Origin of the sequence: Polyangium mundeleinium (assembly GCF_028369105.1) — a bacterium.
GTDB lineage: Bacteria > Myxococcota_A > Polyangia > Polyangiales > Polyangiaceae > Polyangium > Polyangium mundeleinium.
Genome location: NZ_JAQNDO010000001.1, coordinates 3,443,358 through 3,674,043, shown reverse-complemented (window position 1 = coordinate 3,674,043; position 230,686 = coordinate 3,443,358). Strand labels below are relative to the sequence as shown.

Here is a 230,686-nt window from a genome sequence, read left to right as displayed (position 1 = left end):
TGATCACGAGGTCGGCGGTGGTGGCCGCCGGCGCGGTGAACGAGCCCTTCAGGGTGACGCCCGAATAGGGGGGGAAGCCGAAGAGCGCCACGTAATAGGTCCCCGCCTGGGCGTTGGAAACGGCGCAGGTCAGCGAGGTTCCGCTGCCGGTCGGCACGCAAGCCTGGCCCAACGAAGGCCAGCCGAGCTGGACGTCCATGAGGAGGCCGCCGGTGCCGCCGCTGGTCTTGAAGACCAAATTGGTGGCGCCCGCGGGGACATCGAGCGTGTAATACTTGAAGCCTTCGAGGCCCCCGCTCTGGTTGGTCAGCGGCACATTGTTCTGGAGCAGGGTGGCCGGGGGCGGCGGCGGCGGGACGACGCCGACGGCATCCCAGGCCTTGGTGACCGCGTCGATCTCCGCCTGGGTGAACCCGAGCTGCGTCGCCGCCTGCACCGTCGCGTTCTTGGCGTCGAGGAAGCTCGAGCTCGAGGTCAGGATGTCGACGTTCGCCTTGTAGAAGACGCGGGCGGCCTTGAGGATGCCGATGCCGGTCACGTTGACGGAAGACTTGCCCTGCGGGTGGGTGCCGCCCTGCGAGAGGAGGTAAAACGCCAGATTGGCGATGCCCGAGCTGAGCTGGACGTCGGCGGAGCCGGCGCTCGCGTTGTAGAAATCGAGGGATTCGCCGTCCTGGGCAGGGTTCGCCATGTAGCGCAGGCCGTCGCCCGGAATCGCCGGCGTCCATACCTCATCGCCCACGATCCACGTCTTTCCGCTCACGACCTGGCCATCGCGGTACCACTCGCAGACCGCGCCGAAGATGTCGCTCATCGCCTCGTTCAGGCCGCCGGACTCGCCCGAGGAGGTGAGGTTCGACTCGCTGCCGGTGACAGCGTGGGTGAACTCGTGGGCCGTCACATCCATGGAGTGAGCCAGGCTCGAGGAGGTCACGCCGTCCCCGTCGCCGAACACCATTTGCGTCCCGTCCCAGTACGCGTTGACGTAGTCGATGCCGTAATGAACGGAGCTGACGAGCGCAGCGCCGGCGTTGTTGTAGGAGTCGCGGCCGAACAGGTTCTTGTAACAGTCGTACGTCTTGCCGAGCCAGTCATAGTGGACGTTGACGGTGGTATCACTGCTCGCTGCCTGCCCCTCGCTCCGCACCAGCGTGCCCGGGAGGACGGGGAACCCCGGGAAGTCGGGTAAATTGCCGGCCGAATACACCTGCCGGTTCTTGGCGGTGTGGATGTGCGGTATCCGGAGCGCGATCGAGCCATCCGCCGCGTCCACGAGCACGGTGTCCCGCAGCGGGGTGCCGTCCTCGAGCCGGCCGCGGACGTCGACTTGATACACGAGCGCGAGCCGCTTTCCGGCAGCGTAATAGGCGAGCGGCGCCTCGCTGCCCACGAAGACGTCCGCCGCCTCGGTACCGTCACGGGCCGCGCCGAGCGCGTCCGAGAGCTCGATGGTGGGCACCTCGTCCGCCGGTAGGTCGCTCCGCGCGCCGCCGTTTGCCGCGATGATCACCCCGTCCCGCACATGAAGCACGAGCTCCGCGCCGAGGACGGGCAAGCCGTTCTTGGTCTGCGAGAAGCGGACGTGTTGGTCCCCCTCCTCGTCGGTTCGGGCACGCCGGAGCGAGAGCTCGCTCGCGTCCGCGCGGAACACCGGGGCGATGTCCGAGAGAACCGCGCCGAAATCGGTCTTTTCAACGGGATCCGCCGTCGCGAGGAGGCCGAGGTTCCCTATGACGAACCGCGGGATCGCGTCGTCGTCGAGCTGCACCACCTCCGCAGCCGGCAGCGCTGCCAGATGCGCTGGGATGTCCGAACTGTGCCTGTCGCGCACATCGTCCACCCCCGCGTCCGTACCTTGGCATGCCGCCGCGGCAAGGATCACCGTAGCCACACCCAAACCCCGAAGGAGCTTCTTGCGAATCAATGCCGTCTCCTTTGTATCCGTCGAGCCGCGCTCGATGGACGCATGATTTCCGTGGCCTCCGCGCAGCAATGCACGGGGCCGGGTCTCGAGCGCTATCCCACGAGCGCATCGAGCTGACGGCGGCAGTATACATTGAGGCGAGGAGCGCCGCCGGTTACGAGCGGTTACATCGCACGTACGCGAAGGCGGCCGCGCTTATGGGCGCGCCAAGGTGTCAGAGGGCCCCGCCTGTGCGGGGCACCACCCGCTCAGCCGCCCGTCGGCTGTTCTTGCGGTGGCGCTGCTTTCGGACTCAGAGGACGGCGTACCCCTTGTTCGTGAGGCGGGCCTCGTCTCCGCTCAGGTGGACGTATCCAAGCTCTTCGAGGCGCGCGAGGGCGGAGCGGACCTCTCCTTCGTCGAGGGCATCGGCGCAGCGCTGCGCGAGCACTTCGACGCGCGCGACGCGACGGTTCGAAAGGCTTCGCGGGGACGGCCGTCGAACGGGGCGTACGCGTAGCCGTCGAGGAGCGCCGCGATCCGCGCCCCGAGGTGCACGTCGAGGTGAACCAGATCGTGCCCCGCGAGGACGAGCTCGCCCTTTTCGCGGGCCTCGTCGCCACGCCCGAGGTCGCGTCGTGGTGGTGAGGTGCGCCGAGGGGGACGCTCCGGCGCGATGCACGACGTCGAAGCACAACTTCCAGCCGTGCATGTCGTCATGCCAGAGGGCCTGGAACGCCTCCGGGTGGAGCTCGCGAACCTTGATCTCTCGAACGAGCTTCGCCAGGGTCCGTGGGGTCCCGGGGTCCGGCATGAAGCGCATCCTCGCCAATACTCCGGCCGGTTGGAATGCGATTCATTCTCCGCCCAGAACCGCCCTGAGCGGCGAGACAGTGCGGCGCGCTTCTCCTACGCGGGCGCTTCACGCGGGCTGCGGCTCTGCAGCACGCGTGTGCTCGCAGTGCAAGAAAATTCGATGACGAGCTCGATTTCCGCGCGAGGCCCCCGTGGGGTGCGTCATGCCAAGCGGGAGACGTCCTGCGTGAGGGGATAGATGCACGCAGATCTGGCAGAGTTCTGACGCAAACGGGCGCGCCCAGAGAACAACCGCGCGAAAAGAAAGCGCGAGGTCGTTCTCCCGGGCTTGCGACGGCCCGGAGAGACCCGTATCCTCGCGTCGCTGGCAGGTATTTTCTACGCGCTTCGCGTACCCCACGCTCCGCCGCCAGCACCACCTACGAGATCGTAGTTAGTAGGGAGCGAACAATGACACAGTCCCTCCTCAAGTTTTTTGCGGACATGGCCCTCGACCACTCCTTGCTGGCGAGGTTTTACCTGAATCCTGAAGAAACCATGCGCATCGCGGGCGTCTCGGATGTCGATCGAGCGGCCGTACACTCGGCGCAGCCGCAAGCGATCTTCGAGCGCCTTCGGGCCGACAGTCCGGATGCCGCCTCAATGCATTCGCCGTGGTCGTGCCCGTACATGCTCGGCTGCCCCACGGTGGAGGCACGCGCCTCCGACGCCGGCCCCCTGTCGACGCGCGCGCCGCTGTCGACGCGCGCGCCCCTGTCGACACGCGCGCCGCTGTCGACACGTGCGCCCCTGTCGAGCCGAGCCTCCGACCCCCCCAACCCCTTGTCCGTGCGCGGCACGTTGTCCACGCGCTCTCCGGACTCCGTACGCGGCCCGCTTTCGTCGCGCTCGCCGGATACCGGGCCCGCATCCGTACGCGCACCCATATCGGTCCGCTCCCCGGACAGCCGACAGTTTTCCTGACCCTCCTTGACCGAGCGGCGAGGGGAGTCATGAAGAGTCGGCGTACGTGCCTCACGTCGCACGTCGCGCGTCTCCCAAGGTTGCCCAGGAACAATCGAGAGCGGATCTTCGCGAATCGTCACGAGTCCGCGATACCATGACGCCATGCGCCTGCGCCCAGGCGATACGGTCGATCGCTACGTCATCGAAGCTCCCCTCGGCGAGGGGGGGATGGGCGAGGTGTATCAGGCGCGCGACACACGGCTCGAGCGCCGCGTAGCCCTCAAGCTCTTGCGCAAGCAGGGCGCCGTGGAGCCGGAGGCCTGGCAGCGCGCCGAAGGTCGCCTGCTCCGCGAAGCGCGCGCCGCAGCCGCGTTGAGCCATCCGAACTCGGTCGCCATCTACGACATCGGCGAGCTGGACGGTGCGCCGTACCTCGCGATGGAGTTCGTCGACGGTGTCTCGCTCCGCCAGCTCATCGCGGCCCGCACGACCTCTTCACGTCGGCTCGGCTGGCTCGTCGACGTCGCTCGGGCCCTCTCGGCGGCTCATCGCGAGGGGATCGTCCACCGTGACATCAAGCCCGAGAACGTGATGCTTCGCGACGACGGCACGATCAAGGTGCTCGACTTCGGTATCGCGCGCAGGATGCGCGTCGGGCTCTCTACGCGCGGGTCCACGCCGGGCGAGGACGATCTCGAGCCACCCTCGAACCGCAAGAGCGACACGCTCACCGGCGAGGGGATGATGGTGGGAACTCCCGCGTACATGGCGCCCGAGCAGCTCCGCGGCGACGCGGTCGACGCGCGCATCGACCAGTTCGGCTGGGGCGTGCTCGCGTACGAGCTGCTCACGGGCAAGGTCCCCTTCGGCCCGGGACTCGATGGGGTGCGGCTCCTGTCCGCGATCCTCGCCGACGACCCGCCGTCGCTCCACGGCATCGTGCCGGCTACGGTCGAGCGGACCCTGCGCCGCACGGTGTCGAAGCGCCCGGCCGATCGCTTCCCGTCGATGGACCACGTCATCGAGTCACTCGTACCTTTCGTGACGGGCGAGTTTCTCGCCATCCCCGACATCGTGCGCATCGCCGACGCGGATGCCGATGAGGACCCGAGCGCGCCCTCAGCGACGCGCTCGGGCGCGGCCGCGGTCGGACACGAGCCGGAGACGCTCGAGGCGCCTCGCCCGCTCGCGGCCCCGACGTCTCGCTCCGCCACGCCGAGGCCCGAGGCGGGCGGAGCGCCGATGAACACGATCCGGTCGCCCTCGCCGGTCACGGGCAAGCGCGCGACGCCCTTCGAGCCGCCCTCGGTGCGGATCGAGACGTCGGCGCCGGCACCGCCCGAGCGCCCGCCGTTCGCGAACACGGTGGAGTCGCCGACGGCAGTGGCGGTCGGGCCCACGCTTCGGGCGTCGGTGCAGGGTCGGTGGCAGCTCGTGGCGGCGGTGGCGCTCGCGCTCACCGGCTTGGTCGTCCTCGCCACGGGCATCGTGTCGCGCGTGCGCCGCAGGTCGGCGGCTGCGCCGGCGGCGGCGGCTGCGCCGGCAGTGGCGGCTGCGCCGTCCACGAAGCCCACCGCGGTCACCGAGCTCGAGTTGCCCTCGAGCTCGAGCCCCGAGGCGCTCGCGGCCTATCGCCAGGGATTGCAGAGCATCCGCGACGCCTCATGGGGGCTCGCGTACAGCGCCTTCGAGAGGGCGGCCAAGCTCGACCCGACGCTCGGGGCGGCTCATCTGCGGCTCGCGGTGATCGATCGGTTTCGTGGCAAGACGACGAGCACGCGCGTGGCGTTCCAGCGCGCGGTGGAGCTGCGCGCGACGATGCCGGCGCGGGACCAGGTGCTGCTCGACGCGTTCGAGCCGCTGATCCAGCGCGATCCGCCCGATCAGGCCGCGACGACCGCCCGGCTCGAAGCGGCCACGCAGCGCTTCCCTGGCGACGCGGAGCTCGTCTTGCTGCTCCACGCGGTGCAGCCGGATGCCTCGCCCGAGCGCACGCTCGAGCTCGTGGATCGCTGCCTCGAGCTGGATCAGCGGTATGCGGACTGCTGGCAAGCGCGCGCGCTGGCGCTCTTCCGCGACGAGCGCATTCCCGAAGCGATCGATGCGCTCGATCGCTGCGTGGAGCTGGCGCCCTTGGCGACGGACTGCGTCATCGAGCGGCTGCGCTTCCAGAGGATCATGGGCAGGTGCAGCCGCCTCGAGCCGGACGCGCGCCGGTGGATCACGAAAGAGCAGGCCTCGCCGCTCGCGTACCAGGAGCTGGCGGTGGCCCTGGAGGCTTCGGGCCAGCCGCTCAGCGCGGTGGGCGCGGCGGTGGATCAGGCGGTCCGGCGGTTTCGCGAGGCGGACATGCCGGAGGCGGCGGCGAAGCTCCGGATCAACTTCGCGATCCTCTCCGGGCATTTCGACGAGGCCGAGCGGCTCGCGAAGGATTTCGAACGGGAGATCATCGGCGAATCGCAGGAGGAGAAGCACACCGTGCCGGCGCTCGCGCTGGTGCGGCTTTATTGGGAGATGGGGCAGGACCGGAAGGCGGGGGAGGTGGCCGAGCAGTTTCTCTCGCAGCGAGCTGCGTGGGTTCGTCCTTTGAAGTGGAGGCCTTGGGACGATGCCCAGGCATTGCTCTTTTCGGCCAAACATCGGGCGGGACTGCTGGACGCGGCGGCGTACGAGGCTGCTCGCGCGGGGTGGGAGCGTGAGTGGCAGGGCAAGGAGGCGGATCCGAGCGTGCTCTGGCTGATGGGAACGGCCGCGACCGCGAGCACCCCGCAGCAGGGCCGCGATGCGCTCGCGGGGAGCGTGCTGAAGCGCCCGCACGTGCATTATCCGCAGGCAGACATCTCAATGGTCACGGCGGTGCTCGGGGAGGTCGCATTCCTCGCGGGTCGGTACGACGAGGCGCTGCCCCGCCTCGAGTCGGCGGCGCGCTCGTGCACGGCGCTCGACGACCCGCTGAGGCACACCCTTGCGACGTACCGTCTCGGCGTCGTGCGCGAGAGGCTCAAGGAGAAGGCAGAGGCGTGCGCGGCGTACAAGGTGGTCCTGCGGCGGTGGGGCCAGGCGGACGAGTCGACGACCGCGAAGGCAGCCGCGGAGCGCGCGGTGGCGCTCGGCTGCCAGGACTAGCCCGGGTGCAGTCGCCGGCGCTCATCGGATGATCATGCGTGCCTCGGCGTCGGGGCGAGGGATGGAGGAATGGATGCTCGAAGGTAATGGCTCGCTCGTCGTCGTGGGGACCGGAATCAGGACGACCGAGCATCTCACGGGAAATGCGATCGCCTGGATCAAGGCGTCGGACAAGGTGCTCTACGTGGTCGCGGATCTCGTCGCCGAGCGTGTGATCAAGGAGCTATCGCCGTCGGCCGAGTCGCTCACGGTGCTCTACGGTGAGGGCAAGCCGCGTGGAGAGACGTATCACGCGATGGTGGACCGCATCCTCGACTCGGTAAGGGGGGGCCAGCGGACGTGCGTGGTGTTCTACGGGCATCCGGGCGTGTTCGCTTATCCGGGGCACCTGGCCATCGAGCGCGCGCGTGACGAGGGGTATCCGGCGACAATGCTGCCAGCGATCTCGGCGGAGGATTGCCTGTTCGCCGACCTCGGCATCGATCCTGGTCACCAGGGCATGCAGAGCTACGAGGCGACGCATTTCGTGCTTCATCGAAAGCGCATCGATCCCACAACGGCGCTCGTGCTCTGGCAGATCGGGTCGTTCGGAGACCACACGTACCGTCGCGAAGGCGCGAGCCACCACAAGCTCCCCTTCCTCGTGGCGCGGCTCTGCGAGGAATACCCTGCCGACCACGTCGTGACGATCTACGAGGCCGCGATCTACATTGGCTGCGCGCCGCGTATCGAGCGGCTGCGCCTCGGCAAGCTCGCGGAAGCCAGGGTCACGCCAGCCTCGACGCTCTACATTCCCCCCGTGCGCAAGAGCCGCATCGATCCCGCCACCGCCGCCTGGCTCGGGTCCGAGCCGGCAGACCGATGAGCGCGCCTCCCGCCCCCGCTCCCGAACCTCTCCGCTGTTGACAACCCCCTCGGGGAGCACGCCATCATGTACGCGTCCTCATCGGCAGGAGGCTCACTTTGCTGAAGCACCTCAACATCGACGAGATGATCGCGATCGTCGCGCCCTGGGTGGACGAGACGAAGCGCAAGAGCGTGTTCCTGGCCATCCCGGAGATCGCGCCGCTTCACGGAAAGGTGCTGAAGGCGTACGAGGCCGTGATCACCCTCCCGCAGACGAAGGCCACGCCGACGGCGCTCGCGTCGATCCTCGAAGAGGAGACGGTCGTCGACGCGCGGCACGATCACCTCGCGCGGGCGATCTCGCTCTCGCTCGACGCGCGGGCCGAGCTCTACCTCGCGGGGCACCCGCCCGACTTCGCGCGCGCCGCGCGGGCCCGGGACATCTCGCGCAAGTTGTTCCCGACGGGCCTGGCGATCGTGAACGCGTCGCTGCTCGCGGAGTCGGGCAACACGGCGCGGGTCGCGCGGCTCATCCGGGACGAGGAGCCCTGGATGTGCGAGTTCCTCGGGGAGATCCCGGCGGGCGCGCCGCCGCACACGCTGCGCGACGTGGTGGACGCGTGGATCGCGACGGGCGCGCGGCTGGCCGAGCTGGAGACCGCGCGGACGGAGCTGCTCGCGAAGGAGGCGGCGAAGCCCGAGGGCATGCTGTCGCCGCAAGCCGCGCGCAGCTTGTGGTTGCGGGTGGTGTCGCAGGTGCTCTCGAACCTGGAGCTGTCGGAGGCGCCGGCCGAGTACATCGAGGCGATCCGGAGGCCGGTGATGCGCGCGTCGGAGCGGGCGGAGCGGCGGTACGCGGGGGAAAACGGCGGCGCGGACGACGAGGCGCCGATCGACACCTGAGAAGCGCGAGGCCGGCGGAACGCTCCGCGCGTGGCTCCCACTTATCTGGTCCGCGCGCCGCCGGTCTGGCGCAGGTGGCGCAGCGCCTTTTCGATGAGGATCCGGATTCGACGTCCGCGCTTCGAATCGTTGAGGCGTTGCCCCATCGACAAAAAGAACTCCCCTTCGGCGCCGATCTCGTCTTGCAGCACCGGGACGAGCTTGCTCGTGGTCGCGAAAGGGATGTCCGGCAAGAGCCCGATGCCCCTGCCCGCGACCACCATCTGGAGCGCGGCGTGCATACTGTTGGACACGAACCACGGGCTCACCCGCAAGCCCATGCCGGCCCGGACCGGCCAGAAAAAGGGAGAGACGCCGCCGGGAATGCGTAAGGCGATGCAGGAATGCGCGGCGAGGTCCGTGGCGCGCGTGGGCGTGCCTCGCGCGGCGAGATAGGCCGGCGCCGCGAAGCACGCCCACGAAAATCGCAGGAAGGAGCGACAGTAGAGGGTGCCGTCGGTGGGCGGCACCAGGCCGACCACCAGATCGAAATCGTCTCGAATGGGGTGCATCTCCCGGTCCGTGTAGATGATTTCCAGCCCGAGACCGGCGAGCGCCTCGTCGTCGGGCTTCAGAAGGGGCTCGAGCAGATCCATGCCCACGCCGGGCGGCACTGCGGTGCGCAGGCGGAAATGCGTGCTCGCCTGGAGCGTGGCTTCGACTTGCCGCGCGGCGTCCACGAGCGGCGCGCCTTGCTCGACGAGGAGCCTTCCCGCCTCGGTGAGACGAAGATGCCGCTGGCTTCGCTCGACGAGCCGCACGCCGAGCGCATCCTCCAGCAGGGCCACGCGACGGGTGAGCGTCGTGCGCGGAAGCCCGAGCGTCCGGCTTGCGTGCGCGAGGGATCCGTCCCGCGCAATGGCCATGATCATGACGACGGCGTCGAGATCGAGCATCGCCCGCGAACATACACGAGCGGCGGACGCGGGTGACCGAGATTGGTCATCTCTTGCCCGGATCCCGTCATTGCCGCATGTCGACGGCCGATTCATTCATGTGCGCATGCTCCTCGACACCCAGATCTTGCTCGATCCCTTCCCGATGTACCGAGAATTCCGGGAAAAGGCCCCCGTCCTCTGGGCGGAGGTCATGGATTCCTGGCTCTTGTTCCGATACGAGGACGTCAAACGCGCGATGGAGGACGCCGATGCATTCTCGTCGGAAAACCCGCTGAAGATGCCGCCCGATGCATTTTCGACGGCGTCCATGGTCTTCCAGGACGACCCGAACCACGCGCGCCTCCGCGCCTTCGCGCAGCCCGCCTTCACGCCCCGGCGTGTGGCCATGCTCGAGCAGCGGATCCAGGAGCTCTGCGACGAGCTGCTCGCCGAAATGGCGGACAAGGGCGGGGCCTTCGATCTCGTCCGCGCCTTCACCGGCCCCTTGCCGGCCATGGTCATCGCCGAGCTCCTCGGCGTCCCGCGCTCCGATTTCAGGACGTTCCAGCGCATCGCGGACGATGTCGTCCACATCGGCACCAAGGGAAAACAAGAGCAGGCGCAGCGGGCCGGCCAGGAGCTCGCCGCGTATTATGCCGCCCTCGTCGCCGAAAAGCGGCGCACGGGCGCCCTCGGCAATGATCTGACCAGCGACTTCCTTCGCAGCCAGGGCGCCGGCGCGAATATCGAAGATCGCGAGCTCGTCGCCATGGGCCCCCTCTTCCTGTTCGCCGGGCACGAGACCACGACGAACCTGCTCAACAATACGGTGCGTTGCCTCAGCGAGACTCCGGAGGCCAAGGCGTTCCTCCTCGCCGACCTCGGCCGCGCGCCGAGGGTCCTCGAGGAAGTCCTGCGGTGCCGAGGTCCCGCCACCGGCGCCCCGCGCATCGCGCGCCGTGACATCGAGCTCCACGGCGTGACCATTTCCGCCGGCAGCCGCGTCTGGCCTCTCAGCCTCTCCGCGAACCGCGATCCGCGCGTCTTCGACGATCCGGAGCGCTTCCTCCCCGATCGCAACCCCAAGAACCTCCTCTCCTTCGGCCGTGGCATTCACAAATGCCTCGGCGAGCCCCTGGCGCGCCTCGAAGCGAAAATCGCCGTCCCCGCGCTTTATCGCCGCTTCCCGGAGCTCCGCGTCGATCCCGAGCGCTCGGCGGTGCCGACCCCGTCGCCCCTCATTCATGGCTGCCTCGAGCTCCCCGTTCGGATCTGAAGACCATGCAACCCGAACGATTCCACCTGACCCTCGAATCCGTGCGAAGGCCGACGCCCTCGTCGGTCGAGCTCGTGTTCGCCTCGCCGCCCGCGCCGCTCCCTTATCGCGCAGGCCAGTACCTGACGTTCCACGTGCCCGTCGACGGGCGCGTTCACCCGCGCTCGTATTCGCTCGTGGGGAGCCCCGGCCGCGCGGACCCGCTCTCCATCCTCGTCAAGCGGGTCCGCGGCGGCGTCGTGTCGAATCACCTGTACGCACATGCGGCCCCAGGCTCGATCCTGGCCGTCTCCGGGCCCCAGGGACGTTTTTGTGTCGAGCCGCGCGCCGGGGGGCGGCACGCGGTCCTGGTCGCCGGGGGCAGCGGAATCACGCCGATCCACGCCATGATGCGCGAGCTCTTGCATGGCGAGCCGGACACCACGGTGTCGCTCCTGGATTGCAACGTCGCGCCGGAGGAGATCCTCCTGCGCGCCGAGCTCGATCGCCTCATCGAGGAGAGTGGAGGGCGATTGGACGTCGTACACGTTCTGGAGCAAGGCGCCGCGGGCATGGGCGGGCTCCCGGGGCGCCTCGACGCCGCGCGAGCGACCACGTTGCTCGGCGAGCTCGCCCAGGGAAAACCTGCCGAATTCTACGTATGCGGCCCCGAGGGCCTGATGGCGGTCGTGGGCGAGGCGCTGCGGGCGCTCTCCGTCCCCCCCGAGCGCATCTTCCAGGAGTTTTTCGCTCGTCCCGACGCGGCGGGCGACACGCAGGCGCAGCTCGTCACCTTGCGGCTCGACGGCAAGGAGCATTGGGTGCCCGTCCCGGCGGGCGCGACGATCCTCGAAGCCGCGACTGCGGCGGGCGTACCCATCGAGACCTCGTGCCGCGTGGGGGATTGCGGCACCTGCAAGCTTCGATGTCTCGCCGGAGAGGTCGAGCAGTCGTGCGTCGAGGGGTTGAGCCCCGACGAGGAGCAATCGGGGTACGTGCTGGCCTGCGTGGCCCGCCCGCGCACGTCGGGCGTGGTGCTCGCGGGGCCTTGACCTCGACGAGGCCGTTCCCTCGTCCGCGCCGACCTCGAGGGTCCCCGGGAAGTTGGCCCTCGGGCCTCGCGGGCGCTAAGCGCGCTGTGTGCTGGCCAAGCGCATCATCCCGTGCCTGGACGTGAAGGACGGACGCGTCGTCAAAGGCGTCCAGTTCGTCGGGCTCAGGGATGCGGGCGACCCCGTCGAGGCCGCCCGGCGCTACGACGAGGCCGGCGCGGACGAGATCACCTTCCTCGACATCACGGCCTCCCACGAGAAACGCGGGACGCTGCTCGACATGGTGCGCGCAACCGCCGACCAGATCTTCGTGCCGCTGACCGTGGGCGGCGGCGTGGGGAGCGAGCGCGACATCGAGGCGTTGCTCGACGCGGGCGCCGACAAGATCGCGATCAACACGGCCGCGGTGCGCGAGCCGGAGCTCGTGGAGCGGGCGGCGGCGCGCTGGGGCGCGCAGGCGATCGTGGTGGCGATCGACGCGCGGCGGGTCGGGACCGAGGAAGAACCGGCACGGTGGACCGTCGTGACGCACGGGGGGCGGCGGGAGACGGGGCTCGACGTGGTGGCGTGGTCGAAGCGGATCACGGGGCTCGGCGCGGGGGAGATCCTGCTGACGAGCATGGACCGGGACGGGACGAAGGCGGGCTACGATCTCGCGCTGACGCGGGCCGTGGCGGACGCGGTGAGCGTGCCGGTGATCGCGTCGGGGGGCGTGGGGACGCTCGAACATCTGTACGAGGGGCTCGTCGTGGGAGGGGCAGACGCGGCGCTGTGCGCGTCGATCTTCCACGACGGGACGTACTCGGTGGCGGAGGCGAAGGCGTACCTCGCGGGACGCGGAGTACCGGTGCGCATTGGGGAACCGAGGAGAGGTGGGTCGTGAATCGGGCGAACGTGACGCTGACGGAGGTCCTCGGGGCCGCATCTGCGCGGGCCGCGGCGATGGTGCCGGAGAGCGCGGGTTACCTCGTGCTTTCGCTCTGTGACGCGCTCGGGAATCTGCCGATCCGGGTGGACCCGAAAGCCGTGACGCTCTCGGCCGAGGGCGTGGTGGCAGTGGACCGACAAGGCGAGGTGCTGTCGGGCCCGGAGGCCGCGCGCGGGCTGCGGGCGCTTCTGGCGAGGCTGCTCGCGGTGACGGCGGGCGGAGCGCCGGGGCTGCATGCGGTGGCGAGGCCACGGGCGCAGGCCGCCGAGCGAGGTCCGGGCATGGTGGCGGCGGAGATCGAGGCCGCGCTGGTGCCGCTGAACCGGGGTGCCGCGAAGCGGACGCTGGCGAGGCTGGCGAAGGAGACGGCGCGCGCGGTGGAGGCGGGGCTTTGTGTGGAGCCGGCACCACTGCCGGCGCCGGTCGTGGTGGAGGCGCCGGTGGCCGTGGTCGTGCCCGCTCCCGCTCCCGTGGCCGCTCCCGTGGCCGCGCCCGCTCCCGCTTCCGTGGCCGCGCCCGCTCCCGCTCCCGTGGCCGCTCCCGCTCCCGCTCCCGTGGCCGTGTCGAAACGGCCCATCTCGATCGCAGCGATCCCTTCCCTGTCGCCGGATCTGCTCTTCACCGCGCCGCCCTCGGGTCCGCTGCGCGAGGCGACGCCGACGCTCCAGGACCCGATGTCCCTGGAGACGACCGACGCGACGCCGCTCTGCAGCGTCGACCTCGCCTTGCTGGAAGCACCCGCCGAAAGCGAGCACTCGAGCCCCGCAGCCGCGGTGTTGCCCGCGTCGGAGCCGGTCGTCGCGCAGATAGCAGCGCCCGTGGCGCCCACGGTATCCGATTCGACGTTGCTTTCGGCGCGGGAAGCGGCGGTCGAGCTCTTGCCGCCGCCCTCGGCGTCGCCCGCGGCCGCGCCGGTGTCCGTGGGGGACGCCGGGGTGCGCGTGGTCCACGAGTCGACATTGCCGTGGCCGGTCGGGCTCGGGATGCGGCCGCCGACGCCGCAGCCGGGATCGGCGCGGCCGATGGTGGCGCCGTCGGTGCGGGCGGAGGAAGCGCGCGTGGAGGAAGCACGCGTGGAGGAAGCGGCGGCCGTGGTGCATACGGTGCCGTCGGAGCAGCCGCCTTCGGCCGAGGAGCTGCTCAGCTTCGAGTTCGAGGTGCTCACGCCGTTGCCTTCGCCCGCCGTGGAAAAAGGCGTGGAGGCGCTATCGCCGTCGGGATTCTCGGGCATGGTGGAGGCGCTCGATCATCCTGCGACGGAGCCCCCCGCGTCGGTGGAGCCGTCGGTTTCGGTGGCGCCGTCGGTGTCGGTGAAGGCTGCGGTGGTCGTGGTGGAGCCTGTGGTGGCTGCGGAGCCTGTGGCGTCTGCGGCGCCGCCGGCCGCCATCGTGGAGGAGCCTCCGGCGGAGGCGGTCGTAAAGGCGGCGCCCGTGAAGGCGGGGCCGGACCGCGTGGATGAGCTTCTCCAGCGGTTCGCGCTGCCGGAGGGCGGCGAGGAGGCGATGTTCCGGGCGACGGCGTCGAGCTTGAAGGAGCTCGCCGGGCTCGTACCGACACCCTACGCGCCGGAGGTGATGCCGGCGATCCGGATTGCGGCGCGGTCCGAGGGAAAAAGCCCGGAATGGCTGCCGCAGGCGCCCAAGGAGCCGGCGGAGATCCTTCCGGCGCCGCTGGTGCCGGTTTCGCGGAGAATGGGGACGCGGGTGCTCGTGCCGCTCGCGCTCCTTTTGGTGGTGCTGGCAGGGACGGGCGTGCTCGCCTGGGCCAAGCCGGGGATTTTTGCGCGCGTGCCCGAGCTCTGGAAGGCGACGCCGAGGGATGCCGCCGAGAGGCCGGTGGCCGCGACGGACGAGGGGGAATGACGCGCGCGATTCAGCGCGGCGTTACCCTCGCTCCAACCATTCCTTCGTCGCCGCCGCGCCATTGGCAATGAGCGTGTCCTGCGTCGCCTTCGGCAGCTTGAATTCGGTCGTGGAGACGCCGGCGTCGTCGATGAAGATCGTCCGCGCGAGCGCGGCCGCGTCGAGGTGCAAGAGCGTCGACGACGTCAGGATGAACGAGACCAGCGCCTTGCTGTAGTTCTGGAAATCGTTGATCTCCATCCGCGGGAGGCGCCAATCCGTGCGGGCGGCGTCGTTCTCCGCCTTCGTCCCGAGGCAAAAGCCGAGCGTCCCCTCCTCGACCTCCGGCCCACGCGGCTGGTCGCCGAGGACAGGTGTTTTGCGGAGGCGGTCGAAGAGGTCGATCGGGTAATTCCACGAGACGCCGCCGTCGATATAGAGGTCTCCATTGAACGAGTACGCCTCGAAGAAGAGCGGAATGCTCATCGACATGCGCACGGCCTTGTACAAGGGGACGTCGGGGTGGGAGGCGGCCGAGAAGACCTCGGTCATGCGGCGCGAGAGGTTCGTCGTGACGACGTAAAGGTTGCGCGCGCGGCCAGGGCACGCCACGGCGAGGGCCGCCAGTTCGGCGAAGGTGAGGTCGGGCTGGGCGCGGCCGGTCAGGCGCTCGGTGAGGTGCGCGATCTGGTTGCGGATCCAATCCTCGGCGGTCTTGCCCGGATTCACGCCGTAGCTGTCGAGGAGGCGCTTCGCGTCCCCGATGAGCCAGCCCTTGCCGTCGATGAAATCGGAGAAGTCCGTCTCGCGCAGGATCTTCTCGAGCTCCACGGCATCGACGCCGACGGCCAGGAAGGCCGCGGTAATCGCGCCCGCGGAGGCGCCGGCGACCTGCGTGATGCCCCCGAGGAGCCCCCTCCGCTCGAGCTCCGCGATCGCGCCGGCATACGCGATCCCCTTCATGCCCCCACCCTCGAACACGAGATTCCGGATCTCCATGACACGAGCCCTCCATCGGACAGGGTATCCGGGGCGGGGGGCGGAGATCATCTCCAAAGGCAAGCCCAAGCCTCGGCGATGAGCCTCCGCCAAGGTCCCGACCTCTCCGACGCCTCGGCGATGCGCCTCCACCGAGGTCCTGACCTCGCCAAAACCTCGGCGCTGAGCCTCCGCCGAGGTCCCGACCTCCCCGAAGCCTGGGCGCTGAGCCTCCGCCGAGGTCCCGACCTCTGCGACGCCTCGGCGCTGAGCCTCCGCCGAGGTCCCGACCTCGCCACAACCCCGGCGACGAGCCTCCGCCATGGAAAGAAAAAGGCCCCCGTGCATGCCGCACGGAGGCCCTCTTCAACGATGGTTGCTGGTCAGGCCCGCTCGAACAAGCCCGCCGCGCCCATGCCGCCGCCGATGCACATCGTCACGATCGCATACCGCCCACCGCGGCGGCGCAGCTCGTAGAGCGCCGTCGCCGTGAGCTTCGCGCCCGTGCAGCCGAGCGGGTGGCCGAGCGCGATCGCGCCGCCGTTCACGTTGAGCTTCTCGTCCGGGATGCCGAGCTCGCGCTGGCAGTAGACCGATTGGCTCGCGAACGCCTCGTTCATCTCGACGAGGTCGATGTCGGCGATCGAGAGCCCCGTCTTCTTCAGGAGCTTCTTCACCGCCGGCACCGGGCCGATGCCCATGATCGACGGATCCACGCCCGCCGTGACGAACATGCGCAGGTAGCCGAGCGGCTTCACGCCGAGCGCGTCCGCCTTCGCCTTCGTCGTCACGATCGCCGCCGCCGCGCCGTCCGAGAGCGGCGAGCTGTTGCCCGGCGTGACCGATCCGACCGTCGCGAACGCGGGCTTCAGCGCCGAGAGGCCTTCCAGCGTCGTGTCCGGGCGCGGCAGCTCGTCGCGCGTGAACTCGAACGCGATGCGCTCGTTGCCCTTGTACCGCACGCCCGTGACGGCCACGATCTCGTCCTTGAAGCGGCCCGCCTCGATCGCCGCCGAGGCCTTCTTCTGGCTCGCCAGCGCGAACGCGTCCTGATCGGCGCGCGCCACGTTGAAGCGCTTGGCCACGTTCTCGGCCGTGATCCCCATCGGCGTGTAGACCGTCGGGTACCGATCCATCGCCTCGGGCGAGACCGAGATCTTGTTGCCCGTCATGGGCACCATCGACATGCTCTCGACGCCGCCCGCGATGACGATGTCCGCGTACCCGGCCTCGATGCTGCCCGCCGCGAGCGCGATCGCCTGCAGGCCGCTCGAGCAGAACCGGTTGATGGTCATCGCCGAGACCTCTTCGGGCAGGCCGCCGAGCAAGCCGACGGGCCGCGCCACGTTGAGCCCCTGCTCGCCTTCCGGCATCGCACACCCGAGGACCAGGTCGTCGACCTCCGACGGCTTGATCTGCGGCACGCGCGCGAGCAGGCCCCGAACGACCTCACCCGCGAGCTCGTCGGGGCGCTTCTGCGCGAGCGCTCCCTTGTGGGCCCGGCCCACGGCCGAACGAACGGCCTCCACGATCACGATGTCTGCCATGGTCGTCGCCTCGCCTAGTTCCGCAGGGGTTTGTTGGTCATCAGGATGGACTGCATGCGCGCCTGGCTCTTCTCTTCGCCGCACAGGCTCACGAAGGCCTCACGCTCGAGCTCGAGGATCTCGTCCTCGGTCACGTCGTGCGCGTTGCCGCTCGCGCCGCCGCAGAGCACGACCGCGAGCTTGGTCGCGATCTTGGCGTCGTGCTCGGTGGCATAACCACCGGCGACGAGCGTGTCGACCATCATCCGGAGCGTCGCGATGCCGCTCTCGCCCGGCAGCCGGTACGCACGCGGCGCCGGCGGGTGGTAGCCCGACTCGGCCATGCCGATCGCCTTCGCCTTCGCCTCGGTCAAGAGGCGCGCCTTGTCGAAGGAGACGCCGTCCGTCTTGCGGAAGTAGCCGAGCGCCTTCGCCTCGTCCGCGCTCGTCGCGACCTTCGCGAGCGCGATGTTCTTGAAGACCTGGGCCACGATCTCCAGCGTGTTGATGCTCGCGCCCTCGGGGATGCCTTCGAGCGCGCGCCAGAGCATGTTCAGCGTGCCCGCGCCGCCCGGGATCAGGCCCACGCCGACCTCGACGAGGCCCGCGTACGTCTCGGCCGCCGCCTGCACGGCGTCCGCGCCGAAGCAAAGCTCGAGGCCACCGCCGAGCGTCATGCCCCACGGCGCCGCGACCACCGGCACGCGCGCGTACTTCAAGCGCTGCGTCGCGTACTGGTAGTTCTTCACCATCGCGCGGATCGACTCCCAGTCCTTGCTGCCGGCCGCCATCACGACCAGGAACAGGTTCGCGCCGACGCAGAAGTGATCGCCGTCGTTGGAGATCACGAGCCCGCGGAAGTCCTCCTCGGCCTTCGCGGCCGCGAGCGAGAGCATCGAGATCACGTCCGCGTCGATGCTGTTCGCCTTCGTCTTGAAGGTGAGCCCGAGGATGCCGTCGCCGAGATCCCACGCCTCGGCGCCGTCGTTCTTGAGCACCGGCGCCTCGCCCTTCTTCAGGATCGAGAACGTCGCGTTCCGTGGATCCACGACGCGCTTCACGTAGGCGCCCTTCACGAGGTCGTAGACCTCGTCGCCCTTGTAGAAGCCCGTCGCGCCCGAGGCGCGCATCTTCTCGATCGAGGCCGGCAGCGCGATGCCCTCCGCCTTCATGCGGTCCGTGGTCTCGGCGAAGCCGAGCGCGTCCCACGTCTCGAAGGGCCCGAGCTCCCAGTTGTAGCCCCACTTCATCGCGTCATCGACCGCAGTCACGTCGTCCGTGATCTCGCCGATCCGCCGCGCCGAATACGCGAGCGACTTCGAGAGCACCTTCCACGCGAACGCGCCGGCCTTGCCTTGATCCGCGACGAGCTTGCGCACGCGATCCGCGGGCGCGTCGATCTTCTCGATCGACTTCGTCGCCTTGCGGATCGCCTCGTCGCCGCCCTTCGCCCGGTACTCGAGCGTCTTGACGTCGAGCGTCTGGATCTGCCCGTCCTTGCCCTTCTTGTAGAAGCCGCCCTTCGTCTTGTCGCCGAGGATCTTCTTCTCGAGCATGGCGCGGGCGAACGCCGGGGCCTTGAAGACCTCACGGTCCTCGTCCGCGGTGAGCGACGCGTAGCAGTTGTCGGCGACGTGCACGAACGTGTCGACACCAACGAGATCCGCGGTCCGGAAGGTCGCGCTCTTCGGGTGGCCCATCGCGGGGCCCGTGATCGCGTCGACGTCCTCGGGCTCGAGGCCGAGCTCGAGCATGCCCTGGAGCGTCGCCAGCATCGCGTGCACGCCGATGCGGTTGCCCACGAAGTTCGGCGTGTCCTTGCCGACGACGATGCCCTTGCCGAGCACATCCTCGCCAAAGCGGACCACGCGCTCGAAGACGGCGGGGTCCGTGTCGGGCCCGGCCACGAGCTCGAGGAGCTTCATGTAGCGGACCGGGTTGAAGAAGTGCATGACGAGGAAGTTCTTCCGGAACGCCTCGCCGCGACCCGTCATCATCTCCGCGATGCGCAGGCCCGAGGTGTTCGATGCGACGATCGCGCCCGGCTTCACGAGCGCCTCGAGGCGCGCGAAGAGGCTCTGCTTCGGCTCGAGCTTCTCGATGATCGCCTCGATCACGAGGTCACAATCCTTCACGCGCTCCAGATCGTCCTCCACGTTGCCGACCTCGACGAGGCGGGCGAAGGACGGGTGGAAAAAGGCGGCCGGCCTGGCCTTCACGGCCTTGTCGAGCCCGCCCTGCGCCCACGCGTTGCGGGCGGCGCGGTCGTTCTTCTGAGCATCGCCGGGGTTCGGGGCGGAGGCCCCGAGCGTTGAACCCGGCGGGACCATGTCGAGCAGGACCACGTGGATCCCGGCATTCGCGAGGTGGGCGGCGATGCCGCTGCCCATGACCCCGGCGCCGATGACGGCTGCACGGTGGATTGGCTTCATCCGAGAAGGCTCCCTGGTTGTCGTTGCCGGCAGACGGGTACCGCGGAGGCCGGCCGGTGTCTACGGACAGATGCCGCGACGCGGCAGGTAGGGGCGAGCGAGCTTCTTGTCCACCCTGGCCCGCTCACACACCACGAAACGTCCGGCGCATCTCGGCGAGCCAGGCGCGGGCGGGGGCTTCTTCAGGGAAGAAACGGAAAGCGAGCTTCCTGTGCGCAAAGATGCGGGCCGCGTTCGCGATGAGCTCCGCGACGACCCGGAAGCGGAAGCTGCCGCCGACGAACGCGGTCGCCTGCGCGCGATCGTCCCGGATGGCCGCGATGCTGCGGCGGCATGCGGGCTCGACGTCCTCGACGCGGCGTAGATCCGCGAGGGTCAAGAGGTAGCGCTGATCGGAGAGCAGCTCGGTGCGCATCGCGGCGTAGTCCGCGACGTGGGAGGCGCGGATCACGCCGCGGAAGCTCAGGACGAGCAGATCCGGCGGCTCGATCGTCGCGACGTGCTCGCCGATCACGGCTTGCCGCAATGCGGACATGAGCCCATCTCACCGAGCACGACCTCCCGCGGCAACGGCCGGGCCGGTTTTCCGCGCTCAAACTGGACGAACACGTCCCCGAACGCCGCCGCCTCCTCCGCGTCGTGTGTCACGAGCACCGCCGGAAGCGAGCGCCGCGCGAGCGCCTCCCTGAGCGACCGGCCGATCGAGAGCCGCGCCGCGCGATCCAGCGCCGAGAGCGGCTCGTCGAGCAGGAGCAGCCTCGGCTCGGCGGCGAGCGCCCGCGCGAGCGCCACCCGCTGCCGCTCCCCGCCGGAGAGCGCGTCCACGCGCGCCCCGCGCAGCGCCGAGAGCCCGAGCTCGTCGAGCAACGCGAGCGTCGTGGCCCCGGGGTTTTTGCGCGCGGCGCGGGGCAGGCCAAAGACCACGTTGCCGAGCACGTCGAGGTGCGGAAAGAGTGCCTGATCCTGGGGCACGTACCCGATCCGCCGCCGCTCGGCCGGCACGTGGACCCCGCGCATCCAGTCGTCGAGGGCCTCCCCCGCGAGGCGCACGGCGCCACGCTTCGGCCGGATCAGACCGGCGATCGCACGCAGCGTCACGGTCTTGCCCGCGCCCGAGGGGCCGAACAGGACGAGCACGCCCGAGGGCAACGAGAAGCGCGCCTCGACGGTGAACGCCGCACCGCCGCGCCCCACGGTCACCTGCAGATCGACCTCCAGCGCAGGCGCGTCGCTCATGCCGGTGCCCGCCCTTCTTTGGGCCCGAGCAAGCCGGCCACGAGCACCACCACGACCGAGATCCCCGAGAGCACGGCCACGTAGAGCCCGGCGCGCGCGTCGTCGCCCTCCTGGAAGGCCGAGAAGATCTCCACCGGCATCGTGTTCGTGCGGCCCGGGATGTTGCCCGCGAGCATCAAGGTCGCTCCGAACTCGCCGATCGCCCGCGCGAAGCCGAGCACGAGCGCCGCGAGCACCCCGCGCCACGCGAGCGGCAAGGTCACCCGAAACACGACCTCCCACGGCCGGAGCCCGAGCGTGCGCGCCACGTCTTCGAGCTGCGATGGCACCGCCTCGATCGACGGTTGCGCCGTCTTCACGAGGATCGGCAGCGCCACGACCGCCGACGCGAGCGCCGCGCCGGCCGGCGAGAACACGAGCCGCAAGCCGAGCCCCTCCTCCAGCATCCGCCCGAGGAGCCCCCGCCGCCCGAAGACCACGACGAGGAAGTACCCGACGACCGAGGGCGGCAGGACGAGCGGCAAGAGCACGAGCGCGTCGACGAGCCCGCGCAGCCTGTACCGGACACGCGCCTGCAAGAGCGCGACCGCGAGCCCGATCGGCCCGACGAAGAGCAGCGCCAAGCCGGCGACACGGAGCGAGAGCAGGATGGGGAACGACGTGGACGACTCCACCGGCGGCGATGCTAGACGCCGCGGCGCGCGTGGGCCAGCGATGCGCGCTCGGCTTGACGCCTCGCCCGGGCAAACGATACCGTCTCTCATGTCCGGCGTTTGGAAGCCCCTGCGGGGTTTCGCGTGGCCTCTGGCCGGCGCGGCCGCGCTCTTCGGGGCGCCCCCGGCGTACGCGCAGCAGGAGGCGGCGGCCGAGGCCCTCTTCGACCGAGGTTTGGTCGAGATGCAGGCCCGCCATTTCGACGTGGCTTGCCCCGCGTTCGCCGAGAGCCAGCGCCTCGATCCGCGAGCAGGGACCTTGTTCACCCTCGCCGAATGCGAGCGCCTCTGGGGCAAGATCGCCTCGGCCTCCGCCCATTACGCGGAATATCTGCGGCAAGTCGACGCCATGCCGGCGACGCTCCGGCCCAAACATGGGGCGCGCGCGGCCATCGCCCGGAAAGAAAAAGCTGCGATCGAGCCCTCGATCCCCAAGCTCACCCTCGTCCTTCGCGGAAAAACCCCGGACGGGGTCCGGGTGACGCGGGACGGGTTCGAGCTCGGGGCGGCCTCGCTCGGCACGGCGCTGCCCGTGGATCCGGGCGAGCACGTCCTCACGACGCAGATGCCCGGCGCTTCGCCGGTCGAGACGCGCGTGACCGTGGCGAAAGGCGAGTCGAAGACGGTGGAGCTCGACGTGCAGGCAGCGCGCCCGACGGAGCCGGGAATCCCTCCCCTCCCCTCGACCCACCTTCGCTCCCCCGAGCGCCCCGATCATGCCCATCGCGGGGTCCCGACCTGGGCCTGGATCGCCGGGATCGGGGGCCTCGCCGCGGTCGGCGGGAGCATCGCGTTCACCGTCGCGCACATGAACGTCCGGAGCGCCGTGGCGGAGCGCTGCCCCGATGGCACGTGCGACGCGCCCGGGCTCGCCGAGGCGTACCGCGCGTCGTGGAACCGCGACCTCGCCCTTTCGCTCACGTTCGGCGCGCTCGGCGCGGCTGGCGTTGGCCTCGCCGCCGTGGGCTTCGTCCGGACGTACGGGGCCGCCAAGACGACCGAGGCCGTGACCTTCGTTCCGTGGGCCACGAAGGGCGCCGGCGGCGCTGTCGTCCTTGGCCATTTTTGAAAGGACGCGTTTCATGCGAAGGGCCTCGCCGTCCGCGCTCGCACTGCTCGTCGCGCTCCCGCTCCTCCCAGCCTGCGCGCCGGCGCTCCTGGATCCGCTCCCGACGTGGCAGGAGGGTCCGGTCGGCACGTTCGAGGCCGCGGCGGTCGTCAAGGTCGGCGGCACGGGCGCGCGCGCGCTCACGGGCGTCGCGGCGCGGAGCTCGGGCGAATCTGTCGTCGTGGGCCATTGCAGCGGCGAGCTGCTCCTCGGCATGAACCCCGCGCCGTGTGACGCCGAGGAGAACCTCTTTCTCCTCGAGCTCGCCCCGGCAGGCGGGCTGATTGCGTCCGTCGTCACCGGGGATCTCGGCTCCGTGCGCCCCCGCGCGACGGCCGCGCGCGCGGACGGCGACATCGTCCTCGTCGGGGATCTCGCAGGCGCCTTCGATTTCGGGCCGAGCCGCGTCGAGAGCGTGGGCGGGCGGGACGCGTTTCTCGCGAACCTCACCGGATTCAACCCGGGAGGGGAGGTCCTCGGCGAAGCAAAACGTTTCGGGGATGTCGGGGAGCAACGCGCGACGAGCGTGGCGACCACCGCAGACGGCGGTACGATCCTCGCGGGCATGTTTTCGGGTACGATCGACCTCGGCAGCGGTCCGCTCGCGAGCGAGGGTGATTATGACGTTTTCGTCGCCTCGCTGAATGCCGCGGGAGAGCCCCGGTTCGCCACGCGGCTCGGCGGCCCGCTCGCGCAACGAGCGGCGGCGATCGCGGCAGGCCCGGACGGCGGGGCCGTCGTGGTCGGCGATTTCGAGGGCTCGCTCGATCCGGCAAGCGCGGCGGTCGAGAGCGCGGGCGGCAGCGACGTCTTCGTGGCTGCGCTCGACGGCGCGGGCGAGGTGCGATGGATGCTCGCGCTGGGGGACACGGGCGACGAGGAGGCGGCCGGCGTGATCGTGGATCCCGCGGGGCAGACGTTCGTGTTCGGGAGCTTCTCGGGCCGCGTGGGGCGTGGCGCCACGCTCGCCGCGACGTCGGCGGAGCGCGCGGCATTCGTCGCGACGATCGATTCCAAAGGCGCGCTCGTCAAGGTCCGGAGCTTCGGCGAGACCGGCGTCACGCGCGCCAGGGCGATGGCCGGGACGCCGGACGGAGGCGCCATGATCGCGCTCGATTACACAGGCCGTGTCGAAGTGGGGGATCGTGTCTTCGAGAGCCAAGGCGCCGAGGACATGCTCGTCCTCGAGCTCGACGCGTCCCTGCGGACGCTGCGCGCCGGCTCCTTCGGGGGCAAGTATGCGCAGCACGCGACGGGCATTTCCGTGAGCGAGGAGGGGCGCGTCTTTTTGGTGGGTGATTTCGAGGGAACCCTGACGGCCGGGGACGACATGATCAGCGCCGAGTCGTTCGAGCCGTTCTGGATGCGGATCGATTGACGGAGCGGCGAGCGGCGAGGACGGCGAGGCCCGCGAGGATCGAGGCCCAAAGCTCGGGGCCCGCGGCGGCGGTGCTCCCGACCCGGCAGGCGCACCCGGACACGTCGACCACGGGGTTCGGGCAGGAGAGCCGCGGGTCCAGGGGACACGAATCCGCGAAATTGGCGACGCCGTCCCCGTCGATGTCGGCGTCACACGCATCCCCCACGCCGTCGCCGTCCATGTCGCTCTGCTCCACATTGGGGACGCCGGGACAAACGTCGTTCGTATCGGCGACCCCGTCCCCGTCGTCGTCGACGGCGTCGTCCGCGTCGCACGCGTCGCCGACACCATCCTCGTCACGGTCTTCCTGCCCGGCGTTCGGCGTCATCGGGCAGTTGTCGCCCATCTCCGTGGGAATCCCGTCGCCGTCGGGATCGGCGTCACACGCGTCGCCCACGCCGTCGCCGTCCTGGTCCCCCTGCTCGAGATTGACGACGTCCGGGCAATCGTCGTACGCGTCGGGCACGCCGTCCCCGTCTGCGTCGGCGCTGCACCCGTTGCTCGGCGCCCCGTCGCAATCGCTGTCGATCGCGTCGCCGCACACCTCCGCCGTCGGCTCTCCGGGCGTGGCGTTGCACTCGGTCGCGCCATTGCCGTCACACACCAGCGCGCCCGTGCTCATGCAGGCGCCGATGCCTGCGCTGCACGCGTCTCCCTTGCCGAATCCCTCGTCCGTGCAGCCATTACAATCGTTGTCGATCTCGTCGCAGGTCTCCCCGACGAGCGAGCTTTCGAGAATGCTCGCGAGGGCCGTCGTCAGCGCGGCCTCGTCGGCCGCCGCGATCGCCTTGCTGGTCCCCCCCGCGTTCGCAATGGCGTCGTTGACGGCGATGCTCCCGAAATCGACGACATGCGTCTTCACGCTCCAGGAGATCCCTCCCTTGGAGAACCCCGTGAGCAAATCCGCTGCCGCGTCCGCCGCGTCCGCCGCGTCGTCGCAGCCCTCGGTGCCGGCGGTGAGAAGAATCACGCGGAGCGGTCGACAAGGCCGCTCTCCCGCGTCGGACAAAGGGGACGGGAACGACCGGTTTCCGTTCGGGCTGGTCCAGCCGACCGACAGGTATCGGTACGCGTCCCGCAACACCCCGTTGAGCGGTTTGCCGCCGGTGGCCCACACCTCCTTGGGGATCCCGCCGGACGGCGCGCAGGTGTGGTCGACCCATTGCAAGAGCTCCGGGACGTTCGAGGGGTCGAGCGGCGGGGCATAAAAGTTGTCGCGCCGCACCGGCACCAGGATCTCGGCCCCGCGCCGGTCCGCAGAGCTCGGCAGCGAGCTCGGCTCCGGCCCGCACCCGGCCTGCGGCGAGCCCCCCCCGCCATAATCGAGCCAAATGCACGAACCGTTTCCGTCGTTGCCGCACGACGACGCGCAGGTCAGGACCGTCCCGCGGGCGAACGCGGCGAGGCCGATGCTCACCTTGTCGCCATACGCCTCGACCGTCTTCTTCACCGCGCACTTCGCGTGCCCGATACGCGTGGTCGGGTAGCCGCAGGAGTTCGTCACCGCGGCCCCTCCCTGCATGACGCTCGCCGTCATCGCGCTCGACGAATCGACGGCAATCAGGAAATAAGGCTTCGCGCGCGCCGGCCACATCGCCGGCTCCAGGGCACACACGGCCGGATCGGCGCGCACGACGTTCGGGAAAAAACTCGCCGCCGCGAACGCGGAGACGACCACGCAGGCGCCTGCGCCGCGCGACCCGCGCCGCATGGCGCTCCGAGCGTCCCCCGAACTCATCGTGATCGTGGCCTCCTTGCTCGCAGATGCTCGCATGTCGGATCGGTTACTTGCAAGGACACGGCCGGATCTCCACGCCGCATCCGGGTTCGGCCCGACGCTTCTCTTCGAACCGGCGCCGCGCTATGGTCCACGCCATGTCGGCCGGGCCGCTCTCTCCAGGCAGTGTATTCGCGGACCGCTACGAGGTCGTCCGCTGCATTGCCACCGGCGGGATGGGCGCGGTCTACGAGGTCGTGCACGCCGAGACCCAGCGCCACTGCGCCCTCAAGGTGATGCTGCCGCATTGCATCCAGAGCGACCAGCTCCGGGGCCGCTTCCGCCAGGAAGCGCGCGTCGCGGCGAACGTGCAGAGCCAGCACATCGTCGACGTGCTCGACGCGGGCATCGACGCGCCGAGCGGCATGCCTTTCCTCGTGATGGAGCTGCTCCGCGGCGAGGACCTCGGCAAACGCGTGCGCCGCCTCGGCCCACTCAGCCCGACCGAGGTGATCGAGCACCTCCGCCAAACGGCGCTCGCGCTCGACAAAACCCACCGCGCCGGCATCGTGCACCGCGACCTCAAGCCGGACAACCTCTTTTTGTGCGCGCCCGACGACGGCCCCCCGCGCATCAAGGTGCTCGATTTCGGTATCGCCAAGATCTTGGCAGCAAGCGCCTCCCAAGCGGGCACCACGCGCTCGATGGGCACACCTCTTTACATGGCGCCCGAGCAGTTCGACGAGGATTCGTCCGTCTCCCCCGCGACCGACGTGTTTGCCCTGGGCATGATCGCCTACACGCTCCTCTGCGGTGTAGCCTATTGGTACAAGGAAACCGAATCGGGGCTGAATGTATTTGCATTCGCCACGAGGGTGTGCCGGGGCCCGCAGGAGCCGGCGAGCGCGCGCGCCGAGCTGGCGGGCGTGGAGTTCCCGCCTGCGTTCGACGCCTGGTTCGCGAAGACCACCGCATTCGCGCCCGCGGACCGTTTTCCCTCCGCCGCGGAGGCCGTCCGGGCCCTCGCCGAGGTGCTCGGCCAGCCGGCGCCGTCCTTCCCCACGACGACCGGCGCGGGCGAAACGCCGCTCCCGGCCCAGGCGCCCCTCGGCCCTGCGCGGCTCCGCCTCGTGCCGACCGATCGCCCCGCCCTCTCGAAGACCGGTCGCGAGGCCGTCACGCTGACGGCGCCCCCCGCGGCCCCCCGCGCTGCCCCAGGAGGCACGGCTGCGGCCCCGGACAAACCCCCCCGCCGCATTCGCAACACCACGCTCCTCGCCCTGGGCCTGCTCGGCGTGAGCGCCCTGGCCGCGCGCGCCTTCCTCGCCGCGCCCCCCACGCCGCCGCCCACCCCGACCACGGAGGACACGCCACCCCGAGGCTCCGCGAGCCCCCCCGTCATCGACGTCTCCCCGCTCCCGGCCCCCGTCCCCTCGCCGATCCTCCCCACGACCGCCGAGGCGCCCCCCTCCCCGTCCGCGGTCGCCACCCCCTCCCCGTCCCCTACGCCCCGCGCCTCGACCTCTACGAAGGCGTCCGCGCGCCCGCCTGCCACCTCCGCGGCGACCCCGACGCCCCGTTCGACCTCAATTTACGTGCGGGATTGAGCCTGCCGAAGGGTGGATCCCCTTCGAACCAGTTGCCGGGACGAACGTCGCGCCGAACGAACGTGGTGCATGGCCACGACCAAACGCGCCGCACCCCGCCCCAAAAAAGCGCCCGAGACGGCCGCCGCCGCGCCGAAGCCCGAGGCCGCCGCGCCGCCGGTGAAACGCGCTCGCCGCAAAAAAGGCCCCGCCGAGGGATCCCGCGGCTTGCCCGCCGGCGTCTTGCTCGCCGGCCCTGTTCCACCCGAGGTCGACGCCCTCACGCGCGCCATCCAGGAGGACGGCGGCTCGGTCCTCGCCGTCTACCGCGACCCGCTCGGCGCCCACCCCACCGTCCTCGCGGGCCTGCCCCTCGACCGCGTCGAGCCCACGCCCTTCCAGCGTGATCTCTCCGAGGCCCACGCGAAAAAACTCGCCGCCGTGATCGACAAGATCGGCACCTTCCTCGACCCGATCATCGCCTTCCGAAGACCCGACGGCCGCTACTGGACCCCGAACGGCCGCCACCGCCTCGAAGCGATGAAGCGCCTCGGCGGCCGCGCCCTCGTCGCCCTCGTCGTGCCGGACGAGCGCGTCGCCTACCAGATCCTCGCGCTCAACACCGAAAAGGCCCACAACGTCCGCGAGCGCGCGCTCGAGGTCATCCGGATGGCCCGCTCCCTCGCCGAGGCCGGCGCCGACCGCACCGAGGCGGATTTTTCCTTCGAGTTCGAAGAGCCCGCGCTGCTCACGCTCGGCCTTTGCTACGAGGCCCGCCCGCGCTTCTCGGGTGGCTCGTACCATGGCCTCCTCCGGGCCACGGACGCCTTCCTCGACCTCCCGCTCGAAGACGCGCTCGCCCGCCGCGAGGCGCAGGCGCAGCGGCTCCTCGCGCTCGACGACCAGGTCACCGAGATCGCCGCCGCGCTCAAGGCCCGCGGCTTCGAGAGCCCCTTCCTCAAGCCCTTCGTCGTCGCGCGGCTGAACCCGCTTCGCTTCCGCAGGGGCGCCACGATGGCCGTGGACGACCTCCTCGACCGCATGCTCGACGCCGCCCGCACGTTCGACGTCGGCCGGGTGCGGCACGACCAGCTCGCCCGCACCGGCGGCCCGCCGCTGGAAGAGGCGGCCTGACCGGGCCCGCCTCCGGATTGTTGGCAAGCGGCGCGCGGCTCTCCCATAGTCCTTCCATGCGGTGGCGAGACGCGTATCGGTTCGGCTTGGTCTCTCTGGCCCTGGCCGGTTGTGGCGCGGGGAGCGAGACGTCCCCTCCGCCGGCCGCGCCCAAGGCCTCGACGAGCACGGCCGCGCAAGGCGCCTCGAAGGGCCCGGCGAAGGCCCCGGACAAGCTCGAACGGGACGCCTTGAAGACCGTCCTGCCGATGGGCCTGCCGTGGCTGCTCCGTCGCGTGTGGCCCGAGGAGGTCTTCCGCGAGGGCAAGTTCGTCGGCTGGCGCCTCGTGGCCATCCCGGAGGAGTGGACCGGGGTCGACGTCCGCCCCGACGACGTCGTCACGCGCGTCAATGGCAAGACCGTCGAGACCCCCGAGCAGCTTTGGGACGCGTGGACCTCGCTCGCCACGGCGCCCGAGCTCCGCGTCACCTACGAGCGCGGCGCCGAGACCAAGGAGATCGTGCTGCCCATCGCCGGCGCCCCCGCGCCCGAGCTCTTGGCGTCCCTCACGAGCCCCTCCCCGCCGCCGCGCAAGGCCCCCGCGAAACGTGGCACGATCGTCATCGAGAGCCGCGAGCCGGCCGGCGACGATCCCGACGCGAAGTAACACCCCCGCCGAACGATCTACATCACGCTCTTGCGGTTGCGCACCCGACGCCGCTCCGCGAGCCATGCGCGCGCGCTCGCCTCGTTGTCGAAGACCTTCCCGTGCATGTTCACCCCGAACGCGCGGATCATTCGCGTGAGGAACTCCATCGACGTGCGGTGGAAGAACCGGCGCGCCACGTACGCTGCGGTGCGCGGGGGCGACGTGCGAAAGAGCTTCGCCGTCTCGGTGATCGCGCCGGGCGAGATGGCGAGCTCCTCGCCGAGCACGACCAGGTTGTAGACGTGCGGCGCGCCTTCGTCCCATAGGGGACGTTCGAGCTTGCTCAGCTCTTCGACGTGCGCGCCGGTCGCCGTTCCGTAGGGGAAACGATACACGAAGAGATCCGGCTCCTCGCGCTCGATCCGGTGCTCGCCTGCGATGTGCGTCTCGGGTGTCATGATCCCTCCGTCGGGCGGGGGTTTCCGTTTTCCGGAGGAACGATCATGCAGGGGGGAAGAGCATTTCGCAAGGCGCGCGCGCCCAAAGCAGGATCAGGACTTCCGCTTGAAGACGAGCGTCATCTTCTTCTTGGGGTCCTTCAACTCGATCGTTTTGTCATCCTTGAAAGTAACGGCGATTTCGAGATCCTTGGGCATCTCCTTCTTCGAGATCTCGTCCTTGCCCGCGGGCTTCATGACAATCGCCCCGTTCTCGTCCTTCGCGACCTCGTATTTCACCTTGAGGATGACCTTGTCCTTGCCCTTCTCGGTGATGTGCGAAACGTACATCGAATCGGCGGTGAACTCGATCCACTCGCCGGCGGCGGCGTCCTCGACCTCCTTGATCAGCGCGGCGTATTTCTTCTCGTCCTTGCCGGCCTTCTTCTTGGCCTCGGCCTCGGCGGCCGTGCGCGGCTCGCCCGAGAGATCGAACTGCCACTGACCGACGATTCGCTCCTTGCCGGGCTTCGGGGCGGGGGCGGGCTCGGGCGCGGGGGCCGGGGCTGCCTCGGCCGGGGCGGGCGCTGCGGCCGTCGTCGCGGGCGGCGGCGTGGTCTCGGCCGGCGTGGTCTCGGCCGGCGGCGGCGGCGGCGGCGTGTCGGCCTGCGGGATTTCGCCTCCCCCACAAGCGACACCGAGCAGGGCCATTGTGGACACGAGCACCAGAGCGAGCTGCCTCTTGACCATCATTTTCCATTCTCCTCGTGAATCGGGGCCATCTGCCCGGCCGATACGCGTGATTACGCGCCAAACCGAAGACGCCCGAGCGAGGGAAAACGGCTCACGTGCCCATCGACAGTTCTTGCGCCTCGATACCTCTCCCGCCGTCCCGGGCGATTTTCTCGAAAAGCGGCGCGAGTTGTTGGAACACGCGCTCGCGCGAAAGCACGATTTGGACGTGGCAATACCCCGCATACCCGAGCGCGAGGATCCCGGTCGCGGCGACGGCCATCCCCCAGGTGAAGGACGCGGACCCCCGGCTCTCGAACGAGCCCCACGCGGCGAGCGCGAGCAGAAGCGGCGACGGCAGCGCGAGGAAAAACCCTTTCCACAACGGCGCCGTAGCGTTCCGGAACGCTTCGTCGTAGTCGCGGGTGATCTCGGTCAGGATCGGCGGGAGCGCTGCATTCGGCCCGCCTCGATATCCGCTCCGCGCCGCGCTCACCTGCACGCCCACGCGTGCGGCCGCGAGGATCGCTGCCTTCGTGGCCACGCAGACCGGCACGGGGTGCCCCGCGTTCGAGAGCTTGAGGGCGCGTGGCACGTTGCCGGCCTCGATGAGCCTCCGGACCACGGAGGCGAACATCTCCGCATCCATGTACTGGCTCTTGACCTGCACGATCCAGTACATCCCGAAGGCGGCGCCCGCGAAGAGCACCCGCGCGTGCATGCGGAGCCACCACGAAAGGTCGAAGAGCTGCTCCATCACGGCGATCCTACCCGATTCGCCCGTGGAATGGCCCCCTCGGCTCGCATGTAACCTCCGGGGCCCCCGCGCCGTTCCCCCGGGGCCGCGTCGCCGAAAGATCCCGACGACGCCCCTCCTGTCCTTTGCTACAAGCCGAGACGATCGACATGCCGAAGCGCCCGCTCCTCGCCACCTCCGCCTTGCTCCTCGCCCTCGCCGCCTGCCAGGACGACCCGGCCCCGAGCACGCTCCCGACCTCGTCCGCCACGCCCGCATCGCCCAACGTGGGGGGCGCTGCCCCCCACCCCCCCGCCCCGAGCGCCGCCGCCTCCGCCTCCACCGAGGAGCCCGCGCCCGCCGCCGCTTCCGCCGCCGCTTCCGCTTCCGCTTCCGCCGCGCCCCCCACGCCCGCTTCCGCCGCGCCCGCCTCCCCGCGTGCGACGGCGACCGCCTCCGCCGCCGCCCCGCCCCCGACGGCCACCGCCTCTGCCTCCGCCGCCGCCCCGCCTGCGACCGCCTCCGCGGCGCCCGCGCCCACGGCGGCGCCTGCGCCTGGCTCGGCCGACGCCGTGGCCGTGGCGATCGACCAGGTCTTCCTCGACAAAAAGACCTTTTTCGCGAAGTTCAAGCAGGAGCACACGCAGAAGGTCGCGGGCACGACGAAGAAATCGACCGGCGTCTTTTCTTTCGAGCGCCCGAACAAGATCTCCTTCCGGTACGACGCGCCGAGCAAAAATCGTATCGTCTCCGATGGCACGACGCTCAAGGTCTACATCGGCGAGGACAACCAGATGTTCGTGCAACCCGTGGACAAGACCGAGTACCCCGGCGCCCTCGCCTTCCTCATGGGCAAGGGGCTCGCGCCCTCGTTCACGTTCGCGTTCCACGACAAATCCAAGTTCGAGGGCGGCCCCGTCCTCCTCGGAAAACCCCGGCAAGCGACGCCCCATTACGACTCCGTGTATTTTTACGTCGACAAGGCGTTCCTGGAGAAGAAGGATCCGGGCGTGATCCGCCGGGTCATGCTCGTCGACGCCCAGGGCAACCGGAACCGCTTCGATTTCGAGGGCTCGACCCAGCCCGCCACGATCGACCCCGCCGAGTTCACCTTCACCCCTCCGCCGGGCACCAACGTGACCCAGAATTGAAGCCGTGCCCCTCGACCTCTGGCCGCTCTCCCCGCCGGGCCGTCTGATCCACGAGGACCCCGACCTCGTCGCCGTCGACAAGCCCGCGTTCGTCCCGACACACGCGCCCGAACGCAGCGACGACGTCCATCGCCGCCTCACGGCCTATTACGAGGCGACCCAGCCGGGCGCGCCCCTCTATCTCGGCGTCCACCAGCGCCTCGAACGGGACGCCTCGGGCGTGCTCGTCTTCACGCGCCGAAAGGAGGCGAACCGCTCGATTGCCGAGCAAATCGAGCGCCGCCGCGCGCGCCGTACCTATGTCGCGCTCGTCCGCGGCACGCCGGGCATGCTCGGCCGCGGCAAAGGGCCGGACAAGGGCGTCTTGCGGCATCGGCTCGCGCCGGGCGAGGGCGGCCATCGTGTCTTGCCGCCCTCCGCGCGGGCGGGCCAGGACTCCACCGTGCACTTCCGTGTCCTCGACCGGCGCGGCGATCGCACCTTGCTCGCGCTCACGCCCGAGCCGGGTTGCCCCGTGGATCTGCCGGCCCAGCTCGGCGCCGAGCAAGCGCCGATCGTCGGCGACGTCGCCCGCGGTGGTGATTCTGCCCCTCGGCTCGCCTTGCACCTCGAAGAGCTCGTCCTCGACCACCCGCGGGACGGCCGCCCGCTCACGCTCCGCGCGCCCGTGCCCGCCTTCTTTTCCGATTACCTCGCTGGAAAAGAAGGGCTCTCCGACGTGGACGCCATCGAGCGCCGCTTGCGCGAAGCCGCCGAGCGCCGCGCGGGCATCGCGCGCCTCCCGGGCACGGATGCGTTCCGGCTGGTGAATGCCGCGGGCGACGGTTTGCCCGGCGTCACCGTGGATCGATATGGGGATTTCCTCGTCGTCTCGCTCTACGACGAGGACGCCGAGGCCGCGCGGGAGCGACTCCTCGACGCAGCCTTCCGCCTCGGCCCGACGGGCATCTACCTCAAGATCCGGCCGAAACACGCGAGCCGCATCGTCGACGCCCGGGAGCCGCAGTTCGCCCCGAAAGACCCGGTCCGCGGCGCGCCCGCGTCCGATCCGATGATCGTCCACGAGCTCGGCTTGCCGTACGAGGTGCGGCTCGGCGACGGTCTGTCCACCGGGATCTTCCTGGACCAGAGGGAAAACCGCCGCCGCGTGCGGGAGATGTCCCCTGGTTTGTCCGTCGCGAACCTCTTCGCGTACACGTGCCCCTTCACGGTGGCGGCGGCCGCAGGCGGCGCGCGGCGGACGGTGAGCGTCGACGTCTCGCGCGGGGCGCTCGAATGGGCGCGGCGGAACCTCGACCGGATCGGCGTCGATCCGGCGGCGCACGTGCTCGTCGAGGCGGACGCCATCAAATGGCTGGAGAAAACCGCCGCAAAGGAAGGACCGTTCGACCTCGTGATCCTCGATCCGCCGAGCTTCGCGACCACGAAGCAGACGCGTTTCTCAGCGGAGAGTGATTACAAGAAGCTCGCGGCGAGCGTGATCCGCGTCCTTTCGCCAGGCGGCCGCCTCCTCGCGTGCACGAATCACAAGGGGATCACGCGCGCCAAGTTCAAACGCGTCCTGCAGGAGGCCGCGCGTGACGCGGGGCGCGGCGCGGCGCAGGTGAAAGAGTGGCCCGAGCCGGAAGATTTCCCGCCGGAGCCCGGCGCGGAGGCCCATTTGAAGACGGTCCTCGTGACGCTCGAAAAGGGTTGAATGACGATCCCCCTCACCTCCGACGCTCGTGCCCCGTATCGTGATCGGCCCGGCTTGCTCGCGCTCATCCTCGGCGCGCTCGCGGCGCTCGGCCCGCTCTCGATCGACATGTACCTGCCGAGCTTGCCCTCGATCGAGCGGGATCTCGGGACCACCGCGTCGAGCGTACAGCTCACGCTCGCGGCGTATTTCGCGGGCCTCGGGATCGGCCAGCTCGCTTATGGCCCGGTCACGGACCGCTTCGGCCGCAAGCGCCCGCTCTACTTCGGCCTCACGCTCTACGTGCTCGCATCCGCCGGATGCTCGCTCGCGCCGAATGTCGAGACGCTCATCGCGCTCCGATTCCTGCAAGCGCTCGGCGGCGCCGCCGGGCCCGTGATCATGCGCGCCGTGGTCCGGGATCTTTATGTCGGTCCGGCGGCGGCCCGGCTGCTCTCCATGCTCATCCTGGTCATGGGCGCGGCGCCCATCCTGGCGCCGCTGCTCGGCGGCTTCACGCTGGCCCTCGCGGGCTGGAGGACCATTTTTGCCGTCCTCACCGTCCTCGGCGCCGCCTGCCTCGCGCTCATGGCCACCGCCCTGCCCGAGACCTCGACCACGCGGATCACCATCGAGCTCGGTACCCTCGCCCGCAACGTCCGCGCGCTCCTCGGCCACCGCGCGTTCGTCGCGCACACGCTCACGGGCGCCTTCTCGCAGGCGGGCATGTTCGCGTACATCTCCGGCTCGCCTTTCGTCCTGATCGACCTCTTCCACGTCTCACCCCAGCGCTACGGCTGGTTTTTCGGGGCGAACGCGCTCGGCTTCATCGCCTCGTCCCAGGTGAACCACCGGCTCCTCGCGCGCTTCGCGCCGGGGCACTTGCTCGCGCGCGGGGCGGTCATGCTCGCCGTGATGGGCGCGGTCCTGGTTGCCATCGCGCTGACCGGCGCCGGCGGTTTGCCCGCGGTGGCCGTGTCCCTCTTTGGATTCATGTCGTGCCTCGGCTACATCGGGCCGAACGCGACCGCGCTCGCGATGGAGGAGCAAGGCAGCCGCGCGGGGATCGCCTCCGCCGTGCTCGGCTCGATTCAATTCGGGATCGCGGCCTTCGCGTCGTCCCTCGTGGGCCTCTTGAACGACGGCTCGATGCGCCCGATGGCGGGCGTCATGGCCGCCTGCGGCGTGGCCTGCTTCCTTGCAGGCCGCGTCGCGCGGCAATGACCCTCAATCGAACTCGACCTCGAGCTCGTCCGGCATGGGCGTGAGCCACGGCAGACGCGCGATCCCCGCCTCGTCGCAGAGCTCGTCGAGCCGCACCTCCGTCCCGTCGTCGAGCACGAGGTCCCCCCGCACGTAATACCTGAGGCCCCAGGAGAGCGGCTTTCCCCGGCTCTCCGGGTGCTCGGCGAGGTCACACAAAAGCCTCTCGTCCTCGGGCGTGGAGAGACGCGCCACGTGCCGCGCGAGCGCAGGCCAGAGCGGATCGATTCCTTCGGGCATCTCGGCGAGCGCGCGGAGAAACGGGGCCGACGCAGAGCGCGGGCGCAACGAAAGACGGCAAGCCTCGTGGAAGAGCCGCAAGAGCGGATCCTTCGGCTCCGAAAAGGCGAGCACCGCGCGCGTCCCGGCCCGGCCGATGCCCGCGAGCTCCACGGCCACGAAATCGAGCGTCCACGGCTCTTCCGGCAAGGCGAGCTCGTCCGCCCATACCACGGCCATGTCGAACACCCAGTCCTGCGCCCAGTCCCGGGCCCAGTAACGCGACAGATCAAACGCCCAGTCCCGCGCCAGATCCCGCGTCCAGTATCGCGCCAGATACCGCGCCCAGTATCGCGCCAGATCCAGCGCGAAATCCCGCGCCCATTCCCGCGCCCACGAGCGCGACAGATCCATCGCCCAATCCCGCGCCAGATCGAGCGCCCACGTCCGCACCCAGTCGTCGTGCCCCGCCTCCCGCGCCCACGACCGCGCGAGCGATCGCGCCATCTGCCGCGCCAGATCCCGCTCCTCCCGCTCCGGCACGAGCACCCGCCGCGCCGCGCGCCCGAGGTGCTCGCGCCGCCCTCCGAGCGAAATCAACGTTTGCAGCCGCGCCGCCGCGGGCCCGCGCGGACCGGGCCACAAATGCAGCAACGAGAGCTCCGGGGGATCACCCGGCCAAACCGGGCTCGATCCGCCGAGCGCCCGGCCGCGCGCCACGCCTTGCCCCTCCCCCGCCGCCGAGAGGAGCCGCGACATCGCCGGCGGCTCCGCCTCCTCCCGCCCGAGCCGCGCCTCCTGCCACCACCGCGCCGCGATCACCCCGGGAAGCCAGCGCGTCCGCGACGCGATCTCGGGCCACGCTGCTGCGAGCCGCTGCCGCCGCCCCTCCTGCTGGCTCGTCGCCCAGGCCCGCGCCGCCGCGGACGCGCGCACCTGCTCGTGCACGTGGAACCGCTCGGGCAGGAGCGCGCACCACGCCTCGAATTGCTCCTCGCCGAGCCCGTCGGCGAACATGACCCCCGCGAGCCAAAACCCGTCGGCCTCCCACCCGCCCATCAGGTCCGCGAGCAGGGCCGAAAGGTGCTCCGGGTTCCGGTCCTCCACGATGGCCGCCCAGAGCCGGAGCGTCTCCCAGAACGCGAGCTGCCGCAAATACGTCCGGCAAACCCCGAGCCGCGCGGGGTGCCCCTCCAGCACCGCGGCCCAATGATGCGCCACGAGGTATTCCTGGAAGCTCAGGTGCGCAAAGGAGAACGTCCCGTCCGCCCGATCCACGAGCACGCCCGCCGCCGACACGAGCCACGCGAGAAACCCGCGGCGCTGCTCGCTCGAATACCGCCGCGGCAAGAGGTCGCAGAGCTCCTCCTCCGTGCGCACGATCGCGCTCCGGCCCTGCTCCTGGTATCCGTTCTGCTGCATCCCGTGCGCGAGCTCGGCGACCGCGCGCATCCGCTCGGCCGCGTCGTCGGGCCGAAACATCGCCGAAGGCGCCCGCGCCCCCTCCACCTCCTTCGCCCGCGGTCGCGCCGAAAGCAGGTTGTCGAGGCAGACGCGATACAGCTCGTGCCGTTTGTCCGGCAGCGGCCTCGACCGGTGCACGAAGAGCATCATCACGAGCAAGAGCGCCGTCCGCGCGAGCGCCTGGGCCTCCGCGCTCGCCGCGACGGCCCATAAAAAGCGCTCGCTCGCCGCGCGGGCGGCCGCCTCGTCCTCGCCGTGCACGCGCCGGTGGAACCGCGCCGCGAACGTGGCGATTTCCTCGTCCGCGAGCGGCTGCACGTCGAGCACGTCGAACCCCTCGGCGCTCGAAGGCCGGCTCTCGCCATAAGGCCGGCTCGTCACGACCGCGAGCACCCGCGGCGACGTATGGAGCAGCCCCATCAATTTCTCGCGCACCTCATTGCCGAGATCCCCGAGCTCGTCCCAGCCGTCGACGAGCAAAATCGGCCGCGGCCCCGTGGGCGCGTCAAAAAGCGCCGCCAGCGTCCTCCGTTCGTCTTGCCCCCGCACCTCGGCGAGGCGCGCGGCGAGGTAGGCTTCGAGCGTCCGCTCGCTCGGCGTGGCGCGCTCCCAGGCGCGCCCGAGCTCACGCAGCTCGATCAGAAACGGGACACACGTCTTGCCTCCCTCGGCGAGCAGCTTGCGAAAACAATGGCGCAGGATCGTGGTCTTTCCGCAGCCGGCCGGCCCACGAATCACGAGCGGCGCTGCCCGCGTGACGAGCGCGAACGGATCGAGCGGCGCCCCCTCGTCGAGCCGCCCCGGATCCGTATTCGCCCCGAGCCGCGGCGGCACGAACATCTCGTCGAGCCGCGCCTCCACGGGCGGCCCGCCCCCGCTCGGCTGCGTCACGCCCACGCCGCCGAGGTCCCAGCGCACGTACCGCGCCCCGAACCGCCGTCGATACGCCTCGACGAACGCCACGACCTCGGCCCCCTCGAACGCAGCCGCGGCCTGTGTCTCCTCGCCAAACCCTTTCGGCACGTACAGATCGAGCGTGGCGCCGCGTGGGCTCGCCGGATCCACGGCGAACGTCCCCGGCTCGACCTGCCCCTCGGCGCGGGCGCGGGGCGCGTAGATCCGCAGGATCGACCGCGCTTGCCGCCGCGCTGGATCGAGCTCCAGGAGGTGCACCATGGCGGGCTGGCTCTCGGGCAGCTTCTCGGGCGAGAGCCCCCAGCTTCCGGACGAGAGCACCAGCGTGTGCCCCTTCTCCCCGCGCCGGAAGGGGAACGCGTGGGCATCGGCGCCGTGGTGATGCCCGTGCAGCACCACCGAGACGCGCGCGTCCTCGGTCACGGCGCGCAGGCGCTCCTTGCCTTCGAAGCCGGCCGCGTCGGCGGCGAAATGCTCGATCGTCTCGGGCTTGAGTGGCCCAGGGTGGCCCCGCAGCCATTCCACCCAGCTCGCCACGGCCTCGGGCACCGGCGTGATCGGGTTGTGGTGCACGGCGAGGATCGACATCCACGACGGCGGCAACCCGCGCAGATGATCGAGCAAGCGCTGGGCTTGCGCCTCCCCGAACGAGCCGCCCTGGCGCGCGTGGGACTCGCGCTCGCACGAGTTCAGCGCGGCGACGGCGATCCCGCCGTCCGGCAGGGCGAAATGGTGCACGACGGCGCCGTGGCCGATCGAGGTCACGTTCGGCAGCTCGGCGCGCGGGCGGCCGTGGAACGCCGCGACGAACGCCTCGAAGCGCGCGAGGCGCACGAGGTCGAGGCGGCGCTCGAGCTCGGCCTCGTCGAAGCCCTCGTCGTCCTGCTCGATCTGTACCTTGCGTGTCTCGGCCCAGGAGACGTCGTGGTTTCCGGGGACGAACACGAACCGATCCCGCGGCACGCGGAGCTCGGCGTCGAGGTGCCCAAAAAACCCGAGCGCGGCCTCGTATTCGTTCTTGCGCGCGGCCTCGGCGATGTCGCCCGTGACCACGACGAGCCCCACGCCCTGCCGAATGCCCTGCTCCTCCCGCGCGGCGTCGATCGCCGCGGCGAAACGCGAAGCGAGCCGCTCGCCGTCCTGGCCCCCGAAGCGACCATGCGGGCCGAAATGCAGGTCCGAGAGGTGGAGGACGAGGAGCGGAGAGGACACCGTGGTGTCGAGCCTAGCGGAAGTGGGGCGCGGCATGAAGGCCCCGCGCGCGGCGGGCGGGAGAGCACATCCGGGGCGGGAGGCGAGAGGGGCGATCCCGGTGGGCGGCGGGGGCGTGGCGGGCCGCGGGGGATGTGGGAGTTTGTCGGAGGGTCCGGGACAAATGCAACGTGCATCAGAAACGGATTGCGGAGGCGGGTTTTTCTGGGTACGAGTTTGACCTGGAACATGGTTTCATCAGCACTCTCCTCGAGGTTGCTTCCGTGTCTCACAGCCCTCTTCCTCGTGCCGCTCCTCGTGGTCGCCGCGTGCGCGCCGAGCCGCGAAGAAGAGGCGATCCTTCACGCGCCGAGACAGGTCGCGAGGACCTTCGGCCCTCACCTACGGCTGCCGGACGAAGCTATGCGGTGCGTACGGCGGCCTGGCGTCCATGCTTGTCCGAGGGGATGGCCCATCCGCGGGCTCATTCCCGTCGCGCCGCAGCGGAATGCCTCCTGTACGTACGAGCCAAACGGCCCGCCGACGGTGGAGCTCGACGAGAACGGCGCGCCGCAGAGCGAGATCACGTTGTGTTGTGTCCTGACGTATTTCGAGGCGGACAGGCGTGACGCCTGCTCGCGCTGATGGGGGTCGTGATGAAAGAGCAGCAACAACAACCACATGTACGCGTGCAGATAAACGGAACGTCTGCCTGGGTCGTCTTCTGGATCGAGCTCCTCCTTGGAGGGCTCTTCTGCACGGCGACCATCCTCGGCATCGTGAACGTGTTCGCCTCGACGATCGAGGTCGATCGGTTGGCGAGTGAAACCGCCTGCATGGGGCAACCTCGCGGGTGCGAGGCGGTGCCGATGAAGTGGGAGCGTGTGCCGTGGGCGCACACGCTCCAGGTCAACACGACCGGCGGCACCGTCGACGTCCGTTGCAGCCGCGCGCATGTGCTCTTCGGCGCGTGGTCGTGTGATGCGCTGAACGCGTTGCCGGAGCCCGTCGCGCCAAGTCCGAGTGCGAGCGCGAGCGCGAGTTCTGCGCCCTCTGCCTCGCCGGTGAAGAGCCCACCCCGATCCGGCAAGCCCATCATCGTCCGGATTTCGCCGGCTTCTTCCGCATCGGCGGCGGTGCGCGTGGGGCCGTCGGAGCTCCAGGTGGTCCGGGACCTCGGTGGGAAACCTCCAGCGGAGTCAACCCAATAAGAAGGAGACGTACATGCGAAATTTTATCCGCTTCGGTGTTCTGCTGGTGTTCGCAGGGATGGGTGCGGGGGTTGGCTTCCTCGGCTGCGGGGAGAACGGCAACCTCGCGGACTGCCCCCGTGAAGTCGCCTACGACCCCTATTGCTGCCCCTGTCCTCTCCCCGAGGCGTGCCCGGACCCGGACTTTCCAGGGTACAACAAGCCCAAACCGATCCCGTGGGAGTGCCCGAACGCATGCGACGGCCCGCCACCACGGCCGCCGAGGTGCTCGGACGGAGGCGCGGACGGAGGCGAAGAGGATGGCGGCATGTCCCTCTGCGCGGACGGCGTCTGCGTTCCCGAGTCCCCCGAAGACTGGAGGCACGCAGCGTTCTTCTCCGACTGGCGCGAACCGCCGCCGTGCCCGGGCAACATGCCGATCGTCGCGTTCGAGGGCACGCCCGCGCCGCCTCCTCTTCTTTGTGGCGAGTGCTCCTGTGACGAGCCCGAGGGGACGTGCACGCTGCCGCAGACGTGGACGGTCGACTCGCAGGCATGCCCAGGCGGGGGTGTCAAGACAAACTTTGATCCCTCGGTTGGCTGGGATGGGACCTGCAACCAGGAGAAGGCAATCCTTTCCTCGACACTCTGCGGCGGCGTGCCGTGCGTCCGGTCGATCACCATCTCGCCTCCGGTGATCGAGGAGCAGCCGTGCAAGGCGCACGTGAAGGGGGATCCCGTCGAGCCCCCTGCCAAGTTCTGGAACGGCGGACCGGAAACCCCCCTCGGCCGGGTGTGTACGAGCGCCGAGCCCTGGCCGAGCTGCGCTGGGCAAAGCGGGAAGGTCTGTGGGCCGGCCGGTGACGACTACGCCTCTTGTATCTTCAAGGAGGGGGAGCACCTCTGCCCCGAGGGGTGGACCGGGGAGCGGCATGTTCTCTACGGCGTGGTGAAGGACAAACGCGAGTGCTCGACTTGCACCTGCGGCCCGTCGACGGGAGGGACGTGCGCGGTGTTGTGGTCCGCCTTCGGCGCGCCTGCCTGCACCGACTATCAGACAGGCGGACAGGTCACGGCAGGGATGACGGCGCCGTGCAACGACGTCATGCCCGGGGCCCCGCTCAGTGGGAAGACAGCCGAGCTCCTCAATTATACGAAGGGCACCTGCATCCCGAGCGGCGGAGAGGTCGTCGGTGAACTGTCCCTTGACAAACCCATAACGGTATGCTGTCCGGCGGTCACGACATGACGGTCACTTGATCGCGTACACGATAGAGGCTCCGCCGCTCACGTGGAGCGGCAGCAACTCCGGGAAGCCGTACCAGCCTGCATCAACGCTGATGGGGCGTGGTGTCCACACCCCCTCCGCATCGATGCGAACTGTGATCGACGTCGTCAGTGGCGCCTCGACGGCTCCGCGGATGCCCACCCCGAAAAACCCGCCGTACACCAGCTCGTAGTTCTCGCGGTGCAAGATGTGGATGCGCGCTGCGCCGCCCATCAGGATGCCGCACCCGAGCAGCCAGTCCCGCTTCAGGCATCCCGCGATAGAGGCGGACATCGTGTGAACCTCCAGCGCCGTGTCGCCAGCCGGCCGCGTCTCCAGCAACGGCAACCACCTCGCGTCCACCTCGCCGACGAACGCCCCGCGCTCGATCCCGAACAACAAGCGCGGCCCCACCACGATCTCCGGCGCGAGGTTGTACGCAACCGAGGCCCCGCCCCCCAGGAAGTACCGCCGCGGCGCGACGCTCGGCACGGGCGCCGATCTCTCGGGCTCGCGGGCAGGCTTGGGCGGCGGTGAGGGCGGAGGCGCCGGGCTCGGGGGAGGCTCCGGCGGAGCCGGCGGGGCCGGTGGTTCCTCCGGCGCCGCCACCGTCCCGGTCGCGCGCATCAGCTTCGCCGCGTCGATCGCCGTCCAGTAGAGCACCTCGAAGCACTCGGTCGTGGGCTCGTACACGTGGGTGTCCGTGGCGAGCACCTGCCCCGCCTCGTCCTTGACGGAGACGTCCGCCGTCTTGTCGCCGTTCGGCGCGCGCCGCACCCGCACGACGAGCGTACGGGGCGTCGGTGGGTCGAAGACCGTGAACGGCACCCGCTCGACGAGCAGCGCCTTGAACTTGAGCGCCTGGTCACACAGCGGCAACGACCGATCCCCCTCGAACGCCAGGCGGTGATGGAGCAGCTCGTCGGCGTTCGCCGAGGACGGCGCCATCATCCAGGCCGCGAGGGCCAGGAGCGAGCGGGCCGCAGGACGCCACGTCACGCGAACCACCTTCCGCGTCCAGCGGACCGGAAGAGTTTTTGGACCCCGCGGTCGATTTCTTTCGGACAAAAGTCCCCCTGCTGGGATTTACAGACATGCAGGCCCAGCACCGCCCCACCGCCCGCCCGACGACCTCGACCGACGTGGTCATCTCGGCGGAGGATTTCGCTCACTACATCACGCAGATGCGGAGCGTGGCGCGTCGATTGGGCGCGAATCGTGCTCATGTCGCCGACCTGGTCAATGATGCATTTCTGGTCGCCTGTAGCAAGCCGAAATCAAAACGCCCGGATCCAGCGGATCGCGAGGGGATGAGCAAGTGGTTATGTTCCATCGTGAAAAACATCACGCTCCGCCATCTGAGGAAACAGAGGAACGCGCCTGATATCGTCTTCGATCAGGAGGCCCTGGAGAACGCGCCCGACCCGTCGGGTACGGCCTTCGTCCTGGAGGAGCATGCGAGGCTCGCGATTGTGTTCGGAGAGCTCGACGACGCGCGACGTCACCTGATCCTCGAGCACGTGATCCACGACCAAGGCATTCGCGACATCGCGGTCGAGCAGGCGATGGCCCCGAGCACGGTCTTTTCACGAATCTCCAAGGCGCTGCGGTCGATGCGCAAACGGCTCGTGCGGATGGACGAGATGCGGCCCGGCCGCCGGCCGCCCTTCGCCCTCGTGCCCTTCTTGCTCATCGCCCTGTTTGCCCGCGACGCTCGCGCGCGGCTCGGGGCCGCGTGGCAAAGGCTCGCGCGAATGGCTCTCCGCGCGCCTACGCGGGCGCTCCTGGGCACGGGCGCGGCGGCTCTCGTGCTCGCGTCCACGCCCTCTCCGAATCCCCATGCAATGCCCGGCGCGCCCCCCGCGCGCGCCTGTGCCTCCGCAGCCCGACCCCTTCCGCCGGACCACGACGGCGAGGCCGTCGCAATCCCGCGCGTCTCGGCGCTCCTGCGGGAGACACCTCCCCTGCCGCGAAGGGCGCCCGACGTCCATCTGAACCGCGGAATGCCGGCGCCGCGCAAGGGGCGCTCGGCGCTGGCTCTTTATGCGGAGAATGCCACGAAATCAGTGACGCCCACGGCTCCGGGAGCGGCGCTGTCGCGACCGGAGCCGCGCGTTCGCCCATAAAAAAGACCGCCGGCCCAGGACGGCGGCGCCGGGCAACGGTGCAGGGCGAGCACGAGGCCCGACGCCGCCGCCCTGGACCGGCGGCCCACGGGAGGGGGACCAAGAGGCCCTCGGAACGGTCCTCCTTCCCTCTTGACACCTCCCCCGCCGCACCAGTTACCTTCCACACATGGCTACCCACCTACGCACGAACACCTCTGCACAGTCTGCCGCCGACATTTGCGCCTCCATCGCCGACGGCCTCGCCAGCGACGAAACCACGAAGCACCTCGCGCCCTTGTGGGAATCGCTCACGGCCAGGGGCGACACGCTTTCGGCGGAGCGCCGCAAGCTGGAGCGTGCCCTTGGCCGCGCGCGGGCGCGGCTCGCGGTCGCGGATGCGCAATGGGATCCGGAGGTCGCGGCGTTTGGCAGGGACGTCGTGGACAAGACGGGGGGCCGGAGGGACGCGGCGCCCTATACGCGGTTTTTCAAGGACGTCTCGCCGTCGGCGGCGCAGGCGTTCGGGATCGATCGTGAGGTGAAGCAGGGGCGCGCGTGGCTCGACGAGCTCGGGCGGAACCCGGACGAGCCGCTCGCATTGCAATGGACGCTGCGGCTCGGGTCGGTGACGAACAAGCTCGACGGGACCGCGACGGAGCGCGCGGACAGGCTGCGCGCGCTGGCCTTGCAGGGCACGTCGGAGGAGCTTTACGTGGAGGACATCAACCTGGAGCTCGACCGGCTCGAAGGTGACCTGAAGAAGCTCTTCCCGGGGCAACCGAAGCGTGTCGCGGCCTTCCTGGAGGCGACGCGGCCGAAGCGGAAGCGTGAGGCAGATTCCACGGACGAGGGTCCGGAGGGCGAGGATTCGTGAGGTAGACTGCGCAACTGGGTCGATCAAGGTCTCGATCGACCCGGTTGCGTGAGGTGCGCGGGTCAATCGAGGTCACGAGGGAGCTGGTTGCGTGAGGTGAGAGGGTCGATCGAGGTCGCGAGGGAGCCGGTTGCGTGAGGCGCGTGGTGCGATCGAGGTCGCGAGGGAGGCGGTTGTGCGACGTGACGGGGCGGATCGAGGCGTGGATCGGGGCGGTTGCGCCGGGCGCGAGGGGCGATCCAGGCGGGGAAAGAGGTTGACGCGTCGGGAGAGGGCCGGCAGGCTGCGGGGTGAGGGGCGAAGCTCATGCGTGTGGGTTCGGCGGTGGTTCTCCTGGCGAGCTTGCTGACGGGTTGTGGTGGGTCCACCGTGACGGCGTTTCAGTGCGCGGATCCAGTGAAGTGCAACGAGGAGACCACTCTTTGTCACAACAGTTGTGGCCACCCTGGCGCCCAATCGGGGTGCAACGACTGTTGCAACGAGCTGCGTCGGAAGTGCGTCGACTGTGCGCAGGAAAAGCTACGCTTCGACCAGTGTGACTAATGACTCGTGTCAGGAATCCGACCATGCGACTCTCCATTCTGATCATCATCGCGGGTATGCTCTCGGCATGCACACATGGCGAGCCCTCCAAGGTCACGCTCAACCTGGAAAAGCCAACACGCGTGAACGATTGCAACGTCTTTTTGGACGAGGCGCTCCTCCAGGATCCGCTCGTTGCGTACCTGACCTATGCGTGTGACGTACCGGAGTCGGCCCTGAACGAAAAGAACTGGTGGGGGGAAGGCTCGAAACGCCCGTGGACCGGCATGTACGTGGGCGACTGCCTGCGTCTTGGCAATAGATTCTACTGCATGGAGACAATCAAACCTGGAGAGTCGGTCACGCTCAAGGCGACCTACGAGATCACGCACCGACGGGGCGATCATCTCCGGCCGATCCGATGACCTCCTGCCGCCGTCGAGGTGCCTTGCGAAGCTCCCTCTGCATTTGCGTGGCCCTCGCGCTCGCTTCCTGCGCGCGCGGCGAGCCCTCCGAGGTCACGCTCGAACTGAAAAAGCCGACGCGCGTGAACGGCTGCCATATTTACCTGCATCATGTGCTTCTCAGGGACCCGCCAATCGCAGACGTGACGTTTGCCTGTGATGTGCCCGAATCGGCCCTGAAGGAGAAAAACTGGTGGGGCCAGGGAGTCCAACGACCGGCGACCGAACTGGGAATGGGAGACTGCCTGCGCCTCGGGAACAGATTTTATTGCACGGAGATCATGCAGCCCGGCGAGTCGGTCACGCTGAAGGCCACCTACGAGATCCTCCACGACCGACGGATCGACCACATCCGCCCCATCCGCTGACGCCTCAAAACGCCCCGCTCACCACCACCCCGCCATACCCTGCCGAAACCACCGGCACCACCGCGACCCCGCTCCCCGCCGCGGCCTTCTTCTCCGCCGGGATGATACTCGTCACGACCAGATAAGCCCCCGCGAACGCTGCCCCCACGTGCAGCCCATACATCACGTACTGCAACGTGTTCCACGTATTCCCCCGCGCGCACGTCTCCCGGATGACCCCCGCCCCCGGATCCGCCGACGTCTCCGCCGCCACGCACACGTTTTGCTTGTGCGTGAACTGCGCCGCGAATGCGCTCGCTCGCATCACCTCATTCGCCTCGTGCACCTGGTACGTCGACAGGATCCCGAACCCCAGCGACACCGCCGATACCCCGATCGCGCTCATCCCCACGACGAACCGTCCATCCCATCCGGCCCCCGGCTCGTCCGCGCGCGCATTGCCGGGCACCATCATCGCGGAAAGCGCCACCATCGACACGAAAGCGCCGGCACGAGCGTCACGACGGCGCGCGCTCCCCATCGCGGCCCTCAAAAAGAACCTTGCACGAGAAGCCCGCCGTACCCCTTCCCCACGGTCGGAAGCACCTCGACCCGACTCGACGCGGGCTTCTTGTCGCCCCGGCCGCTCGTCGCGAGGAGGTAGATGCCGACGCCGGTCACAAGCCCGGCGACCGGGAAAAACACGAGCTGCAGGAGCCTGCCCGTATCACCTCGATTGCAGGCGTCGAGAACCCCCTCCCTGTTCACGCCCGGCACCAGCGGCTCGCTGCCCGCGGCGAGATCGCAGACGTTGTCTTGCACGCCATACAGAGACCGAGCCTTCTCGAAGGTCGGGTCCGAATTCGCCGCCTGGACCATCCCCACCCCCACGAATCCCACCCCCAGCGACACGACGCCCACCCCCAGCGTCGACAGGCCCGCAATCAGCCGGACACTGGGGCCGGCGGCCGACGACGCGGGCGCCTCGGTCGGCCGCACCGTGAACGTGAGCCGCACGCGCTCGCCCTCCTTCGGCGATGTCGTCTGGATCCCGCAGCAAGGGAGCTCAATCGTGTGGGGCCCCGGGTTCACCGGGATCGGCGCGCCGAGCGCGCTGTCCTCGAGGATCGTCTTGTCGATCGTGGCCCCGCCCGCGCCGGAAGGTGCGTCGATCTGCACCGACGGGATCCTCGGCTCGAGCGCCGCGAGCTCCTTCTGCGCCTCGACCACCGCCTTGAAGAATACGTCCGGCGCGTCCGATGCGACATCCGCCGTCGCAGCCGCCTTGTACTTCACGCGCGCCTCGACGAGCTTGCCCTGCTTGGCCAGCACACGCGCGATGCGCAGGCGCACCGTGGGCGCCGGTATCAGCCGCTCGGCCCGCTCGTACCGATCGAGCGCGCGCGCCATGTCCCCCTGCTCGAAGGCCTCGTCGCCCGAGATCACGTAGCCGCGAGCGATGTTCTTCTTCTGCTCCTCGCTCTCCTGGGCAGGCTGGGCCGCCCCCGAGGAGGCGAAGAGCCCCACCACGAGGAGCCATCCGGCGCCCAGCGCGGCGCTGCCACGTTCGCGAGCCGACGTGCCTTCCATCACTTCCCGTCTACACCGACCACCCCCCTGTGCAAAGCCCGGACACGCCTTGGCACGTGACACCCGCGCACAGATGGACCAGAAGGACCCCACGATGGCCCGGAAGCTCCTCTTCACGATCTCCTCGTATGCCTACCTCGAGCCCCGTTTCCTCGCGGCCGGCGAGCTCGACCGCGGCGAGATCGTGCACAAGACCTTCCCCGACGGCGAGCGTTACCTTCGCGTCGCCGAGGACCCGTGGGGCCGCGACGTCGTCTTGCTCGGCGGCACCCCGACCGACCTCGACTGGCTCGAGCTCTACGACCTCGGCTGCGCCATCAGCACCGGCGGCGCCCGCTCCCTCTCCATCGTCATGCCGTATTTCGGCTACGCGACCATGGAGCGCGCCGTCCAGCCCGGCGAGGTCGTCACCGCGAAGACCCGCGCCCGCCTCGTCTCGGCCATCCCGCCCTGCGAGGGCGGCACGCGCGTCTACCTCTTCGACCTCCACACCGACGGCATCCCCTACTACTTCGGCGACAGCCACGTCACCCACCACCTCTACGGCGCGTCGCTCGTCACGAAGCTCATCCAGCGCACCATGGACGGCCGCTCGTACCTGCTCGGCGCCACCGACGCCGGCCGCGCCAAGTGGGTCCAGAGCCTCGCGCGTGACCTCGATGTCGAGCCCGCGTTCGTCTACAAGCGCCGCGATCCCGATACCGGCAAGCTCGCCGTCACGGGCGTCAACGCCGACGTCCGCGGCCGCGAGGTCGTCATCTACGACGACATGATCCGCACGGGATCCTCGCTCATCCAGGCCGCCGCGGCCTACCTCGCGGCCGGCGCGACGCGCTGCCACGCCGTCGCGAGCCACCTCGTCCTGCCCCCCGGCGCCCTCGAAAAACTCCGGGCGAGCGGCATGTTCGAGCACATCCTCGGCACCGACTCGCACCCCGGCAGCCAGCAGCTCGCAGGCAGCGCCATCGAGTCTGTCGCGCCGCTCTTCGTACACGCGATCGAACGGACGTACCGCATCTGACGGACGGGCCCAAATTGGTTGGAGCCGCCGCCGATCCCGACTAGAACGTCGCCCCGGTGACTCTCGCCGCCGACGACCCGTCCTCCGCTCCCGAGCGGTCCACGCCGCCCCCGGCGCCCGTGATCCCGGGCTACCTCGACCTCCTCGCCGAACGCGCGCTCGTCGCCACGTGCCTCGCCGCGCTCGTCTTCCTGTTCGGCCAGATCCTCCTGTTCGGCCACGGCCGCGACCAGGGCATCTACACGGTCGTCGCGCGCACCGTGCTCGAAGGCGGGATGCCCTATCGCGACGCCTGGGATTTCAAGCCCCCCGGGATCTTCCTGGTCTACGCCCTCGCCCGGCTCCTCTTCGGGTCCGCGCAGGGGGGCATCCGCATCCTCGAGGTCTTTGGCCTCGCGCTCATGACGTTCGGCATGACGCGCCTGACGCTGCGCTTCTGGGGCAGCCGCACGCTCGGGCTCCTCGCCGCCACGATCAGCGTCCTCGTCCACGCGCAGCTCGATTTCTGGCACACGTCCCAGCCCGAGTCGTTCGGCGGCATGATCACGATCGCCGCCCTGCTCTGCGCCCCGCGCAAAGGGCCGTCCGGCCTGCCTTCCGCCGCGGCGACGAAGGCGCGGGATTGGGTCGTCGCGGGGTTCCTCTTCGGGTTCGCCGGCCTCCTCAAGCCGCCGCTCGTGGGCGGCGCCGCGTTCGTCGCGCTCCTGCCCGCGTGGTGGGACACGGACCCCGCGCGCCCGACGATCGAGCGCCTGCGCGCCGCCGCCCGCGGCCTCGTTCGCCCCTCGCTCCTCCTCGCGGCGGGCGGGGCGATTCCCATTGCCCTGTGCGCGGCCTGGTTCGGCGCGCGGGGCGCGCTCGGGGACCTGCACCGCGTCCTGTTCGTCTTCACGCCCTATTACACGGCGCTCGGCTGGCACGGCGCGGCCCCGACGGCGATGTTTTATTGGGCCTTCACCGAGTGGTTCCAGCAATACGGGAGTGTCCCCACGATCGGCCTGCTCCTCGCGCTCGGCTTCGGCCTGGGCGCGCGCGAGCGGCCGCTCGCCTTGCTCGCGCTCGGCATTGCCTTCATCCACCTCGTCGGCGTGGCCATGCAGGGGAAGTTTTTCCCCTACCATTACGGCGCGACCTGGCCGCTCACGGGGCTCGTCGCCGCGCTCGGGTATCACGCTCTCCGAAAGCGGGCGCGGACGCGCGGGGCGCTCGGCTTCGCCGGTTTTTTCCTGGTGCTCCTGCTCGTGCCCTTCGGCCGGACGGCCACGAAGGACGTCCCGGGCTCGTTCCTCGTGCGCACGCAGAAACGCCTGGCCCTCGTGGCCGATGGGCTGCGCAATCAGCGGGGCCTCGACGAGCTCGCCAGCGTGGCCGACGTGAATACCGTGACGAACCGCGCCGTGGCCGATCTGCTCCGGAGCGTGGTCCCGGCGAACCGCCCCATTTTCGTGTGGGGCTTCGAGCCGTCGATCTACGACATGGCCGACCGCGCCGCGGCGACACGGTACATCTACAACGTCCCGCAGCGCGTCGCCTGGGCCAAGGAAGAGCATCGCAAGGTTCTGCTCGCGGATCTCGAAAAGGCGCCCCCCGCGGCGATCGTCGTCGAGCATTACGACGTCTTCCCGCACGTGACGGGCGACGCCTTCGACTCGGCGGACTCCATGCGCGATTTCCCGGAGATGCAGCGGCTGCTCGACGAGAAATACGTGCACCACACGTCGATCGGCCAGATGGACGTGTACCTGGAGGCGACCCAAGGGACGCCATGACCTCCCTGGTCCTCGAACCCGGCCTCGCAGCGGGCGCGCCTCGCCCGGGCGGGGTGCGTGTCCTCGTCGAGCGGGCGCGGCGCGTCTTTTCTGGCAGCGGCGTCGTGCTCGACGGCCTCGACCTCGACGTCGCCGCCGGCACCTTCGTCGCCCTGCTCGGCCCCTCCGGCTGCGGCAAGTCCACGCTGCTCCGACTCGTCGCCGGGCTCGACCAGGCCGACGGAGGCTCCGTCCAGCTCCTCGCCCCGAACGGCGCCGAGCGGCCCCGCATCGCCTACGTGTTTCAGGACGCGCACCTCCTGCCCTGGCGCAACGTCCTCGACAATGCAGCCTTGCCGCTCGAACTCGCGGGCGTCGCCCGGGACGAGCGGCGCGCGCAGGCCCTCGCAGCGCTCCAGCAGGTGGGGCTCGGCGACGCGGCGGCGCGGCATCCGGCGGAGCTCTCGGGCGGCATGAAGATGCGCGTCTCGCTGGCCCGCGCCCTCGTCACGCGCCCGAGCATCCTCCTGCTCGACGAGCCCTTCGCCGCCCTCGACGAGCTCACGCGCCAGCGGCTCGACGATCAACTCCGCGCGCTCTGGCTCGACCTCGGCATGACCGTCCTCTTCGTCACGCACTCGAACGCAGAGGCCGCCTACCTCGCCGAGCGGTGCATCGTGTTCTCCCGGCGCCCGGCGCGGATCCTGCTCGATACGCCGATCGATCTGCCGCGCGAGCGCGCCGCCTCCCTGCGCAGCGATCCACGCTTCGCGCGCGTGCTCGGGCCGCTGCAGGAGGCGCTCCTCGCGGGCGAGGCGCCATGAAGACGCCCCTCACCGCCGCGGCCCCGCCCCTGCTCTCGCTCGTGCTTTTGCTCGGCGCCTGGGAGGCGCTCGTGCGCGTGCTCGTGGTGCCCACGTATCTGCTGCCTCCGCCGAGCCAGATCGCCGCGGCGTTCGCGGCAGACGCGACGACGCTGGGGCTCGCGACCTGGACCACAGCGAAAAGCGCGCTCCTCGGCTTCGCGCTCTCCGGGGTGATCGGCGTGTTCGTGGCCGTGGCGCTCTCGGCCTCGCGGCTGCTCGAGCGCGCGTTTTACCCCTACGCGGTCTTTCTGCAGACCGTGCCAATCGTGGCCATCGCGCCACTGCTCGTGCTCTGGTTCGGGCCAGGCGAGCGCGCCGTGAGCGTGTCGGCCTTCATCGTGAGCGTGTTCCCGGTCGTGGCGAACGCGCTCTCAGGGCTACGATCCGTGGAGCCCGCGCTGCGCGACCTCTTCCGCCTGTACGGCGCGGGCAAGCTGCGCACGCTCCTGCTCTTGAGCCTGCCGTCGTCCTTGCCGAGCATCGTGACGGGCCTGCGCATCGCCGGCGGGCTCGCCGTGATCGGGGCCATCGTCGGAGAATTCGTGGCAGGCTTCGCCGAGGGCACGCCCGGGCTCGGCATCCTCATCATGAGCGCGCCGCGGCAGCTCCGAACAGACCTGCTCTTCGCAGCCGTGCTCTGCGCCTCGGCGCTCGGGCTCGGCTTGTTCGGTGCGACGAACCTCGGCGGCTGGCTCTTGCTCCGGCGGTGGCATCCGTCGGAGAAGAGCTGACGCCGCGAGCGCTCAGCGCGCGTTCTTCACGCGGGGTGGCGGTCATGGCAAGCGCGCAGGCCCCCATGCTACAGGCTTTTCCAAATCGGGGGTGGAACACGGTTTGCCCCGAACATGCACGCGCCACGCGCGCTCTGTCTCGAAGGAGTCACGCATGTACGTCGTGGTCAACACCATCCGGGCCCCCGAGCACGAGCTTTCCCGAATCAAACGGGCCTTCCGCGACACGGCGCACGACCTCGACCAGTTCGAAGGATTCCTAGGCATCGAGCTCTGGCAAGACGAAGGCGCGTTGCTCGCCGTCTCCCGCTGGTCCACACGCGAAGCCTTCCTCGCCTACCCACGCTCCGAGGTGTTCCGCAAACACCACAAAGGCCTCCGCGGCGAAGAAGCCATGACAAAGGCCCAGATCAAGATGTACGAGGCCGAGTCGATCGCCTGAGCGTGCGAGGCTCGCAGAGCGTCGCGCCGGGGCTCTGCCCCGGACCCCGCGGGGGCTATCCGCCCCTCGACCCGGACCAGGCACGGCCTGGACCGAAGGTGGAAGAACTGCGCGATGCGCAGTTCTTCCAACGGGCCGGTGGCAAGACCGCGGAGGTCGTCGCACGCAGCGGCACGTTGCCGGTTGAACCAGCAACGCTGCGGTCTTGGTTGGCAGGGTCGTGTAGGGTCTTGCCAGCGGCTGTTCGATGAACTGCGCAGAGCGCAGTTCATCGACCCCGAGTCCAGCGCTTGCGCTGGTCCGGGTCCAGGGGCGGACAGCCCCGGTGGGGCCTGGGGCAAAGCCCCAGCTCCGCGCCTCACCCCCGCGGGGCGGGCGGCAACGACTTCAGCGTGAGGCGACGGATTTGCTCGAGCACGACGGGATCTTGCGGGCGCACCTCTCGTGCTCGTTCGAAGAGCAGACGTGCGCGCGCGGGTTTTTCTGCTTCGCCTTCCCAGCGTGCGGCGAACTCGATGAGCCGCTCGAAGCGGAGGGTGTCGGTTGGTAGTGCTGCGAGGAGACGCTCCTCGGCGCTCATCACGCCGCGCCAGTCGCGCTCGGATGCGCAGAGCAGGAGGAGGGATTCGAGGGCGGGGATGTGCCCTGGGCGCAGTGCGAGTGCCTTCTCGAAGTCCGAGATTGCGTCTTCGGGTTCGCCGTGCCGCGACCGGAGCTCGCCGATCCGCACGTACATCTCGGCGCGCGCGTGTGGATCGCCGCCGGGCCCGAGCACGGAGAGCGCCTTGCGGAAGGCGGCGATGGCGCCGTTTGGATCGCCTTGGGATGCGAGCAGCTCGCCCTCGACGGTGTACCGCGCGAAGGGAGAGATCTCGCGGCCTGAGATGGGGCTCGAGATCGGCCCGTCTGTCCCGAGGATCGAGCTGCTCCCGCTGCTCGTCGTTGGCATCGGTGGTGGCGGGAGCGAGGCGCCGGGGGGCGCGGAGAGGGGGCGCGCCAGCGGGATCACGCGTGGCATGCTGCCCCAGTCCTCGCTGTCGTTGGTCCATGTGAAATCGACGTCGTCCGGGGGCGGCGGCGGATGGAACGTGCGCGGCGGACGCGGCAGTGCGAGCGAGACTTCGGGCTCGCGGAGGGGTGGCACTGGGCGCAGCGCCTCGGCCGGCGGCGGCGGCACGAGCTGCGCTGCGGGCGGCGGCGGCACGAGCTGCGCTGCGGGTGGCGGCGGCACGAGCTGCGCTGCGGGTGGCGCGGGCGTCGCGCTCCGCGGCAGCACGTCGAGGCGTGGCGCGGGCGCGGGCATCGTGGAGGTCGAGTCGCGCCGCCCCGGCTTGCCTGCGACGAGCTCGAAGCTCACCTTCGCGCGTGCGTGGTGGAGGCACGGCACGGACTCGCGCAGCTTGCTCATGAGCCGATCGAAGAGACCTCGCGAGGTCAAGGTCCGCCCGCTCGGCAGCGCGTCGAGCTCGGCGACGATCGCCTGCGCGAGTGGCAAGCCTGCGGCGTCGGCTGTGCGCGGTCGACGCCGGGATCGTACGGGAATCCGTGCCGGCGGCCCCCCCCGAGGACACGCGCTCCCGCCTCCGCACCGCCGACGTGATCGTGGTGCTCGCGAGCCCCGAAGCCCTCATGCCCGGCTCGAGCGTGGAGGCGACGCTCCGCGAGGGGCTCACGATGGAGCGCGACAAGCGGGCCGTGGTGATCCCGCTCCGCGCTCGTGCCGGCACGCAGGAGCAAGCCGGCCTGCTTTCGGATCGCACCCTCTACCCGCGGGACGGTCGCGCCCTCGACGAGGCCGAGCACCCCGAGGAGACCTTCCGCGAGGCCATCGCCGGCGTGCTCACGGGCGTCACCCTCTGCCACGTGATGGTCGGCGACTACTTGCTCGAAGACGAGCGCGAGGCCGCAGCGGCGGCCGCTTTCCAGCGCGGCATGACGCTCGCCGAGCGCCTCGCCGAGGGCGCGCCCGACGATCAGGATCATCGCTCCCTCGTCGCGCTCACGCGCGACCGGTATGCCGACGCGCTCCTCGCCGCTGGAGACGGCCCGGGTGCGCTCGCGGCGTACAGGGAAGCGCTCGTCGTGCGGGATCGGCTCGCGCGCGACGCGCCGGACGACATCCAACGCCGCCGCGCGCTCGCGCGTTGCCACGAGAGCATCGGCGAGGTGCTACGCGCGATGGGCGAGAAGCCTGAGGCGCTCGCGGCCTACCGCGCCTGCCTCGTGCTCCGCGAGGACCTCGCCGAGGCCACGTACGACGACGAGGCGCGGCGTGACCTCTACGCGACGTACGGCCGCATCGGCCACGTCCTCCGCGCGATGGCGGATCCACGCGGCGCGCTCCAAGCGTTCCGGACGGGCCTCACGCTCGCGGCGCGTCTCGCGTCGGAGCAGCCGGACGTCTCCGAGATCCAGGGGGATCACGCGCTCTTCTGCTTCCGCGCGGCCACGGTGCTCGCGGAGGGGACGTCGGCCGAGCGGCTGGAGGCGCGCTCTCTCTTGCGCCGCGCGCTCGCGATTTACCGTGTCCTCGAAGAACGCGAGTTGCTCACGGAGGCGCAGGCGATCTGGCCGCCGGCGGTCGAAGCGCTCCTCGTCACGCTCGGCACCTGACTTGACGCCCGCCCGGCGGGGCGCTTCCGTCGCTCCCCATGAGCAGCGGGCGTTTTGCAGGCAAGGTTGTCCTCGTGACGGGGGCGGGCAGCGGCATCGGGCGGGCGACGGCGCTCGCGTTCGCCAAGGAGGGCGCAGACCTCGTCGTCTGCGACGTCGACGAGGCGAGGCTCGACGAGGTCGCCTCCGCCGCGCGCGCGCAGGGTCGGAGCGTGCTCGCGCGCAAGGTCGACGTGTCGAGCGCCGCGGCCATGCAGAGCTTCGCGGACGAGGTGCACGCCGTGTTTCCTGCGATCGACGTGCTCGTCAACAACGCCGGCGTCGCGGTCACGGGCGGCCTGCGCGACACCACGCTCGAGGACTGGAGCTGGGTGATGGGCATCAACGTGATGGGCGTCGTGCACGGCTGTCACTTCTTCGTGCCGCGCATGATCGATCGAGGCCGAGGTGGCCACGTCATCAACATCGCCTCGGCCGCGGGCCTCGCGGGCAGCCGCCTGCTCGTCGCGTACTCGACGACGAAGTTCGCTGTCGTCGGCTTCTCCGAGGCGCTGCGCGCGGACCTGCGCCGCCACCGCATCGGCGTCACGGCGATCTGCCCCGGGTTCATCCGGACGAACATCCACGAGGCGAGCCGCCGCCACGGCCGTTTTGCCGAGCCCGCGGCGTTGGAACGCTCGCGCCGCCTCATGGAGCGCGGCGCCTCCCCAGAACTCGTGGCCGCGAAGATCATGAACGCCGTCGAGCACGATCAGGGCCTCGTCCCCGTGACGGCCGAGGCACACCTGATCTATGCGCTCAAACGTTCGGCGCCGGATCTGCTCGCCACGATCTGGCGCCGCGTCGAAGCCTGGCAAGCGCCCGAGCTTTAGTCCCGAGGGGCCTCGCGTCCCCCTCTCGTCCGGGCAGAGCCCGGCCGATTCACCCCCTGGAGGCGAGCTCGCTACACGATCGCGCGGTGCCTCGGGGGACGACGCCTCGCGCATGGCACGGCGCGTGTACCTCATCCTCCCTGCGCGCAAAGGGGGCGGACGCGCGCGGGAGGCACGGTGAGCCATGCGCATCGCGATGATCTCGACCCCATTCATCCGCATGCCGCCCATCGGCTACGGCGGGACCGAGCTCTTCTGTTACGAGCTCGCCGAGGAGCTCGACACGCGCGGCCACGCCGTGACGGTGTTCACGACGGGCGACTCCATCACGAGCTGCCGCAAGCGCGCGCTCTACCACCGCCCCGTCTGGCCCCCCACGGCCGCGGACGAGGTCAACCACGTCGCCTGGGCGCTCGCCGAGATCGCGCGCAGCACCTTCGACGTGGTCCACCTGAACAGCCCGCACGGCGTACCGCTCTCCGGCTTTTTGCGTGTGCCGATCGTGTACACGTTGCACCACCACCGCGAGGAATCGTTCTCGCGGATCTACGCGTCGCACCCGCAGGTCTACCACGTGGCGATCAGCCAGCGTCAGCTCGACCTCGAGGTCCCGCTGGCGCGCGCGCGCGTCATCCACCACGGCCTCTCGCCGAACCGATACCCGCCGAGCCTGCGCGACGACGGCTACCTCGCGCACATCGGGCGTTACTGCGAGGAGAAGGGCACGCACCTCGCGCTCGACCTCGCGCGCCTCGTGGGCATGCCCATCCACCTCGGCGGCCGCACACACCCGCAGGATCGAGCGTTTTGCGAGGAGTACATCGCACCGCGGCTCGATCTCCCGGGCGTCCTCGACCACGGGGAGGTCGACCACGAGCAGAAGATCCGCATCCTCTCGGGCGCGCGTGCGCTCGTTTGTCCTCTCCTGTGGGAGGAGCCGTTTGGCCTCGTCGCCGTCGAGGCCATGCTCTGCGGCACGCCCGTGATCGGCTTTGCGCGCGGCTCCTTCCCGGAGATCGTCGATGAGGGCGTCACCGGCTTCCTGGTCCCCCCGGACGACCTCGACGCCCTCGCCCGCGTCGCCTGCTCGCCCGAACTCGCGCACTTCGACCGGCTCCAGTGTGCGCGCCGCGCCCGCGACCGCTTCACCACTTCGGTCATGGCGAGCGCGTACGAGTCCGTCTACCGCCGCGCCGTCGCGCTCGGACACGCCGCCCGCGCGCGTGTCGCGTGAGCGGTAAGGTTCCAACGGTAACGTTCCCGGTGGACAACGCGCCGCATCTCGACTGAACTCGCACGCCATGCGTTGGTTTGTCACTCCCATCGTTTTCGTCGTCCTCGCGGGCTGCGGGGCGACGCCACCTGCGGGCGGCTCGGGACCCAAGGAGCCCGGTGGTCCTACCGCGACGGCAGGCGAGCAAGGGTCCTCCTCCTCCTCCTCCCCCTCCCCCGAGGGAACGCCGGCCGAGGGCAACCCCAAGGACCCGGACACGTTGCCGCTCTCGGGCACGCTCACCGACGAGCAGATCCAGACGGCGGTCAACGAGAACGTGAAGGCGTTCGACGCTTGTTACACGATCGGCGCGGACAAGGACGGCAAGCTCGCGGGCACGATCACGTTGCAAGCGACGGTCGGTCCGCTCGGCGTGGTGAACGAGGCGAGCGTGAAGAAGTCGACGGTGGGGAACCCGAAGGTCGACGACTGCGTGCGCAAGGCGTTCAAGACGATCAAGTTCCCGCGTCCGGCGGGTGGTGGGACGGTGATGATCACCTACCCGATGACGTTTGGTGGCGAGGTCATCCTCAAGAAGTGACGATGGCCGTGCGGAGGAGCGCGGAGCAGTGCGGGTAGGACCTCCTCGGCGCGGCCGAGGAGGTCGTCGTCGTGGGCGCGCGAGGGTGTTCGAACGGTCGAAGGGTCGCCGGAGACGGTGACGCGTGGGTGTTCGAAGGCTCGAACGGGCGCGTGTCACCGTGACGTGGAGGGGGTCGAACGTTCGGAGACCCGCAGGAGAACGTGACGCGTGGGGGGTCGAACGTTCGAACGGGCGCGTGCGACGGTGACGCGTGGGGGGTCGAACGTTTGGAGACCCGCAGGAGACGGTGACGCGCGGGGGTTCGAAGGCTCGAACGGGCGCGCGTCACGGTGACGCGAGGGGGTTGGGACGTTCGGAGGGGCGGAGACCGCTGCGGACGCGGGAGCGGTCTTCCATGGGGAGGCTGTGTTCTCGCTGGATCTCGCGGTCAGCGGGCGCTTCTGGAGGCTGCCATCGGGCTCTGCTTCGTCGGGGATGGCCGTCGCGTTGTTCACCGAGGCGAGGACGTCGGCGAACGCCAGGCGCATAGCTCTGCGGGCTCGACTCGAAGGCGTACCTGCGGACGCCCATCAGGGCGGCGTTGCGCGGGCAGCGAGTTCCGCTGCCGCACGAGATAGCTGCTCAGGGATAGAGCGAGTCGACGTCGCGTCCTCCGAGCGTCCGCGTCAGAGCATCGGCGCGAAGAGGGCCGGCGTGTGTCCCCCAAATGTGCGAGCCTCTGACGATCGCTGGCTCGCGCGAGCGGTTGCGCGGACGTCTGCGTGGCGCTTGCTGTGGAGCCTGATGCCGCGCGATGGCAGGCCGAACGTGCGGGCCCGCGGCGCCTGCCACGGGGGCGGGACGGCGTCCAGACGGGGGTGGGCGAGGTGATACGTCCGAGCACCGCCATTCGAGCCCGCGCTCGGACTCGATCCCCTCGAAGAACCCGACCAGCAGCATCCGGAAGTAAAGCCCCGGCGGGATCGACGGCCTGCCCGCCGTCCCGTCGGCCTCGAAATACTTCGCGCACGCCGCCTCCATGGCCCGGTCAAACCCGTTCTCACGCAGAAGCTCGTTCAGCTTCTCGTAGAACCGGTGCCCCGGCGACCGCGGCAGCGAAGGCGTCGCCACCCAGAGCGGCGCTTGCTTCTCTCGTGTTCGCCCCATCGACATGACACGGATAAACCTACCATCATCTCACCGTTCTTGTCGATCGTCCTTCGGGATAGGTCCACGGGCTGCTAACGCGTCTCGAACGGTCGCACATGGTATGCGGTGGCGTCGATGGCAACAACAGACGCCTCCACCTTCAAAGACTTGTACGCGTCAATCACATACTCGCAGACTTCAACCGCATTGGTGCCGAAGCACACTCGCAGGAGGTCGTTCCATAAGTAATCTCTCATGAGGCCCGACAGCGTTGCTGGAGTGCTGTCGAGTAGCCCGGCGAGACTTGGATGCATGACGCAGGCTCGCTCGTCGTCGTCGGCATCACCCACCAATCGGATGTCCTCATTCAATGCCTTACCGAGAGCGGCATAGGCCGAGGACAGGAGCGCAACAAACTCAGCACGGTCGAACACAAGCGTTACATCGTGCAGCAGGGGCGCTGGCACTCCGCCGGTTCCCATCTCGCGGACAGTCAGGGATGTCGACTCGACCGGGTGACCATCCAAAATGCAAATCATTGTGGTACTCCTGGGCGATAGATGAGGATCTGACCATCGGGCGTCGCAGTAATCGAACCCGAAGGGAGAAAAGGCTCGCCGGCGCGAGGATCGGTCGGGGCGCGAACCCCGCTCCTCTGAAAGAATTCTTCTGGGCTCCTAATCGTCGGTATGTGGTCTGTGGATTTCCCTGGCACGATTTGTATTCTCTCCTCTGGGCTTAGCGGACCGGCTTTCCGAATATTTTTAAGAGCACGCTGTGCTTGGCGTTCCGTTAATGATCCAAATCCAATGTCGATATCCGAGGTCGGCTTAAAATCGCCCCGAACTCTGCTCCCTCCAAACACGACGCGGGATTCTCGACTGAATCCCTGGTCCAACGCAACTTGTGCCTGCGCTTCCGTAAGCCCGGGAATCCGTTTTGTTAGCTCAACAATCTGTTCCTCGCGAGTTAGGTCGTTGAGGATGATAACATCATCCGGCATGGCATGCTTTACTGTACTGGTTCCCCGTGAACAGGACGCGGTCCCGGTATAGTAAAGTAAAACCTCTCCAAGGCAAGTCACAAGCGGCCTGAATTCGCGAGGCCCACGCGCCACCGAGAGTGCCACCGTGCTCGCGTTGGGCAACTCGCGTCCTCGCCATCCTCGCCGGGTTTGGCTTCCAGGCGGCCGCGGTTGCTGCCCGGCGCAGCCCCGAGCATCTCGCCGCGGCTGCGGGTGGCTCCGGGCGCGAGATTGCCCTTTGCTGCGCGCGGCGGCTCCGCGATTATGCGGGCGATGGGCAGACGGAGCCTCTGGCGGGGGCTCGGTGCTCCGGATGCGCAGCCGCCCTCGCTGCCAGGCGACGCTGCCGCCGCGCCTCACGAGCTGCCTCGAGCTTCGTGTCACGTGCGGCCCAGATGATATCGGCTCGGCCCGCGAGCGCGTCGTTCGGTGTGATGTACCCGATGGCGCTGTGCAAGCGCACGCCGTTGTAATGGTCGACGAAGCGCCCGACGATGCGGCGGGCATCCGCGAGCGATGACGGCGGCGTCACCCGAATCGCGTCGCTCTTCAGCGTCCTGTGCCAGCGCTCGATCTTGCCATTCGACTGGGGGTAGTTGACCGAGATGCGCACGTGCGTCATGCCCGCGATTCGGATGAACTCCTTGAAGTCCTTCGCGATGAACTGCGGGCCGTTGTCCGAGATGATGCGTGGCCTTTCGTCAGGGTACTTCTCGCGCGCACGCTGTGCGATGCACTCGACATCCAACTCGGTCATCGCTTCGCGAATCTCCCAATGGACGATCGCGCGGCTGGCGCCGTCGAGCAGCGAGCACAGGTAATAGAACGTGCCAGCTACGTTCAGGTAGGCGATATCGATGTGCCAGTGCTCGTGCGGCCTGAGCGGCTGCACGAAGCCGGTGCCCTTCTTCGACGCGCCCCGCTTCCAGCGGTCGAGGCGGCCTGCCGCCGACAGCACCCGATAGGTGGTCGAAGGACTGACGGCGACGACGTCCTGGTCCAGCATCATGAACGTCAATCGGCGATAGCCCTCGAGCGGGTTCTTTGCGTGGAAGTCGAGCACCTTCTGCCGCTCCTCGGGCCCGATCCAGAAGTCGCGTGGCACATCTGCATTGTGCTCGTTCGCCTTACCGTAGCGCTTCTTCCAGTCGAAGAACTTGCTGCGCGCGACGCCGAGCCAGCGAATGAAGCTCTCCCCGATGATATTCGTCTTGTCGGCCCACACGCGGACGAAGTCGACGACCTCGTCACGCGTGTCGTGGGGAACCCACCGGCCGGTCAGGGCTCCCCAAGTTCTTTTTTCAGCTTGACGTATTCCTCGGAGATCTCCGCGATCACCGCGTCCTTCTTCGAGAGCTTGGCCTCCAGCTGCGCGACGCGCGCTTCGAGCTCACGCTCGCGTGCCGAGGGCTTGTCCTTCGGCGGCCCATCGAACACGACGGCCGCGTTCTCGAACAGCTGCCGCTGCCAGGTGTAGAAGAGGCTCGGCTGCAGCTTCGTCTCGTCGCAAAGGCTCGAAACGGGCACCTTCTCCACGTGGTGGCGCTTCAGCAGCGCGGCCTTCTGCTCGCTCGTGTGGTTTCTTCGGATTCGCTTCGGCATGAACGGTTTGTCCTCGACCGTGTAGCACGGCGGTCAGGTTTGTCCCGTTCCGAGGGAGGCAGAACAGCCCCACCATCTAAACGAGGCTTGGGGATTGGCTGGAGCTTCGGCGTAAGTGAGCCACCAACCCGCACCTGGCGTTTGGACCATCCGACCCGGAAATTTCCTGGAGCTGTGGTCCCCATCGACATCTGAGTGACTTCATCGGGTTTGCTAAATAAACTCACCCCCGTGGTTCCCGACGGATCGTGGAGCCCTATTGGGTCGCTGCGCACATATTGGTACAGGCAAACGCCATCCACCATCCCCGCTGGATCCGCGCTCGTCCATCGTCCCAACCACGGCACGTAGTACCTCGCCCCGTGGTAATACAGCCCTGTCTCCTCATCCCGCTCCTTGCCCGTATACCTATACCTCTTCGCGCTGGCCTCCACCCCGCTCGCAGCTGCGTGGTAGGCCGTCGTCCCATAAGGATGATATTCCTCATAACTGATGACGAGCCCATCCCCATCCAGCTCCAGCGCCGCCGACCTGAGGTGATTCCCAAGCTGATACCGCACCCGCGACGTCACCAGGAGGCTCGAATCCGACGTATCGACCGTCTTGGTCTCCACCATCGCGATCCGCCGCGCATCATCCATCACATGGAGCGTCTCCCGCTCCATCACGACATCCCCGAGTTCATGCCGTCGGTAGAGCTCGAAACCCCCGAGGTAGATCCGCTCCTCGACAATCCCGCTATGCTCCCAGACCTTCCGCACGCGCTGCCCACCCGCGTCGTACGTAAAGTAGACCGTCCCCCCGCCCCCCTTGTCGACTTCGCGCTTCTGATCCTTGAAATCCCATGCGATGCCATCGAGATGCGGCATCGTGATCATGCTCCCGTGCTCGTCGTAGGTATACGTCGCTGAATACTGCCCCAGCGCATCCCCCGGCAAGCTCGTCCCGAGCAGCCGATTGCTCGTCTCCGCGATATCGTACCGCCGCGTCCAGCTCCCCGTGCTGCCCTGCGCGGCATGAATCATCTTCAAGATGTTGCCGACAGCATCGTACTCGAAGCTCTCCGCGTAGTTCCGCATCGCCTGCGGATCATTCGGGTTCGCCGCATTCACCAGTGGAAACCCATTCGCATCCTGCTGGATATCCGCATTCTGCCCCGAATGCTCACGCCCCGTCGCCTCGATCAGCCGGTAGATCGCATCGTACTCGTACTTCCAGACCGGCTCGACCAGCTCGTTGTTGTGGTAGAGCTCCTCCTGCGCCAAGTCGGCAATCTCGACGATGTTGCCTACCGGATCATACGTGTATCGCAGGTCCTGCAGCAGCTCACTGTCCGAGATCCGCGTCGTCTTGAGCCGCGTCAGCCTGTAGGTCAACGGATCGTAGCTGTACTCCGTGACCACCCCGTTCCCGTAGACGATCTTCTCTCGCTGCCCCTTCGCATCGTAATCGATGTCATCAACAAACGTCGTCCAGCTACTCGCGCCCCGAATCCGCGCCTCGACCTTCTCGAGCAGACTCGCCTCGTTGTACGTCGGCTTGACCTCGCTGTGGTCCGGTGTGGTCAGGCTCGTCGGCCGATTCAGCGCATCATACGCCATCGTCTGCGTGAACACCTCCGTCTCGAGCGCCACCGTCCCCGACCAATCGATCTGCGTCGAATAGTTCTGCGCGAGCTGCCGCTGGCTCTCCAGCAAGTTCCCCTTGAAATCATACTCGACCGAGGTGACCACCCCGGCCCCATCCTTCACCTGATACACTTTCCCCCGCAGATTCGCGTCCTCCGGATCCGTCTGCCCCTCGCCATACACCGTCACCTCGGCGAGCACCTCCGGATCCGACCCCTTCTGCACCCACAGCCCCGTCCGCCGATTCAGCGCGTCGTACACCGAGCGCACCACGTGCCCCCGGCCATCCCACCCCCGAATCGGGCATTACGGCCGGCGTGTCGGCGTGCTCCTCCGTCAGTTCCGCCGCCCGCTCTACGGGGTTTTACCCTTCCGAACCTTTCGCGCAGCGAACAACTCTTCGATACTCGGCCTGGCCAGTGGATGGTACGGTTGATCCCATCTGGGATTCACAGCATCGATCGCGGATTTGCTGATGCTGCTTATGTTGAGACGCTTGCAATGGATCACCATGTCGGGAGAAGGCCGAATGCCACGGAGTTCGAACACATAAGCAGTCTTGGTCTTCTTGACTAAGTAATCCATGAACATCAGTTGACAGTGTTGTTCCGGCTTGTCTAGCTCGACACCGAGGTGGTTCGACCGCCAAGTGAATGACTCAACGTCACAGAAGTCGACCTGATACAACTGGAACCATCCATCCTCGCCAAGTGGCATGACTCGAGCGACTGCTACGATGCGGATGAATTTATCCCACCTAGAGAAGTCGATGTCGACAACCTCCGTCTCGTGAAAGATTCGCTTGAACAAGTCAATGGATTCGTCCGCCATAGCTCTCATCCTCCTGGTATGTGTTTTCCGCCCATGGGCGGGTGCGGGCCGGTCGCGGGGCGACCGCTTCGGTCCAAGAACTCCCCTGCCTTGTTTTGTATCGTCCAGTGTGGTTTCTGCGCGGCAGTGAGTGCCTTGCCTGAGTCGTAGGTCACTACGGCGCCGGTCTTCGGGTTGGTAAAAACCTTTCGCCCCGTCGCCGTCGTCCTCTCTAGCGCAAATCCGTGCTGTTCGAGCAGTTTCCGACCTGCATTATACGACTTGCCCGCAAGGTCAACCCCTCGTAGACCAAGTTCCGCTAGCCGACCTGTGGCTTGCTGCTTCATTGCTCCAGGCCCGCGCGGTACAGTCGGTGACGACGCTGGAGGTGACCCCTTGGCGGGTTTGCTTCCTACCTTTGCCTCATCAGCTAATGCAGGTTTGCTTCCTACCTTCTCACCATGCGCAACTTGCGCCGGTCGCTGCGTCGTTGGTTTAGGCCGGGCTGTTGTTGCGACTGGTCGAGTGGCCGGTGGCGCAGCTTGCGATAATGGCGGAATAGGCTTCGGACTAGGCAGTGGTGTAGTCTTTGCAATCCCAGGAGGAGGCGCTGGTGTGGCCTTTAGCGTAGCAGGAGGTACGGTCGGCGGTGGCTCCGCGACCGGCGTAGTCGGAGGCGTGGCGGGCGAAGGCTTGGTTGGTCCCAATCTTCCCATGGCTGGCGCCGACAGGGAGGCCGCATTCATGTGTCCGGCAACATCATCGGAACTCTGTATTTGCGTAGTAGCGGCTAGGCCAGCAGCGAGCCAAGCCCAGGCCGGAACCAAGGTCGCGGCTGCGACCGTCGCAGGGGCAACGACACCACCGTAGAATAGATTTTCGCCCAGATTGCCGCCCTGCCGAAGGACCCACGATTCAGCCTCATCAAGGGACTTCTGCCAGAACCCAGTTTCTTCAGTCCCCTTCGGATCCCATGAACCAACCGGCCTTCCCCTCACATACGTATACACCCCCGCCCCATCCACCAACCCCGCCGGATCCGCACTCGTCCACCTTCCCAACCACGGCGCATAATACCTCGCCCCGTGGTAATAAAGCCCGGTTTCCTCATCCCGCTCCTTCCCCGTGTACCGATACCGCTTCGCGCTCAGCTCGACGCTATCGTCCACGGCCCGGTAGGCGCTCGTCCCATAGGGATGGTACTCCTCGTAGCTGATGATGGCCCCCTCGTCGTCCAGCTCCAGCGCCGCCGACCCAAGGTGGTTCCCGAGCTGATACCTCACTCGTGCCGTCGGCGTAAAGGGCGCGGCGCTCTCGTCGATGGTCTTCGTCTCCACCATCGCAATACGCCGCGCATCATCCATCACGTGGAGCGTCTCCCGCTCCAGCACCACATCCCCCAGCTCCCGCCGCCGGTACACCTCGAACCCCCCGAGGTAAATCCGCTCCTCGACGATCCCGCTATGCTCCCAGACCTTCCGCACCCGCTGTCCACCAGCGTCGTACGTGAAGTAGACCGTCCCCCCGCCCCCCTTGTCGACCTCGCGCTTTTGGTCCTTGAAATCCCACTCGATGCCATCCAGATGCGGCATCGACGTCATGCTCCCGTGCTCGTCGTACGTATACGTCGCCGAAAACTCGGTCTCGTCGTCCCCGGGCAAGCTCGTCCCGAGCAACCGATTGCTCGTCTCCGCGATATCGTACCGCCGCGTCCAGCTCCCCGTGCTGCCCTGCGCAGCATGGATCATCTTCAAGATGTTGCCGACCGCATCGTACTCGAAGCTCTCCTCATAGTTCCGCATCGCCTGCGGGTCATTCGGGTTCGCCGCACTCACCAGCGGAAACCCATTTGCATCCTGCTGGATGTCCGCATTCTGCCCCGAATGTTCCCGCCCCGTCGCCTCGATCAGCCGGTAGATCGCATCGTACTCGTACTTCCAGACCGGCTCGACCAGATCGCTATTGTGGTAGAGCTCCTCCTGCGCCAGGTCGGCAATCTCGACGATGTTGCCTACCGGATCGTACGTGTATCGCAAATCCTGCAACAGCTCACTGTCCGAGGTCCGCGTCGTCTTGAGCCGCGTCAGCCGGTAGGTCAGCGGGTCGTAACTGTACTCCGTGACCACCCCGTTCCCGTAAACGATCTTCTCCCGCTGTCCCTTCACATCGTAATCGATGTCATCGACGAACGTCGTCCAGGTGCTCGCGCCCCGAATCCGCACCTCGACCGCCTCCAGCAGGCTCGCCTCGTTGTACGTCGGCTTGATCTCGCTCTGGTCCGGCATCGTCATGCTCGTCGGCCGATTCAGCGCATCGTACGCCGTCGTCTGCGTGAACACCTCCGTCTCGAGCGCCACCGAACCCGACCAATCGAGCTGCGTCGTATAGTTCTGCGCGAGCCGTCGCTGGCTCTCCAGCAAATTCCCCTTGAAATCATACTCGACCGAGGTGGCCACCCCGGCCCCATCCTTCACCTGATACGCCTTCCCACGCAGATTCGCGCCCTCCGGATCCGTCTGCCCCTCGCCATACACCGTCACCTCGGCGAGCACCTCCGGATCCGACCCCTTCTGCACCCACAGCCCCGTCCGCCGATTCAACGCATCGTACACCGAGCGCACCACATGCCACCGGCCGTCCCACCCCCGAATCGGGTTCCCGAGCACATTCGCCAGCGTCCACCGCTCTCCGGAATCGCAGCTCTTCTGGTACAGCGTCCGCCCGAGCATGTCGAAGACATACTCCATCGCCGTATTCCCACGAGCATCGACAATCGCCCGCGGATTCCCCTCGATATCGAGCACCGCCTTCGTCGTGTACACCCCTGCGGCCTTGTTGTCCTCGACCCCGCGCACCGGCCTACCCAGCACGTCGAAATGCACCAAAGCCGGCGTCTCCGCATGCTCCTCGGTCAGCTCCGCCGCCCGCTGCTCCTGCGCGGAAGGCGTCGGCGTCGCGCTCGGCTGCCTCGCGGCATACCAGGGATTGCCCGTCTCGAGCACCGTATCGTTCCCGTCCCAGCTCGCTTGCTGCCAGGGCGTGAACGTCACACGCGAATGCGTCCCGTTCGGCAGGTCCGTTCGGATGAGCCGGCCGAGCGGGTCGTAACGCAGGATCGGCGTCACGCCCCACTCGACGAGCTCCTGTTCGTCCTCGTATTCGTGGGTGGCCGTGAAGAACGGCTCGTACTGCTTGACGGGATTGCCCTTGTTGTCAATGACCACGCGCCCCGTGCCCACCCATCGCGGCGAGGCGGTAGCCAACACTACCTCGCTGTTCTCGTCCTTGACAAGCCCCCCGTTCTCGTCCCGCACAGGCGCCGGACCGGGCTCGGCCTGCACCTTCTTCAGGATCTCACGCCCGAGTCCGTCGAGATACGTGTAGCTATGCTGCCACGGCGTCAGCGCATCCCCGTGCCGCTCGCGCGCGGCCGCATGCACGACGTTGGGTTTGCCCGTCGTGCGCCAAACGTCGAGATCGTGCTCGAACGTCGTGGTGGGCTCCTCCAGTGTGTCCCCGTCGCTCGAGCCGACCTTGCCCATCATGGCCGTCGCCACGACCATCCCTAGCTCGTCGAGCTTCACAGCGCTGCGATTGCCATTCGGGTCGGTAACGAGCGTGGGCCCTAGGACACGGTAATCGTTTGTCGCGGTGACCGTATTGCCAAGCGGGTCCTCGGCGGACGTCACGAGCAAGTCGTGGGGGTCGTACGTGATGCTCGTGGAATTGCTGAGCGGATCCAGGATCTCGACCGGCAAGTAGAACTTGTCCGGATCGAATACCTGGCGGCCGGTTCGCACCCAATAGTCGTCGTTCTCCTCGATGTACCCGCCCCCGGTGAGCATGGTCGAGGTCACGCGCGTGCCATAGGCCGCGGTCAAGAGCCCGGGGGTGAAAGCAAGCGCATACGTCTCGTAAGGCAACGCGAGCGCGTCGATGGTGCCGAATGGCAGCGCTGCGGGGGAAGACCCGGACAGCGTCGTGCTGTCGTAATAAACCTGCCGCACCCGCTCGACCAGGCGCTTTTGCATTGCGGTCCCGTTGGGCGTCGCCTCGTAGGAGATCGCGCCGGCGGCGTTCACATCGATGAGCACGTCGTCGAACAAAAACAACGTGCTCCGTGTCGTGGAGAGCCCCGTGAGCTCGTACGTTCGCGTCTCCTTGGGCACTCCGAGGCGGTACCAGCTCGCCTCCCCATCCTCGTTGACCACGTCGCTCTCGGTCAGGGTGGCCAAAAGCCCCTGTTCGGGCATGTCCTCCGGAATGTTCCGCCGCGCGTACGCGATGCTTACCGAGCGCTCCACGTGGCCGAAGGGATCGACCGAGAGCGCAACCGTATGCACCATGCGCGGGTCATCTGGATCGCGCTCGTACTGAACCTCGACGGTCTCGCGAGCGTACGCGAAAAACGACCCATACGTCTTGGCAGTCGAGGGCTGCACGCGCACGATGGCGGGGCAAGCCTCGGTCACGACATACGGATGCGATTCCGCCTCCGAACCATCGAGTGCATACACCTCGGTTCGGAGCACCTGCCCCTTGAGCGCCCGGCACGCCTCGCGGAGATCCCTCGGCGACAACCCCGCCTCCAGCACGGCGTCGGGCAACTCCGGCCTCGACTCGTCACCCGCGTAATACTCCTTCTCGAACTGCTTCGCGATCCGACTTCTGTCGAGGAACGCGCCCGTGTGGAACCACGTCTTCGTGAGCACCGGCGGCAGATGGAACTCCTCCTCCGTTGGCGGAGCCTCCGCGAAGAGCCCTTTTCCGCGCTCGGCCGAGAACGACTCCGCGTCGTATTGCTCCACGAGGCCAAACCCCCGGAACTCCCGCTCTGCCCCATCGTAGTACCCGTGATGATACTTGTACGTACTGACGAACCGCGCCTTGCTGATCGCGTCGAACGTCTCCACGCGCGTAAGCACGTGCACGGGGAACGAGAGCCGCGTCACCCACGGCTTTCCAGCCTTCAGGTCCTCCAGGTAAAACCTCGTCGAGGGCGCATACTCGAGCTTCGTCTCAGCCCCGAGGTTGTTCTTGACCGACGTGAGAAGGTACGGCTTCTTGCTGCCCAAAAGATCGATATACCGCATCGGCGGCTTCGCCACGCCCCGCCAAGGTGACGACCACACGAGGCACGCCGTCCCGGACCCGAGCAGATCGACCACGCCCACGGTGGACAAGGAATCGGCCGTCGGGAACCCCGGCATTCGCACCGGCTCGCTCCAGCCATTCCCCGCCTGGTTGAACACGATGACCGCCCCTTCACCGGCCACGTACACGATGTCCGTGGTCCCCGTCCCGTCGATATCCCCGAGGCGAATCCGGCGCGGATCGAACGTGTGCGAATCATCCAACTGCGGCGCCTTGCTCATCTGCACCTTGGCGCCGAACCGCCCTCGCCCGAGGTTCGGCCAATAGCAGATGCTTCCATTGCGGACGCGCACGATATCAGGCAAACCGTCCCCGCTCATGTCCGCCACGAAGATCGCCTGCGTCATGTCCGCGAAGACGAGCGTCGGGCTCTTGTCCTCGTCGTAGGTTTTCGGCAGAACCCGCGGTGGCCCCCAGCCGCCTTTGCCGAGCGACGGGTACCAGAGCTGCACATGATCGGTCGCGACCAGAAGATCGTCGAGCCCATCGCCGGAAAGGTCGATGAACCGGACCCGCGGGTCATTCCAGTTGACGTTCGGCTGCGAAGGAAACGGCACGAAGGGCCCCCAGCCCCCCTCCGGCGTCCGCTCGTGATAACCCGACGTTCCCTCCGATGTGAGTTCCACAAGGCATTGCCGCCCCTCGCTCCCGACGTCGAGGAGCTGCGCTCCGCCGCCCGACGCCATGGCCGGCTGGCTCGCGAGCAAGCGTGCGGGCGCAAGGTGCCCATCACCGAGGTTTTGCTTGTAGTAAAATGCCCCCTGCTGCTCGCAAAGCACGCCGGGAATACCCTCGCCGTCGAGATCGACCCATCGTGCGGTTTGTCCGTCGACGCCCCCAGGTAGATCTTCGAGGCTTCGTGGATCGAGCAGCTTGACGGCGGTCTGAAGCTCGGGCAACGAATACCCGAGCTCGAGCGGCGGCAGGGATTTCTTGGAGTACCCGCTCTCCGTCTTGATGTACCCCAACTGCGCGACCGAAATAAGCCGGGTGAGCGCCGGTCCTTCGGCATACGTGAAGTCTGTGGACCGCACGAGCACGGGATTCTCGCCGAGCTCGGGGAAGTGGTGAAACATCAGCACGCGCCGGCAGAGGCGATACGTGCGGATCTCGAACGTCGAGCGGTAGCTCGAGAACGGATCCTGCCGGCAGGGCCAGGTGTTCTCCTCTGCCGGCGTCGGTGCTGCTGCGCCGTGCTCGCCGTAATCGAAGACGACTTCGAACAGGAAGCCCTGCGCCTGGAAGGGCACCGTATTCCCATACCGGATCCGCTTCAAGTAGCGGTTCACGACCGGCGCGTCGCCGGAAAACCGCTGCCTCTCGTAGACGGCCTTCGGCACATTCGAGAGGTCCTCGGCCTTGTAGTTGTAGACGATGACATTCCCGAGCGTGTCCTCGGTGCGCTCGAGCAGCCAAGAATAAACCTTGGTCGGGGCCGCAAGGCTCGCGATACGAGCCCCCGCGGACTGGCCATAGATGCTCGTGACGTTGTCCTTGGTCGTGGCGCGCCAGTAAACGCTGCCGTCCCCCTTCTCCGTGACGCGCTCGATGCGCGCGAAGAGGCCCTCCACCCGGGGGCGATACCGCTCGATGCGCTCGACGGCGTCGTCCTTCGGGATGTCGCGCACCCAGTTGCCTTCCTCCTCCTCATCGAGCTTCGGCACGAGGTCTTCCGCGCCCGACAAGATGAACACGTCGGATTCGCGGAAGTCCTCGTACTCGGGCAAACCACGCTCGGTCTTGCGAGAGATCGAGGGCACGGAGAGCCCAAAGCCCACACCAAAGGGCCCATTGCCACCGCCGGAATCGTACGCGACGGCGAGCTCGGGCCCGAACCCGCCGCGGCCTGGCGATACCGCAATCGGGACCGTGAGGGATCCCGTGCCGCTCACCAAGCTCGCGGCGAACTTCTCGCCGAGCCCACGAACCGCGCCGCCCCCCTTCGGAAGCGACGGGCTCGGGGCCTTGACCGCCTCGGGCGCGGTCGTCTTGGGCTTCGGTGCAAAACCTTTGTGCTCCATGGCGTGCCCTCTTTCGTTCAGGGGTTCGACGGCGGCGGCCTTTTTATTCTTCTTCCTGGGCGACTCTGGAGTATTCGCAGACGATCCAGACGTCTTCGAGTTCGCTGGGCGTCGCGTCGCTCACGGTCAGCGTCCACGGGGCGAATCCGGTCGACGTCTCCGCTAGAATCGGAACCGGCGCGTCGAGATACGTCTTGGGCTCTTCGGACTCGGGGGGCGGCTCGGGTTCGACGTCGTCGATGCTGGCAACGAGGAGCTTTCCATACTCCCCAGCGATCAATGAGATGCCCGTGAGCGCGTCCCCCGCAGCGTCGAGAGCGACCGTCAGCGACCCGTCCGTACCGTCAGACCGTTTGGCGAAAAGCTGTACCCTCTTGATCTCGAGTAGGCGGCTCCCGACGAGCGGCAGGAAATGCCGCAGCGCAAACGGCAAGGAGAGGGAATGCGTCGCCGGCTCGCCTTCCCCCGTGAGAAACACGTGCCATGCGTCAGGGAAGTCCGTCTTTGCGCTGAAGAGCCGGAAGCCGGTCGGGCCTGCATCCGACGGCTCCAGAGCCCCCAGCGCGTCGAGCGCCCCATTCTTGAGCGATTCCCCACCGTCCCGCGCCGTGTAGCGCACGTGAAGGACCACGTCGTGAACGGCCGTCGGGTCGAACCGGTTGGTCTTCCCATCGAGTTCGATGCGCCACGTGCTATCGGCGCCGCTCCCCTCGAAGGGCAGATAACGTTCGTCGCGGAAGACCAGTTCGAAGAGCCCGGAGTCGCTCTGACCGCTGCTCGTGACGATGGACTGGACGACCCCGTAATGGTCGAGGAAGCGAGGATCCGGCTGTCCGGGCTGGTCGATACGCGCGTAGCCGCCGGTGGTCTTCATCCGCACGCTGCTCTTCAGCAACGTGAGCTTGCAGTTGACACCCGCGTACGGCCCGTTCACGACCGGGACCGTCATGCTTACGGACTTGATGCGCCTCAAGTAATGCCCCGGCCAGTCCTGATCGAAGAGCACTTCAGGCAGCTCGACCTCGCATTGGCCCGTCTCACGCAGCTTCAGAAGCGCCTGCGGATCGACCTCGGCGAGCGAGACGTGCTTCGTGATTTCGTACTCCCGCTTGTTCTGCTCCAGGTATGCGGCCTCCATGCGCCGTAACGCGAGCTGAAGCCTCTCACCAGCAAGCAGTCCCTTTTTCGCGCTATCCCAGTGGCCGAACGTGATGTAACTTGCGCCCGGCTGGGCGAGCTCGAACTGGAACGCCCTCTCCGCACGTTTCGCGAGTTCGTACGCAAGCTTATAGGCCTGGAAGTACACGCTCTCGACCTGCGAGGCCATCCAGCCGTAGAGCTCCTTGCTCGTGTACTTGGTCTTGAGGTGATCCTCGATCTCCTTGGCGTTCTTTACGGACAGCTCGTGATTCGCGTATTCCTTCTGGGCGATGTCCAGCCTCACCTCAGCGGCGAGGATCTGCCGGTCGATTTGCGCAAGCTCTCTCGAAGCAAGATCAATCTGCAGTTGCCAATCCTCCGCGCGCCGCTTGTAGCTCGCCTCGATGCCGGCCATGGCCGCCTCGGCGCCGAGCTGGGCAGCCGCCATCCCAGCCATCTGCCCGCCGATCTCGGCGACGCCGGCGAGCTGTTCACCACCGAACTCGGTGAATGCGGTCAGTCCAACAGCGATCTGCGGAATCAGCTTGAGCCCGGAAGCGACGAGTTGCGTGCCTTGCGCGCTGACGGTGGCCGCGGTGGCAAGCGTGGTGAGCTTTCGTTGCTCCCGTTCTTCCGCGATCCTGTGATCGAGCTCCGAATAATGCCGATGCCGCTCCTCGATGACGGCCCGGGAGCGACGCAGCGCCTCGAGCGACTCCTGGGCCTCGTCGACCTGGCGCTTGCGCACCTCGCGCACGCTCTCGAGCAGTTCAATCTCTTGCGTCTGTCGCAGCAGCGAGAGTGCCTCCCCGTCGCGCTTCTCGATCGCCGCGAGGAGCGACGCGCCCAGGGAGATCACGCTGCCCGCGAACTCGACGGCCTTGGGCTGGAGCACCGAGAACCGATAGACGGGGATGGGTGCATTGACCACGGAGAGCAACTCGCCGAAGTCCAGCCCGCCCGCAGCGGCCCTCACGAGTAGCCCCGGATCAATCGGGGGCTCGAAGAGCGCGAGTTGCCGGACCGTGCCCTCGATGTTCATGCAATGCCGGATCTTGAACAGGCGATCCTCGACGGTATCCCAGAGCGCCAGCATTTCGTCGTTCGGCGGCACGCAGAAGTAGAGCGTCCGGAGCACCGGCGGCGGCTCGCGGCGCGGGCGGCGCGTATTCGGCTCCGGGGGCGCTTGGATGAGCGTTTCGATTTCGACCAGCGCATTCGAGAACGCATCGACGTCGGGCTCGAGCTCGGCGTAGGACTTGGGCGGTACGTCCTGGGTCTTCACGAGGCGCGGCCGATCGCCCAGGATCCGAGACGCGAGGATGTAGAGCTGCGTGGCCTCGTTGATCGACTCCATCGTGTCGCGTCGGAAGAGGCTGTCGCCCCACGAGAGGAGGTTCTCGACATACTTCATCACGACCGATTTCTGGTAGGCGAGCGGCCGCATGCGGGCGATGAGGTGCGGATTGAAGGGATTCTCCCTCCAGCGGTCGAGCTGCGCGGTCATGTCCTGCGTGGCGCTCGAATCGGGAGACACGCCGAAGAGCTCCGCGAGGAGCTTGGCGTTCGGGTTCTCCTCGGCGAGCTGCTCGAGCTGCGCCTGAATCGAGGCGAGATCGATGTTCTCGCGGAAGGGGCGAACGTTCCAGAATCGCTCCGGCCCATTCCCCGGCGCCCCGCCCGTCGGATCGAAGATGTAGCGGAACCAGCGATCCGCCTCCTCGAACCGGCCGTTCGTGGAAAGGCGCGTGGCGGCGAGGAACGGCGCGTGGAAGAAGACCTCCCAGTTGTATTGCGAATAGGCGCCACCGAAGGAGAAATCGACATTTTCGATCGGGAATGGAGCGCCAACGATGAGAGTAGGATTGTAGTCGGCCTCGAGCGTGTCGTTCTCCGCGAGCTGGATTGATGTCGAAATGGGCGTATCCCATCGGAGCAGGCCGTCGATCCCTCCACGCTCGAGTCGTCGGATGAAGTCGCACACGTAGGGGTGATAGAAGGTGTGGAAGCGGTAGAACCCCTGGATGGTGCCATTCGCGCCGAGGTCGAGCTTGGGCTCGTTGGCCCACTCGAGGACGATCGGGTCGAGCGCGCCCGAGGCTTGCTGCCCCACGGGGGCCGGCGCGTTCGGGAATGCCTCGGCGATGTCCCCCCACGTGGTCGTCGCCCGGTAGCGTGCGTCCATGAAGAACGTGCGCGCCCCATCGGTGTAGAAAATGGCGTCGCGCGTCTTCTCGCCGAGGATAACCGTCTCACTCGCTCGATCCGTGAGCAAGGAGAAGCGCCCTGGCGTCGTCTGGAGCAAAACCATCGTGGTCAAGCCCCAGGGGGATGGCAGGAAATTCTTCGGGGTCGGGAGGGTCAAACGGCCGTCGTTCCCCGGAAACTCATCCGCTTCCAGGTGCCCCATGTTGGCCGGTACGGAGTACTTGGGTGCCCAACCAGTGAGATAAGGCGCCTGGTCTACCTTGGCGGCCGTCAGGGCCCCGACGCACGGGTCGAGTCTGAAATGGCCAAACGTCTTGTATACCGTGAGCGGCGGCGGCAGGACCGGTGGCATACCCGGTAGCGAGGGCAGCTGGATGAGCGTTGCGTGAAGGCTGAACATGCAATCGATACGAAGTTCGCCACCTTCACGCTCCGCGACGAGCGACAGCCAGCCGAGGTCAGCGGTGTCACCCATCGTAATGGGGCTGCCCTTCGTCATAGAAACCGGGCCGAACCCCGTGCTTTGACGTTGCGACCACGCAAGGTTGATTCGTTGACGTTTCTTGTTGTCCTCCGTCGTGTACGGCTCGAACGTGGGCCAGAAGAGGTGGAGCCGCCGGTTCCACACGGTGGCCAAGAGGTGGTCCCCCTGGATGTCGAGCTCCACCTTCTCCCAGGGCGTCCAGTAGCTCGAATCGATTCGCTTTCGGTAATAGTACTTGCGCGGCATCGCGTGCGTCCGAGCGATGACGTGCACGATGTCGACTGGCTCGTCGCCGTCCTCGCGCTCGTGGCATATCGCCGCCACTTCGAGCTTGCTGACTTCGTGCAGGCTCCCGAGATACTCCCGGTACGCCGCCTCGGCCGACTCCGCGGTGACCTCGCCTTGCAGCAGCCGGCTCTCCAGCGCCTCGAAGAATGGCGTCTTGTCGTCCCGCAGCTCGGGCTCGATCCAGTTCTCCGGGTAGAGGAATACCTTCCGGTTCGCCTCCCAGATCCTGTAGCTCTTCATCCAGTCCCATTCTCTTGCGGCTTCCTCGCCGAGCTCCGTCACGTGCTCCTCGAGCCCGAGCAGCGCTCGCTGCACGAACGTCTGCACGGAGCTGATGGCCTGCTTGATGCGCGAGGTGAGCTGGCACGGGCTCATTTCGACGTCGATGAGCAGCTCGTCGAAGAGCTCATTGGGGCCCGAAAGGTTCCTCTTGGCGACGAGGTAACCGACGAGCGCATCACGCTGCTTCGCGCGCAGCGTGTCGCGCACTGGGCGCGCCACTTCGCTCCAAGCTGCGTCGTCGTGCTTGGCCCGCGCCACACGCTTGATGTCGAGTACGATGTCCGCGGCATTCGGAGATGCGGGCGGCAGCGGAGCGTCCATGCTGGCCCATAGGAGCGCCTGCGCGGACGTGATGCTCAGCCGACCGAGGATCTCGAAGGCGCGCTGAAGGCTGAGGAAGGCCCTCTCGTCGCGGAAGTCCGATTCCGCGAGGGGATGTACCTTGAACACGAAGCCAGTGTGGATGAGGTGCTCCACGCCGTCGCGCGCCCAGCCGGTCCGCTCGGCGAGCTCGCTGTAGAATGGCGCTACCTGCTCGTTCTGGATGGGCTCCGCTTCGATGCTTCCGATTTCGACCGCTTTCTGGAAGAGCGCCAACATGTCTTCACTGCCCTTCGGCAGGGAATCGCGGAAAGATGCAAGATCGACGAGGCGGATCAGGGCAGCAAAACGCTCCTGCCGGTCCGTGTCTTCATCGTCCCCCTCGAGATGGAGCTCGTTCAGATCGAGCCACGTCGATGCGACCCCATCCGGATATAGCCATAGAAGCTCCGAGGTGCCGAGCCCGAGCCGTGTCACGACCAGCGCAGCCTTGTGCAGCCGGCGGATCGCCTTTTTCCGGTCGTCGGCCGTCGCGGGCGTGGGCGGCGTGTACTCGAACGCCGCATGCATCCCGGGCATGAAATCGAAGAGCGCCCGAGCTCCGCTCTGCGCCAATGACGCCAGCGTCTGCGTCAGCAGGTGGTCGATCTTCTCGGGCTCGAAGTTCATTTCGGAGGCGAGCGCGTGTTTGACCTGCGTCTCGGTCCGCGTCCGGCGCAGATGGTTCAACACGCTCGCGAGCACGTGCGCGAACCGCTGTGCCTTGACCGCAATCCCGGGCTCATCCTGCGTGTTCGCCGGACCGACCAGTTTGTCCAGCGTGGACGCCGTCTCGTCCCCGAAGACGTGCTCGAGGTGGAGCTGCATGAACGCACGCTCGGCATTGCGAGCCGCCGTCGACGCAATCGATGGTGCGTCGAGCACTTGGATGATCTGCTCGGCGACGGCGGGCGCTTCGGCGGGCGCGACGCCGTCGAGCACCTCCACGAGGCGCGCGTGAAGGTGCGTATTCTCGGGATCGCTCTCGAGCATCGTCTCATTTGAGACCTCGGTGGCGAGCGCTCCGAGCTCGCCCGCGAGCTCGTGGAGCGCCTCATCGGAGAGGCCCGCCTGCGTCCCGGGTGGCGCGGCGTACCGCACCAGGTAATGCAGTTCCGCGATCGTGAGCTTCGAGCGCTGCACCTTCCTCACGAGCTCGACGAACGCCCGCGTCGTGGCCGGCACGGCGGGCGGCTGCGGTGGTTGCGGTGGGTCGACCACGACCGTGAGCGCGTCGAGCCCGGAGAGCTCGAGAAGGACCAGGAGGTCCTGAATGCCGATACGCAGCCCTCTGGCCAGCGCGACGATACGGTGGAGCCGGGAGAGGTTGGCCAGCGAAAGAGGCGCGTTCACGGCGAGCGGGCTCGTAATGCCCATCTGCTGCTGGGCGATCTCGGGAATGGCGAGCAGCCCGAACTCGAGCACGTTGATGCGCAGGGCGACGCAGATCCCAGCTGCATGTGCTGCGATCACAGTGCTATCCACGGGCCCGCTCGGCACGTCCGCGAACGCGGCAGATTGGGCCAGCGCCGACTTGGTGAGGAACGTCGTCTCGTAGAGCGACGTGCCCCACTCGGTGGAATACGTCCCGATGTCGCCCCAGAACGAAAGCAACACCGGCAGCGGCAGATCGAGCTCCTTCCGCAATGCGACGAGATCGGCCACGCGGCGCACGAGCTCCGCGTCGATGTCCGTCGCTCCGAACGCGGAGACCGTCCAGTCGAGCTCGGTGATGCTGAAGCCGAGCCGCTTACGCAGCCGCAAGAAGCGATGGATCCTGCCGAGCACCTCTTCATCGAGCCCGGTGAGCAATTTCGCATAGATGTCGCAACCCGCCTCGGGGTTCAACTTCACCGCTGGGGGGGCGATCGGATTCACGTACTTCGTGGCGAGCAGTTCTCGCAACTCCTCGAACGAGATGCCGGCCTTCCGCAAGAATACGCGGACGTACTTGAGACCATCATCTTGGCGGGTGATCCAGTCCGACCCCGTCATGCCCCAGCAGGCCGCCGTGGTCGGCGGCGTTGGCGATGACTGCGCAGTCACGATCTCCCACTCCCGCTTCGACATGCGCAGCCGCTCGCGCGCGATCTGGTCGGCGATATCGGCGGGGGGATCCTTCGACGGCGCGACGAACTTTTCGAGTAGTTCGTGCCGCTGCATGCCGAGATGTTCGAGGTAGACGCGCGCCTCTTCGCCCCACAGATGGAACGGCAGTTCGAAGGGATGAATGGCGTCCGCGAGCTCGGCATACGCCGCGAGGCGAGCACTCGGGTGGATGATCTCGGGCTCGGCCAGGAGCTCCTGCGACGTCCCTCCGCTCGTAATGTCCGACGGCCAGAGGAAATCGGGCTCCTCCACCTCGTTGGCGACGACGACCTCCAGGATCTCGTTGACGAGATCGATGTAGGGCAGAGTCGTGTTCGTGTTCTTGCAGGAGAGGAGGAGCCGCACGATATCCGGCCTTCGACCTTTGAGCCCCGAGGGCACGCTCAGATCGCCGATGAGGACGTCCCTCGCTGAGAACTTCCCCTCGTCGGAGGCAGGGTACGATTGATTGGAGTCTTGCCGATCCAGAAACTCGAGCAGATCCACGAGGTAGGCGGCGGGGCCGTATACGGAGCGACAATGCTCGCACGCGCAGGTGTCAGGAACGCCAAAGAGCGAGGCCCAATCCGCGGTTTCCGGATGCCCGTCCTTGATGGCCGTGGCCAGGTCCGGGAGGGCGAAGAGCTTTAGCCCCTGGAAGCCGCCGCCAAACTTGGCAAAGAGCGCGGTTGCAGCCGTTGCGATCCAGCTCGCCCGATTGAAAATCACCTCGGCGCGTTCATTGCGCATGCTAGGGCCGAACTTGGCGACGAAACGGCGCTTGCCCATACGATGAATGCCCTGCGCCGAGTGGAGACCGGCATCGAGAAGCAGCTTCATCTCGCGGTAGTGGGGCGTGACGCGGAAGATCCGCTCCATCCTTTTGAGCTGCTCGGTCGTCGCCGCGACATCACTCACGCCCGCAAGCGCGCCGGTCGTCTGCTCGATGTACCTCGACACGCGCGACGCGCCAAACTCGAACGTCGGGTTGCTCTCGAAGAACACGCGGATGTCGGCCTCCGGTTCCTCGTTCCGGATGACCCGATCCGCGATGACCGCCGTGGGAAAGGCCGTCTCTGTGGTGAGCTCGAGGATGTTGATGTAGTTCGTCCGTTTCTCGGTCTCGTCCGCACCCGGTATATCCGGAGGACAGGGGAGTTCCTCCAACAACTCCATCCAGTCGGCCGTGTCGTATCCCGCGAGCTCCCGAGCGTCCGCCACCTCCCCGGAGAGCGCCTCGACGAGGGGCGCGTGGTACCGAGTAAAGGCGCCAACTTGCAATGTTTTCTTGAGGTCAGCGATGGTCCCGCTGGAGAAGGCTGTGTTGAGCCCGAGCTGGGACCAAAATTGCTCGACCGTGCCCTCGTGTTGAAGAACTGCGCGAATGAACGCCTCTTGCAGCTCCTCATTGGGCTCTCCCTCGATCTCGGGGATTCCCACACGTACGACATCGGCGAAAGAGCTGGCGCCGGGCACGCGCGGCTCGGACGCGAATTCCACCATCTTGTCCACGAGAGCGTCCATGATGTCATTGAGCGTCACCTCCGCATCCTCCGGAGGCTCCTTGCCGACGTTCTGAGCGAAGCTCGCCTCGAACGCTTGCCTCAGCGTGGCTGGGCGTTGCGAGAGGATTCCTCGACGCGTCTGGGGGATGCCTTGTCGCAGCAGGAGGTAGACGATCCCCGCGCTGTTAATGTCCTCCACCACGAGCCCCATGTCGTCTGCGATCCGCGCAGACTTGAACCAAAGAGCGACGAGCTCCTTGTCCTCCCCGGTCCTGCACGCGATGCGCGCGATGCTATGATCGAGGTCTTCTTCGTCGATGTCCAGAATGTTCACCGGGCCCAGCGCCGCTTCCACGTTGCCGGCCACCCGCTCGACCTCCGGGGGGCCGCGGAAGGCAGCACCGCCCTTGACCAGGTCCACGATCGCGGTCGTTGGCGCTCGGCAGATCACTTCCGATTCAGCTTCCCAGCTACCGCTCGTGCTCTCATACGTCGCCTTGACGACGAGACTCGGGTACGCGTCGGGAGCGAATGCGTCGGGCCGGTAAATGATACGATACATGCCATCCCTCGTCGTGCAGGATCCGAGAAACACGCGGGGTCCCGGATCGGGCAGACGCTCGTGGAAGGCCGTCACCACAATGGGGGGATCGGCATCGGGCTCGGCATCGGGATCGGCCTCGAGGAAGACGCGCGCTCCCGTCGTATCCGTGATGCGCCCGCGCACGACGAGGCACGCAGGAGGCGCATCCGTACGCTCCGGGATAGCGGGGATCCTGATATGGATGCGCTGGAGCCCCGGTGCGAGCTGCCAGGTCACCGTGGGGGGAGGCGTGAGCAGGCCCGACTCGAAGAGGCGGAACTTGAGCGCCGGCCTGCGATCCGCGAAGAGCATGCCGAGATAGGCGTCATCGAGCGTAATGGCGAAGTGGCCGTCCGCGTTCGTCTTGGCGGTGGCCACCAGGTCGGGGCAGAGGGCTTCCTGGTCCCACGCTTCGACATACACGCCGCCGACCCCGTGCCCCGTCGTGACGTCGATGATCCGGCCCTGAAGCCGGTACAGCTTCGCCGTGGTATCCTCGAGATCCAACTCCTCATTCATGATGTTCACCGCGTTCCTTTGATAGAGTGCCCCGCCCTTCCACAGGCGAGCAAAGTCATGTCTCGACCCAAGGGTTCGCGTCCCCCCCGGGCGAGGTGATTCACGAGCACACCACGGCCCTTTCGCCGTACGGAAAGCGGCGAACACGGGCATCGACATGCGCAACTGCACGCCGCGAGACCCACGACCCCCTACGGCAGGTCCCGCCTCGTGGTGGCGATGCGCACGCCTCTTGTAGACCTATCGATACGTATCTCGAGGCGAAATGGCGCCCCGTACATTCATGTTCTCACCTTTTGCAAAATAGACCACTCCCGTCCTCGACGAACGCAGAGAAAAACTCCGCGCATCACGAGATGGGCACCCATCGCGCGGCGATGCGACGCACGGCAACCCGCCCTCGAACCTCACGAATCGGAAGGGGCACATCCCCTGTCCCATTCCTATCGAAGTGCGAACGCGGGTCGGCGGCAACGTTCGTAGGCCACACGTCGGCCAGGCACCCGATCAGCGGGCGCCTGTATTTGATCGACGATGTAATTGGCAGACGGCCGGAGTTCCGTCCAGAGGAATGATTGGGGCCCGTACAGTTCTGGAGGAGATGTGGGTACGGTGTGGTCCTTTTGTCGCCCTGGCGGAATGCCAGCCGATGCAGGAAGGGCCGCTTTCGAGCGCCCATCCGACTGCGGGGGGTCGATGCTCGGATGGCGCAGGACGCAGAATTTCCTATGTGGCGAGTCGTCGGTCGAAAATGTTGAAAGTCAAGTCATGAATGGCGCCGAGGAAGGGGGCAAGGGGGCGGTGCGGCTCCCACACCGTGAGCACCTCGTTCCCAACGCGCGCCCCGCGCAGCGCCAGCGCGACCGCGCCATGCCCCACGCGCGAGCTTCATCACGGGGCATTGCGCGTCCCGTGCGACAGGTTATGCGACCGCAGGAGCGTTACAGACCGCACCGTTGTGCGTGTTGCGGCATGACGACGCAGAGCGTGTCATTTTCTGCTTGCCATTCTTCAACGCAAAGCACGTTGCTCCGCGGGGCTTCACGTCGACGCGCATAGCGACGACTCGCCGCTCCCTCTAAAGCGAAAGCTCCGCCACCCCATCCTGGAACCGGATCCTTGCCAGCATCAGCTTCTCCTGCTGCGCCACCAGATCGATCGTCGCCTTCGAGATCCGATCACTCACCTCTTGCATCTTCTTCTCCAGATTCTGCATCAGCGGCCCCCCGCTCTTCACCATCTTCAGCGTCACGATCTGCGCGTGCAGCTCGTCCAATCGCTGCCGATACTCGGCGAGCTGCTCGCGGGTCATCGTGATCCGCTGCTCCAGGTTCGCCATCTCCTTATGCAGATCCAGCAGCGCCCCCACGCTCTCCTTCAGCTTCCCGCTCGCCGCCGGGCCCGACAGATACACCCGCACCATCTCCATCCCCGCGTCGTTGCGGAGATCCGTCGACCGGAAGACCGGCGTCTCCTCGTCGATGACGACGTCCATCTTCTCGCCCGGGCCGATCTCCACGCGGAACAGATACGATTCGCCCATCCGCTCCTGCGACGTCGGCGCTTTCGCCAGCGTATACCCCTTCGCCACCGTATGCCGCACGTACACCGTCGCCTTGTCCTGCGCCCGGTTCGTCATGACGAGCGTCTTACGCCGCGTGTGCTTCACCTCCGTCGAGAACACGCCCCGCTGCACCGAAAGGATCCGCGAGATTGCGTCGACCTCGTCGTCCTTGCGCTCCACCACGATCTGCCGGTCGAGCGCGAAAGGAATGAACGCGAACGAACGCGCCGGGATCGGCTCACTCATGCCCTCGCCGATGAACCGGCCCTCGCCGAAGACCGTCACCGGCCCGCTCTCCAGCACCGAATCCGTCGGGTTCTTCAGGCGCACCGCCTTGAACGGGAACGTCGTATTGCCTCGCGTGCTCTCCGGGTCGTAGAAGTACACGAAGCCGCCGTCGGTCTCCGTGCTCAAGATCGAGACCATCGCGCTCGTCGTGCGAGGCACGGTCATCGGCACGGTCGATTCGAAGTGCGCGGTGCCGATCGGCTCGGCGCTCGCCTCCTCGGCGGGCGAGAGGGTCGCCGTTTTCTGCATCTGCGATTCGGCGTCGACCGCCTCCACGATGCTCACGCCGCCCTTGCGACCTTCCTGCATGCCATTGCCCACGGCGACGATCTGCGAGGCCGGCAGCCCCGCTTGAATGAGCTGCAAACGTGCGCGATTCGCCCGGTCGAGCGAGGCGGCATTTTTATCGCCGTCCTTGGCGTCGGCATACCCCTCCACGACGATCTGCTTGCGGTTGCTCCGATACTTGGCCGCGAGCTGCTCGATCTGGATCTGCTCCTGCGTCTTGGGAGGAGGAGGCGGCGGAGGCGGCGGCGGCGCGGGCTCCCTCGCAGGCACGCTGTCTTGAACCCCAATCCCGGGCATGACGGCGGTGAGGGATTCGAAGGAGCGCACGGGGACGCGCCTCGTGTGCTCCACGCTGGTCGTGGAGACCGTGACCTCGCCCGCGGCCAGCCCATCGACGACATAGCCACTCTCAGGACTCGTAGTCCCCGTACTCCTCGCGACATTCGCGAGCTTCGTATCGTCGAGGTTCGCGAGAATGCGCTTCCCCGGCTGCCCCGGCTGCCCGCCGTGCGTCGCCCCGCCCATCGGAGGCGCCTGCGCGAAGAGGCCGTTCGATTGCAACGTCTCCCGCTCGACCACCCGGATCGTGCGCAAATCAAAGCGGAACGAGAGCGCCGAGCTCGAACCCACCCCGAGCTTGACCTGGTTCCAGTCCTCCCCCGACGTGTTGTCCACGACGGCCCACGCATCGACGTTCGTCTTCCCGTCCTTGCCAATGGAGATGCGATAACTCGGCTTCCACGAGGGCGCCTCGGTCACGTACGAGAGCCGGAGCTTGTGCGGCTTTGCGCCTTGGAGCTGGATCTCCATGTTGACGAGGTTTCCCCCCTGCCCGTCGTACCCCGACGAGCCCACGGTCGGATACGCGATCGGCGCGGGTTTGCCCGTCGTCGCATCGACCACGGTGAGCGATTTCAAAAAATCGTCGACCTTGTCGTCAGGCACGCTGAGACGGAGCGTATCCCCGTCGATCTCCGCGTACCGTTCGAAGTACGCGACGCCATTGCGGTACACGACGACACGCCCGAGCGTCGTGTCGCTCCGGACGAAGCTCGTGGCGTTGCTACAGCCGAGAAGCCAAAAAAGGGAAAGGGGAGCGAGAACCTTGCGCATGGGGACACACCTCGTTCGAGTCGGAGACGAGGCCAAGAGCAGCGATCGTGCCACGCCGTTTCCCCGCACCATCGCCGCGCTTTCTCGCCCCGCACTGGCGGCGACGTGGACCCGGGGTCGACAGGTGTGGACGGCCCGTCGACAGCTCAGCGGGGCGCGCCGGAGACGCGGCGCTCGCAGGCCTCTTGCTCGGCCCGCGCCGTGGCTTCAGGCACGTTCAGGAGCGCGATCCGCCGCTCGACCGACATGCAGTACGTCGTCGCCGACCACAACTTGGGATCCTGGACGCCGGTGAGCGGCTCGAGGTCGGACCATACCCACGCGGCCTTGTCGTCCGACGCCGTGACGAGCCGCTTGCCATCGTGGCTAAACGCCGCCGAGTTCAGCACGAAATCGGAGCCACGCAGGACAAGCGGCTCGCCGCTCCCGTCCGCGTTCCAGATCCGCACCGTCTTGTCCTGCGAGGCCGTGACGATGCGTTTTCCATCCGGGCTCCACTCGGCCGAATTGACCCAATGCTGGTGCCCTTCGAGGACCAGCGGCTCCCCGCTGCCATCGGCGTTCCAGATCCGCGCCGTCCGGTCGTGCGACGCGGTCACGATTCGCTTGCCCTCCGGGCTGAACATCGCGCTCCGCACGTTCCCCTGGTGATCCAGCAAGAGCAGCGGCTCGCCGGTCCCATCGGCATGAAACACGCGGACGACCTTGTCGCGGGACGCGGTGACGATGCGCAGGCCGTCGGGGCTCCACGACGCCATATTGACCGCGGCCTGATGGCCCTGCAGGACGAGCGGCTCGCCGCTGCCGTCGACATTCCAGATCCGCGCCGTCTTGTCCTCGGACGCCGTCACGATCCGTTTCCCGTCGGGGCTCCACTCGGCCGATTTGACCGTGGCCAAGTGGCCACGAAGCACGAGCGGCTCGCCGCTTCCATCGGCATTCCAGATCCGCGCCGTCTTGTCCTCGGACGCCGTCACGATCCGTTTCCCGTCGGGGCTCCACTCGGCCCAGTGGACGACGTTTTCATGGCCCCGGAGAACCACGGGTTTGCCCGCGCCGTCCACATTCCACACCCGGGCTGTGTTGTCCCAGGAAGCCGTCACGATACGCTGGCCGTCGGGGCTGAAGGACGCCCGATAGACCAAGCGCTGGTGCCCTTTGAGCAGCAAAGGCCTGCCCGTGCCCTCCGCGCTCCAGACCCGCGCGGTCTTGTCCGAGGAGACGGTCACGACAGACTGCCCGTCGGGGCTGTACGAGGCCCTTTGAATGGCGTCTTCGTGGCCACGAAAGACCAAGGGATCCCCCGAGTTCTCTGCGGTCCAGAGGCGCATGCCCTCGTTATGAAAGGCCGTGAGGATACGTTCGCCCTCGGAGGTGAACGCGAGCGAATACACGCCATCCTGGTGGCGCGTGAGGACCTGGGGCTCGCCCGAGCCGTCCGCATGCCAGACACGCACGGTCTTGTCCCACGAGGCCGTGACGATATGCTCGCCGTCGGGCCGGAACGTCGCCAGGTTGACCGCCGCGAGATGGCCCCGAAACACCACGGGCTCGCCCGAGCCGTCTGCATTCCAGACCCGCGCGGTCTTGTCCTCGGAGGCCGTGACGACACGCGCGCCGTCGGGGCTGAAGGCTGCCGAGCGCAAGCCCTGCTCGTGCCCGTGGAGGATCACGGGCTCGCCCGTGCCGTCGCTCCGCCAGATACGCGCCGTTTTGTCCCGCGACGCTGAGACGAGCCGGGCGCCGTCGGGGCTCCACGTGACCGTCCGGACCGCGTCCTCGTGGCCGGAAAGGACCATCGAGCGGCCCGTGCCGTCCGAATTCCAGAGCCGCACGGTCTTGTCCCATGACGCCCCCGCAATGCGGCGGCCGTCGGGGCTCCACGCGACCGATTGCACGGTTTCCTGCCCCCGGAGGAGCAAGGGCTCGCCGCGGCCGTCGGCGTTCCATACCCGCACGATGCCGTCCTCCGACGCGGTGGCAATCCGTTTGCCGTCGGGGCTGTAGGCCGCGGACATCACCAAAGCCGGATGCCCGAGCACCACGCGGGCCGGCCCGCTCTGGAGCGCCGAGCGCGCGAGCTCCGACCAGCCGCGAGGCACCTCGGGCGGCTCGACCTCGCGCAGGAGCGCGAGCACGGTCGTCGGATCTCCTTGCAGTTCGCGCGCCGCGGCAATACGCGTCGCATTGCGCGCTTGCCTCGCCTCGGCCTGCGCGCGCGCCGCCTCCGCGTCCGCGTGCGAGGCCTGCTGATCGGCGCGCCGCGCCTGCTCCCCGGCGCGCAGGGCCAGGTACGACACGACCACCGTAATGGCGCCGAGCGCCACGATGACCCCCATGGCCACGCGGCGACGCAAGCTCCGCTCGCGATCGGCCAGCCCCACAACGGCGAGGAGATATCGCTCCTCGCGCCGGCCGAGCCGGGCAGGCGCGCCCGCCCCTTGCGCAGCGCGGCGGCGCGCGAGCCATTGCCGTGCTTCCTCGGCCGCGCGATCCCGCCAGACGAGCCCCTCGGCCTCCGCGCTCGCGTCCCATTGCTGGGCAGCGGCGCGGAGCCGCGCCAAAAATTGCGCGTCCTTCTCGTTTTCGTCGAGCCAATGCCGGAGCTTCGCCCACCGCTCGACCAGCGATTCGTGGACGATCTCGACCGTCGACCCCTCCCAATCGCCGCCCGTCTCGATGACGAGGAGCCGCGCGGCGGCGAGGTGCTGCACGACCTGCTCCGTCGCGTCGCCGCCCTCGGCGAGCTCGCGCAGCTCCGACAAACTCACGAGCGCGCGCGTGCGCTCGGGCGTAACGAGCCGCAACAAGATCGACCGGGCGAGGGCCTGCTCCGGACCCGAAAGCGTCGCGAGCACCGCGTCCGCGTGCGTCGAGAGCGCCCCCGCGACGCCGCCGAGCGCGCGATAACTCTCACGGGAGAGGAGCTTGTGCTCGCGATCCCGCGCCTCCCACAGCTTGGTCGCCGTGAATTGCAAAAGCGGCAGGGCGCTCCGCGTGTTCTCCAGGGTATCGAGCATCTGCTCGACGAGCTCGTCGCCCTCGAATCGATATCCCGCCGCCTCGATGGGCTTCGTCAACGCCGCGCGCAGCCCTTCGCGGCCGAGCGGAGGCAAGAACACGAGCCCGCGGGTGACCTCGGTCATGAAATGGCGATTGTCGACGAGCCGGTCCAAAAAATCCGAGCGCATCGCGAGCACCACGCGCAGCGGCGAGGATGCGTCGTCGGCCGCGCCTTCGAGGCAGGCGAGAAACGCCTTCCATTCGTCCTGGCTCGCGCCGAGGGTATAAAGCTCCTCGAATTGATCGACGATCAAAAGAATGTGATGGTCCGGCCCGGCGCGGCGGCACCGCGCGCGAAGGCGGGCGCCGAGGTAACCGGGGCGGCTGCGCAACGTCGCCGCGAGCTCCTCGATGTCGGACGTGAGGGGCACGCTGCCCCGGCTATCGATGGGCGCATCGGCAATTTGAGCGAGCACGTCGGCGAGCGCGGCGAGCGGCTTGCGCCCCGGCCGCAGGAGGAAGACCTCCCAGGGTCCGCCCGAGCGTTTCAACGCCGGGAGAAGCCCCGCGCGCACGAACGAGGATTTACCCGCGCCGGACGGGCCGGCCACGACCACGAGCTGCTGGTTGCGCAAGCGGCCGAGCGCGCCGGCGATGTCGCGCTCGCGCCCGAAAAACCGAGCGGCGTCCGATTCCTGGAATGCCGAGAGGCCGGCGAAGGGGTTGTCGTCGTCGGAGAGCGCCACCGTCGTCGGCTCGTCCACGAGGGCTTCGAGCGCCGTGAGCAGCTCCCGCGCCGAACCGATACGCTCCGTTTTGCTTTTTTTCAGGCAGCGATCGATGAGCGCGCCGAGGGCCCCGAGATCCGGGCGTGATTCGAGCACGCTCGGCATGGGCAATTCGAGGACCTGGACGCCGACGAGCCGCGCCATGCTCACGGGCGCGAGCGGGTGCGCGCCCGTGACGAGCTCGTGCAGGATGATCCCAGCGGCCCACATGTCGCATTGCGGATCGATGTCGAGCCCCAGCCATTGCTCGGGCGACATGTACGGCGGCGTGCCGACGACCGTCCCGTCCTCGGTCGTCGTGAGATCGTCGCCCGGGCGCGGCGCGGCGATCGTCATCGTCCCGGTGTTGTCGAGCGTGAAGCGCTTGGCGATCCCGAAATCGAGCACCTTCACCTGCCCGCCGTCGGTCAGGAGGATGTTTTCCGGTTTGAGATCCCTGTGCACGATGCCCATTTCATGCGCACATACGAGCGCCCGCAGGACGGGAATCATGATCTCCGCCGCGACGCTCGGCGCGACGCCGCTCACGCGCTCGCGCTCGGTCATCCACGCCCGAAGGGTGCGGCCTTCGAGGTATTCGAGCACCATGTAGGGATATCCCTGGAGCTCGTCGACCTCGTACACGACCACGATGCTCTCGTGCTTGCAGCGCGCCGTGGCCCGCGCCTCGGCCAGAAACCGCCCGGCGCGTTTTCCCGTGTACCCGACGAGGAGCTTGATCGCGCAGAGCCGCGCGAGCCGCGTGTCCCGGGCCAAGAACACGCGCCCCATGCCGCCCTGGCCGAGCTCGCGGATGATCTCGTACTGCTTGATGACGCGCCCCGGCTGGAGCGACAACGACTCCACCGGGATCGCGGGCGCGCCGAATGCGATCGGCGGCGACGTCGCGGAGACCGTCGCGCGGGAAGGCGGCTCCGGGTTTGGCTCGGTCATCACCCGCGCGGTCCGGGCGAACGCGGGATCCGGCTCCGGCTCCCTCGCCAAAGCCTCCTCCGAGCGATCGCGCTGGCTCTCCGGATGGCGCTCCATGCGATCCGCCCCCTAGGGCTCGATACCGTGGCGTCGCAGGAGCCGATACAGATACGTGCGATCCATCCCGGCCGCGCCCGCGGCGCGCGCGACCTTGCCGTCGTGCAGCCGGAGGAGCGCCTTGAAATACCGGCGCTCGAAATCAGCCATGGCGCGCTCGCGCTCCGAGGCGTACGGCGCCATGGGATCCACGGCGAACCCCTCCTCCGTCGCGCCGGGGCTCGTGCTGGCCGGCTCGATCGTGCGGAGGATCAAGCAACGCTCGACGTAATTGCGCAGCTCGCGCACATTGCCGGGCCACGCGCCGTTCCGGAGCTGCGCCATGAACTCGGGCGAACGGAGCTGCTCGGCTGCGTCCCGGGGCGCGCGGAGCGACGTGAGGATCTCCTCGGCGAGCGGCGGGATGTCCTCGGGCCGCCGGCGCAGGGGCGGCATTCCAATCGTGACCACCGCGAGGCGGAAATAAAGATCGGCGCGGAAACGACCGATGTTCACGTCCGTGCGGAGATCACGGTTCGTCGCGGCAATCACGCGCACGTCGACCGGCCGGTACGCATTCGACCCGACGCGGCGCACCTCACGCGCCTCCAGCGCGCGGAGCAGCTTCGGTTGCAGGTCGACGGGCAGCTCGCCGACCTCGTCGAGGAACAACGTCCCGCCCGACGCCTCCTCGAACGCGCCGACCCGCCGATCCGTGGCCCCGGTGAACGCGCCTTTTTCGTGCCCGAAGAGCTCGCTCTCCAGGAGGTTTCCGTGGATGGCCCCGCAATCGACGATGACGAACGGCCCCTCGCTGCGGGCGCTTTTCTTGTGAATCGAGTGCGCCGCCTGGCTCTTGCCCGTGCCGGTCTCGCCTTCGAGCAGCACCGTCACGTCGCTCTCGGCGGCCCGGGCGAGCATCGCGAACGTCGCGCGCATCGCCGGCGAGACGCCCGTGAGCGAGCCGAAGCGCGTCTCCTCGGCGAGCGGCAGGCTGAGCGTCTCGGCGCCGAGCTCGAAGCGGATGACGGTTTTTCCCAGCCGCAGGAGGCTCCCGACGCGCAGGAACGCCTCGAGGACCGCGACCCCGTCGAGCACGGTGCCGTTGCGGCTCTTGAGATCGCGGACCCGCACGCCGCCCTCGTCGATCACGATCTCGCAGTGGAACCGGGAGACCGTGGGGTCGTCGATGATGAGGTGGTTGCGGTGGTGGGAGCCGATCGAGCAGCGGTCGCCCGTGGACTGCCAGGCGACGCCACGCGCGGGCCCCTCGACGACGGTGAGGCGGAAGCGGCGGACCGTGCCTTTCGCGGCGGCGTGGCCGTCGGCATGCGTCAACGTCGCGGAATGCGCGGCGCCCTCGGGGATGTTCCGGTCGCTCTGCTCTTGCCCCGCGGCGCGGCCTCGGCTCGACACGGCTTGCCGTTCTACCACACGAGAGGTGCGGCTCACACGACAAACGCGGGCACTTGTCCTTGTCGTCCGGCAGGCCGTCCTTGTCCAGATCAGGCGCCGCCGTCCTCGTTCGGCTCGACAGGCGCGGGACAGACGCGGGAGCACGGCCGTCGGTCGGGACAGACATAAGCCCGGCCCGAGGAGGGCTCCTGCCACGAGGCGGCCACGGTTCGGAATTGACGCCGCCTCGCGAAGGTCCCAGGATCGAGCAGTTGGATAGCGAGGTTACCATACGAATGGACTCCCCGGCGCAGCAGAGACAGAGGATGTTGCGTACGAGCGAGCCTCGCTTTTCGACATGCGGGATCTCCGCCGGGGGGCGCCAAGGTGCGGCGAACGGGCGGCGTTGGCCTTCTTCGGGCCGGCTGGCCCAGGGGTTCGAGGGGAAGGTGGCGCCGGGGCTCGATCCGCGGCGCCCCTGGGGCGGTCAGCGATCATGAGCAGAGCCTCCGCGCCCGGTGCTCGTGAGGGCACGATTCTCATCGTGGATGACATGCCCATCAACCTGGCCGTGCTCGTGGATCACCTGGAGTCAGCCGGGCATCAGGCGCTTGTCGCGCAGGACGCAGAAGACGCCTTGAAGCGGGCGAGCCTCATGAAGCCCGACTTGATCCTGCTCGACGTGGTGATGCCTGGGATCGACGGCTTCGAGACGTGCCGGCGCCTGAAAGCGGCGGAGAGCACCCGCGACATCCCGGTGATATTCATGACCTGCCTCGGAGAAGCAGCGAACAAACTCGAGGGGTTCGAGGCGGGAGGGGTCGATTACATCACCAAGCCATTCGAGATCGACGAGGTGCTCGCGCGGATCAAGACGCACCTCTGCTTGCGCGAGGCCCAAAAGGAGCTGGAAGCGAAAAACGCGCAGTTGCAGCATGCCCACCAGGAGCTGGAGCAACGGGTGCGAGAGCGCACGGCCGAGCTGGCGAGCTCGAACGCCGCGCTCAAAGCGGAGAACGCCGAGCGTCGCCGCGCGGAAGATGCTTTGCGCGAGAGCCAGCATCTGCTCCAGGCCATCGTCGACAACTCCACGGCGGTCCTCTACGTCAAGGACCTCGAAGGCCGCTATTTGATGGCCAACCGCCGCTTCGAAGAGTTATTTCATGTGACCGTGCGGTCGCTCATGGGCAAGACCGACTATGACTTGTTCCCCGTGGAGTGTGCCGACGCATTTCACGCTTTCGACCGGCAGGTGGCGGCGGCCGGGAGGCCGCTGGAGAAGGAAGAGATCGTTCCCCAGGACGATGGGCTCCACACGTACATCTCGATCAAGTGCCCGCTTGTCGACGAGTCGGGCCGGCCGTATGCGGTGTGCGGGATTTCCACGGACATCAGCGAGCGAAAGCGGACGGAGGCGGAGCAGGAGAGGCTCCTCTCCCGCGAACAGGCGGCGCGGGCGGAGCTCGAGCGCACCGGGCGGCTGAAGGATGAGTTCCTGGCGCTGCTGAGCCACGAGCTGCGGACGCCGCTCACCGCGATCCTCGGCTGGTCGCAGTTGCTCCTCACCCGGGGTCCCTCGGACGAGCTCCAGCGCCGGGGGCTCGGGACGATCGAGCGCAACGCGCGGACGCAATCCAAGCTCATCGACGACCTCTTGGACATGTCGCGTATCATCAGCGGGCGGCTGAACCTCGACCTGGAGGTGGTCGATCTGGCCGAGATGCTCGAAACGATGCTGGAATCGGCGGAGCCGGCGGCGAAGACGAAGGGAATCCGCCTGGAGCTCAGCGTCGCGTCGGCCGGCGAAAAGGTCCTGGGGGACCCGAATCGTCTCCAGCAGATCGTGTGGAACCTGCTCAGCAATTCGATGAAGTTCACCCCGCGGGGCGGGCAGGTCATGGTATCGCTGCGTCGCGAGGGATCGTTCGCGCATCTCACGGTGAGCGATACGGGCATCGGCATCGATCCGGAGTTTTTGCCCTACGTATTCGAGCAATTCCGGCAAGCCGACGCATCGACCACGCGCGAGCACGGCGGGCTCGGTTTGGGGCTTTCCATCGTGCAGCACCTGGTGGAGCTGCACGGGGGGACGGTGGTGGCGGCCAGCTCCGGGAAAAACCAGGGGGCGAGCGTCACGGTGAAGCTGCCGCTGGAGGCCAAGCATGTCGAGGTTTTGGCCGGAGAACGGCCGCCCTCGACGCCGCCGCGCCGGCCCTTGTGGCACCGTGGCGGGGAGCTCCTGAATTTGACAGGGGTGCGGGTGCTGGTGGTGGACGACGAGCCGGACACGCGAGAGCTGCTCCTGCGAATCCTGGCGGAATGCCATGCCGAGGTGCGGACGGCGGGTTCGGTCGTGGAGGCGCTGGCGGAGCTGGATCGAGACCAGCCGACGGTCCTGGTGAGCGACATCGGCATGCCGAAAGAAGGCGGCTACGAGCTGATCCGGAAGGTACGGCAGTTGCCGCAGGAGCGTGGGGGAAGCGTGCCGGCGCTGGCGCTCACCGCATTTGCGCGCCCCGAGGACCGCACGCGGGCGCTTTTGGCCGGATACCAGATGCATCTGGCCAAACCCGTGAAGCCGTCGGAGCTCGTGGCGCACGTCGCGAGTTTGGCCGGGCGAAACCAGGGTTGGGGCGAGATGAGCCCGGACGGCCGCGCCCGGTCCATGTAGCAACGACGCTGCCGCCCCCACGACCTGCTCGTCAAGTGCGGTCCGGGGCCACCGCCTGGCCCGCCGTGGCATACTTCTCGACGAACTCTTGCAGCTTCCGTATCTGGTAGGTCCGCGCCAGCGTCTGGAACTGCTCGAGCCAGGGGCCGAGTCGCGGCTCGTTTTGCTGCATTCGCTCCGCCTCCGCCAGCACCTTCCGGATACGGCCCGACGCCACCAGCGGCGAGAGCAGCGATAGCTGTTCGGCCGACGGCGGCACCAGCGCGCCCTCCTCCTCCACCGCCACATGGGCCGCGGCTTTCACCGGTTCATGCGTCCATTCCACGCCGAGGAAATGCGCGATCTTGTCGAAGAGCAGGCTGGCCTGCACGGGCTTCGGCAAGAAGTCGTCCCAGCCGGCCTGGGCCCCCTTCGGCTGTTCCGCGGCGGCGACGTTCGCCGACGAGGCCAAAATCACCACCCCGTCGAGCTCGGGCATCTGCCGCAGACGGCGCGTGGTCTCATACCCGTCGAGGCCTGGCATCGCCAGGTCCATCAGGATCAGCGCCGGCCTGTGCTCCAGGGCCAGCCGCAGCGCGGATTCGCCGCCGTCGGCCTGGACGACGTCGAAGCCAATGGGGACCAGCAGATCGCAAAACAACGCGCGGTTGTTGGGGTTGTCGTCCACGACGAGGATCTTGCGGCGCTCGCCGCGATACCCGGAGATCGTGTCCCACTCCGGGGGTTCGTCGACGGCCACGGAGGGGAGTGCCTCGGCCAGCGTGAACGTCACCGTGAACGCGCTCCCTTTGCCGAGCTCGCTCTCGACATGGATGGTCCCGCCCATCTGCTCGATGATCCTCTTGCTGATGGCGAGGCCGAGCCCGGTCCCCTCGCTCTTCACCCGCTGATCTCCCACCTGCTCGAAGGGTTCGAAAATGCGCGCGAGGTGCTCCGCGGCGATGCCGGGGCCCGTGTCCTCGATCCGGAAGCGCACCTCGCGTGGCCCCCCTCCGCCCTCGTCCAGCACGTCGACGAGCAGGGTGACCGCGCCGCGCTTGGTGAACTTGATGGCATTGCCGAGCAGGTTCAGGAGCACCTGCGTCAAGCGCTTTTCGTCGGCGTGCACGGCGGCGAGCGCCGGGCCCCGCACCGCGTGGGTGAAGGTGATGCCCCTCTGCTCGGCGCGCACACGGCAGAGGTCTGCGATGGTGCGCACGAAGGAGCCAAAGTCGATCCGCAGGGGGACGAGCTCCATCTTGCCGGCCTCGATCTTCGCCAGGTCCAGGAGGTCATTGAGCAGCGAAAGCAGGTGCTCGCCCGATTTCTTGACGATTTGCACCCCTTCGCGGCTCTTCGGCGAAAGCTCGGGCGCTCGAAGGAGGAACTGCGCATACCCCAGGATGCCATTGAGCGGCGTGCGCAGCTCATGGCTCATGCTCGAAAGGAAATCGCTCTTCGCTCGATTGGCGCGGTCGGCCGCCTCCTTGGCGATCTGGAGCTGCGCCGTGCGCTCCTGGATCTTGACCTCCAGGTCCCGGTAGAGCACGGCGTTCTCGACGGCGATCGCGGCCTGCGAGGCGAGCACCGACAAGAGCTCCACGCGCGCGGGAGGGAACGCCGACGGCACGTCGCGGTGCTCGAGGTAGAGCACGCCCACCACATGGCCCCGATGCGTCAAGGGAAGCGCGAGCAGCGAGAGCACCGCGTGGGATGCCAGGTACGGGTCGCCGGCGAAACGCGCCTCGGACCTCGCGTCGCCGGTCACCACCGGCTCGCCCGTGCGGGCCGCATATTTCACCACCGCCACCGGCACGTCGTGGCTTTGCCCGAGAGGCTCCGAGAGCCCCGTCTCGATGCGGGCCCCCTCCACCGAGAGCCGCGCGACGACGGAGAGCGCTTCCCCTTCGCTGAGCACCAGGGCGCCGCGCTGCGCCCCCGCATTCTCCAGCGTGAGCTCCATCAGCCGGCCCACCACGCGCCCCGGGTCGAGCTCGCCCGAGAGCGCCTGCGCTGCGCGCACCGCGGTCTTCACGTCGAAACTCGCGTCCGTGGATCCCCCCATGGTCGTGGTCGTTGCCGTCACGGTCGTGCGCTCGGGGGAAGGCTCGTGCATGCTCACCTTGAGCACGGCGGGATACCTCGCGCTGAGGTGCGCGACCACGGCGTACGCGCCCCAGCGCGCATAGGCATCACGCGCCTCGCGCAGGTACATCGCCCCGACGTGGCTCTTGCCCGTCGAAAGGCGAAACTCAGCGGCGAGCTGGGCTGCCAGGGCCTCGATGTGCAAGAAGCGGTGCTCGCGGGCGAGCTCGATGGCCTCGTCGTATTTGGACGCAGCCTCCTCGGTCTTGCCGAGGACGCGGGCGTATTCGGCCTCGACGAGGCGCAGCTTGTGGACGAAATTGGCCTCGCAGCCTTCGGTGAAGTAGCGCAATCGCGCGAGGCTGTGCTCGATGTGCTGCCGCAGCCGCTCCTGTTCCTCGTGCGTGGCGGCGTCGGGCCAGCACTTCGCAGCCGCGAGCGCCAGAAAGAGCGCGATGTCCGTCACGGGGGGCATGCCGAGAATGTCGGCTCGAAATTGGTCGGCCTCCCGCGCCCGCGCGAGCGCTCGCTCCCACCTGCCGGTGACGCAGAACAAATAGGCTTCCAAGGTACGAGCGAGCCCTCCCGTGAACCCGTCCCCGTCGGCCAGGAGGGAGCGCGAGCCTCGCGACAAGGGCTCGTCATGCAGGAGTCGTGGGGCGCCGTCCGGCGTCATCAGCACCTCGCAATAGGACGCCACCGCCTCGAAGTGGTGCCTTCCCACGGCGTCTCCCGCGCGCTGCACGAGATCCCAGCGAGCCTTGACCTGCGCGTCGACCTGGCCAAGCGGCAGGCCACGCCAAACGCGGTAATAGAACAGCTCGGCCAGGAGGCCCCAGCTCGTGCCTTGAAACGACCCGATCTTCAAGCCTGCAGCGATGCCTTGCTCGTAGACGGGGGGCGCTTCATCGATGGGCCTCGAGTGGACCAGGTAGATCCCCTTGAGCGCGATGCACTCGGGGAGCATCGGGGAGCCCACACGCTCTGCGGCGCGCACCCCGGGCGTGAGCCAGCGCATGGCACGGCGATACATGCCCGTCGCCACCGACCACACATTGGCAAAGCTGCAAATCATGAAGGCGGCCGCAGGCGTGAGCGCGTCCCTCCGTATCGCCTCGGACACGATGCGGGCGATGATGAGCGAATAGAGCATCGGCCGGCCGCCGTAGACCGTGCAGAGCTGCGCCTGCGTCATCAGGGCATCGATGAGCCGGTGCTCCGGTGAGGGATCAACCGGCATTCGATCAAACCCGTCCGGGTCGTGTTCGAGCCATTGATCCAGCTCGGTGGACTCTTGCAGGAGCGTGACCTGACACGCCTCATCCGTGTCGGGGAACGTGATGCCCTGCTTCGCGAGGGCGGCCATTCCAAGCCCGATGCCCCGCGCGTATTGCCCCGTGGCGACACAGCAGCGCGTACGGATTTCCTGCGCCGAGAGCCACGCCACCTCCGGCAGCGATCGATCCAGCAAGGCGAGCGCCCGCGCCTCGACGTCGTCGAACTCCCGGAGCAGATAAGCGGCTTCCAGGCGCTCGAGCCCGATCTCCACCGACAGCTCGCTCTCCTCCTCCCAGGCCCGCTCGCCAAGGAGCGCCTGCGCGCTGTCGAGCAGGTTCGCCATCAATCGATACGAGCTCGCCGCCTTCGCGGTGCGCGCGGCCCCGAGGTTCAGCCGCGCGAGCTCGTTGCGCTCCTCCACGGACTCGAGCCGCGCCGAACCCAGGTTCAGGTGCCGCACGAGCTCCAGGAATTGCTGGGCCGTTCCCCCCTCGGCACGATGACGCGCCCGGAGCCGCCGGCCGATCTCCAGATGCGCGAGCACCCGCTGCTCCGGCGAGATCCGCTCATAGCTCGCCTGCTGCACGCGGTCGTGCAGGAACCGGTACGCTGCGTCCAGCGCCACGTCGCCTATGCTTCCGAGCGCCTGCGCGGGACGGTACGCGCCGTCGACCGGCACCACCAGCTCCGCATCCAGCGCCGGCCACAACGCCCCCGTCACCGGGGTGCGCTCCCAGCCGCTGAGCCGCGTGAGGTCCTGCAGGTGGAACGTGTGGCCTGCGCAGGCCGCGAGCCCCAGGAGCTTTTGCGTCGGCTCGGGCATCTCGCGCACCTTGTCCGTCAAGAGCGCCACCACGTTATCGGTGACGCCCGCCCTCTCCAGCGACGATTGCTCCCAGCGCCACGCCCCGCTCTCCGGGTCCCTCACCACCTGCTTCTGCCGGTGCAGGGAGAGCAGCAACTGCTCCAGGAAGAAGGGGTTTCCGCGGGTCTTTTGCGAGAGCACACGCGAAAGCGGCAAGACCCGCGCGGGCTCGCTCTCCAGCGTCCGCGAGAGCCATTTTTGCACCTGCTCGCCCGACAGGGGGCCCACCGTCATGCGCGAGACCTTGCCCTCGCTCTTTTCCACCGCCTCCACGAGCTTCCACAGCGGATGCTCGGGCGGCGTCTCGTTATCGCGGTACGCCGCAATCACGAGCAGCGATTTGCGCTCCACGTCCGTCAGCAGCGTCTGCAGGATGATCAGCGTGGCGCTGTCGGCCCACTGCATGTCGTCCAGGAACATCACGAGCGGCGGGTTTGGCGCCGTGACGGCTCGCACGAAATTCAGCCACGTCAGCTTCTGCCGGTTGAGCACCTGCTCGCCCTCCACCGGCGGCACCGGCGGCAGCTTGCCCATGACCAGGTCGAGCTCCGGCACCACGTCCGCGATGAGCCGCGCGTTGTCCCCGACCTCGCGCCGAATGCGCTGCTGCCAGGCCTCGAGCACCGCCTCCGAGCTTCCGAGCCATTGACGCATCAGCGCCCCGAACGCTTGCGCCATCGCCGCGAAGGGCGTCGACCGCGCGAGCTGGTCGTGCTTGCCCGCGATCAAGAGCCCGCGCCCTGCCTGCGCGATATCCCTGTAGACCGTGCGCACCAGCGCCGTCTTGCCGATGCCCGAGGGACCCCCGACGAGCAAAAGCTCCACCGTGCCCTGCGCGGCGCGCGCAAAGGACTCCCCCACCCGCTCGACGTCGCGCTCCCGCCCCACCAGCGCCTGCGGAATCCGCAGCTTGCGCGAGAAGTCTTTTCTTCCCAGGCCAAACGGCTCCACCGCGCCCCGCTCGTCCCATTGCCGGAGGGCCTCCTCCAGATCCTCCGCCACGCCGCGGGCCGTCTGGTAGCGCCGCTCGGGATCCTTGGCCAAAAGCTTCGCCACGATGGCTGCCACGGGCCTCGGCACGTCCGGGGCGACGGAATCGAGCGGAGGCGGGTCCTTGGCCAGGTGCGCGTGCACCAGGGAGAGCGGATCGCGCTCCGTGAACGGCAGCCGCCCGCTCATCACCTCGAAGAGCGTCACCCCCAGCGAATAAAGGTCCGTGCGTGTATCGAGCGCGCGTGCCGTGCGCCCCGTCTGTTCCGGGGAAATATAAACCAGCGTCCCCTCCAGCGCCTCGGGGATGCTCGCCTCGGTGGCCTCCTGGGACAAGAGCGAGGCGATGCCGAAATCGAGCAGCGTGACCTTCTCGCACGCCTCGTCCACCAGCACGTTTTGCGGCTTGATGTCCTTGTGCATCACGCCCGCGGCATGCACCCCCTCGAGCACCCGCGACAGGAGCCGACCGAGCCGCAGCGCGGCCCCGACCGGCAAGCGCCCCTGCTTGGCGAGCAGGCGATCGAGCGAGTCGAGGCCGGGATCCTCCAGCACCAGCGCCGCCGTGCCGCCCTGCTGCAAGAGCGCCTGTGCGCGCGCCACCCCGGGCACCTCGGCGAGCTGCAGGAGCACCTGGTGCTCGTGGATCAGCCGGCCCAGCACGCGCGGACTGGGCACCTCGGCCACCGGGCTCTTGATGGCCACGCGCGCCCCCGAGGGAACATGGACCGCGCGCCATACCCGTGTTTCGTTCCCGTCGTAGACGACCTCTCCCAGCGCGTACTCCCGCAGATCCATCGTTCTCCCTCGCGTCCGTTCCAGGGGCGCTGCGATCCGAGCATCGATCCTAGATCGAGCGGGCGGAAGGCGACCATCGATCTCGGGGGAATTTTTCCCTCCGGCAACCGAGCCCCGGGCCTCGGGGCGCCGAGCTCAGCCCTCGCCTTCCTTTCCGGAGGCGCGCGGGGGCCCGGCGCGAGGCAGATCCACCGTGAAGACCGTTCCGCTGCCCACCGTGCTCTCGACACGAATCGAGCCGCCGAGGGCCTCGACGATGGATCGCACGATATAGAGCCCGAGCCCGAGACCGGCATACGCGCGCGACGAGACCGCCCGCTCGAAGCGTTCGAAGATGTACGGCAGGCGATCGGGCGGAATGCCGATGCCATGATCACGCACCGTGAGCCGCGCCGCTCCGTCTGCCTCGCCCACCCAGATCTCGATCGGACGACCCGAGCCGAACTTGATCCCATTCGAGATCAGATTCGTGACGACCTGCTCCAGGCGGATGTGATCCCAGCGCCCCACGAGCGGTTGATCGGCGTGCAGCGTCAATGAGCAGGCAGCCCGGGAAAAGTCTTCCGTGAAGCGCTCGGTGACGTCACGGACGACGGCCAGGAGATCGACGTCCTCGATCTGCAAATGCATGCGCCCGGTCGTGATCCGCGTGACGTCGAGCAGCTCCTCGATCAGGCGCGCGAGTTTTTTGACCTGGCGCTCGACCCGCGTCAGGGACGGCGGCAAGGCCTCGCCCGATTGCGCGGTGACTCGCTTCAGCGTCTGCACGTCGAGCTTCAGGCTCGTCATCGGCGTATTCAACTCGTGCGACGCGATGGACAAGATCTCGTCGCGCAGGCGGATGGCCCCCTGCGCGTCACGATAGAGACGCGCGTTGTCGATGGAAATGGCCGCGCGGCGGGCGAGCTCGGTCGCGAGCTCGAGGTCGGCGGTGCTGTAATGCCGGCCGGGCGCCGCGCAGCCGAGGGAGAGCACGCCGAGCGTCTGTCCGCGGATGGAGAGCGGGACGGCCATCGCCGAACACGTGCCGAGCGCCCGGATCAGGCGTGCATGCTCGTCATCGACGGCGTGCGCTCGAAGGAGCTCGTCGGTGAGCAGAGGCAGCAGCATGGGCTTCCCCGTGCGGAGGACCTCGGCGGCCGGGTGGGGGGAGGTCGCGTCGGGCGCGTATTGCTCCTCGAGCTGACGGAGAAGCGCCTCGCTCCCGGGCTCACGGTGTGCGCCGCCGAGGCGCTGGACCACGCCCCCCTCGCCCACGACGTCGATCACGCACCAGTCCGCCATCGACTGCACGCAAAGCCGCGCCAGCGCGGCGAACCGGGTCGAGAAATCGAGCGACTCCGACAGGATCTCGGAGGCCGTGGCGAGAAACTTCATGCGCTGCTCCGCCCGCTCGGCGGCGGCGCGCGCCTTCTGTTCCTCGACGACGACCATGGCGAGGAGCAGGACGAGCCCATTGAGGACCGAGACATACGTTTGCACGGTCAAGACGCGCGCAGCCACGGACGTGCTCCCCATGGCGAAGGGGCCGCGGCCACGGCTCGTGTGCAATGCCGCCATGAAATCGACGATGACCGTGGCCGCCGTCGCGCCGCGGGGTCCAAAACGAATGGCCGCCCATGCCGTCAGGGGAAACAGGAGGGCCGGGAGCGCCGATTCGATCTCCCGCGGCCGCACGCTGGCGAACACCCAAAACGCCCCGCCCGTCAGGATCACGAGCAAGCTCGAGGCTTCGACGGCGCGGCCGGAGCGCGACGGCTCCGGCTCCGGCTCCGGCTCGGTCCAGGTCAGAAACAGCGGACACAGCAGGAGGACCCCGAGGGCATCGCTGCTCCACCACCCGATCGCCACCTTCCAAAACGAGGGGTCGCCCAGCCACACGACGCTCGCAGCCGCGGCGACGAGCGTGCCGGGAATCGCCCCGACAGCGGCGCCGAGCAACACCAGACACGCGACGTCCCAGGGGCGCCGAAACACGAACACCGAGCCTGCCTGCCGGCGCAAGAGCGAGGCGCCCGTGAAGGGCAAGAGACCGCCCGCGACGCCCCAGGCCATGGCCAGGGCGGGCGGTTGCCCGTGCTGCAAGACGACCAGCACCTCGGCCAGAAACACGGCGAGGAGCCACGCGGGCCAGTGGGCCGGCGACGTGCGGAGAAACCAGGCCATGGTCAGGCCGCTGGGCAGCCAGAACACGGCATTGCTGGCGGGCGGGAAGACGAAGAGGTAGCTCGCTTCCGAGAGACCGAAGTAGGCCAGAAAGAGCACGACGCAGCCGAGGAACGTCCGCGCCGGCGGGATGTTCACGAGCCGGCGGCGCAGCCCGACCGCGACCACGCCGCTTTCGCAATCGACGAAAATGGTTTGGATGCGGACGAAGAGACCTTCTGGCCCATGCCGCGATCGTAGGTCCGCGCGACTACGCGTCACCTTCACGATCTGCCGCCGCTCCGCACGCGCCCGCGTGGCTGCGCGGTCCGTGCGCAGCCACGCGAGTTGTGTGCGCTCGGCGGTGCTTCAGGCCGCGCGCCGCGGACGGCGACGCAGGGCGATCAGCGCGGAGCCGAGGACGAGCACGAGGCCGCTGCTCGTGTCGCCGGTCGAGCCGACGGTACGGCAGCCGCAGCTGCCGTCGGTCCCGCCACCGCCGTCGCCGCCTGCGCCGCCGAGGCCGCCGTCGCCGCCAGCGCCACCGTCGCCGCCAGCGCCACCGGCACCGCCAGCGCCACCGGCACCGCCGGCACCGCCTGCGCCGCCGGCACCGCCAGCGCCACCCGCGCCGCCAGCACCACCGGCACCGCCTGCGCCGCCTGCACCACCCGCGCCGCCGACGCCCATCGACTCGGTCTTGCAGTCGGACGCGCAGCCGTCGTCGGAGACGGTGTTCCCGTCGTCGCATTCCTCGACGCCGTCCTGCACGAACCCGTCGCCGCACTTGGCCCACAGGCAGGTCGTGAGGCAGCCGTCGGCATTCGACACGTTGCCGTCGTCGCACGCCTCGACGCCCGTCTGCACGTGGCCGTCGCCGCACTTGGCCGTCTTGCAGGTGCTCGTGCAGGCGTCGTTGTTCGATGCGTTCGCGTCGTCGCACTCCTCGCCCGCTTGCACGACGCCGTCGCCGCAGCCCGGCAGGCTGCAGTTGTTCCGGCAGGCGTCATTGTCGATCTGGTTGCCGTCGTCGCACGCCTCGACGCCGGCCTGCACGAACCCGTCGCCGCACGCGGCGATCTTGCAGGTGACGAGGCACGCGTCCGTGTTCGACGCATTGCCGTCGTCGCAGGCCTCGACGCCCATCTGCACGAAGCCGTCGCCGCACACCGCATTCTTGCAGGTCGTGGTGCAGGCGTCCGCGTTCGACGCATTGGCATCGTCGCACTCCTCGACGCCCGCTTGCACGAAGCCGTCGCCGCAGCCCGACGTCTTGCACGTCGTGAGGCACCCGTCCGTGTTCGACGCGTTCCCGTCGTCGCACTCCTCGGCGCCGGTCACGATGCCGTCGCCGCAATAGAAGGGAGGCACGAACTCGTACGCGCCCATGTCGACCGCGGCGCCATTGGCGCCGTCCCCGTCGAGCGGCCGCGTATTGCCGTCGAGGTCCGTGAGGGGGGCGCCCACCGACGTGCCCTTGTCGATGCACGGGCTGCCCATGGCCAGGTGCAGGTCCGACGGCGCGTTCACGAAGCCCGGGTTCTGCGAAATGCAGCCCGTTCCTGCCACCACCTTGTCGTAGTTCGTCGAGGTCGCCAGGACGTTCGTGTACGTGACGGTGGCCGTCGTCGTGCCCGTCGTGTTGTTCCGGTAGATGCCCGTCGTGACCCCGACGATGATGCTGTTCTTGACGTTCACGATCGCGGTCGCATTCGACTCCGCCCTCAGGCTCACGCCGAACCCGCCTGGACCGTGGACCGTCGTGTTCGTCACGTTGAGCGTGCCGGTCGCCGTGCTCGTGGCGTAAAGATTGATGTTATCAAAGTTGTTGCGGAAGAGCCCGTTCTCGATCGTCATCGTGGCGGGGCCGCTGCTCGGGACGAAAAACACGCCGTCCCACTCGTTGTCGCTCACGGTCAGGCTCGAGAAGGTGGGGGACGCATTGCCCTCCACGCGGATCCCGTAATCGTTGCTCTTGGTCGTGAAATTCTTGATGAGCGGCGCCCCCGCGTCGAGAAGCAGGCCGTTCAGCGACGTGTCGGTCGTGACGTTCAAAAGCCCGAGCACGTCGCCCGTGGCGCTCGAATGGATCGCATTGTACCCGTACCGCACGTTCACGTGCGTCAGCGTCGCCGCCGTCGCGCCCGACAGCACCCGCACGCCATACCAGTTCTCCGCTGCCGCCACGAGGGCGCGCAGCGTGATGGGCGCGGCCGCCGTCCCGATGGCTTCCAGCGTCCCCCGCACCCGGATCTCGCCGCGCTCCGTGTCCGTGCCCGCCTTCATGATGTCGCCGTTCGAGAAGTTCACCACCACGCCCGGCTCGATCGAGAGCTTCCGGCCCGGCGGCACCGTGACGTCCCCCGCGACGGTATACGGCGAGCCCGCCAAGGTCAGCGTCGTATCGGTCCAGAGCGTCCCGTGATACCCCGGCGTCGCGTCATTCACGTACGGCAGCGCCCCGATGTCCTGGCCCGCGTCCCCCGCGAACCTCGACGGCGAATTCGACGTGATCCGCAGGTCCGACAGCGGGTTCACGTACAGCGGGTTCGCCGAAAAGCACCCCGGGCCGGGGGTCACATTCGAATAGTTCGTCGTGTTGTCCCAGACGTTCGAATACGTGACGTTCACCGTCGCCGCGCCGCCCGCCCCGTAGATGCCGGTGGTGTTGTCCGTCACGTTCGAGTTCTTGAGGTTCACCGTCGTCGATGCGCCCGAAGACGTGGAGACGGACACGCCGCGGGACTGCTGGTGGATCGTGGCGCCCGTGATGTTCACCGTCGAGATGCCGTTCGACTCCGCCGACAGATCGAGCCCGTAAAAGCTATTCCGGACCACGCAGTTGTTGATGGTGTTCACCGCGGCCACGCCCGTCGTCAAGATCCTGATGCCGCGGTTGGTATTGTTATTGATCGTGCAGCCGTTGATCGTCGCTGCGGCGGACCCCGCGATGTCGATGCCGACCGAGCCGCCGGAGACGCTCACATTCGTGAGCGTCGGCGTGCCGGCGAGGAGGTAGAAGCCATACGTGGTGGCGGTGATCGTGGTGCCTTCGACCGCGAGACCCATGCCCGCCGCGCTCGAGGTGACGCCTTGCCTCGCATGGGCGATCGACGCGCCGGAGATGGTGACGGCGCTCGCCGCACCGGCGCGGATGCCAAACCACGTGCCCACGGCCGTCCCGCTCTGGGCCATGAACTGCACGGGGCTCGCCGCCGTGCCTTGGACGTTGAGTTGCCCCTGCACGATGAGCTCGATGCGGGCCGTGTCGGTGCCGCCGGATTGCCCGTCGCTGCTCGCGAACCGCACGACAGCGCCGGCCTCGATGGTCAACGAGGCGCCGCTCGGCACCGTGACGTCCCCCTGGACATTGTAGGGGCTGCCCGCGGCGGTCCAGGTCTGGGTGGCGATGGTGCCGCCGGCGATGGTCGTCGCGGCACGTGCTTCGCGCGGGAAAACCAGCGCGACGGTAAGCGCAAGGGCGAACGCCATGCAATGCAGGGCGCTCGCAAAGGTATGGGTTCGATGTCTGGTGTTCATGCTCGTCTACCCCGGGCGTCGGCGTGTTCACGGCACCGCGCGGCGCCGCCCGCAACAGGCCCAGCGCCTGGGGGATGCTCGGCCCGCCCCGAGGTCGCATTTTTTTTCGGGGCGGCGCGATCTTGCCTCGACGGCTCGTGTACGGCGTCGGGCAACGTCAGCAAATTCCAACCGGGCTACAGGCTGAGCATGGGTCTCCTCGCGAAAGCGCGGAGCTGGGGCTTTGCCCCAGGCCCCAGCAGGGGCTGTCCGCCCCTGCACCCGGACCAGCCAGGGGCTGGACCCAGGCTCGATGAACTGCGCGATGCGCAGCTCATCGAACAGGCCCGGTCAAGACCGGCAGCGACCCTGCCAACCAAGACAGCCGCGCGGCGAGGGTCGGCAAAGGGGTCCGACCCCGGACAAACAACGTCTGCCCATCCGATGTGGGGGAGGTTCGCGCGGCTCGTGCTGTTCGCGCTCGGGTGGGTGGGGATCGTCGTCTCGACGACCGGGTGCATCGTCGACGACATGCCGGCGCTCTCCGACATGGTGACGACGGCGAAGCTGCGGGAGTATTACGGGAACCCGAACAACTACACCGGAATCACGTACAATCAGGCCGTGGGGCTCCAGTTCCAGAGGGACGTACTCGGAGCGGGCCGAGGGTGCTTCCCTCGAACGGGAAGGTGTTCCCGTCGGCGTGGCGCGAGGAAGCGAGCGACAAGCGCTTCCGTGGCGTCAAGCCCGACGGCGTGACCGGCGCCATCCAGGGGTTTCACGGACCCCTCCCGCCGGTCATCAGCACCCACCCTGAGAGCACGTTCGTGGAGGTCAAGGCCGTCAAAGGGACTGTCAACCTCGAGTATGCCCAGTACCAGAGCCTCGGGATGCTGGACGCGCTCTCGAAGTCGCCGGCGGCCTCCTCCACGGGACCCGATCGGGCCTATCCCTCGCTGTACTTCGTCGTGGCCGGTGACACATCGATCGGCACGGACGTCGGGGTCCGTGCTGCCTCCAATCAGATTCTGGTCTGGGTGTCCGCGGTCCGAGACCACGGGGGCGGCAAGCTCCAGGTGGGTCCCCCTTGGTGCATGAACTGTGGAGCCGTCCTTCAAGGCAAGCAGCTCCCTGCCCCCACCCTCGACGGCCCGTCGTTCTACGTTCAGAAGCTACGCGCTTCGGGCGACCGAGGGCTCGACAAGCCGATCCTCGATGACGGCCTCGTCGGTCACCCCGGGACTCCGGGCAATACCCGCCCCCACTGAGTCGAGAGGCATCCCATGAAGAATGACCCGCGTCTTCGTCGTCCTTCCAACGGAAAAGGCTGGGCCAAATGCTGGTCTGTCACGAAGTCCGAGGTGCAGGCGCTCTTGGCCGAGCAGAACTGGACACAGGACCCCGAGAATTGCGAGCCGTATCTCTGGGAGGCATACGTTTCTGACAGGGGTGAGCTTCTTCGAGTGAAGCCGAGCGGTCGCGGCACCCTCTACGCATCTCGCCAGGAACTCATGGAGAAGCTCGAGGCGTTGCGAAATCGCCCCCCCGAGCTCCCCTTTCACATGCTGGAAGGCAATCTCCCCCAGGGCGCGCATTTCATCGAAGCCGTGCCCTCGCTCGTCGACGAACTCGCACGGATCCTCAAAATCCCCCGTGAATCTCTCGACAGCTCCTTCGATAGCCTCTACCTCGTGGAAAAAGCCCTGAAGAAGGTCCGTCCCAAGAGGCGCATCCTCGAAATCCCCAACCTCTTCCCGGGGCTCGTCGCGTATGCCGGCGAGGTCATGCGCAAGGCGACGGGAGGCGAGTGGTTCCTCACGGAGGTGGGTGGTTCGATTCACGAGCCGTATGTCCGCTATGGCCCGGGAGGCCGATACATGAATCCGTGGCTGGAGCTCTACAAGTCGATCACCGAGCCGGGGCCCGTCGCGCTTCACGTTCTCGTCTCTGTCGAGGTCCCGCACCCGGACGATTTGAAGCCCAGGGTGACCTTCGTGAACAAGGAGCCCGACGACGCGTACGAGACGTTCGGGGAGCTCGTGAAGGACCACAAGGGCCGCGAGGTCTATCGTATCGGGTTGCGCCGCCGGACCAAGTAGCTCGCCCGGGAGCATTCTGCTGCCGCTCCCGCTCGCGCCTCCGGAAGGCGCCTTCAGCGGCAGCACGCAGGTCGGGCTCTCGCTTTCGGAGATCAACCCTCCGCTCGCGCAGGCCATCGCGAATCTGGAGGTCGAGATCGCGGCCGAGCGGAAGTGGCTCATCGAGAACGCATCGAAGGCCGCGAACCTCGCGGAGCGGCTCGATCTGCTCCAGCAGCTCGACACGGAATTGCACGACCTCGTGTCGCGGCCGCTCGACGAGATCAGCGAGATCGACCTCGACGCGATTCTGGAGCGGTATGGAGACGTGGTCGACGAGGCCACGCGGGAAGCGCTGAAGCAGCTCCTCGCGGATCTGAAGAAGAGCGCGCAGGATCTGAAGGACGAGCTCGCGAGCTTGCTCCACCATTTCGGCGCGCAGGCGGACGCGGTGGCGGATCTCGTGACGGGGCAGGCGCAGGCCTCGGGGTTTTCGCCGGACGATCCGTGGGAGTATTCGCTGACGTCGTCGGAGGTGCCGTGGGTCGAGGTGCCCGACGTCTCGGGCGCGGCGGGGGCGTTCGAGCCGGGGAAGGACCCTTATGCGGCGTATGCGGATGCCGTGATGGAAGCGCTGTCGCAGGATGTGCAGGGCGGCAAGGTGATCCTGCGCGGGGACTTCGTGACGAACGTGCGGGCGTGGCGGTCGAATACCGCGGCGATCGAGAAGGCGCTGGCCGCGCGGGTGAGCGTCTCCCAGGCGGAGACGAGCGCGTTCTTGCAGGCGCAGATTCGCGTCACGGAGTACGTGCGTCAGTACATGGATGCGTCGGATTGGTTCCTGGATTCGCCGATCCCGCCGGATGTTCGGACGCAGGTGGATGGCGTTCTGAAGAATGCTTTCGCCGATCTCGCGGGGCAAATGAAGGAAAGCCTCAACGTATGGGAGGCGATCGCGCTCGGGCCGGAGAAGGGCTCCTTCATGGAGACGGTACGGGCATTTGCCGGGGCGATGTCGACGGTCGGGGACGGGGCGGCGGCGTATGCGGAGGTGATGCAGACGCTGGTGCATGCGTCGTCGCGGATTGCGATTGGGTTCGTGCCGTATGCGGGGCCGGCGCTCGATTTGTGCGAGGCGGTGACGGGGAAGCTCTTGTGTTTGCCCGGGGGAAGGATCTGACCACGGAGGAGCGCGTCTTCTCGGGGGTGGGGTTCGGCTTCGGGAAAATCACGAAAGCTTGGGCTGGGATCAAAGCGGCCGGGGTGAAGCCGGGGGCGAAGATTGTCGCGGCGGGGATTGTCGGGTACACGGACGAGTTCCTGGAGGCGTTGCAGGGAGCCCGGAGGGAGTCGTATAAGGACCTTCGCGGCGTGATGGAAAGCGCCAAGACGGTCGGCGACACGTTCGAGCAGAAGGCGGGGGTGTACTTGATCAAGCAGGAGGGACGGCAGATGCTCGGCGTGGGCGATCCGGCCGTGCGGAGGGTGCTCGGTATCCGAAACGGGCTCGGCAACAACCTTTCGAAGGCACCGGATTACCTCACGGTGACGAAGGAGAACATGCTGGCGCTGAGCGAGGTGAAGAGCGGCCGCGTGGAGGGCGGCGATGTGGTCCAGCAACTGGGGAATGCGATGAAGAAGCTGAAGGAGAAGAATCTCCATGGCGATGTCGCGCACCTCGAACTCATCATGACGAAGGGAGCGAAGATGAACGACGAGAACTATGAGGTCATCGGCGACACCCTCATCAAGTTGACCGAGGAAGGCAAGGAAGTGGTGCGCATCGAGGGCCATGTGATTCGGGTGATCCAGCTATGACGAGCGATGACCTGGAGATCGATGAGCCGGACATCAAGGCGTTGTGGGCGAAGCGCCTTTCGACGGACGGATTCGTCCTGCACGAAGGCGACGGCCCGTACTTCTACGCGTGGTGTGCCCCGGAGGCCCGGGCCGATGCCTTTGTGGCAGCCTTGGCGGCTCTCGATCAGCGGGGGACGCCTTATGGCGTGGAGCTCAGCGAGCTCCGCGCGAAGGAGACGACCCACGACGATCTCGCGCTCGAGGACGTGCGACGGCTCGCGCGCGCGCATCTCACGAAGAAGACAGCCGCCATCGAGGCTTACGCAGGAATCACCCTACGTTCAGGAGAGTGGCTTGACGAACGCCTCAAAAGTCGCGGGGAGGCGTATAAGACATATACGTGGGAAGTCCCGATGCAATTCTCGGTGTACGATCCGTCGTACTTCTTCCCCATCCGCTACGACTTCTTTCTAGGCGCGGGGCCGCACGCCCCATCGATCGAGGCGGCGGCCATTGCGTTCCACACGCAAGCCGACGTGGAGCATATCCTCCTCGGCCTCTGCGCGCCGGACGCAGGGCTCGTAACGACGGGCGCGTGTTCCATGTGCTTCCCCTGGGTAGCGCACCTGGAGGCCAACGCGACATACCACGCCGACGCCGCAGCCGTCGCGCGAGACCTCGCCCTCTCGTGGATTCATCTCCACGACGGGTACAAGATGGGGCTCCTCGTAGGCCTCTCGCTCGACGAGCTCGCCGCGCGCGCCTTCGCCGCCCCCGAAGGCACACGCGTCGGGATCGCGACCTCGCTCGAGGGCGTGCAGAAGCACGACGCGGAGGACCACATGGCGCGCAAAGATGCTCCCCGTGGGCCACCCTTCTCCCCGTTTGCACGCGAGGGCGTGCGACCGATCCGACCCGGCGATGAGGTGCTCTCCCGCGAGCAGGTCTTGCGGGCCCTTGCGACGCCGCCGAATGCTCTGCTCGACGCCCTCGAAGCATCCGCGGCGGCCTTGCAGGACGACGAGTGGCGCGCGGCCGAGCCGCTGGCCCGCCAGGCCATTGAAGCGCGGCTTTCAGGAGGGCCGACGTACGAACTCCTGCACACGGTCGAACACCGGCGCCTGATCGAGCAGCACGCCCCCTACCACGTCCGCCGCCTCCCGAACGGCGGCGTCCTCCTCGCGACGCATCCCTTCCGCACGCTCTGGCCCCTCTGGTCGAATGCGCTCGCGCTCCTTGGAATTCGGCCGAGAGGCGCAGGCTGAGACCCTTCAGCCAAGAAGGCGGCGCTGACGGTTCAACGGACAACGTACCCGTCTCCAGCTTGAAACCCCCCTCCGTGGTCTTGCCACCGGCCCGTTGGAAGAACTGCGCATCGCGCAGTTCTTCCACCTTCGGTCCAGGCCGTGCCTGGTCCGGGGTCGAGGGGGCGGACAGCCCCTCGCGGGGTCCGGGGCAGCGCCCCGGTGCGGCGGCTTTGCGAGGAAACCCGGCTCAGGGCGACTCGAGCCGCAAGAGGTACACCGCTATCGCCCCCCCGAGCAGCGCGAGCACGACCGAGAGGAGCACGCCCATCGAAAGGGGGTGCGCGCGCGGCGTCTCGCCGCGATTGTACCGAACGACGAAGCGCGCATGCTGGAGCGCCGCGACGACGTTGACGACGACGCCGAGCACCACGAGCGCAATGCCGACCGCCTGGGACATGTGCGCAGAATGCGACGGTGGGGCGCTGCGGGTCGCCGCGAGCTCGCGGAGGAAGATCCCGAACCGCGCCACGACGAACCCGAACCCCATCATGGCGAGGCCCGTGCGCAGCCACGCGAGCAACGTGCGCTCGGCGGCGAGCGGGATCCGCAGATCGTAATCGGCGCGCGGAGGCGGCTCGGGCATGGCCCTCCCCGCGTATCACCGTTCCGGCCGCGTGGCCACGCGGGGCAGCAAGCCGAAAGGAGCCCGCTCCTGGGGTCTCCCGAGGGGGTCGCCACGTGTCTACACCCGCCGGGCATCGTCAGCCGAGGCGGTCGCCACGTGTCTACCCCCGCCGGTCACCGTCTCCCGAGGCGGTCACCCCGTGGCTCCACCCGCCGGTCACCGTCTCCCGAGGCGGTCACCCCGTGGCTACCCCCGCCGGTCGCCATCTGCCGAAGCGGTCACCCTGTGGCTACCCCCGCCGGTCGCCATCTGCCGAAGCGGTCACCCCGTGGCTACCCCCGCCGGTCGCCATCTGCCGAAGCGGTCACCCCGTGTCGACCCCCGCGGCTCCTCGAAACGGGGGTCCCAGGACCCTCAGTCGAGCCGCAGCACCTCGACCGCATTCACCCCCGCCGGCCGCGCGAGCTTCATCGCCTTCCCCCGCCCGACGAACGCCGCGTGGAAGACCTCCACGCCCGGCCTCTTCACGATCGTCACCGGATCCACGTACAAAAACCCCTTCCGCATCCGCTCCACCGGCACCCCGAGCGGCAGCCCCACGTCCCGCGTCGTCGGGTCCGCCATCGTCGTGGAGAGCGTAGCCCGCGACGTGACCCGGGATCGCACAGACAGCATCGTCCCCGGCGCGAGCGGCCCCGAGGCCCGGACGAACAGGTCGAGGCGCGGCCGCACGCCCTGCTGGAAGAGCGATCCCACAAACTCCGGCCCGTCCTCGTACGCCGCGCCCATCGGCCGGAGCGCCCGCGTGATCTCCACGAAGAGCGCCTCCGCCCGCGCCGCGTCGCCCTGCATCACGGCCACGTTGTGCGCGATCCGCTTCTGTTCGAGCGTCTGCGGCGGCGCCTCGGGCGGCGTCGCCTCCTGGTCCCAGTGCACGCGGGCTTCCCACGTCGCAAACGCGTCCGGCACGATCGTGCGCACCGGCTCCGTCGCGCTCACGAACATCCACGCGAGCGCCCCCGGCTCGCGCGCCTCGAACACGTACGCGTCGATCGGCGCGAACATCTCCCGCGGAACCACGGCCCAAAACGGGCCCACCGCGGTCACGTGGAACCGCTTCGCCACAGCCGCGAGCTGCGCCTCCGGCGCGAACCGGCTGTCCATCACGTACACGCTTCCGCGCCCCGGCAGCGGCCCCGCCGGCACCGGCTGGTTCGTCTTCACCACGCGACCGCCGAGCGACCAGACCTGCGCCCACGTCGCGTGCATGCTCTCGTGCAGAAAGGCCGTCGCGTCCGGCGGGATACGCCCGACGAGCCAGCGCAGGAACACGGTCTTGTCGCCGTCGGAGTCGATGACGAGCCCCTTCTCGTTGAACCGACCGCCCGTCTGCCGCGCATAAAGCGCAGCGGGCGCGCCGTCCCGAAGCACGAACAGGAGCGGCACGAGCAGGAGCCCCAGCGCGACGAGCCCGCCCTCGACAGCGCCGCCCGCGGCCCTTTGCCGCGCCCGACGCACGCGCGCGACGAGCCGCTCCATCCCAGGCGCGAGCGTGGCCACGAGCGCGCCCATCCCGAGCGCGAAGTACGCGCCGAACGGCTGCGGCCAGAACACGTGGATGTCGGCGCCCTGCTTGAACACGACGTACTGGAACGTCGCCATGCCGAGCACGAGCAGCGGCGCGAGCTCGACCTCGGCGCGCGTGACGAGCAGCCGGAGCACGCACACGACCGCCGCGATCTTCCCGAGCAGGATCGCGATCGGCGTGAACGAGAGCTCGATCCAGTACCGCCGGCTCGCGAGCACCGCCGAGAGCGGCGTCACGTTGCCCGACGAGCGAGATCCGTAAATCGCGAGCAGATCGCCGAGCTTGCCGGCCTTCTGGAAGATCGCGAGGTAGAGGACCCCGGTGAGCACGGAGAGCACGGCCCACGTGATCCAGAGCTCGGCGTACCTGCGCTCGTGGAGCGGCCCGAAGAACCGGCGCCCGCCGAGGTAGCCGCGCACGAGCCCGAAGCCGAGCCACTGCCCCGCGAGCACGAACGCCGGCCAGTCCGTGTGCAGCGCCATGAAGAGCCCGATCGCGCTCACGAAGAGGAAGCGCCGCCGCCACGTCTGGACGAGCCGCACCCAGCCGTAGATCGCGAGCAGCGACCAGAACACGAGCGGCACTTCGAGCGCGTTGAAGCTCGCGAACGCCAGCGTGATCGGCAGCACGACGAACCCCACGGCCGCCGCCGCGCCCGCCGCGGGCCGCCAGATCGAGCGCCCGATCGCGTAGAGCAGCGGCGGCGTCGCGGCCGAGAGCAGGATCGCGGCCAGGCGGCAGACGACGTCGTGCCGGCCCACGATCTTCATGAAGAACGCCGTCACCCAGAAGATCCCCCACGGGTGGTGGCAGTAGTAGAGCTCCGGGCCGGGCCGGCTCGCCGTGTACTCCCAGACCGGGCCCGGGATCCCCCAGCGCAGCATGTTCTCGGCGATGATCCCCATGCTCGCCGTCGAGGCCCAGTGCCCCGCGAGCACGGGCCCGAACATCTCCCACGCGGCGACCAGGAAAAACCAAACGGTCGCCAGGGCGACCAGCGCCCGCGCGATCCGCGCCTCGCGCGCGCTCGCCACGGGCAAGCCGTCCGAGCCTTGGGGCAAGCGGAGCGAGAGCCTCGGGATCATGCGCGCGCGAGGGTAGCGGATGGCAAGCGCTTCGGGCGTGGTAACTTGCCGCCCCCGTGCGTCTCGGAAAGCGGCTCGTGGCCGCCGTGCAGAAAAGTCCCCTGGCTTCGGCCCTCGCGATCGTCGCCCTGGCCGCGTCCCTCTACGTCGTCGCCTACCCCTTCACGGCCGCGCGCTACGCGCCGATGACGGACCTGCCGTTCCACGCCGCGCAGACCGGCGCGCTCCGGCATTTCTTCGACCCGAGCTACCACCTGCGCGAGCAGTTCGAGCTGCACCCGCTCGCCGTCCCGTACATGTCCTCGTACGTGATCGGCGCGCTCTTCATGTTCCTCGTGCCCACGCACGTCGCCGTGAAGATCGCGGCCGTGGCCATGCTCGCGCTCTTGCCCGCGGGCCTCGCCGTCCTCTTCCACGGCATGAAGAAGAGCCCGCTCCTCGGCCTCGCGGCCCTGCCGTTCGCCTGGAGCCACCTCACGCACTGGGGCTTTCTCAACTTCGTCGGCGCGCTCGGCCTGTTCGCGATGACGATCGGCGTGACGCTGCTCCTCCTCGACGCGCCCTCGCGACGCCGCCAGCTCACGCTCTCCGCCGTCCTCGTCCTGCTCTTCTTCACGCACGTCTTCCGCTTCCCGTTCGCCCTCGCGGGTGTCGTCGCCGCGGCCGTCGTGATGTACCCGGCGACGCGGCGCTTCCAGCCGATCCTCGCGCCCCTCGCCCCGCCGCTCGTGCTCTTCGCCGTGTGGACGCGCGTCCGGCCGGCGGCCATCGGCGGGCCCATCGACCTCGCGCGCTTCGACCTCAAACGACTCGACGAGCTCCGCCCGCTCCTCCTCGAAGGCGGCTTCCACGATCCGAACGAGGCCGCCGCGATCCTCACGAGTTACCGCGCCGTGGGCCTCGTCGCGCTCGTCTCCCTCCTCGTGTTCGTGCTCTCGGGCCGCGCGACCGCCTGGAACCGCCGCGCCTGGTCCTTCGCCCTCGGCAGCCACGTCCTCGCCCTCGGCTGCGCGGGCGCGTTCCTCCTCTCGTTCCTGATGCTCCCGATGCAGCAAGGCGTCTGGTGGTACGTCTACCCGCGCGAGGCCACAGCGCTCGCGTTCGTCGCGCTCGGCCTCCTGCCCGACCTGCCCCGCGCGCCCCTGCTCCGCGCCCCGCTCGTCCTCGCGCTCGCCCTCGCGCCGGTCGGCCTCGCGCGCGCCGTGGCCACGAATTACGCCATCTTCGACCAGGCGACCGAGGACTTCCACCGCATCACCGAGGACATCCCGCGGGCCCCCCGCCTCATGTATCTCGTCTTCGACCACGGGGGCTCGACCAAGAAAAACACCCCCTTCATCCATTTGCCGGCCTACGTGCAAGCCGACAAGGGCGGCTGGCTCAGCTTCCATTTCGCCGTCTTCGGCGCCTCGCCGCTCGTGTATCGGAGCCGGTCCGAGCCCTCGGCCGTGATTCCGCCGCACGTCCCCACGCGATGGGAATGGACGCCGCACAAGTTCCGGCCCCTCCAGAATGGCAGGTTTTTCGATTGGTTCCTGGTTCGTAGCCGAACCTCGCCGGACGGCATGTTTCGCGAGGACCCCTCGATTGTCCCCGTGAACCACGTCGGCACGTGGTGGCTTTATCGACGGAAAGCGGACTCGGGCCTGCCCGATCGCCTGTGATCCTGCAGCCCTCGCTGCCTTGCGTCTCTGACGCGAGGGGGTAGGCTGCGGCCTCATGGCGGCCATGATGCGAAGTGCCCCGCGGGATCGCGAGGCCCGACAGGAGCATGCGCCGGCGTCCGGAGCACGCGCCGAGCCGACCAGGTTTCCGCTGGAGGAGGCTTCCCCGGAGCAAGGGATGTCCAACGCGGAGCAGCTTCGAACGCTCATCGAGGCCTCGCCCGATCCCATCTTCATGAAGGACGGCGAGGGCCGCTGGCTCCAGGTCAATCGCGCCGGGCTCGAGGTGTTCGGGCTCGAAGGCGTCGATTACCAGTGCAAGAGCGAAGCCGAGCTCTCCGCGTTCACGCCCTTTTATCGGGAAGCCTTGCTCGTTTGTCCGGATACGGACAGCGTCGCCTGGGACGCGGGCAAGCTCTCCCGCGTCGAGGAAAACGTCCCGCGGCCCGACGGGTCGATCCGCACCTACGACGTGTACAAGGTCCCGCTCTTTTATCCGGACGGGCGGCGCCGTGGCCTCGTCGTGCTCGGCCGCGACATCACCGACCGCAGGCGCGCCGAGCAAGAGCGCGATCGGCTCCTCGAAAAAGAGCAGATCGCCCGCGCGGCCGCCGAGCGCGCCGAGCGTCGCTCCGCGTTCCTCGCCGAGACGACCCGCATCCTCTCCGGCACGCTCGATTACGAGGACACCGCGACCCGGCTCGCGCACCTCTGCGTCCCCTTCGCCGCCGATTGGTGCGCCGTGTGGACCGTCGACGGCCACGGCGGCGTGCACCTCGGCGCCCTCGCCCACGTCGACCCGGCCCGCGAGGCCCTCGCCAAGCCCGGCCAGATCCGCGTCGAGCCCGACCTGCCCGGCGGCGTCTCCCACGTCGTCCGCTTCGGCCAGCCGCTGCTCTGCCCCGCGGTCCCCGACACCACCGACGCGCGCCTCGCCGCCCTCGGGACGCGGGATCCGGCCTGCGAGGAGCTCGTCCGCGCGCTCGGCCTCGCCTCGTACGTCGCCGTGCCCCTGGTCGCGCGCGGCCGCACGCTCGGCGCGATCACCCTCGCCCGCATGCCCGGCTCCCACCCGGCCTGCGCGGCCGACCTCACGCTCGCCGAGGACCTCGGCCACCACGCGGCGCTCGCGCTCGCGAATGCGCGCCTCTACGAGGAGTCGCAGGAGGCCATCCGCGCGCGCGACGAGTTCCTCTCGATCGCCTCGCACGAGCTGCGCACGCCTTGCACCTCGCTCCGCCTCGGCATCGAGGCGCTCCTCCGGCATGCGCGCGCGGGCAAGCTGGATCGAATGCCCGCGCCGCTGATCGAGCGCCTGCTCGAGACGAGTGATCGGCAAAGCAAGCACCTCTTGCACCTCATCGACCGGCTGCTCGACGTCTCGCGCCTCGAAGCTGGCCACCTCGATCTGGAGCTCGAAGAGGTCGATCTCGCGGCCCTCACGCGCGAGGCCGCCAGCGAGCTGCGCGAGGAGATCTCGCGCACGGGCGGCTCGCTCCTCGTCGAGGCGGAGCGCCCGGTGCGGGGCATGTGGGATCGGGCGCGTCTGCGCCAGGTCGTCACGAACCTCCTCGGCAATGCGCTCAAGTACGGCGCCGGCAAGCCCGTCCGGGTGCGGGCCACGGGCGACGACACGCAGGGATGGCTCTGCGTCGAGGATCGCGGCATCGGCATCCCCGAGGATCGCCAGCCGCACATCTTCGATCGATTCGAGCGCGCGGTCTCGTCCCGCCATTACGGCGGCCTCGGCCTCGGCCTCTACATCGTGCGCCAGATCGTCGAGGCCCACGGCGGCGCCATCGCGCTCACGAGCCACCCCGGCGAAGGCTCGACCTTCACCGTCTCGCTCCCGAAGACCCGCGCCCCCGCGGCCGCCCGCGCCTCCTGACCCGCACTTGCCGTTTCGTTGCGAAACAAAAAGGGGGGCGCATGCTCCCCTTTCTCGCGCTTGTCGATCCGTCGCGAGAGCGGTACATGCTCCTGGAATGCGGCTTTGCGTGGGCGACATCGTGGACGATCGGTTCGAGATCGAACGAGTCGCCGGCGCGGGCGGCATGGCCACGGTCTATCGGGCGCTCGACCGGCACACGGGCCTGCGGGTCGCGCTCAAGCGCGTGCGCGACGAGGACACCGAGATGGCGCGCCGCTTCGACCACGAGGTACAGAGCCTCGCCGAGCTGCGCCATCCGCACGTGGTCCGGTACGTCGCGCACGGCTCGATGGCCACGGGCGGGCGCTGGCTCGCCATGGAATGGCTCGAGGGCGAGGACCTCGCGGCGCGGCTCACCCGCGGGCGCCTCTCCATCGAGGACACCATCAAGCTCGGCGCGCGCGTCGCGCGGGCGCTCGAAGCCGCCCACCACCACGAGGTCATCCACCGCGACATCAAGCCGAGCAACCTGCTCCTGATCGGCTCCTCCGTGGAGGAGGTCCGATTGATCGATTTCGGCATTGCCCAGACCGTGCGCACCTCGCGGCGGGTCACCGAGAGCGGGATGACGATCGGCACCCCGGGCTACATGGCGCCCGAGCAGGCGCGCGGCGAAACACCTCGGGTCGACGGCCGCGCCGACCTGTTCTCGCTCGGCGCCGTGCTCTTCGAGTGCGTGACGGGCCGGCCCGCGTTCGAGGGCACCCACGTGATGGCCTTGCTCGCGAGGCTGCTCTTCGAGGAGGTGCCGCGCCTGCGTGACCTCCGACCCGAGACGCCCCGCGCGCTCGACGAGCTCGTCGCGAGCCTGCTCGCGAAGGACCCCGACGGAAGGCCCCGCGACGCGGGCGTGGTGGCGCGCGCGCTCGAATCGATGGACGTCGACCGCGGCTCGATGCGCCCGCCGCCGGGCCGCGCGGATCTCGGGCACACGGAGCGGCGCCTCTTCTCCATCGTCGCCGTCCTGCCCCACGCACCGGAGGAGACGGGCCCGCGCGCCGAGCCCCAGCAGCACGGCAACGTCCGCGTCACGGCGATCGAGCAGGCCGTACGCCCGTTCGGCGCCCATGCCTCGGCGCTCGCGAACGGCGCGCTCTTCGTCACCCTCTCCGGCGAGGGCAGCGCGAGCGACCTCGCCATCCGGGCCGCGCGGGCCGCGCTCGCGCTCCGCCCCCTCTTGCCCCCGAGCGCGATCGCCCTCGTCACGGGCCTCGGCGAGGCCGACGGGAAGGCCCCGATCGGCGAGATCGCCGAACGCGCCGTCGTGCTCCTGAAGGACGGCGCGCGCCACGCGTGGGGCTCGGTGCTCATGGACGAGGTCACGGCGGCGCTGCTCGACGGCCGCTTCGCCGTGGCGCTGGCCTCGGGGGATTTTGTCCTCGAAGGCGAGCGCGAGGCCCCGGCGGAAGCACGCACGCTCCTCGGGCGCGCGAGCCCGTACCTCGGCCGCGACCGCGAGCTCCGCATGATCGAGGAGCTCGTGCACGCGAGCTTCGACGAGAGAGAAGCGCGGGCCGTGCTCGTGATCGGCGCGGCGGGCATGGGGAAATCACGCCTGCGCCGCGAGGTCGAGACGCGCATCGCCGCCGCCTGGCCCGACGCCGTCATCGAGCTCGGCCGCGGCGACCTCCTTGGGCAGGGCTCGCCCTTCTCGGTCATCGCCGCGGCGCTGCAGCACACGGCCCGCATCACCGCCGGCGAGCCCTTCGCCGTGCGCCGCCAGAAGCTCGAAGACACGTTCGGCAAGCACCTCGCGCCCGATCGGCAGAGGCACGTCCTCGAATTCCTCGGCGAGATGGTGGGCATCCCCTACCCCGACGATCAGAGCCCCAAGCTCCGCGCGGCGCGGCAAAGCGCGGCGCTCATGGCCGATCGCATCCGCGAGGTGTACGTCGACCTCCTCGCGGCCGAGCTCTCGGCCCGGCCGCGCCTCCTCGTGCTCGAAGACCTGCAATGGGGGGACGCCGCCTCGATCAAGCTCGTCGACGCCGCGCTCCGCGCCCTCCCGCACCGCCCGTTCGTGGTGCTCGCGCTCGGCCGGCCCGAGGTGCGACAGCTCTTCCCGCGCCTGTGGGAGCAACACGACGCGCAGGAGATCCGCCTCCGCGCATTGTCGGGCCGCGCGGCCACCGAGCTCGTGCGGCATTACATGGGCGACCGCATCTCGGCCGAGGAAATCGACCGTGTCGTCGCGCGGGCCGGCGGCAATGCGTTTTACCTGGAAGAGCTCGTGCGGGCCGTGGCCGAGGGCCGCGGCGGCGAGGTGCCCGAGACCGCGCTTGGCCTCGTCGAATCCCGCCTCGCCGCGCTCGGCCCCGAAGAGCGTCGCCTCCTGCGCGTCGCCAGCGTCTTCGGCGAAGCCTTCTGGGCCGACGCCCTCGCCACGGTCGCCGGCGAGCCCCTCGAATCCGTCACCACGATGCTCGCTTGCCTCGAAGCACGCGAGCTTGCCTTCCGTCGCAAAACGAGCCGGTTTTCCGGGCGCGTCGAATACGCCTTCCGGCACTCCCTCCTCCAGGAAGGCTCCTATGCGACGCTGACGGAGCGGGATCGCGCCCTGGCGCACGCGCGGGCGGGCGCGTGGTTGCTCGCGGCCGGGGAGAAAGATCCCAAGGTCCTCGCCGAGCATTTCGGCCGCGCCGGCGACGCGAGCCGGGCCATCGGTTATTACGTGCGCGCGGCCGAGCAATCCCTCGCCGCGGGCGACAACAAGGCCGCGGTCTCGCTCGCCGACGCGGCGCTCGGCCTCGGCGCGGCCGGCGCGGACGCGGCCGTGCTCCGGGCCATCCAGACCGACGCCTGGACCTGGAGCTGCCAGTACGTCCGGGCGCACGAGGCGGCGCAGGTCGCGCTCTTCCTCGCCGAGCCCGGCAGCCTCAGCCATATCCGCGCGCTCGGCGGCGTCATCAGCAACGGCCTCATGCTCCGCCGCTTCGACGTCCTCGGCGACGCCATGGCCGAGCTGCTCCACGTCGTGCCCCAGCCCGAGGCGATCCCGGCGCTCGCCTGGGCCTTCACGATGGCCATGAACACCCAGCTCCTCACGGGCCAGTGGGCCTCGGCCAAGCGGTACCTGCGGCGCATGGAGGACCTCTCGATGGGCCTCGCGGCGGTGGATCCATCGGTCATGGCGTGGCTCGCCCACGCCCAGGGGTGCTGGGCGCGCCACGTCGAGCAAGACCTGTGGGACGCGCTCGAGCTCCACCGCCTGAGCGCGCGTGGCTTCCGCGAGGCGGGCGACCAGCGCTACGGGCCCCACGCCGAGATCCACGTGGCCTCGCTTCTCCTCGCGCTCGGCGCGTTCGAGGAGGCGAGCGCCCTCGTCGAGCGCGCGCTCGCCGCGTCGCCTCCCGGCAGCCAGGCCGTGCTGCTCGGCCGATGCGTGCTCTCCTCGATCGCGCTCGATCGGGGGGCGATCGCGGAGGGCATCCGCCTCGGCGAGGCCGTCGCGAAGGAGGCCGACGCGCTCGACGAAGGCCTGCTCGGCCTGTACGCGCGCCTCGCGATCCTCGAAGCGCGCGTCGAGGGCGGGGACCTCGACGACGTCGAGCCTGCGCTCGTGGATCTCGAGCCTGCCGTGAAGGGCATGCCCCTCGCGGAGCTCTGGCACACGACCGTACGCGCCGCAGCGCGCCTCTCCGCAGGTCGGGCCGACGAGGCGCAGGCCCTCTGCGAGGAGGCGCTCGCGCAAGGCGAAGCGCTTGGGGTCGTGGATCACCGCCGACGCGTCGCGCTCGGCCTCGTCTTGTTCCAGGCGTTCGACGCCCTCGGAGAGCGCGGCAAAGCCGTGACGACGCTGGTCCACTTGAAAGAGGCAACCGAGGCGCAGCTCGAGAAGATCGCCGATCCCGCGCTCCGCGAGAGCTACCTGGGCCGCGTCCCCGTGCACGTGCGGCTGTGTACGCTGCTGGAAACGTACGGATGAAATTCGGGACGTGGGATCCGCAGACGGGTGTACATACCTCCCCGAGGAGAAGGATCCATCATGAGCACGCCCTATACCCGTCTCGACAAGAACAACGCCGCTGTCCTGCTCGTCGACCACCAGGCCGGATTGCTGTCGCTCGTCCGCGACTTCGATCCCGACAAGTTCAAGAACAACGTCCTCGCCCTGGCCGACCTCGCGAAGTACTTCAAACTGCCGACGATCCTGACCACCAGCTTCGAGGACGGCCCGAACGGCCCGCTCGTGCCCGAGCTCAAGCAGATGTTCCCCGACGCACCGTTCATTCCGCGCCCGGGGCAAATCAACGCCTGGGACAACGAGGACTTCGTCCGCGCGGTCAAGGCGACCGGGAAAAAGCAGCTCCTCATCGCCGGCGTCGTCACCGAGGTCTGCGTGGCATTCCCGGCGCTCTCGGCCCTGGAGGAAGGGTATGAGGTCTTCGTGGTCACCGACGCCTCGGGCACGTTCAACGAGGTGACCCGGGACGCCGCGTGGAGGCGCATGGCCGCCGCCGGCGCGCAGCTCATGAGCTGGTTCGGGGTCGCATGCGAGCTGCACCGCGACTGGCGGAACGACGTGGAGGGCCTGGGAACGTTGTTCTCGAACCACATCCCGGACTACCGGAATCTGATCACCGCCTACACCACGCTCAAAGCAACCAAGTAGTACGGCTTGGCCCCCCGGCCTGGCGAACCCGGAAACCCGCTCCGCGGCATCGCCCCTGTGGCATAAACAGATCGCTCGCGACCGCGCCCGGCAGACGAGCGAGGTTTTCCCATGATGGCCGGTACAGGCTACGCGCTCGGCGAAAAGACCGAGGAGACGGACTCCTTCACCCTCTACCGCGCGCGCAGCGAGGGCGACACGGCCGTCCTGCTCAAGGTCTTGCGCCCCGAGGGCGCGCGCTCCGCCGAAATCGCTCGATTCAAGCAGCAGTACGAACGCCTCGCGCATATCACCTCGCCGCGCCTCGTCGCGGTGCGGGGCGTCGAGGAGCGCGCCGGCGCGTTGCTCGTCGTCCTCGAAGACTTCCCGGGCCGCGACCTCGCGCAGACCCTCGCCGCGCGTCCTTCACGCAGGATGCCCGTGGGCGAGGCGCTCGATCTTGCGATCGCGCTCGCCGAAGGCCTCGCCGCCCTACACGCCGAGGGGCTCGTTCACCGCGATCTCCGCCCGCGGAACGTGCTCCTCGGCGAGGGCGGCGCGGTCAAGATCACCGGCTTCGGCGCCGACGCCGAGATCACCCGCGCGCACGAAATGCTCTACGCGCCGACCGTGCTCGCCGACGTGCTGCCCTACGTCTCCCCCGAGCAGACGGGTCGGATGAACCGCGGCGTCGATGACCGGACCGATCTTTATGCGCTCGGGACCCTTCTCTACCAGGCGCTCACGGGCCGCCCCCCCTTCGAGGGCGTCGATCCCATGGAGCTCATCCACGCGCACCTCGCCGTCTCGCCCACGCCGCCCTCCCGCCTTCATCTGGCCATCCCCGAGGCGGTCTCCGGCGTCGTGCTCAAGCTGCTCGAGAAAAACGCCGAGGACCGCTACCAGAGCGCCGAAGGCTTGCTCGACGACCTCCAGCACTGCCGCGAGGTTTTGCAAAACCGCGGGCACATCACGCCTTTCCTCCCCGGGCAGCACGATCGCACCGACCTCTTCCGGATCCACCAGAAGCTCTACGGCCGTGAGCACGACATCCAGGCGCTCACCTCTGCATTCGAACGCGCGCTCGCAGGGAGCCGGGAAATCGTGCTCGTCTCCGGCTATTCGGGCATCGGCAAGTCCTCGCTCGTGCAGGAAATCCTGAAACCACTCGCGCGGCAGAAGGGCTACTTCACGAGCGGCAAACACGACCAGTACCACCGCGCGACGCCCTACAGCGGGTTCATCCAGGCATTCGATGGCCTCGTGCGACAGATCCTCGCCGAAAGCGAGGCGCGTATCCTCCGGTGGCGGAGCGCGCTCCTCGAAGCGCTCGGGCCCAACGGGCAGGTCGTCTGCGACGTCATCCCCTCCCTGTCCCACGTGATCGGCCCGCAGCCGCCCGTCCCTGCGCTGAGCCCCCTCGAAACGCAGAACCGCCTGAGCCAGTGTTTCTTGCTGCTCGTCTCGGTGTTCGCGCGGCACGAACACCCGCTCGTCCTTTTCCTCGACGACCTGCAGTGGATCGACGCCGCGGGCCTCGGATTGCTCCGCACCCTCCTCGCCGACCCTTCGCTCGAAGCGCTCTTCTTTTGCGGCGCCTACCGCGACAACGAGGTGTCGCCCGCGCACCCGTTCATGAGGACGCTCGGGGAGCTCAAGCGTGGAGGGCTTTTGGTGTGCGATATCGTCCTCGCCCCGCTCGTGCGGCGCCACCTGCTCGCCATGCTCGGCGATTGCCTCGAACGCGAGGACACCGGCCCGCTCGCCGACGTGGTGCTCAAGAAAACGGGAGGCAACCCGTTCTTCGTCAAACGTCTCGTTCAGTCCCTCCACGACCACGGCGTGCTCACGTACACGTTCGACGCGGGGTGGCGGTGGGATCTCGCGCGGATCGAAGCGCTCGCGTACACGGAGAACGTCGTCGACCTCATGGTGCGCACCATCGGGCGGCTGCCGGCGCGAACGCAGGAATCGTTATGGCTCGGCGCGGCGATCGGGAGTCGCTTCGACCTCGACTTGCTCGCCGCCTTGCTCGCTTGCTCGCCGGAGGAGGCGTATGGCCGCCTGGGGCGCGCCGTCGAGGAGGGGCTGCTCGTCGCCAACCGGAGCGGCTACCGCTTCGCGCACGACAAGGTCCAGGAGGGCGCGTACGCGATGATCCCCGAGGCAGATCGGGCCGCCTACCGCCTCCGCATCGGCCGGCACCTCGCAGGGCACATGGATCTCGCGGACGGCCCGAGCCTCTTCGACGTCGTCGGCCACTTGAACGCCGCGGGCGACCTCGTCACGGACAGCGCCGAGCGCCTCTGCCTCGCGCGCATGAACCTCGACGCCGCCCTCCGCGCCGAGGAGTCGGCCGCGTTCGGCTCCGCCCTGCACTACCTCGAGCAGGGCCTCTCGCGCCTGCCGGAAGACGCCTGGACGTCAACGCATGCCCTCCGCCTCGCGTATGCGAAGAAAATGGGCCTCATGCTCGCGCTCGCCGGTCGGCACGACGAGGGCCTCGCCGAGCTCGGGCGTTGCCTCGAACATACCGAGGGCAGGCTCGATCGCACCGAGGTGCTCCGGCTCAAGATGAGCGTGCAGGTGCTCAAGAACGACCTGCCGGCCGCGCTCGCGGAGGGGCTCGCGGCCCTCCGCGGATTCGGGCTCGACCTGCCCGCCTTCCCCGACGAAGCCATGCTCGACGCCGAGGTGCAGAGGGCGATGGATCTCGTCCGGGAAACGACGATCGAAGCGCTGCCCAGCCTGCCGCCGCTCGTGGACCCGGAGATCCTGGCCATGCAGGACGTGCTCCAGGAGCTCTTTGTCCCCTGCTACTTCCTGGCCACGAACAACCTCGGCATCACGGTCGCGAAGATCCTCGAGAACACGCTGCGCTACGGGCTCTCGAAGAATTCGATCTCCGGCTGCATGAACTTCGGGATGTTCCTCTGCGCCCGCGGCGACATCACGCTCGGCTACCGCTTTGGCCACGCCGCCATCGACCTCGCAGCGCGCTTCGCGGTCAAGAACTCCGAGGCGATGCTCCACAACATGTGGGGCGGCTTCGTGCAGCACTGGCGAGAGGGCTACGCCGCCTGCAAGGCGTCACTGCTCGCGGGGATGCACGCCGGGCTCGAAACGGGCCAGTACATCTGGGCGTTTTACAACACGGTCAATGGCATCACGAACAGCCTCCTGCGCGGCATCCCGCTCTCCGACCTCCTCGCCGAGGCGCAGAGCTACCAGCCGATGCGCAAGCTCGACGAGTTCAATACCATCACCTGGATGGTCGGCGCGGCCGGACAGCTCGCGCACCAGCTCTCCGTCGAGACCACGCACCCCGAAAAGCTCGAGGGCCGGTGGGTCGACATCGGCGAGGTGATCGAGGCGTCCCGCCGGATCAACAACCAGGCTTCGCTCTTCTTCGCCCATTTCTACGTCATGATCCTCTGCGTCTTCCAGGGCGCATTCGAACAGGCTGCGCGCACCGCGCTGCCGATGAACACCGAAATCCCCGGCGTGGCGGCCTGGCATGGAAACCCCGCGTTTCATTTCTATGCCGGCGTCGCCCTGACGCAGGCGGCGGACGCCGTCTCGCCGGACGAGCGCGCGTGCTTCCTCGCCCGCGCGGAGCTCCTCGCCGAAAGACTCTCGCGCTGGGCGGAGCTCTGCCCCGACAACCTCGCGCACCGGAGCGCCCTCCTCCTCGCCGAGCTCGAGCGTACCCGTGGCGACCCGCGCGCGGCCGGCGATCGGTACGACGAGGCGATCGCCCTCGCAGCGCGCGGCGGCTACCTCCACGACGAGGCGCTCGCCAACGAGCTCGCGGGCCTTTTTTTCCGCGCGCTCGGCAAGACCACCATCGCCCGCGCCTACCTCACCGAGGCCCACCGGGTCTACGGCCAATGGGGCGCGACCGAGGTGATGCGGCGCCTCGAACGCTCGTACCCCGACCTCGTCCCGAACGAGATCCTCCGCGGCGCGAGGGGCCCCGCGGCCGCCGGGCCGGCCGGCACCGCGCTCGACATTGGCTCGGTGCTCAAGGCTTCCCAGGCCATCTCGGGCGAGATCGTCCTCGACCGCCTGCTCGACGCGCTCATGCGTATCCTCGTCGAGAACACCGGCGCGCGGCGCGGCGTCCTCCTGCTCCTGCGCAATGGACAGCTCGTCGTCGAGGCGGAGCATTACATCGGCGAGGCGCCCGTCCACGCGCGCAGCGCGACGCCCCTCGAACGCCGCGCGGACCTGCCGACCGGCGTCGTGACGTACGTGGCGCGCACGCGCGAGACGGTCGTCCTCGACGATCACGCGATCGACGGCCCGTTCGGACGGGATCCCTGGTTTGCCAGCGCGCGGCCTCGCTCCTCGCTCGCCGCGCCCATCGTCTACAAGGGCAGCCTCGCCGGCGTGATTTACCTCGAAAATGACCTCACCCGCTCGGCGTTCACCCCCGATCGCGTCGAGGTGATCCGGCTGCTCTCGGCCCAGGCGGCCATCTCCATCGAGAATGCGCGCCTCTATGCGGACCTCCAGCAGGAGAACGCGGAGCGACGGCGCGCGGAGGCGTCCGTTCGCGAGAGCCAGGAGCTCCTCCACGCCATCGTGGACAACACGACCGCCGTCATCTTCGCCAAGGACCTCGAGGGCCGCTTCGTCTTCGTCAATCGCTGCCTCGAAGAGATGTACCACGTGCGCCGCGAGGAGATCCTCGGCAAGACCGACCACGACTTCCTCCCGCGCGAGGTGGCCGAACGGTATCGCGCCCAGGATCGACGTATCGAGCGGGAGAACCGGGCCATCGAATTCGACGACTCGGCGCCGTACGAGGAGCAGGCGCGCGCATTCATGACGGTCAAGTTCCCGCTCCGGGACGCCGCCGGCAAACCTTATGGCACGGGAGGCATCTCGACCGACGTCACCTCCCGCAACCGCGCCGAGGAGGTGCTGCGCCGTTCCTACTCGCTCCTCGAAGCCACACTCGAATCGACGGCGGACGGCATCCTCGTCGTCGACGGCGCGCGGCACGCCGTGCGCTACAACCGCAGGTTCGCGGAGATGTGGGGCATCCCCGAAGACGTCCTCGCCGGCGGGTTGGACGACGTCTTCCTTTCGTTCGTCCGCGACCAGCTCCTCGAACCCGAACCGTTCCTGCAAAAGGTCCGCGCCATCTATGCCGCCCCCGAGGAGAGCTTCATCGATACCCTCGTGTTCGGGGATGGGCGGATCATCGAGCGTTATTCGCAGCCGCAGCGGCTCGGCGATCGCGTGGTCGGGCGTGTCTTCAGCTTCCGCGACGTCACCGCGCGCGTGCACGCCGAGCGGCAGCGGGATCGGCTCCTGCTCGACGAGCAGCACGCGCGCGCCGCGGCGGAGGAGGCGGTCCGCCTGCGCGACGATTTCCTCTCCATCGCCTCCCACGAGCTCCGCACCCCGCTCACCAGCTTGCAGCTCGCCATTCAATCGCTCGGGCAGCGGCTCTCCCGAGGCATGGACCCCGAGCGCGTGCGCGCCTCGGTCGCCCTCTCCGGGCGGCAGATCAAGCGCCTCGCCACCCTCGTCGACATGCTCCTCGACGTCTCCCGGATCCAGGCGGGGAGGCTCGAATTGAACCCGACGCGCGTCGATCTGCGAGCGCTCGTCGAGGAGGTCGTGACCCACCTCGGCGACCAGATCGCGCAGTCCGGCAGCACGCTCGACGTGCGCGCAGGGCCGCCGGTCGTCGGCTTTTGGGACCCGTACCGGCTGGAGCAGGTCGTGACGAACCTCCTCACGAATGCCATCAAATTCGGAAAGGAAAAGCCCCTCGAGATCACGATCGAGAGCGAGGGGCCGTGCGCGCGGCTCTCGGTGACGGACCACGGGATCGGGATCCCGGCCGAGGTGCAGACACACCTCTTCGAGCGATTTCAGCGCGGCGTGTCTTCGCGCCATTACGGGGGGCTGGGGCTCGGCCTCTACATCACCCGCACCATCGTCGAGGCGCACGGCGGGCGGATCTTCTTGTCGAGCGAGGTGGGCCAGGGGTCGACCTTCCGGGTCGAGCTGCCGCTTTCGCCGGACCCATCGTCGAGCGAGCCGAGCGGCGGATGACCTTCGACCGGCGCATCCGCAGCCGCATGGAAGGCATTCTCGCCGAGACGGCGGGACGCGGGGGACGGCTCGGCCCCCCGGCCTGGCGAACGCGGAAACCCGCTCCGTGGCATCGATCCTGTGGCATAAACAGATCGCTCGCGCCCGCGCCTGGCAGTCGAGCGAGGTTTTCCGATGACGGCCGGCCCAGGCTACGCGTTCGGTGAGAAGACCGAGGAGACCGCCTACTTCACCCTCTACCGCGCGCGCCGCGAGGGAGACACAACCGTTCTGCTCAAGGTCCTGCGCCCCGAGGGGGCGCGCGCCGCCGAAATCGCGCGCTTCAAGCAGCAATACGAGCGCCTCGCCCGCCTCGCCTCCTCGCGCCTCGTCGCGGTGCGGGGCGTCGAGGAGCGCGCGGGCGCGCTGATCGTCATGCTCGAAGACGTTCCGGGCCGCGACCTCGCGCAGGCCCTCGCCGCGCGCCCCACGCACCGGATGCCCGTGGGCGAGGCCCTCGATCTCGCGATCGCGCTCGCCGAAGGCCTCGCCGCGATGCACGCCGAGGGGCTCGGCCACCGCGATCTCCGCCCGCGGAACGTGCTCCTCGGCGAGGGCGGCGCGATCAAGATCTCCGGATTCGGCGCCGACGCGGAGATCACCCGCGCGCACGAGCTGCTCTACGCACCTCGGGTGCTCGTCGACGTACTGCCCTACGTCGCCCCCGAGCAGACGGGTCGGATGAACCGCGGCGTCGATTCCCGGACCGATCTCTATGCGCTCGGGACCATTCTCTACCAGACGCTCACGGGCCGCCCCCCCTTCGAGGGCGTCGATCCCATGGAGCTCATCCACGCGCACCTCGCCGTCTCGCCCGCGCGCCCTTCCAGCCTCGATCCAACCATTCCCGAGGCGATCTCCGGAATCGTGCTCAAGCTTCTCGAAAAAAACGCCGAGGACCGCTACCAGAGCGCCGATGGCTTGCTCTTCGACCTCCGTCATTGCCGCGAGGTCCTGCAAAGCGGAGGGTGCATCGCGCCTTTCCTGCCAGGGGAGCACGATCGCGCCGACCTCTTCCGGATCCACCAGAAGCTTTATGGCCGCGAGCAAGACATCCAGGCGCTCACCTCTGCGTTCGAATGCGCGCTCGCGGGGAGCCGGGAAATCGTGCTCGTCTCCGGCTACTCGGGCATCGGCAAGTCCTCGCTCGTGCAGGAGATCCTGAAACCGCTCGCGCGCCAGAAGGGCTACTTCACGGGCGGCAAGCACGACCAGTACCACCGCGCAGCGCCCTACAGCGGGTTCATCCAGGCATTCGATGGCCTCGTGCGGCAGATCCTCGCCGAGAGCGAGGCGCGTATCCTCCGGTGGAGGAGCGCGCTCCTCGAAGCGCTCGGGCCAAACGGGCAGGTCGTCTGCGACGTCATCCCCTCCCTGTCCCACGTGATCGGCCCGCAGCCGCCCGTCCCTGCGCTGAGCCCGCTCGAAGCCCAGAACCGCCTGAACCGGTGCTTCTTGCGGCTCGTCTCGGTGTTCGCGCGGCACGAGCACCCGCTCGTCCTTTTCCTCGACGACCTGCAGTGGATCGACTCCGCGGGCCTCGGATTGCTCCGCGCCCTCCTCGCCGACGATTCGCTCGAAGCGGTCTTCTTCTGCGGCGCCTACCGCGACAACGAGGTGTCGCCCGCGCATCCGTTCATGGGGACGCTCGGGGAGCTCGAGCGCGGAGGGCTCTCGGTGCGCGACATCGTCCTCGCCCCGCTCGAACGGCGCCACCTGCTCGCCATGCTCGGCGATTGCCTCGAACGCGAGGACACCGGCCCGCTCGCCGACGTGGTGCTCAAAAAGACGGGAGGCAACCCGTTCTTCGTCAAACGTCTGGTTCAGTCCCTCCACGACCACGGCGTGCTCACGTACACGTCCGACGCGGGGTGGCGGTGGGATCTCGCGAAGATCGAAGCGCTCGCGTACTCGGAAAACGTCGTCGACCTCATGGTGCGCACCATCGGGCGTCTGCCGGCGCGAACGCAGGAGGCGCTGCGGATCGCCGCGGCAATCGGAAGTCGCTTCGACCTCGACGTGCTCGCAGCCTTGCTCGCTTGCTCGCCCGAGGAGGCGTGCAGCCGCCTTTCGCGCGCCGTCGAGGAGGGGCTGCTCCTCGTCGACCGGAGCGGCTACCGCTTCGCCCACGACAAGGTCCAGGAGGGCGCTTATGCGATGATCCCGGAGGAGGAGCGGCCTGCCTACCGCCTCCGCGTCGGCCGGTACCTCGCGGGACACACCGATCTTACGGTCAGCCAAAACCTCTTCGACGTCGTCGGCCACCTGAATGCCGCGGGGGACCTCATCGCGGACGGCGCCGAACGCCTGCGCCTCGCGCGCATGAACCTCGACGCCGCGATCCGCGCCGAGGAATCGGCCGCCTTCGGCGCCGCCCTCGACCACCTCGAAGAGGGCCTCTCACGCCTGCCGGCGGACGCCTGGACCTCGCATCATGCGCTCCGCCTCGCGTACGCGAAGAAAACGGGCCTCATGCTCGCGCTCTCGGGCCGGCACGACGAGGGCCTCGCCGAGCTCGAACGCTGCCTCCCGCACACCAAAGGGAGGCTCGATCGCACCGAGGTGCTGCGGCTCAAGATGAGCGTGCAGGTGCTCAAGAATGACCTGCACGCCGCGCTCGCGGAGGGACTCGCGGCCCTGCGCCCATTCGGGATCGACCTGCCCCCGTTCCCCGACGAAGCCATGGTCGACGCCCAGATCCGAGCGACGATGGCTCTCGTCCAGGAAAAGACGCTCGAAGCGCTGCCAGACCTGCCGCCGCTCGCGGATCCGGAGATCCGCGCCATGCAGGACGTGCTCCAGGAGCTCCTTTCTCCCTGCTGGTTCTTGAGCCCCAACAACTACGGCATCACGGTCGCGAAGGTCCTCGAAAACACGCTGCGTCACGGGCTGTCGAAGCACGCGATCTACGGCTGCATCAACTTCGGGGCGTTCCTCTGCGGCCGCGGCGACATCGAGCTCGGCTACCGCTTCGGCCGCGCCGCCTTCGACCTTTCGGAGCGCTATCCGGACAAGAACTCCGAAGCGATGCTCTGGAACCTGTGGGGCGCCTTCGTGCAGTACTGGAGAGAGGGCTACCCCGCCTGCAAGACTTCGTTTCTCGCGGGGATCCACGCCGGGCTCGAGACGGGCCAGTACATCTGGGCGTTCTACGCCACGATGAACGCCAGCACGAACAGCCTCCTGCGCGGCCTGCCGCTCGCCGATATCCTCGCCGAGGCGCAGAGCTACCAGCCGATGCGGAAGCTGGACAAGTTCAATGCCATCACCTGGACAGTCGGCGCGGTCGCACAGCTCGCGCACCAGCTCTCGGTCGAGACCGCGCACCCGACCAAGCTCAAGGGCGCGTGGATCGACATCGACGAGGTGATGGAGGAGTGCCGCCGGATCGACAACCAGGGCTCGCTCTTCGTCGCCTACATCTTCACCGTTCTACTCGACGTCTTCCAGGGCGCGTTCGAGGAAGCGGCGCGCACCGCGCTCCCGCTGGACATCGAGTTCCCGAACGTGGAGGCCTGGCACGCCACCCCCGTGTTCCATTTCTACGCCGGCATCGCGTTCACGCAGGCGGCGGACGTGGTCTCCCCGGACGAGCGCGCGCTCTTCCTCGCCCGCGCGGAGATCGTTGCTGAAAAGCTCTCGCGCTGGGCGAACTTCTGCCCGGAGAACGTGGCGCACCGCAGCGCCCTGCTCGGCGCCGAGCTCGCGCGCGTCCGCGGCGACACGCTCGCCGCGTGGAATCGCTACGACGAGGCGATCGCCCTCGCAGCGCGCGGCGGCTACCTCCACGACGAGGCGCTCGCCAACGAGCTCGCCGGCCTCTCCTTCCACGCTCTCGGCAAGACCACCATCGCCCGCGCCTACCTCACCGAGGCGCACAGGGCCTACGGCCGATGGGGCGCGACGGAGGCGATGCGGCGCCTCGAGCACGCGTACCCCGATCTCGTCCCCGGCGAGAGCCTCCGCGGCGCGCGGGGCACGGGGGCCGCCGCGCTCGACATCGACTCGGTGCTCAAGGCTTCCCAGGCCATCTCGGGCGAGATCGTCCTCGACCGCCTGCTCGACACGCTCATGCGCATCCTCGTCGAGAACGCCGGCGCGCGGCGAGGCGTCCTCCTGCTCCTGCGCGACGGACGGCTCGTCGTCGAGGTCGAGCACCGCATCGGAGAGGCGTCCGTCCGCGCGCTCGGCGCGACGCCCCTCGAGGGCCGCGCGGACCTGCCGGCCGGCCTCGTGACCTACGTGGCTCGCACGTGCGAGACGGTCGTCCTCGACGACCGCGCGAACGACGGGCCGTTCGGACACGATCCCTGGTTCGAAAACGCGCGGCCCCGCTCCTCGCTCGCCGCGCCCATCGTCTACAAGGGCTGCCTCGCCGGCGTGATCTACCTGGAGAACGACCTCGCCCGCTCGGCTTTCACGCCCGATCGTGTCGAGGTGATCCGGCTGCTCGCGGCCCAGGCGGCCATCTCCATCGAGAATGCGCGCCTTTATGCGGATCTCGCGCAGGAGAACGCGGAGCGGCGGCGCGCGGAGGCGTCCGTTCGAAAAAGCCAGCAGTTTCTCTACTCCATCGTGGACAACACGATGGCCGTCATCTTCGCCAAGGACCTCGAAGGTCGCTTCATCTTCACGAACCGCGGCTTCGAGGAGCTCGTCCACATGCACCGCGACGAGGTCTTCGGCAAGGCCGACCACGAGCTCTTCACGCGCGAGATGGCCGATGAATATCGCGCCCACGATCTCCGTGTCCTGCGTGAGAACCGGGCCCTCGAATACGACGAGTCGGCGTTGGATGGGGAGGAGATGCGCACGTTCACGTGCGTCAAATTCCCGCTCCGTGATCCCGCCGGGAACCCCTACGGCATCTGCGGCATCGCGACCGACGTCACCGCGCGCCGGCGCGCCGAGGAGGTGCTGCGCCATTCGTACTCGCTCCTCGAGGCCACGCTCGAATCGACGGCGGACGGCATCCTCGTCGTCGACGACGCGCGGCGCGCCGTGCGCTTCAATCGAAGGTTCGTGCAGATCTGGCGTATCCCCGACGAGGTGCTCGCCTCCGGTTCGGACGACGTGTTCCGTGCGTTCGTGAGCGACCAGCTCCAAGAGCCCGCGTCGTTCGAGCGAAGGGTCGTCTCTCTCTATTCCTCGCCCGAGGAGAGCAGCTTCGACGTGCTCTCGCTCGCGGACGGTCGGGTCTTCGAGCGTTATTCGCAGCCGCAGCGGCTCGGCGATCGCGTGGTCGGGCGTGTCTTCAGCTTCCGCGACGTCACCGCGCGCGTGCAAGCCGAGCAGCAGCGCGATCGGCTGCTGCTCGACGAGCGGCACGCGCGCGCCGCGGCCGAGGAGGCGGTCCACCTGCGCGACGATTTCCTCTCCGTCGCCTCCCACGAGCTCCGCACCCCGCTCACCAGCCTGCAGCTCGCCATTCAATCGATCGAGCAAAGGCTTTCGCGGGGCATGGACGCCGAGCGCGTGCGCGCGGCGGTCGTCCTCTCCGGGCGCCAGATCAAGCGCCTCGACAACCTCGTCGACATGCTCCTCGACGTCTCGCGGATCCAGGCGGGGAGGCTCGAGCTGAACACCTCGCGCGTCGATCTGTGTGAACTGGTCGCCGACGTCGTCGCAAACCTCGGCGACCAGATCGCGCGATGCGGCAGCACGCTCACCGTACGCGCGGAGGCGCCGGTCATCGGCCGGTGGGATCCACACCGGCTGGAACAGATCGTGACGAACCTCCTCACGAATGCCATCAAGTTCGGGGAAGACCGACCCATCGAGATCACGATCGACGCCGAGGCAGAGGTCGCGCGCCTCTTGGTGACCGACCACGGGATCGGGATCCCGGCCGAGGTACAGGCGCAGCTCTTCGAGCGATTTCGCCGCGGCGTCTCGTCACGCCATTACGGGGGGCTCGGGCTCGGCCTCTACATCACCCGCACCATCGTCGAGGCGCACGGCGGGCGTATCGTCTTGTCGAGCGAGGTCGGAAAGGGATCGACCTTCCGGGTCGAGCTGCCGCTTTCGCCCGACCCCTCGTCGAGCCAGCCGAGCGGCGGCTGAGCTTCTACCGCGCATCCGCAGCCGCATGGAAGGCATGCTCGCCGACCCCCTCGACCCGGTCATGCGACCCCCTCCACCCGGTCGCTGACCTCCTCGACCCGGTCGTGTGATCCCCTCCACCCGGTCGCCGACCGCCTCCACCCGGTCATGCGACCCCCTCGACCCGGTCACCCGACCCCCTCGACCTGGTCGTCGACGCCCTCCACCCGGTCGCCGACCGCCTCCACCCGGTCATGCGACCCCTTCGACCCGGTCACCCGACCCCTTCGACCCGGTCGTCGACGCCCTCCACCCGGTCCGAAGAGAGAGCAAGCCTTCGCCACCCATCTGGATTGCGTGCCGCCTGTACGATCCCTTATCGTGCAGGAATGCAACGTTCTTATGCACTTCAGCTCGCCGCCGTCCTCTTCGGGCTCGCCGCTGGCTGCGAACAAAGCGGCGGGACGGCGACCGGCGGCGCCGGCGCGAACACGTCCGGTTCTGGACAAGGCGGCACCGGACAAGGCGGCGCTGGACAAGGCGGCGTCGGACAAGGCGGCGAAAACGTGGGGGGCGTGTTCGTCGGAAGTGGCGGCGCGGGCGGCGGCTCCGGCGGGGGCGGGCCCGAGGTGTGCGACGGCATCGACAACGACGGCGACGGGACGATCGACAACGTCGACGTGGGCAACGACGGCATCTGCGATTGTCTGCGCATCGCGACGCTCGGGCTGCCCGGCCAGTGGGGCAATGGGGATGTCTTCGCCACGTGGCTCGACACCCGGAGCGACAATGGGGCCATCTCCCTGAACGACCAGGTGCTCACGAAGGACCTGCTCGACAAATACCAGGTCATCGTCGCGCAGAACCTGAGCGCGATGAACCGCACGTATTCGGAGGCCGAGGTCGCGGCGCTCAGCGCGTGGGTGAATTCGGGGGGCGGCTTCATGACGCTCATCGGCTATGGCGACCCGACCGAGCGGACGAACGTGAACACGCTCCTCGGCGCCTTTGGCATGAGCTACAACGCGCAGCAGATTCTGCCGCAAGCCGGGGGATCGACCATCCCCGTCTCGACCTGGGTAACGCATCCCGTGACGAGCGGCGTGACGCAGATCGGCGTCGACAATGGATACCCGGTCGAGGGAATGGGCCAGACGCTCGCCACGGAGCAAGGGCACGACGTGCTCAAGGCGCAGGACGTGGGCAGCGGCCACGTGCTCATGTGGGGCGACGAATGGATCACGTACGATTCCGAGTGGACGGGGCACCCGGAATACCAGGTCGAGCTGTTCTGGTTGAATGCAATCAAGTGGCTGACGCCCGCGAAGAACTGTCAGGTGGACATTCCGACGCCAAACTGACGTCGGCCCCTCCGGCGCCCTCGTTCCTCGCTCCTCCCTCCCCTCCCTCCGCACGCCGAGCCTCCGCCCTCGCTTCCGCCTCGAAACGAACCAGGCGACCGGTATCGTCGGCCATGACGTCGAGCCCGGCAGGGCCGCCTCTTTGCGGCCCGGGAACGGACAAAGAGACGATACGACAACCGGCGACGTGCTACGAGATACCTTCCCGGTGATGTCGAAGCGATCCCGAACTCCCCGTGCGACGCACGAAGAGGCTGCGCGGCTCGACCGCCTGTCTCCGGGGGACCGGATGGGTCACGGCGAGGAAACGGGCGAGCCGACCGTATTCTGTGCGCGGCGGCGTTCGTCCCTTGGCTTCGCGGACGAGCGCCGTGCATCCGGATCATTGAAGCGGCGATCCATGGCGAGAGGGGGAGGTGATGAGCACGAAGGGCGACACCGAATCTTGTAGCCGGCTCATCGCATCGTACCAGAAAGCATCGATGGCATTCGGCGTCGCCGCGCTCGTGATCGCGGTGCTCGTGATGATGGGCTGGGCGTTCGACGTGGAGGTGCTGAAGCGCATCACGATGCGCTTCCCGTCGATGAAGATGAACACGGCGGTATCCTTCGCATGGATGGGGCTCGCCGTCCTCGTGCTTCACGCCGAGGAAAAAGCCAAGGTTCGCTCCCGAGGGAAAGACGTCCTCCTCTTGCTCTGCGGCGGCGTCGTGACCTGCCTGGCCGTCGCGACGCTCGCCGAATACCTGTGGGGGCTCGATCTACCCATCGACGAAGCGCTCGTCGCGGATCGAAGCCCCGCCCCTTCTCCGACCCACCCGGGGCGAATGGGGCCGCTCACGGCCCTGAAGCTCGCGTTGCTGGGCCTCTCGCTGCTCACCCTACAGCTCTCCAAGCGCCGGAGCTTTCTGTGGCAACTCCCGGTGCTCCTCAGCTTCTTCCTCTCCATGCTGGGGCTGCTCGGATATCTCTACGGCGCCCACACGATGGCCACGGTCTTGCCCTACTCCTCCGTGGCGATTCACACCGAGATCGCGTTCGCGCTGCTCTCGCTCGGCCTGCTCTTCGCCCGACCGCGCGTCGGCGTGATGTCCGTCTTCGTGAGCGGCAAGCCCGGGAGCCTCCTGGCGAAACGAATGCTCCCAGCGGCCATCCTGACGCTGGTGATGCTCGGCCTCCTCGTCCAACTGGGAAACAGCCGCCGAATCTTCGATCTCGGCTTCTCGCTCGTGCTCATCGTCACGCTCGGAACGACCATCCTGTCCGCCATCCTCTGGCGGACTTCAGAGAAACTCGACCGGCTGGACGATGCGCGGGAAAAAGCCGCCTATCACCTGAAGCTCATGATCGAGCACGCCGCCGGAGCCGTCGCGATGTTCGATCGGAACATGAAATACCTCTGGGTGAGCCGCCGATGGATCTCCGACTTTCGCCTGGAGGCGGTGGACTGCGTGGGCAAGTCTCATTACGAGGTCTTCCCCGAAGTACCAGACTGGTGGAAAGACGTGCACCGTCGCTGCCTCGCCGGCGCGGTCGAGCGCTGCGACGAGGATCGCTTCGAGCGGGCCGACGGCACCGTCACATGGATCCGGTGGGAGGTCCGTCCCTGGCACGAGGACGGTGACGAGATCGGCGGCATTCTGATGTTCGTCGAAAACATCACGCAGAGGAAGCTCGCGGAGGAGGCGCTAAAAAAAGCAAACGCGGAGCTGGAACGGCGGGTCGAGCAGCGTACACAGCAGGTGGCGCTTCAAGCGGAGATCCTGCACAACATGGCCGAAGGAGCCTGCCTGGTGAAGGCCTCCGACGGGTCGATCGTCCACACGAACCCGAAATTCGAAGCCATGTTCGGGTATGCCCCCGGAGAGCTCATCGGGCAGCACGTGTCGATGCTGAATTTCGAGGACGTCGCCGGAGGCGCGCAGGAGCTCGCGCGTCGGCTGGTGTCGACCATTCTTGCGCAAAACGTCACGACCTGCGAGGTCCAGAACGTCCGGAAGGACGGGGCGCCGTTCTGGTGTCGCGTCACGGCGTCGCAATTCCGCCACCCCGAGCACGGGCTCGTCCTCGTCGCGGTGCACGACGACATCACCGCCAAAAGAACGAGCGAGGAGGCGCTTCGACGCAGCGAGCAGAGGTATCGAGATCTCGTCGAGCTCGCGGCCGACGGGATCTTCGTCGTCGACGCAGCGGGGCGCTGTATCGACGTGAATGGCGCGGGGTGCGGGATGCTGGGTCTCTCCCGGGACGAGCTCGTCGGGACAGCGCTCCTCGACAGAATCGCGCCCGACGCCGCATCGCGCTTCCAGGCCGCCATGCGGCGGCTGGCAGAGCCCGGGACCGTCGACGTCGCCGAATGGGACCTGCAGAAGAAGGACGGCACGTACCTACCGGTCGAGATCAGCGCCAAATCCTCACCCGACGGGAGGCTCTTGAGCTTCGTTCGCGACATCAGCGAGCGAAAACGGGCCGAACGCGCGCGTGAGGTCGCCGAGAGGCGTTATCGCAGCCTCGTGGAGAGCGCGCACGACGCGATCGTCGTGGTCGACGCCCGGGGGCGCATCAAGCTCGTGAACAAGCAGATCGAGTGCCTGTTCGGTTACGAGCCCGAGGAGGTGATCGATCAGCCGGTGGAGATGTTGATCCCCGAGCGGTACAGGGAACAGCACATCGGGTACAGGACCGAATACGTCGCGAATCCTCACGCTCGTCAAATGGGGGCCGGTCTCGATCTTTACGCAGCACGAAGAGACGGCAGCGAGTTTCCCATCGACGTCTCCCTGAGCCCGGGTGTCGTCGACGGCGAGCTGCAAGTCACCGCGATCATCCGCGACGTCACGGCGCGAAAGAACATCGAGACGCAGCTCCGTGAGGCGATTCGAACACGAGAAGACGTCGTGGCCATCGTGTCGCACGATCTGAAAAACCCGCTCTCCGCCATCCTGATGAACGCGCGTTTGCTGAACAGGCTTCGCCCCACCGATCCGGACGTGAGGGCGCGGCTCTCGAAAATAGCGGACAGCGTCGACCGCTCCGCGACGGTCATGCAACGGCTGATCATGAGCATCCTGGACTTCGCCAAGATCCAGTCGGGGACGTTCGTCGTGGAGCCCGAGGTCCACGACATTCGAGCCATCGTGGACATCTGCTGCGAATCGATCGAGGCCCTCGCAGCCGCGAGGTCGATCCACGTGACCCACGAGTTCGATCCCGAGCTCCCACGAATCTTCGCCGACCACGATCGAATCCTGCAGGTCTTCTCGAATCTCCTGGGAAACGCCATCAAATTCACGCCAGAAGGAGGCGTCGTCACCGTCCACGCCCATCGCTCCGACCGATACATCGAGATCTGCGTCTCCGACACCGGCCCCGGCATCCCCGACGCGCAACTCCCCCACCTCTTCGAGCGGTACTGGCAGGCGAAGGAGACGGCGAGGCTCGGATCAGGATTGGGCTTGGCGATCGCAAAGGGGATCGTCGAAGCCCACGGCGGGAGGATCTGGGCCGAGAGCACGCTCGGCCATGGCAGCACGTTCCATTTCACCGTGCCAACGGCCGAGCCTGCAAGATCACGCGTCAGCGCTTGAGCGTCTCGTCGCCCCCAGAGCGCCCCTCGTCGACGAAATCCCACGGCTCGTCGGATGAGCGTCGCTGGTCACGCGGCTGCCCACATTCTTCGGGACGAGCTTCCTTTCCGCAGCCCGGAATGGATCCCCCTTTGGAGGTGTTCCGATGACTCGTCTTCGAATTGCGCAGTTCGTTTCCGCGCTCCTCGGCTTCTTCGCGCTCTTGCCTGCAGCTTCGGCCCGCGACAAAGGACATCGGTTCGTCGCGACGGTGCATGGGGGCGCTGGGACCGAGGCTGGGGTCGGCGGCACCCTGGAGCTCAGGCTCCTCGACGCCATCTGCCTGGGCGGCACGCTCGATTATGGCGTCAACTATGCTGGCACCTACGGCTCGTATCGGTACCTCGGGCCGGCGGTGCATGGGAGCTGGTCCATCAAATTTGCGGACATCTTCGAGCTCCGGCCCTTCTTTGGCGCGCGGTTCCCGCTCGACCTCCAGACCGTGAACGTGCCCGATTACAAGATCGTGGACAACCACGACGTCGCGTTCACGACCGGGCTCCGCACGGCGTTCATCCTCGACTTCTTCGTGATCGGATTGCAGGCCGACTTCACGCCCCACGGCGTCACATGGCAGCATCTCGCGACGGGCAAACAACGGAAGGAAGACGAGTACTTCTTCCGCGGCTCGTTTGTTTTGGGCGTCGCGTTCGGGCCGGACAAGAAGGAAGGACAGGAAGGGCGGCAGAGCGCGCGGTCGAGGCGGAGCCGGTTCTTGACGGCGTTTTAGCGGCGGCGGCTACTCCTCCCCCTCCTGGCCGAAGAGCTCCTCGACGAGCCCCGCCAGCCGATCGAATTGCACCGGCTTCACCAGATGGGCATCGAATCCGGCCTTCTGCGACAAGGACCGATCCGACGCCTGGCCATATCCCGTCACCGCAATCAACCGGAGCTGGTCGAGCTCCGGCTGTTCCCGCAGCCGATGCGCCAGCTCGTACCCGTCCATCACCGGCAGACCGATATCGAGCAGCGCGATGTCTGGCCGGAACTTCTCGGCCAGCCGCAAGGCCGATGGCCCGTCCGACGCCACCTGCGTCTGATGCCCCAGGCTCCCCAGCGACTCCGCCAGCAGCATGGCCGCGTCCTCATTGTCATCCACCACCAGAATTCGATGCCCCGCTCGCCCTCTCACCGCTGCTCCCACCGGCGCATCTCCCCACGTCCGCGCCGCGTCCCCCTCGGAGAGCCCCGCCACGCCCGGGAGCCGCACTACGAATTCGCTCCCTCGCCCCTTCCCCTCGCTCCGCGCTGACACCGTCCCTCCGTGCATCGTCACGAGGTTCCGCACGATCGCCAGACCCAGCCCGAGCCCTCCTTGCGCGCGGTCGATGGATTGCCGGTCCTGCACGAAGAAATCGAAGATGCTCGGCAGCACGTCCGCGGCGATCCCGATTCCGTTGTCGCGCACCCGGATCTCCACGTCGCGCCCGCGCCGCTCCGCCTCCACCGCGATCTGCCCGCCCGACTCCGTGTACTTGGCTGCGTTCGTCAGCAGATTCGACATCACCTGCGCGAGACGCGTCCCGTCCCCGTCCACCACGAGGCCCCGCGAGGGCACCTCGACCGTCAGGTGGTGCCGCCGCTGCTCCAAGAGCGGGCTCGCCATTTCGATGGCCTTCGCCACCACCTCCGCGACCTCGAGCCGCTCCTTCTTCAGCTCCACCTTTCCCCGCGTGATCCGCGAGACGTCCAGGAGATCGTCCACGAGCTGCGCGAGGTGCTTCACCTGCCGCTCGATCACCGCACGCTCCCGCGCGGCCACGTCGCCCGCGCGCATGCGCATGAGGTACAGCGCCGTCGTGATCGGCGCGAGCGGGTTGCGCAGCTCGTGCCCCAGCATTGCCAAGAACTCGTCCTTCGACCGGTTCGCCGCCTCGGCCTGGCGCCGCGCCTCCTGCTCCCGCACGAGCAGCTCCTCCCGCTCCTGCATCGCCTCTTCCAGCCGCTTGCGCGCCAGCACCCGCTCCGTCACGTCGACGGCCACGCACAAGAACCCCTCCGGCTCCCCGGACTCCCCGCGCACGGGATACAGGTTGAAGCCGAAGTACGACTCCTCCACGTGGCCGCTCCCGCGATCGATGTCGAGCTCGAGCTCGTCGGTCACGTAGGGGACGCCGGTCGTGTACACCCGGTCGAGGATGCCGATGATGGGGTGGTCTGCGAGCTCCGGGAAGACGTCGACGTACGCCCGGCCCGCCAGGTTCGTCTTGCCCACCATCACCTCGTAGTGCGGGTTCGCCAGCTCGAAGACGTGCCGCGGGCCGCGGAGCGACGCGATCGCCACCGGCGCTTGCATGAAGAGCGCGTACATCTTCTCCCGCTCCCGCACCGCGCGGTGCCGCAGCTCGGCGAGCTGCAGGTGGAGCGCCACGCGCGCCACGAGCTCGCGCGCGGAGAACGGCTTCGACAGGTAGTCGTCCACGCCCGCCTGGAGGCCCTCGACGCGACACTCGTCGCCCGCGCGCGCCGAGAGCATGATCACCGGCACGTCGCAGAGCGCCGCGTCGTCGCGCAGCGCGCGCAAGAGCCCGAAGCCGTCGAGGTTCGGCATCATCACGTCCGTGAGCACGAGGTCCGGCCGCGACGCGCGCGCGGCTTCGAGCGCCGCCGCGCCGTCCCCGACCGCCTCGACCTTCCAGTGCTCGCCGAGGATGCGCCCGACGTACCCGCGCATGTCGGCGTTGTCGTCGGCGAGCAGGATGCGCGCGTTCGGGGGCGACGCGAGCGCGCCCCTCGCAGGCGGAAGGGCCAAGTCCGACGCGCCGTCGGCGTCCGCGTCCTCGCCGGGCAGCCACCTCCGCGCTTCTTCCACGTACGGCGCCGCCGCGCGGAGCCGGGCCGACGCCGGCGACGGCTCGGATCGGACGCGATCCGCGGGCAGGTGCGCCACGCCGAACGGGATCACCACCAGGAACCTCGTCCCTCGGCCGAGCTCACTCGTGACCTCGGCGCGCCCGCCGTGCAGCCGCGCGAGCTCCTGCACCAGCGCGAGCCCGATGCCCGAGCCCTCGTGCGTGCGCGCCCGCGCGCCCTGAACGCGGTGGAACCGATCGAAGAGGAGCGGCAGCTCGTGCGCGGCGATCCCCGTGCCCGTGTCCTCGACCGTGAGCTCGACGTGGCTCCCGGCCGCCCGCAAGGCCACACGGACCTTCCCCTCGAACGTGAACTTGAGCGCGTTCGAGAGCAGGTTCAGCACGATCTTCTCCCACATGTCGGGGTCGACGAAGACCGGCTCCGGCAGCGCCGGGCAATCGACCTCGAACCCGAGCCCCGCCCGCTCGAAGGCCGAACGAAACGTGCTCGCGAGGTCGATCGTCAGCCCCGCGAGGTCGGTCGGCTCGTATGCGGCGCGGATACGACCGGCCTCGATCTGCGAGACGTCGAGCAGCGCGTTGACGAGCTTCGCGAGCCGGATCGTGCTCCGATGCACCCACCGCAGGCCCTCGCCCGCGAGCACCCCCGCGCCCGAGGCGAGCGCGTCCTCGACCGGCCCGAGGATCAGGGTGAGCGGCGTGCGCAGCTCGTGGCTCGCGTTGCTGAAAAAGGCCGTCTTGGCGCGATCGATCGCGGCGAGCGCCTCGGCGCGGGCGCGCGCCTCCTCGTAGGCGCGGACGTTGCTGATCGTCGTGACGACCTGATCGGCCGCGAGCCGGAAGAGGCCGCAGTACCGCTCGTCGATCAGGCGATGCGGGCTCAGGCCGGCCACGAGGAAGCCGTACGGCTCGGGTTGCCCGGTGCGCACGAGGGGCAGGACGATCGCGCGCTCCGGCGGGCTGCCCCATCCGCCGCCGGGCAGGACGCCGAACCGCGCGGCGAGGTCCTCCACGAGGACCTTCCGCCCCGTACGCGCCGCCTCGGCGAGGGGCCACGCGGCGCGCGAGCTCTCGCCTCGGACCGGGTGCACCGCGGGTTTGGCCGGGCCTTCGTATCCGGCAAGCCCGCTCTCGCCGACGAGCCTCGCTTCCCCTTCACGCCCGTCGGCGAGGTAGAGCAACGCGAAGGGCAGATCGGCCTGGTTCGACGCGAAGATCGTGGCGGCCGTGCGGCACGCCTCCTCGGCCGATTGTGCTTCGGCGGAGTGGGCCGCGAGGTCGCGTAACATCCGGAGCTGCCGGTCGTCCTGGATCTGCTCGGTCGTCTCGTGCACCGTGTTGAGCACGCCGCCCACGCGCCCGTCGTCGTCGGGGATGGGGCTGTAGGAGAACGTGAAATATGTCTCCTCGACGAACCCGCGCCGCTGCATCCAGAGCAGCAGATGTTTTTCCCAGGTCGCGGGCGCGCCCTCGAGCACGCTTTGCGCCATGGGACCTGCGACGTCCCATACCTCGGCCCATACCTCGGCGCTGGGGGCCCCCAGCGCGGGGTGCTTGTTGCCCAGCATGGGCTGGAAGGCGTCGTTGTAGACGGCCTGGAGGAGCTCCGGCCCCCACCAGACCACCATCGGAAAGCGCGTGTTGAGCACGACGCCGGCCATCGTCTTCAGGCTCCTCGGCCAGCCCGAGACCGGGCCGAGCGAGGTCCGCGACCAATCGAACGAGCGCATCAAAGCGCCCATCTCGCCGCCGCCGGCGAGCCAGCCCTCGACCGCTGCATCCTGGACACCACGCGGAGCCATGAATCCAGCTTTAATGGACGTCCGCCCGTGATGCTAGCCCGGAAAAACCAGCCGTCCGGGACGCTCGTTCGAGATGTCCGCAATCAGAAGGTCACATCGGGATCAATCCCATCTGCCTTCATTTTCACGCTCTCAGCCTTGTTCGCCACCGTCCCCTTCGGGTGCACGTACCAGCCGGTCCCATCCTCGGCGTCCGGGTCGTCGCGCACCTTCAGGATCGTGAACATGCCGCCCATGTCGATCGTCGAGAACGGACCTTTGCCACCACGCATGGGGATCGCGTTTTTCGGGACAGGCATCTTCATGTCGTCCATCCCGCCCATGCCGGAATGGCCCATCGTCATGTAGTCGGGCACGAGCGCCTGCACCCGCGCGTCGATCTTCTTGGCGTTCGCGCCGACCATCACGGGAAAGCCGTGGCCCATCTGGTTCATCATGTGGTGGGTCATGTGGCAATGCATGACCCAGTCGCCCGACTCCGTGGGCACGAACTCGATGACCCGCACGCTGCCCGTCGGCACGAGCACCGTCGTCTCGGGGAAACGCGCCGAGACCGGGACCTCGCCGCCGTCGGTCCCCACGACCTCGAAGGTCAAACCGTGCAGGTGAATGGGGTGGTGATCCATCGCCGAGAGGTTGCCGAGCCGGATGCGCACGCGCTCGCCCTTGCCCACGACGAGCGGCGCCGTGCCCGGGTAGGCCTTCGCGTTGAACGTGAGCACGTTGAAATCCGTCATCTCGTTCGGATCCGGCCGCCGCGTGCCGGCGGGGATCGCCCATTCGTGGGTGACGAGCGCGAAATCGCGGTCCACGCGCGGGCCCTTCGGGTTCTTCGGGTGCACCACGATCATCCCCACCATGCCGAGCGCCATCTGCGTCATCTCGTCGTAATGGGGGTGGTACATGAACGTCCCCGCCTTCGAGAACGTGAACTCGTAGACGTGCGTCTCCCGCGGCTCGATCGGCTTTTGCGTGACGCCCGCGACGCCGTCCATGCCGTTCGGGAGGATGACGCCGTGCCAGTGCACGGTCGTCGGCTCGGGGAGGCGGTTCGTGACGTAAAAGCGCACGCGGTCGCCCTCGACGACCTCGATCGTGGGGCCGTGCACCCGGCCATTGTACCCCCAGCATTCGGCGTCGAGACCGGGGGCGAACGTGTGCTTGACCGGCATCGCCACGAGGTGGCCGATCTTGACGCCGTCCTTCTCGACGAGCGGAAGCGTCGCCCCGTTGGGCGTGACGACCGCCGGCTGTCCGCCGGGAAAGGGCCCTGCGCGGCGCGGCCGTTTGCCTGCGTTCTTGTCGGGCGCGCCCTGGGCGAGCGCGCCTTGGGCGACGAGCGCGCCGCCGATCGCGGCGCCGATCTTCACGAAATCACGTCGATCCATGGTGCCTCCTTCAGTGATCCTGCCCTGCCCCGACGTCCGCCGCGCCATTGCCGAGGCTCCCGACGCCCGGCGCCGCGAGCCCGACCGATCGATGCCGGCCCGCGAGGATCTGCTCCAGCGCTGCGCGCGCCTTCCAGTATTCGAGCAGCGTCTCCGTGTACGCGATGCCCGTGTCCGTCACCCGGCGCTGCATTTCGAGCACCTGGAACACGCCGACCTGCATCGCGTTGTATTGCAAGATCGTCTCGGCGAGCGCCTTCTCCCGGGCGGGGATCAGCACCTCCCGGAAGTGCTTCGCCCGTTTGCCCGCGGACTCGACGCGGTTCTGCGCCATGCGGAGGCTCGCCCGCACCGTCGTCGCCGTCGCCACGTACCGCTCGCGCAAGACCCCGAGCTCGCTCTCCGCGCTGATCACGCGGCCCTGCGCCCGATCGAAGATCGGCAGCCCCACTGTCACGTGCCCGCCGATCTCCCAGCTCCGGCCGTCGTGCTCGCTATGAAACCCGCCCGAGAGGTGCGGCAGGCTGCCCTCCGCGCGCGCCACCCCCACGCGCTTGCCCGCGGCCTGCATCCGCCCCGCGATCTCCGCGAGCTCGAAGCTCGCCGCGAGCGCCTTTTTCTCCCCATTCGCGTCGATCGTATCCACCTCGGGGGGCGGCAGCGGGTCCGGCGCCGTCCACGAGGTCTGCTCCCCTGACAAACCAATCGCCAGGTTGAGCCGCTCCCGCGCGTCGAGCAGCGCATTCTCCGCCTCCGCGACCTCGATCCGCGACGCCTCCACGGCCGCGCGTTGCGTCGCGAGGTCCACGTCCGGCAGGTTGCCCACGCGGTGAAGCTCCTCCGCCGCGGCATACCCGGCCTGGTACGCGGCGAGCGCGCGCGCCCGCAGATCGAGCACGCCTTGGCGCGCCTGCACCTCGTAAAATGCGACCCGCGCCCGATACCCCGTGTCGAGCACCTGCCCCGCGACGCGCACCCGCTCGGCCGCGAGCTCCGCCTCGGCCGCGCCCTTGCGCAAGGGCAAGAGGATCACCCGCGAGATGTCGTATTCGATCCCGATGTCGGCTTGCAGGGTTTGAAAAGGATCCTGCGGGGCGCGCAGCGAGACCTCGACCTCGGGGTTCGGCAAGAGCCCCGCCGTGACGACGCGGCCACGGGCGATGCCGAGCTCGTACATCGAGGCCCGCAAATCGCGGTTCAAGAGGAGCGAGAGGCGCACGGCCGCCTCGGCGTGCAAGGGTTTGGCGAGGATACGCGGGGCCTCGGCCGGGTCCTCTTCCCAGCGCTCCTCGGACGGGAGCGTCGTGGAGGGGCGCGCCGCGCCGCCCGGCGTTCGCCCCGCCCCTTGCGCAGCCAGAAACTCGTTCACGTCGCGCACGTCCGCGTCGAGGGCCCCGTGGCCACACCCCGCCGCGGCGAGCGAAACGAGCAGTACGGAAAAACCACCGAAAACACGGGAGCTCGTCATGGATGCGCCTACCTCACGGTCCGTGGTGGTGATGTTGATGCCCGCCGTGCCCACTGTGCTCCGCGGGCGGCGCCTTCGCGGCCGGGGCGCCGGGAAGGACGCACGGGGCGCCCTCGGCGCAGACGCGCGCTTCGAGCGGGTCTGTCGCGGCGAGCACGGCGCCCACGGAGGGCCGCTTCGCCGGCGCGGCCGCGGGGTTCGCGGGCGACGCGGGCCGGAAGGTTTGGGGGGGCTCGGCGGCGCAAGCGGCCGTCACGAGGGCGACGAGCAAACACGGGAAGGTCGGAAGTATCTTCATCACGGGAAGGGCGCGGCGGAGCAGCCCCGTCCGCGCGGGCGCGACTGTAGCACCTCCCCGCGCTTCGCCAGGCGAGGGGCGCGCGGTGGGAGTACACTCCGGCCGCGATGACCATCAGCACCTTCGATCTGTTCAAGATCGGCATCGGACCGTCGAGCTCGCACACCGTGGGGCCGATGCGGGCCGCGCGCACGTTTGCCCTGGGGCTCGCGCAGCGAGGCGCGTTCGAGCGAACGGCCCAGGTGAAGGCCGAGCTCTTCGGCTCGCTCGGCGCGACGGGCAAGGGCCACGGCAGCGACAAGGCCGTGATCCTCGGCCTCCTCGGCGAGACACCCGACGGGGTCGACGTCGAGCGCGTCGAGGCGCTCGTGAGCGCCGTCCGCTCCACGGGCCGCCTCGCCCTGCTCGGCCAGAAGGAGATCCATTTCGCGCTCCCCTCGCAGATCCTCTTCTCCCGCAAGACGCTGCCGTTTCACCCGAACGGGATGCGATTCACCGCGACGAACGCGGACGGCGAGGTCCTCGACACGCGCGTCTATTATTCGGTCGGTGGTGGCTTCGTCGTCGACGACCCCGAGGCGGGCGGCGACGCGCCGAAAGAAGCCCCGAGCGCCGGGTTTCCCTACCCGTTCCGCACGGCCTCGGAGCTGCTCGCGTCCTGCGCCACGCGCGGGCTCTCCATCAGCGACCTGATGCTCGCGAACGAGTCGATCTTCCGGCCCGAGGCCGAGACGCGGGCGGGGCTCTTGCGGATCTGGCAGGTCATGCAGGCCTGCGTGCAGCGCGGCCTGCGCACGGAGGGCACGCTGCCGGGGGGCTTGCACGTCCAGCGGCGCGCGCCGGGGCTCTACCGGAATCTGCTCGAAAACCCCGAGGCGGGCCTGCGCGACCCGCTGACGGCGATGGATTGGGTGAGCCTCTACGCACTCGCGGTGAGCGAGGAGAACGCCGCCGGCGGGCGCGTGGTCACGGCCCCGACGAACGGCGCGGCGGGGATCATCCCGGCGGTCTTGCATTATTACCGCAGGTTCATTCCCCACTCGACGGACGACGGCGTCGTGCGTTTTTTCCTCACGGCGGGGGCGATCGGGCTGCTTTACAAGGAGAACGCCTCGATCAGCGGCGCGGACGTGGGTTGTCAGGGCGAGGTGGGCTCGGCCTGCTCGATGGCGGCGGGCGCGCTCTGCGAGGTGCTCGGCGGCAGCCCCGCGCACGTGGAGAACGCGGCCGAGATCGCGATGGAGCACAACCTCGGCCTCACCTGTGATCCGATCGGCGGCCTCGTGCAGGTGCCTTGCATCGAGCGCAACGCGATGGCCGCGATCAAGGCGATCCAGGCCGCGCGCCTTTCGCTCCGCGGCGACGGCCGCCATTTCGTGGCCCTCGACAAGGTCATCAAGACGATGCGGGACACGGGCGCCGACATGAAGGAGAAGTACAAGGAGACCGCGCGCGGCGGCCTCGCCGTGCACGTGCTCGAAGCACCGCTCGACACCGGCATCGACGTGAGCGTCGGCATTCCCGAATGCTAGAACATCGAGCGGCGCTCTAGGTTGACAGACGTCCCCGATTGTCCCAAAGATCGGCCCTTCGAGCAGAGAGCAGGCCATGGGGAATCACGCACGCGCAGTCTGGGAATCGGTGCAAAAGGTCCGGACGGGCCAACCGCTCGTGCACAACATCACCAATTACGTCGTGATGAACACCACGGCGAACGCCCTCCTCGCGCTCGGCGCCGCGCCGGCGATGGTGCACGCAGCCGAGGAGGTCGAGGAATTCGTGGCCATCGCCGCGTCGCTCGTGATCAACATCGGGACGCTCTCGGCGCCGTGGATCACGGCGATGCGCCTCTGCGCCACACGCGCGAACGAGCTCGACAAACCGTGGGTGCTCGATCCGGTCGGGGTCGGCGCCACGCCGCTCCGGACGCGCGTCTCGGATCAGCTCGCCCAGATCGGGCCCACGGTCATCCGGGCGAACGCCTCCGAGGTCCTCGCCCTCGCGGCCGTGAGCTCGAAGCACACGCGCGGCGTCGACAGCACCGACCCGTCGCAAGCCGCGATCGAGCCGGCGCGGCAGCTCGCGCAGACCTACAAATGCGTGGTCGTGGTGAGCGGCGCCGTCGATTACGTGACCGACGGCGACAAGCTGCTCGCCGTTCGTAACGGCCACCCCATGATGCCGCGGGTGACGGGCCTCGGATGCACGGCGAGCGCGCTTGTCGGGGCCTTCCTCGCGGTGGAGCCCGATCCGCTCGTCGCCTCCGCGCACGCCATGGCCGTGATCGGCGTCGCGGGTGAGATCGCCGCAGCACGCAGCGCCGGCCCTGGCAGCCTGCAAATGAACCTGCTCGACGCCCTGTACCAACTCGACGAAGCCGCCCTCGCGCGCGTGAGGTTGACGTGAACAAAGCCGGCCTCCTCGCCCACGTCGCGCTCGCCGCGGCCGCGCTCACGTCGAGCGCGGGTTGTGTCGTCTTGCGGCGCCCGACCACCTTGCCCGCCGCGGACAAGCCTTACGTCGCCGTGCTCAGCGGCGAGATGCCCGAGCCGATCACGATGGTGGCGCGGCACGCGTGGATCGTGGCGAACGTCGCGGACCAGGGCACGCTGCTCCGGTACGAGCTGCTTTCGCGGGCCTTCAAGGAACCGACGTCGCAGCCGCTGGAGTACTTCGGCGAGGGGGACGTGGCGCTGCACGGGCTCGTCGAGGGGGATCGAATCTCGATCCGGAAGATCGTCGAATGCCTCGACGAGGAGACGCCGCGGTACAACGAGGAGCACCCCGATTACTGGCCGATCCCCGGCCCGAACAGCAATACCTACGTGGATCAGATGCTCCGGCGCTGCAAGATCCCGGTCGACCTGCCGTCGACGGCCATCGGCAAGGATTATCGGGGGCCGATCGGGATCTCGCAAACGAGCGGCGGCACGGGCCTGCAGGTCGAGACGTGGATCGCCGGCGTGAAGCTCGGCCTGCGGGAGGGCGTGGAGCTGCACATCCTGGGATTGACGATCGGCGTGGATTGGTGGCCGCCGGCGTTGATCTTGCCGGTCAACCCGGGCCGGCTCGGCTTCGACGATCGCTGATCATTTCGCCGCGTCGAGCTCCCAGCCGAATGTGAACCCGAGGAACACGGTCCGCATCAGCTCGCGCCGCTCCAGGCGAAAGAAATACCCGCGGCCCATCAGCGTGCCGTATTTCTCGAACGTCTTGCCGAACCGCGCCGTGAGGGCCATCGTGGTCTCGTCGACGAACGGGCTCATCCCCGCGCGGGTTTGCCGCACGTCATCCGCCGGGGTCCAGTTCACCGCGAAGAGCGCGCCGAGCCGCGCGCGCTCCGTGACGTCGAGCTCCAGCCGGATTTCGGTCGGGAGCACGAGCGTCATGGGCACGCGCGCCGTCACGCCGTTCACGCCGATGCCGGTGAAAATCCCGAAATACCCCGACGGCCCGATCGCGACCGCGACGCCGGCTGGATACAACTCGAACCCGAAGCCAAAGCCCGGCGCCCCGCCCGCGCCGAGCTCGAGCCCCAGGCCAAACGCATAGGCGAGCCGCTTGCCATACAAGGCACGCGCGGAGAGCCCGCCCATGAACAGGCCCGACAGATCCCGCGCGGCCTCGGGGTCGCGGACCTGCGCGTACCGCAGGAACATGTTCACGCTGCCGAGGCCATACCGGCGATCTTCGACGCCGGGGAGCTCGGCCCGCGCCGGCACCACGAAGCTCACGCATACGGCGGCCGCCGCGAGTCCGGCGAGGGCCGTCGTTCCTGCTCGGCGAGCGCGCGCGGGGGATGCGATACGGACGGTGTAGGGACGCGCCACGCGTTTCACGGAGAGAGGACGAGCACCTGCACCTGGCTCGGCACGATCCTCATCCCTGGGCAATTCGTGTTGTTCTGGATCGCCGCGCTCGTCATGCGCGTGACGGGCGCTCCGCCGACGAGGCACGTGAACGCGCCCGTCACGTGGCGGCGCGGCCCCATCACCATTCCGCTCGCGACGCCGAGCGCGATGCCCGGCGTATCGCCCATGCTCATCACCCCGGTCGAGAACATGTTGTGCGCAGGCGCGCACATCATCAGGCAATGGTAGGCCGCGGGGACGGTCATCGGCCCCATCTGGATGTTGGGATAAGGAATGGGCACGGGCGCGGGCGTGGGCGTGAGGCACACGTCCGGAAAGCCGAGGTCCATTCCCATCATCTGCGTATTCGCGAACATGGCAGGTCCCCTTAACCCATGTGAATGTGCTCGCCGTCGAGCTTGACCAGCCCGTCGGCCGTCATCAGCGTGTTCTCGCCGTGGAGGTGCATGCTCTTCTCGGCCGTGTAATCGACCCGCTTCGCCCGGAGCTGATCCATTTCCTCGACGAACCGGTAGGCGCGCTTCACCTGCTGCATCACCCGCTCCGCCACGACGTCGAGCGCGCCGACCTTGGTCTTCGCGGACGCGATCTCGGCGAGCAGCTCCTTGCCGACGACGGTCAAGCGGCCGAGGCCAAACGTGCCCTCCGCCGCTTTCACCTCGACGGCGGGCGCGACCATGGAGATGTCCCCCGCGGAGACGACCCCGACGCCCTTCGCGGTCGTCACCGAGAGCCGCCCGTTCGGCAGCCGCAGCGCGCAATCCCCCTCGACCGAGAGCGTCGCGGATGCGCCCTCCGCGCGTTCGAGCACGGCGAGCACGTAGGACGATCCGTCGCCGATCGCCGCGAGCAGCACCCGATCCCCCACCACCGGTTCGAGCAGGCAGCTCGCCGCCCGCCGCGCCTCGTGCACGGCGCCGTCGGCCCGCACGAAAAAGACGGCACCTTCCACGCGGAGGACTTCGCCCGCGAGCTCCGTCGCCAGGTCCGAGGGTCTCTGTTTCGTCGCTAGGTTTCGCATGGCTCTCGCTCTCCGATCATCGATGAGACGACTTGTAATCCTCGGCCTTCGCGAGCTCGACGTCGTCGCCGAGCGCGACGGCGCGGCTCGGCCCGAACGTCGTCGCTTCCTCCTTCACGCGGTGGAAGCGCGCCCGGAACAACGTGGCGCCCTGGAACGCGGCGGCGCTCACGTCGGCGTACGAAAAATCAGCGTAATGGAGCTCGGCGCCCTGGAACGTCGCGCCCACGAGGCGCGACTTCTGCCAGACCGACATCTGCGCCTTCACGTCCCGGAAATCGGCGCCGGGCGCGTCGAGGTCGACGAGCATCGCCTGGCTCAGGTTCGCCCCGCGCAGGCTCGCCTTCACCATCTTTGCCTCCGCGAAGAGCGCCTGTTCGAGGCGCGCCCCGTCGAGCTTCGCCTCTTCGAGGTTCGCGCCCTTGAAATTGCAGTTGTTGCACCGCGCCTTGGAGAGATCGGCGCGCTTGAGGTTCGCGTCCATGAACTGCGTCTTCGCGAGGTCGAGCCCCGCGAGCGATTGTCCGGACAGGTCGCAGCCGATGAGGACCGCCATGTGAAAACGCGCGCCCTCGAGCTTCGCCTTCGAGAGATCACAATGCAGCACGTTCGCGCGCTCGAGGACCGCGCCTTCGAGCGAGATGCGCTGCGTGCTCGTGCTCAGGATGTTCGCCTTGTCGAGCGTCGCGCCCGCGAACGATGCGTCGTCGAGCTTGCCGTCCACGAACATGGTCGCGACGAGCTTCGCCCCGCGCAGCGAGGCCTCCTCCAGGTTCGACGCATTGAACTTCGTCGCCGCGAGATCCGCCCCGTCGAGCTTCGCCGCCGGCAGCTCGCACTCGTTGAAGATCGCGTGCCGCATCGCCGCCGACCCGAGGTTCGCGTTCCCGAAATCGCAGCCGAGGAACGCGGCCTCCTTCAGGTTCGCGCCGGACAGGTTCGTCCCGACGAATTTCACGTTCTCGAAAATGGCGCCGGAGAGGTCGATCCCGGAGAGGTCTTCCCCGGAGAGCCAAACCTTCTCGATGACGTCCTCGCCCTCGATGCGGCGCAAAAGTTCCTCGCGGTTCACGACGTCCCCTCCCGTTTGCGCCGCTCGGGGATCACGCGGGCCTGCGTGACGAGGGCGTCCTTCACGTTCGTCTTCGCGTCGAGCTTGACCTTGGCCATATCGCTCCGGAACAGGTTCGCGCCCCGGAGATCCGTGCCGTGGAGCTTCGCTTTCTGCAGGATCGCCATCTTCATGGTCGCGGCCACGAGGTCCGCATTCGAGAGATCGGTCCGGATGAACAGGCTCCCGTCCGCCTGCACGCCGCGCATCTTCGCGCCCGAGAGATCACACTCGGAGAGATCGACCTCCGGCATCTCGGCGCCCGTGAAATCGGCCCCCGGGAAGGCCACGCCGCGCATGCACGTGCGCCGGAACCGCGCCCCGCGGAAATCGGCCTGTGGAAATGCGCATTCGAGCACGATCCGCGCTCCCTGGAGGCTCGCGCCCGCGAACGAGACGCCTTGCCCCTTTGCCTTCACGAACGTCGCGTCCGTCAGCGTCGCCGCGGCGAACTTCGCCCCGTCGAGCCCGACCTCCAGGAAAATCGCTTCGACGAGCGACGCATTCGTAAAACTCGCGCCTGCGAGGCTCGATTTCAGGAACAACGCCTTGTCGATCTTCGCCCCGCCGAAGTCGACGCCGTCGAGCTTCGTCTCGAGCAACTGCGCCGAGACGAGCGACGCGCCGCGGAGCTTCGCGCCGCCGAGGTCGGCCTGGTAGAAGACGGCGCCCGTGAAATCGATCCCGCCGTCGAGCCGCGTCTCCCGCAGCCGCGCCTGGCCGAGGTTCGCGCCGCGGAGCTTCGCGCCCGAGAGGTTCGCCCCGTCGAGCGTCGCCCGCGCCAGCGTCGCGTCCGTGAGGTCCGCGCCGCTCAGATTCGCGCCCGCGAGGTTCACCTTCTCCAGCAATGCTCGGTGCAGGTTCATCCCCGAGAGGTCGATCCCCGAGAGATCGGCGCCCGTGAAATCACGCCCCGCCAAACTCTCCCCCTTGGCGCGCGCCTCTTCGAGTGCCGCGCGGAGCGCCCGGTTCCCCTCCTCGTCTTGCCCGCTGGCCGGCGGGAAGAGGTGGGTGTAACGCCGGTACGCCTCGAAAAGCCGCCGCTCCGTCTCGTGCAGCGCCGCGACGAACTCTGGGCTCGCGAGCTTCGCCTCGGCGTCCTTCAGCGGGGTGCCCGCGTTCTTGCCGAGCTCGACCATTGCGCGTAGCCCGTCGAGCTCTTTCTCCGCGGAAAACTTCGGAGGCCCTCCGCCCTTCTCCTTCGACTTCCGGACCGCCGCCTCGTAATCGACCCCGAGGGTGCCGAGCGCCTGCCGCGCCTCGGCCTCGAGCTCGGCGAGCGACGTCTCCGCTTGTTTGCGGGCCTCCTCCGCCTCCTTCTCCGCGCGATCGAAGACCGCGACGAGCTCGTTCACGTCCTTTGGCGGTGGCTCGCGCTTCTTCGCGACCTCCGCGTCGAGCGCCGACGGGTCGAGCCCCGCGGCGACGATCTCCGCGCGCGCCGCCGCGATCTGCTTGTCGGCCCGCGCTTCGAGCCGCTTCTGCATCAGGCCCTCGGTCCTCGCGACCGCGACCATGTCGTTCCAATCCTCGTCGGAGGGGGCCTCCTCGCCCTCCGGCGGCACCGGCATGAGGTCCGCGTCGACGAGCGCGTGCATGGCCCCGCGCTTCTTGTCCTTCCGCTTCTCCAGCACGGAGAGGTAATGCGACGTGGGCCGCACCTCGCCGGGGCGCTCGAAGGCCGCAATGACGTGCAGCACGTCAGCCGCGTCGTCCTCCGCGATCTCGAGCACCCCGCGGAAAATGGCGACGCCACGCTCCTTGTTCGGGAAAAGCCACACCGTATCGATCCGCGACGCGGCCTCGCGCAGCTCCTCGCCGTCCTTCGTCCGCTGCACGATGAAAAGCCGGGCGCGCAGCTCGGGGAGGCGCACGCTGGACGTCGGGCGCTCCGGGTGCATCCCGTGCACCTCGAAGACCTCGCTCCCCGTGAAATACTTCTCGATCTGCTGATCCTCGGGCGCCACGTTGTAAAACGTCCAGTCGATATCGGCCGCCACGCCCGGGAAGCGCGTCTCGAGCCACTCCGCGTCGTACGTGCCTGCCTTGCGCATTCGCTGCGGCCAGGTCTGGTCGACGGGACCCAAACCGACGGGCTGGGGACGGTCGCCCTTTTTCGTGACGAGGCGCTTCGGGTCCTCCAGGTTCGGCAGCAGGTGCACCTGCTTTCCGTTCGCCTCTGTCGGGGCAAACCCCTTGCCGATCGGATTCCACTCGAATCCGGCGCCGCCGAAGGCGCGATCCCAGGTGACGGGCATCTCGCTGAACGGCTCGGGCGCCGTGGGCCCCCCGAGCTCCCAGCGCCGGTCACCGATGACGTAGAGCTCCTTGTCGACGAGCGCGCGCTCGCCGCGCAAGACGCGCAGCTTCACGGCCCGCGCCGGGACCTTCGCGCCGGCGGGCGCGTGGGCCTTGCCCGTCACGACCACCTCGCCGCGTGTCTTCGTCATCCCCGTGTCGAAGGGCGTATCCGCGCCGAGCTCCTCGGGGATCATCGTCCAGAGCGCGACCTCGTGCAGCAGCTTGTTCGGCGCGTCGAAGGCGAAATACGCCATCGCCGTGAGCACGAAAAACGACTGCCCGTCATTCTCGAACGTATGCGTCAGCAGGCCGAGACGCTGCGGTTTGACGATCTTCAAGGGCGACCTCGCACGAGCGGATCCGCGCTCAGATGATCTTCATCCCGGAGAGGATGTTGATCGCATTGCAGCCGACCCAGTTCATGATGGCCTCGGCCTTCGTCTGGACCGCCTTGCACTTGAAGGGGACCGCGTCGAAGGTGATCGACGCCCCGATCTCGAAGTTCGCCGCGGCGAGCAAGGCGACCTTCGCGCCGACGAAGACCTCGATCTTGGCGCCCACGTTCGTCTCGGTATGCAACCCGATGACGCCCTCGTTCTTGTTCAGGAGCACGTAATCGAGGGTCGGGCCCATCGTGATCTTCGCCTCGGGCCCGCCGAAGATGCTCTTGTCCTCGCCCGCGACCGTCTCCGTGCGGCTCGCGAGCACGAGGACGTTCATGTTCGACGTGACGTTCTGCGTGTAGTTCTGCGTGACGTTCACCGTCACGTTGCCCACGACCACGTCATTGCGATTGCCCGTCACGTTCAGCGTGCGGTCGCCCGTCACGTTGATCGTCTGGTTGCCGCCGATGTCGAGCGTGGAATCGTTGTCGACGTCCACGTCGAGCGTTCCCACGTGCTGCTTGCGGAGCCCCGAGACCGTCGTCTCCTGCTCAGGCCATGTCTCGGTGACCTTCCCGGTCACGTTCTCGTCCTTCGTCGAGCCGTACGTCTCCTTGACGTATCCGGTGACGCTCTCTTCCTTGTAACCGCCCACCTGCATCTGGTAGTACGTACCAATCGACTCCGTCTGGTACGTGCCGACCTCGATGTTCTGCCACGTGCCGACGATGTGATCCGTCGATTGACACGTGTGCCAGAGACCACGCTGATCCGTCTTCAGGATCATCTCGTGGTCATTGTTCGGCGAGCCCATGCGGATGTACGTGTTCGCGTAGGGCGTCGACATCGTGATGCGCTGCTGGCCCGCCTTGTCCTCGAGCTCCCAGCGATTGCGCCCGCCCGTCTGGATGACGTTTTTCGTGTGATTGCCGCTCGTGACCGGGCTCGGCGTGAGCGCATTGGGCACGACGCCCGAGATGACGGGGCGGTCGGGATCACCGCCCAGGAAGCTCACGATGACCTCGGTGCCCTTCCGCAGCGGAAAGTGAAATCCCTCGATGCCGCCGCCGTGGGGCTGCATCATGCGCACGTACGTCGACGCCTTGCCGTCCTTGTTCGTGCCTTCGTCGAAATGGAGCTTGATGTTGTACCGCCCCATATCGTCGATCTGCGCGTACTCGCTCTCCGCCGCGCCGTCGACGACGCCGTTCTCGAAGCCGTGGATGCGCGGCCAGGGCACGCGCGACTCCGCCCGGAACTGGACGCTTGCCGGGATCGCGAGGACATCGACGAAATACACCTCGTCGTACGGGAGATCGATGAGCTTCCGGAAATGCGAGAGGCCCGCCGCCTGGTTGGCGTGGTGCGACACCTCGATCGCGAGGTACCGGTCATTGAATTTGGCGCGCGGATGATCCTCCAGCTCGAACGCCTTGCCCACGTGGAGGTGCGTGCGGGTCCCCGCCGCCTGGAACACGATCTGCCGCGCCTTGGACTCCTCTGCGCGCAGCTTGGCGAGACGCGCGCCGGCCGCGGGCGTGAAGAACCGGTCGCCGTACTGGACGACCTCGGCCGATCCTTGCTGCGAGATCGTGGCCTTGCCCGAGACGTCGAGGCCGGGTTTCGTGTATTCGTAATCCGTGAGCTTCACGGAGGCGGGCAGCGAGACGTGGGCGCTGCGAAACGACCGGAACGAGGCGCGCGCGCTCCCGTCCGCGCCGGTCTGCGGGTAATACCGGATGGGCACCCCGATCGGCTCGTCCTCGTAGGCCATGTTGTCGCAGAGCACGAGCTTCTCGCCGCCCTCTTCGTGCGCGAAGAAATAATAAATGCCTTCGCGCTCCATCCACCGCGAGACGAAATCGAGGTCCGTCTCGCGATACTGACAGACGTGCGCCTCTTTCTCGTAGCTGCCGAGCCGCAGCTCCAGCGCGTCGCCCGAGATGCCGTGCTCCTCCAGCACCGCTTGCAGGATCTCCGGGATGCTCATGTTCGTGAAGACCCGGCTGTGCCGCGCGAGCGAGAGCTCCCATAGCCGCGGGACCATCGTCGCGCGCAGCAGCGCCTGCCCGTCCGTCTCGTGCAGGAGTTCGATCCCCGCGAGGATTCCCGCAAACACATACGGGGGCAGCCGGTCGTCGGCGCGGTCGAGCACGAGCTGCGCCTTGGCGCCGAGGGCGTCGCCGAGATCGACGCCCTCGCCGTCCTCGCCCTTCGTCACGAGGAAGATCTCGAATCGGTACGGCCTCGAGATCCACTCCCGTCCGCGGAAACCCACCACGCGAACGTCATCCGGCAAGCCACTCGAGGAGAACGTGATGAGGTCGGACATGGTTTGTTCCTTCAAGCGAGGAAGCCCGGCGGGCTTCAAGGAGCGTCAGTATATCCAAATGCGCGAGCGCGCGGGAGACGTTCAGCGGGGAAGCGAAAGATCCGAAGTCGCGAGCCCGGTCGCCGGATCGACCACGACGCGCGAAGCGTCGACCGGATCCACGAGCACGGGCAGGCGGGCCCCCGGTACGAGCTCGCGCGCCTTCACCTGGCCCGCGAAGACACGCGCCTCCGCCCGGGAAACAGGCCGTCCCGGCAAGACGACGTCGAGCGTGAGCACCACCTCACGATCATACCCCCTGCGCGCGAGGCCGTCCGTCACGCCGACGATCGTGCCCTCGCCGCGCAGGCCCTCGCGGAAGACGCGCTCGCGCTTCGCGTTGAACTTGCCGAAATCCCTCACCGCCCATACGAAAAAGGCGATTAAGAGGGTCATGCCCACGATCCACGCGATTGTCGTAGAAGTCATCCCGTCCACCTGCGGGCGCGTAGACTACAGGTGCGCGCCCCCCCACACAAGCGTGCCGTGCCCAACGATCCGACGCGCTACTGGATGTCGCTCGCGTCGGGAAACTGAATGCTCGGGTCCTTGATCTCCGTCGCGGCCGCGACCTTGCCCACGAGCTCGTCGATCAGCGGATCGATGCCCGTGTTGTAGAGCGGATCGTCCCATTCTCCGTCGTGGAACCAGCTCTTCAGGATCGCAAGCTTCTTGAGCGTGCTCTCCTTGTCGAAGACCGTCGGGTTCGGCGCGTCGAGCTCCTTTTTCATCAGGTAGAGCCCCATCCGGATCGCATTCGTCACCATGCGTGTATGCGCCGGCTGCCGCGCCGGATCGCCCACGACGTGCCGCGTCCCTTCGAGCTGGCGCGTGAGGAGGAACGGCCGCGGGCTCGCCCATTTGCCGTGCCCCGCCGCGTTGTGGTCCTCCTTGTTCCGATCCCGGTCCGGCGCCTTCGCGTTGAGCCAGCCGAGCGGCGCGCGCGCCTTCGCGACCATCCCCTTCGCCATGAGGAAGCCGTGGTGGATCGCGTATCGGTTCATCAACGTGGACAGGAAATAATCGCCGTCGATCGAAGGAATGCCGTTGCCGGCGATGAGCAGGGGCGCGTCGTACTCCCACGCGGTCCAGAACCACGATTGCTGGATCACGTCGGTCTGGAGCTCGCGGATGTCCTCGTCCTCGGGCACGTCGGAGAAATCGGGCAGCTCGATGCAGGTGCTCGCGCCCGTGCAATGCAAAGGGTTCACCCGGATGATGTCGCCCACGTGCCAGATCGGATTGCGATCGATGGCGCGGTTGCGCGCCGATTCCGTGGGCCCCGTCGTCTCGCTCGGCGGCTCGGACCCGTGCCACACGTTCGGGTATTCGTCGGTCCTCATGCGGAAGAGCATGTGCTGCGCGATCTGCACGCTCTTCCATTTCTCGCGATTCCAGGCGATCCCGGGCTCGTCGGCGCCGCCGTTCCAGGCGTCGGGCTCGGTCATCTCGTCGATCGCGTCGTAGAATCGCCAGAACTTCCCCTCGTCGGCCGGATCGGCGAGGTAGTCGTCGACGATTGCATACCAGGCCTCGTCCATCCCCAGGATCGGCCGCTGCGCATGCCAGGGGATCCACTCGGCCACGCTCTCGAACGGCGGCAGGCCGGCCGGCGTGTTGAAGGGATCCTCGGACCAGCGATCGAAGGGGATACCCACGCGGAGCTTGCGGAGGTCGATCGCGTCGAGCTCGTCCGCCACGGCCGCGGCCTTGTCGATGCTGTCGATGGCGCCGTCGAGAATCCGGAGCTTCTGCTCTTCGAGCGACGCGAGAAACACGCGGTCGCGCGCTTCGCGGCGCTCGTACGAATCCATCTCGCCCTCGGGCGGCAGCTCGCCGAGGACCTCGCCGCCCGGCTGGTACGGCCGGTACGCGGCCTTCGACACCGGCACGATCGCGTGTTTTTTCCGCAGCGCGTCGATCATCGCGACGATGGCGTCCGTCTCCTCGGCGCCCACCTGATCGGCCTCGGCGCGGCGGCGAATCGTGGCCTCGTCATAGTCGATCGCCGCGATATCGATTCCATCCGGCGAGTGGCAACCTGCACAAGCGCCTCGCACGCCCGGCTTGCGGAACGCCTTGAGGCCTTCCTGGATCACCGCATCGAGGGCAGGATCGGTGGGCGGATTCCCGGCGCCCGCGCCGCTTTCGGAGGAGCCGCCTCCGCCGCAGGCGAGGAGCGACGACGAGACGAGGAGCCATCCCGCGCAAGCGAAGCTACGCATGGACCGCATGTTCCTGAACCTTTGAGCTCGAATCAAGCCCGAAGCAGCGCTCGGCCGAGAAGCCCGCCGACGAGGTCGTCTGGATCGCCGCGCGATAGAGGAATCCAGGCCCGACGTTTCAGACCAAGAGGACCCCCACGCCCGTCGCAATCGCGCCGAGGCAAAACACGACGTCACACGCCCGGCGGTGATTCACGGGTCGGATGATGGTGAGCAGCATCGCGAGCACGACCATCGGCGCGCCCACGAGCGTCGTTTTCCACCCGTTCGACACCGCGATCATGACCCCCACGAACGCGACGAGGAACACGCCGCCGAACGGCGTGAGAGGGTTTCCTTCGTCCGCAGACGCAATCCGAGAGACCGCCGCGCCCGACGCGACGAAGGCGAGCACAAACGCGCCGCCGCCTTGCCACGCCCACCCCGAACCTGCGCCGCCGGCGAGCGCGATCACCACGAACACCATTCCCGCGAAGAGCGCGGCGGACGATTCGAGGATCAGCATCACCGCGTACATAGCGAGCGCCCCTTCCCCTCGCACCTCCACGTCCCTGGCAACCCGCTCCCGCTCGGCTCTCCCCGCCAGGCTGTCCGAAAAACCCGTGGGGCGCAGGAGCGCCTGTTCTTCCGCAGTGGGCGTGGCGACCGCGAGCGCCTCCACGAGCGAAGGGCTGTCGAGACCCAGCAGGGTGGCGAGGAGCATGAGCACGCCCAGCGCAGCCGTGGGCGTGGCGAAATCCGACGCCGGGCTCTTCAGAGAAAAGCCCACGCCGCCGAGCACGAGAGCCGCGGTGATGAAGCCGAGGGAGCGATGGACAGCACCGCGGTCCATGGGCTCCTTGGCCCGATACGCCGCGGCGACGCGGCGTAGGTCGGGCGGGACGAAGGTGATGAGGAGCGCAGCGCCGGCGAGCAGCCACGGCGCGGGCTTCGGGCTCAGCGTGGAAAGCGCGACGAGGATGGGCGCGAGATGACGGGCGTACGCATAAGCGGATCGGCTCATGTTCGGGCCTGGTCCTCGTGGGACTTGCGCGCGTCCCGGCAAAGAGGAAGGTGAGAGAGCTGCATGGACGATACCTGGGAGCGCGTCGGCACGCACCGCCATCGTTTCGAGGCGCCCGATCTGCTTCACACCATCGCCGTCGGCCCCATCTCCCGCGACGAATTCGCGCTCGCGCTCGACGTGATCGAGCGCCACGCCGAGCGGGGCCCGATCTTCTGGCTCGTCGACCTCACGCACCTCGACGGCATCGCGCCGGAGGCCCGGCGCCTCCTCTCGGAGCGAGACGCCCGCGCGTTTCTGCGCGGCATCGTGCTCATCGGCGGCGGCTTCCCGCAGCGCGTCCTCGCCACGCTGGCCCTCAAGGCCGTGCGCCTGTTCTGGCGCCACGAGACCCACGTCCCGTTCGCCTTCCTCGCGGACGAGCGCGAGGCGCTCGCGTGGATCGAAGCCGAACGGCGCGCGCGCCCCGCGCGGCGAGGGGACGCCGGGCGAGGCCCTGGGGCAGCGGTCGGGTGACGGAGCGGGCTCAGGCGGAGCGGTGGACGTTCATCAAGAGCGCCGGCCCATCCAGCGTCTCGACCACCGCCACGTCACGGAAGCCTGCCTTGCGATAACAAGCCACGGCGCGCGCATTCGTCGGTTCGGGATCGGTCTGCACCTTGGTCACGCGCGGGTCGGCGAACAGAACCTCGAGAAACGCGCGGATCATGCGGGTGCCGAGGCCTTTGCCGATTCGATCAGGGTCGGCGATGGATTGGTCGATGCCGAGCGCATAGGGGTCGGTCTCGGTAAGCCACCAGCCGTCGGCCTGGGTCGCCATGACCCGATACGCCTGGATGAAGGCGAACGGCTGGCCGTCCTCGCACGCGAGGTACGGGATGAGGCCGGCCGGGGCGTCGAGCGGCAAGGTGGCCGCGTCGGCGAGGCACGGGAGGTACTCGTCGCGGAGCTCGTCGAGGGTCGGCGTGGGCTGCCACCATTCGGCGATGTGGGGCCGCGAGAGCCAGGTGTGCAGCAAGGGGAAATCGGCGGCGGTGAGGGGGCGGAAGGTGATGGGCGGCGACATCGACGCAAGCATACCTCGCGACCCCTCACGTTCATCTTGACATCCGCCCCGCGCCAGGTGTCCTCTTCCCCCGTATGCGCCACCTCAATCTCGGGGATCTTCTCCTCGTGCTCCGCAACCTCGCGACGGAACGCAAGGACGACCTCCTGCTCTCCGGCACCGGGAAAATCTACGCAAAGATGCTCGCCAAGCAGCAGGCCCAGGTCGAGGCGCTGCCCGAGGCCATGCGCGGCGGCCGTCCCCTCGCGCAGCAGCTCGGCGACAAGGACGACGAGCACGACGGGTTCGGCGAGGCGATCTATTACCTCACCGAGGCCCTGCTGCGCCTGCCCACGGCCCCCGCTGCCCTGAAAGAATCAGCGCAAGGGGTCCGCGACGCCTTCGTGCCGAGGCTCTCCACGCTCCGCGCCTCGTACGCGGACGAGGCCGCCGCCGCCTCCCGCAAACGCCACGCGCTCGATTCCCGCAAAGCCGAGCTGCAATCGATCGGGGTCCCCTTCCCCGTCGGCGCGACCCTGTACGACTGGGCCAGCTCGTTCGTCGAGGCCGGCGAGGGCCTCGACAAGCTCCTGCACAACCGCTCCCTCGTGGGCAACGATGGCCTGAGCGCGCCCGCCATCAAGGTGCGCTCGGCGACGCTCGGCTTGCTGTCGAGGTTCCGCGCCGCGCTCGTCGACGAGATCGAGGAAGACCCGGCCCTGCCCAGGGACCTGGAGGCGCGTGTCTTCAGCTACCTGGACGAGCTGCAAGCGATGCGCGAGCAAGCCGCCGCCGCGCGGACGAAGAAGCCGGAGCCCGCCGCGGGCGAAGGCTGAGGCTCCGCCAAGGTCGAGACCTCCCCGGAGGCCCACGGGCGAAGGTCCGCCAAGGTCGGGACCTCCGTGAAGGCTCGCACGCGAGCCTCCGCCAAGGTCGGGACCTCCGTGAAGGCTCGCACGCGAGCCTCCGCCAAGGTCGGGACCTCCGTGAAGGCTCGCACGTGAGCCTCCGCCGAGGTCGGGAGTTCGGGGGAGGCTTGGGCGTGAGGCTCCGCCGAGATCGGGGGCTCGGACGAGGGGGGTGGCGGAGCCGCTTGCCTATCCCGCGCGGCGTCGGCATCCTCTCGCCGTGCAGCCTGGAGACGTGGTCGGCGGTCGTTTCGTCCTCGAGCGTATCGCCGGCACGGGGGGCATGGGCTCGGTGTTCCGCGGCCACGACCGCGTCACGCGTGCGCCCGTGGCCATCAAGGTCCTCGCACAGCACGACGCCGAGGCCATCCGCCGCTTCGATCACGAGGCCAAGATCCTCGCCGAGCTCGGCCATCCCCATATCGTGCGTTACGTCGCGCACGGGGCCGCGCCCTCGGGGGCGCCTTGGCTCGTCATGGAATGGCTGGAAGGCAGGAGCCTCGCGTCACGCCTCGTCGAAGGGCACCTCACGCAGGCCGAGGCCGTGGGCCTCGGGATCCGCGTCGCCTCGGCGCTCGCCGCGGCCCACGCGCGCGGGATCGTCCACCGTGACGTCAAGCCGAGCAACGTCTTCCTCGTCGGGGGTGTCCCCGAGGCCGCCAAGGTCCTCGATTTCGGCCTCGCGCAGGCCGCCTCGAACGGCGCGAGGCTCACGCGCACCGGGAGCGTCCTTGGCACGCCTGGGTACATGGCGCCCGAACAGGCCCAGGGCTTGCGAGGACGTGTCCATGCACGCGCCGACGTGTTTTCCCTCGGCGCGCTTCTCTTCGAGTGCTTGACGGGCAAACCCGCGTTCGAGGGCGAAGGTGTCATGGCCATCCTCGCGCGGCTCCTGCTCGAAGATGCGCCGCGCGTCCGTTCGATCCAGCCGGAGGTGCCGCGGGCGCTCGACACGCTCGTCGCGCGGATGCTCTCGCGCGTGGCCGAGGCCCGACCTGCCGACGGGGCCGAGGTGCTGCGCGCCCTCGAAGGCATCGACACCGTTGGAGGTGAAAGGATCTCCGTCGTGCCGGCCTTGCCCGAGGGGATCAGCGATCGCGAGCATCGCCTCGTCTGCGCGGTCGTCGCCGCGCCCGCCGTGGAGGCTGCGATCCGGCCTTCGAGCCCCACGTTGCGCACGCAGCTCCCTCGTTCGTCCTGGGACGACGTGCGGGTCATCGCGCGGCGGCACGGCGCCTCGCCCGCGGAGCTCGCTTCGGGCACGCTCTTGCTCTCGCTCGACGGGTCCGCGGATGGGCCGGTGCGCGCGGCGCGTTGCGCCCTGGAGATCGCCGAGATCCTGCTCGGGTTTCGAGTCTCGCTCGTCACGGGCCGATCCGATGCGCGGCGGGATTTGCCGGCCCCCGAGGTGGTCGAGCGCGCGCTCGCTCTGCTGAAGCGCACGTGCCGCGCGCCCGCGTTCGGGGTGCGTATCGATGATCGGACGCAAGCCCTCTTGCCCGCGCGGTTCGAGATCGAAGGCCCCGCCGACGACGCGCGCCTCCGCCGCGAGCGGGACGATCTCGGCGAGCCGTGTCCGCTGCTCGGGCAGCCCTGCGTGTTCACGGGCCGCAAGGGCGAGCTCGCGGTCGTGCTCGATCTGCTCGAAGAAGGGCTCGACGAGCCGCGCGCCTCGGCCGCGCTCGTGGTCGCGCCGGCGGGGCTCGGCAAGACACGCCTCGCGCAAGAGGTGATCCGCGCGCTCCGGGCGACCCGCCCCGATCTCGTGATCGGCTTCGGGCGACCCGGGAGCAACACCGCCGAGTTCGGGATGATCGAGCCGACGATCCGGGCCCTCGCGGCCGCGCCCGACGCAGGCGCCGCGAGCCGCTTCGAGGAGCGGGCGCTCGACGTCCTCCGGGCACGCACGGAGGCGGGGCCGCTCTTGCTCGTGCTCGATGAAGTGCAGTGGGCGGACGCGGCCTCGCTCGCGCTCGTGGATCAGGCGCTCGGCGAGCTTTCGGACCGGCCGTTCGGCGTGCTCGCGCTCGCGCGGCCCGAGGTGCGAGACCGCGCGCCGGGGCTCTTCGCGCGCCGGAGCGTGCAGGAGATCCGCCTGGGGACGCTCTCGCAGCGGGCCTCACGCGAGTTTTTGCGCCTCGCGCTCGGGCCCGACAGGGACGAGGAAGCGCTCGCCGCGCTCGCGCAACGATCCGAGGGTCACCCGCTCTTTTTGCAGGAGCTCGCGCGCGGCGCGGAGGAGGGTGTGACGCCGGAGGCGCTGCTCGCCGTGCACGGGTCCACGATCGCCGAGCTCGTCCCTGCCGCGCGGCGCTTGCTCCGCGCCGCGGCGCTCGTCGGCGTCACGTTCTGGGAGGGCGCGGCCGTCACGCTGCTCGGTGGGGATACGGACGTCACGCAGGTGCGCTCGATGCTCGGGGATCTCGCGAAGCGGGAGATCATCACGCGGCGACGGACGAGCAGCGCCCCGAACGACACGGAGTACGCGTTCAGCCTGCCCATGCTGCGCGAGGCGTTCCTGGCGACGTCGACGGAGGCGGACCTCCGGCGAGGTCAGGCGCTCGCGGAGCGCTGGCTCGCGGGCTCGGGCGTGCGCGCCACGGCGCTCGCGGGCAGCGAGGGAGACGCGGCTCAGGCGCTCGCGCGGAAGCAAGGCGGCGCGCGCTCATGAACCGCGGCGAGGTCGTCGCCGGACGCTTCGTGATCGAGCACCGCGCCGGCGCAGGCGGCATGGGCGCCGTCTACCGCGCGCACGACCGCACGACGAGCCTGCCCGTCGCGCTCAAGGTCATCCACCAGCCCGCCTCGGACGCGACACGACGCTTCGACATCGAGGCCCGCGCGCTCGCCGAGCTCTCGCATCCGCACGTCGTCCGTTACGTGACGCACGGGCTCTCCGAGGCAGGGTTTCCCTACCTCGTGATGGAGTGGCTGGAAGGCGAGGACCTCGCCGCGCGGCTCGCGCGGGGGCCGCTCACGCTGGAGGAGAGCCTGCTCCTCGCGCGCCGCGTGGCCGCGGGGCTCGGCGCGGCGCACGCGCGGGGCATCGTGCATCGCGACGTCAAGCCGACGAACCTCATGCTCGTCGGCCGCACGATCGAGGGCGTGAAGCTCGTGGATTTTGGCCTCGCGCAGTTCGGGAACACGTCGCGCAAGCTCACGCGGTCGGGCGTGCTCCTGGGCACGCCGGGGTACATGGCCCCCGAGCAGGCGAGCGGCGACGGCACGCCGATCGACGCGCGCGCGGACGTCTTCTCGCTCGGCGCCGTGCTCTACGAGTGCCTCACGGGCCGCGCGCCCTTCCAGGCCGAGAACCTCATGGCCCTCTTCGCCAAGCTCCTGCTCGAAGAGGCCCCGCGCCTCGCCGAAGCACGGCCCGACCTCCCCCCACGGCTCGACGCGCTGATGGCGCGCCTGCTCGCGAAAAAAGCCGCGTCACGCCCGGCGAACGGCCCCGCCCTCGAAGCCGAGCTCGCCGCGATCGAGGCGCTCGGCACCGAGGAGACGGGCGAGGTCCCCACGATCGCGGACGAACCCGCAGCGATGGGCCTGACCGACGTGGAGGCGCGGTTCGTCTCGATCCTGGCCCTCCACCGCGACCCCGTGAGCGGCGCGCTCGACGCGCAAGCCTCCACGCAGCGCTCGCAGGCTGACGTCGTGGCGGCGGTGCGGCACGAGGTCGCCCCGCTCGGCGCGCGTGTCGACAAGCTGCGCAACGGCGCGCTCGTGGTCACGTTGCTCGGCGCCGGAGAGCCCACGGATCGCGCCGCGCGCGCGGCCCGCGCGGCCTTGCGGCTGCGCGCGATCCTCCCCGACGCGGCCATCGCGCTCGCGACGGGCCGCGCGGAGGCCTCTGCGCGCTTGCCCGTCGGCGAGGTCGTCGATCGTGTCGCGGCCCTGCTCGAACGGGAAACGCCCGCGCTCCAAGATGGGCAGAGGGGCCCGGGGGGTGAGGTCCTCGGCATCCGCATCGACGACGTCACCCGCGCCCTGCTCGACGCGCGCTTCGACGTCACGAGCTTGCCGGATGGCCACCGCCTCGTCGTGGAGCGCACCTCCGGCGAGGCCGCGCGCACGCTGCTCGGCAGGCCGAGTCCGTTCGTCGGCCGCGACCGCGAGCTTCGTATGGTGCGTGATCTCGTCGACGCGGCGATCGAGGAAGAGCGCCCCTCGGCCGTGCTCCTCGTCGGCGCGGCGGGCGCCGGCAAATCGCGCCTGCTCGCGGAGCTCGTCACGCGCATCCGACAAGATCGCCCGGACGTCCTCGTGGCCCGCGGGCACGGCGATCTGCTCGGCCAGGGGTCTCCCTATTCGCTGCTCGGCTCCACGCTCCTCGGCGCGCTCTCGGGTGCGCCCCACGAGGGCCGCGCGCGGCTCGCCGCGTTCGTCGGCAAATACGTCTCCGCCTCGGATGCCGCGCGTGTCACCGAGCTCGTCGCCGAGCTCATCGGCCTCCCCTTGCCCGACGAGGCGAGCCCGCGCCTGCGCGCCGCGCGGCAGAGCCCGGCGCTCATGAAGGATCACGTGCGCGGGGCCGTCGTGGATCTGCTCGCGGCGATGACACGCAAACATCCCGTCGTCGTCGCGCTCGAGGATGTGCAATGGGGCGACGCCGTCTCCTTGCGCCTGCTCGACGCGGCCATGCGCGAGCTTGGCCATCGCCCCTTCCTGCTCCTCGCCGCCGCGCGCCCCGAGGCCCTCACGATGTTCCCGCGCCTCTTCGGGGATCGAGCGCACGAGGTGCGGCTCGCGGAGCTGCCGCGCAAGGCGAGCGCTCGCCTCACGCGCCACGCCCTCGGCGAGGAGACGCCCGCGGAGCTGATCGACGCGCTCGTCGAGCGCGCCGCGGGCAATCCCTTTTATCTGGAAGAGCTCGTGCGGGCCGTGGCCGAGGGGCGCGGCGGCGTCTTGCCCGAGACCGTGCTCGGCATGATCGAGGCGCGGCTCGGCGCGCTCGATCCACCGGCGCGGCGTGTCCTTCGGGCGGCGAGCATCTTCGGCGAATCCTTCTTTCATGGCGGCATTCCGGCCCTGCTCGGCGACGACGCGCCGGACGACGACGCGCTCGCGGCCGTGCTCGCCTCGCTCGTCGAACGCGAGATCCTCGTCGCGCGGCGGGACAGCCGCCTCGCCGGCGAGGAGGCGCTCGCCTTCCGGCACATGCTCCTGCGCGAGGGCGCGTATGCGATGCTCACCGATCGTGATCGCGCCCTCGGCCACAGGCTCGCCGGCGATTGGCTCGAGGCCCACGGCGAATGGGACCCGAAGATCCTCGCCGAGCATTTCGATCGCGGCGGCGACGGGGCGCGGGCGATTCCCCATTACGAGCGCGCCGCGCAGCATGCGCTCGGGGCGGGCGACGACGAAGCCGCGCTCGCCCTCGCCCAGCGTGGCCTCGCCCTCGGCGCCGCGGGGGACCGGGCGGCCGCGCTCCGGGCGATCCAGACCGACGCCTGGGCCTGGAACGGCGATTGGGCGCAAGCCTTCGCCTCGGCCGAGGCCACGCTCGCCCTGGCCACGCCGGGCACGACGAGCCATCTGCGCGCGCTCGGCAGCGCGATCACGAGCCCCCTGCTCGCGAACCAACCCGAGGCCCGCGCCGCGTTCGTCCGCGACCTCGCCCGCGTGACCCCCGAGCGCGCCGCGATCCCCGCGTTCGCCTGGGCCTACAGCGTGGCGATCATGCCCTACCTGCTCGGGGCCCAGCGCGAGCTCGCCGAGACGCACCTCGCGCGCCTCGAAGAGGTCACGACCCCCTTCCTCGACCACGAGCCCTCCGCGGCGGGTTGGGTGAAAATGACCCGCGCCTTCTGGCTGCGCTACGTCCCGCGCGACTTCGCAGCCGCGCTCGCCCTCGATCGCGAGGCCCTCGCCCATTTCGAGGCCGCGAGCGATCGGCGGTATGGCCCCTATGTGCAGATGCACGTCGGCCTCGATTGGTCTTACCTCGGCGCCTTCGAGCAGGCCGAGGCCGCCCTCACGCGCGCCATGCAAGGCGCCGAGCCGGGCAGCATGATGGCGCTCGCGTCGCGCACGTACCTCGGCCGCGTGCTCGTGCTCCGGGGCCGCCCGGCCGACGCGATCGAGCCCTGCACGGCCGTGTACCAGGAGGCCGAGGCGCGCGGCGAACGCGCTGTCGCCCTCAACGCCGCGCTCCTGCTCGCGGAGGCGGCGCTCGCCGCGGGCTTCCTCGCGGCGGCTCGGTCCCGCGCGCTCGCCCTGGAACCGCTCGTGCAAAACCTACCCTTCGCGCGCGCGGCGCTCGCGGGCATCCTGGCCGGCCTCGCGCTCGCCGAGGGCCGCCCGGCCGAGGCCCTCGCGCTCGCCGAGCCAGCGCTCACCGAGAGCGCGCGGCGCGGCATGTACCACTTTGGTCACGATCACCTCGTCCTCGCGCGCGTGGATGCCCTCCGCGCCCTCGGCCGGGCCGAGGAGGCGCGCGCGGCCGTGCTCGAAGCGCGCTCCGATCTTTTCGCGCGGGCGACCCGAATCCCGGATCCGCTCCTTCGCCAAACCTTCCTCGAACGAATTCCGACCCACGTGACCCTCCTCGTTCGCGCCGAGGAATGGCTTTCGCATCCCCCCGCTGCGCCCGCTTCGACGCTGGTGTCCTGAGCAAACGGCGCATCACGCCCGGCGCTCGGGCTCCCGCCCGCGGGCGCTGGAGGGTTTCGCGAATGGACGGATCGCCTGTCAGAAAGGACGCGCCCGAAGACCTCGCGCCCCGCTCCTCCACGCGCCTCATCGACGAGGGCGCGGCGCTCCGCGCGAGCCTGCTCCAGGAGCTCCCGGAAATCCCGGCGCGTTACCTTTACGACGACACCGGGAGCGAGCTCTTCGAGCGCATCACCGGGCTCTCCGTGTATTACCAGACCCGCACGGAGATCTCGATCCTGGAGCGCGCCGCCGCGGATATCGTCGCGCACGCGCGTCCACACCACCTCGTCGAGCTCGGCAGCGGCGCGGGCCGGAAAATCCGGATCTTGCTCGATGCCCTGCGGGCGGACGGTCCTTCCGTCACCTGCACCATGCTCGACATCAACGAGCTCTTCTTGCTCCAGTCGATCGATCGCCTCTCCGCCGATTACCCGGCGTTCGTGTTCCGCGGCGTCGTCGGCAATTTCATGACCGATCTCGGTCGCCTCGGCCCCGCGGGCGGGCGCCTCGTCGTGTTTTTCGCCGGCACCGTGGGCAACCTGCACCCGGACGAGCGCCGCTCGTTCCTCGGCGACCTCGCGCAGCGCATGAATGACGCGGACGCGCTGCTCGTCGGCGTGGATCTCGTCAAGGATCCGGCCCGGCTCGAAGCCGCGTACGACGACCCCGAGGGCGTCACGGCGGCCTTCAACCTGAACGTGCTCTCCGTCCTCAACCGGCGGTTCGCGGGGAATTTTGATCCGTCGGCCTTCCGGCACCGGGCTTTCTACGACCAGAAGAACGCCTGGATCGAAATGCGCCTCGTCGCGACGCGCAAGAACGCGGTCCGCCTCGACGGGCTCGACCTCCGGCTCGCCTTCGACAAGGGCGCCGAGATCCGCACCGAGCTCTCCTGCAAGTTCACGCGCGCCTCGCTCGAGGCTTCCGCCGGCGAGGCCGGCCTCACGACCGACCGCTGGTACACCGACCCGGCCGACCTCTTCGCCCTCGCCCTCGTCCGGAGGCGTCGTTCGTGACCCTGCCCCTCGAATCGTTCTGGAAAGAAAAACTCGACACGACCTACCAGCGCACGGACCTCCTGTTCAGCCTGCTCCCTCGGGAGGCCCTGCTCGAACGGCCGATCGGCCTGCGCCACCCCTTCCTGTTCTACCTCGGCCACCTCCCGGCGTTCGCCTGGAACCAGATAGGCCGGGGCGTGCTCGGGGCGGGGCACCTCGACGAGGCCTTCGACGTCCTCTTCGAACGGGGCATCGATCCCAAGGACGAGACGAGCGCGCGCCGGACGGCCCTTTCGAAGTGGCCCTCCGTCTCCGCCGTGCTCGCCTATCGCGACGAGGCGCGCCGCGCCGTCCGCGCGCGGATCGGCGAGGCCCTCGGCCGCGCGGACGACCCGCTCTGCGCGAACGCGCGCATCCTGCACCTCGTCGTCGAGCACGAGCTCATGCACCAGGAGACGCTGCTCTACATGTTCGCGGAGTGCCGCGCAGGCCTGATCCCGCGCCCTGCGCGCATGGCTCCGCCCGCATCCGGCGAAGGCCGCGCCGCCGAGCGCATCCGCATCCCTGCGGGCGACGCCGTCGTCGGGGCCGCCTGGGACGAGATCCCGTTCGGCTGGGACAACGAGTTTGGCAGGACCCACGTCTCCGTCGGCGCCTTCTCCCTGGATTCTCTGCCCGTGCGCAACCTCGATTGGCTCGTGTTCCTCCGAGCGAGCGGCGATCCCCCGTCGCTCCTGCCCCGCTCATGGATTCCTAGAGGCGCTCGCCTGTTCGTCAAGACGGTGTTCGGCCCCGTGCCCTTCGACGTCGCGAAAGGGTGGCCCGTGCAGGTCTCGGGCGAGCAGGCGCGGGCCTATTGCGCGCACCACGGCGGCCGGCTGCCCACGGAGGCCGAGCTCTGCCGCGCCGCCTACACGGCCCCGGACGGCGCTCGCAGACCCTATCCCTGGGGCGACGCCGCGCCTGCGCCCTGCCACGGCAATTTCGATTTCGCCCGGTTTTCCCCCTCGCCCACGGGCGCGCATCCGGCTGGGGCGAATGCGTGGGGCGTGGAAGAGCTCGTCGGCAATGGCTGGGAATGGACGAGCACGCCTTTCTCACCCCTGCCCGGGTTCGTCCCGTACGCCCGGACGTACCCCGGCTACTCCGCGGATTTCTTCGACGCCGAGCATGACGTCGTGTTCGGTGCCTCGTGGGCCACCGACAAGACACTGCTCCGCCCGAGCTTCCGCAACTGGTACCGACGGACGTATCCGTACGCGTTCACGAGTTTTCGTGTCGCGTGGGACGAGTGAGCGACCGCGCGCTCTCCCGGATCTGCGCCAATCGCCCCATCGCGCCCGAAAGCGCCGGATACAGCCCCACGTACACCTCGCGGTAAAGCCGCTCGTACACCCCTCGCCGCTCCCCGGGGACGAACACCTCGCCGCGCGACGTCATCGCCGCGGCCGCCTCCTCGATTCCCGCAAACGCCCCCGCCCCTGCCGCTGCCAGGATCCCCGCGCCGAGCGACGTCGCTTCGCTCGTCCCCGCCCGCACGATGGGTTTGTCGAGGACATCCGCCAGGATCTGGCACCAGAGCGCGCTGCGCGAGCCGCCGCCCATCACGCGGAGCTCCTTGATCGGCCCCGACGCCCGCTCCACGCCGTCCGTGTGCAATCGCTGTTCGAGCGCGATGCCTTCAAGAATCGCCCGGTACAGATGCGCCGGCCCCTGCCCGCCGGAGAACCCGAGCAGGAGGCCCGTCGCCGCGTCGTCCCAGTAGGGATTCATGACGCCGTGGAAGTACGGCACGAGCACGAGCCCGTCCGCGCCCGGCGGAAGGCCCTCCGCGTCCCGTTCGAGCGCGGCCAGCGTCGACGACGACGCCTCCGCGTCCCCGCCGAGCAAACGCGCGAGCCAGGTGAGCGTGAACGTCCCGCCTTTCAGATCGGTCTCGTACAGGAACGCGCCCGGCGTCGCCGCCATCATCGTCCGGAAGGCCCGATCCGTGCGGTACTCCCGCGCAATGACCCCCGACACGATGGCCGTGCCGAGGTTCAGATACATCACGCCCGGCCCCACGACGCCCGCGCCGAGCGCCGCGGCCTGCCCATCCCCTGCGCCTGCAAACACCGGGATCCCCGCCTCGATCCCCAGGTCCGCGGCCACCTCACCGCTCACCTCGCCGATCCGCTCGCCCGGCTCGGCGAGCGCGGGGACCTCCGACGCGGACAAACCTGCCCATTCAAGGATCTCCGCGGAAAAACCCCGCGCCGCCATGTCCACGAGGCCCGTGGGATCCGCGCTCGCCACGGACGTGACCAGCCGGCCCGTGAGCCGGTGGGCGAGAAAGGCGTGCACATCGAGCATCCGCACGGGACGCGAGGCGAGGTGCGGCGCGATCCGGTTGCGCAGGTGGAGCAACTTGTAGAGCGAGGGTGTCGTGCAGGGGAACTTGCCCGAAATCTCGTGCAGGCGCGCCTCCCCCACCTTCGCCGCGAGCACCGCGACCTCCGCCCGGCAGCGCGCGTCCATCCACACGAGCGCGGGATGCAACGGCTCGCCGCGCTCGTCTGTCAGGACGAACGTCTCCCGCTGGTGCGTGATCGTGATCGCCCGGATCCGCCGCGCGCCCCGGTCCCCGAGCGCATGAGCCACCTCGCGTGTCGCGAGGGCGAGGGCCTCCCACCAGGTCCGCGCATCTTGCTCCCACGCGTCCGGCGCCGGGTTCGAGAGCGGGATCGGCGCGCGGCCCTCCGCGACGGCGCGGCCCTCCCGGTCCCACGCGATGGCCTTGCACGCCGTCGTGCTGCAATCGATCCCCAGGAAAAGCGCGTCGTCCCCCGCCTGCATCGTCAGACCCCGAAAAACGAATCGAACGGCATCTCCACCGGCGCGTCCTCGAGCGCGATGGCAATCAGCTTTCGCAGGAGCGGCAATTCTCCCGGGCCGAGCTCACCCCGGGCCTCGTACGCGGGCAAGGCCCGGCGCATGACGTCGAGGATCTCCAGGCATTCGAGCGTGGCGCCTTCCATCCGCGCGACGGCCTCGCGCGCGCCGATCCCGAGCCCGAGCAGCCGACCAAACCGACCCGTGCGGCCGCCATTCATCGTGACGTCGAGATCCCCCACGCCGGGGAGCCCCGTGGCCGTCATCGCATCACCGCCGAGCATCGTGATGACCCGCATCATCTCGCGAATGGCCTGCGCGAACACGGCGCTCTCCCAGTTGTGCATCGCCACGCTCCCGGGCGCGCCGCCGTTCTTCTCGTGCAGGCCCGCGCCGAGCGCGACGCCCATCGCGTACGCATTCTTGAGCGCCGCGCAGACCTCGGCGCCGATCACGTCAGCGCACGGAAAAACGTGATAATAAGGGCCGCGGAGCGCGCTCGCGAGCCTGTCGAGCGCCTCGCCGTCCCTCCCCGTCACCACGACGGACGTCGGCACGCGCCGCGCGAGCTCCCCCGCGATGCACGGCCCCGCGACGGCCGCCGGCGACACGCTCGCCCGCACCTCCTCGGGCAAACCGCACCGAACCACGTCGGGAAGCACCATCAGCCGGCCGGCCTCGCCGTCGAGCTCGAGCCCCTTCGTGATCATCACGAGCGGCAAGCCGGGCCGCGCGTGGGTCGCGATCGTCTCCGTGGCCCAGCGAATGCCCGCCGAGCTCACGCCGAACGCGAGGATGTCCGCGCCGCGGACGGCTTCTTCGAGCTCGGCCGCGAAGAACGGCCGGATGGAAGCGGGCAGATCGAGCTTCAGCGTCGGGTGAAGCCCACGTGCACGCAGGCTCTCGATGATCGTGGCGTCGAGATGCGTGCCGACGAGGCGCACGTCGTGCCCGCGATCGACGAGCGGCACGCAAAACGCGCTGCCCATCATGCCGGCGCCGAGGACGGTGATGACGGCCATGGTGGCGCGGAGGGTACCCAGAACCGTCGCGTTTGCAAGGAGTTGCCCGGGGGGATTGCCTGCGGCGGGCCCCTCGGTATCATCGCGGCCAAACCAAGGCGGGAGGTCTTCGTGAGCGGAGAGGACGAGGGCAGCAGCGGCAAGAAGATGGGGGGATTTGCGGCCGTGCTCGCGGCGATCGGCATGTTCGTCGCGCGGGCCGGCGACGATTGCGCGAAGGTCGGCGCGAAAGGCGCGATGCTCGGCGACGACGCTGCGCGAGGCCTCGGCCGCGCGGGATCCCTCGCCGACGACGGCCTGCGCGGCGGCGGAAAGCTCGGCTCGCTCGCCGATGACGGCATGCGTGGAGGTGGAAAGCTCGGCTCGCTCGGCGACGACGGCATGCGCGCGGGCGCGAAAGGGCCGCTGCCCGGCATGCACGGCCCCGAGGGCGGCGGCGGCCTCGTCGAAGAGGCGATGAACGCAGGCGCCAAGGCCGAAGGCCACGCGGGCGACCTCGCGGAGCTCGGCGTCGATGTCTCGATGGAGATCCTCTCGAACGTGGGCCCGAGCGACGGGGACGAGGACGACGATCACGCAGGCGAAGCGCCCGTCACGGGCGGCGTCCGCATTCCGCCCCCGCCGAGCGCGACCAGCAAAAAGAGCCATCCTGCCGATTTGCTACGGGCGCGGAACGTCGTGTCGAGCCCGATGCTGCTCGGCCTCGCCTCCGGGGCCCCGAACACGATCGCGAGCGCGACGGAGCCATTCGCCTGGCTGGAGAGCCACGGCGCGCACAACCCCGTCGGGCTGCTCTACCTCGCGCGCGGCAAGGTCGACACGAAGACCACGATTCCGCTCGTCTCGTCCGCCAACGATGCGACCGACGACGCCACGATCCACCGGACGTGCCTCGGGCTCGGGATGAACTGCGTCGTGCTCGTCTGCGAGCCGATCCCCGCGGGCGCGAAGGAGCCGTGCGTGAAGGGCGCAGTCGCGGCCTGGAAATCCGTGGAAGCCCTGGATCTCGGCGCGAAGCCCGCCCTGCGGGACTTCCTCGGCAAACTCCTCCTCGCGCGCGCGCAGCGGCCGTCCTTGCAGTACCTCGTCGTTTCGCGGCTCGACGTCGACACCACGCCCCCGCGGATCGTTCGGAGCCGCGTCGACATGAAAACCACGCCGGCGAAGCCCTGAGGCCCACCGCGCGCGCCTTCGCGCCCCGATCCGCGCCTACCGCACCAGCCTCACATGAAGCTCGCCCGCCGCGTCGAGCCACGCGACCTCCCTTCCGTCGCGTGATAACGCGACGGATTGCGGGTTCGTCACGGCGAACTCCGCCTGCTCCTCCTCGTCCCAGCGCACCAGGACGGCCTCGCCCGTGAGCCAGGCGAACGTCCCATCCCCCGCCACGTCCACGCTCCCGGGCCCGAGACACAGGGCGCCGCTGAAGCTACGATACGTGTCCGGGGCCAGCGCCACGCAATCCCCCTCGCCGTCCGGCCGGACGGAGACGTACCACGCGGCCGTACTGTCGATTGCAATCGACACGGTCCCCCGATCATCGAAATCGGTCGGCCAGCATTCGCCTCGGCCAAGCTGCTTGTTCGTCTCGTCGAACGGTCGAATCTCGAACCCGCGCTGATGCCACCCCACGGATCCATAGCACGTCCGGTGCCCCGAGATGCGCGCGCTCATCGAGCAAGGCCACACGCCCGTCGGCGTGGAGCACCCGCTCGCCGTCCGCGAGCACGAGATCACCCGTCGGATCCAGCGCCGCCGCGATCCACGACGGCGCAAGGCCGTGCTCGTGGATCCTCCCGCCCGGCTCACGCACGAGCACACGATCCGGCGCGACCCGCGCGACGAGGCCGGCTTCGCACCAGACGAGCGGCGCCGCGGTCCGCGTACCGTCGTCGCTCACGAATCCCGCTTCCGCCGCGGCGGCTTGAAGAGCCCCACCTCCGGCGGCGGCGAGGCCGCGCGTTCGACCTCCGTCGCAGCACGCAGCTCCGCCGCGAAGGCCGGATCCTTCGCCGCCCTCCGCCCGAGCGAGCGCCGCAGCGGCATGAGATCGGCCCGCCCGAGGCCAAGCTCTTCCAGGCACCGCGACAGCTTCCCGTGCGCCGCCGCGACCGAGAGGCGCGCGTGCCCCTGCACGTCGACCTTCCGGCCGAGCGCTTCCATGCGCGCGACGTAGATCCGATCGAAGGCTTCGAGCAGCGCGCCGTCCGCGCGCCCGGCGTCTTCCGCGATGATGGCCGTGCTCTCGGCCTGGATGCGCGCCCATTTCTCCTCGTCGAGCCCGTGCCGGCGGAGCGTCACGCCGACGTCCACGGTGGGCCCGGCGATTTCCGCCGCAATCGAGGCATATTTCTCGAGCGGGAGCGGCAAGAGCAGCGCGGCTCCCGGCAATGCGGGCTCCCCCTGCTCGGGCTCGGGCGGCTTGGGTTCGAGGGGAATCGTCGGCAGCGTGACGAGCGCGGGTTTGACGGCGTCCTTCGGCGAAAAAGGAACGGGCACGGCGCTCGCAGGCACGGGCGCTGGCGGAGGCAGGGGCACGGACGCCGGCGGCGGCACGGACGCTGGCGCAGGCGAGGACGGCGGCGCGGCCTCCGCCTTCACGAAGGGCAATCCCGCGCTCGGCAAGACCCGCGGCGCCTCTCCGGTCTGCGGGCGCGGCGGCGCCGCGGGAAAGGGTGTGGCGGGAGAGAAACCTTCGGTGGCTCGGTCGAAGGCCCGAGCGTCACGCTGCCGAACGGGAGGACCCGCCCGGACGGCGGGGGTGCAGAGGGCCGCGCCGGCGTCGGCGGATCCGGCTCGATGTCGAGCTCTTCCTCGAGTTTGGCAGGGACAGGCGCCGGCGGCGGGGGAGGCACGGACGACCGCTCGAACGGCGTGGCGGGACGAATGACCACTGCGGGCGCCCCCACATGCACCGTGCCGCTGCCGAACGGCAATGCGGGGCGCGGCGGCGCGGCGGGCGCAGCCGGCGCGCCGGGCGCAGCAGGTCGGAAGGGCAAGGCCGGGGCCTTCGCGGACGCGGAGCCGCTCGTGGTGCCGCCCGATCGCACCTGCCCGATCGGCCGCGTATCGTGCCTCCTTTCGAGCGGATGTAACTCCGGCGCGCCCGCGACGTCCTCGAGCGAGCCGCCTTGCCGCACCAAACGCCCCCGATCCGTGTCGATCGTGAGCGTATCACAACGCAGCGCGATCTCGCTGACCCGGCCCGTCTTGGGATCGATCCGAAAGGCCTGCGGCCGCGCCGCCGGCAACCGTGTTTCGACCCGCTCCAGCGTCGGATGCAGATGTTCGAGCACGAGCGTCGCGCCGGGGCGCAGGAGCGGGATCTGCTGATCGGACGGCGCGGCCTGGAAAAACCCGAAATCGAACCCCTCGGGCGCCGGGCCCGGCTCCTCGCCGCGCGCGGTCGTCGCCCACCGATGTCCCTCGTCGGACACGAGCCGCCGCCGCTGCGGCCATCCCGGCGCGAGCGGGCCGAGGCCCGGGGTTTGTCCCGCGGATGCGACCACGTTCGCCACGGCCATCGCGTCGCGCGACGGCGGCGCCGCGAGATCGATCCCGACCGGATTCCCCTCCCCGCGCGCCGCGCGCTCATACCGAAGCGGCATTCGCGTGAAGGCGGCCGGCGGCCCCGCCGCGAGGCCCTCGGGCCCGGACGTGAATCGCCGATCCCCGACGAGGCGCAGCCCCTTCGCGAACTCGCCCATTTCGATGCGGCACGACAGCTCCGTGACGGGCGCGCCTTTGGGCGCGAACGCGTGCCCGACGACGAGCACGTCCGTGCGTGGCTTGAGCGGCGCGAAATCGGTGGCGAAGCGCAACGACGCGCCCGGCTCGTTCTCCCAGGTGACATCCCCCGAAGGCTCGTCCTGCGCCGGCGCGACCGTCGCCTCGGCCCCGTGTACGAGCAGAAACGTCGCTTTGACGAGGATCGTGAGCGAATGCACCCCCAGCGCGGCCTCCCAGACGAAGGCCGCCGCAGGGAATGGGCAAAACGAGCGGATCTCCAAGACGAACCAGGTGGTGAAGAGCTCGCGGCCTAGGGCGCGAGCAGGAGCACCTTGACCTGCGCGGGCACGATCGCGAGGCCGGGACAGTTCGTGTTGTTCTGGATGTTGAAGCTCGTCATGCGCGTCGCTGGAATGCCATTGACGAGCACGGTGAAGGCCCCGGTGATGGGCCGCGTCGGCGACATGATCATGCCCGAGGCCACGCCCATCGCGATGCCCGGCGTGTCACCGATCGAAATGAGCGGCGTCGTCAGGAGGTGATGCGCCGGCGTGCACATCCAGAGGACGTTGAACGAGGGCGGGAAGCCGAGCGGGCCGAAGGACACGTTCGGATACGGGATCGGCACCGGGACCGGCATGGGCGTGAGGCACACGTCCGGAAACCCGAGGTTCACACCGCCCAATTGCGAATTTCCGAACATGACGCGCCTCCTCCCTGCCCCGGTGTTCGCTCACCCGAGATGAATCTGCTCGCCGTCCATCTTCACGAGCTCCTCGGCGGTGACGATGGCGTTCTCCGCGCGAAGGCTCATGACCTGCTTCGCAGAATAATCGATCCGCTCGGCCTTGACCTGATCGACCTCTTCCACCTTGCGGAACGAGCGCTTCACCCGCTCGCTCACGCGCTCGACGACGCGCTCGACGATGCCGCCCTCGTGGCGCAACTTGCCGATCTCGCTCCGCACGAGCCCGCCGAGGTACGAGAGGCTGTCCATCACCACGCTGCCGGTCGCCGCGTGCACGCGCACGCCGTCGGCGAGGACCGAGACGTCCTTCTGCGAGACGAGGTCGATGCCCTCCTTCGAGGCCACGCGCACGCGGCCCTCCGGCACCTTGATTTCGAGATCCCCGTCGCAAGCGAGCGACGCACCCGCGCCCTCTTCGCGCTCCAGCACGGCGAGGACCCACGCCGCGCCACTCGGGGCGCCGGCCACGAGGACGAAATCGTCGATCCGCGGCTCGACGAGGCAGCTCGTCGCGCGCCGCGCCCGCATGTCGCCGCGGCCCGTGCGGACGATGAAGAGCCCGGGCTCGGCGTGCACGACCGTGCCCATGACCTGGTATGCCTCGAGCTCATCGAGCTTTCTCGCGAGATTGCCGTTCATGTCGTTCTCCGTGCCCTCTCCCTAAGCTCCGCGCCTCGAAAACCCGCCTCGATCACGAGGCCGGCAAGAACCCTTCCGCCTCGGCGAGCTCCGCGTCGTCGCCGAGCGCGATCTTCCGGGCGAGCCCGAACGTCGCGTCGTCGTCCTTCACGCGATGGAGCCGCGTCCGCAGCATGTTCGCGCCCGCGAAATCGGCGCGCGAGATGTCCGCATTCGAGAAATCCGCATACGAGAGCGTGGCCCCGCCGAAGCGCGCGCCCACGCACGTGGCGCGGACGAACACCGAAAGCTCGAGGTCCGCCTTCTCGAAATTCGCGCCCGTCGCCAGCGCCTCCACGAAGAGCGTCTCGCGCAGCATCGCGCCCGAGAGAATCGCCCCTTCGAGCTTCGCCGCGGCGAACATGGCCTTCGGCGCCCGCGCCTTTTCGAGCTTCGCGCCGCGCAGATCCGCGCCCTTGAAATTGCATTGTTCGAGGTTCGCCCCCGAGAGATCCGCGCCCGCGAGGTCCGCGTCCACGAACTGCGTGCAGCCGAGATCCATCCCCGAGAGATCCATGCCCGCGAGCACCGATTCGTGCAGCACCGCGATCTCGAAGCGGGTCTTCGTGATCAATGTCTTGCGCAAATCCGTCTTCGCGATGACCGATTGCTTCACGAGGCTGCCCCGCAAATCGAGCCCGTCGACCTTCGCGTCGACGAGCGCGCCGCGATCGAAGGTGACCTCGGCGAGCGAGGCGCCCGAGAGATCACACTCGACGAAGAACACCGTGAGCAGGTTCGACCCCGAGAGATCCGCGCCCGCGAGGTTCGACTCGACGAAGCGCGCGATCGGCGCGTAAATCTTCTTCAAATTCGCGCCCGTGAGCTTCGATTCGAGGACGGAGGCGTGGTGCAGGTTCGCCCCTTCGAGGTTCGCCTCGGAAAGATCGCAGCCGCAAAGCACGCTCTCCTTGAAGCGAGCGCCCGCGAGGTTCGCGCCTTTGAGCGCGACCTTCTCGAAGATGCCGCCCGAGAGGTCGGCGCCCGAGAGATCGAGCCCGGAGAGATCGATCTCGCTGACGATCTCCCCGCTCTTCACGAGCGCGACGAGCTCTTCGCGGTTCATCGGGCCGACCTCTGGTGCACGACGCGCTTCAGGTTCGCCTGATCGAAGCGCGTCTCGTCATCCCCCACGGCGCGGAGCAGATCCGCCGCGAAGAGGTTCGCGCCCGTGAAATCGGCGCCCGCGAGGCGCGCCTTGTGCAGGATCCCGAGCATGAGGTTCGCCGAGACGCATTGCGCGTTGCGGAGGTCCGTCCCGACGAAGCGCGAATCCACCGCGATCACGCGCGCAAGGCTCGCCCCGCGCAGATCCGCCTCGGAGAGGTCGCTCTTCGAGATCGTCGCCTCCGTGAAATCGGACGATTGCAGCCTCGCCCCGCGCAGGTTCGAGCCCGGGAGCTTCGCGCCCTTGAAGCTCGTCCGCTCCATCGTCGAGCCGTGCACGACGCGCACGTTTTCGAGCGTCGCGCCGTCGAACCGCGCCCCGTCCGCGGTCACGCCCACGAACGTGCACGACGTGAGATCGGCGCCCGTGAAATCGGCGTCGGCCAGATTCGACTCGATGAAGCTCGATTTCCCGAGCCTCGCGCCCGCCCAGCGGACGCCGTGGAGGTCACACTTGACGAAAAAAAGCTTTTCGCCACGCGCACCCGAGAGATCGGCGCCTTCGAGCCGCAGCTCGATCAGGAGCGCGCCGTCGAGCAGCACGCCGAGCAGCTTCGCGCCCGCCGCGTCGGTCTCGTGCAGCGTCGCGCCCGAGAGGTCCGCGCCCTCGAAATCGGCGCCTTCGAGCCGCGCGCGCCCGAGGTTCGCCTCGCGCAGCGAGGAGAGCGCGAGGCGCGCATTCGTGAGGTTCGCCCGCGCGAGCACCGCGCGATCGAGCTTCGCGCCCGTCAGGTTCGCGCCCGTCAGGTTCGCGCCTTCGAGGTAGACCTCTTCGAGATCCGCGCCCGAGAGATCGATGCCCGAAAGATCCGCGCCCGAGAAATCACGCCGCGCGAGCTTCTCGCCCGTCGCATAAGCGCGCCGGATGTCGGCCCGCGCCCGCTCGCTCTCCTCCGGCTCCATCGGCGCCGGCGCCTCGGCGTGGTGCGCCGCGATCCGGTACGCCGTGTGGACCTGCTCCTCGGCCTTGCGCAACTGGTCGAGAAGCCCCGGATCCGCGAGCTTTTCGGCGACTCCCGGGAGCTCGACCCCCGCGTTCTTCGAAAGCTCCGCCATGTCGCGCAGCTTCTCGATTTCCTTCTCGGCGCTGAACTTGGGCGGGCCCGTCTTCTCGCGCCGCGCCTTCTTGATGATCTCGTCGTAATCGAGGCCCTGCGCCGCGCACATCGCGCGTACCTTCTGCTCGGCCTCCGCCTGCTTCTTCTCGGCCTCGGCCTTTTGCTTGTCCGCCTCGGTGTTCATCCGATCGACGTACGCCGGCAGGTCGTCGAGGCTCGGCACCTCTTCCTCGGGCGGGATGGTTTGTCGCGGCAGCGTCTCCGGGTCCGCGCCCATCGCAATCGCGCGCTCGCGGCCGCGGTCGAGCTCGGCCTGCGCCTTGCGCCGTGCATTCTTCAGGACGAGCATCTCCTGCTCGATGGCCTGATCGTACTCGTCCGCGAGGACCGGCGCGGCCTTCGGGGCCGTGGCGAGGCTGCGCGGCATGAGGTCGGGATCGCGCAGGATGTGCAGGTGCGCATTCTTGCGATCCATCCGCTGCGCGAAGACCTGCTCGTAATGGGCGCGCGGCTTCGGCTCGTCGCCGAGGTCTTCGAGCGCCGCCATGGCGACCCGCACGTCGGAGGCGTCGGGCTCCTCGATCTCGTGCAGGCCCCGGAACATCACGATGCCGCGCCCGAGGTGCGGGAAGAGCTGCACCGTTTCGAGGTGCAGCGGGACCTCGACGAGATCGTCGCCCTTCTCCGGCGAGAGCTGCAAGAAGCAACGCGCCACCACGCCGGGGAGCTGCGACTCGATCACGCTCTCGTCCGGGTGCATGTTCTCGATCCGGAACGCCTCGTCGCCCCGGAAAAACCCTTCGAGGCGCTGATCCGGCGGCGCGACGTTGAAGACCCCGAAATCGGTGTCGAGCGCGAAGCCGGGGAACTGCTCCTCCAGCCATTTCTTGTCGTACGTCCCCATCTTCGCGAAATGATGGGGCCAGGTGAGATCAAAGGGCCCGAGGCCCGCCGGCTCGGGGCGGTCGCCCTTCGATTTCACGACGTGCCGCGGATCCTCGACGTTCGGCAGCGGGTGGCTCGTTTGGCCGGACTCGGTCTTGATCGGCGCGAGGCCCTTGCCGACCGGGTTCTGCGGGTATTTCTCGCCGCCGAACGCGTGCGCCCAGTCGATGGGCATCTTCGTGAACGGGGCCGGATCACTCGGGCCCATGAGGCCCCAGGTGCGGTCGCCGATGATGTACAACGTCTTGTCGATCGTCCCGAGCGAGACTTTTACGTGCGCGTAGGGTGCCTCTTTTTTGCCCGGCGGATAGCAATGCCCCGTGACGAGCAGCTCGCCCCGCGGCTTCCACATGCAATGGTCGAGCACGCCGAACCGGCCGAGCTCCTTGCCCGCCATCTTCCAGAGGTCGACCTCGGTCCCGATCGATTTCGGCGAATCGAACGGGAAGAGCGCCATGACCGTGGGCACGAAGAGGCACCGCCGCTTGTGCTCGAAGGTGCGGTGCACGAAGGAGAGCCGGAGAGGCTTCAGGATCTTCACGCGCGAGGATCTCGCTAGAAAACGCTCTGCTCAGGTGTTGACGTGCAAACCAGCGACGCCGAGGCTCAGGCCCTTGGCCTCGAGCTTGTTGCCGATCGCCTGGAGCTTGAGGCCAAGCGCATTCAAGTTCGTCGCCTTCATGTCCATGGCGACGGGCGAGATGCTGATCGAGGGCCCGAGCGTGAGCGCGAGCGCGACGGCCGCCGTGATGTCGACTTTGATGCCGCCGAAGAGCGAGACCTGCCCGCCGGCAAACCAGCCGAGCGAAAACCCGAGGTGGCCCGAGAACGTGGCCCCATGCGTGAAGCCGGAGAACTCGGCCGCCTTGAACCACTCGACCGGGCCCTGCGTCGAGATCTTCTGGTTGCCGTTGATCGACGTGGTCATGTCGCCCTTGACCGTGAGGTCGTAGGTGCCGTCGATCTTCTCCACCGAGGGCCCAGTGACGTGGATGTCCTGGTTGCCGTCGACGAAGAGTTTGTCCTCGCCCGTCACGCCCTGGAACCGCGTGCCGAGGTAGATCCCCGTCATCTTCCCGTGCACCGTCTCGTCGTAGGTGCTGTGGAAGCGCTCGGTGTTCGTCCCGTGCACGTTCAAATCGACGACGGCCTTGTAGACCTGGGTCGTCGTGCTCGCGACCTGGAGGTCGAGGATGTTGTTGTAACGGACCGTGACCGCGCCCTCGACCGTCTCGTCGAGCGTCGCATTGTAGGTCTGCGTGACGGGGTTCGTGACCGTCGTCGTGAACGGACCTTCGTACATCTCGGTGATGGTGCCGTGGACGTCCTCGGTCTTGTTCGCCATCACGTCGACGTCGAGGTTCACGCCCGTGTAAATGTGGCCGCTTCCGTCGGTGCGGAGGTCGAAGTTGTAGGCGCCGGCGCCGAGGTGGAGCGAGGAGTTGAGCTTCGGCGCGTAGATGTGCACGTGCGTCGAGCCGAGGAGATCCTCCATCTCGATGTAGTTGTTCGACCCCGTGCGGATCAGGTTCTTCGTGTAATTGTTTTGCGTCACCACGCTCGGCGTCTCGGCGTTGTGCGCGGCGCCCGCGATCACGGGGCGATCCGGGTCGCCGCCGAGGAACACGAGGTGGACCTCGGTGCCCTTGCGCAGCGGGAAATGTTGCCCCTCGACGGTGCCGCCGTGCGGCTGGAGCATGCGCACCCACGTGGAGCGCGAGCCGTCGATCGCGTCGCCCTCGTCGAAGAAGATGTTCACCTTGTAGCGGCCGTGCCCGTCGATCTGCGCATACGGGCTCGCCGCCGTGCCGTCGACGACGCCGTCGACCACACCGTCGATGCGCGGCCAGGGCGTCTTGCGCTCGGCGCGGAACTGCGTCGCGTGCGGGATCGCGTGCACCGTGGCGAGGTATGTCTCCTTCGTGGGCGCCTCCTCCCCGAAGAGCATCACCATGTCCTCGCCGCTCGCCGATTGATTGCCGACGTGCTCGATCTCGATCGTGAGGTACTCGCTGTTGAACGCGAGCCGCGGGTGCTCTTCGAGCATGAACACGTACCCCGGCCGCAGATAGAACTGCGGGCCTGTGCCCGTGTACACCGTCTGCCGCGCCGCGATCTCCTCGGCGCGAATCGAGGCGTACCGCGTGCCCTCCCCCGGCGTCTTCACGTTCTCGCCGTAAAGCACGATATCGCCCTTGCCCGAGAGCTCGGCGCTGCCTTTGACCTCCAGGCTCGGCTTCAGGTAGTTGTAATCCGTCACCTTCACGCGGCCGGGCAGCGCGTTCGAGCGGCACCGGAACGAGCGGATCGACTCACCCGCCGAGACGTCGCCGGGCGGCGCCGGGAAATACTTCACCGGCTTCGGCGCGAGCTTCTTGTGCGCCGAACGCGTATCCGTGAAGACCAGGACCTCGTGATCCTCGCCCTGTTCGAAGTAGAAGTAGATGCCCTCACGCTCGGCGAGCCGGGCAATGAAATCGTAATTGCTCTCGCGATACTGGCAAACGTGCTCGAGCTTCGTGTACTCGTTCCAGAGCGAGATCCGGTAATCGTTCGCCCCAAGCCCGCCCTCTTTCAAGAGGGCCTCGATGATGTCGGGGATGCTCGCGTCCGTGAAGATGCGGCTGTGCCGCGTCAACGTGAGCTGCCAGTACGTCGGGACGAGCCGCGCGAGATAAAGTCCGTACGCGCCGTAATCGTTCACGAGCTCGACGGACGCCAGGATCCCGTGGAAAACGAACGGCGGCGCGCCGAGGCCCCGATCGATGTTCAGCGTGCCGCGGGCTCCGACCGCGGCGGCGACGTCGACGTCGAGCCCCGTGAGCTTCAACGCGATGTCGAATTCATAGGTCCGCGAAATGGCCTCCCGCCCCTTGAAAGCCGTGACCTGCGCCGTCGGGGGGAAGGCGGTGGACAAGAAGGTGAAGATCTCGCTCATCGCTCACGCTCCGGCACGTGGTGCGAGAGTAGAGCATGGGCCCGTGCCGGTCGTAAAGGGGCACCGCCCGGAAAGAACGCTCGCAGAGGTAGCGGAAAATTCCTGACGCTCGCGGCCTTGACACGCTCTCCTCGTGGCATGGATCATCCCATGCTGGTACGGAGGCAACACATGCGGATCGGTCGACACGCGAGGCTCGTCGGGATCGGGTTTGTGGCCCTCGCGGCCCTCGGCTGCGCCAAGGACGAAGGCGAAAACAACAGCACGAGCAGCACGGGGACGCCGATCGAGCCGCCCCCCGAGCCGTCGGCAAACCTCGACCGCAACATCCAGAAGACGGCGCTCACCGTGGATCTTTCGACGATGACCGGGAGCGCGGTGATCGATCTCGCGGGCTCGCTGGAGGACACGGGCGCGTCGTTCGAGGCGGCGGGGCTCGAAATCCAGGGCGTGTCGCGCGCCGAAGGTCCGCTGAAATGGACGCTCACGCAGGGCCAGCTCGACGTCGGCGTGCCCAGGTCGCAGGGCTCCGCGCAGATCACGATCGATTACACGTTCAAGGAGCAAGCGCAGTTCGAAGGGCTCATGGCGAAAGGCTCGACGCTCGTCTGGCCCTACTTCTGCGGCAATCTCTTCCCGTGCCATTCCGATCCCGCGGACGGAACGACGTTCACGCTCACGATCACGGGCACGCCCCAGGGTATGACCACGGTGTATCCGTCCGCGATCGCGATCGACGCGCCGTCCTACCAGATCGCCTGGGCGACGGGGAGCTACACGAAGCTCGACGTGGGGACGACGTTCCAGGGGACGAAGCTCGTGGCCTATTACCTGCCGGGCGGCGGGACGGACGCGCAAAAAGGGACGGCCGACCTGGTCGACATCATGAACTTTTACGAGACGATGCTCGGCGGCTATCCGTTCGGCAACGAGGCGGGCGCCATTGCGGTGGACTGGGGAGCGGGCGCGTACGGGGGCATGGAGCACCACCCGCTCTGGCACGTCTCGACGCTCGCCATGGGCGACCCGTGGATCCAGGCGCACGAGGCGGCGCACGGCTGGTTCGGCGACGGCGTGCGCCCGGCCTGCTGGGAGGATTTCGTGCTCTCCGAGGGCACCGTGAGTTACCTCGAAGCGCGGGCGATCACGGAGGTGATGGGCGCGGACGAGGGCATGAAGGTCTGGTCCCATTACACGACGCGCCTGAACACGGCGATGGCCGGCACCGCGCCGAAGATCGCCTGGCCCGAGGGCTGCGGCGTGGTCGATCTCCTGAAGGATCAGCTCTTCGGGGACATCGCCTACATGAAAGGCGCGTTTTTCTTCCGCGCGCTGGAGGCGAAGATGGGCAAGACGAAGCTCGACCAGTCGTTCAAATCGTTTTTCCTGAAGTACAAGGGAAAGGCCGCGCATTTCCAGGACCTGCTCGACTTCATCAAATCGGTGGGCGGGTATGACGCCACGGCCTGCGCGACGGCCTGGCTCCGCAGCGAGATGGTGCCGTCCGAGCAGGTTTGTCCTTGAAGCGCGAGGGCGCCCCCCGGAAGGACGGGATGGGTTTCGCGCCGAGGGCGCTCGTGGGAATCACGTTCGTGGCGCTCGTGCTCGCGGGCGCGGGGTGCCGGCGCCCTCCCCCGAAAAAGGACAAGCCGTTGCCGCAGGCGCCGCCTTCGGCGAGCGCCGAGCCGCTCGCGACGCCGAGCGCGGCTCCGGACGCGGACGAGGCGCCCGCGGGGTCGGCCGCGCCCGCGGGATCGGCGGGGCCCGCGGGATCGGCCGCGCTCGCGGGCGGGGGCGCGACGACCAAGCGCAAGCCGAAGACCGGCGCGCGGTTCCTCATCGACGGGCCGGAGCAGCCGATCGCAGTGGGTGGGGCGGCGACGGTCTTCTCGAAGGGCATCGTCTGGCGGCTCTCGGGCAATGCAGCGCAGGTGACCCTGTTCGGGCCCGACGGCCCCGCGCCCGGGCCGAGCGAGCCGGAGCGCGCGCGGAAATGGCCACGCGGGAAGGTGGCCGTCGCCGAGGATGCCTCGGGGGTGATGCACACGTACTGGGTCGAAGGGTCGGGGCTCGTGCGGAGCGCGCTCGACGCCGAGGGGAAACTCGGCGCGCCGGAGATCGTGGCGAACGACGCGGTGCCGGGAACGAGCCCTTCGGCGCTGCGCACGAGCGGGCGCGACGCGGTGGCGTACATGGCAGCGCCCAATGCGCGGAATGCGGAGCGGCACGGGCGATTGTGGGTCGAGGGGGGCGGCGTGCTGGATCTGTCGCCCGAGGGTTCGGGGGCGACGTCGATTTCGCTCGTGCCTGTCGGCGAGGGGCAAGCGATCGCGATGTGGCTCGACGCGCGGTCGGCGATGACGCCGGTGCACGCGCGGCGCTTCGAGATCCGCGAGAAGACAACGGCGCTCGCGGCCGACGACGTGGTGTTCGTGGGCGGTCCGCCCGAGGGATATCCGGAGCTCGTGGGGGTGCGCGCGGGCAACTCCGCGGCAGCGCTTTTGCCGCTCGCCACGGAGAAAGGGTTCGCCCTCCACGACATTCTCGTCGACTGGAACGGGAAGGCGAAGATCAAGACGCTCGAGTACCCGAACGGGCTCGATACGGCGCCCGTGGCCGCGGCGTCGGCGTGCGGGGAAACGTTCGCGGTGTACACGCGGCCCGAGACGAAGGAGCCGGGCTCGCCGCAGGTGCTGGAGATCGCGACGCTCGGCGGGAGCGGCGCGATCGAAGCGCAAGAGGTGGCGGCCTATCCGGGGCAGGTGCTCGAATTGCACGCCGCCGCGGCGGACGCGAATACGATCTGGGTGGCGTACACGGCGGGGACGAAGTCGTTCGCCATGCGGCTCGGGTGCGGGGCGAAGGCCACGGCGCCTGCCGCGCCCAAGGGCAAATAGAGTTACTTCCCTGCCCCGTCGATCACGCAGCCGAACCGCTCTGCGACGTAATGCGCGCGGCGCGTGTTCCAGAGCGCGGTGACGGTGACCGCCTTGCCCTCCATGTCGAAGGAGCGGCCGTCGATCGGGACGACGGTCTGGCGGATGAACCCCTCGCAATCCGGCTGCGGCCGGCCCTCGACGAAGAGGCAGGAGCAGAGCTCTTTCGCCTCGTACCCCGCCGGCAGCGACGGGAACGCGGAGAGGGCCTTCCAGTTCCAGGCGACGAAGAGCGCGACGAGGCCGACGATCACGCCGAGGCCCACGCCGACGATCTTCAGGATGCGCTTGGCCCGCTTCATCGCTTCACCAGCCCGGAGAGCAGCTCGAGGTAATACCCCTTCGTGAAGGCTTTTTCGCGATCGGGCACGCAGTTCTTCTGCACGTGGGCGGAGCAGCCGTACTCGCGGTCATCGCCCATGCGCACGGCGACGAGGTCGAGCGAGGGAATCACGAAGATCGACTTGCCCCAATGGCCGAGGGCCGCGAAGGTGTCGGGCGGCGCGGCGGGCCAGGGGCGCGGGATGTTCCGCTTGGGATCCCCGGCGTTCAGGTAGACCTGGGCCCCGGGGTTGTCTTCCCATAACGGCGGCGGGACGTCGGTCGTATAGTAGGCCGGGGCCATCGTGAGCGTGTAGGCGACCCAGCCCTCCGGCAGGAGGCGCTTGCCGTCCCATACGCCGTCGGCGAGGTAGAGCAGGCCCCATTTCGCGAGGTCGCGGGCGTTCGCGTAGAGGTACGAGGAGCCGACGAAGTTGCCGGCGCCGTCGCGCTCGAAGCGGGCGCTCGTCATGCCGAGGGGCTCGAAGAGCGCCTTCCACGGGTACGAGGCGTACTCCGCGTCCGACATCGTGGCGCGCAAGGCCGCGAGGAGGAGGTTCGTGTCGCCGCTCGAATAACTCCAGTGCGTGCCCGGGGCATGGGCGAGGCCGTGCCCGGCGACGAAACGAGGCATGTCGTCCTGGCCGCGCGTGTAGAGCATGGCCATGACCGAAGAGAAGACCGGGGAAGCCTCGTAGGTCTCGTTCCAGTCGATCCCCGAGCTCATGCGGAGCAGATCGGTGAGCCGGACGTTCTGTTTGTCCGGGCCGAGCGCCGTGTAATACTTGCCCGCGGGGTCGTCGACCTTGAAGCGCCCTTCCAGGGCCGCGATCCCGATCAGGGTGTTGACGAAGCTCTTCGACACCGACCACGTGAGCAGCGACGTCTCGGCCGTGGTGCCGCGGGCGTAATGCTCGAAGACGAGCTTGCCGTCTTTCACCAGGACGAACGCATTTGTGCGTTGTCCCTTGCGATCGACGTCGTCGCCGTGGCGCGCGAAGAGGTAGTCGTCGAGCTTCTTCAGCGCGGCCGGATCGATGCCCACGGACGCGGGATCCGCCGTGGTCCAGGCCCGCGTGGGCCATTCGGTCCGAGGTTTTACGGCGAACGGGGGCGGGCCCTGGAGGACGACGGGCGTGGAATCGCCGGCGCCTGGGGACGAGCAACCGGCGAGGGCGAGAAGCCCTACGAAAAGCGTGGCGCAAATGGAGCGCATGAACGTGCTCACAAGGTGGAGACCGTGACGATCGGGCCGGGTTCGTCCTCGACCCACATCTCGGAGAGGACGACGTAGGTCTGGACCATGGGCCCGCTGCCCGGCATGTAATACCCCCCGCCCGTTCGCTGCGTGATCTGGAAGAAGCGCCGATCGCCGCGGCGGAGCGGGAAGACGGCCTCGATGGCATCCCAGCAGGCCTCGCCCTCGGCATCACGGATGCACTCGCCGCCGCCCTGCTTCACGGAGAAAAAGACGTCGTTCGAATTGCCCGTGACGAGGTCGATGCTGTTCGAGTTCATCACCTCACAGCGGAAGCGGAGCCATTCCCGCACCCGGCGCAGGGTGCAGACGGTGGGGCCGATCGGCGCTTCGAGGTTCTTGGCGGCGCCCCACTCGACGACCGTGGGCGGCTTCGATTTCTCGGCGGGGACGGGGCCGAGGAACGGGAGCGCCTCCGCGGGCGGCGCCGCAGCGGCGTCCGCGCCCGCGTCGTCCGTGGAGGCGGCGGCGGGCACGTCCTCGGGCGAGGCGACGCTCGACAGGAGCGCGATCGCGGCGAAGGCAGGGAACCGCGAGCGGCGCTTCATAACGTCCTCAAATAGGCCACGAGGGCGGCCTTGTCCTCGGCGGAGAGCTGGTTCGTCTTGCCCATGCGGTCGTCGTTCTTGTCGATGAGCTCTTCGAGCGTGGCGAAACTGCCATCGTGGAAATACGGAGCCGTGCCGCCGACGAAGAGCAGCGACGGGGTCTTGTATTTGTTGTTGTTCTTTTCGTCGTTGTACCCCGCGCGGACCGTCATGCGGGGCAGCGGCATGGGGACACGATCGGTGTGCTCGGCCCCGGCATGGCACGATTTGCAGCCGGTCTCGGCGCTCTCGAAGACGGCCTTGCCGCGCTTCTCCACGTCCGAGGGCTCGGTCTTTTCACGCGGCGGAGGGACGAGGCCGCTGCGGAGGAAGGCGGCGATCGCGAGCGCCCGCGGGCGCGCGGTCTGCTTGTCGACGACGTGCCGCTCGTCCCAGCGATGCAGGGCGAAGCCCGCGAGGATGCGATCGACGAGGGTCTCGCTCTCGCCGTGCCAGCCATAAGGGCCCTGGGCGGCGACACGGCCGGCGAGCATGGGCGTTTGGCGGGCCGCACCCGGGTTGAGGGTGCCGCCATTCGCGACGAACGTGGCGTTCGTGTCCTCGTCCACCGGGGCGAACTCGCTCCACGTAAACCCGTCGTCGCGGCCCTCGGGGTGACAGCCCGCGCAGCCGAGGCCGCCGCTCACGAGGGTGTCCTGCGCGTCGTAAAAGAGGCGGCGCCCCTCGGCGGCGAGGGCGTCGTCGGGGCCCTTGCCGAGCGGAATGCGGACGACGCTGGATTTGACGTCGGCCTTGGGGTCGGGGAACGTGAAGACGGCGAGCGCATTCGTGGAGCGGCAATACACGTAGGCTTTGCGCTCGTCGGAGGAGAGCGCGAGCCCACTCGGTGCGGCGCACGCAAGGCCGCCGCCGTTCGCCCCCTCGTCGTGCAGGGGATGTTTTTTCCGGACCAGCGCCGAGGGGTCGATCGAAGTCGCGTCGAGCTCGGACAAGGTGAGGCTACCCTCGCCAAGGACGAGGAGCGTGCGCGTCGTGGAGCGATAGACCATGGCGCGCGGCTGGACGATGTCGCCGGGCCGGAGGTCGAGGGTCGGATCCTCGGCCGGAATCGTATTGAAATGCGTCCCGTTGACCGGGGGCTGCTTGCGTCGGGGCGCGAGCGGCGAATCGTCGCGCGGGAGCAAGACGTCGACCGTGGGCATGCCATACCAGGCCTCGACGCCCGTGGCGCCGAGCGCGTGGCGCGCGACGTAAAGCCTGCGTTCGTCGGGCGAGAGCGTGAGGGCATACCCGAGGGAGGCCTCCTCGGCGCGCGTGGTTTCGTACGGAAGGCGGAGCGGCGCGGCGGGGAGGCTGACGCGCTTGACCGTGGGTTTCTCGCTGCCGATTCCGTCGAGCCGCGTGAGGGAGGCGCCGACGAGGTGGCTCACGTAGGCGCGCGAGCCGTCCGCGGCAATGGCGATGCCGCGCGGCTCGCGGGCGACGTCGACAGTGAAGCGGACCTTTTTCGTGGCGAGGTCGACGCCGGAGACCTTGTGCGTCCACGCGGACGAGACGAGCGCGGTCTTCTCGTCTTTCGTGATCGCCAGGCCCCAGGCGTCGGCGGGCAAGGCGATCCGCGCCGATTCCACGAGGACCTTCTCGGGATCGGGCCGCATCACGAGGAGCAGGCCCGGATCCCGGATCGTGACGAGCACCTCGCCGTCCCGCGCCACGATCTGCGCGGGTCGGCCCGGGAGCGGCACGGTCCGCGTAGGTTTTTCCTTGTCGAACGGGAGCTCGACGAGGTGGAGCGCGCTTCCATCCTCGTCGGCGACGTAGAGGAGGTCTTCGGCCGGGCTCCGCGCGACGACGTTGCCTTGCCGGCTCGCTGCGGGCGTCTTCGCCTTCGGGGGCGGCGCGGCGGCGGAATCGGCCGGGCCGGGCGCCGCGGAGGACGTGGCCTCGGGCGCGGGGCCGGAGGTGCTTTTCCCGCAGGAAGAGCACCCCGCCGCGGCGAGGGGTGCAACGAGGAGCGCGGCGGCGAGGAGGGGCGAGGTCCGCATGTCCCTGATTGGACAGCGAATATCATGGAGGTCCGCGGGACGGAACCCGGAAAGGTGAGCCATTCCTGGCGCTATCCTCGCCCGCGCGGAGGTGCTAGGGTCGCGCGGATCGCGATGGATAGTGCCGAACGACGAGCTTCGTTTCCCCATGGATTCGCGGTGGTGGACGTCGAGACGACCGGGCTGCGATGGAAGACGGATCGGATCGTCGAGGTCGCCGTCGTCCGCACGGACGCGGAAGGCCGGGTGCTCGGGGAGCTTTCGACGCTGGTGAACCCCGAGCGGAATCCGGGCGCGACGCACATTCACGGGCTCGGCGTGGAGGATCTCGCGGGCGCGCCGCGGTTTTCGGAGGTGCTCTCCGAGCTCGTGCGGTACCTCGAAGGCGCGGTGCTCGTGGGGCACAACGTGAGATTCGATCTCGCGTTCCTCGCCGAGGAGCTTGGTCGGCTCGGGCTCGTGCTGCCCGACGCGCCGCGGCTGTGCACGCGCGAGCTCGCGATGCGGGTCTTGCCGGGCCTCGGGGAGTATCGGCTCTCGTCGTGCTGCAAGGCGCTCGGCGTCGACGGCGGGCACGAGCACCGGGCGCTCGACGACGCGCGCGCGGCCGCGGGGGTGTTCGCGGGGCTGAACAAGACGGGCTTCTGGCGCACGTCGTACGAGAGGGAGCTCGCGATCGCGGCGGACGTGGCGTGGCCGGTGATCGAAGGTCCGTCGCGGATCGCCGCGCGGGGCGAGGCGCAGGCCTCGGCGGAGCCGTCGCCGCTCGGCGTGATGGTGGAGGGTTTGCCCGAGGGGACGTCGAACGGGAGCGTCGAGGGATATTTTCCGGTGCTCGACGAGATCCTCGAAGATCGGCGCGTCACCGAGGAAAAGGCGGACGTCGCGCGGCGGCACGTGGAGGGCGCGGGGCTCTTGCGCGGGGATATCGTCGCGGCGCATCGGGCTTATTTGACGGGCGTCGCGCGGGCGGCGCTCGCGGGGGATCTCTCGGGGGGCCTCGGGGCCTCGGATCTCGCGCGGGTCGCGCGGCTCCTCGGGTTGCCCGCGGATTCGGTCGATCAGGCGCTCGTGGCGGCGCGGAGCGGGGCGGCGGCGCCTTTGCCGGGATCGACGCGGCCGCTCCGGCCGGAGACGTCGATCTGTTTTTCCGGGGACGGCGAGCCGTCGAAGGCCGCGCTCGAAGCGCGGGCGGTGGCGGCGGGGCTCCGTGTGCAGGGGTCCGTCACGAAAAAACTCGACGTGCTGGTGATCGACGATCCGCATTCGCTCACGGCGAAGAGCCAGAAGGCGCGGGCGTACGGGATCCGTGTGCTCACGGTGCCGGTGTTCCTGGCCCTCGCGCGATTGTCGGACAAGCAATGACCGAGCCGTGAGATTCGGGTCTCGCCAGGGCCATTCGATTCGGGTAGGCTCGGGTTCGTCCTCACGGAGGACGAAGGAGGTCATTCGCATGGCAAGGTCTGGCGAGGTCGCGATGTCGACGGTGCTCGAGCGGCTCCAGGAGAAGTTTCCGGACGCTCGTTACGAGCTCGACTGGACGACGCCGCTCGAGCTGCTCATCGCCACGATCCTCGCCGCGCAATGCACCGACGTGCGCGTGAACAAGGTGACGAAGACGCTCTTCCCGAAATACCGCACGGCGAAGGACTATGCCGAGGCGAACACGGAGGAGCTCGAGCAGATCTTGCAGCCGACGGGCGCTTATCGGCAAAAAGCGAAGGCCGTTCAGGAGACGTGCCGCGCGCTCTGCGAGCGGCACGGGGGCGAGGTGCCGCAGACGATGGCAGAGCTCACGGCGCTGCGCGGGGTCGCGCGGAAGACGGCGAACGTGGTGCTGAACAATGCGTGGGACATTGCCTCGGGCATCATCGTGGACACGCACGTCGCGCGCGTGAGCCAGCGGATGGGGCTCACGACGCAGGAAAAACCCGAGGCGATCGAGCGGGATCTCATGCACATGGTGCCCGAGGCGCGCTGGACGAAGTTCGGCCCGGCGATGGTGCTGCACGGGAGGTACACGTGCACGGCCAAGGCTCCCCAATGCGGCGATTGCATGTTCTCCGACGTGTGCCCGAGGAACGACGTGTGAGCCGGGGGCTGCGCGGACGGGACGGGGTGGGCCGCCTCGGGACGGTCGTCTTCGCGGCGCTGGTGCTCCTCGGCGCGGGCTGCGGCAAGGTCGAGAGCGGCGATCAGGACGGGTGCGTGCCGAGCTGCCCGACGCTCTGCACGCCGAGCAGCAAGACCTGCAAGGGCACGGTCGCGGAGACGTGCGCGGCCGACGGGCAATCGCGGGAGAGCATCGATTGCGCGACCGAGGGCCTCGTCTGCGCCGAAGGGGCGTGTGTGCCGAGCGAGACGTGCGCCGAGGGGGCATGCATGCCGAGCGAGGCGTGCGGCGACGAGGCGTGCGGCGGCGGCGAGACGTTCGCATCCTGCCCCGAGGACTGCGAGCCCGTCTGCGCGCCGAACACGAAGATGTGCGAGGGGAACGTGGCGAAGGTCTGCGCGTCCGACGGCGGGTCGTGGATGACGTTCGATTGCACGCTCGTGCTCCAGGTCTGCCACGAAGGGTCGTGCTTCGGGAGCAGCGTCTGCGGCGACGGGGCCTGCGTGGGAATCGAGACGCCCGCGTCCTGCCCCGACGACTGCCCGGAGGCGACCTGCGGCGACGGGGTCTGCGACCCGAACGAGCCGATGCCGTGCCCGCAAGATTGTCCGTGACGGACGCCGGGCTCGACGTCGTGCACCGGCGCCACGGCGGAGGTCGCCGGGGTCGGAAACCATGATCCCCCGCTCAAAGAAGGGATCCCCCTGCTCCAGAGAACGATCCCCCTGGGGGATCACGTCCTGGGAGCCGGGGATTGTGAGACCGGTCACGGGGGATCACGTCCGGGAGCAGGGGGATCACTTCCGGGAGCAGGGGGATCACTTCCGGGGAGGGGGGGAATGTGAAGTCGGATACGGGGGTCGACGTTCCGGAGGGGGGGAATCACCTCCTGGAGCAGGGGAGTGACCGCGGGCGCGGAACGTTTGCGATCGCGCGGGGCGAGCGGGTAAGGTCCGGTCGGTGATCCGCCGCAGCGTCCTCGTCTTGCTCCCTGCCCTCGCGGCCCTCGCCGGTTGCGCCCAGCTGCCGGGTGACGAGGACGACGCAGAACACAGTGGCGGAGACCCCTCGACGAAGGACAGCGGCCAGGTCGCAGACGCCGAAGCGACGGCGACCCCGGCGGCAGCGCCTCCAGAGACCGGCCCCTGCGCGGGGAAGGCGGAGGGGGCGCTCGCCTGCGAGGGCGAGGGCGTGGTGCGTTGCACCGGGGCGGGGCGCGCGCCGGAGGCCGTGAAGACGTGCCTCGACATCGAGCATTGCGAGGCAGGCGCGTGCGCGCCGGCTTGTCCCAAGGGCGAGGTGTACGTGCCCGCGACGGGGCCCGCAGGGTTCACGATGGGCAAGAACCTGTCGGCCTACGGGTTCGGCAACCGAAAATCGGGCTATCACGGCAAGGGGCGCGCGGACCTGCCGCACAAGGTGGTCCTGACGAAGCCGTTCTGCATGGACCAGACCGAGGTGACGGCCGGCGCCATGAAGAAATGCGTCGAGGAGAAAGGCTGCAAGGCGCCGCAGCGTACGGATCGGTGGATCACGTACCCCGACAAGCCAGACTACCCGGTGAACCTCGTCGATTATCCAATGTCGAAGTACTATTGCGAGCAATACGGGAAGCGGCTGCCGACCGAGGCGCAATGGGAGTGGGCGGCGACAGGGGGCGACGGCCGGTCATGGCCCTGGGGCGAGGAGGAGCCGACGTGCGAGCACACCGATTTCACGCAGTCCATCCTGGTCTCGCCAGGCGGCGACAGCGGCTGCCACGGCGGCGGGCCCTCGAAGGTGGGGACGCACCGCAAAGGGGATAAAATCTGGCCCAACGGGCCCATCCACGACCTCGCCGGGAACGTGTGGGAATGGGTGATCGATAGTTACGTGCCGTATTCAGGCAAGGACGAGGTCGATCCGGTACACGAACGAGCAAACATCGGGACGCGGGTCGTGCGCGGCGGCGGATGGAACCGGAGCGGCCGCGGGATCCTCGCCGCCTTCCGAGGCGGGGCAATCTGGACGTACAAGGTGCCGGGGCTGGGGTTTCGCTGCGTGCGAAACGCAAAGGAACGGGACGCAGCGGCGACGCAGCGTTGACGTAGCGAGGGCGCTGCGCTGGGGCTTTGCCCCAGACCCCACCGGGGCTGTCCGCCCCTGGACCCGGACCAGCGCAAGCGCTGGACTCGGGGTCGATGAACTGCGCTCCGCGCAGTTCATCGAACAGCCGCTGGCAAGACCGCAAACGACCCTGCCAACCAAGGCCGCGGCGCTGCAGGTTCAACCGGCAACGTTCGCGTCGCCAGCTTGAGACGCACCTCCATGGTCTTGCCACCGGCCCGTTGGAAGAACTGCGCACCGCGCAGTTCTTCCACCAAAGGTCCAGGGCTGGCCCTGGTTCGGGTCGAGGGGCGAACAGCCCCCGCGGGGCCCGGGGCAGCGCCCCGGCGAGGCGTCCCCTCGAGACTAGAGCGCGCCGCGGCGCTTGACGAGTTCTTGAATGGCGAGGTTTGCGATGTCGAGGCGCATCCACGGATCGTTTGCCCCGACGCCTTCTCCGCCCTTGCCGAGGGCGAAGACGACGGGCGCGCTCGGGCCGAGGTCTGCTTTGCCTGCGCGGCGATTCAGGAGGCGCAAAGGGTCCACGAAGGCGACGAATGCTGTCTTGTCGCCGACGGCTCCGACGGCGGTTTTTGCCTCGGCGCGGCCGGAGAGGTTTTCCTTGCCCGGCGCGTCGAGGATGGCCCGGAATGCGGCTTTGGCGTCGTAGCCGGCTGCGAGGATGAGGCCGTCTTTGCCGAGCGTGTAGAGGACGTCGATGTTGTTCGGCACGCCCTCCAGGGGCGCGGCGGGCTTGTCGCCTTCCTTGCTGGGTTTGTCTTTCCGGTCCTTGCTCGCTTTTTCGTCCTTCTTGCCCTTGTTGTCCTTGTTTTCGACGCGCGTCAGGCGGATGCGACGAATGTCGCCTGGGAGGTTTTCGAGGACGGTCTTGCTCGTGCTGACGTCCATCTCGTTCTGGCCGAGCCACGTGGCGAAGCTCTTTCGTTTGGCGAGGCCGAGGAGGTTGCCGAGGGCTGCGTCGAGCTTGCCTTCGTCGGCGACGTCGCTGCGCGCGTACATGGCGGGGCCGGTGGAGAGGAGCGAGACGCCGGCTGTGAACGCGTCGCCGCGGGCCTCGGCGAGGGCGACGAGCGCGGCGGAGAGGGCGGCGCGATCGTCCTCCGGGATGTCTTTGCCGATCGCGCCTGCGAGGGCGTCCGCGTATTTCTTTGCGTCGGCCGTGCGCGATTTTGCGCTGTCTTGCAGGTAGATCGCGATGTCGGTGTCGGCCGGCAATTCGAGCAGGCGGCGTGGATCCCCGACGGTCATCGCGGCGATGTTCGCGGCGCCTTCGGAGCCCTCGCGCGGCGTGCCGAGGAGGCGCAGGTGCGCTGCGTGGTCGTCGAAGTCGAGGGTGACGCGCGCGTGGTCGAGCTCGACGAGGATGCCGAGGAGCGCGTCCATGAGACCGTTCAACGGGCTCGGGACCGGCGTGGGCGCTTTGGCGCCGTCGGCGGTCGCGCTGGGGCGCGGGCGGGGACGAAGGCTCTCCCAGCTCAAGCGCAGGCCCTTTTCGATCGGGCCGCCGAGCGCCTCGCGCGGCAGCTCGAAGGCGACGTCGGCCTTCGGCATCTTCGCCGTGGGCAAGGTCCGCACGACGTACGGGCCGACCTCGAGCAGATCTGCCGCGTCTTGCGCGAAGAGGAGGTAGTTGCCGAGCAGGCCGATCGCGACTGCGCGCGCGCCGCCGTCCTTGGGTTCGAGGAGGGTGATGGAGGTCTTCTCGTCGACGCGGATCTGGAAGCGTGCGTTTTCGCCCTTCACGAGCAAGCCCTCGACCTTGCCCGCGTCGCGCACGTGGATGCCCATCGCCGTGCGCGGGCGGCCTCCGCCGGGGCGCTCGACGAGGGCGCCGACGAGCGGGAGGTTGCCGTCGATCTCGGCCGAGACGGCGAGCGGCAAGCCGAGGAACGTGACCGCGAGGTTGCTCGCGTTCGAAGGGAGAAAAAGCGCGGGCCCGCCCACGGCTGCGCGGGCCTTGGCCCAGGCCTCGTCGGGGTTCGGGACGAAGACGTCGGCGAGGTGGCCGGCCGGCGCGGGGATCGGCTCCAGGGGCGCGACCTTCTGCGGCGGCGGAGGTTGCTCCCCCTTGCAACCCGCGAGGGTCGCGGGAAGCGCGAGGGCGACGGCAAAAAGGAGCCCGCGGGCGAGACGAGTCACGGCACGTCGAGGACGTCCGCGGAGGGGCGAGGCGTAGGCGCTCATCGTACGTCGCCAGGCTAGTACGAATTGCCCGCCCGTTTCACCCCGGTCGACGTGGTTCGCATGCGGTAAGCTCGGTACGTGCCCCGCCCTGGTCACGACGAGGTCGTGCTGATCAACGGGTTCCCTTCGCTCTACGCGCAGCGGATCACCGAGCACGTGCTCTCCACGAACCCACGCGCGTTCGTGTACGTGGTCGTGCGCGCCGAGCAGAAGGCCGAGGCCGATCGGGCGCTCGTCGCGCTCGGGGAGGAGGCCGCGGCGCGGACGAGCGTGCTCGAAGGCGATCCGGCGGCGATGGATCTCGGGCTCTCGGGCGCGGAGTACCGGCAGCTCGCTTCGGAGGTCGATCGGATCCACCACGCGGCGCACGCGGCGTGGGTCGGGATGGACGAGGCCACGGCCGCGCGGGCAAACGTGGCGACGACGGCGGAGATCCTGGAGCTCGCGCGGGCGGCGAGCGCGCTCGAAGCTCTGGTCGTGCACTCGACGGCGGCCGTGTCCGGGGACCGGACAGGCGTGGTGTACGAGGAGGATCTGGAAGCGGGGCAGGAGTTCCACGACGAGGCCGCGCGGTCGCGAATGCGGGCCGAGGCGCTGGCCCGGCGCGCGAAGGACGTGCCGACGGTGATCGTGCGGCCCGGGGCGGTGGTCGGGGCGTCGGCGCCGGGCGATCGGCTCGACGCGCTGCACCTCGCGGCGCTGCTCGCGCTGACGACGCCGGCGGAGATCCCGCTGCCGCTGCCGCAACGAGGCGACGCACCGGTGCACGTGGTGTCGATGGACTACGTGGTCCGCGCGGCGTGCGCGCTCGGGCGGATGCCGGGCGCGCGCGGCAAGACGTTCCACCTCGTGGATCCCCACCCGATCTCGGCGCGGCGGTTTTTCGAAGTGCTCGCGCGCGCGGCGAGAGGCAGCGCGCTCCGGCAGGTGCCTGCGAGCGCGGCGGCGATGCTCCTGCGCACGCCGGGGATCGAGCGCTTCGTGCGCAGCCCCAAGGCGTTCCTGGAGCAGATCGCGCGGGGCGTGCGGTACGACGCGCGCGCCACGACGAGCGCGCTCGCGGGGACGGGGATCACGTGCGCGCCGTTCGAAGGGTACGCCGAGGAGCTCGTGCGCGAGGTGGCCGAGCACGTCAACGCGCGACGGGCGCCGCGGCCGCCGTCGTCGTCACCGGGGGGCGAAGCGGAGGTGTACGATCCGTTCTCCTGAGGGTCTCTGGGCAAGCGCTCTGTTCACGCTCGTCGCCGCGGCCTGCGGCGGGGAACATCGGCAGCCGGCCGACGCTGGGCCGGTGCCGTCGCGCCCCGTCGCGTCGGCGTCGGCATCCGCGTCCGCCGAAGCGCCCGCGCCTCCTGCGTCGGCGAGCGCGGCCGCGCCGATCGAGACGGGGATCCCGGAAGCGATCACGTCCGCGGCCCCGGCGCCCGCGCTCCCGGCGGGCGAGCCCGAGCTTTCGCGGTTCCAGGCGGCCTTGCGCGAGCTCGCGCGGGGCGGTCGCAAGGCGCACGTGCGGATCCTCTGGCTCGGCGATTCCCACGGGCAGGCGGACTTCTGGACCGGGGCGCTGCGCGACGTGCTGCAGAAGCGGTTCGGCAAGGCCGGGCCGGGGTTCGTGCACGTCGGCTGGAAGCAATACAGGCACGACGGCGTGAAGCTCACGACCGACGACAAGTGGACGATCCGGCCGAAGGTGCCGGCGGCATCGTCACGAACGGGCGACGGCGTGTTCGGGCTCGGGGGCGTCGTGACGACGGGCGCGGCCGGCAGCGGCAGGGCGCGGGTGAACGTGACGGACGAAGGGCTCTCGAGCCGGCTGTCGTGGGACGTATGTTACCGGCTGCGCTCGTCCGACGACGCGTTCGAGGTCTCGCTCGGCACAGGGCCGAAGACGACGATCCGCGCGACCGCGACCGAGCCGCCGGGCGAGCTGCGGCACCTGACGCTCGTGAGCGAAGGGCGCGAGACGCTGCAGGTGGTGCCCACGCGCGGGAATCCCGAGATCTGCGGGGTGGTGATCGAGACGGATCCAGCCGATCGGCCGGGCGTGGTGCTCGATACGCTGGGGATCAACGGGGCGCGGTTCGGGACGCCGCTCGCCTGGGATGAAGCGAGCTTCGGGGCCGAGGTCGCCCGGCGGAAGCCTTCGCTCGTCGTGCTGGAGTACGGGACGAACGAGGCGGGCGACGTGGCCGTGGATCCGGTGAAGTACACGCAGCGGCTCGTGCGGCTCGTGGAGCGCATCCGTCGCTTCGCGCCCGACACGGACTGCCTCGCGCTCGCGCCGACGGATCGCGCCGACACGCGCGCACGCACGCCGCTCGTTCGTGACGCGATCCGCGAGGGCGCGCGGCAAGCGGGGTGCAGCTTCTGGGACACGTACGCCGTCATGGGCGGCGAGGGCTCGATCCGGGCGTGGGCTGCGGAGTCGCCCGCGCGCGCGGCGGGCGACGGCGTGCACCTGACGCAACGAGGCTACCGGGAGCTCGGCACGTCGCTCGCGACGCACGTCCTCCGCGGTTTGCCCCCGTAAACGCCGCGCTTCTCCCCGGGGAAACGGGAGGCGCGTTTCCTGCAACCGCCGGCCTCCTTCGGAGGGGGAGCATGGCCCGAGCGGGCGAGCTGTTGGGGGAGCGGTACCGGCTGATCCGGGCGATCGGCGCGGGCGGGATGGGGACCGTGTGGTGGGCGCGCGACGAACGGATCGGACGCGACGTGGCGCTCAAGCTCTCACCCCCCGAGAGCAACGGCACCAGGGCTCCCTGTTTCGTGCGCGAGGCGCACATCGCCGCGCAGGTCTCCCATCCGAACGTCGTGGGTGTCCTCGACGCCGGCGAGGCCACGCCGCAGCGGCGCTTCCTGGTGATGGAGCTGCTTCGCGGCGAGACGCTCGCCGCGCGGCTGCGCCCACGCGAGCCGCTGCCCGTCGCCGAGGCCCTGTCGATCACGATCGAGGTTTGTCGCGGGCTCGAGGCCATCCACGCGCAGGGGATCGTGCATCGGGACGTGAAGCCGGAGAACATCTTCCTCGCGGACGTACCAGGCGAAGGACGCGTGCCGAAGCTCCTCGACTTCGGGTGCAGCTCGCGGGCCACGGGCGCGCGCCCCCTGCCCCCCCCGTTCGTCCCGGCGTATGCCCGGTCGAGCGAGCCGAACGAGCCGGCGCACGAGGGGACGCCGCCGGGCCTCGGGACCCCGCAGTACATGAGCCCGGAGCAGGCGCGCGGCGAGGAGGACGTGGACGGGCGCGCGGATCTGTGGGCGCTCGGGGCGGTCCTGTACGAGGCGCTCGCGGGGCGGGCGCCGTTCGACGGGACGGACGTGGACGGGGTGATCGACGCGGTGCTCACGGAAGAGCCGGGCCCGCTGCCAGGCTGGGTCCCGGAGGGCGCGCGGCGTCTCGTGGCGAAGTGCCTGGAGAAGGATCGGCGGCGGCGGTATCCGGACGCGCGATCGCTCCGGCTCGCGCTGGAGGAGGCGTTCGCCGATTTCATGGGCGCGCACCCGTCGTCGTCGACGGGGTTCACGCGGACCCGCGGCTCGTCGATGAGGCCACCTGCGCGCAGCACGCACGGGCGCCTCGGGGGGATCACGATCGCGGCGACGCTCGTGCTCTTCGCCGTAGCGTCGCTGCCCTCGCTGGAAGATACGCGGCAGAGGGCGGCGCTCCAGCTCCACGCGACCGTCGGGGATGCGGTGAAGGCCGCCGCGGGCCGCACGCGCGAAGCAGCGCTGCACGAGGCGAGCCCCGGCGAAGGGCGGTGAGGGTCAGACGAGGTGCCGCGCCACGGCCGAGCGATACGCGCGCCAGAGCGTGAGGGCTTCGTTCATGGCGTCGACGATCGAGGCGGCGAGGTCGCTCTGCGGCGGGACGTGCGCGAGGAGCATGTTCCACGCGTCGCGGCGATGGCCCCCCTCGACGGCGCGGTGGGCGCGGGTGAGGCGCATGCGCTCGGGGGGACAGCCGTAGTGCAGGACCATCGGGTGCGTCCGGATGACCTCGTCGATCGGCGGGAGTTTCCGTGTACCTTCGAGCTCGGCGCGCTCGTGGACGCTGCCCTCGACGAAGACGGTGAGGACCGCGGCGCCGATCTGCCAGGGCGCGCTCACGCTGACGCGGTCGAGCATCGCGCGGTAGGTGAGGGCCTCGGGTTCGAGGGGGATCGAGGGATCTTCGATCGAGGCGCGATCGATGCCGAGGCCGTCGATCATCTCCAGGAACAAGGCCGGGTGCGGGACGCCGAGGCTCTGCTTTCCGGTCTGCTCTTCGTAGAGGTTTTCGGCGAGCGCGATGCGCACGTCGTCGGGCGGTCCCTGGCCGAGGACACGCGCGAGCAGCACCGGAAAGTCGCGCACGTAGGTCCGGTATTCGTGGCGGAAGTGCGCGGCGAGCGCGGCATGCGAGAGGCCCGGCTTCGTGAGCTTCGGCCAGGCCCAGTGGTTCTTCTGATCCATGATGGAAAGCAGGCGCTCGACGAGCACCCCGCGGTCCCCCCTCGCGATCGTCATGGGCTCGATCCTCCTCGAACCGTTATGACGTCGAAGCGATCGCGTGCACGCGATCGCCGCGTTACGCCGCGCCCGGCACGTCGTGGGCGTACGCGTCGAGGCCATGGCCCCGGAGCGTCGCCTCGACAAGGGCGAGCGGATGCGCGAGCGCAGGCTCGTCGCGCGCTTCGTCCGGCGTGATCACGAGCGGCAAGGCGCGCGCGAGGAGGAGCCGCGCGGCGCGATCGCGGAGCGCATGCGCGAGAGGAAGATCGCTGGAGGCGAGCTGGTAGGCGTGCGCGCCCGCGCGCAGATAAAAGGCTTCGGCGTGGGCGCGCGTGGGCGTGGCCGGTGCGGCGAGGGTCGGATCCTCGGCGAGCGCGCGGGACGTGGCCTCGATCCAGCGAACGGCATGACGCGCGAGATCACGCTCGGCACGGAAGGTCGCGTCGATGCGAGCGCGGCGGGAGGCGCGATGCGCGAGCGCGGCGAAGAAGGGACGGAAGCACTCGGCATCGAGGGGCGCGGGCGCGGCGAGGGCGCGCGTTGCGGCCGCGGGATCGAGGCTCGACGTCTCGACAGAAGTCGCGAGGGCCGCGAGCGCGCGTGCCGTGTCGATCGGCGCTGGGGCCTCGGCGACGGCGCGCATGAAACGAACGAGATCGGCGCGCGTGCCGTGCTTGCCCGGCGTGAGGAGCACCGTCTCCGGGAGCTCGACGATCAGGATGCCCTCATCGAGCTCCGCGGAGTTCCGCGCGCCCTCGGGCACGAGCGACGCGCCCTCCGGGCGGGGATCGAGCGCGCTCGCGAGCACGCAGGCGCACTCCACGGCAGGCGCGACACGCACGGCTTCACCATCGTCGACGAAGAGCGCAGGAAATGTCTGGCACCCGAGCGGCTTTACGTGCGCGCCCTGCGCCGCGTGCAGGCGGCAGAGGCCGCCGTCGTCGAGGTAGGCGCAGCGGCCGTCGACGATCGGCACGGAGGTCGCGCCGCAGGCGGAGGATCCGTGCAGGGGCGTGAACGCGCGTTCGGGGTGATCCCCGGCGTCGAGCACGCGCGGCAAGAGCGCGCGGGCGTAGGCCTCCTCGACGGGCCGGAAGATCACGGAGGCGTAGAGACGGCAGCAGCTCCCACGGCCGTCGCACGCGAGGGAGAAGGCGGGCAGCGGATCGAGCGGTCGAGAAGCGCCGCGGGTCTTCGGCTCGGGCAGCGGCGCGACACCTTCGGCGAGCAGGCCGGCCGCGTGAAGAGCGCCGAGGAACGCGCGCAACGTCTCGACCTTCGCGAACGCGGACGCGCGTGAAGCCGCAGCGACGATGCCTTCGAGATCACGGGATCCGTCGGCCTGCGCGAGCAATCCCCACTCGCGCGCGCCGAGGCGATACGCGAGGCCCGAGCGCTGATCGTGCAGGACCCAGAAGTCTTCGTCGCCCACGCGATGTCGCCTGACGACAGCGTGCTCGGCGAGGCGCGGACGCGAGGGAAACGTCTCCGGCGACATGGTCACTTGCGAGCCCAGTGCTGAACGTGTGCCTCGCTACCGCAATCAGCGCGCTTCGAGCTTCGTGGCGCGCGAGGGGCGTCGGCCGTGCAACCTGAAAAGCTTGCTGGATCCGACTTCTACGAACCTGATAGCATGCGACCGCAATGGCGCTCGAACCTCAGACTGCCACTGGATCGGCTTCGAAGCTCGGGAAATACGAGTTGACGCGGGAGATGTCCGGCAGTGGCGTGGCGTCCACCTGGCTCGCCCAAACGGAAGGAAGCACGAAGAGTTACATCGTGCTGCGCCTTCACAAGCACGTGACGAAGAAGCCGGAAGTCGCCGAGGCGTTCCTGCGCGATGCGAAGAACGGCAAGCTGCTCACGCACGCGAACGTGGTGCCGACGGTGGAGACGGGCGTCGGGGACGGAGAGATCTTCGTCGTCGCAGAGCACTTCGAAGGCGAGACGCTTTCCTCGCTGGTCACGAACGCGAAGACGGCCGGAATCCCGCTCCCGATCGCGCTGCGCATCGGCCTCGAAATGCTCGAAGGTCTGGCGGCGGCGCACGCGCAGAGCGAGCCGATCGCGCACGGCGAGCTGAGCCCGTTCCACGTGCAAGTGGGCAAGGACGGCGTGACGCGCGTCGGCGGATTCGGCTGGGCGCGGGCGCTCGCGAAGCTCGGTCCGCACGGGATCATGAAGCAGGATCGGCTCGCGTACGCGCCGCCCGAGCGCGTGAAGGCCATGAGCGCCGCGACGCCCGGCGGGCCGACGGGCACGATCGATCCGAAGGGCGACGTGTTCGCCGCCGCCGTGATCCTGTGGGAGCTCATCGCCAAGCAGCGGCTCTTCGCCTCCAAGATGGAAGCGGCCGTCGTGCAGAAGGTCCTCTCCGGGCCGATCCAAGAGCTTTCGTCCGTGATGATCGAGGGCCTTCCCACCGCGCTGGAGGAAGCGCTCCCGAAGGCGATGGAGCGCGATCCGGCGAAACGCGCGTCGCTCGACAGCCTGCTCCAGGCGCTCCGGAGCGTATCGGCCGACAAACTCGCCAAGCCCGAAGAGGTCGGCGCGTTCGTGGAGAAGTTCGCGTCGAAGCCGGCGGCCGCGCCGGCCGTGGCGCCCGCCGCGTCGCCCGCCGTGGCGCCCGCCGCGGCCGCCGGACCGAAGCCCGCCCCCGCTGCGGCCGCGCGTCCGCCGCAGCCCACGGTCGTCGGTGTCGCAGCGCCCGGGACCAACGGCAAGGCGCCGCTCGGCGTGAAGGCGCCCACCGTGACGGCGCCCGTGGCCACGCCCGCCGCCGAGAAAAAAGACGCCGCGGAGGACAAGGCCGCAGGCCCGACCGTGCCGAAGCTCGGCGCCCCGAAGCCGATGGCTCGCCAGCGGACGCTCGTGGGCGGCGTCGAGCCGCCGAAGCCCGCGGCCGCGGTCGTGCCGAAGCCCGTCACGAAGGCCGAGCCGGCCGCCGAGGCGAAGGAGCCCGCGGAGGCGAAGGCCGCGGCCAAACCGGCCGACAAACCGGCCGACAAACCCGAAGTCGCCCCGGCCGCCGAGGCGAAGAAGCCGGTCGTGCCGCCGCCGGCAAAGGCCGCGCCGCCGCCGCCGAAGCCCGGCGTGGGCATGCCGAAGCCCCCGACCCCGCCGGTGGTCGGCGCGAAGCCCGAGGTGCCCAAGCCGCCGCCGCCCGTCCGGCCGGTTGCAGAGTCGCTGCCCGGCGAAGACATCGAGATCGACGACGACGCGGACGCCTTCAAGGTCGAGGTGAAGGACGCGCCGAAGGCCGAGGAGCCCAAGGCCGAGGCGAAGAAGCCCGAAGAGCCCAAGGCCGAGGAGCCCAAGGCCGAGGCAAAGAAGCCCGAGGAATCCAAGGCCGAGGAGCCCAAGGCCGAGGACAAACCCGAGCACGTCGTGGTGACGAAGTCCGAGATGCCGACGGTCGTCACGAAGACGCCGACGACCGGGCCTTCGCCAGCCGATAGTGACGGCTCCGAGGCGCCCGTCTCGCGGACGAAGGCGACCGCGCTCGATCGCCTCAAGCCCGGCAGCACGCTCGGGCGCTACGAGATCCTCCTGCGCGTGGCGAAGGGCGGCATGGCGTCCGTCTGGGCCGCGCGTCTGCAGGGTTCGCGTGGCTTCCAGAAGACCGTCGCGATCAAGACGATGTTGCCGGACGTCTCCGACGATCCGGATTTCGAGACGATGTTCCTCGACGAGGCGCGCGTCGCGGCGCGGATCCGGCACCCGAACGTGGTGGAGATCTTCGACCTCGGCGAGCAGGACGACATCCTCTATATCGTGATGGAGTGGGTCGAGGGCGACACGCTCAGCACGGTGCAGAAGGCGGCGAAGACGCTCGGCGGAATCCCGCAGAACATCATCCTGCGCCTCGCCTCGCAGATCTGCGCAGGCCTGCACGCCGCGCACGAGCTGCGTGACGACAACGGCGCGCTGGTCGATCTCGTCCACCGCGACATCTCGCCGGGCAACATCCTGATCTCGACGTCGGGCTTCGCGAAGATCGCCGATTTCGGCGTGGCGAAATCACGCGGGCGTCTCTACGTCACGCGCGCCGAGGGCGTCGTCAAAGGCAAGACGCCGTATCTCTCGCCCGAGCAGCTCGGCGGCCTGCCGCTCGATCGCCGCAGCGATCTCTTCTCGCTCGGCGTGCTGCTCTACGTGATGGTCACGGGCCTGCACCCGTTCCGCGGGGAGACGGAGTTCAAGACCGTGGAGAACATCGCGCTGAAGGACCCGATCCCGCCGCGCGAGCTCGTCCCGAGCATCCACGCGGACTTCGAGAAGGTGATCCTGAAGGCGCTCGAGAAGGACCGGACGAAGCGCTACTCGACGGCCGGCGAGATGCAGCGCGCGATCGATCAGGTCTCGACGCAGGTCGGTACGCCGATCACGGACGAGGACGTCGCCGACTTCGTGCGCAAGGTGATCGGCGAGGCAAACGCGAAGCGCGCCGCGGAGCTGCGCGCCGCGATCGCCACGGCCGACGCGAACCTCGCCGCGGATCGCGCGAGCATCCCGCCGCCGATGACGAGCGAGCCGAAGGTCGACTCGAAGCCGGAAGCGGCCGCAAAGGCCGGCAACGAGGCCGTGGACGTCCCCGTGTTCGCCGACGCCGGCGCGACGAGCCCCGCCGTACCGGCCGCACCGCCCGTGCCGCGGCTCGAGACGCTGCAGAGCGCGCCGATCCCGAGCCCCACGACCGCGCAGCCGGCCGCGAAGGACGACGACGATCTCCTGCTCGCCGCGCAGGCGTCGCAGAAGAAGAAGCGGATCGTGATTGGCATCGGCGCGTTCGCGGCGGTCGCGATCGGCGCCGTCGTGGCGCTCTCGGGCGGAGACAAATCCGAAAAGCCGACGCCCACGACGACAGAGCAGGCGCCCACGACGCAAGCCACGCCGCCGCCGCAGCCGACGGAGGCGAAGCAACCCGAGCCGACGCCGACGCCGACGGCCGAGCCGCCGAAACCCGAGGAGCCGAAACCCGAGGAGCCGAAGGCCGAGGAGCCCGCCGTCGCGGCGCCCGAGGCGACCCAAGCGGCCGCCGGCGAGAACAAGGCGCCGACCACATGGAAAGCGCCTGCCGTCAACACGACGAAGACCGTGCGTCCGCCGTCCACGGGGACGAGCAAGACGACCAAGACCACCAAGAAAACAACCAAGTTCGATCCCACCGGAATCTGAGCGCCGTGCGAACCAGAACAACCGCGATCGCAGCTCTCTTCGTTGCTCTCCCCGTGCTCTCGGTCCTCGGGCCGAGCGACGCCCATGCGCAAGCCCCCGCCGCGGCAGCAACGCCCTCCGCAGCGGACGTCACCGAAGCCAAGAAGAAGTTCGAAGCCGGCTCGAACCTGTTCAAGAGCGGCAAGTTCGACAAGGCCATCGAGGAGTTCCGCGCCTCGTACGCCAAGGTGAACAGCCCGAACTCGCACCTCTACGTGGCGCGCTGTCTGCGGGAGATGGGCAAGCTCGTCGACGCCTACCTCGAATTCGAGAAGGTCACGGCCGAGGCCCAAACCGCCGGCGAGAAGTACGCGCAGACGGGCGAGACCGCGAAGGTCGAGCGCGACGAGCTCAACACGAAGCTGACGCTCGTGAGCGTGGACGTGACGACGCCCGAGAGCGGCGCGCGCCTGACCATCAGCGGGGTCGAAGTGCCCCAGGATCGCTGGGGCAAGCCCTTCCCCGCGATGCCCGGCAACGTGGACATCCGCTTGGAGTCCGGCACGAAGCCGGCTGCGTCGCAGTCGCTCACCACGACCGCAGGCGAGTCGAAGACGGTGTCGATCGGCTTCGCGACCAGCAAGACCGGCGACGGCGGCGATGGGAGCGGCGACGGCAACGGCGGCGGCGGCTCCGGCGGCGAGACCGGCAGCAAGGGCATGTCGGGGATGCGGATCGGCGCATTCGCGGCCGGCGGGCTCGGCGTCGCGGGCTTCGTGACGTTCGCGGTCTTCGGCTCGATGTCGAATGCGACGTACGACGATCTCAAGGCGACCTGCGGCGGTCCGTGTCCTGCGGATCGGCAAGGCGACGTCGACAAGGGCAAGATGCAGCAGACGGTCGCCAACGTGGGCCTCATCGTGGGCGCGGTCGGCGTGGCTGCAGGCGCGACGCTCTTCGTGCTCAGCCTGAAGAAGGACAAGAAGCCCGAAGCCGCGCACACCGAGCTCATCGTCGGCCCAGCCCACCTGGGCGTCCGCGGGACGTTCTGAGCGGGTGGCCAACCACGACGCCTTTGCATCGACCGCATTGCGGCCTTTGCACCAGAGGTCCAGGGCCATGCCCTGGTCCGGGTCGAGGGGTGGACAACCCCTCGTCGGGTCCGGGGTGAAACCCCGGCGCAACGCCGTCGAGCACCCCCTGAACAAGCCTCGCAGGCTGTTGAGGGACGCCGCCACCGCCCGATATCCTCTCCCCACGTCATGACCATCGTCGGCTTGCCGCCCGGTCGCGCCCCGGATTCCGCTGCGCCCCTGCCCCGCCCTGTCCTGCTCGGGATCGCGGGCGCGGCCGGCATCGTGGCCGTGATCGTGCTCGCCATCGTGCTCCGCACAGCGCCGTTCCCGGACCTCGACGAGGCCCGCGACAACACGAGCGCTTCGAAGGACCCGGGGGCAGCGGTCGAGGCGCCTTCCGACGACGAGGACGCTCCGCGGGCGCAAGCTCCGGCGGGCAACTCGCGCGAGCTCCGCGCGCGGCTCGCGAAGGAGGTGCGCGCGGCCAAGGTGAAGGACGCGACGGCGACGCTCGAGTCGCTCGTGGCTGCGGATCCGCGCTCACCCGAGGATGCGGACGTGCGCTCGGACATCCTGGATCTCGCGTCGAAGGCGGCCTTCACGGGCGGCGCCGAGGTCGACAAGGTCTTCGAGCTCATCAGCACGAAGATGGGCACGCGTGGGCCGGACGTTCTCTACGCGCTTGCGACGAGCAAGGGCGGCTCGAAGGCGGCCGAGCGCGCGGTGGAGCTCATGAAGCAGGAGTCGGTGCGAAGCCGCGCGACGCCTGCCACGCGAATCGCCTTCGACCTTTGGGCCGCGAAGAGCTGCACGGACAAGGCGGCGCTGCTCGACCGAGCGCGTGAGGAGGGGGACAGCCGCGCGCTCGGCTGGGTGACGCTGATGGGCCGGACGTGCAAGATGTCCAAGGACCCGAAGGTCCAGGAAACGCTGGACGCGCTCAAGTCGCGCTGAGTGTCCGCGGCGCGCCGACGCGCGATCGCAGCGGGGTCTCGAAAAGCGAAGGAGCTCGCCTCTCGCCGAAGCGAGGAGACGAGCTCCTTGCGACGGAGCTCCCCAGGGTTTTCCCTGCGAAGCTCCCTCGAACGACCCTCAGCGACCGCCGGGGGCCTTGCCGACCTTCGCCTTCTTGTCGCCGGAGTGGCCGTGGAAGGTGCGGGTCGGGGCAAACTCACCGAGCTTGTGGCCGACCATGTTCTCCGTGACGAACACGGGGACGAACTTGCGGCCGTTGTGCACGGCGAACGTGAGTCCCACAGCGTCGGGGACGATGGTGGACCTGCGGGACCAGGTCTTGATGACCTTCTTGGGGCCGCCCGTGGCCTGCGCCGTCTGGATCTTCTCCATCAGGTGGCCGTCGACGAAGGGGCCCTTCTTGATGCTACGCGGCATGGATCAACCCTTGGTTCCGCGCCGGCGGATAATCATTCCGTCGGTCCGCTTGTTGTTGCGAGTCTTCAGGCCCTTGGCGAGCTGACCCCACGGCGAGCAGGGGTGACGACCGCCGGAGGAGCGGCCCTCGCCGCCGCCCATCGGGTGATCGACGGGGTTCATGGTGACGCCGCGGTTGTGCGGACGACGGCCGAGCCATCGCGAACGACCGGCCTTGCCGAGGGTGATGTTCGCGTGGTCGGGGTTCGAGACCTGGCCGATGGTGGCGCGGCAATCGAGGTGCACCTTGCGGATCTCGCCGCTCGGGAGACGCACCTGGGCGTAGTCGCCGTCCTTGGCCATGAGCTGCGCGGCGACGCCGGCCGAGCGCACGAGCTGGCCGCCCTTGCCCTTCTTGACCTCGATGTTGTGGATCGAGGTGCCGGGCGGGATGTGGCGCAGCGTGAGGCTGTTGCCGGGCTTGATGTCGGCGTTGCGGCTCGCGACCAGCTTCGCGCCCACGCTCAGGCCGTCGGGCGCGAGGATGTAGCGCTTCTCGCCGTCGACGTAGTGGAGCAGGGCGATGCGGGCGGTGCGGTTCGGATCGTACTCGATGGCGGCGACGGTCGCGGGGATGCCGATCTTGTCGCGCCGGAAGTCGATGATCCGGTAGCGCTGCTTGTGGCCACCGCCGCGGAACCGCGAGGTGATGCGGCCGTAGTTGTTGCGCCCGCCCGTCGAGGTCTGCTTCTCGATGAGGGAGCGCTCGGGCTCGACCTTGGTGATTTCCTTGAAATCACTGACCGAGTAGTAGCGCCGCGCCGGAGAGGTCGGCTTGAAGTTCTTGATACCCATGGCTTACTCCGACTTCTCCTCGTCGAAGAACTGGATCTGGTCGCCCGGCTTGAGGGTGACGATCGCCTTCTTCCAGTTGTGCAGCTTTGCGTAGCCGCGCCCCATGCGCTTGTCTTTGCCGCGCATGACGAGCGTGTTCACTTCGACCACGCCGACCTTGAAGAGCGCCTGGATCGCGTCCTTGATCTGGATCTTGTTCGCGTCGCGGCGCACCTCGAAGATGACCTTGTTGCTATCTTCGCGGAGCCGGGCCGACTTCTCGGTGAGGATGATCGGCCGACGGATGATGTGCTCGGGCTGCATGGCGTGTTCCTCTACCGAAGGCAGCGCGCTTCGAGCGCTTTGGCCGCCTCTTTCGAGACGACGAGGTGGTCGTGGCGGAGGAGGTCGTACACGTTGACGCCCTCCGGCGGCAAGAACTGGTGTGCGTCGAGGTTGCGGATCGACTTCACCAGCTTCTCATTCGAGGCGCTGTCGACGACGAGCGACTTCTTGCCCGCCTGCAGGGCCCCGAGCGCGTCGACGATCGCCTTCGTCTTGATCTCGGGCAGCTCGAGGCTGTCGAGGACGATGAGACGACCCTCCTTGGCGTACAGGGAGAGCGCGCTCTTCAGCGCGCCGATGCGCACCTTGCGCGGCGGACGGTAGGACCAGTCCTGCGGCTCGAGCGCGTGCGCGGCGCCGCCGCCCGCGTGGTGCGGAGCGCGGATCGAGCCCTGACGAGCGCGGCCCGTGCCCTTCTGGCGGTAGAGCTTCTTCGTCGAGCCAGCGACCGCGCTGCGCTCCTTCGTGGCCTTGGTGCCCGCGCGCCGCGAGGCGAGCTGGGCCTTGACGACCTCGTAGAAGAGCTGCTCCTTGACCTCGGCGCCGAAGACCTCGTCCGAAAGGTCGATCTCGCCGACCTGCTCCCGCTTGAGGTTGTAGACGTTGACTTTCATGGCGCGCTCCTAGCTCTTGATCTCGACGTCGACGCCGGCCGAAAGATCGAGCTTCATCAGGGCGTCGAGGGTCTGCTGCGTCGGCTCGATGATGTCGAGGAGCCGCTTGTGCGTGCGGATCTCGAACTGCTCGCGCGACTTCTTGTCGACGTGCGGGCCGCGGAGAACCGTGTAACGACGGATCTCCGTGGGCAGGGGGATGGGGCCCGCGACATGCGCGCCCGTTCGCTTCGCGGTCTCGACGATGTCGCTCGTGGACTTGTCGAGAAGCTGGTGATCGAACGCCTTGAGGCGGATCCGGATCTTCGTGGTGTCGGCCATGACGCTGCTTCTTCCTTACTTGAGGATCTTCGTCACGATGCCCGCGCCGACGGTCTTGCCACCCTCGCGGATCGCGAACCGCATCTGCTCTTCGAGCGCGACCGGCGCGATGAGCTCGATGTTCATCGTGATGTTGTCGCCCGGCATCACCATCTTCACTCCCTCGGGGAGGTTGACGGTGCCCGTCACGTCCGTCGTCCGGATGTAGAACTGCGGGCGGTAGTTCGTGAAGAACGGCGTGTGACGGCCGCCCTCCTCCTTCTTGAGAACGTACACCTCACCCATGAAGTGGGTGTGCGGCGTGATCGAGCCCGGCTTCGCGAGGACCTGGCCACGCTCGATGTCGTCCTTCTCGACGCCGCGCAGGAGGCAACCGACGTTGTCGCCGGCGATGCCCTGATCGAGCAGCTTCCGGAACATCTCGACGCCCGTGACCACGGTCTTGCGCGTGTCCTTGAAGCCGATGATCTCGACCTCTTCGCCGACCTTGATCACGCCGCGCTCGATGCGGCCCGTGGCCACCGTGCCGCGGCCCTTAATCGAGAACACGTCCTCGATCGCCATGAGGAACGGCTTGTCGATCGCGCGCTCCGGCTCCGGGATGTACGTGTCGAGCGCCTCGAGCAGCTCCCCGATCTTCGCCTCCCACTTTGGATCGCCCTGGAGCGCAGGCAGCGAAGCACCACGGACAACCGGCGCATTATCGCCGTTGAAGTTGTACTTGTTGAGGAGCTCGCGGACCTCCATCTCGACGAGGTCCAGCATCTCCGGGTCGTCCACCGCGTCGCACTTGTTGAGGAAGACGACGAGGTAGTTCAGGCCGACCTGGCGGGCGAGCAGCACGTGCTCGCGGGTCTGCGGCATGACGCTGTCGAGCGCGCTGACCACGAGGATCGCGCCGTCCATCTGCGCGGCGCCCGTGATCATGTTCTTGATGTAGTCGGCGTGGCCGGGGCAGTCGACGTGCGCATAGTGGCGCTTCGGCGACTCGTACTCCACGTGCGCAGCCGCGATCGTCACCGTCTTCGTCTCGTCACGGACGGTGCCGCCCTTGGCGATGTCGGCGTACTTGATCTCTTTCGCAAGCTTCTGCTTGGACTGGACCTTGACGATGGCCGCCGTGAGCGTGGTCTTGCCGTGATCGATGTGACCGATCGTGCCGACGTTCACGTGGGGCTTCGTTCGACTGAATTTCTCCTTGGCCATTGCCTAACCTCGCTGCTTGGCGACGATCTCTTCCTGGATCGCGACCGGGACTGGTGCGTAATTCGAAATCTGCATCGTGTGCGTCGCGCGGCCCTGCGTCTTCGAACGCACGTCCGTCGCGTAGCCGAACATCGAGGCGAGCGGAACCTCCGCGCGCACGACGCGCGCATTTCCCCGCTGCCCCATGTCGAGAATCCGCCCGCGACGGCTGTTCAGGTCGCCGATGACGTCGCCGAGGTATTGCTCCGGGCAAACCACCTCGACCGACATGACCGGCTCCAGGAGCACGAGGCCCGCGCGCTTGGCCGCCTCCTGGAACGCAATCGAGCCAGCCACCTCGAAGGCGGGGCCCGACGAGTCGACCTCGTGGTAGCTGCCGAAGTGCAGCCGCACCTCGACGTCCACCACCGGATAACCAGCGAGCACCCCGCGCCCGAGCGCGTCTCGAATCCCCTTCTCCGCGGAGGGGATGAACTCCTTGGGGATGATGCCGCCAGTGATGTCGTTGACGAAGACGAACCCAGCGCCGCGCGGCGCAGGGCCGAGATCGATCACGACGTGACCATATTGACCGTGCCCGCCGGTCTGCCGGACGAACCGGCCCTCGACGTCGGTGACCTTGCGCATCACCGTCTCGCGATAGGCGACCTCGGGCTTGCCGACGTTGGCGTCGACCTTGAACTCGCGCTTCAGGCGGTCGACGATGATCTCGAGGTGCAGCTCGCCCATGCCGGCGATGATCGTCTGCCCGGTCTCCTCGTTCGTGAACGTCCGGAAAGACGGATCCTCAAACATGAGCTTCTGGAGCGACACGCCGAGCTTGTCGAGATCTGCCTTGGTCTTCGGCTCGATCGCGATGGAGATGACCGGGTCCGGAAACTCCATCCGCTCGAGGACGACCGGGTGCTTCTCCTCGCAGAGCGTGTCACCCGTACGCGTGTCGCGTAGACCCACCGCCGCGTAGATGTTGCCGGCGTAGCAGGTCTTGACCTCTTCACGCTTGTTCGCGTGCATGCGCAGGATGCGCCCGAAACGCTCGCGCTTGCCGCGGGTCGAGTTGAGGACGCTCGAACCGCTCTCGACCGTGCCCGAGTAGACCCGGAAGTACGTGAGGTGGCCGAAGGGATCGTTCATCACCTTGAACGCGAGCGCGGCGAACGGCTCGTTGTCCGCCGCCTTGCGCGTCACCACCTTGTCCTTCTTGTCCGGATCCGTGCCCTGCACCGGCGGGATGTCGACCGGCGAAGGCAGGAGTTGGATGATGGCATCGAGCAAGAGCTGGATGCCCTTGTTCTTGAACGCCGAGCCGCAGAGCACCGGGACGAGCTTGAAGTTCAGCGTGCCCGCGCGAATCGCCGCGTAGATCTCTTCCTCGGTGATCGACGCGATGTCGCCGGCGACGAACTTCTCCATCACCGCGTCGCTCGCATCCGCGCACGCCTCGATGAGGCGTTCCCGCAGCTCCCGACACTTCGCCACAAGATCCGCAGGGATGGGTTCCCACTTGTACTCGGCGCCCTTCGTCTCGTCGTCGAAGACAGCCGCACGCATGCGGACGATGTCGATGACGCCGCGGAACTTGTCCTCCGCGCCGAGCGGGTAGTGCACCGCCACCGCGTTCGTGCCGAGCCGGTCCTTCATCGAGTCGACGCACATGTCGAAGTCCGCGCCGATCTTGTCCATCTTGTTGATGAACGCGATCCGCGGGACCCGGTACTTGTCCGCCTGACGCCAGACCGTCTCGCTTTGCGGCTCGACGCCGTTGCCGCCGTCGAACACCGCGACCGCGCCGTCGAGCACGCGCAAGCTGCGCTCGACCTCGATCGTGAAGTCCACGTGGCCGGGCGTGTCGATGATGTTGATGCGGTGCCGGTTCCCCGCGTTCGGGCCTTCCTTCGGCTCCCAGAAGCAGTTCGTCGCCGCAGCCGTGATCGTGATCCCGCGCTCCTGCTCCTGGACCATCCAGTCCATGGTCGCAGCGCCCTCGTGGACCTCGCCCAGCTTGTAGTTGACGCCCGTGTAATAGAGGATGCGCTCGGTCACCGTGGTCTTGCCCGCATCGATGTGGGCCATGATCCCGATGTTTCTCGTGCGCTCCAGGCTGTATTCGCGGGCCACTGCTTCCTCCTGCGGTCGGTTTGTCTCTGCTGATGTCGGGCGTCGGTGTCGGTTGCTCGGTCTCGTTTGCGTCGCCGTTCGTCGCTTCGAACCCCGAACGCACGACACCCTCTCCAGCCCTGCCCGCCTCCGTTTGGCGTGCTTCGAGAACCTGGAGAGGGTGTCGGGGTACGTTCGTTGGCGGCGCGCTTCGCGCCGCCATGTTCGAGCACGTAACCCGATCCTTATGTCGCCTTCGCCATCTCGCTCGACGTATCTCCTGCCGTGTCCGACCGCTCTAGGTCCGAACGATCACCAGCGGTAGTGCGCGAAGGCCTTGTTCGCCTCCGCCATCTTGTGCGTGTCGTCCTTCTTCTTCACGGCGTTGCCGCGGTTCTGCGCCGCGTCGATGAGCTCCGCCGCGAGGCGCTCGCGCATCGTCTTCTCGCCGCGCGAACGCGAGTACGTCACGAGCCAGCGCATCGCCAGGGCCACGCGACGCTCCGGCCGAACCTCGACCGGGACCTGATACGTCGCGCCGCCAACGCGCCGGCTCTTCACCTCGAGCTTCGGCTTGACGTTGTCGAGCGCCTTCCGGAAGACCTCGATGGGCTCCTCCTTGAAGCGGTCGCGAATGACGTCGAACGCTCCGTAGAGGATGCTCTCCGCCGTCGCCTTCTTCCCGCTCAACATGAGCGAGTTGGTGAACTTGGCGACGAGCTTGTCCTTGAACTTCGGATCCGGAATGATTCTGCGCTTCGGAACTTCACGTCGACGAGGCATGGTGCTTCCTTCTGGCGGACTGTGATCGGGGGAGAGCGAGCTCGGCTCAGCTCTTCGGACGCTTCACGCCGTACTTCGAGCGCTTGCGGTTGCGGGTCGCCTTGTTGGTCGAGCTCGGCCCTGCGGCGCCCGAAGCGTCGAGCGTGCCACGCACGACGTGGTAACGAACGCCCGGCAGATCCTTCACGCGACCCCCGCGGATGAGCACGACCGAGTGCTCCTGCAGGTTGTGCCCCTCGCCCGGGATGTAGCTCGTGACCTCCATCTGGTTGGTGAGGCGCACGCGACACACCTTGCGGAGGGCCGAGTTCGGCTTCTTCGGCGTCGTGGTGTACACGCGGACGCACACGCCACGCCGCTGCGGGCAGGACTTGAGCGCCGGAGAGGCCGTCTTGTAACGAGCGGCTTCGCGGCCGTTTCGGATGAGCTGGCTGATGGTCGGCATGGTGGTTCGTCTACCCGGAATCGGGGGACGCGGAGGATACTCGGCGAAGGGGCCATGTCAAGCCGTCCGAGAACGGACTTGCCAGCCAGGTTGCTTTTCCTGCCCTGGATCCGAGGTTTTGCCTGATCGAACCCGCTTCGGTTAGCGTCGGATCGTGAGCAAAAAGCTTTCCCGTGCCCAGCGCAAGGAGCACCGAGCGCGCGCCGCTCGTTCCCCATCGGTCTCCACGTCCGTCTCCAAGCCGACCCCGACGGCCAGCCCGACGCAGGCCTCGTCGGCCGCCCCCAGCGAGACGAAATCCACGGAGGCCACGCGCGCCTCGAGCGTAGCCGCGCCCGCCGCGACGCGCCAGGCCACGAAGGCCGCCACGAAAAACACCTCGGACGCCGTCACGAGCAAGAGCACAGCGCCCGAGACGAAAACGCCGGAGGGCAAGGCAGAAAAGAAGAGACCCGCGAAGGCGATCTCACGCGCCGCAGAGGCGACGCCGACGGAGGAGCACGAGGAGAGCACGAGCAAGGCGATCGAGCCCGCGAAGAAGAAAGGCCCGAAGAAGGAGCATGCGGTGCTCGTGCTCCTCGGCCTCGTGGCCGTCGCGTTCGTGCTCGTCTACCTCGGGCAAGGGGGTCCGTCCCCGACGGTTGCGCCGGACAAACCTGCCACAAACACACAGGAAAAGAAGCCCGCGCCGAAGCCTGAGGCGCAGCCGGAGACGAGGCCCGCGTCGCTGCCGCTGCCTCCGATCCAGGCCGCGCCGACGGAGGCGCCGAAACCCACGGACGATGCGCCCACGAAGGCAAGCGCCACGGTGACCGTGGAAGAGCCACCCGCCGCGAAGGAAGCGCCCGCGAAGGAAGCGCCTGCCGCGAAGGAGACGGCCTCGAAGCCCGCCGCGAGCCCGACGGCGCCCCCCACGGACAAGTCCAAAGCCGCGACGAAGACCGGTGCGAGCAAGCCCGCAGCGCCGAAGGCGCCGAGCCGTCCCGCCGAGGATGCCTACGAGTGATCGCACCCTCGACGCGGGAGCACGCTTGACGCGCCACGTGCATCTCGTTTTTCGTTATCGTAAAAGCGAGCGCAGCCTGCGGGGCCTCGATTCCCCTCGCCCATAGCTTCTGCCGAAAGGACAGTCCTCGATGCCCACGTTGCCGGATCCGGAGCTTCTTCGCGCGACGCCCGCGGCTCGCCGAGCGCGCGCTTCCCTCGCGTGTGTCGCCGCCTCCGCGCTGGGCCTCTCCTTGCTCGCGGTGGGCCCCGCGGCGCACGCGCAGCCACCGCAGCCGCCGCCTCCGCCGAGCACGGCGCAGGCCCCCGCGGAGCAGCTCGCCGCGCCTCCGCTCGCCGCACCTCCGCCCGCGCCTGGCGCGCCGGGGGTTGCTCCCGGTGCGCCGCCCCCGACCGGTACGGTCGCGGCAGCGCCTCCGCCCGCGCCGCCGCCGCCCGCGGGATACGGCTATCCGCAGGGATATGGCCCGCCTCCGCCCGGATACGGCCCGCCCCCGCAAGGCGGCGAGTACGGTCCGCCTCCGCCCGGATACGGCCCGCCGCAGCAAGGCTATCCGTATGGATATCCGTACTACGGCCCCTATTACAGCGAGCCGCAGCCGGCGCCTCCGCGTTACGAGCGCAAGAGCACGCCGATGATGGTCGGCGGCATCCTGGCCACGACTGCGGGCATCGTCGGCGTGCTCGCAGGCTCGGCGATCGCGAGCACGGCGGTGAGCCAGATCCCGATCTACTGCGAATCGCAGTTCGGCCCCACGATCTGCGAGACGCGCTCCGACGAGACGCAACAAGCCGTGGGCTACGGCATCCTGATCACCGGCGTCGTGGCGCTCGGCGTGGGCGTGCCGCTGTGGGTGATCGGCAGCAAGCGCGTGCCCGTGAAGAGCGACGAGACCACGCCCAGCGCGCCCTCCACAACCCCGCCGGCCGCGCCGCAAACAAGCTTGCGCCTCCTCGTGGGCCCCACGTCCGCGGGGCTTCGCGTCACGTTCTGACCACGTCGCGTCCGCGACGTCAGATGCAGCTACCACTCGCATCACACATGCTGAGCGCGCCACCCGCATTCATGCACGGGGTGCCCTGCACCGCAGGGCCCGTCGACGGCGTGCCGCCCGAGCACACGGGGATCGTGCAGTCGCCCGGAGTCGGATCGGTCGGCACGTCCGCGTCGTCAGGCTGATCCAGCGTGCCTCCCATGCCGTCGCACACCGTGCTGCGGCAATCGCCGGGCACCTGCGTCTCCAGGACGACCTCCGTGCCTGGCAAGGGCATCTGCGTCACGCACACGCCCGCCGAACACGAGCTCGGCTTGCACGTGGTGGATCCGCCGCACGCAGTGTCGTCGACCTGCGGCGTGTGGACGATCGCGCCGGTTTCGCCACACGACTCGACATCGCATTCGTTGTCGTCGGGCGGGGGCACGTCGAGCGGCGCGGGCGCTGGGACGACGAGGCCGTTCATGTCGCAAACCGCTTGCAGGCAGTCACCGGGATCCTCGTTTGCGACCGCCTTACCCACGTCGAACACAAGGTCACACGCGTTCGTCATGCCCATGGGGTTGCACACGGCCACGTGGCAGACGCCACCCTGCGGACACTGCGACGGCTCGGTGCAACCGATGCACACACCGGCCGAGCACGTCGTCGCGCTGCTCGCGCCACACGGCATCGTCTCCATCGCAAGATCCGGTGTGTGGCTCGGCATGCCCGCCGTGCACGTGTCGAGCGTGCAGGGGTTGTAGTCCTCGGGGTTGTCCGTATCGTCGACGACCTCCTCGATCGTGCCGTCGGCCTTGCATTGCTTGCGTTTGCAATCCCCGGAGACGAGGCCGTCGAGGACGAGTTTGCCCTCGGGCGCCTGGGTCTCGACGCAGGCGCCCGCGACACACGCGGCGATCTTGCAAGGAGCACTCGCGCTGCACTGCGCGTCGCTCGTGCACACGGGCTCCGATCCGCCGCCCGACGCTGACGCGGAGCTCCCCTCCCCTCCGCCACCGCACGCAGCCGCGAACACGAGACCAGCAACACCGAGCCCGAAGAGGCGATCGAAGCGAAGCATGGAGCGATCGTCTCCGCGCGCAGCGATCGCTGTCAACTCGTGCCGCTCAAGGAGCCGTTTGCGCGAGGCAGGAGAGGACATACGGGCCGCACGAGGTCTCGACGCAGGCGTCGCACGCCTCCACGTCCACCGCGGTGCTGCCGCACGCAGGTGTGAGCGAGCAGCTCGGGTAACAGACGCTCATCGCGTCGCACCGGCACTGGTCGAGCAGTGCGTGCACGTCGACCGAGCTCGGACACACCGGGACGTCGTCAGGCTTCGCCACGCGCGCGCTCGCGAGGTTGGCGCACGGGATGCAAGACTCGGCTACACCCGCGCCACCTGCGCCGCCCATGCCGCCTGCGCCACCGCCGCCCTGCCCGGCGCAGCCCTTCGCGGTCGGTTTCGTGTCGCAGAGCGTGGCCCAGTCGGTCGCGTGGAAGAGATCACTTCCGCAGGCGATCGACGCGAGCGCGAAGCACGACGGCAAGAGAGATGCGAGACGGGGCCAGCTCGAACGAACGCGCATCGCGAAGAGGAGCATCCGTGATCCAGGGGCAGCTCGACAAGGCCCAAGATGCGGGCGTCACGCGTCGAACGCGTCGCGCAAGCGCTCGCCTCGGAGCTCGGCGAGGAACGGCGTCCGCTCGCACGTCGCTTCGATCCACCGCGCCTCGCTCTCGCCGATCCAGTCGCGCCCCGCGAGCCTGCAAAGCCGATCCACGCGGCTCGCGTGCGCGCGCACCCGCGCCGCCGCATATGCCGCCATCTCGCCGCGCCGGATCATGAAGCCCCAGTCGCTCGCTTCGAGCAGCACGAGCTCGCGGATCGCCTGATCGAGGGCGCGCCCAGCGGGCCCGTCCGCGCCGCGCCGCCCCCGCACGAGCCCCTGCACGGTCTGCTCTGCATGGCGCACGTGCCGCACGAGGTGCGCCGGCGACATGCCCTCCGTGCGGCCGGGATCGAGCGCGCGCCCGAGCCACGCCTCGCCAAAGCCGCCCTCGCCCCACGACGAGGCCGAGGGCTCGGCCACCGTGAGCGAAGGCTCGGCCGCGAGGTAAGCACCAAGCGTCACGGGCGCGATCTCGCCTGCACGCTCCGCGAGATGCAACGCTCGCAGTGCGTGTTCGAGGAAGATCGGACCTTCGAACCACCAGTGCCCAAAGAGCTCGGCATCGTACGGCGCCACCACGACAGGCCGCGGGCCGCGTCCTTGTGCTGCGCGCAGCGCGGCGGCCCGCTCGGCCACGAACTGCGTGGCATCCGCGCGCGCGCGCGCCTCGGCCGCGGCCGGATCCCACAGCGCTTTATGAGGCCCCGGGCCCGTGATGCGGTGGTACTTGAGGCCCGTCATGAGGCGCGTGCCGTCGGGGCCGATCTCCCCTGCAAGCGCGGCTTCCGGCAGATCAAAGCCGACGTCGCGGTAGAAATCGCGATAGTCCGGGTGGCCCGGATATCCGGCCTCGCGGGACCATACTTCCCGCGAGGCGCACGGATCACGGCCGAAAAACGCGACGCCCGCGGAGGAGAGGATCGGCGCGAGCACGCCCCGCGGAGGTCGCGGCAACGCGAGCTCGAGGCCGTGCGCATCGAGCACCGAGTACCCTACGCCCGCCGCCGCGAGCTCCGGCAAGAGCGAGGGATCGTAGCCACACTCGGGGAGCCACAACCCACGCGGCCTTCGCCCCACGAGGGCCTCGAATGCGCGCAGGCCGAGTCTTACCTGCGCGCGCGCACTCGAACGCGTGAGCGCGGGCAGATACGCGTGCGTCACGCTCGTCGTCAGAAGCTCGATCGAGCCGCGATCTTCGTGGCCCGCGAGCGCACCGAGCACGTCGCCCGAGATCCGCTCCCAGCCCGCGCGCGTGGCCTCGATCCGCGTCCGGTAAAACGCCACGATCGGGCGCATCGCCGCGTCACCGCTCGTCCGTCGCTCTTCCTGCGCCGCGAGTTTGTCGAGCCTGTCGAGGTGCAGAACGAAGCGCTCTCGAAGCAGCGGATCGGCAAGCATCGCCGCGAGCGTCGGGGACACCGACACCGAGATCCGCGCCGCGATCCCGTCCGCTTCGAGCCGCGCGAGCACGTCGAGCAGCGGCAGGTACGATTCCCACAACGCCTCGTGCAGCCATCGCTCTTCGAGCGGGCGGGCGTGCTCCGGGTGGCGCACCCAGGGCAGGTGTGCGTGCAGGACGATCGCGACGTATCCCAGCATGGGCCGCAGAAGAAAGCGGGCGCCCTCAGGCCCGGAGGAGCTCCTGCCCGAGATCCAGGCCGACACGCGTCGCCTCCGCCGCCGAGGGCCACACGACGCGACGCTCACCCATCCGCGGACGCGTCCCGTCCGCCTCGGCGATCATCGCCCGGATCCAGAGCCCCTCGTCCGTGCGCACCGCGTGCGCTGCCACGGGCGTACGGCAATCGGCGCCGAGCGCGACCATCACCCCGCGCTCGGCGGCCACGCGCACGCTCGTCTCGGGATCGTCGAGCGGCGCGAGCGCGCGCCGCGTCTCCTCGTCAGCTTCGCGGCACTCGATCCCGAGCGCGCCTTGCCCGATCGCAGGCAGCATCACGGCGGGGTCGAGGATCTCGGTCGCGCGTCGTTCGAGCCCGAGACGCTTGAGCCCCGCGAGCGCGAGCACGATCGCGTCCACCTGCCCCTCCTCGAGCTTGCGCAGCCGCGTGTCCACGTTCCCGCGCAGCGGCAAGATCCCGAGATCGGGCCGCGCCACGCCGATCGCCGCGGCGCGCCGGAGGCTCGACGTCCCCACGCGCGCGCCCGCGGGCAGCTCCGCGAGCGTCGCGCCTGTCCGCGAGATGAAGACATCGCGTGGATCCTCGCGCCGCGGGACACACGTGATCACGAGCCCATCGGGGATCACGGCGGGCACGTCTTTGTACGAGTGCACCGCGAGGTGGGCGCGGCCGTCGAGGAGCGCCTCTTCGAGCTCCTTCACGAAGAGCCCCTTTCCGCCCACTTCCTGGAGCGGACGATCGGTGATCTTGTCGCCCGACGTGACGATCTCGAGCTCGCCGACTTCGAGACCGGGCGAGGCTTCGACGAGGGCGCGCGCGAAGGCGCGGGACTGGGCGAGCGCGAGGGCCGAGCGTCGGGTGGCGAGTATCAGGCGAGTCATCCGAGATCCTTTGCGCCCGCGACCTCGCGCGGGGAGGCCGAGGACGAGGTCGAAGCGAGCGTCGCCGCGGCAGGCGAGCCCGCGGACGAAGCCTGCACAGGCGCGCGCGGGATGGAGGACGACGGGCTCTGCGCCTTGCCGTTCGTGCCCGTGGTCGGCAGCGTGATCGCTCCGTCGATCGCGCTGCCGTCGCCGCCCTTCAGAGTGATCGCCTCCAGGGCGATCGCCGACAGATCAAAGAGGTCGCGCACGGCCTCGACATACCCCTCGGCGCGCGCGTCGCCCGCGAGCTCCTTGAGGCGCGTCACCGGCGCATGGAGCAGCTTGTTCGTCGCTGCGTCGACCATCACGAGCAGCGCTTCCTTCTCCGCGGCGCCGAGGTGCTTGAGGCGCCCGGCAAAACTTCGTTCGAGCTCGGCGAGCAGCACGGCGCGCGTCCGGTTGAAGAGCCCCACGATCGTCGGCGTGAGCTCTCGTTCGAGCGTCCAGTGCTCGAACGCGCGCGCCTCTTCCTCGACGATCGCCTCGGCGCGCGCCGCCTCCGCCGCCCGACCTTCGAGCGACTGCGCCACGATCTGCGAGAGGTCGTCGACGTCGTAGAGGTAGACGCCGTCGAGGTCGTTCACGGCGGGCTCCACATCGCGAGGGACGGCGATGTCGATCAAGAACAGGCTCTTGCCGCGCCGCACCTTCCGCACGCGCTTGACGAGATCCACCGTGATCACGGGCGTCGGGCTCGACGTCGAGCCGATCGCGATGTCGACCTCGCCGAGCGTCCGTTCGAGCTCCTGCATCCCACGCGGCTCGCCGGACACCTCGTACGCGAGCACCTTCGCGCGCGCCGGGCTCCGGTTCAGCACGATGATCTTCGCGCCTGCCTTCGCGAGGAGCTTCGCCGCGGCCTCGGCCATCTCGCCCGCACCCACGAGCGCGGCCTTGCGCCCCGTGAGATCGCCGAAGATCTCCTGCGCGAGATCCACGGCCACGCTCGACACCGACACTTGCCCTTCGCCGATCGCCGTCTCGCTCCGCGCGCGCTTGCCCACGCGAACCGCCCGCAGCATCGCCTTGCCGAGCGTCTGCCCGAGCGCCTTGCTTTCCCGCGCGAGCTCGATCGCGTCCTTGAGTTGACCGAGAATCTGCGGCTCGCCCACAACGAGCGAGTCGAGCGACGAGGCCACGCGGAAGAGGTGCCGCACCGCGTCGCCGCCCTCCTTGCGCCCGAGGTGCATCGTGACCACATCCCCGCCGATCGCCGCGAGCGCGCCGATCGTCGCGCGGCTCGTCGCTTCGAGCGAACCTCCGCGCGGCGGAGCGGCATACACCTCGACGCGGTTGCACGTGGAGAGCACCACGGCTTCCCCGATCGACCGATCTGCGAGGAGCCGCTCGTAGAGCGCGGGGAGCGCGTCGCGCTGCACGGCGAGCCGCTCGCGCACCGCGATCGGCGCTGTCTTGTGGGAGAGACCAACGACGACGATCACGCCTGCCCTAGCCTCCGAGCCTCGGCGAGCCGAGCTCGACCACGGGCCGCACGAGGTAGACCACGAGCACCGCGGCCACGCAGCAGAACCCTGCGATCGTCCCGTACGCCGCCCGCCTGCCGCGCCACCCCGCCGCAGCGCGCAGAAGCAGCACGGCCGCGATCACGAGCCACGTCGTGTACCCCAGCACGGCCCGCAGGATCTCCTCGAAGGAGCCGTTCTCCAGGCCCTTCGCCCAGATCGTGCCCGTCAGCACGCCGAGCGTGAGCAGCGGGAAGCCCGCGACGAGGAAGCGGTGCACGGCCTGATCGAGGACCTCGAGCGGCGGCAGGTTGCCGATCCGCAGGCGGTCCGTGCGCTTCTTCTTCAGGCGCTTCTCCTGGACGAGGTAGAGCATCGCCGCGCCGCCCGCGAGCAGGAACAGCGCCGTCCCTGCGAGGTTCGCGAGCACGTGCAGCGCGAGGAAGACGGGGCTCAGCGAATGCGCGGGTCCTGGCTGACCGAGGAAATACGTGCCGAGCACGAAGACGAGCCCGAGCGGCGCGAGCAAGACGCCGATCGCGTCGATGCGGACCCAGCGCCGCGCCGGCAGGTACACCGCGATCGCCAGGATGGACGCCATGGAGAGCGAGAAATGCACCGAGTTGACCGGGCACACGCGCGCGACAAGGCTCGCGAACGTCACGTAGGCGAGGTGAAACGCCGCGGCCACCCCGAGGCTCGTCGCTGCAAACGACGTGCGCCGCGGCGGCGGCACGGAGCCGATCGACGCGGTGATCCGCGTCTCCTTGCGGGCGATGTCGAGGAAAAAGAGGGCGCTCGCTGCCCCGTAGAGCAACACGGCCACGAAGAACGTCCCCGTGGAGAGAGCGCGCGTCATGGCGGGAGAAGGTAGCGCGTCTTGGGTGCGGCGGCAGGCCGATGCGCGCGGGGACCTATCGAATGGTCAGAGCTTCGTGGCGAGGAAGGCCGCGAGCAGATCCTCGTCGGTCGTCAGGTTCCGGGTCTGCGACGGAGGCCCGACGCGCTGGTGATCGGCGAACGTCCCGATCGGCGCGCCCACGAACCCCGGCACGACGTCGTACGCGTTGTCTCCGAGGATCATCGAGGTCTCCAGGATCTCCGCGCCGAGCTCGGCGAGGAAGGCCTTCGACTTCACCTTGCCGAGCAGCTCGTGGCTGTCGGGCGAGCCGCTGACCTCGCTCATGACGCGGATCGCCTCGATGATGCGGTATTTTCGCCCCTCGTTCTTGATCGTCAGCTCGTCGTTCCTGAGGTCGACCCTGTCCTCCACCAGCCACTCGTCGAGCGCGACCTGCGGGAAAAATACGCGATTCTTCATGGACGGCGCGCAGTCTACATGGTTCGGCCCTGCCGCAAAGTCAAAGCCGTTCCGAACAGCCCGGGTTCAGGCCGACGCCGCGGGCGGGGGCTGATTCGAGTCGCCGGCGAGCAGGCTCGCGCGGAGCCGCCGGGGCAGGTGCCACAACGACTCCAGGATCCCCATCGTCACGTAGCAGCCGAGCAACCACACCAGCACGAACGCCGGCTGCATCTTCAGCGACACCGCGACGGACGAACCCACCATGAACGCGGCGAGCAGGGCCGTCCCCGCATTGAGCTTCACGTCCTTGAAGGAGCGGAACCGGATCGTCGACACCATCAGCATCGACAAACCGATCGTCACGCCGAGCATCAGCACGGTGTACTCGGCGCGCCCGAGCATCCCGCCGGCGGCGTGGCTCGCGACGACGAGCGAGACGAGGATGCCCGCGGCGCCCGGGATCGGCAGGCCCACGATGTACTTCGACGGCTTCGAGGGTTTGCCGTCGTCGCCGGTCGAGAGCACGTTGAACCGTGCGAGCCGGATCGCCCCGCACGCCGTGAACAGGAACGACGCCACGAGCCCGAGCGTGCCGAGCCGGTTCAGCGTCCACTGGTAGAGCAGGAGCGACGGCGCGACGCCGAACGACACCACGTCGGCGAGCGAGTCGATCTGGAGCCCGAACGCGCTCTGCGTCTTCGTCGCCCGCGCGACGCGGCCGTCGAGCGTGTCGAAGAACATCGCGAAGACGATGAGCAACGCGGCGCGGTAGAAGTCCGCCTCGCCTTGCGCCGTCGCCGAGGTCCGGATGCTGTCGAAGCCGCAGAAGATGCTCGTCAGCGTGATCAGGTTCGGCAGCAAGAAGAGCGTCTTCTTGAGCTCGAATTTCCGCAGCCGGATGCCCTTCCCCATCGTCCTTTTCCTCCAGCGCATGAGGACGCAGAGCGTAACGACGCAGCGCGCGAAGACGCAAGCAAAGCCCAAGGTTCGGACGCAGATCGTCCGAACCTTGGAAGCGCGTTACGCACCACGCGCTCACGCGTGGATGGAAGTGGATACGGCGCTTCGCACCCAGACGACACGATCGTGGATCGCTTGACGGAGAGCGGCGCCGCCGGATCGTCCGTGGGCGAACCAATCCATTTGACCAGCAACGAAATTGCCGATCTACGCCGAGCGCTTCTTCTTGCGCGCCTTCGCGGGCGTGCTTTTCCGCTTGGCGGCCTTCTTCGGCGGAGGCGCCGCGGCCGCGGGCTCCTTCGCGGACTCGAGCGGCGCCATGTCCTTGAGGATGTCCTTGAGCAGCTTGCGGATCGTCCCGCGCCCGAGGTAACGCGTCAGGTCGACGAGCTTCTGGCGATCGCCTTGCTCGGGGAACGTGAGGAGGTCGAGCACGTCGACCTCCAGCCGCTCCGCGAGGACCCTCAGCGTGTGGATCGTGGGCCTCGCGAGCCCTCGCTCCAGGTTCGACAGGTGTCCCTTCGATCCGAGCTCGCTCTCGAAGGCGAGCTTCTCCATCGTGAGACCCTGCTCCTCGCGGAGCTGCTTGATGCGGATTCCAACCTGGAGGGCGAACGGATCGGGCTCGCGTCGTCGCGGCATGTGGGCACGGTACCCAAAGTCGCGCACGGACTGGTTTTCCTAGACAAACTTCCGCGGAGGCCCCGGAAGCCGCCCCGTACGTGACGATCCGCCCGCCCTTTTCCGCGGCTTTTGACGGCAGGAGCGCGCCCGAGGACCGGCCTCGCGCATCGATTGGGAAAGCGCGAACGAGCCGGAGGACCCGTGAGGCGTCCGGCCAGGCAGGGATCGAGCACGACGCGAAGTCGGTGGTTTCGGACGGACCGGTTCAGGCTCTTCCTGAGGAGAGCGCGGGTCCGGATCGCGGCGATCGAGGAGGGAGGGGGACGAATGCTGTCGGTCGATGTGGCGCACGGGGTCGATGCAGGGATGTTCGTCCGGGACTATCACCCGTCCGCGCGGAGCACCCCGCTCGTGTATCTGCACGGGCTCGCCGGACACGGGCTCGTGTTCGAGGCGGTCGCGCTGCACGCGCGGCTCGCCGCGCACCGGCACGTCGTGCCCGATCTTCCAGGGCACGGGCGCAGCGTCCCAGCCCCGCGGCCCGCGCCGCTCACGGCGTTCGCCGATCACTTCGCGAGGTGGCTCGGAGGCCGCTTCGGCGAGCGCGTGGCCCTCGTCGGGCACGGCCTCGGCGGGACACTCGCCGCGCTCATCGCCGAGCGCCACCCAGGCCTCGTCCGCGCCCTCGTGGACGTCGACGGCCCGAAGACCGTGGACGACTGCACGAGCCTCCGCCCCGCCGCGGAGCTGACCCTCACGGATCTCGGCGGCCCGGGCATCAACGCCCTGCGCGACGCGGTGAGGCGCGCCTCGCGTGGAGCAACGACGGCCGAAGACCCGGGCCGCGTCCCCTGCGACGCGCGCCTGCTTCACGCCTGGGGCCGCGAGCTCGTGTCGCTCGCCGAGGAGGGCTCGCTCGCGTGGCGGCTCGCCCGTTTGTCCGTGCCCGCGCTCTTCGTCACGGGCAGCCGCGGCGGGATCTCACCGCGCTCGCTCTCGCGCCTCGCGGAGGCACGTGTCGTCGTCGCGGAGATGCCCAACGCCGGACCCTCGCCCTTCCTGGAGCGACCGCACGAGTTCGCAGCGATCCTCAGCGACTTCCTGCGCTTCCGATCGTGACGGCGCGGCTCACGCCCGGACGAGCACGACCTCGCGCCCGGCAGGCGTCTTCTCCTTCGCGGCGCCGAGCCGCTGCGAGACGGGCGAGACGCCCTTGCGCCGATCGAACACCACGAGCCATCCGTCCTCGATCCCGAGCCGCGCGAGCGCCTCGTCGACCTGCGCGAGCCCCTCGGGGATCGGATCCGGATCACGGTCGCGACGTACCTTCACCACGAGCGCGACCGCGGCTCCGCCCTGCCGGATGCACACGTCCATGCGGCCGCGGCCGATGGCGTAGACCCGCTCGATGAGGCCACCGCTCTTCACGACGCGGTTCAAGAACGCCGTGAGCACGAGCGGCGACAGCTCGCCGTAGGGCGCGCTGGAGAAAAGCGCGTCGCCGTGCCGCCGCCAGAAATCGAGGAACGCTTCGAGCAGCCGATCCGTGTCGAGCCGCCCGTCGGGCCCGACCCACGCCGGCTGTCCGACCGGGAACACCGATCGCACCGCGCCAGGCAAGAGCCGCGCGACGAGCGCGTGGAAGATCGGGTTCGCCAGCGCGATTGTTCCATCGGGCATGCGCCGAACGAGCCCGAGATCGATGCCGCCCCGCAAGTCCTCGGCCGGCGGCTCGCGTTGCGCCTCGGCGAGGATCTGCTCGAGCGCCGCCCGGAGCTTTCCGTCACGCATGCGATCGCTGATCTCGTCGAGCAGGCCACCGCGGCGATCGAGGAGGAGATCCTTCGCCCGCTCGATGTCCACCGCCGTCAGCGGGCCCTTGCGACCATCGGAGCCGTCGGCGATCCGCTGCGCGAGCGCGTTCACGAGGAAAGGATGTCCCTGGGTGAGCTCGTGGGCGCGCTCGACGGCGCCGGGCAAGAGCTCGAGCCCCGTCCGCTCTTCCAGCCCTTGGAGGAGCGTCGCCACCTCGCTACGCGAAAAACCCTGAAGGGTGAGTACTTCGGCGTCGAGGCCGGTCGAGCTCGCGGGGGCGCGGGAGCTCGAAGGCGCCTGGCCTGCGTCGAGCTCGCGGGGCTCGCGCACCGAGGCGAAGCCGATCGACCAAGGGAAGGCGCGCGGGCGGCGTGGCTTGCCGGCGCGGATCTGCCGGACGAGGGAGACCCGCACGTCGCGCGACAAGGAGTCGAGGCCGTCGAGGAGGATGACGAGCGGCCGCGGCGCCTCCTGGGAGAACGCCGAGAGCGCTGCGCCGATGCGGTTTCCCTGGGGCGCGTCGGGCCAGCGCGGGACCGAGACGTCGGCGGGCAGGTAGGCGGCGAGGTCGTACCGCCACGAGTCGAGCATCGCGAGCTCGGCCGCGTCGATGCTCGTCAGCGCGGCGCCGGGTTCCAGCGAGAGCACGGCTGCGACGTACTTGCCCTCCCGGTTCAGCACGGCGGCGAGGTCGAGCAGCGCGGTCGTTTTGCCGGTCTGCTTGGGCGCGTGGAGGATGAAGGAACTGCCCTGCTCGATGATTTCCCGGACGCCGGGGACACGGGACAGCGCGGGAACCGTGTGGTGGCGCGCCGGATCGTTCGGGCCAGCCGTGTTGAAGCGGCGGGACATGCGCAGAGGATCCCAGGGCGAGCATGGGGCGTCAAGCGAACCCAAGTCGAGCGAGTGTCGTGCACCTCGCACGCGCGTGATGGGTTCGCGTGTCGTCGCGCAGCGTGGTACGCATGAACGCCGAGCCCGGCCCGAGGCCCAGGTGCTCCCGGCATGGCGCTCCGGTGACCACACGCGCCTCCTGTGTTCGACGTCTCCTCCCTGTGCTGGACCTCCCGCGACGAGGTCGGCCATCGTCTCCTCCCCTGGCTCGACCTCCCTGGTCGTGCGGGCGTCCGTGCCGCGTGCCTCCTCTCGTTCCTCGCGCCGCGGTCGCTCGCCCCCGCGTTTACGCGAATCGCGGCCGATCCCGCGCGTCCCTGCTGGCATCGCGTCCACGCGCTCCGCGCCCTCGTGCGGGCCTCGGCCGGTTTGCCCGACGAAACCCTCACGCGCTTGCTCGACGAGGTCTTCGCGGACGAACCCGAGGCGCCGCTCGCGTGCGGCGCTGACTTCCCCACGACGCCGTCGCTCCTCGAGCTCGTCCCCTTTGCGAGAAGTGGCCCACGCAGGGCAGACCTGCTCGCGCGCCTCGAACGGGCGAGCCCTGAGGCACGGCGCGGGTGGCTCAGGTCGATGAGCTTCCTCGTGGACAAACCTTGCGAGGAGCTCGAAGCCTGGCTCGTCGCGCGCTGGCTCGAAGACGTCGCGCGGCGCTCCCCCGACGAGGACGACGCCTCCCTCGCGTTTTCCCTGGCCGACACGCACCCGGACGCGCTCGTC

General features: G+C 68.8%; 157 protein-coding genes (2 of these 157 only partly in view). 71 read left to right on the top strand and 86 right to left on the bottom strand.

Features of this window, described 5'->3' with window-relative positions; genetic code table 11:
* A protein-coding gene (locus POL67_RS14690) for a M4 family metallopeptidase (RefSeq protein ID WP_271917981.1) crosses the window boundary here: on the bottom strand, nt 1–1,840 show its 5' portion. 512 nt of this gene lie to the left of the window's left edge; 1,840 of the gene's 2,352 nt are visible here — the first part of the coding sequence; the start codon lies at nt 1,838–1,840; its stop codon lies beyond the left edge, outside the window.
* A gap of 423 nt (nt 1,841–2,263) precedes the next feature.
* Nucleotides 2,264–2,623, bottom strand: coding sequence for a hypothetical protein (locus POL67_RS14685; RefSeq protein ID WP_271917980.1), 360 nt, complete (start codon nt 2,621–2,623; stop codon nt 2,264–2,266).
* A 1,203-nt stretch (nt 2,624–3,826) separates the two neighbouring features.
* Between POL67_RS14685 and POL67_RS14680 the strand changes: the two genes are divergently transcribed.
* From POL67_RS14680 to POL67_RS14670, 3 genes are all read left to right on the top strand, one after another.
* Nucleotides 3,827–6,790, top strand: a complete 2,964-nt coding sequence (locus tag POL67_RS14680; protein ID WP_271917979.1) for a serine/threonine protein kinase — start codon at nt 3,827–3,829, stop codon at nt 6,788–6,790.
* A 34-nt stretch (nt 6,791–6,824) separates the two neighbouring features.
* Nucleotides 6,825–7,655 (top strand): SAM-dependent methyltransferase, encoded by an 831-nt coding sequence (locus tag POL67_RS14675; RefSeq protein WP_271917978.1) that lies wholly within the window; start codon nt 6,825–6,827, stop codon nt 7,653–7,655.
* 98 nt (nt 7,656–7,753) lie between these two features.
* Nucleotides 7,754–8,539 (top strand): hypothetical protein, encoded by a 786-nt coding sequence (locus tag POL67_RS14670; RefSeq protein WP_271917977.1) that lies wholly within the window; start codon nt 7,754–7,756, stop codon nt 8,537–8,539.
* Nucleotides 8,540–8,580: 41 nt separating this feature from the next.
* Here the strand turns inward: POL67_RS14670 and POL67_RS14665 are convergent, their stop codons facing one another.
* The gene (locus POL67_RS14665) at nt 8,581–9,474 is read right to left on the bottom strand and encodes a LysR family transcriptional regulator (RefSeq protein WP_271917976.1); all 894 of its coding nucleotides are present in this window, start codon (nt 9,472–9,474) and stop codon (nt 8,581–8,583) included.
* A gap of 106 nt (nt 9,475–9,580) precedes the next feature.
* On the opposite strand from POL67_RS14665, the gene POL67_RS14660 reads away from it, so the two are divergent.
* The 4 genes from POL67_RS14660 (at nt 9,581) to POL67_RS14645 (ending at nt 14,553) form a co-directional block, all read left to right on the top strand.
* Complete coding sequence (locus POL67_RS14660) at nt 9,581–10,732, top strand: cytochrome P450 (RefSeq protein WP_271917975.1); 1,152 nt, start codon at nt 9,581–9,583, stop codon at nt 10,730–10,732.
* 5 nt (nt 10,733–10,737) lie between these two features.
* Nucleotides 10,738–11,763 carry a ferredoxin--NADP reductase gene (locus POL67_RS14655; RefSeq protein ID WP_271917974.1) on the top strand — a complete coding sequence of 342 codons (1,026 nt, stop codon included), beginning with the start codon at nt 10,738–10,740 and terminating at the stop codon, nt 11,761–11,763.
* A gap of 88 nt (nt 11,764–11,851) precedes the next feature.
* Nucleotides 11,852–12,646 (top strand): imidazole glycerol phosphate synthase subunit HisF, encoded by a 795-nt coding sequence (gene hisF, locus POL67_RS14650; protein WP_271917973.1) that lies wholly within the window; start codon nt 11,852–11,854, stop codon nt 12,644–12,646.
* A complete protein-coding gene (locus POL67_RS14645) occupies nt 12,643–14,553 on the top strand; it encodes a hypothetical protein (protein WP_271917972.1) in 1,911 nt (636 codons plus the stop codon). The genes hisF and POL67_RS14645 overlap by 4 nt, the downstream gene beginning before the upstream one ends.
* Nucleotides 14,554–14,574: 21 nt before the next feature.
* Here the strand turns inward: POL67_RS14645 and POL67_RS14640 are convergent, their stop codons facing one another.
* The 6 genes from POL67_RS14640 to modB all read right to left on the bottom strand — a co-directional run bounded on the left by POL67_RS14640 (nt 14,575) and on the right by modB (nt 21,378).
* The gene (locus tag POL67_RS14640) at nt 14,575–15,531 is read right to left on the bottom strand and encodes a patatin-like phospholipase family protein (protein ID WP_271917971.1); all 957 of its coding nucleotides are present in this window, start codon (nt 15,529–15,531) and stop codon (nt 14,575–14,577) included.
* Between the two features lie 362 nt (nt 15,532–15,893).
* The gene (locus tag POL67_RS14635) at nt 15,894–17,057 is read right to left on the bottom strand and encodes a thiolase family protein (RefSeq protein WP_271917970.1); all 1,164 of its coding nucleotides are present in this window, start codon (nt 17,055–17,057) and stop codon (nt 15,894–15,896) included.
* A 14-nt stretch (nt 17,058–17,071) separates the two neighbouring features.
* Nucleotides 17,072–19,468, bottom strand: coding sequence for a 3-hydroxyacyl-CoA dehydrogenase/enoyl-CoA hydratase family protein (locus tag POL67_RS14630; RefSeq protein ID WP_271917969.1), 2,397 nt, complete (start codon nt 19,466–19,468; stop codon nt 17,072–17,074).
* 124 nt (nt 19,469–19,592) lie between these two features.
* Nucleotides 19,593–20,003, bottom strand: a complete 411-nt coding sequence (locus tag POL67_RS14625) for a hypothetical protein (RefSeq protein WP_271917968.1) — start codon at nt 20,001–20,003, stop codon at nt 19,593–19,595.
* A complete protein-coding gene (locus POL67_RS14620; protein ID WP_271917967.1) occupies nt 19,979–20,704 on the bottom strand; it encodes an ATP-binding cassette domain-containing protein in 726 nt (241 codons plus the stop codon). Before POL67_RS14620 ends, POL67_RS14625 begins: the two co-directional genes overlap by 25 nt.
* Nucleotides 20,701–21,378 carry a molybdate ABC transporter permease subunit gene (modB, locus tag POL67_RS14615; RefSeq protein WP_271917966.1) on the bottom strand — a complete coding sequence of 226 codons (678 nt, stop codon included), beginning with the start codon at nt 21,376–21,378 and terminating at the stop codon, nt 20,701–20,703. The genes POL67_RS14620 and modB overlap by 4 nt, the downstream gene beginning before the upstream one ends.
* An 88-nt stretch (nt 21,379–21,466) precedes the next feature.
* Between modB and POL67_RS14610 the strand changes: the two genes are divergently transcribed.
* Both POL67_RS14610 and POL67_RS14605 read left to right on the top strand, forming a co-directional pair.
* Entirely contained in the window at nt 21,467–22,486 is a 1,020-nt protein-coding gene (locus tag POL67_RS14610; RefSeq protein WP_271917965.1) for a peptidase associated/transthyretin-like domain-containing protein, read from the top strand.
* Between the two features lie 13 nt (nt 22,487–22,499).
* Entirely contained in the window at nt 22,500–23,903 is a 1,404-nt protein-coding gene (locus POL67_RS14605) for a hypothetical protein (protein ID WP_271917964.1), read from the top strand.
* Here POL67_RS14605 and POL67_RS14600 read toward each other — a convergent pair.
* A complete protein-coding gene (locus POL67_RS14600) occupies nt 23,860–25,719 on the bottom strand; it encodes a thrombospondin type 3 repeat-containing protein (protein ID WP_271917963.1) in 1,860 nt (619 codons plus the stop codon). The two genes, POL67_RS14605 and POL67_RS14600, sit on opposite strands and share 44 nt — an antisense overlap.
* Nucleotides 25,720–25,820: 101 nt before the next feature.
* Here POL67_RS14600 and POL67_RS14595 point away from each other — a divergent pair, with 101 nt between their 5' ends.
* The 3 genes from POL67_RS14595 to POL67_RS14585 all read left to right on the top strand — a co-directional run bounded on the left by POL67_RS14595 (nt 25,821) and on the right by POL67_RS14585 (nt 29,029).
* Nucleotides 25,821–27,269: a serine/threonine protein kinase gene (locus POL67_RS14595; protein ID WP_271917962.1), complete on the top strand. Its 1,449-nt coding sequence runs from the start codon at nt 25,821–25,823 to the stop codon at nt 27,267–27,269.
* Between the two features lie 69 nt (nt 27,270–27,338).
* The gene (locus POL67_RS14590; protein WP_271917961.1) at nt 27,339–28,382 is read left to right on the top strand and encodes a ParB/RepB/Spo0J family partition protein; all 1,044 of its coding nucleotides are present in this window, start codon (nt 27,339–27,341) and stop codon (nt 28,380–28,382) included.
* Nucleotides 28,383–28,438: 56 nt separating this feature from the next.
* Nucleotides 28,439–29,029 (top strand): PDZ domain-containing protein, encoded by a 591-nt coding sequence (locus tag POL67_RS14585; protein WP_271917960.1) that lies wholly within the window; start codon nt 28,439–28,441, stop codon nt 29,027–29,029.
* 17 nt (nt 29,030–29,046) lie between these two features.
* Here POL67_RS14585 and POL67_RS14580 read toward each other — a convergent pair whose 3' ends face one another.
* The 3 genes from POL67_RS14580 to POL67_RS14570 all read right to left on the bottom strand — a co-directional run bounded on the left by POL67_RS14580 (nt 29,047) and on the right by POL67_RS14570 (nt 30,937).
* Complete coding sequence (locus POL67_RS14580) at nt 29,047–29,469, bottom strand: hypothetical protein (RefSeq protein ID WP_271917959.1); 423 nt, start codon at nt 29,467–29,469, stop codon at nt 29,047–29,049.
* A gap of 93 nt (nt 29,470–29,562) precedes the next feature.
* Nucleotides 29,563–30,201, bottom strand: a complete 639-nt coding sequence (locus tag POL67_RS14575) for a hypothetical protein (protein ID WP_271917958.1) — start codon at nt 30,199–30,201, stop codon at nt 29,563–29,565.
* Nucleotides 30,202–30,292: 91 nt separating this feature from the next.
* On the bottom strand, nt 30,293–30,937 hold the full coding sequence (locus POL67_RS14570; protein ID WP_271917957.1) for a hypothetical protein: 645 nt from the start codon (nt 30,935–30,937) through the stop codon (nt 30,293–30,295).
* Nucleotides 30,938–31,086: 149 nt separating this feature from the next.
* Here POL67_RS14570 and POL67_RS14565 point away from each other — a divergent pair, with 149 nt between their 5' ends.
* Genes POL67_RS14565 through POL67_RS14555 form a run of 3 tightly spaced genes read left to right on the top strand, consistent with a single transcriptional unit; the run spans nt 31,087 to nt 34,966 of the window.
* Nucleotides 31,087–32,067: a LolA family protein gene (locus POL67_RS14565; RefSeq protein WP_271917956.1), complete on the top strand. Its 981-nt coding sequence runs from the start codon at nt 31,087–31,089 to the stop codon at nt 32,065–32,067.
* A gap of 4 nt (nt 32,068–32,071) precedes the next feature.
* Nucleotides 32,072–33,763, top strand: a complete 1,692-nt coding sequence (locus POL67_RS14560) for an RluA/RlmK domain-containing protein (protein WP_271917955.1) — start codon at nt 32,072–32,074, stop codon at nt 33,761–33,763.
* A complete protein-coding gene (locus tag POL67_RS14555; protein ID WP_271917954.1) occupies nt 33,764–34,966 on the top strand; it encodes a Bcr/CflA family multidrug efflux MFS transporter in 1,203 nt (400 codons plus the stop codon). It abuts the gene before it with no gap.
* A gap of 3 nt (nt 34,967–34,969) precedes the next feature.
* Here POL67_RS14555 and POL67_RS14550 read toward each other — a convergent pair whose 3' ends face one another.
* Nucleotides 34,970–38,815 (bottom strand): NACHT domain-containing protein, encoded by a 3,846-nt coding sequence (locus POL67_RS14550; protein ID WP_271917953.1) that lies wholly within the window; start codon nt 38,813–38,815, stop codon nt 34,970–34,972.
* Nucleotides 38,816–39,483: 668 nt separating this feature from the next.
* Here POL67_RS14550 and POL67_RS14545 point away from each other — a divergent pair.
* The gene (locus POL67_RS14545; RefSeq protein ID WP_271917952.1) at nt 39,484–40,005 is read left to right on the top strand and encodes a hypothetical protein; all 522 of its coding nucleotides are present in this window, start codon (nt 39,484–39,486) and stop codon (nt 40,003–40,005) included.
* A gap of 13 nt (nt 40,006–40,018) precedes the next feature.
* Nucleotides 40,019–41,233, top strand: a complete 1,215-nt coding sequence (locus POL67_RS14540; RefSeq protein ID WP_271917951.1) for a hypothetical protein — start codon at nt 40,019–40,021, stop codon at nt 41,231–41,233.
* Nucleotides 41,234–41,236: 3 nt separating this feature from the next.
* Here the strand turns inward: POL67_RS14540 and POL67_RS14535 are convergent, their stop codons facing one another.
* Entirely contained in the window at nt 41,237–42,250 is a 1,014-nt protein-coding gene (locus tag POL67_RS14535) for a hypothetical protein (protein WP_271917950.1), read from the bottom strand.
* Nucleotides 42,251–42,345: 95 nt separating this feature from the next.
* On the opposite strand from POL67_RS14535, the gene POL67_RS14530 reads away from it, so the two are divergent.
* The 4 genes from POL67_RS14530 to POL67_RS14515 all read left to right on the top strand — a co-directional run bounded on the left by POL67_RS14530 (nt 42,346) and on the right by POL67_RS14515 (nt 45,587).
* Nucleotides 42,346–43,377, top strand: a complete 1,032-nt coding sequence (locus POL67_RS14530; RefSeq protein ID WP_271917949.1) for an RNA polymerase sigma factor — start codon at nt 42,346–42,348, stop codon at nt 43,375–43,377.
* A gap of 169 nt (nt 43,378–43,546) precedes the next feature.
* Nucleotides 43,547–44,233, top strand: a complete 687-nt coding sequence (locus tag POL67_RS14525) for a hypothetical protein (RefSeq protein WP_271917948.1) — start codon at nt 43,547–43,549, stop codon at nt 44,231–44,233.
* 566 nt (nt 44,234–44,799) lie between these two features.
* Nucleotides 44,800–45,180: a hypothetical protein gene (locus tag POL67_RS14520; RefSeq protein WP_271917947.1), complete on the top strand. Its 381-nt coding sequence runs from the start codon at nt 44,800–44,802 to the stop codon at nt 45,178–45,180.
* A gap of 23 nt (nt 45,181–45,203) precedes the next feature.
* The gene (locus tag POL67_RS14515) at nt 45,204–45,587 is read left to right on the top strand and encodes a hypothetical protein (protein ID WP_271917946.1); all 384 of its coding nucleotides are present in this window, start codon (nt 45,204–45,206) and stop codon (nt 45,585–45,587) included.
* Between the two features lie 4 nt (nt 45,588–45,591).
* On the opposite strand, the gene POL67_RS14510 is transcribed toward POL67_RS14515, so the two are convergent.
* The gene (locus POL67_RS14510; RefSeq protein ID WP_271917945.1) at nt 45,592–46,059 is read right to left on the bottom strand and encodes a hypothetical protein; all 468 of its coding nucleotides are present in this window, start codon (nt 46,057–46,059) and stop codon (nt 45,592–45,594) included.
* A 56-nt stretch (nt 46,060–46,115) separates the two neighbouring features.
* Entirely contained in the window at nt 46,116–47,156 is a 1,041-nt protein-coding gene (locus POL67_RS14505; RefSeq protein ID WP_271917944.1) for a tetratricopeptide repeat protein, read from the bottom strand.
* 94 nt (nt 47,157–47,250) lie between these two features.
* Here POL67_RS14505 and prs point away from each other — a divergent pair, with 94 nt between their 5' ends.
* The 5 genes from prs to POL67_RS14480 all read left to right on the top strand — a co-directional run bounded on the left by prs (nt 47,251) and on the right by POL67_RS14480 (nt 51,964).
* Nucleotides 47,251–48,177 carry a ribose-phosphate diphosphokinase gene (gene prs / locus POL67_RS14500; protein WP_271917943.1) on the top strand — a complete coding sequence of 309 codons (927 nt, stop codon included), beginning with the start codon at nt 47,251–47,253 and terminating at the stop codon, nt 48,175–48,177.
* Nucleotides 48,178–48,233: 56 nt separating this feature from the next.
* On the top strand, nt 48,234–49,946 hold the full coding sequence (locus POL67_RS14495; protein WP_271917942.1) for an ArnT family glycosyltransferase: 1,713 nt from the start codon (nt 48,234–48,236) through the stop codon (nt 49,944–49,946).
* Entirely contained in the window at nt 49,943–50,749 is an 807-nt protein-coding gene (locus POL67_RS14490) for an ABC transporter ATP-binding protein (RefSeq protein WP_271917941.1), read from the top strand. Before POL67_RS14495 ends, POL67_RS14490 begins: the two co-directional genes overlap by 4 nt.
* The gene (locus tag POL67_RS14485; protein WP_271917940.1) at nt 50,746–51,522 is read left to right on the top strand and encodes an ABC transporter permease; all 777 of its coding nucleotides are present in this window, start codon (nt 50,746–50,748) and stop codon (nt 51,520–51,522) included. Before POL67_RS14490 ends, POL67_RS14485 begins: the two co-directional genes overlap by 4 nt.
* A gap of 154 nt (nt 51,523–51,676) precedes the next feature.
* Nucleotides 51,677–51,964: an antibiotic biosynthesis monooxygenase family protein gene (locus tag POL67_RS14480; protein WP_271917939.1), complete on the top strand. Its 288-nt coding sequence runs from the start codon at nt 51,677–51,679 to the stop codon at nt 51,962–51,964.
* A gap of 358 nt (nt 51,965–52,322) precedes the next feature.
* Here POL67_RS14480 and POL67_RS14475 read toward each other — a convergent pair whose 3' ends face one another.
* The gene (locus POL67_RS14475; RefSeq protein WP_271917938.1) at nt 52,323–53,459 is read right to left on the bottom strand and encodes a tetratricopeptide repeat protein; all 1,137 of its coding nucleotides are present in this window, start codon (nt 53,457–53,459) and stop codon (nt 52,323–52,325) included.
* A gap of 50 nt (nt 53,460–53,509) precedes the next feature.
* Between POL67_RS14475 and POL67_RS14470 the strand changes: the two genes are divergently transcribed.
* The 4 genes from POL67_RS14470 (at nt 53,510) to POL67_RS14455 (ending at nt 57,263) form a co-directional block, all read left to right on the top strand.
* Complete coding sequence (locus tag POL67_RS14470; RefSeq protein ID WP_271917937.1) at nt 53,510–54,577, top strand: tetratricopeptide repeat protein; 1,068 nt, start codon at nt 53,510–53,512, stop codon at nt 54,575–54,577.
* A 38-nt stretch (nt 54,578–54,615) separates the two neighbouring features.
* On the top strand, nt 54,616–55,449 hold the full coding sequence (locus POL67_RS14465; protein WP_271917936.1) for an SDR family NAD(P)-dependent oxidoreductase: 834 nt from the start codon (nt 54,616–54,618) through the stop codon (nt 55,447–55,449).
* Nucleotides 55,450–55,633: 184 nt separating this feature from the next.
* Nucleotides 55,634–56,683 carry a glycosyltransferase family 4 protein gene (locus tag POL67_RS14460; RefSeq protein ID WP_271917935.1) on the top strand — a complete coding sequence of 350 codons (1,050 nt, stop codon included), beginning with the start codon at nt 55,634–55,636 and terminating at the stop codon, nt 56,681–56,683.
* A gap of 67 nt (nt 56,684–56,750) precedes the next feature.
* Nucleotides 56,751–57,263: an AgmX/PglI C-terminal domain-containing protein gene (locus POL67_RS14455; RefSeq protein WP_271917934.1), complete on the top strand. Its 513-nt coding sequence runs from the start codon at nt 56,751–56,753 to the stop codon at nt 57,261–57,263.
* Nucleotides 57,264–57,887: 624 nt separating this feature from the next.
* Here the strand turns inward: POL67_RS14455 and POL67_RS54215 are convergent.
* From POL67_RS54215 to POL67_RS14405, 12 genes are all read right to left on the bottom strand, one after another.
* Nucleotides 57,888–58,412, bottom strand: a complete 525-nt coding sequence (locus POL67_RS54215; RefSeq protein WP_506333366.1) for a transposase — start codon at nt 58,410–58,412, stop codon at nt 57,888–57,890.
* Between the two features lie 74 nt (nt 58,413–58,486).
* Entirely contained in the window at nt 58,487–58,933 is a 447-nt protein-coding gene (locus POL67_RS14450) for a hypothetical protein (RefSeq protein ID WP_271917933.1), read from the bottom strand.
* A complete protein-coding gene (locus POL67_RS54210) occupies nt 58,930–59,397 on the bottom strand; it encodes a nucleotidyltransferase domain-containing protein (RefSeq protein ID WP_373372358.1) in 468 nt (155 codons plus the stop codon). Before POL67_RS54210 ends, POL67_RS14450 begins: the two co-directional genes overlap by 4 nt.
* A 283-nt stretch (nt 59,398–59,680) precedes the next feature.
* A complete protein-coding gene (locus POL67_RS14445) occupies nt 59,681–60,643 on the bottom strand; it encodes a DDE-type integrase/transposase/recombinase (RefSeq protein WP_271917932.1) in 963 nt (320 codons plus the stop codon).
* A 53-nt stretch (nt 60,644–60,696) separates the two neighbouring features.
* Nucleotides 60,697–61,020, bottom strand: coding sequence for a transposase (locus POL67_RS14440; RefSeq protein WP_271917931.1), 324 nt, complete (start codon nt 61,018–61,020; stop codon nt 60,697–60,699).
* A complete protein-coding gene (locus tag POL67_RS53595; RefSeq protein WP_271917930.1) occupies nt 60,966–62,849 on the bottom strand; it encodes an RHS repeat domain-containing protein in 1,884 nt (627 codons plus the stop codon). Before POL67_RS53595 ends, POL67_RS14440 begins: the two co-directional genes overlap by 55 nt.
* A 153-nt stretch (nt 62,850–63,002) precedes the next feature.
* Nucleotides 63,003–63,479 (bottom strand): hypothetical protein, encoded by a 477-nt coding sequence (locus tag POL67_RS14430; protein ID WP_271917929.1) that lies wholly within the window; start codon nt 63,477–63,479, stop codon nt 63,003–63,005.
* Between the two features lie 5 nt (nt 63,480–63,484).
* A complete protein-coding gene (locus POL67_RS14425; protein WP_271917928.1) occupies nt 63,485–70,633 on the bottom strand; it encodes a SpvB/TcaC N-terminal domain-containing protein in 7,149 nt (2,382 codons plus the stop codon).
* Nucleotides 70,634–70,676: 43 nt separating this feature from the next.
* Entirely contained in the window at nt 70,677–80,090 is a 9,414-nt protein-coding gene (locus tag POL67_RS14420; RefSeq protein WP_271930808.1) for a Tc toxin subunit A-related protein, read from the bottom strand.
* A 1,078-nt stretch (nt 80,091–81,168) separates the two neighbouring features.
* A complete protein-coding gene (locus tag POL67_RS14415; protein ID WP_271917927.1) occupies nt 81,169–83,343 on the bottom strand; it encodes a DUF4139 domain-containing protein in 2,175 nt (724 codons plus the stop codon).
* 146 nt (nt 83,344–83,489) lie between these two features.
* A complete protein-coding gene (locus POL67_RS14410) occupies nt 83,490–88,163 on the bottom strand; it encodes an nSTAND1 domain-containing NTPase (RefSeq protein WP_271917926.1) in 4,674 nt (1,557 codons plus the stop codon).
* A gap of 12 nt (nt 88,164–88,175) precedes the next feature.
* Nucleotides 88,176–89,558 (bottom strand): sigma 54-interacting transcriptional regulator, encoded by a 1,383-nt coding sequence (locus POL67_RS14405; protein WP_308789528.1) that lies wholly within the window; start codon nt 89,556–89,558, stop codon nt 88,176–88,178.
* Nucleotides 89,559–90,033: 475 nt separating this feature from the next.
* On the opposite strand from POL67_RS14405, the gene POL67_RS14400 reads away from it, so the two are divergent.
* Entirely contained in the window at nt 90,034–92,208 is a 2,175-nt protein-coding gene (locus tag POL67_RS14400; RefSeq protein ID WP_271917925.1) for a response regulator, read from the top strand.
* A gap of 31 nt (nt 92,209–92,239) precedes the next feature.
* Here the strand turns inward: POL67_RS14400 and POL67_RS14395 are convergent, their stop codons facing one another.
* The 3 genes from POL67_RS14395 to POL67_RS14385 form a co-directional block, all read right to left on the bottom strand.
* Nucleotides 92,240–98,203: an AAA family ATPase gene (locus POL67_RS14395; RefSeq protein WP_271917924.1), complete on the bottom strand. Its 5,964-nt coding sequence runs from the start codon at nt 98,201–98,203 to the stop codon at nt 92,240–92,242.
* Nucleotides 98,204–98,338: 135 nt separating this feature from the next.
* On the bottom strand, nt 98,339–100,537 hold the full coding sequence (locus POL67_RS14390; RefSeq protein WP_271917923.1) for a sensor histidine kinase: 2,199 nt from the start codon (nt 100,535–100,537) through the stop codon (nt 98,339–98,341).
* Nucleotides 100,538–100,717: 180 nt separating this feature from the next.
* On the bottom strand, nt 100,718–103,840 hold the full coding sequence (locus POL67_RS14385; protein ID WP_271917922.1) for a DUF4215 domain-containing protein: 3,123 nt from the start codon (nt 103,838–103,840) through the stop codon (nt 100,718–100,720).
* A gap of 695 nt (nt 103,841–104,535) precedes the next feature.
* On the opposite strand from POL67_RS14385, the gene POL67_RS14380 reads away from it, so the two are divergent.
* The 5 genes from POL67_RS14380 (at nt 104,536) to POL67_RS14360 (ending at nt 109,010) form a co-directional block, all read left to right on the top strand.
* Nucleotides 104,536–105,135 carry a hypothetical protein gene (locus POL67_RS14380; protein WP_271917921.1) on the top strand — a complete coding sequence of 200 codons (600 nt, stop codon included), beginning with the start codon at nt 104,536–104,538 and terminating at the stop codon, nt 105,133–105,135.
* 243 nt (nt 105,136–105,378) lie between these two features.
* Nucleotides 105,379–105,966, top strand: coding sequence for a hypothetical protein (locus POL67_RS14375; RefSeq protein ID WP_271917920.1), 588 nt, complete (start codon nt 105,379–105,381; stop codon nt 105,964–105,966).
* A 241-nt stretch (nt 105,967–106,207) separates the two neighbouring features.
* A complete protein-coding gene (locus POL67_RS14370) occupies nt 106,208–107,125 on the top strand; it encodes a hypothetical protein (RefSeq protein WP_271917919.1) in 918 nt (305 codons plus the stop codon).
* The gene (locus POL67_RS14365) at nt 107,101–107,763 is read left to right on the top strand and encodes a hypothetical protein (RefSeq protein ID WP_271917918.1); all 663 of its coding nucleotides are present in this window, start codon (nt 107,101–107,103) and stop codon (nt 107,761–107,763) included. Before POL67_RS14370 ends, POL67_RS14365 begins: the two co-directional genes overlap by 25 nt.
* Entirely contained in the window at nt 107,760–109,010 is a 1,251-nt protein-coding gene (locus POL67_RS14360; RefSeq protein WP_271917917.1) for a hypothetical protein, read from the top strand. The genes POL67_RS14365 and POL67_RS14360 overlap by 4 nt, the downstream gene beginning before the upstream one ends.
* Before the next feature lie 229 nt (nt 109,011–109,239).
* Here the strand turns inward: POL67_RS14360 and POL67_RS14355 are convergent, their stop codons facing one another.
* The gene (locus tag POL67_RS14355; protein WP_271917915.1) at nt 109,240–109,635 is read right to left on the bottom strand and encodes a YidH family protein; all 396 of its coding nucleotides are present in this window, start codon (nt 109,633–109,635) and stop codon (nt 109,240–109,242) included.
* 396 nt (nt 109,636–110,031) lie between these two features.
* Nucleotides 110,032–112,290, bottom strand: a complete 2,259-nt coding sequence (locus tag POL67_RS14350; RefSeq protein ID WP_271917914.1) for an ArnT family glycosyltransferase — start codon at nt 112,288–112,290, stop codon at nt 110,032–110,034.
* 56 nt (nt 112,291–112,346) lie between these two features.
* On the opposite strand from POL67_RS14350, the gene POL67_RS14345 reads away from it, so the two are divergent.
* The 9 genes from POL67_RS14345 to POL67_RS14305 all read left to right on the top strand — a co-directional run bounded on the left by POL67_RS14345 (nt 112,347) and on the right by POL67_RS14305 (nt 138,348).
* Nucleotides 112,347–113,954, top strand: coding sequence for a hypothetical protein (locus tag POL67_RS14345; RefSeq protein ID WP_271917913.1), 1,608 nt, complete (start codon nt 112,347–112,349; stop codon nt 113,952–113,954).
* A gap of 178 nt (nt 113,955–114,132) precedes the next feature.
* The gene (locus POL67_RS14340) at nt 114,133–115,842 is read left to right on the top strand and encodes a sensor histidine kinase (RefSeq protein ID WP_271917912.1); all 1,710 of its coding nucleotides are present in this window, start codon (nt 114,133–114,135) and stop codon (nt 115,840–115,842) included.
* Between the two features lie 97 nt (nt 115,843–115,939).
* Nucleotides 115,940–119,809 (top strand): protein kinase domain-containing protein, encoded by a 3,870-nt coding sequence (locus POL67_RS14335; protein ID WP_271917910.1) that lies wholly within the window; start codon nt 115,940–115,942, stop codon nt 119,807–119,809.
* A gap of 60 nt (nt 119,810–119,869) precedes the next feature.
* Nucleotides 119,870–120,496 (top strand): isochorismate family cysteine hydrolase YcaC, encoded by a 627-nt coding sequence (gene ycaC, locus POL67_RS14330; protein ID WP_271917909.1) that lies wholly within the window; start codon nt 119,870–119,872, stop codon nt 120,494–120,496.
* Between the two features lie 111 nt (nt 120,497–120,607).
* Nucleotides 120,608–126,550 carry an AAA family ATPase gene (locus POL67_RS14325; protein WP_271917908.1) on the top strand — a complete coding sequence of 1,981 codons (5,943 nt, stop codon included), beginning with the start codon at nt 120,608–120,610 and terminating at the stop codon, nt 126,548–126,550.
* Nucleotides 126,551–126,724: 174 nt separating this feature from the next.
* Entirely contained in the window at nt 126,725–132,652 is a 5,928-nt protein-coding gene (locus POL67_RS14320; protein ID WP_271917907.1) for an AAA family ATPase, read from the top strand.
* A 368-nt stretch (nt 132,653–133,020) separates the two neighbouring features.
* Nucleotides 133,021–133,992 carry a hypothetical protein gene (locus POL67_RS14315; protein WP_271917906.1) on the top strand — a complete coding sequence of 324 codons (972 nt, stop codon included), beginning with the start codon at nt 133,021–133,023 and terminating at the stop codon, nt 133,990–133,992.
* A gap of 419 nt (nt 133,993–134,411) precedes the next feature.
* The gene (locus POL67_RS14310) at nt 134,412–137,579 is read left to right on the top strand and encodes a PAS domain S-box protein (protein ID WP_271917904.1); all 3,168 of its coding nucleotides are present in this window, start codon (nt 134,412–134,414) and stop codon (nt 137,577–137,579) included.
* 145 nt (nt 137,580–137,724) lie between these two features.
* Nucleotides 137,725–138,348 (top strand): hypothetical protein, encoded by a 624-nt coding sequence (locus POL67_RS14305; RefSeq protein ID WP_271917903.1) that lies wholly within the window; start codon nt 137,725–137,727, stop codon nt 138,346–138,348.
* A gap of 9 nt (nt 138,349–138,357) precedes the next feature.
* Here POL67_RS14305 and POL67_RS14300 read toward each other — a convergent pair whose 3' ends face one another.
* The 4 genes from POL67_RS14300 to POL67_RS14285 form a co-directional block, all read right to left on the bottom strand.
* Nucleotides 138,358–142,233, bottom strand: a complete 3,876-nt coding sequence (locus tag POL67_RS14300; protein ID WP_271917901.1) for an ATP-binding protein — start codon at nt 142,231–142,233, stop codon at nt 138,358–138,360.
* A gap of 83 nt (nt 142,234–142,316) precedes the next feature.
* A complete protein-coding gene (locus tag POL67_RS14295) occupies nt 142,317–143,621 on the bottom strand; it encodes a copper oxidase (protein ID WP_271917899.1) in 1,305 nt (434 codons plus the stop codon).
* A gap of 10 nt (nt 143,622–143,631) precedes the next feature.
* A complete protein-coding gene (locus POL67_RS14290) occupies nt 143,632–145,089 on the bottom strand; it encodes a TolC family protein (RefSeq protein WP_271917897.1) in 1,458 nt (485 codons plus the stop codon).
* Nucleotides 145,090–145,102: 13 nt separating this feature from the next.
* On the bottom strand, nt 145,103–145,387 hold the full coding sequence (locus POL67_RS14285) for a hypothetical protein (protein WP_271917896.1): 285 nt from the start codon (nt 145,385–145,387) through the stop codon (nt 145,103–145,105).
* A gap of 107 nt (nt 145,388–145,494) precedes the next feature.
* On the opposite strand from POL67_RS14285, the gene POL67_RS14280 reads away from it, so the two are divergent.
* The 3 genes from POL67_RS14280 to POL67_RS14270 all read left to right on the top strand — a co-directional run bounded on the left by POL67_RS14280 (nt 145,495) and on the right by POL67_RS14270 (nt 148,476).
* Nucleotides 145,495–146,919 (top strand): L-serine ammonia-lyase, encoded by a 1,425-nt coding sequence (locus tag POL67_RS14280; RefSeq protein ID WP_271917895.1) that lies wholly within the window; start codon nt 145,495–145,497, stop codon nt 146,917–146,919.
* A 76-nt stretch (nt 146,920–146,995) separates the two neighbouring features.
* The gene (thiM, locus tag POL67_RS14275; protein WP_271917893.1) at nt 146,996–147,793 is read left to right on the top strand and encodes a hydroxyethylthiazole kinase; all 798 of its coding nucleotides are present in this window, start codon (nt 146,996–146,998) and stop codon (nt 147,791–147,793) included.
* Entirely contained in the window at nt 147,790–148,476 is a 687-nt protein-coding gene (locus POL67_RS14270; RefSeq protein ID WP_271917892.1) for a DUF3750 domain-containing protein, read from the top strand. Before thiM ends, POL67_RS14270 begins: the two co-directional genes overlap by 4 nt.
* Here the strand turns inward: POL67_RS14270 and POL67_RS14265 are convergent, their stop codons facing one another.
* The 9 genes from POL67_RS14265 to POL67_RS14225 all read right to left on the bottom strand — a co-directional run bounded on the left by POL67_RS14265 (nt 148,477) and on the right by POL67_RS14225 (nt 159,674).
* On the bottom strand, nt 148,477–149,226 hold the full coding sequence (locus POL67_RS14265; RefSeq protein ID WP_271917891.1) for a hypothetical protein: 750 nt from the start codon (nt 149,224–149,226) through the stop codon (nt 148,477–148,479).
* Nucleotides 149,223–149,615, bottom strand: coding sequence for a DUF4150 domain-containing protein (locus POL67_RS14260; protein WP_136933552.1), 393 nt, complete (start codon nt 149,613–149,615; stop codon nt 149,223–149,225). Before POL67_RS14260 ends, POL67_RS14265 begins: the two co-directional genes overlap by 4 nt.
* Nucleotides 149,616–149,626: 11 nt before the next feature.
* Nucleotides 149,627–150,280, bottom strand: coding sequence for a DUF3540 domain-containing protein (locus POL67_RS14255; RefSeq protein WP_271917890.1), 654 nt, complete (start codon nt 150,278–150,280; stop codon nt 149,627–149,629).
* 16 nt (nt 150,281–150,296) lie between these two features.
* Nucleotides 150,297–151,352 (bottom strand): pentapeptide repeat-containing protein, encoded by a 1,056-nt coding sequence (locus POL67_RS14250; protein ID WP_271917889.1) that lies wholly within the window; start codon nt 151,350–151,352, stop codon nt 150,297–150,299.
* Entirely contained in the window at nt 151,349–154,030 is a 2,682-nt protein-coding gene (locus POL67_RS14245; RefSeq protein WP_271917888.1) for a DUF2169 family type VI secretion system accessory protein, read from the bottom strand. Before POL67_RS14245 ends, POL67_RS14250 begins: the two co-directional genes overlap by 4 nt.
* Nucleotides 154,031–154,058: 28 nt before the next feature.
* Entirely contained in the window at nt 154,059–156,407 is a 2,349-nt protein-coding gene (locus POL67_RS14240; RefSeq protein ID WP_271917887.1) for a type VI secretion system Vgr family protein, read from the bottom strand.
* Nucleotides 156,408–156,488: 81 nt separating this feature from the next.
* The gene (locus tag POL67_RS14235; protein WP_271917885.1) at nt 156,489–156,842 is read right to left on the bottom strand and encodes a hypothetical protein; all 354 of its coding nucleotides are present in this window, start codon (nt 156,840–156,842) and stop codon (nt 156,489–156,491) included.
* 110 nt (nt 156,843–156,952) lie between these two features.
* Nucleotides 156,953–158,671, bottom strand: a complete 1,719-nt coding sequence (locus tag POL67_RS14230; protein ID WP_271917884.1) for a hypothetical protein — start codon at nt 158,669–158,671, stop codon at nt 156,953–156,955.
* Between the two features lie 118 nt (nt 158,672–158,789).
* A complete protein-coding gene (locus POL67_RS14225; RefSeq protein ID WP_271917883.1) occupies nt 158,790–159,674 on the bottom strand; it encodes a hypothetical protein in 885 nt (294 codons plus the stop codon).
* Between the two features lie 63 nt (nt 159,675–159,737).
* Between POL67_RS14225 and POL67_RS14220 the strand changes: the two genes are divergently transcribed.
* A complete protein-coding gene (locus POL67_RS14220) occupies nt 159,738–160,190 on the top strand; it encodes a hypothetical protein (RefSeq protein WP_271917882.1) in 453 nt (150 codons plus the stop codon).
* Nucleotides 160,191–160,200: 10 nt separating this feature from the next.
* On the opposite strand, the gene POL67_RS14215 is transcribed toward POL67_RS14220, so the two are convergent.
* Nucleotides 160,201–160,740, bottom strand: coding sequence for a GNAT family N-acetyltransferase (locus POL67_RS14215; protein ID WP_271917881.1), 540 nt, complete (start codon nt 160,738–160,740; stop codon nt 160,201–160,203).
* A 74-nt stretch (nt 160,741–160,814) separates the two neighbouring features.
* Here POL67_RS14215 and POL67_RS14210 point away from each other — a divergent pair, with 74 nt between their 5' ends.
* The 5 genes from POL67_RS14210 (at nt 160,815) to POL67_RS14190 (ending at nt 170,577) form a co-directional block, all read left to right on the top strand.
* Nucleotides 160,815–161,555 (top strand): hypothetical protein, encoded by a 741-nt coding sequence (locus POL67_RS14210; protein WP_271917880.1) that lies wholly within the window; start codon nt 160,815–160,817, stop codon nt 161,553–161,555.
* Between the two features lie 292 nt (nt 161,556–161,847).
* Entirely contained in the window at nt 161,848–164,298 is a 2,451-nt protein-coding gene (locus POL67_RS14205) for a serine/threonine-protein kinase (RefSeq protein ID WP_271917877.1), read from the top strand.
* Nucleotides 164,295–168,242, top strand: coding sequence for a serine/threonine-protein kinase (locus tag POL67_RS14200; protein WP_271917876.1), 3,948 nt, complete (start codon nt 164,295–164,297; stop codon nt 168,240–168,242). The genes POL67_RS14205 and POL67_RS14200 overlap by 4 nt, the downstream gene beginning before the upstream one ends.
* A gap of 62 nt (nt 168,243–168,304) precedes the next feature.
* Nucleotides 168,305–169,300, top strand: a complete 996-nt coding sequence (egtD, locus tag POL67_RS14195; protein ID WP_271917875.1) for an L-histidine N(alpha)-methyltransferase — start codon at nt 168,305–168,307, stop codon at nt 169,298–169,300.
* Entirely contained in the window at nt 169,297–170,577 is a 1,281-nt protein-coding gene (locus tag POL67_RS14190; RefSeq protein ID WP_271917874.1) for an SUMF1/EgtB/PvdO family nonheme iron enzyme, read from the top strand. Before egtD ends, POL67_RS14190 begins: the two co-directional genes overlap by 4 nt.
* Here POL67_RS14190 and POL67_RS14185 read toward each other — a convergent pair.
* Together POL67_RS14185 and POL67_RS14180 are read right to left on the bottom strand one after the other, a co-directional pair.
* On the bottom strand, nt 170,546–172,117 hold the full coding sequence (locus POL67_RS14185; RefSeq protein ID WP_271917873.1) for a xylulokinase: 1,572 nt from the start codon (nt 172,115–172,117) through the stop codon (nt 170,546–170,548). The genes POL67_RS14190 and POL67_RS14185 overlap by 32 nt on opposite strands.
* Nucleotides 172,118–172,119: 2 nt before the next feature.
* Nucleotides 172,120–173,175, bottom strand: coding sequence for an NAD(P)H-dependent glycerol-3-phosphate dehydrogenase (locus POL67_RS14180; protein ID WP_271917872.1), 1,056 nt, complete (start codon nt 173,173–173,175; stop codon nt 172,120–172,122).
* 111 nt (nt 173,176–173,286) lie between these two features.
* On the opposite strand from POL67_RS14180, the gene POL67_RS14175 reads away from it, so the two are divergent.
* Complete coding sequence (locus tag POL67_RS14175; RefSeq protein ID WP_271917871.1) at nt 173,287–174,348, top strand: hypothetical protein; 1,062 nt, start codon at nt 173,287–173,289, stop codon at nt 174,346–174,348.
* A 36-nt stretch (nt 174,349–174,384) separates the two neighbouring features.
* Here the strand turns inward: POL67_RS14175 and POL67_RS14170 are convergent, their stop codons facing one another.
* Genes POL67_RS14170 through POL67_RS14130 form a run of 9 tightly spaced genes read right to left on the bottom strand, consistent with a single transcriptional unit; the run spans nt 174,385 to nt 184,438 of the window.
* Nucleotides 174,385–174,702, bottom strand: coding sequence for a hypothetical protein (locus tag POL67_RS14170; protein WP_271917868.1), 318 nt, complete (start codon nt 174,700–174,702; stop codon nt 174,385–174,387).
* Nucleotides 174,703–174,712: 10 nt separating this feature from the next.
* Nucleotides 174,713–175,075, bottom strand: a complete 363-nt coding sequence (locus POL67_RS14165; RefSeq protein ID WP_271917867.1) for a hypothetical protein — start codon at nt 175,073–175,075, stop codon at nt 174,713–174,715.
* On the bottom strand, nt 175,072–175,800 hold the full coding sequence (locus tag POL67_RS14160; RefSeq protein WP_271917866.1) for a hypothetical protein: 729 nt from the start codon (nt 175,798–175,800) through the stop codon (nt 175,072–175,074). The genes POL67_RS14165 and POL67_RS14160 overlap by 4 nt, the downstream gene beginning before the upstream one ends.
* Nucleotides 175,773–177,185, bottom strand: coding sequence for a DUF2169 family type VI secretion system accessory protein (locus tag POL67_RS14155; RefSeq protein WP_271917865.1), 1,413 nt, complete (start codon nt 177,183–177,185; stop codon nt 175,773–175,775). Before POL67_RS14155 ends, POL67_RS14160 begins: the two co-directional genes overlap by 28 nt.
* A 29-nt stretch (nt 177,186–177,214) precedes the next feature.
* The gene (locus POL67_RS14150; RefSeq protein ID WP_136971234.1) at nt 177,215–177,607 is read right to left on the bottom strand and encodes a DUF4150 domain-containing protein; all 393 of its coding nucleotides are present in this window, start codon (nt 177,605–177,607) and stop codon (nt 177,215–177,217) included.
* A 30-nt stretch (nt 177,608–177,637) separates the two neighbouring features.
* Nucleotides 177,638–178,291, bottom strand: a complete 654-nt coding sequence (locus POL67_RS14145) for a DUF3540 domain-containing protein (RefSeq protein ID WP_271917863.1) — start codon at nt 178,289–178,291, stop codon at nt 177,638–177,640.
* A gap of 52 nt (nt 178,292–178,343) precedes the next feature.
* On the bottom strand, nt 178,344–179,396 hold the full coding sequence (locus tag POL67_RS14140) for a pentapeptide repeat-containing protein (protein WP_271917862.1): 1,053 nt from the start codon (nt 179,394–179,396) through the stop codon (nt 178,344–178,346).
* Nucleotides 179,393–182,041 carry a DUF2169 domain-containing protein gene (locus POL67_RS14135; protein ID WP_271917861.1) on the bottom strand — a complete coding sequence of 883 codons (2,649 nt, stop codon included), beginning with the start codon at nt 182,039–182,041 and terminating at the stop codon, nt 179,393–179,395. Before POL67_RS14135 ends, POL67_RS14140 begins: the two co-directional genes overlap by 4 nt.
* A 30-nt stretch (nt 182,042–182,071) precedes the next feature.
* Nucleotides 182,072–184,438, bottom strand: a complete 2,367-nt coding sequence (locus tag POL67_RS14130; RefSeq protein ID WP_271917860.1) for a type VI secretion system Vgr family protein — start codon at nt 184,436–184,438, stop codon at nt 182,072–182,074.
* 171 nt (nt 184,439–184,609) lie between these two features.
* Between POL67_RS14130 and POL67_RS14125 the strand changes: the two genes are divergently transcribed.
* Nucleotides 184,610–185,962, top strand: coding sequence for a M1 family aminopeptidase (locus tag POL67_RS14125; RefSeq protein WP_271917858.1), 1,353 nt, complete (start codon nt 184,610–184,612; stop codon nt 185,960–185,962).
* Nucleotides 185,963–185,991: 29 nt separating this feature from the next.
* A complete protein-coding gene (locus POL67_RS14120; RefSeq protein WP_271917857.1) occupies nt 185,992–187,335 on the top strand; it encodes a hypothetical protein in 1,344 nt (447 codons plus the stop codon).
* A gap of 2 nt (nt 187,336–187,337) precedes the next feature.
* Here the strand turns inward: POL67_RS14120 and POL67_RS14115 are convergent, their stop codons facing one another.
* The 4 genes from POL67_RS14115 to POL67_RS14100 are packed head-to-tail and all read right to left on the bottom strand — an operon-like array spanning nt 187,338 to nt 191,546.
* Nucleotides 187,338–187,676, bottom strand: coding sequence for a hypothetical protein (locus POL67_RS14115; protein ID WP_271917856.1), 339 nt, complete (start codon nt 187,674–187,676; stop codon nt 187,338–187,340).
* Nucleotides 187,673–188,911, bottom strand: a complete 1,239-nt coding sequence (locus POL67_RS14110; RefSeq protein ID WP_271917855.1) for a serine hydrolase domain-containing protein — start codon at nt 188,909–188,911, stop codon at nt 187,673–187,675. Before POL67_RS14110 ends, POL67_RS14115 begins: the two co-directional genes overlap by 4 nt.
* Nucleotides 188,912–188,919: 8 nt before the next feature.
* Entirely contained in the window at nt 188,920–189,501 is a 582-nt protein-coding gene (locus POL67_RS14105; protein ID WP_271917854.1) for a hypothetical protein, read from the bottom strand.
* On the bottom strand, nt 189,498–191,546 hold the full coding sequence (locus POL67_RS14100; RefSeq protein ID WP_271917853.1) for a c-type cytochrome: 2,049 nt from the start codon (nt 191,544–191,546) through the stop codon (nt 189,498–189,500). Before POL67_RS14100 ends, POL67_RS14105 begins: the two co-directional genes overlap by 4 nt.
* Nucleotides 191,547–191,705: 159 nt before the next feature.
* On the opposite strand from POL67_RS14100, the gene POL67_RS14095 reads away from it, so the two are divergent.
* From POL67_RS14095 to POL67_RS14080, 4 genes are all read left to right on the top strand, one after another.
* Nucleotides 191,706–192,911 carry an exonuclease domain-containing protein gene (locus tag POL67_RS14095; protein ID WP_271917852.1) on the top strand — a complete coding sequence of 402 codons (1,206 nt, stop codon included), beginning with the start codon at nt 191,706–191,708 and terminating at the stop codon, nt 192,909–192,911.
* 88 nt (nt 192,912–192,999) lie between these two features.
* Nucleotides 193,000–193,638 carry an endonuclease III gene (gene nth, locus POL67_RS14090; RefSeq protein ID WP_271917851.1) on the top strand — a complete coding sequence of 213 codons (639 nt, stop codon included), beginning with the start codon at nt 193,000–193,002 and terminating at the stop codon, nt 193,636–193,638.
* Nucleotides 193,635–194,273 carry a hypothetical protein gene (locus tag POL67_RS14085; protein ID WP_271917850.1) on the top strand — a complete coding sequence of 213 codons (639 nt, stop codon included), beginning with the start codon at nt 193,635–193,637 and terminating at the stop codon, nt 194,271–194,273. The genes nth and POL67_RS14085 overlap by 4 nt, the downstream gene beginning before the upstream one ends.
* A 346-nt stretch (nt 194,274–194,619) precedes the next feature.
* On the top strand, nt 194,620–195,744 hold the full coding sequence (locus POL67_RS14080; RefSeq protein WP_271917849.1) for a formylglycine-generating enzyme family protein: 1,125 nt from the start codon (nt 194,620–194,622) through the stop codon (nt 195,742–195,744).
* Between the two features lie 366 nt (nt 195,745–196,110).
* Here POL67_RS14080 and POL67_RS14075 read toward each other — a convergent pair whose 3' ends face one another.
* Nucleotides 196,111–197,904 carry a hypothetical protein gene (locus POL67_RS14075; RefSeq protein WP_271917848.1) on the bottom strand — a complete coding sequence of 598 codons (1,794 nt, stop codon included), beginning with the start codon at nt 197,902–197,904 and terminating at the stop codon, nt 196,111–196,113.
* A gap of 123 nt (nt 197,905–198,027) precedes the next feature.
* On the opposite strand from POL67_RS14075, the gene POL67_RS14070 reads away from it, so the two are divergent.
* The 3 genes from POL67_RS14070 (at nt 198,028) to POL67_RS14060 (ending at nt 201,711) form a co-directional block, all read left to right on the top strand.
* Nucleotides 198,028–199,158: an SDR family oxidoreductase gene (locus POL67_RS14070; RefSeq protein ID WP_271917847.1), complete on the top strand. Its 1,131-nt coding sequence runs from the start codon at nt 198,028–198,030 to the stop codon at nt 199,156–199,158.
* A gap of 82 nt (nt 199,159–199,240) precedes the next feature.
* On the top strand, nt 199,241–200,479 hold the full coding sequence (locus tag POL67_RS14065; RefSeq protein ID WP_271917846.1) for a GDSL-type esterase/lipase family protein: 1,239 nt from the start codon (nt 199,241–199,243) through the stop codon (nt 200,477–200,479).
* A gap of 71 nt (nt 200,480–200,550) precedes the next feature.
* Nucleotides 200,551–201,711 carry a serine/threonine-protein kinase gene (locus POL67_RS14060; RefSeq protein ID WP_271917845.1) on the top strand — a complete coding sequence of 387 codons (1,161 nt, stop codon included), beginning with the start codon at nt 200,551–200,553 and terminating at the stop codon, nt 201,709–201,711.
* Nucleotides 201,712–201,714: 3 nt separating this feature from the next.
* Here POL67_RS14060 and POL67_RS14055 read toward each other — a convergent pair whose 3' ends face one another.
* Together POL67_RS14055 and POL67_RS14050 are read right to left on the bottom strand one after the other, a co-directional pair.
* The gene (locus tag POL67_RS14055) at nt 201,715–202,455 is read right to left on the bottom strand and encodes an iron-containing redox enzyme family protein (RefSeq protein WP_271917844.1); all 741 of its coding nucleotides are present in this window, start codon (nt 202,453–202,455) and stop codon (nt 201,715–201,717) included.
* Between the two features lie 61 nt (nt 202,456–202,516).
* Nucleotides 202,517–203,872, bottom strand: a complete 1,356-nt coding sequence (locus POL67_RS14050) for a YkgJ family cysteine cluster protein (RefSeq protein WP_271917843.1) — start codon at nt 203,870–203,872, stop codon at nt 202,517–202,519.
* 212 nt (nt 203,873–204,084) lie between these two features.
* On the opposite strand from POL67_RS14050, the gene POL67_RS14045 reads away from it, so the two are divergent.
* The 3 genes from POL67_RS14045 (at nt 204,085) to POL67_RS14035 (ending at nt 209,627) form a co-directional block, all read left to right on the top strand.
* On the top strand, nt 204,085–207,618 hold the full coding sequence (locus tag POL67_RS14045) for a protein kinase domain-containing protein (protein ID WP_271917842.1): 3,534 nt from the start codon (nt 204,085–204,087) through the stop codon (nt 207,616–207,618).
* A 5-nt stretch (nt 207,619–207,623) separates the two neighbouring features.
* The gene (locus tag POL67_RS14040; RefSeq protein WP_271917840.1) at nt 207,624–208,649 is read left to right on the top strand and encodes a tetratricopeptide repeat protein; all 1,026 of its coding nucleotides are present in this window, start codon (nt 207,624–207,626) and stop codon (nt 208,647–208,649) included.
* A gap of 210 nt (nt 208,650–208,859) precedes the next feature.
* Nucleotides 208,860–209,627 (top strand): HMG-box domain-containing protein, encoded by a 768-nt coding sequence (locus POL67_RS14035; RefSeq protein ID WP_271917839.1) that lies wholly within the window; start codon nt 208,860–208,862, stop codon nt 209,625–209,627.
* 138 nt (nt 209,628–209,765) lie between these two features.
* On the opposite strand, the gene rpsS is transcribed toward POL67_RS14035, so the two are convergent.
* The 9 genes from rpsS to rpsL form a co-directional block, all read right to left on the bottom strand.
* Nucleotides 209,766–210,065, bottom strand: coding sequence for a 30S ribosomal protein S19 (rpsS, locus tag POL67_RS14030; protein ID WP_136936256.1), 300 nt, complete (start codon nt 210,063–210,065; stop codon nt 209,766–209,768).
* A 3-nt stretch (nt 210,066–210,068) separates the two neighbouring features.
* Nucleotides 210,069–210,899 carry a 50S ribosomal protein L2 gene (gene rplB / locus POL67_RS14025; protein WP_271917837.1) on the bottom strand — a complete coding sequence of 277 codons (831 nt, stop codon included), beginning with the start codon at nt 210,897–210,899 and terminating at the stop codon, nt 210,069–210,071.
* A 3-nt stretch (nt 210,900–210,902) separates the two neighbouring features.
* Nucleotides 210,903–211,202, bottom strand: a complete 300-nt coding sequence (rplW, locus tag POL67_RS14020) for a 50S ribosomal protein L23 (protein WP_271917835.1) — start codon at nt 211,200–211,202, stop codon at nt 210,903–210,905.
* Between the two features lie 11 nt (nt 211,203–211,213).
* Nucleotides 211,214–211,837 (bottom strand): 50S ribosomal protein L4, encoded by a 624-nt coding sequence (gene rplD, locus POL67_RS14015; RefSeq protein ID WP_271917833.1) that lies wholly within the window; start codon nt 211,835–211,837, stop codon nt 211,214–211,216.
* A 9-nt stretch (nt 211,838–211,846) separates the two neighbouring features.
* Nucleotides 211,847–212,158 (bottom strand): 30S ribosomal protein S10, encoded by a 312-nt coding sequence (gene rpsJ / locus POL67_RS14010; protein ID WP_012233476.1) that lies wholly within the window; start codon nt 212,156–212,158, stop codon nt 211,847–211,849.
* A gap of 15 nt (nt 212,159–212,173) precedes the next feature.
* Nucleotides 212,174–213,364, bottom strand: a complete 1,191-nt coding sequence (gene tuf / locus POL67_RS14005) for an elongation factor Tu (RefSeq protein WP_271916446.1) — start codon at nt 213,362–213,364, stop codon at nt 212,174–212,176.
* Nucleotides 213,365–213,367: 3 nt separating this feature from the next.
* A complete protein-coding gene (fusA, locus tag POL67_RS14000; protein WP_271917827.1) occupies nt 213,368–215,482 on the bottom strand; it encodes an elongation factor G in 2,115 nt (704 codons plus the stop codon).
* A gap of 291 nt (nt 215,483–215,773) precedes the next feature.
* On the bottom strand, nt 215,774–216,244 hold the full coding sequence (rpsG, locus tag POL67_RS13995; protein ID WP_136932397.1) for a 30S ribosomal protein S7: 471 nt from the start codon (nt 216,242–216,244) through the stop codon (nt 215,774–215,776).
* 46 nt (nt 216,245–216,290) lie between these two features.
* Nucleotides 216,291–216,689, bottom strand: coding sequence for a 30S ribosomal protein S12 (gene rpsL, locus POL67_RS13990; protein WP_136932396.1), 399 nt, complete (start codon nt 216,687–216,689; stop codon nt 216,291–216,293).
* A 154-nt stretch (nt 216,690–216,843) separates the two neighbouring features.
* Between rpsL and POL67_RS13985 the strand changes: the two genes are divergently transcribed.
* Complete coding sequence (locus POL67_RS13985; RefSeq protein WP_271917825.1) at nt 216,844–217,695, top strand: hypothetical protein; 852 nt, start codon at nt 216,844–216,846, stop codon at nt 217,693–217,695.
* Nucleotides 217,696–217,825: 130 nt separating this feature from the next.
* Nucleotides 217,826–218,689, top strand: a complete 864-nt coding sequence (locus POL67_RS13980; RefSeq protein ID WP_271917822.1) for a hypothetical protein — start codon at nt 217,826–217,828, stop codon at nt 218,687–218,689.
* A gap of 19 nt (nt 218,690–218,708) precedes the next feature.
* On the opposite strand, the gene POL67_RS13975 is transcribed toward POL67_RS13980, so the two are convergent.
* The 9 genes from POL67_RS13975 to POL67_RS13935 form a co-directional block, all read right to left on the bottom strand.
* A complete protein-coding gene (locus tag POL67_RS13975) occupies nt 218,709–219,752 on the bottom strand; it encodes a hypothetical protein (RefSeq protein ID WP_271917820.1) in 1,044 nt (347 codons plus the stop codon).
* 46 nt (nt 219,753–219,798) lie between these two features.
* Complete coding sequence (locus tag POL67_RS13970) at nt 219,799–220,275, bottom strand: hypothetical protein (RefSeq protein WP_271917819.1); 477 nt, start codon at nt 220,273–220,275, stop codon at nt 219,799–219,801.
* A 42-nt stretch (nt 220,276–220,317) separates the two neighbouring features.
* Nucleotides 220,318–221,943, bottom strand: a complete 1,626-nt coding sequence (locus tag POL67_RS13965) for a glycoside hydrolase family 57 protein (RefSeq protein ID WP_271917818.1) — start codon at nt 221,941–221,943, stop codon at nt 220,318–220,320.
* A 25-nt stretch (nt 221,944–221,968) separates the two neighbouring features.
* On the bottom strand, nt 221,969–222,865 hold the full coding sequence (hemC, locus tag POL67_RS13960) for a hydroxymethylbilane synthase (RefSeq protein ID WP_271917817.1): 897 nt from the start codon (nt 222,863–222,865) through the stop codon (nt 221,969–221,971).
* Nucleotides 222,862–224,349: a glutamyl-tRNA reductase gene (gene hemA, locus POL67_RS13955; protein WP_271917816.1), complete on the bottom strand. Its 1,488-nt coding sequence runs from the start codon at nt 224,347–224,349 to the stop codon at nt 222,862–222,864. Before hemA ends, hemC begins: the two co-directional genes overlap by 4 nt.
* Nucleotides 224,350–224,356: 7 nt before the next feature.
* Nucleotides 224,357–225,229: a cytochrome C assembly family protein gene (locus POL67_RS13950; RefSeq protein ID WP_271917814.1), complete on the bottom strand. Its 873-nt coding sequence runs from the start codon at nt 225,227–225,229 to the stop codon at nt 224,357–224,359.
* A gap of 66 nt (nt 225,230–225,295) precedes the next feature.
* Nucleotides 225,296–225,691 carry a hypothetical protein gene (locus POL67_RS13945; RefSeq protein ID WP_271917813.1) on the bottom strand — a complete coding sequence of 132 codons (396 nt, stop codon included), beginning with the start codon at nt 225,689–225,691 and terminating at the stop codon, nt 225,296–225,298.
* A 66-nt stretch (nt 225,692–225,757) separates the two neighbouring features.
* Entirely contained in the window at nt 225,758–226,585 is an 828-nt protein-coding gene (gene pssA / locus POL67_RS13940) for a CDP-diacylglycerol--serine O-phosphatidyltransferase (RefSeq protein ID WP_271917811.1), read from the bottom strand.
* Between the two features lie 255 nt (nt 226,586–226,840).
* A complete protein-coding gene (locus tag POL67_RS13935; protein WP_271917810.1) occupies nt 226,841–227,275 on the bottom strand; it encodes a helix-turn-helix domain-containing protein in 435 nt (144 codons plus the stop codon).
* A gap of 309 nt (nt 227,276–227,584) precedes the next feature.
* On the opposite strand from POL67_RS13935, the gene POL67_RS13930 reads away from it, so the two are divergent.
* Nucleotides 227,585–228,376, top strand: a complete 792-nt coding sequence (locus tag POL67_RS13930; protein WP_271917809.1) for an alpha/beta fold hydrolase — start codon at nt 227,585–227,587, stop codon at nt 228,374–228,376.
* A 9-nt stretch (nt 228,377–228,385) separates the two neighbouring features.
* On the opposite strand, the gene POL67_RS13925 is transcribed toward POL67_RS13930, so the two are convergent.
* The gene (locus tag POL67_RS13925) at nt 228,386–229,924 is read right to left on the bottom strand and encodes an ATP-binding protein (protein WP_271917808.1); all 1,539 of its coding nucleotides are present in this window, start codon (nt 229,922–229,924) and stop codon (nt 228,386–228,388) included.
* A gap of 183 nt (nt 229,925–230,107) precedes the next feature.
* Here POL67_RS13925 and POL67_RS13920 point away from each other — a divergent pair, with 183 nt between their 5' ends.
* Nucleotides 230,108–230,686, top strand: the beginning of a protein-coding gene (locus tag POL67_RS13920; protein WP_271917807.1) for a hypothetical protein. It continues 1,083 nt past the right edge of the window; only the first 579 of its 1,662 coding nucleotides appear in the window; it begins with the start codon at nt 230,108–230,110; its stop codon lies beyond the right edge, outside the window.

What these genes read in the sequence shown, in the direction of transcription:
- POL67_RS14685 (WP_271917980.1), bottom strand. Translation starts at nt 2,623, where the DNA reads ATGACGACATGCACGGCTGGAAGTTGTGCTTCGACGTCGTGCATCGCG.
- POL67_RS14680 (WP_271917979.1), top strand. Translation starts at nt 3,827, where the DNA reads ATGCGCCTGCGCCCAGGCGATACGGTCGATCGCTACGTCATCGAAGCT.
- POL67_RS14675 (WP_271917978.1), top strand. Translation starts at nt 6,825, where the DNA reads ATGCGTGCCTCGGCGTCGGGGCGAGGGATGGAGGAATGGATGCTCGAA.
- POL67_RS14665 (WP_271917976.1), bottom strand. Translation starts at nt 9,474, where the DNA reads ATGCTCGATCTCGACGCCGTCGTCATGATCATGGCCATTGCGCGGGAC.
- POL67_RS14660 (WP_271917975.1), top strand. Translation starts at nt 9,581, where the DNA reads ATGCTCCTCGACACCCAGATCTTGCTCGATCCCTTCCCGATGTACCGA.
- POL67_RS14655 (WP_271917974.1), top strand. Translation starts at nt 10,738, where the DNA reads ATGCAACCCGAACGATTCCACCTGACCCTCGAATCCGTGCGAAGGCCG.
- POL67_RS14640 (WP_271917971.1), bottom strand. Translation starts at nt 15,531, where the DNA reads ATGGAGATCCGGAATCTCGTGTTCGAGGGTGGGGGCATGAAGGGGATC.
- POL67_RS14635 (WP_271917970.1), bottom strand. Translation starts at nt 17,057, where the DNA reads ATGGCAGACATCGTGATCGTGGAGGCCGTTCGTTCGGCCGTGGGCCGG.
- POL67_RS14630 (WP_271917969.1), bottom strand. Translation starts at nt 19,468, where the DNA reads ATGAAGCCAATCCACCGTGCAGCCGTCATCGGCGCCGGGGTCATGGGC.
- POL67_RS14625 (WP_271917968.1), bottom strand. Translation starts at nt 20,003, where the DNA reads ATGTCCGCATTGCGGCAAGCCGTGATCGGCGAGCACGTCGCGACGATC.
- POL67_RS14620 (WP_271917967.1), bottom strand. Translation starts at nt 20,704, where the DNA reads ATGAGCGACGCGCCTGCGCTGGAGGTCGATCTGCAGGTGACCGTGGGG.
- POL67_RS14610 (WP_271917965.1), top strand. Translation starts at nt 21,467, where the DNA reads ATGTCCGGCGTTTGGAAGCCCCTGCGGGGTTTCGCGTGGCCTCTGGCC.
- POL67_RS14605 (WP_271917964.1), top strand. Translation starts at nt 22,500, where the DNA reads ATGCGAAGGGCCTCGCCGTCCGCGCTCGCACTGCTCGTCGCGCTCCCG.
- POL67_RS14600 (WP_271917963.1), bottom strand. Translation starts at nt 25,719, where the DNA reads ATGCGAGCATCTGCGAGCAAGGAGGCCACGATCACGATGAGTTCGGGG.
- POL67_RS14595 (WP_271917962.1), top strand. Translation starts at nt 25,821, where the DNA reads ATGTCGGCCGGGCCGCTCTCTCCAGGCAGTGTATTCGCGGACCGCTAC.
- POL67_RS14590 (WP_271917961.1), top strand. Translation starts at nt 27,339, where the DNA reads ATGGCCACGACCAAACGCGCCGCACCCCGCCCCAAAAAAGCGCCCGAG.
- POL67_RS14585 (WP_271917960.1), top strand. Translation starts at nt 28,439, where the DNA reads ATGCGGTGGCGAGACGCGTATCGGTTCGGCTTGGTCTCTCTGGCCCTG.
- POL67_RS14580 (WP_271917959.1), bottom strand. Translation starts at nt 29,469, where the DNA reads ATGACACCCGAGACGCACATCGCAGGCGAGCACCGGATCGAGCGCGAG.
- POL67_RS14575 (WP_271917958.1), bottom strand. Translation starts at nt 30,201, where the DNA reads ATGATGGTCAAGAGGCAGCTCGCTCTGGTGCTCGTGTCCACAATGGCC.
- POL67_RS14570 (WP_271917957.1), bottom strand. Translation starts at nt 30,937, where the DNA reads ATGGAGCAGCTCTTCGACCTTTCGTGGTGGCTCCGCATGCACGCGCGG.
- POL67_RS14565 (WP_271917956.1), top strand. Translation starts at nt 31,087, where the DNA reads ATGCCGAAGCGCCCGCTCCTCGCCACCTCCGCCTTGCTCCTCGCCCTC.
- POL67_RS14555 (WP_271917954.1), top strand. Translation starts at nt 33,764, where the DNA reads ATGACGATCCCCCTCACCTCCGACGCTCGTGCCCCGTATCGTGATCGG.
- POL67_RS14540 (WP_271917951.1), top strand. Translation starts at nt 40,019, where the DNA reads ATGCGAAATTTTATCCGCTTCGGTGTTCTGCTGGTGTTCGCAGGGATG.
- POL67_RS14530 (WP_271917949.1), top strand. Translation starts at nt 42,346, where the DNA reads ATGCAGGCCCAGCACCGCCCCACCGCCCGCCCGACGACCTCGACCGAC.
- POL67_RS14525 (WP_271917948.1), top strand. Translation starts at nt 43,547, where the DNA reads ATGGCTACCCACCTACGCACGAACACCTCTGCACAGTCTGCCGCCGAC.
- POL67_RS14520 (WP_271917947.1), top strand. Translation starts at nt 44,800, where the DNA reads ATGCGACTCTCCATTCTGATCATCATCGCGGGTATGCTCTCGGCATGC.
- POL67_RS14510 (WP_271917945.1), bottom strand. Translation starts at nt 46,059, where the DNA reads ATGGTGGCGCTTTCCGCGATGATGGTGCCCGGCAATGCGCGCGCGGAC.
- POL67_RS14505 (WP_271917944.1), bottom strand. Translation starts at nt 47,156, where the DNA reads ATGGAAGGCACGTCGGCTCGCGAACGTGGCAGCGCCGCGCTGGGCGCC.
- prs (WP_271917943.1), top strand. Translation starts at nt 47,251, where the DNA reads ATGGCCCGGAAGCTCCTCTTCACGATCTCCTCGTATGCCTACCTCGAG.
- POL67_RS14490 (WP_271917941.1), top strand. Translation starts at nt 49,943, where the DNA reads ATGACCTCCCTGGTCCTCGAACCCGGCCTCGCAGCGGGCGCGCCTCGC.
- POL67_RS14485 (WP_271917940.1), top strand. Translation starts at nt 50,746, where the DNA reads ATGAAGACGCCCCTCACCGCCGCGGCCCCGCCCCTGCTCTCGCTCGTG.
- POL67_RS14480 (WP_271917939.1), top strand. Translation starts at nt 51,677, where the DNA reads ATGTACGTCGTGGTCAACACCATCCGGGCCCCCGAGCACGAGCTTTCC.
- POL67_RS14465 (WP_271917936.1), top strand. Translation starts at nt 54,616, where the DNA reads ATGAGCAGCGGGCGTTTTGCAGGCAAGGTTGTCCTCGTGACGGGGGCG.
- POL67_RS14460 (WP_271917935.1), top strand. Translation starts at nt 55,634, where the DNA reads ATGCGCATCGCGATGATCTCGACCCCATTCATCCGCATGCCGCCCATC.
- POL67_RS14455 (WP_271917934.1), top strand. Translation starts at nt 56,751, where the DNA reads ATGCGTTGGTTTGTCACTCCCATCGTTTTCGTCGTCCTCGCGGGCTGC.
- POL67_RS54215 (WP_506333366.1), bottom strand. Translation starts at nt 58,412, where the DNA reads ATGGGGCGAACACGAGAGAAGCAAGCGCCGCTCTGGGTGGCGACGCCT.
- POL67_RS14450 (WP_271917933.1), bottom strand. Translation starts at nt 58,933, where the DNA reads ATGATTTGCATTTTGGATGGTCACCCGGTCGAGTCGACATCCCTGACT.
- POL67_RS54210 (WP_373372358.1), bottom strand. Translation starts at nt 59,397, where the DNA reads ATGCCGGATGATGTTATCATCCTCAACGACCTAACTCGCGAGGAACAG.
- POL67_RS14440 (WP_271917931.1), bottom strand. Translation starts at nt 61,020, where the DNA reads ATGCCGAAGCGAATCCGAAGAAACCACACGAGCGAGCAGAAGGCCGCG.
- POL67_RS14430 (WP_271917929.1), bottom strand. Translation starts at nt 63,479, where the DNA reads ATGGCGGACGAATCCATTGACTTGTTCAAGCGAATCTTTCACGAGACG.
- POL67_RS14425 (WP_271917928.1), bottom strand. Translation starts at nt 70,633, where the DNA reads ATGGAGCACAAAGGTTTTGCACCGAAGCCCAAGACGACCGCGCCCGAG.
- POL67_RS14420 (WP_271930808.1), bottom strand. Translation starts at nt 80,090, where the DNA reads ATGAATGAGGAGTTGGATCTCGAGGATACCACGGCGAAGCTGTACCGG.
- POL67_RS14415 (WP_271917927.1), bottom strand. Translation starts at nt 83,343, where the DNA reads ATGCGCAAGGTTCTCGCTCCCCTTTCCCTTTTTTGGCTTCTCGGCTGT.
- POL67_RS14410 (WP_271917926.1), bottom strand. Translation starts at nt 88,163, where the DNA reads ATGGAGCGCCATCCGGAGAGCCAGCGCGATCGCTCGGAGGAGGCTTTG.
- POL67_RS14400 (WP_271917925.1), top strand. Translation starts at nt 90,034, where the DNA reads ATGAGCAGAGCCTCCGCGCCCGGTGCTCGTGAGGGCACGATTCTCATC.
- POL67_RS14395 (WP_271917924.1), bottom strand. Translation starts at nt 98,203, where the DNA reads ATGGATCTGCGGGAGTACGCGCTGGGAGAGGTCGTCTACGACGGGAAC.
- POL67_RS14385 (WP_271917922.1), bottom strand. Translation starts at nt 103,840, where the DNA reads ATGGCGTTCGCCCTTGCGCTTACCGTCGCGCTGGTTTTCCCGCGCGAA.
- POL67_RS14375 (WP_271917920.1), top strand. Translation starts at nt 105,379, where the DNA reads ATGGAGAAGCTCGAGGCGTTGCGAAATCGCCCCCCCGAGCTCCCCTTT.
- POL67_RS14360 (WP_271917917.1), top strand. Translation starts at nt 107,760, where the DNA reads ATGACGAGCGATGACCTGGAGATCGATGAGCCGGACATCAAGGCGTTG.
- POL67_RS14355 (WP_271917915.1), bottom strand. Translation starts at nt 109,635, where the DNA reads ATGCCCGAGCCGCCTCCGCGCGCCGATTACGATCTGCGGATCCCGCTC.
- POL67_RS14350 (WP_271917914.1), bottom strand. Translation starts at nt 112,290, where the DNA reads ATGATCCCGAGGCTCTCGCTCCGCTTGCCCCAAGGCTCGGACGGCTTG.
- POL67_RS14340 (WP_271917912.1), top strand. Translation starts at nt 114,133, where the DNA reads ATGTCCAACGCGGAGCAGCTTCGAACGCTCATCGAGGCCTCGCCCGAT.
- POL67_RS14335 (WP_271917910.1), top strand. Translation starts at nt 115,940, where the DNA reads ATGCGGCTTTGCGTGGGCGACATCGTGGACGATCGGTTCGAGATCGAA.
- ycaC (WP_271917909.1), top strand. Translation starts at nt 119,870, where the DNA reads ATGAGCACGCCCTATACCCGTCTCGACAAGAACAACGCCGCTGTCCTG.
- POL67_RS14325 (WP_271917908.1), top strand. Translation starts at nt 120,608, where the DNA reads ATGATGGCCGGTACAGGCTACGCGCTCGGCGAAAAGACCGAGGAGACG.
- POL67_RS14320 (WP_271917907.1), top strand. Translation starts at nt 126,725, where the DNA reads ATGACGGCCGGCCCAGGCTACGCGTTCGGTGAGAAGACCGAGGAGACC.
- POL67_RS14315 (WP_271917906.1), top strand. Translation starts at nt 133,021, where the DNA reads ATGCAACGTTCTTATGCACTTCAGCTCGCCGCCGTCCTCTTCGGGCTC.
- POL67_RS14310 (WP_271917904.1), top strand. Translation starts at nt 134,412, where the DNA reads ATGAGCACGAAGGGCGACACCGAATCTTGTAGCCGGCTCATCGCATCG.
- POL67_RS14305 (WP_271917903.1), top strand. Translation starts at nt 137,725, where the DNA reads ATGACTCGTCTTCGAATTGCGCAGTTCGTTTCCGCGCTCCTCGGCTTC.
- POL67_RS14300 (WP_271917901.1), bottom strand. Translation starts at nt 142,233, where the DNA reads ATGGCTCCGCGTGGTGTCCAGGATGCAGCGGTCGAGGGCTGGCTCGCC.
- POL67_RS14295 (WP_271917899.1), bottom strand. Translation starts at nt 143,621, where the DNA reads ATGGATCGACGTGATTTCGTGAAGATCGGCGCCGCGATCGGCGGCGCG.
- POL67_RS14290 (WP_271917897.1), bottom strand. Translation starts at nt 145,089, where the DNA reads ATGACGAGCTCCCGTGTTTTCGGTGGTTTTTCCGTACTGCTCGTTTCG.
- POL67_RS14285 (WP_271917896.1), bottom strand. Translation starts at nt 145,387, where the DNA reads ATGAAGATACTTCCGACCTTCCCGTGTTTGCTCGTCGCCCTCGTGACG.
- POL67_RS14280 (WP_271917895.1), top strand. Translation starts at nt 145,495, where the DNA reads ATGACCATCAGCACCTTCGATCTGTTCAAGATCGGCATCGGACCGTCG.
- thiM (WP_271917893.1), top strand. Translation starts at nt 146,996, where the DNA reads ATGGGGAATCACGCACGCGCAGTCTGGGAATCGGTGCAAAAGGTCCGG.
- POL67_RS14260 (WP_136933552.1), bottom strand. Translation starts at nt 149,615, where the DNA reads ATGTTCGCGAATACGCAGATGATGGGAATGGACCTCGGCTTTCCGGAC.
- POL67_RS14255 (WP_271917890.1), bottom strand. Translation starts at nt 150,280, where the DNA reads ATGCGAAACCTAGCGACGAAACAGAGACCCTCGGACCTGGCGACGGAG.
- POL67_RS14240 (WP_271917887.1), bottom strand. Translation starts at nt 156,407, where the DNA reads ATGTCCGACCTCATCACGTTCTCCTCGAGTGGCTTGCCGGATGACGTT.
- POL67_RS14235 (WP_271917885.1), bottom strand. Translation starts at nt 156,842, where the DNA reads ATGACCCTCTTAATCGCCTTTTTCGTATGGGCGGTGAGGGATTTCGGC.
- POL67_RS14230 (WP_271917884.1), bottom strand. Translation starts at nt 158,671, where the DNA reads ATGCGTAGCTTCGCTTGCGCGGGATGGCTCCTCGTCTCGTCGTCGCTC.
- POL67_RS14225 (WP_271917883.1), bottom strand. Translation starts at nt 159,674, where the DNA reads ATGAGCCGATCCGCTTATGCGTACGCCCGTCATCTCGCGCCCATCCTC.
- POL67_RS14220 (WP_271917882.1), top strand. Translation starts at nt 159,738, where the DNA reads ATGGACGATACCTGGGAGCGCGTCGGCACGCACCGCCATCGTTTCGAG.
- POL67_RS14215 (WP_271917881.1), bottom strand. Translation starts at nt 160,740, where the DNA reads ATGTCGCCGCCCATCACCTTCCGCCCCCTCACCGCCGCCGATTTCCCC.
- POL67_RS14210 (WP_271917880.1), top strand. Translation starts at nt 160,815, where the DNA reads ATGCGCCACCTCAATCTCGGGGATCTTCTCCTCGTGCTCCGCAACCTC.
- POL67_RS14200 (WP_271917876.1), top strand. Translation starts at nt 164,295, where the DNA reads ATGAACCGCGGCGAGGTCGTCGCCGGACGCTTCGTGATCGAGCACCGC.
- egtD (WP_271917875.1), top strand. Translation starts at nt 168,305, where the DNA reads ATGGACGGATCGCCTGTCAGAAAGGACGCGCCCGAAGACCTCGCGCCC.
- POL67_RS14185 (WP_271917873.1), bottom strand. Translation starts at nt 172,117, where the DNA reads ATGCAGGCGGGGGACGACGCGCTTTTCCTGGGGATCGATTGCAGCACG.
- POL67_RS14180 (WP_271917872.1), bottom strand. Translation starts at nt 173,175, where the DNA reads ATGGCCGTCATCACCGTCCTCGGCGCCGGCATGATGGGCAGCGCGTTT.
- POL67_RS14150 (WP_136971234.1), bottom strand. Translation starts at nt 177,607, where the DNA reads ATGTTCGGAAATTCGCAATTGGGCGGTGTGAACCTCGGGTTTCCGGAC.
- POL67_RS14145 (WP_271917863.1), bottom strand. Translation starts at nt 178,291, where the DNA reads ATGAACGGCAATCTCGCGAGAAAGCTCGATGAGCTCGAGGCATACCAG.
- POL67_RS14140 (WP_271917862.1), bottom strand. Translation starts at nt 179,396, where the DNA reads ATGAACCGCGAAGAGCTCGTCGCGCTCGTGAAGAGCGGGGAGATCGTC.
- POL67_RS14130 (WP_271917860.1), bottom strand. Translation starts at nt 184,438, where the DNA reads ATGAGCGAGATCTTCACCTTCTTGTCCACCGCCTTCCCCCCGACGGCG.
- POL67_RS14125 (WP_271917858.1), top strand. Translation starts at nt 184,610, where the DNA reads ATGCGGATCGGTCGACACGCGAGGCTCGTCGGGATCGGGTTTGTGGCC.
- POL67_RS14120 (WP_271917857.1), top strand. Translation starts at nt 185,992, where the DNA reads ATGGGTTTCGCGCCGAGGGCGCTCGTGGGAATCACGTTCGTGGCGCTC.
- POL67_RS14115 (WP_271917856.1), bottom strand. Translation starts at nt 187,676, where the DNA reads ATGAAGCGGGCCAAGCGCATCCTGAAGATCGTCGGCGTGGGCCTCGGC.
- POL67_RS14110 (WP_271917855.1), bottom strand. Translation starts at nt 188,911, where the DNA reads ATGCGCTCCATTTGCGCCACGCTTTTCGTAGGGCTTCTCGCCCTCGCC.
- POL67_RS14105 (WP_271917854.1), bottom strand. Translation starts at nt 189,501, where the DNA reads ATGAAGCGCCGCTCGCGGTTCCCTGCCTTCGCCGCGATCGCGCTCCTG.
- POL67_RS14100 (WP_271917853.1), bottom strand. Translation starts at nt 191,546, where the DNA reads ATGCGGACCTCGCCCCTCCTCGCCGCCGCGCTCCTCGTTGCACCCCTC.
- nth (WP_271917851.1), top strand. Translation starts at nt 193,000, where the DNA reads ATGGCAAGGTCTGGCGAGGTCGCGATGTCGACGGTGCTCGAGCGGCTC.
- POL67_RS14060 (WP_271917845.1), top strand. Translation starts at nt 200,551, where the DNA reads ATGGCCCGAGCGGGCGAGCTGTTGGGGGAGCGGTACCGGCTGATCCGG.
- POL67_RS14055 (WP_271917844.1), bottom strand. Translation starts at nt 202,455, where the DNA reads ATGACGATCGCGAGGGGGGACCGCGGGGTGCTCGTCGAGCGCCTGCTT.
- POL67_RS14045 (WP_271917842.1), top strand. Translation starts at nt 204,085, where the DNA reads ATGGCGCTCGAACCTCAGACTGCCACTGGATCGGCTTCGAAGCTCGGG.
- POL67_RS14035 (WP_271917839.1), top strand. Translation starts at nt 208,860, where the DNA reads ATGACCATCGTCGGCTTGCCGCCCGGTCGCGCCCCGGATTCCGCTGCG.
- rpsS (WP_136936256.1), bottom strand. Translation starts at nt 210,065, where the DNA reads ATGCCGCGTAGCATCAAGAAGGGCCCCTTCGTCGACGGCCACCTGATG.
- rplB (WP_271917837.1), bottom strand. Translation starts at nt 210,899, where the DNA reads ATGGGTATCAAGAACTTCAAGCCGACCTCTCCGGCGCGGCGCTACTAC.
- rplW (WP_271917835.1), bottom strand. Translation starts at nt 211,202, where the DNA reads ATGCAGCCCGAGCACATCATCCGTCGGCCGATCATCCTCACCGAGAAG.
- rplD (WP_271917833.1), bottom strand. Translation starts at nt 211,837, where the DNA reads ATGAAAGTCAACGTCTACAACCTCAAGCGGGAGCAGGTCGGCGAGATC.
- rpsJ (WP_012233476.1), bottom strand. Translation starts at nt 212,158, where the DNA reads ATGGCCGACACCACGAAGATCCGGATCCGCCTCAAGGCGTTCGATCAC.
- tuf (WP_271916446.1), bottom strand. Translation starts at nt 213,364, where the DNA reads ATGGCCAAGGAGAAATTCAGTCGAACGAAGCCCCACGTGAACGTCGGC.
- rpsG (WP_136932397.1), bottom strand. Translation starts at nt 216,244, where the DNA reads ATGCCTCGTCGACGTGAAGTTCCGAAGCGCAGAATCATTCCGGATCCG.
- rpsL (WP_136932396.1), bottom strand. Translation starts at nt 216,689, where the DNA reads ATGCCGACCATCAGCCAGCTCATCCGAAACGGCCGCGAAGCCGCTCGT.
- POL67_RS13980 (WP_271917822.1), top strand. Translation starts at nt 217,826, where the DNA reads ATGCCCACGTTGCCGGATCCGGAGCTTCTTCGCGCGACGCCCGCGGCT.
- POL67_RS13975 (WP_271917820.1), bottom strand. Translation starts at nt 219,752, where the DNA reads ATGCTTCGCTTCGATCGCCTCTTCGGGCTCGGTGTTGCTGGTCTCGTG.
- POL67_RS13970 (WP_271917819.1), bottom strand. Translation starts at nt 220,275, where the DNA reads ATGCTCCTCTTCGCGATGCGCGTTCGTTCGAGCTGGCCCCGTCTCGCA.
- POL67_RS13965 (WP_271917818.1), bottom strand. Translation starts at nt 221,943, where the DNA reads ATGCTGGGATACGTCGCGATCGTCCTGCACGCACACCTGCCCTGGGTG.
- hemC (WP_271917817.1), bottom strand. Translation starts at nt 222,865, where the DNA reads ATGACTCGCCTGATACTCGCCACCCGACGCTCGGCCCTCGCGCTCGCC.
- POL67_RS13950 (WP_271917814.1), bottom strand. Translation starts at nt 225,229, where the DNA reads ATGACGCGCGCTCTCTCCACGGGGACGTTCTTCGTGGCCGTGTTGCTC.
- POL67_RS13945 (WP_271917813.1), bottom strand. Translation starts at nt 225,691, where the DNA reads ATGAAGAATCGCGTATTTTTCCCGCAGGTCGCGCTCGACGAGTGGCTG.
- pssA (WP_271917811.1), bottom strand. Translation starts at nt 226,585, where the DNA reads ATGGGGAAGGGCATCCGGCTGCGGAAATTCGAGCTCAAGAAGACGCTC.
- POL67_RS13935 (WP_271917810.1), bottom strand. Translation starts at nt 227,275, where the DNA reads ATGCCGCGACGACGCGAGCCCGATCCGTTCGCCCTCCAGGTTGGAATC.
- POL67_RS13930 (WP_271917809.1), top strand. Translation starts at nt 227,585, where the DNA reads ATGCTGTCGGTCGATGTGGCGCACGGGGTCGATGCAGGGATGTTCGTC.
- POL67_RS13925 (WP_271917808.1), bottom strand. Translation starts at nt 229,924, where the DNA reads ATGTCCCGCCGCTTCAACACGGCTGGCCCGAACGATCCGGCGCGCCAC.